The sequence below is a fragment of the Sphingomonas sp. jy18 genome, from assembly GCF_056931895.1.
Genome location: NZ_JBXPBT010000004.1, coordinates 1 through 223,093 on the forward strand (window position 1 = coordinate 1; position 223,093 = coordinate 223,093).

At 66.5% G+C, this 223,093-nt stretch carries 220 protein-coding genes, 2 tRNA genes and 1 pseudogene (1 of these 223 cut by a window edge); 133 read left to right on the top strand and 90 right to left on the bottom strand.

Annotation, left to right across the window (positions count from 1 at the left end; genetic code table 11):
* Nucleotides 1–372: 372 nt before the first annotated feature.
* Genes AC0QC4_RS10755 through AC0QC4_RS10775 form a run of 5 tightly spaced genes read right to left on the bottom strand, consistent with a single transcriptional unit; the run spans nt 373 to nt 2,609 of the window.
* Nucleotides 373–858: a hypothetical protein gene (locus AC0QC4_RS10755; RefSeq protein ID WP_483659902.1), complete on the bottom strand. Its 486-nt coding sequence runs from the start codon at nt 856–858 to the stop codon at nt 373–375.
* Nucleotides 858–1,469 (bottom strand): hypothetical protein, encoded by a 612-nt coding sequence (locus AC0QC4_RS10760; protein WP_483659903.1) that lies wholly within the window; start codon nt 1,467–1,469, stop codon nt 858–860. The genes AC0QC4_RS10755 and AC0QC4_RS10760 overlap by 1 nt, the downstream gene beginning before the upstream one ends.
* Entirely contained in the window at nt 1,466–1,771 is a 306-nt protein-coding gene (locus AC0QC4_RS10765; RefSeq protein WP_483659904.1) for a hypothetical protein, read from the bottom strand. The genes AC0QC4_RS10760 and AC0QC4_RS10765 overlap by 4 nt, the downstream gene beginning before the upstream one ends.
* Nucleotides 1,768–2,265 carry a phage regulatory CII family protein gene (locus AC0QC4_RS10770; protein WP_483659905.1) on the bottom strand — a complete coding sequence of 166 codons (498 nt, stop codon included), beginning with the start codon at nt 2,263–2,265 and terminating at the stop codon, nt 1,768–1,770. Before AC0QC4_RS10770 ends, AC0QC4_RS10765 begins: the two co-directional genes overlap by 4 nt.
* Entirely contained in the window at nt 2,262–2,609 is a 348-nt protein-coding gene (locus AC0QC4_RS10775) for a hypothetical protein (RefSeq protein ID WP_483659906.1), read from the bottom strand. Before AC0QC4_RS10775 ends, AC0QC4_RS10770 begins: the two co-directional genes overlap by 4 nt.
* Nucleotides 2,610–2,680: 71 nt before the next feature.
* Between AC0QC4_RS10775 and AC0QC4_RS10780 the strand changes: the two genes are divergently transcribed.
* Entirely contained in the window at nt 2,681–3,466 is a 786-nt protein-coding gene (locus AC0QC4_RS10780; protein ID WP_483659907.1) for a S24 family peptidase, read from the top strand.
* On the opposite strand, the gene AC0QC4_RS10785 is transcribed toward AC0QC4_RS10780, so the two are convergent.
* Nucleotides 3,467–4,171: a WYL domain-containing protein gene (locus AC0QC4_RS10785; RefSeq protein ID WP_483659908.1), complete on the bottom strand. Its 705-nt coding sequence runs from the start codon at nt 4,169–4,171 to the stop codon at nt 3,467–3,469. It lies immediately after the preceding gene.
* Between the two features lie 216 nt (nt 4,172–4,387).
* Between AC0QC4_RS10785 and AC0QC4_RS10790 the strand changes: the two genes are divergently transcribed.
* The 12 genes from AC0QC4_RS10790 to AC0QC4_RS10845 all read left to right on the top strand — a co-directional run bounded on the left by AC0QC4_RS10790 (nt 4,388) and on the right by AC0QC4_RS10845 (nt 9,158).
* The gene (locus AC0QC4_RS10790; protein ID WP_483659909.1) at nt 4,388–4,690 is read left to right on the top strand and encodes a hypothetical protein; all 303 of its coding nucleotides are present in this window, start codon (nt 4,388–4,390) and stop codon (nt 4,688–4,690) included.
* On the top strand, nt 4,687–5,031 hold the full coding sequence (locus AC0QC4_RS10795) for a hypothetical protein (protein WP_483659910.1): 345 nt from the start codon (nt 4,687–4,689) through the stop codon (nt 5,029–5,031). The genes AC0QC4_RS10790 and AC0QC4_RS10795 overlap by 4 nt, the downstream gene beginning before the upstream one ends.
* Nucleotides 5,028–5,153, top strand: coding sequence for a hypothetical protein (locus AC0QC4_RS10800; RefSeq protein ID WP_483659911.1), 126 nt, complete (start codon nt 5,028–5,030; stop codon nt 5,151–5,153). Before AC0QC4_RS10795 ends, AC0QC4_RS10800 begins: the two co-directional genes overlap by 4 nt.
* On the top strand, nt 5,153–5,278 hold the full coding sequence (locus AC0QC4_RS10805) for a hypothetical protein (RefSeq protein WP_483659912.1): 126 nt from the start codon (nt 5,153–5,155) through the stop codon (nt 5,276–5,278). Before AC0QC4_RS10800 ends, AC0QC4_RS10805 begins: the two co-directional genes overlap by 1 nt.
* The gene (locus tag AC0QC4_RS10810; RefSeq protein ID WP_483659913.1) at nt 5,275–5,472 is read left to right on the top strand and encodes a hypothetical protein; all 198 of its coding nucleotides are present in this window, start codon (nt 5,275–5,277) and stop codon (nt 5,470–5,472) included. The genes AC0QC4_RS10805 and AC0QC4_RS10810 overlap by 4 nt, the downstream gene beginning before the upstream one ends.
* Nucleotides 5,472–5,897 carry a hypothetical protein gene (locus AC0QC4_RS10815; protein WP_483659914.1) on the top strand — a complete coding sequence of 142 codons (426 nt, stop codon included), beginning with the start codon at nt 5,472–5,474 and terminating at the stop codon, nt 5,895–5,897. The genes AC0QC4_RS10810 and AC0QC4_RS10815 overlap by 1 nt, the downstream gene beginning before the upstream one ends.
* Nucleotides 5,898–5,899: 2 nt before the next feature.
* Nucleotides 5,900–6,484: a sce7726 family protein gene (locus tag AC0QC4_RS10820; protein WP_483659915.1), complete on the top strand. Its 585-nt coding sequence runs from the start codon at nt 5,900–5,902 to the stop codon at nt 6,482–6,484.
* Nucleotides 6,481–6,849 (top strand): hypothetical protein, encoded by a 369-nt coding sequence (locus tag AC0QC4_RS10825; protein WP_483659916.1) that lies wholly within the window; start codon nt 6,481–6,483, stop codon nt 6,847–6,849. The genes AC0QC4_RS10820 and AC0QC4_RS10825 overlap by 4 nt, the downstream gene beginning before the upstream one ends.
* The gene (locus AC0QC4_RS10830) at nt 6,846–7,706 is read left to right on the top strand and encodes a DNA adenine methylase (RefSeq protein ID WP_483659917.1); all 861 of its coding nucleotides are present in this window, start codon (nt 6,846–6,848) and stop codon (nt 7,704–7,706) included. The genes AC0QC4_RS10825 and AC0QC4_RS10830 overlap by 4 nt, the downstream gene beginning before the upstream one ends.
* Nucleotides 7,703–7,927, top strand: a complete 225-nt coding sequence (locus AC0QC4_RS10835; protein WP_483659918.1) for a hypothetical protein — start codon at nt 7,703–7,705, stop codon at nt 7,925–7,927. The genes AC0QC4_RS10830 and AC0QC4_RS10835 overlap by 4 nt, the downstream gene beginning before the upstream one ends.
* The gene (locus AC0QC4_RS10840) at nt 7,924–9,081 is read left to right on the top strand and encodes a tyrosine-type recombinase/integrase (protein WP_483659919.1); all 1,158 of its coding nucleotides are present in this window, start codon (nt 7,924–7,926) and stop codon (nt 9,079–9,081) included. The genes AC0QC4_RS10835 and AC0QC4_RS10840 overlap by 4 nt, the downstream gene beginning before the upstream one ends.
* Nucleotides 9,082–9,084: 3 nt before the next feature.
* Nucleotides 9,085–9,158, top strand: a tRNA-Gly gene (locus AC0QC4_RS10845).
* 20 nt (nt 9,159–9,178) lie between these two features.
* Here AC0QC4_RS10845 and AC0QC4_RS10850 read toward each other — a convergent pair.
* The 4 genes from AC0QC4_RS10850 to AC0QC4_RS10865 form a co-directional block, all read right to left on the bottom strand.
* A complete protein-coding gene (locus tag AC0QC4_RS10850; protein ID WP_483659920.1) occupies nt 9,179–9,373 on the bottom strand; it encodes a hypothetical protein in 195 nt (64 codons plus the stop codon).
* A gap of 82 nt (nt 9,374–9,455) precedes the next feature.
* Nucleotides 9,456–10,838: an efflux transporter outer membrane subunit gene (locus AC0QC4_RS10855; RefSeq protein ID WP_483659921.1), complete on the bottom strand. Its 1,383-nt coding sequence runs from the start codon at nt 10,836–10,838 to the stop codon at nt 9,456–9,458.
* Entirely contained in the window at nt 10,835–14,050 is a 3,216-nt protein-coding gene (locus AC0QC4_RS10860; RefSeq protein WP_483659922.1) for an efflux RND transporter permease subunit, read from the bottom strand. The genes AC0QC4_RS10855 and AC0QC4_RS10860 overlap by 4 nt, the downstream gene beginning before the upstream one ends.
* A 3-nt stretch (nt 14,051–14,053) precedes the next feature.
* Entirely contained in the window at nt 14,054–15,241 is a 1,188-nt protein-coding gene (locus AC0QC4_RS10865; RefSeq protein WP_483659923.1) for an efflux RND transporter periplasmic adaptor subunit, read from the bottom strand.
* A gap of 209 nt (nt 15,242–15,450) precedes the next feature.
* On the opposite strand from AC0QC4_RS10865, the gene AC0QC4_RS10870 reads away from it, so the two are divergent.
* From AC0QC4_RS10870 to AC0QC4_RS10880, 3 genes are read left to right on the top strand one after another with little or no spacing between them, the layout of a single operon-like run.
* On the top strand, nt 15,451–16,284 hold the full coding sequence (locus tag AC0QC4_RS10870; protein ID WP_483659924.1) for a DUF1499 domain-containing protein: 834 nt from the start codon (nt 15,451–15,453) through the stop codon (nt 16,282–16,284).
* On the top strand, nt 16,284–17,027 hold the full coding sequence (locus AC0QC4_RS10875; protein WP_483659925.1) for an extensin-like domain-containing protein: 744 nt from the start codon (nt 16,284–16,286) through the stop codon (nt 17,025–17,027). Before AC0QC4_RS10870 ends, AC0QC4_RS10875 begins: the two co-directional genes overlap by 1 nt.
* A gap of 44 nt (nt 17,028–17,071) precedes the next feature.
* Nucleotides 17,072–17,737 carry a COQ9 family protein gene (locus AC0QC4_RS10880; RefSeq protein ID WP_483659926.1) on the top strand — a complete coding sequence of 222 codons (666 nt, stop codon included), beginning with the start codon at nt 17,072–17,074 and terminating at the stop codon, nt 17,735–17,737.
* 21 nt (nt 17,738–17,758) lie between these two features.
* Here AC0QC4_RS10880 and AC0QC4_RS10885 read toward each other — a convergent pair whose 3' ends face one another.
* The 4 genes from AC0QC4_RS10885 to AC0QC4_RS10900 form a co-directional block, all read right to left on the bottom strand.
* On the bottom strand, nt 17,759–18,796 hold the full coding sequence (locus AC0QC4_RS10885) for an aspartyl protease family protein (protein ID WP_483659927.1): 1,038 nt from the start codon (nt 18,794–18,796) through the stop codon (nt 17,759–17,761).
* Nucleotides 18,797–18,881: 85 nt separating this feature from the next.
* On the bottom strand, nt 18,882–20,084 hold the full coding sequence (locus AC0QC4_RS10890) for a dipeptidase (protein WP_483659928.1): 1,203 nt from the start codon (nt 20,082–20,084) through the stop codon (nt 18,882–18,884).
* A gap of 46 nt (nt 20,085–20,130) precedes the next feature.
* Complete coding sequence (locus AC0QC4_RS10895; RefSeq protein ID WP_483659929.1) at nt 20,131–20,706, bottom strand: uracil-DNA glycosylase family protein; 576 nt, start codon at nt 20,704–20,706, stop codon at nt 20,131–20,133.
* 9 nt (nt 20,707–20,715) lie between these two features.
* The gene (locus AC0QC4_RS10900; protein ID WP_483659930.1) at nt 20,716–23,163 is read right to left on the bottom strand and encodes a ligase-associated DNA damage response DEXH box helicase; all 2,448 of its coding nucleotides are present in this window, start codon (nt 23,161–23,163) and stop codon (nt 20,716–20,718) included.
* Between the two features lie 9 nt (nt 23,164–23,172).
* Between AC0QC4_RS10900 and AC0QC4_RS10905 the strand changes: the two genes are divergently transcribed.
* Entirely contained in the window at nt 23,173–24,225 is a 1,053-nt protein-coding gene (locus AC0QC4_RS10905) for a ligase-associated DNA damage response exonuclease (RefSeq protein WP_483659931.1), read from the top strand.
* On the opposite strand, the gene AC0QC4_RS10910 is transcribed toward AC0QC4_RS10905, so the two are convergent.
* The 6 genes from AC0QC4_RS10910 to AC0QC4_RS10935 form a co-directional block, all read right to left on the bottom strand.
* The gene (locus tag AC0QC4_RS10910; RefSeq protein ID WP_483659932.1) at nt 24,222–24,884 is read right to left on the bottom strand and encodes a peptidylprolyl isomerase; all 663 of its coding nucleotides are present in this window, start codon (nt 24,882–24,884) and stop codon (nt 24,222–24,224) included. The two genes, AC0QC4_RS10905 and AC0QC4_RS10910, sit on opposite strands and share 4 nt — an antisense overlap.
* A gap of 43 nt (nt 24,885–24,927) precedes the next feature.
* A complete protein-coding gene (rpoN, locus tag AC0QC4_RS10915) occupies nt 24,928–26,445 on the bottom strand; it encodes an RNA polymerase factor sigma-54 (protein ID WP_483659933.1) in 1,518 nt (505 codons plus the stop codon).
* A gap of 11 nt (nt 26,446–26,456) precedes the next feature.
* Nucleotides 26,457–27,188, bottom strand: coding sequence for an LPS export ABC transporter ATP-binding protein (lptB, locus tag AC0QC4_RS10920; RefSeq protein WP_483660285.1), 732 nt, complete (start codon nt 27,186–27,188; stop codon nt 26,457–26,459).
* Between the two features lie 142 nt (nt 27,189–27,330).
* Complete coding sequence (locus AC0QC4_RS10925; protein WP_483660286.1) at nt 27,331–27,831, bottom strand: LptA/OstA family protein; 501 nt, start codon at nt 27,829–27,831, stop codon at nt 27,331–27,333.
* An 86-nt stretch (nt 27,832–27,917) separates the two neighbouring features.
* The gene (locus AC0QC4_RS10930; RefSeq protein ID WP_483659934.1) at nt 27,918–28,553 is read right to left on the bottom strand and encodes an LPS export ABC transporter periplasmic protein LptC; all 636 of its coding nucleotides are present in this window, start codon (nt 28,551–28,553) and stop codon (nt 27,918–27,920) included.
* Nucleotides 28,554–28,560: 7 nt separating this feature from the next.
* Nucleotides 28,561–29,178: a ribonuclease D gene (locus AC0QC4_RS10935; RefSeq protein ID WP_483659935.1), complete on the bottom strand. Its 618-nt coding sequence runs from the start codon at nt 29,176–29,178 to the stop codon at nt 28,561–28,563.
* Between the two features lie 238 nt (nt 29,179–29,416).
* Between AC0QC4_RS10935 and AC0QC4_RS10940 the strand changes: the two genes are divergently transcribed.
* Nucleotides 29,417–30,232, top strand: coding sequence for a cold-shock protein (locus AC0QC4_RS10940; protein ID WP_483659936.1), 816 nt, complete (start codon nt 29,417–29,419; stop codon nt 30,230–30,232).
* A gap of 108 nt (nt 30,233–30,340) precedes the next feature.
* On the opposite strand, the gene AC0QC4_RS10945 is transcribed toward AC0QC4_RS10940, so the two are convergent.
* The 6 genes from AC0QC4_RS10945 to AC0QC4_RS10970 all read right to left on the bottom strand — a co-directional run bounded on the left by AC0QC4_RS10945 (nt 30,341) and on the right by AC0QC4_RS10970 (nt 35,449).
* Nucleotides 30,341–31,279: a hypothetical protein gene (locus tag AC0QC4_RS10945; protein ID WP_483659937.1), complete on the bottom strand. Its 939-nt coding sequence runs from the start codon at nt 31,277–31,279 to the stop codon at nt 30,341–30,343.
* Nucleotides 31,280–31,404: 125 nt separating this feature from the next.
* Nucleotides 31,405–32,991, bottom strand: a complete 1,587-nt coding sequence (locus tag AC0QC4_RS10950) for a cisplatin damage response ATP-dependent DNA ligase (RefSeq protein ID WP_483659938.1) — start codon at nt 32,989–32,991, stop codon at nt 31,405–31,407.
* 49 nt (nt 32,992–33,040) lie between these two features.
* Nucleotides 33,041–33,610 (bottom strand): TMEM165/GDT1 family protein, encoded by a 570-nt coding sequence (locus AC0QC4_RS10955; protein WP_483659939.1) that lies wholly within the window; start codon nt 33,608–33,610, stop codon nt 33,041–33,043.
* A gap of 281 nt (nt 33,611–33,891) precedes the next feature.
* Nucleotides 33,892–34,386 carry a Dps family protein gene (locus tag AC0QC4_RS10960; RefSeq protein WP_483659940.1) on the bottom strand — a complete coding sequence of 165 codons (495 nt, stop codon included), beginning with the start codon at nt 34,384–34,386 and terminating at the stop codon, nt 33,892–33,894.
* A 144-nt stretch (nt 34,387–34,530) separates the two neighbouring features.
* Nucleotides 34,531–35,094 carry a hypothetical protein gene (locus tag AC0QC4_RS10965; RefSeq protein WP_483659941.1) on the bottom strand — a complete coding sequence of 188 codons (564 nt, stop codon included), beginning with the start codon at nt 35,092–35,094 and terminating at the stop codon, nt 34,531–34,533.
* 31 nt (nt 35,095–35,125) lie between these two features.
* Nucleotides 35,126–35,449, bottom strand: a complete 324-nt coding sequence (locus AC0QC4_RS10970) for a hypothetical protein (RefSeq protein WP_483659942.1) — start codon at nt 35,447–35,449, stop codon at nt 35,126–35,128.
* Nucleotides 35,450–35,643: 194 nt separating this feature from the next.
* Between AC0QC4_RS10970 and rpmG the strand changes: the two genes are divergently transcribed.
* Nucleotides 35,644–35,811 (top strand): 50S ribosomal protein L33, encoded by a 168-nt coding sequence (gene rpmG, locus AC0QC4_RS10975; protein WP_483659943.1) that lies wholly within the window; start codon nt 35,644–35,646, stop codon nt 35,809–35,811.
* 119 nt (nt 35,812–35,930) lie between these two features.
* On the opposite strand, the gene AC0QC4_RS10980 is transcribed toward rpmG, so the two are convergent.
* Nucleotides 35,931–36,296, bottom strand: a complete 366-nt coding sequence (locus AC0QC4_RS10980) for a response regulator (RefSeq protein WP_483659944.1) — start codon at nt 36,294–36,296, stop codon at nt 35,931–35,933.
* A gap of 101 nt (nt 36,297–36,397) precedes the next feature.
* On the opposite strand from AC0QC4_RS10980, the gene AC0QC4_RS10985 reads away from it, so the two are divergent.
* From AC0QC4_RS10985 to AC0QC4_RS11000, 4 genes are read left to right on the top strand one after another with little or no spacing between them, the layout of a single operon-like run.
* Nucleotides 36,398–36,682 carry a DUF3572 family protein gene (locus tag AC0QC4_RS10985; RefSeq protein WP_483659945.1) on the top strand — a complete coding sequence of 95 codons (285 nt, stop codon included), beginning with the start codon at nt 36,398–36,400 and terminating at the stop codon, nt 36,680–36,682.
* A 2-nt stretch (nt 36,683–36,684) separates the two neighbouring features.
* The gene (locus tag AC0QC4_RS10990; RefSeq protein WP_483659946.1) at nt 36,685–37,335 is read left to right on the top strand and encodes an HAD family hydrolase; all 651 of its coding nucleotides are present in this window, start codon (nt 36,685–36,687) and stop codon (nt 37,333–37,335) included.
* A complete protein-coding gene (locus tag AC0QC4_RS10995; RefSeq protein WP_483659947.1) occupies nt 37,332–37,796 on the top strand; it encodes a RidA family protein in 465 nt (154 codons plus the stop codon). Before AC0QC4_RS10990 ends, AC0QC4_RS10995 begins: the two co-directional genes overlap by 4 nt.
* 40 nt (nt 37,797–37,836) lie before the next feature.
* The gene (locus AC0QC4_RS11000) at nt 37,837–38,985 is read left to right on the top strand and encodes a GNAT family N-acetyltransferase (protein ID WP_483659948.1); all 1,149 of its coding nucleotides are present in this window, start codon (nt 37,837–37,839) and stop codon (nt 38,983–38,985) included.
* On the opposite strand, the gene AC0QC4_RS11005 is transcribed toward AC0QC4_RS11000, so the two are convergent.
* Together AC0QC4_RS11005 and panC are read right to left on the bottom strand one after the other, a co-directional pair.
* On the bottom strand, nt 38,986–39,300 hold the full coding sequence (locus tag AC0QC4_RS11005) for an SEL1-like repeat protein (RefSeq protein ID WP_483659949.1): 315 nt from the start codon (nt 39,298–39,300) through the stop codon (nt 38,986–38,988). It lies immediately after the preceding gene.
* Nucleotides 39,301–39,401: 101 nt separating this feature from the next.
* The gene (panC, locus tag AC0QC4_RS11010; RefSeq protein ID WP_483659950.1) at nt 39,402–40,241 is read right to left on the bottom strand and encodes a pantoate--beta-alanine ligase; all 840 of its coding nucleotides are present in this window, start codon (nt 40,239–40,241) and stop codon (nt 39,402–39,404) included.
* A gap of 111 nt (nt 40,242–40,352) precedes the next feature.
* On the opposite strand from panC, the gene AC0QC4_RS11015 reads away from it, so the two are divergent.
* Both AC0QC4_RS11015 and pgmG read left to right on the top strand, forming a co-directional pair.
* Nucleotides 40,353–41,165, top strand: coding sequence for a division plane positioning ATPase MipZ (locus AC0QC4_RS11015; protein WP_483659951.1), 813 nt, complete (start codon nt 40,353–40,355; stop codon nt 41,163–41,165).
* A gap of 12 nt (nt 41,166–41,177) precedes the next feature.
* The gene (gene pgmG / locus AC0QC4_RS11020; RefSeq protein WP_483659952.1) at nt 41,178–42,554 is read left to right on the top strand and encodes a phosphoglucomutase/phosphomannomutase PgmG; all 1,377 of its coding nucleotides are present in this window, start codon (nt 41,178–41,180) and stop codon (nt 42,552–42,554) included.
* A gap of 166 nt (nt 42,555–42,720) precedes the next feature.
* Here pgmG and AC0QC4_RS11025 read toward each other — a convergent pair whose 3' ends face one another.
* Genes AC0QC4_RS11025 through AC0QC4_RS11045 form a run of 5 tightly spaced genes read right to left on the bottom strand, consistent with a single transcriptional unit; the run spans nt 42,721 to nt 47,313 of the window.
* Nucleotides 42,721–43,194: an acyl-CoA thioesterase gene (locus AC0QC4_RS11025; RefSeq protein WP_483659953.1), complete on the bottom strand. Its 474-nt coding sequence runs from the start codon at nt 43,192–43,194 to the stop codon at nt 42,721–42,723.
* A 10-nt stretch (nt 43,195–43,204) separates the two neighbouring features.
* The gene (locus tag AC0QC4_RS11030) at nt 43,205–45,046 is read right to left on the bottom strand and encodes an aminopeptidase P family protein (RefSeq protein ID WP_483659954.1); all 1,842 of its coding nucleotides are present in this window, start codon (nt 45,044–45,046) and stop codon (nt 43,205–43,207) included.
* 43 nt (nt 45,047–45,089) lie between these two features.
* On the bottom strand, nt 45,090–45,548 hold the full coding sequence (locus tag AC0QC4_RS11035; protein WP_483660287.1) for a GNAT family N-acetyltransferase: 459 nt from the start codon (nt 45,546–45,548) through the stop codon (nt 45,090–45,092).
* A complete protein-coding gene (locus AC0QC4_RS11040; protein WP_483659955.1) occupies nt 45,548–46,693 on the bottom strand; it encodes a M14 family metallopeptidase in 1,146 nt (381 codons plus the stop codon). Before AC0QC4_RS11040 ends, AC0QC4_RS11035 begins: the two co-directional genes overlap by 1 nt.
* Complete coding sequence (locus AC0QC4_RS11045) at nt 46,690–47,313, bottom strand: DUF4136 domain-containing protein (protein ID WP_483659956.1); 624 nt, start codon at nt 47,311–47,313, stop codon at nt 46,690–46,692. The genes AC0QC4_RS11040 and AC0QC4_RS11045 overlap by 4 nt, the downstream gene beginning before the upstream one ends.
* A 252-nt stretch (nt 47,314–47,565) precedes the next feature.
* On the opposite strand from AC0QC4_RS11045, the gene ykgO reads away from it, so the two are divergent.
* Both ykgO and AC0QC4_RS11055 read left to right on the top strand, forming a co-directional pair.
* On the top strand, nt 47,566–47,691 hold the full coding sequence (gene ykgO, locus AC0QC4_RS11050; protein ID WP_003046794.1) for a type B 50S ribosomal protein L36: 126 nt from the start codon (nt 47,566–47,568) through the stop codon (nt 47,689–47,691).
* A 136-nt stretch (nt 47,692–47,827) separates the two neighbouring features.
* Nucleotides 47,828–48,433, top strand: coding sequence for an HAD family hydrolase (locus AC0QC4_RS11055; RefSeq protein ID WP_483659957.1), 606 nt, complete (start codon nt 47,828–47,830; stop codon nt 48,431–48,433).
* A 10-nt stretch (nt 48,434–48,443) separates the two neighbouring features.
* Here AC0QC4_RS11055 and AC0QC4_RS11060 read toward each other — a convergent pair whose 3' ends face one another.
* The 4 genes from AC0QC4_RS11060 to AC0QC4_RS11075 form a co-directional block, all read right to left on the bottom strand.
* A complete protein-coding gene (locus AC0QC4_RS11060) occupies nt 48,444–50,552 on the bottom strand; it encodes a S9 family peptidase (RefSeq protein WP_483659958.1) in 2,109 nt (702 codons plus the stop codon).
* A gap of 155 nt (nt 50,553–50,707) precedes the next feature.
* Nucleotides 50,708–51,190, bottom strand: a complete 483-nt coding sequence (locus AC0QC4_RS11065; RefSeq protein ID WP_483659959.1) for a hypothetical protein — start codon at nt 51,188–51,190, stop codon at nt 50,708–50,710.
* A 220-nt stretch (nt 51,191–51,410) separates the two neighbouring features.
* Nucleotides 51,411–52,622 carry a helix-turn-helix domain-containing protein gene (locus AC0QC4_RS11070; RefSeq protein WP_483659960.1) on the bottom strand — a complete coding sequence of 404 codons (1,212 nt, stop codon included), beginning with the start codon at nt 52,620–52,622 and terminating at the stop codon, nt 51,411–51,413.
* Between the two features lie 77 nt (nt 52,623–52,699).
* Nucleotides 52,700–53,446 carry a hypothetical protein gene (locus AC0QC4_RS11075; RefSeq protein WP_483659961.1) on the bottom strand — a complete coding sequence of 249 codons (747 nt, stop codon included), beginning with the start codon at nt 53,444–53,446 and terminating at the stop codon, nt 52,700–52,702.
* A 435-nt stretch (nt 53,447–53,881) separates the two neighbouring features.
* On the opposite strand from AC0QC4_RS11075, the gene gpmA reads away from it, so the two are divergent.
* Both gpmA and AC0QC4_RS11085 read left to right on the top strand, forming a co-directional pair.
* Nucleotides 53,882–54,568, top strand: coding sequence for a 2,3-diphosphoglycerate-dependent phosphoglycerate mutase (gpmA, locus tag AC0QC4_RS11080; protein ID WP_483659962.1), 687 nt, complete (start codon nt 53,882–53,884; stop codon nt 54,566–54,568).
* A 12-nt stretch (nt 54,569–54,580) separates the two neighbouring features.
* Nucleotides 54,581–55,738, top strand: coding sequence for a 2OG-Fe(II) oxygenase family protein (locus AC0QC4_RS11085; protein WP_483659963.1), 1,158 nt, complete (start codon nt 54,581–54,583; stop codon nt 55,736–55,738).
* A gap of 25 nt (nt 55,739–55,763) precedes the next feature.
* Here AC0QC4_RS11085 and AC0QC4_RS11090 read toward each other — a convergent pair whose 3' ends face one another.
* The 3 genes from AC0QC4_RS11090 to AC0QC4_RS11100 form a co-directional block, all read right to left on the bottom strand.
* On the bottom strand, nt 55,764–57,818 hold the full coding sequence (locus tag AC0QC4_RS11090; protein WP_483659964.1) for a TonB-dependent receptor plug domain-containing protein: 2,055 nt from the start codon (nt 57,816–57,818) through the stop codon (nt 55,764–55,766).
* A gap of 149 nt (nt 57,819–57,967) precedes the next feature.
* Complete coding sequence (gene dapD / locus AC0QC4_RS11095; RefSeq protein ID WP_483659965.1) at nt 57,968–58,804, bottom strand: 2,3,4,5-tetrahydropyridine-2,6-dicarboxylate N-succinyltransferase; 837 nt, start codon at nt 58,802–58,804, stop codon at nt 57,968–57,970.
* Between the two features lie 63 nt (nt 58,805–58,867).
* Nucleotides 58,868–59,539: a pyrimidine 5'-nucleotidase gene (locus AC0QC4_RS11100; RefSeq protein WP_483659966.1), complete on the bottom strand. Its 672-nt coding sequence runs from the start codon at nt 59,537–59,539 to the stop codon at nt 58,868–58,870.
* 89 nt (nt 59,540–59,628) lie between these two features.
* Between AC0QC4_RS11100 and AC0QC4_RS11105 the strand changes: the two genes are divergently transcribed.
* The 5 genes from AC0QC4_RS11105 to fusA all read left to right on the top strand — a co-directional run bounded on the left by AC0QC4_RS11105 (nt 59,629) and on the right by fusA (nt 64,886).
* Complete coding sequence (locus tag AC0QC4_RS11105; protein ID WP_483660288.1) at nt 59,629–60,591, top strand: isoaspartyl peptidase/L-asparaginase family protein; 963 nt, start codon at nt 59,629–59,631, stop codon at nt 60,589–60,591.
* Between the two features lie 26 nt (nt 60,592–60,617).
* Nucleotides 60,618–61,511 carry an alpha/beta hydrolase fold domain-containing protein gene (locus AC0QC4_RS11110; RefSeq protein WP_483659967.1) on the top strand — a complete coding sequence of 298 codons (894 nt, stop codon included), beginning with the start codon at nt 60,618–60,620 and terminating at the stop codon, nt 61,509–61,511.
* A gap of 289 nt (nt 61,512–61,800) precedes the next feature.
* Nucleotides 61,801–62,172, top strand: coding sequence for a 30S ribosomal protein S12 (rpsL, locus tag AC0QC4_RS11115; RefSeq protein WP_483659968.1), 372 nt, complete (start codon nt 61,801–61,803; stop codon nt 62,170–62,172).
* Nucleotides 62,173–62,233: 61 nt separating this feature from the next.
* Complete coding sequence (gene rpsG, locus AC0QC4_RS11120; protein ID WP_483659969.1) at nt 62,234–62,704, top strand: 30S ribosomal protein S7; 471 nt, start codon at nt 62,234–62,236, stop codon at nt 62,702–62,704.
* A gap of 109 nt (nt 62,705–62,813) precedes the next feature.
* Nucleotides 62,814–64,886: an elongation factor G gene (gene fusA, locus AC0QC4_RS11125; RefSeq protein WP_483659970.1), complete on the top strand. Its 2,073-nt coding sequence runs from the start codon at nt 62,814–62,816 to the stop codon at nt 64,884–64,886.
* A 342-nt stretch (nt 64,887–65,228) separates the two neighbouring features.
* Here fusA and AC0QC4_RS11130 read toward each other — a convergent pair whose 3' ends face one another.
* Nucleotides 65,229–65,600 (bottom strand): tRNA-binding protein, encoded by a 372-nt coding sequence (locus AC0QC4_RS11130; RefSeq protein WP_483659971.1) that lies wholly within the window; start codon nt 65,598–65,600, stop codon nt 65,229–65,231.
* Between the two features lie 197 nt (nt 65,601–65,797).
* Between AC0QC4_RS11130 and AC0QC4_RS11135 the strand changes: the two genes are divergently transcribed.
* The 27 genes from AC0QC4_RS11135 (at nt 65,798) to AC0QC4_RS11265 (ending at nt 83,601) form a co-directional block, all read left to right on the top strand.
* On the top strand, nt 65,798–68,461 hold the full coding sequence (locus AC0QC4_RS11135; protein WP_483659972.1) for a TonB-dependent receptor plug domain-containing protein: 2,664 nt from the start codon (nt 65,798–65,800) through the stop codon (nt 68,459–68,461).
* A gap of 72 nt (nt 68,462–68,533) precedes the next feature.
* Entirely contained in the window at nt 68,534–69,076 is a 543-nt protein-coding gene (locus AC0QC4_RS11140) for a GNAT family N-acetyltransferase (RefSeq protein WP_483659973.1), read from the top strand.
* A gap of 210 nt (nt 69,077–69,286) precedes the next feature.
* Nucleotides 69,287–70,477: an elongation factor Tu gene (gene tuf, locus AC0QC4_RS11145; RefSeq protein WP_483659974.1), complete on the top strand. Its 1,191-nt coding sequence runs from the start codon at nt 69,287–69,289 to the stop codon at nt 70,475–70,477.
* Nucleotides 70,478–70,638: 161 nt separating this feature from the next.
* The gene (gene rpsJ, locus AC0QC4_RS11150) at nt 70,639–70,950 is read left to right on the top strand and encodes a 30S ribosomal protein S10 (RefSeq protein ID WP_483659975.1); all 312 of its coding nucleotides are present in this window, start codon (nt 70,639–70,641) and stop codon (nt 70,948–70,950) included.
* Nucleotides 70,951–71,155: 205 nt separating this feature from the next.
* Entirely contained in the window at nt 71,156–71,905 is a 750-nt protein-coding gene (gene rplC / locus AC0QC4_RS11155) for a 50S ribosomal protein L3 (RefSeq protein ID WP_483659976.1), read from the top strand.
* 4 nt (nt 71,906–71,909) lie between these two features.
* Nucleotides 71,910–72,551: a 50S ribosomal protein L4 gene (rplD, locus tag AC0QC4_RS11160; protein ID WP_483659977.1), complete on the top strand. Its 642-nt coding sequence runs from the start codon at nt 71,910–71,912 to the stop codon at nt 72,549–72,551.
* Nucleotides 72,551–72,865 (top strand): 50S ribosomal protein L23, encoded by a 315-nt coding sequence (locus AC0QC4_RS11165; RefSeq protein ID WP_483659978.1) that lies wholly within the window; start codon nt 72,551–72,553, stop codon nt 72,863–72,865. The genes rplD and AC0QC4_RS11165 overlap by 1 nt, the downstream gene beginning before the upstream one ends.
* 16 nt (nt 72,866–72,881) lie before the next feature.
* The gene (gene rplB, locus AC0QC4_RS11170) at nt 72,882–73,718 is read left to right on the top strand and encodes a 50S ribosomal protein L2 (RefSeq protein WP_483659979.1); all 837 of its coding nucleotides are present in this window, start codon (nt 72,882–72,884) and stop codon (nt 73,716–73,718) included.
* A 3-nt stretch (nt 73,719–73,721) separates the two neighbouring features.
* Complete coding sequence (gene rpsS, locus AC0QC4_RS11175) at nt 73,722–73,997, top strand: 30S ribosomal protein S19 (RefSeq protein ID WP_483659980.1); 276 nt, start codon at nt 73,722–73,724, stop codon at nt 73,995–73,997.
* The gene (rplV, locus tag AC0QC4_RS11180; RefSeq protein WP_483659981.1) at nt 73,997–74,374 is read left to right on the top strand and encodes a 50S ribosomal protein L22; all 378 of its coding nucleotides are present in this window, start codon (nt 73,997–73,999) and stop codon (nt 74,372–74,374) included. The genes rpsS and rplV overlap by 1 nt, the downstream gene beginning before the upstream one ends.
* The gene (gene rpsC / locus AC0QC4_RS11185) at nt 74,374–75,081 is read left to right on the top strand and encodes a 30S ribosomal protein S3 (protein ID WP_483659982.1); all 708 of its coding nucleotides are present in this window, start codon (nt 74,374–74,376) and stop codon (nt 75,079–75,081) included. The genes rplV and rpsC overlap by 1 nt, the downstream gene beginning before the upstream one ends.
* A 12-nt stretch (nt 75,082–75,093) precedes the next feature.
* Nucleotides 75,094–75,528, top strand: a complete 435-nt coding sequence (gene rplP, locus AC0QC4_RS11190) for a 50S ribosomal protein L16 (protein WP_483659983.1) — start codon at nt 75,094–75,096, stop codon at nt 75,526–75,528.
* A gap of 1 nt (nt 75,529) precedes the next feature.
* Entirely contained in the window at nt 75,530–75,739 is a 210-nt protein-coding gene (gene rpmC / locus AC0QC4_RS11195) for a 50S ribosomal protein L29 (protein WP_483659984.1), read from the top strand.
* Nucleotides 75,740–75,749: 10 nt separating this feature from the next.
* Nucleotides 75,750–76,022, top strand: a complete 273-nt coding sequence (gene rpsQ / locus AC0QC4_RS11200) for a 30S ribosomal protein S17 (protein WP_483659985.1) — start codon at nt 75,750–75,752, stop codon at nt 76,020–76,022.
* Between the two features lie 88 nt (nt 76,023–76,110).
* Entirely contained in the window at nt 76,111–76,479 is a 369-nt protein-coding gene (rplN, locus tag AC0QC4_RS11205; protein WP_483659986.1) for a 50S ribosomal protein L14, read from the top strand.
* A 2-nt stretch (nt 76,480–76,481) separates the two neighbouring features.
* Nucleotides 76,482–76,802 carry a 50S ribosomal protein L24 gene (gene rplX / locus AC0QC4_RS11210; protein ID WP_483659987.1) on the top strand — a complete coding sequence of 107 codons (321 nt, stop codon included), beginning with the start codon at nt 76,482–76,484 and terminating at the stop codon, nt 76,800–76,802.
* A complete protein-coding gene (gene rplE / locus AC0QC4_RS11215) occupies nt 76,795–77,373 on the top strand; it encodes a 50S ribosomal protein L5 (RefSeq protein ID WP_483659988.1) in 579 nt (192 codons plus the stop codon). The genes rplX and rplE overlap by 8 nt, the downstream gene beginning before the upstream one ends.
* A 72-nt stretch (nt 77,374–77,445) precedes the next feature.
* Nucleotides 77,446–77,751, top strand: a complete 306-nt coding sequence (rpsN, locus tag AC0QC4_RS11220) for a 30S ribosomal protein S14 (RefSeq protein WP_483659989.1) — start codon at nt 77,446–77,448, stop codon at nt 77,749–77,751.
* A gap of 12 nt (nt 77,752–77,763) precedes the next feature.
* The gene (gene rpsH / locus AC0QC4_RS11225; RefSeq protein ID WP_483659990.1) at nt 77,764–78,168 is read left to right on the top strand and encodes a 30S ribosomal protein S8; all 405 of its coding nucleotides are present in this window, start codon (nt 77,764–77,766) and stop codon (nt 78,166–78,168) included.
* Nucleotide 78,169: 1 nt separating this feature from the next.
* Complete coding sequence (rplF, locus tag AC0QC4_RS11230; protein ID WP_483659991.1) at nt 78,170–78,703, top strand: 50S ribosomal protein L6; 534 nt, start codon at nt 78,170–78,172, stop codon at nt 78,701–78,703.
* The gene (gene rplR, locus AC0QC4_RS11235; protein WP_483659992.1) at nt 78,703–79,059 is read left to right on the top strand and encodes a 50S ribosomal protein L18; all 357 of its coding nucleotides are present in this window, start codon (nt 78,703–78,705) and stop codon (nt 79,057–79,059) included. Before rplF ends, rplR begins: the two co-directional genes overlap by 1 nt.
* A complete protein-coding gene (gene rpsE, locus AC0QC4_RS11240) occupies nt 79,060–79,761 on the top strand; it encodes a 30S ribosomal protein S5 (RefSeq protein ID WP_483659993.1) in 702 nt (233 codons plus the stop codon).
* Nucleotides 79,762–79,765: 4 nt separating this feature from the next.
* Nucleotides 79,766–79,951 (top strand): 50S ribosomal protein L30, encoded by a 186-nt coding sequence (rpmD, locus tag AC0QC4_RS11245; RefSeq protein ID WP_483659994.1) that lies wholly within the window; start codon nt 79,766–79,768, stop codon nt 79,949–79,951.
* 189 nt (nt 79,952–80,140) lie between these two features.
* Nucleotides 80,141–80,623: a 50S ribosomal protein L15 gene (rplO, locus tag AC0QC4_RS11250; RefSeq protein WP_483659995.1), complete on the top strand. Its 483-nt coding sequence runs from the start codon at nt 80,141–80,143 to the stop codon at nt 80,621–80,623.
* Nucleotides 80,624–80,830: 207 nt separating this feature from the next.
* Entirely contained in the window at nt 80,831–82,201 is a 1,371-nt protein-coding gene (gene secY, locus AC0QC4_RS11255; protein WP_483659996.1) for a preprotein translocase subunit SecY, read from the top strand.
* A gap of 45 nt (nt 82,202–82,246) precedes the next feature.
* The gene (locus tag AC0QC4_RS11260; protein WP_483659997.1) at nt 82,247–82,903 is read left to right on the top strand and encodes an adenylate kinase; all 657 of its coding nucleotides are present in this window, start codon (nt 82,247–82,249) and stop codon (nt 82,901–82,903) included.
* Between the two features lie 92 nt (nt 82,904–82,995).
* Nucleotides 82,996–83,601 carry an SRPBCC family protein gene (locus tag AC0QC4_RS11265; RefSeq protein ID WP_483659998.1) on the top strand — a complete coding sequence of 202 codons (606 nt, stop codon included), beginning with the start codon at nt 82,996–82,998 and terminating at the stop codon, nt 83,599–83,601.
* On the opposite strand, the gene AC0QC4_RS11270 is transcribed toward AC0QC4_RS11265, so the two are convergent.
* The 6 genes from AC0QC4_RS11270 to AC0QC4_RS11295 all read right to left on the bottom strand — a co-directional run bounded on the left by AC0QC4_RS11270 (nt 83,519) and on the right by AC0QC4_RS11295 (nt 92,432).
* Nucleotides 83,519–84,058: a hypothetical protein gene (locus AC0QC4_RS11270; RefSeq protein ID WP_483659999.1), complete on the bottom strand. Its 540-nt coding sequence runs from the start codon at nt 84,056–84,058 to the stop codon at nt 83,519–83,521. The genes AC0QC4_RS11265 and AC0QC4_RS11270 overlap by 83 nt on opposite strands.
* A 153-nt stretch (nt 84,059–84,211) precedes the next feature.
* Nucleotides 84,212–86,155, bottom strand: coding sequence for a S9 family peptidase (locus AC0QC4_RS11275; protein WP_483660000.1), 1,944 nt, complete (start codon nt 86,153–86,155; stop codon nt 84,212–84,214).
* 117 nt (nt 86,156–86,272) lie between these two features.
* A complete protein-coding gene (locus tag AC0QC4_RS11280; RefSeq protein ID WP_483660001.1) occupies nt 86,273–87,058 on the bottom strand; it encodes a class II aldolase/adducin family protein in 786 nt (261 codons plus the stop codon).
* An 89-nt stretch (nt 87,059–87,147) separates the two neighbouring features.
* Nucleotides 87,148–88,761: a leucyl aminopeptidase gene (locus AC0QC4_RS11285; protein WP_483660002.1), complete on the bottom strand. Its 1,614-nt coding sequence runs from the start codon at nt 88,759–88,761 to the stop codon at nt 87,148–87,150.
* A gap of 223 nt (nt 88,762–88,984) precedes the next feature.
* The gene (locus tag AC0QC4_RS11290; RefSeq protein ID WP_483660003.1) at nt 88,985–90,223 is read right to left on the bottom strand and encodes an FAD-binding domain-containing protein; all 1,239 of its coding nucleotides are present in this window, start codon (nt 90,221–90,223) and stop codon (nt 88,985–88,987) included.
* A 190-nt stretch (nt 90,224–90,413) separates the two neighbouring features.
* Nucleotides 90,414–92,432: a transglycosylase domain-containing protein gene (locus tag AC0QC4_RS11295; protein WP_483660289.1), complete on the bottom strand. Its 2,019-nt coding sequence runs from the start codon at nt 92,430–92,432 to the stop codon at nt 90,414–90,416.
* Between the two features lie 363 nt (nt 92,433–92,795).
* On the opposite strand from AC0QC4_RS11295, the gene AC0QC4_RS11300 reads away from it, so the two are divergent.
* Nucleotides 92,796–93,224: a PaaI family thioesterase gene (locus tag AC0QC4_RS11300; protein WP_483660004.1), complete on the top strand. Its 429-nt coding sequence runs from the start codon at nt 92,796–92,798 to the stop codon at nt 93,222–93,224.
* Between the two features lie 117 nt (nt 93,225–93,341).
* Here AC0QC4_RS11300 and AC0QC4_RS11305 read toward each other — a convergent pair whose 3' ends face one another.
* From AC0QC4_RS11305 to AC0QC4_RS11320, 4 genes are read right to left on the bottom strand one after another with little or no spacing between them, the layout of a single operon-like run.
* Nucleotides 93,342–94,427, bottom strand: coding sequence for an LLM class flavin-dependent oxidoreductase (locus AC0QC4_RS11305; protein ID WP_483660005.1), 1,086 nt, complete (start codon nt 94,425–94,427; stop codon nt 93,342–93,344).
* A gap of 40 nt (nt 94,428–94,467) precedes the next feature.
* Nucleotides 94,468–95,376 (bottom strand): aldo/keto reductase, encoded by a 909-nt coding sequence (locus tag AC0QC4_RS11310; RefSeq protein WP_483660006.1) that lies wholly within the window; start codon nt 95,374–95,376, stop codon nt 94,468–94,470.
* The gene (locus AC0QC4_RS11315; protein ID WP_483660007.1) at nt 95,373–96,431 is read right to left on the bottom strand and encodes a LacI family DNA-binding transcriptional regulator; all 1,059 of its coding nucleotides are present in this window, start codon (nt 96,429–96,431) and stop codon (nt 95,373–95,375) included. Before AC0QC4_RS11315 ends, AC0QC4_RS11310 begins: the two co-directional genes overlap by 4 nt.
* On the bottom strand, nt 96,428–98,557 hold the full coding sequence (locus AC0QC4_RS11320) for an alpha-glucosidase (RefSeq protein ID WP_483660008.1): 2,130 nt from the start codon (nt 98,555–98,557) through the stop codon (nt 96,428–96,430). Before AC0QC4_RS11320 ends, AC0QC4_RS11315 begins: the two co-directional genes overlap by 4 nt.
* Nucleotides 98,558–98,760: 203 nt before the next feature.
* Between AC0QC4_RS11320 and AC0QC4_RS11325 the strand changes: the two genes are divergently transcribed.
* Nucleotides 98,761–101,100 carry a TonB-dependent receptor gene (locus tag AC0QC4_RS11325; protein WP_483660009.1) on the top strand — a complete coding sequence of 780 codons (2,340 nt, stop codon included), beginning with the start codon at nt 98,761–98,763 and terminating at the stop codon, nt 101,098–101,100.
* Between the two features lie 58 nt (nt 101,101–101,158).
* On the opposite strand, the gene AC0QC4_RS11330 is transcribed toward AC0QC4_RS11325, so the two are convergent.
* The 3 genes from AC0QC4_RS11330 to AC0QC4_RS11340 form a co-directional block, all read right to left on the bottom strand.
* Complete coding sequence (locus AC0QC4_RS11330; protein ID WP_483660010.1) at nt 101,159–102,550, bottom strand: PepSY-associated TM helix domain-containing protein; 1,392 nt, start codon at nt 102,548–102,550, stop codon at nt 101,159–101,161.
* Entirely contained in the window at nt 102,550–104,628 is a 2,079-nt protein-coding gene (locus AC0QC4_RS11335) for a TonB-dependent receptor (protein ID WP_483660011.1), read from the bottom strand. Before AC0QC4_RS11335 ends, AC0QC4_RS11330 begins: the two co-directional genes overlap by 1 nt.
* A 122-nt stretch (nt 104,629–104,750) precedes the next feature.
* Complete coding sequence (locus AC0QC4_RS11340; RefSeq protein ID WP_483660012.1) at nt 104,751–105,161, bottom strand: hypothetical protein; 411 nt, start codon at nt 105,159–105,161, stop codon at nt 104,751–104,753.
* A 107-nt stretch (nt 105,162–105,268) separates the two neighbouring features.
* Here AC0QC4_RS11340 and AC0QC4_RS11345 point away from each other — a divergent pair, with 107 nt between their 5' ends.
* Both AC0QC4_RS11345 and AC0QC4_RS11350 read left to right on the top strand, forming a co-directional pair.
* Entirely contained in the window at nt 105,269–106,549 is a 1,281-nt protein-coding gene (locus tag AC0QC4_RS11345) for an MFS transporter (RefSeq protein ID WP_483660013.1), read from the top strand.
* A 60-nt stretch (nt 106,550–106,609) separates the two neighbouring features.
* Nucleotides 106,610–107,671, top strand: coding sequence for a YeiH family protein (locus tag AC0QC4_RS11350; protein WP_483660014.1), 1,062 nt, complete (start codon nt 106,610–106,612; stop codon nt 107,669–107,671).
* 9 nt (nt 107,672–107,680) lie between these two features.
* Here AC0QC4_RS11350 and AC0QC4_RS11355 read toward each other — a convergent pair whose 3' ends face one another.
* Both AC0QC4_RS11355 and AC0QC4_RS11360 read right to left on the bottom strand, forming a co-directional pair.
* Nucleotides 107,681–108,340: an HAD-IA family hydrolase gene (locus tag AC0QC4_RS11355; protein ID WP_483660015.1), complete on the bottom strand. Its 660-nt coding sequence runs from the start codon at nt 108,338–108,340 to the stop codon at nt 107,681–107,683.
* 8 nt (nt 108,341–108,348) lie between these two features.
* Complete coding sequence (locus AC0QC4_RS11360) at nt 108,349–109,269, bottom strand: SMP-30/gluconolactonase/LRE family protein (RefSeq protein ID WP_483660016.1); 921 nt, start codon at nt 109,267–109,269, stop codon at nt 108,349–108,351.
* Between the two features lie 126 nt (nt 109,270–109,395).
* On the opposite strand from AC0QC4_RS11360, the gene AC0QC4_RS11365 reads away from it, so the two are divergent.
* Genes AC0QC4_RS11365 through AC0QC4_RS11375 form a run of 3 tightly spaced genes read left to right on the top strand, consistent with a single transcriptional unit; the run spans nt 109,396 to nt 111,757 of the window.
* The gene (locus tag AC0QC4_RS11365) at nt 109,396–110,829 is read left to right on the top strand and encodes an NAD-dependent succinate-semialdehyde dehydrogenase (protein ID WP_483660017.1); all 1,434 of its coding nucleotides are present in this window, start codon (nt 109,396–109,398) and stop codon (nt 110,827–110,829) included.
* Complete coding sequence (locus AC0QC4_RS11370) at nt 110,826–111,404, top strand: CbrC family protein (protein ID WP_483660018.1); 579 nt, start codon at nt 110,826–110,828, stop codon at nt 111,402–111,404. The genes AC0QC4_RS11365 and AC0QC4_RS11370 overlap by 4 nt, the downstream gene beginning before the upstream one ends.
* The gene (locus AC0QC4_RS11375; RefSeq protein WP_483660019.1) at nt 111,401–111,757 is read left to right on the top strand and encodes a YbaN family protein; all 357 of its coding nucleotides are present in this window, start codon (nt 111,401–111,403) and stop codon (nt 111,755–111,757) included. Before AC0QC4_RS11370 ends, AC0QC4_RS11375 begins: the two co-directional genes overlap by 4 nt.
* A gap of 99 nt (nt 111,758–111,856) precedes the next feature.
* On the opposite strand, the gene AC0QC4_RS11380 is transcribed toward AC0QC4_RS11375, so the two are convergent.
* From AC0QC4_RS11380 to gluQRS, 7 genes are all read right to left on the bottom strand, one after another.
* Nucleotides 111,857–112,999, bottom strand: coding sequence for an epoxide hydrolase family protein (locus AC0QC4_RS11380; protein WP_483660020.1), 1,143 nt, complete (start codon nt 112,997–112,999; stop codon nt 111,857–111,859).
* Nucleotides 113,000–113,040: 41 nt separating this feature from the next.
* On the bottom strand, nt 113,041–113,910 hold the full coding sequence (locus tag AC0QC4_RS11385; RefSeq protein ID WP_483660021.1) for a 3-hydroxyacyl-CoA dehydrogenase NAD-binding domain-containing protein: 870 nt from the start codon (nt 113,908–113,910) through the stop codon (nt 113,041–113,043).
* 133 nt (nt 113,911–114,043) lie between these two features.
* On the bottom strand, nt 114,044–115,003 hold the full coding sequence (gene egtD / locus AC0QC4_RS11390) for an L-histidine N(alpha)-methyltransferase (RefSeq protein WP_483660022.1): 960 nt from the start codon (nt 115,001–115,003) through the stop codon (nt 114,044–114,046).
* On the bottom strand, nt 114,996–116,246 hold the full coding sequence (egtB, locus tag AC0QC4_RS11395) for an ergothioneine biosynthesis protein EgtB (RefSeq protein WP_483660023.1): 1,251 nt from the start codon (nt 116,244–116,246) through the stop codon (nt 114,996–114,998). The genes egtD and egtB overlap by 8 nt, the downstream gene beginning before the upstream one ends.
* A complete protein-coding gene (locus tag AC0QC4_RS11400) occupies nt 116,243–116,833 on the bottom strand; it encodes a cob(I)yrinic acid a,c-diamide adenosyltransferase (protein ID WP_483660024.1) in 591 nt (196 codons plus the stop codon). The genes egtB and AC0QC4_RS11400 overlap by 4 nt, the downstream gene beginning before the upstream one ends.
* A 75-nt stretch (nt 116,834–116,908) precedes the next feature.
* On the bottom strand, nt 116,909–117,148 hold the full coding sequence (locus AC0QC4_RS11405) for an HIG1 domain-containing protein (protein WP_483660025.1): 240 nt from the start codon (nt 117,146–117,148) through the stop codon (nt 116,909–116,911).
* A gap of 69 nt (nt 117,149–117,217) precedes the next feature.
* Nucleotides 117,218–118,090 carry a tRNA glutamyl-Q(34) synthetase GluQRS gene (gene gluQRS / locus AC0QC4_RS11410; RefSeq protein ID WP_483660026.1) on the bottom strand — a complete coding sequence of 291 codons (873 nt, stop codon included), beginning with the start codon at nt 118,088–118,090 and terminating at the stop codon, nt 117,218–117,220.
* 298 nt (nt 118,091–118,388) lie between these two features.
* On the opposite strand from gluQRS, the gene AC0QC4_RS11415 reads away from it, so the two are divergent.
* The 10 genes from AC0QC4_RS11415 to AC0QC4_RS11460 all read left to right on the top strand — a co-directional run bounded on the left by AC0QC4_RS11415 (nt 118,389) and on the right by AC0QC4_RS11460 (nt 128,481).
* The gene (locus AC0QC4_RS11415; RefSeq protein ID WP_483660027.1) at nt 118,389–118,766 is read left to right on the top strand and encodes a hypothetical protein; all 378 of its coding nucleotides are present in this window, start codon (nt 118,389–118,391) and stop codon (nt 118,764–118,766) included.
* 51 nt (nt 118,767–118,817) lie between these two features.
* Nucleotides 118,818–120,641 carry an ABCB family ABC transporter ATP-binding protein/permease gene (locus tag AC0QC4_RS11420; RefSeq protein WP_483660028.1) on the top strand — a complete coding sequence of 608 codons (1,824 nt, stop codon included), beginning with the start codon at nt 118,818–118,820 and terminating at the stop codon, nt 120,639–120,641.
* Complete coding sequence (locus tag AC0QC4_RS11425; protein WP_483660029.1) at nt 120,638–121,702, top strand: AraC family transcriptional regulator; 1,065 nt, start codon at nt 120,638–120,640, stop codon at nt 121,700–121,702. The genes AC0QC4_RS11420 and AC0QC4_RS11425 overlap by 4 nt, the downstream gene beginning before the upstream one ends.
* Before the next feature lie 75 nt (nt 121,703–121,777).
* A complete protein-coding gene (locus AC0QC4_RS11430; RefSeq protein WP_483660030.1) occupies nt 121,778–122,599 on the top strand; it encodes a sterol desaturase family protein in 822 nt (273 codons plus the stop codon).
* Nucleotides 122,600–122,679: 80 nt separating this feature from the next.
* Nucleotides 122,680–124,476: a DNA helicase RecQ gene (gene recQ / locus AC0QC4_RS11435; protein WP_483660031.1), complete on the top strand. Its 1,797-nt coding sequence runs from the start codon at nt 122,680–122,682 to the stop codon at nt 124,474–124,476.
* 231 nt (nt 124,477–124,707) lie between these two features.
* A complete protein-coding gene (locus tag AC0QC4_RS11440) occupies nt 124,708–125,148 on the top strand; it encodes a protein tyrosine phosphatase family protein (RefSeq protein ID WP_483660032.1) in 441 nt (146 codons plus the stop codon).
* A complete protein-coding gene (locus AC0QC4_RS11445; protein ID WP_483660033.1) occupies nt 125,148–125,570 on the top strand; it encodes a hypothetical protein in 423 nt (140 codons plus the stop codon). Before AC0QC4_RS11440 ends, AC0QC4_RS11445 begins: the two co-directional genes overlap by 1 nt.
* 50 nt (nt 125,571–125,620) lie before the next feature.
* Nucleotides 125,621–126,520 carry a sterol desaturase family protein gene (locus tag AC0QC4_RS11450; protein ID WP_483660034.1) on the top strand — a complete coding sequence of 300 codons (900 nt, stop codon included), beginning with the start codon at nt 125,621–125,623 and terminating at the stop codon, nt 126,518–126,520.
* 52 nt (nt 126,521–126,572) lie between these two features.
* Nucleotides 126,573–126,812: a hypothetical protein gene (locus AC0QC4_RS11455; RefSeq protein WP_483660035.1), complete on the top strand. Its 240-nt coding sequence runs from the start codon at nt 126,573–126,575 to the stop codon at nt 126,810–126,812.
* Nucleotides 126,813–126,891: 79 nt separating this feature from the next.
* Nucleotides 126,892–128,481 (top strand): GMC family oxidoreductase, encoded by a 1,590-nt coding sequence (locus AC0QC4_RS11460; protein WP_483660036.1) that lies wholly within the window; start codon nt 126,892–126,894, stop codon nt 128,479–128,481.
* Here AC0QC4_RS11460 and AC0QC4_RS11465 read toward each other — a convergent pair.
* On the bottom strand, nt 128,459–128,887 hold the full coding sequence (locus tag AC0QC4_RS11465; RefSeq protein WP_483660037.1) for an addiction module antidote protein: 429 nt from the start codon (nt 128,885–128,887) through the stop codon (nt 128,459–128,461). The two genes, AC0QC4_RS11460 and AC0QC4_RS11465, sit on opposite strands and share 23 nt — an antisense overlap.
* A gap of 145 nt (nt 128,888–129,032) precedes the next feature.
* Here AC0QC4_RS11465 and purS point away from each other — a divergent pair, with 145 nt between their 5' ends.
* Nucleotides 129,033–129,266, top strand: a complete 234-nt coding sequence (gene purS / locus AC0QC4_RS11470) for a phosphoribosylformylglycinamidine synthase subunit PurS (RefSeq protein WP_483660290.1) — start codon at nt 129,033–129,035, stop codon at nt 129,264–129,266.
* A complete protein-coding gene (gene purQ, locus AC0QC4_RS11475) occupies nt 129,266–129,931 on the top strand; it encodes a phosphoribosylformylglycinamidine synthase subunit PurQ (RefSeq protein WP_483660038.1) in 666 nt (221 codons plus the stop codon). The genes purS and purQ overlap by 1 nt, the downstream gene beginning before the upstream one ends.
* Here purQ and AC0QC4_RS11480 read toward each other — a convergent pair.
* Genes AC0QC4_RS11480 through AC0QC4_RS11490 form a run of 3 tightly spaced genes read right to left on the bottom strand, consistent with a single transcriptional unit; the run spans nt 129,893 to nt 131,308 of the window.
* Nucleotides 129,893–130,246 carry a hypothetical protein gene (locus AC0QC4_RS11480; RefSeq protein WP_483660039.1) on the bottom strand — a complete coding sequence of 118 codons (354 nt, stop codon included), beginning with the start codon at nt 130,244–130,246 and terminating at the stop codon, nt 129,893–129,895. The two genes, purQ and AC0QC4_RS11480, sit on opposite strands and share 39 nt — an antisense overlap.
* Nucleotides 130,239–130,574 (bottom strand): hypothetical protein, encoded by a 336-nt coding sequence (locus AC0QC4_RS11485; protein ID WP_483660040.1) that lies wholly within the window; start codon nt 130,572–130,574, stop codon nt 130,239–130,241. The genes AC0QC4_RS11480 and AC0QC4_RS11485 overlap by 8 nt, the downstream gene beginning before the upstream one ends.
* 8 nt (nt 130,575–130,582) lie before the next feature.
* Nucleotides 130,583–131,308 carry a queuosine precursor transporter gene (locus tag AC0QC4_RS11490; RefSeq protein WP_483660041.1) on the bottom strand — a complete coding sequence of 242 codons (726 nt, stop codon included), beginning with the start codon at nt 131,306–131,308 and terminating at the stop codon, nt 130,583–130,585.
* Between the two features lie 58 nt (nt 131,309–131,366).
* On the opposite strand from AC0QC4_RS11490, the gene AC0QC4_RS11495 reads away from it, so the two are divergent.
* Both AC0QC4_RS11495 and AC0QC4_RS11500 read left to right on the top strand, forming a co-directional pair.
* Nucleotides 131,367–131,443 (top strand) — tRNA-Arg (locus tag AC0QC4_RS11495).
* Between the two features lie 93 nt (nt 131,444–131,536).
* Complete coding sequence (locus AC0QC4_RS11500) at nt 131,537–132,472, top strand: acyl-CoA desaturase (RefSeq protein WP_483660042.1); 936 nt, start codon at nt 131,537–131,539, stop codon at nt 132,470–132,472.
* 16 nt (nt 132,473–132,488) lie between these two features.
* On the opposite strand, the gene AC0QC4_RS11505 is transcribed toward AC0QC4_RS11500, so the two are convergent.
* Complete coding sequence (locus AC0QC4_RS11505) at nt 132,489–132,944, bottom strand: hypothetical protein (protein WP_483660043.1); 456 nt, start codon at nt 132,942–132,944, stop codon at nt 132,489–132,491.
* Between the two features lie 16 nt (nt 132,945–132,960).
* Nucleotides 132,961–134,235 (bottom strand): NupC/NupG family nucleoside CNT transporter, encoded by a 1,275-nt coding sequence (locus tag AC0QC4_RS11510; protein ID WP_483660044.1) that lies wholly within the window; start codon nt 134,233–134,235, stop codon nt 132,961–132,963.
* A 164-nt stretch (nt 134,236–134,399) separates the two neighbouring features.
* On the opposite strand from AC0QC4_RS11510, the gene AC0QC4_RS11515 reads away from it, so the two are divergent.
* From AC0QC4_RS11515 to AC0QC4_RS11545, 7 genes are all read left to right on the top strand, one after another.
* A complete protein-coding gene (locus AC0QC4_RS11515) occupies nt 134,400–134,891 on the top strand; it encodes a hemerythrin domain-containing protein (protein WP_483660045.1) in 492 nt (163 codons plus the stop codon).
* A gap of 56 nt (nt 134,892–134,947) precedes the next feature.
* A complete protein-coding gene (locus tag AC0QC4_RS11520; RefSeq protein WP_483660046.1) occupies nt 134,948–135,637 on the top strand; it encodes a queuosine precursor transporter in 690 nt (229 codons plus the stop codon).
* Nucleotides 135,638–135,660: 23 nt separating this feature from the next.
* Nucleotides 135,661–136,548, top strand: a complete 888-nt coding sequence (argB, locus tag AC0QC4_RS11525; RefSeq protein WP_483660291.1) for an acetylglutamate kinase — start codon at nt 135,661–135,663, stop codon at nt 136,546–136,548.
* A gap of 34 nt (nt 136,549–136,582) precedes the next feature.
* Nucleotides 136,583–136,888 (top strand): YggT family protein, encoded by a 306-nt coding sequence (locus AC0QC4_RS11530; protein ID WP_483660047.1) that lies wholly within the window; start codon nt 136,583–136,585, stop codon nt 136,886–136,888.
* Between the two features lie 7 nt (nt 136,889–136,895).
* Nucleotides 136,896–137,792 (top strand): bifunctional methylenetetrahydrofolate dehydrogenase/methenyltetrahydrofolate cyclohydrolase FolD, encoded by an 897-nt coding sequence (folD, locus tag AC0QC4_RS11535; RefSeq protein ID WP_483660048.1) that lies wholly within the window; start codon nt 136,896–136,898, stop codon nt 137,790–137,792.
* A gap of 86 nt (nt 137,793–137,878) precedes the next feature.
* Entirely contained in the window at nt 137,879–138,634 is a 756-nt protein-coding gene (locus AC0QC4_RS11540; RefSeq protein WP_483660049.1) for a Cif family virulence factor, read from the top strand.
* A gap of 9 nt (nt 138,635–138,643) precedes the next feature.
* Nucleotides 138,644–139,273 (top strand): MarC family protein, encoded by a 630-nt coding sequence (locus tag AC0QC4_RS11545; protein ID WP_483660050.1) that lies wholly within the window; start codon nt 138,644–138,646, stop codon nt 139,271–139,273.
* Between the two features lie 100 nt (nt 139,274–139,373).
* On the opposite strand, the gene AC0QC4_RS11550 is transcribed toward AC0QC4_RS11545, so the two are convergent.
* Nucleotides 139,374–140,036: a YiaD family glycine zipper/OmpA-like lipoprotein gene (locus AC0QC4_RS11550; protein ID WP_483660292.1), complete on the bottom strand. Its 663-nt coding sequence runs from the start codon at nt 140,034–140,036 to the stop codon at nt 139,374–139,376.
* A 250-nt stretch (nt 140,037–140,286) separates the two neighbouring features.
* Between AC0QC4_RS11550 and AC0QC4_RS11555 the strand changes: the two genes are divergently transcribed.
* Nucleotides 140,287–141,594, top strand: a complete 1,308-nt coding sequence (locus AC0QC4_RS11555; RefSeq protein WP_483660293.1) for a hemolysin family protein — start codon at nt 140,287–140,289, stop codon at nt 141,592–141,594.
* A gap of 11 nt (nt 141,595–141,605) precedes the next feature.
* Here AC0QC4_RS11555 and AC0QC4_RS11560 read toward each other — a convergent pair whose 3' ends face one another.
* Both AC0QC4_RS11560 and purD read right to left on the bottom strand, forming a co-directional pair.
* The gene (locus AC0QC4_RS11560) at nt 141,606–142,106 is read right to left on the bottom strand and encodes a hypothetical protein (protein ID WP_483660051.1); all 501 of its coding nucleotides are present in this window, start codon (nt 142,104–142,106) and stop codon (nt 141,606–141,608) included.
* Nucleotides 142,107–142,136: 30 nt separating this feature from the next.
* A complete protein-coding gene (gene purD, locus AC0QC4_RS11565; RefSeq protein ID WP_483660052.1) occupies nt 142,137–143,402 on the bottom strand; it encodes a phosphoribosylamine--glycine ligase in 1,266 nt (421 codons plus the stop codon).
* On the opposite strand from purD, the gene xseA reads away from it, so the two are divergent.
* From xseA to AC0QC4_RS11585, 4 genes are all read left to right on the top strand, one after another.
* Complete coding sequence (gene xseA / locus AC0QC4_RS11570; protein WP_483660053.1) at nt 143,402–144,826, top strand: exodeoxyribonuclease VII large subunit; 1,425 nt, start codon at nt 143,402–143,404, stop codon at nt 144,824–144,826. The genes purD and xseA overlap by 1 nt on opposite strands.
* Nucleotides 144,827–144,863: 37 nt before the next feature.
* Nucleotides 144,864–145,079, top strand: a complete 216-nt coding sequence (locus AC0QC4_RS11575) for a DUF2093 domain-containing protein (protein WP_483660054.1) — start codon at nt 144,864–144,866, stop codon at nt 145,077–145,079.
* Between the two features lie 3 nt (nt 145,080–145,082).
* Entirely contained in the window at nt 145,083–146,015 is a 933-nt protein-coding gene (locus tag AC0QC4_RS11580) for a M23 family metallopeptidase (RefSeq protein WP_483660055.1), read from the top strand.
* Between the two features lie 238 nt (nt 146,016–146,253).
* Nucleotides 146,254–149,241, top strand: a complete 2,988-nt coding sequence (locus AC0QC4_RS11585) for a TonB-dependent receptor domain-containing protein (RefSeq protein WP_483660056.1) — start codon at nt 146,254–146,256, stop codon at nt 149,239–149,241.
* Nucleotides 149,242–149,510: 269 nt separating this feature from the next.
* On the opposite strand, the gene AC0QC4_RS11590 is transcribed toward AC0QC4_RS11585, so the two are convergent.
* On the bottom strand, nt 149,511–150,515 hold the full coding sequence (locus AC0QC4_RS11590; RefSeq protein WP_483660057.1) for a hypothetical protein: 1,005 nt from the start codon (nt 150,513–150,515) through the stop codon (nt 149,511–149,513).
* A 78-nt stretch (nt 150,516–150,593) separates the two neighbouring features.
* Here AC0QC4_RS11590 and AC0QC4_RS11595 point away from each other — a divergent pair, with 78 nt between their 5' ends.
* Both AC0QC4_RS11595 and AC0QC4_RS11600 read left to right on the top strand, forming a co-directional pair.
* Nucleotides 150,594–151,763 carry an aspartyl/asparaginyl beta-hydroxylase domain-containing protein gene (locus AC0QC4_RS11595; protein WP_483660058.1) on the top strand — a complete coding sequence of 390 codons (1,170 nt, stop codon included), beginning with the start codon at nt 150,594–150,596 and terminating at the stop codon, nt 151,761–151,763.
* 76 nt (nt 151,764–151,839) lie between these two features.
* A complete protein-coding gene (locus AC0QC4_RS11600) occupies nt 151,840–152,130 on the top strand; it encodes a hypothetical protein (protein WP_483660059.1) in 291 nt (96 codons plus the stop codon).
* A 12-nt stretch (nt 152,131–152,142) separates the two neighbouring features.
* Here the strand turns inward: AC0QC4_RS11600 and clpB are convergent, their stop codons facing one another.
* Entirely contained in the window at nt 152,143–154,722 is a 2,580-nt protein-coding gene (gene clpB / locus AC0QC4_RS11605; RefSeq protein ID WP_483660060.1) for an ATP-dependent chaperone ClpB, read from the bottom strand.
* 222 nt (nt 154,723–154,944) lie between these two features.
* Here clpB and AC0QC4_RS11610 point away from each other — a divergent pair, with 222 nt between their 5' ends.
* From AC0QC4_RS11610 to AC0QC4_RS11620, 3 genes are all read left to right on the top strand, one after another.
* Complete coding sequence (locus AC0QC4_RS11610) at nt 154,945–157,140, top strand: acylase (protein WP_483660061.1); 2,196 nt, start codon at nt 154,945–154,947, stop codon at nt 157,138–157,140.
* A gap of 121 nt (nt 157,141–157,261) precedes the next feature.
* Entirely contained in the window at nt 157,262–160,231 is a 2,970-nt protein-coding gene (locus AC0QC4_RS11615; RefSeq protein WP_483660062.1) for a M16 family metallopeptidase, read from the top strand.
* 35 nt (nt 160,232–160,266) lie between these two features.
* Complete coding sequence (locus AC0QC4_RS11620) at nt 160,267–160,566, top strand: hypothetical protein (protein ID WP_483660063.1); 300 nt, start codon at nt 160,267–160,269, stop codon at nt 160,564–160,566.
* A gap of 92 nt (nt 160,567–160,658) precedes the next feature.
* Here the strand turns inward: AC0QC4_RS11620 and fghA are convergent, their stop codons facing one another.
* Entirely contained in the window at nt 160,659–161,513 is an 855-nt protein-coding gene (gene fghA / locus AC0QC4_RS11625) for an S-formylglutathione hydrolase (RefSeq protein WP_483660064.1), read from the bottom strand.
* Between the two features lie 162 nt (nt 161,514–161,675).
* Here fghA and AC0QC4_RS11630 point away from each other — a divergent pair, with 162 nt between their 5' ends.
* Nucleotides 161,676–163,166: a sensor histidine kinase gene (locus AC0QC4_RS11630; RefSeq protein ID WP_483660065.1), complete on the top strand. Its 1,491-nt coding sequence runs from the start codon at nt 161,676–161,678 to the stop codon at nt 163,164–163,166.
* A 187-nt stretch (nt 163,167–163,353) separates the two neighbouring features.
* Here AC0QC4_RS11630 and AC0QC4_RS11635 read toward each other — a convergent pair.
* The 3 genes and pseudogenes from AC0QC4_RS11635 to pdxH form a co-directional block, all read right to left on the bottom strand.
* A pseudogene (locus AC0QC4_RS11635) lies at nt 163,354–163,782 on the bottom strand (response regulator); the annotation flags it as partial.
* 366 nt (nt 163,783–164,148) lie between these two features.
* Nucleotides 164,149–165,108 (bottom strand): cation diffusion facilitator family transporter, encoded by a 960-nt coding sequence (locus AC0QC4_RS11640; RefSeq protein ID WP_483660066.1) that lies wholly within the window; start codon nt 165,106–165,108, stop codon nt 164,149–164,151.
* Nucleotides 165,105–165,686: a pyridoxamine 5'-phosphate oxidase gene (gene pdxH / locus AC0QC4_RS11645; protein ID WP_483660067.1), complete on the bottom strand. Its 582-nt coding sequence runs from the start codon at nt 165,684–165,686 to the stop codon at nt 165,105–165,107. The genes AC0QC4_RS11640 and pdxH overlap by 4 nt, the downstream gene beginning before the upstream one ends.
* 193 nt (nt 165,687–165,879) lie before the next feature.
* On the opposite strand from pdxH, the gene AC0QC4_RS11650 reads away from it, so the two are divergent.
* Genes AC0QC4_RS11650 through fabI form a run of 3 tightly spaced genes read left to right on the top strand, consistent with a single transcriptional unit; the run spans nt 165,880 to nt 168,692 of the window.
* Nucleotides 165,880–166,809, top strand: a complete 930-nt coding sequence (locus AC0QC4_RS11650) for a DnaJ C-terminal domain-containing protein (protein WP_483660068.1) — start codon at nt 165,880–165,882, stop codon at nt 166,807–166,809.
* Between the two features lie 5 nt (nt 166,810–166,814).
* Nucleotides 166,815–167,888: a YihY/virulence factor BrkB family protein gene (locus tag AC0QC4_RS11655; protein ID WP_483660069.1), complete on the top strand. Its 1,074-nt coding sequence runs from the start codon at nt 166,815–166,817 to the stop codon at nt 167,886–167,888.
* Entirely contained in the window at nt 167,889–168,692 is an 804-nt protein-coding gene (gene fabI / locus AC0QC4_RS11660; RefSeq protein ID WP_483660070.1) for an enoyl-ACP reductase FabI, read from the top strand.
* Between the two features lie 75 nt (nt 168,693–168,767).
* Here fabI and AC0QC4_RS11665 read toward each other — a convergent pair whose 3' ends face one another.
* Complete coding sequence (locus tag AC0QC4_RS11665) at nt 168,768–169,586, bottom strand: Rossmann-fold NAD(P)-binding domain-containing protein (protein ID WP_483660071.1); 819 nt, start codon at nt 169,584–169,586, stop codon at nt 168,768–168,770.
* Nucleotides 169,587–169,719: 133 nt separating this feature from the next.
* Between AC0QC4_RS11665 and pepN the strand changes: the two genes are divergently transcribed.
* Nucleotides 169,720–172,308, top strand: a complete 2,589-nt coding sequence (gene pepN, locus AC0QC4_RS11670) for an aminopeptidase N (protein WP_483660072.1) — start codon at nt 169,720–169,722, stop codon at nt 172,306–172,308.
* A 138-nt stretch (nt 172,309–172,446) separates the two neighbouring features.
* Here the strand turns inward: pepN and AC0QC4_RS11675 are convergent, their stop codons facing one another.
* Nucleotides 172,447–173,946 (bottom strand): MFS transporter, encoded by a 1,500-nt coding sequence (locus AC0QC4_RS11675; protein ID WP_483660073.1) that lies wholly within the window; start codon nt 173,944–173,946, stop codon nt 172,447–172,449.
* A 254-nt stretch (nt 173,947–174,200) separates the two neighbouring features.
* Between AC0QC4_RS11675 and AC0QC4_RS11680 the strand changes: the two genes are divergently transcribed.
* Nucleotides 174,201–175,583, top strand: a complete 1,383-nt coding sequence (locus AC0QC4_RS11680; protein WP_483660074.1) for an alpha-amylase family glycosyl hydrolase — start codon at nt 174,201–174,203, stop codon at nt 175,581–175,583.
* A gap of 28 nt (nt 175,584–175,611) precedes the next feature.
* On the opposite strand, the gene AC0QC4_RS11685 is transcribed toward AC0QC4_RS11680, so the two are convergent.
* Nucleotides 175,612–176,631, bottom strand: a complete 1,020-nt coding sequence (locus AC0QC4_RS11685; RefSeq protein WP_483660075.1) for a LacI family DNA-binding transcriptional regulator — start codon at nt 176,629–176,631, stop codon at nt 175,612–175,614.
* Between the two features lie 179 nt (nt 176,632–176,810).
* Here AC0QC4_RS11685 and AC0QC4_RS11690 point away from each other — a divergent pair, with 179 nt between their 5' ends.
* From AC0QC4_RS11690 to AC0QC4_RS11780, 19 genes are all read left to right on the top strand, one after another.
* A complete protein-coding gene (locus tag AC0QC4_RS11690; RefSeq protein WP_483660076.1) occupies nt 176,811–179,564 on the top strand; it encodes a TonB-dependent receptor in 2,754 nt (917 codons plus the stop codon).
* Nucleotides 179,565–179,636: 72 nt separating this feature from the next.
* Nucleotides 179,637–181,184 (top strand): tryptophan halogenase family protein, encoded by a 1,548-nt coding sequence (locus AC0QC4_RS11695; protein WP_483660077.1) that lies wholly within the window; start codon nt 179,637–179,639, stop codon nt 181,182–181,184.
* Nucleotides 181,185–181,210: 26 nt separating this feature from the next.
* On the top strand, nt 181,211–182,941 hold the full coding sequence (locus AC0QC4_RS11700; RefSeq protein WP_483660294.1) for an alpha-amylase family glycosyl hydrolase: 1,731 nt from the start codon (nt 181,211–181,213) through the stop codon (nt 182,939–182,941).
* On the top strand, nt 182,938–184,575 hold the full coding sequence (locus tag AC0QC4_RS11705; protein WP_483660078.1) for an alpha-amylase family glycosyl hydrolase: 1,638 nt from the start codon (nt 182,938–182,940) through the stop codon (nt 184,573–184,575). Before AC0QC4_RS11700 ends, AC0QC4_RS11705 begins: the two co-directional genes overlap by 4 nt.
* Nucleotides 184,572–186,647 carry a glycoside hydrolase family 97 protein gene (locus AC0QC4_RS11710; RefSeq protein WP_483660079.1) on the top strand — a complete coding sequence of 692 codons (2,076 nt, stop codon included), beginning with the start codon at nt 184,572–184,574 and terminating at the stop codon, nt 186,645–186,647. Before AC0QC4_RS11705 ends, AC0QC4_RS11710 begins: the two co-directional genes overlap by 4 nt.
* A gap of 104 nt (nt 186,648–186,751) precedes the next feature.
* Nucleotides 186,752–188,242, top strand: coding sequence for a tryptophan halogenase family protein (locus tag AC0QC4_RS11715; RefSeq protein ID WP_483660080.1), 1,491 nt, complete (start codon nt 186,752–186,754; stop codon nt 188,240–188,242).
* 62 nt (nt 188,243–188,304) lie between these two features.
* Complete coding sequence (locus AC0QC4_RS11720) at nt 188,305–189,591, top strand: sugar MFS transporter (RefSeq protein ID WP_483660081.1); 1,287 nt, start codon at nt 188,305–188,307, stop codon at nt 189,589–189,591.
* Between the two features lie 13 nt (nt 189,592–189,604).
* Complete coding sequence (locus AC0QC4_RS11725; protein ID WP_483660082.1) at nt 189,605–190,507, top strand: alpha/beta hydrolase; 903 nt, start codon at nt 189,605–189,607, stop codon at nt 190,505–190,507.
* 88 nt (nt 190,508–190,595) lie between these two features.
* Nucleotides 190,596–192,041 carry a glucose-6-phosphate dehydrogenase gene (gene zwf / locus AC0QC4_RS11730; protein WP_483660083.1) on the top strand — a complete coding sequence of 482 codons (1,446 nt, stop codon included), beginning with the start codon at nt 190,596–190,598 and terminating at the stop codon, nt 192,039–192,041.
* Between the two features lie 150 nt (nt 192,042–192,191).
* Nucleotides 192,192–193,160: a glucokinase gene (gene glk, locus AC0QC4_RS11735; RefSeq protein ID WP_483660084.1), complete on the top strand. Its 969-nt coding sequence runs from the start codon at nt 192,192–192,194 to the stop codon at nt 193,158–193,160.
* Nucleotides 193,157–193,771, top strand: a complete 615-nt coding sequence (gene eda, locus AC0QC4_RS11740; RefSeq protein WP_483660085.1) for a bifunctional 4-hydroxy-2-oxoglutarate aldolase/2-dehydro-3-deoxy-phosphogluconate aldolase — start codon at nt 193,157–193,159, stop codon at nt 193,769–193,771. The genes glk and eda overlap by 4 nt, the downstream gene beginning before the upstream one ends.
* A 103-nt stretch (nt 193,772–193,874) precedes the next feature.
* Nucleotides 193,875–196,649 carry a phosphoenolpyruvate carboxylase gene (locus tag AC0QC4_RS11745; protein WP_483660086.1) on the top strand — a complete coding sequence of 925 codons (2,775 nt, stop codon included), beginning with the start codon at nt 193,875–193,877 and terminating at the stop codon, nt 196,647–196,649.
* A 207-nt stretch (nt 196,650–196,856) separates the two neighbouring features.
* Nucleotides 196,857–197,540: a DUF4331 family protein gene (locus AC0QC4_RS11750; protein WP_483660087.1), complete on the top strand. Its 684-nt coding sequence runs from the start codon at nt 196,857–196,859 to the stop codon at nt 197,538–197,540.
* Nucleotides 197,540–198,256 carry a DUF4331 family protein gene (locus tag AC0QC4_RS11755; RefSeq protein WP_483660088.1) on the top strand — a complete coding sequence of 239 codons (717 nt, stop codon included), beginning with the start codon at nt 197,540–197,542 and terminating at the stop codon, nt 198,254–198,256. Before AC0QC4_RS11750 ends, AC0QC4_RS11755 begins: the two co-directional genes overlap by 1 nt.
* Before the next feature lie 22 nt (nt 198,257–198,278).
* The gene (locus AC0QC4_RS11760) at nt 198,279–198,959 is read left to right on the top strand and encodes a DUF4331 family protein (RefSeq protein ID WP_483660089.1); all 681 of its coding nucleotides are present in this window, start codon (nt 198,279–198,281) and stop codon (nt 198,957–198,959) included.
* Nucleotides 198,956–199,714: a DUF4331 family protein gene (locus tag AC0QC4_RS11765; RefSeq protein WP_483660090.1), complete on the top strand. Its 759-nt coding sequence runs from the start codon at nt 198,956–198,958 to the stop codon at nt 199,712–199,714. Before AC0QC4_RS11760 ends, AC0QC4_RS11765 begins: the two co-directional genes overlap by 4 nt.
* A 21-nt stretch (nt 199,715–199,735) precedes the next feature.
* Nucleotides 199,736–201,118, top strand: coding sequence for a hypothetical protein (locus AC0QC4_RS11770; RefSeq protein ID WP_483660091.1), 1,383 nt, complete (start codon nt 199,736–199,738; stop codon nt 201,116–201,118).
* Nucleotides 201,118–202,353 carry a HupE/UreJ family protein gene (locus AC0QC4_RS11775; RefSeq protein WP_483660092.1) on the top strand — a complete coding sequence of 412 codons (1,236 nt, stop codon included), beginning with the start codon at nt 201,118–201,120 and terminating at the stop codon, nt 202,351–202,353. Before AC0QC4_RS11770 ends, AC0QC4_RS11775 begins: the two co-directional genes overlap by 1 nt.
* Nucleotides 202,354–202,362: 9 nt before the next feature.
* Nucleotides 202,363–203,733 carry an alkaline phosphatase PhoX gene (locus AC0QC4_RS11780; protein WP_483660093.1) on the top strand — a complete coding sequence of 457 codons (1,371 nt, stop codon included), beginning with the start codon at nt 202,363–202,365 and terminating at the stop codon, nt 203,731–203,733.
* 42 nt (nt 203,734–203,775) lie between these two features.
* Here AC0QC4_RS11780 and AC0QC4_RS11785 read toward each other — a convergent pair whose 3' ends face one another.
* On the bottom strand, nt 203,776–204,255 hold the full coding sequence (locus AC0QC4_RS11785; protein ID WP_483660094.1) for a hypothetical protein: 480 nt from the start codon (nt 204,253–204,255) through the stop codon (nt 203,776–203,778).
* Between the two features lie 89 nt (nt 204,256–204,344).
* A complete protein-coding gene (locus tag AC0QC4_RS11790) occupies nt 204,345–204,794 on the bottom strand; it encodes a hypothetical protein (RefSeq protein WP_483660095.1) in 450 nt (149 codons plus the stop codon).
* A gap of 172 nt (nt 204,795–204,966) precedes the next feature.
* On the opposite strand from AC0QC4_RS11790, the gene AC0QC4_RS11795 reads away from it, so the two are divergent.
* Complete coding sequence (locus tag AC0QC4_RS11795) at nt 204,967–205,848, top strand: alpha/beta fold hydrolase (RefSeq protein ID WP_483660096.1); 882 nt, start codon at nt 204,967–204,969, stop codon at nt 205,846–205,848.
* A 61-nt stretch (nt 205,849–205,909) separates the two neighbouring features.
* On the opposite strand, the gene AC0QC4_RS11800 is transcribed toward AC0QC4_RS11795, so the two are convergent.
* On the bottom strand, nt 205,910–206,686 hold the full coding sequence (locus AC0QC4_RS11800; protein WP_483660097.1) for an enoyl-CoA hydratase: 777 nt from the start codon (nt 206,684–206,686) through the stop codon (nt 205,910–205,912).
* Between the two features lie 101 nt (nt 206,687–206,787).
* Nucleotides 206,788–207,579 carry an enoyl-CoA hydratase/isomerase family protein gene (locus tag AC0QC4_RS11805; protein WP_483660098.1) on the bottom strand — a complete coding sequence of 264 codons (792 nt, stop codon included), beginning with the start codon at nt 207,577–207,579 and terminating at the stop codon, nt 206,788–206,790.
* A gap of 82 nt (nt 207,580–207,661) precedes the next feature.
* Between AC0QC4_RS11805 and AC0QC4_RS11810 the strand changes: the two genes are divergently transcribed.
* From AC0QC4_RS11810 to AC0QC4_RS11830, 5 genes are all read left to right on the top strand, one after another.
* On the top strand, nt 207,662–208,840 hold the full coding sequence (locus AC0QC4_RS11810; RefSeq protein ID WP_483660295.1) for an acyl-CoA dehydrogenase family protein: 1,179 nt from the start codon (nt 207,662–207,664) through the stop codon (nt 208,838–208,840).
* A gap of 143 nt (nt 208,841–208,983) precedes the next feature.
* Nucleotides 208,984–210,219, top strand: a complete 1,236-nt coding sequence (locus AC0QC4_RS11815; RefSeq protein WP_483660099.1) for a CoA transferase — start codon at nt 208,984–208,986, stop codon at nt 210,217–210,219.
* 2 nt (nt 210,220–210,221) lie between these two features.
* Nucleotides 210,222–211,787, top strand: a complete 1,566-nt coding sequence (locus AC0QC4_RS11820) for an acyl-CoA dehydrogenase family protein (protein WP_483660100.1) — start codon at nt 210,222–210,224, stop codon at nt 211,785–211,787.
* Nucleotides 211,788–211,798: 11 nt separating this feature from the next.
* Nucleotides 211,799–213,007, top strand: a complete 1,209-nt coding sequence (locus tag AC0QC4_RS11825) for an acetyl-CoA C-acetyltransferase (RefSeq protein ID WP_483660101.1) — start codon at nt 211,799–211,801, stop codon at nt 213,005–213,007.
* A 2-nt stretch (nt 213,008–213,009) separates the two neighbouring features.
* A complete protein-coding gene (locus AC0QC4_RS11830; protein WP_483660102.1) occupies nt 213,010–213,909 on the top strand; it encodes an HTD2 family dehydratase in 900 nt (299 codons plus the stop codon).
* Between the two features lie 33 nt (nt 213,910–213,942).
* On the opposite strand, the gene AC0QC4_RS11835 is transcribed toward AC0QC4_RS11830, so the two are convergent.
* Nucleotides 213,943–216,132 (bottom strand): beta-propeller domain-containing protein, encoded by a 2,190-nt coding sequence (locus tag AC0QC4_RS11835; RefSeq protein WP_483660103.1) that lies wholly within the window; start codon nt 216,130–216,132, stop codon nt 213,943–213,945.
* A gap of 97 nt (nt 216,133–216,229) precedes the next feature.
* On the opposite strand from AC0QC4_RS11835, the gene AC0QC4_RS11840 reads away from it, so the two are divergent.
* Complete coding sequence (locus tag AC0QC4_RS11840) at nt 216,230–217,129, top strand: DMT family transporter (protein ID WP_483660104.1); 900 nt, start codon at nt 216,230–216,232, stop codon at nt 217,127–217,129.
* A gap of 155 nt (nt 217,130–217,284) precedes the next feature.
* On the opposite strand, the gene AC0QC4_RS11845 is transcribed toward AC0QC4_RS11840, so the two are convergent.
* Nucleotides 217,285–218,502: a polyhydroxyalkanoate depolymerase gene (locus tag AC0QC4_RS11845; protein ID WP_483660105.1), complete on the bottom strand. Its 1,218-nt coding sequence runs from the start codon at nt 218,500–218,502 to the stop codon at nt 217,285–217,287.
* A gap of 155 nt (nt 218,503–218,657) precedes the next feature.
* Between AC0QC4_RS11845 and AC0QC4_RS11850 the strand changes: the two genes are divergently transcribed.
* Nucleotides 218,658–220,451, top strand: coding sequence for an ABC transporter transmembrane domain-containing protein (locus AC0QC4_RS11850; RefSeq protein WP_483660106.1), 1,794 nt, complete (start codon nt 218,658–218,660; stop codon nt 220,449–220,451).
* A gap of 11 nt (nt 220,452–220,462) precedes the next feature.
* Here AC0QC4_RS11850 and AC0QC4_RS11855 read toward each other — a convergent pair whose 3' ends face one another.
* Together AC0QC4_RS11855 and AC0QC4_RS11860 are read right to left on the bottom strand one after the other, a co-directional pair.
* Nucleotides 220,463–221,533 carry a hypothetical protein gene (locus tag AC0QC4_RS11855; RefSeq protein ID WP_483660107.1) on the bottom strand — a complete coding sequence of 357 codons (1,071 nt, stop codon included), beginning with the start codon at nt 221,531–221,533 and terminating at the stop codon, nt 220,463–220,465.
* 6 nt (nt 221,534–221,539) lie between these two features.
* A complete protein-coding gene (locus AC0QC4_RS11860) occupies nt 221,540–222,889 on the bottom strand; it encodes a glycosyl transferase family protein (RefSeq protein WP_483660108.1) in 1,350 nt (449 codons plus the stop codon).
* Nucleotides 222,890–223,065: 176 nt separating this feature from the next.
* Here AC0QC4_RS11860 and nhaA point away from each other — a divergent pair, with 176 nt between their 5' ends.
* On the top strand, nt 223,066–223,093 hold the 5' end (the start) of the coding sequence (nhaA, locus tag AC0QC4_RS11865) for a Na+/H+ antiporter NhaA (protein ID WP_483660109.1). Its footprint extends 1,253 nt past the window's final position; 28 of the gene's 1,281 nt are visible here — the first part of the coding sequence; it begins with the start codon at nt 223,066–223,068; its stop codon lies beyond the right edge, outside the window.

Sequence of the window (223,093 nt, forward strand, 5' to 3'; positions counted from 1 at the left end):
GGGGGGGGGGGGGGGGGGGGGGGGGGGGGGGGGGGGGGGGGGGGGGGGGGGGGGGGGGGGGGGGGGGGGGGGGGGGGGTTTTTTTTTTTTTTCCCCCCCCCCCCCCCCCCCCACCAGCCCCATCGTCGCCCAAGATTTCGGCGACGGGAACCTCTTCGGTCGCATCATTCGCGACCAGGTAATTATCGGTTAGCTTCAAACTGTTCAGGTGCAGGATGCCACCGAACTGCATCAGCCGCACCACGCCGGCCAGCAGCATGTGCGGATGGTTCACCGCCTTGGCCAGAGACCGGATCGTCGGCGCCGCCGGGTCGCTCCAGCCCCGCAGCGCATCGATCACGCGCAGCTCGAGCATCCGGTTCCGCTTCGCGCTCATGGCTCGCCGCACCCGCGACCGATCTGCCCGGCGTCGTCGGCAGCCGTGAACAGCTTCCAGTGCCGCCACCCGTTGGGGCAATGAAAGCCCCACTGGCGGATGCGCGGCCCGGTGATGAACAGCGTCACCGCAATATCGCCGTCACGCTCGATTTCCAGCCTGTGCGCCGCCTTGGCCCGCCGGAACGTCACTGATCCGGGCTGACGGAACACGCGCCGCTGCACCCCGCCGGCGGCAATGCTGTGCTCCCAATAGCCGCCCCACAGAACGATGCTCGCATTCCACCACGGGTGATCGTGCAGCGCGCGGTCATCGTCGCTCTTGGCGATCACGTGCAGATAGATGTTGAACCACCGGTTGCGCGGGATGACGAACCACCGCTCCAGATAATGGTCGCCGATCACGAAATCCGGCTTGCGGCGGTTGGTGATGCCGGTCGCAAAATCGTTCAGCATTCCACGGACAAGGTTCGGCAGCTTCATCACAACACTCCCGGCACGGTCTCGCGCCCCGTTTCGACGATGGTCACGATGCGGCGCGCGCGCGGGCCTTGGTCGGCCACGCGGATCTTCCCGGCGCTGATCAGCTTCCTGACCAGGTAGCGCGCCCGCTCGGGGCCGGAGAGGTCGAGCGATTTCGCCAGCTCGCCATTGGTCGGCGCCACCTGGCCCATGTTCGCCGCCCGCTTGAACGCGCGATAGATGGCATCCAGCACCTCCCCGTCCCTCTCCCCTTCAGGGGAGAGGTTAGGAGAGGGGACTGGCGCGCCACCCGCTGCATCGCGGCGGATACGACTCACGCTCCAATAGGTCTCCCGCGCCCCCGTCTCGGGGTCGGGCCGCACCGCCTGCGGCAGATGCAGCAGCATTCCCGCCGCCACCAGCTCGCGCACCAGCACCACCGTCGCGGATCCGCGCGCCAGTGCCTGCCCCTTGGCATAGACCACCGCCTCGCCATGCGGCGCGTCAGCAACCCACGCATCGAAATCGCCCAGCGGCATCACCCACCGGCACAACGGCCCCAGCGTAAAACGCGCCGCCTCGCCGCGCCCGAAGTTGGCGGCCCGCGCCGCTCGAGGTGCGGACAGCGTCACGCCGCACCCCCATCATGAGCCGCCAGCGAAACCACGCCCTCGACCCGTTCGACCGCAAATCCGTCTGCGGTCAGAACATCGGTCGCCCGAAGCAGAAAGCCCTCAGGCAGGGAATAGGCGACTACACGTTGCTGCAGCTGCCCATTGAGCAGCACCTGGAACGGCACCGGCGGCAACAACTTGATAAAGCCCATTTGGCCATCCACCGATGCGCGCAGCGGCCAGCCCTCGGCAGTTGTCGCGCCCCCCACAGGCGGCGGCAAAGTCTGACCGCAGGTCAGGCAGGTAACCTCTCCGCTCACGCCGCACCCCCGTCCCGCGTCCGCTGCGCCAGCGATCGCAGCGCGACCAGCTTCTCGATCGCCTCGTCGAACTGCTCGATTATCCGGTGCCGCCGCACCTCGCCCGCATCGACGATGCCGTCATTGCCCAGCGCGGTGCAGACGCTGGCCATCGCCTCGCCCACTTCCTGCGCGCCGGCACCCATCAGGCCATGCCATTCGCTTAAGCCCTCGGGCGCATCGGGCAGGCGGATCGCCACATGCCCCAACTCCCGCGCCAGCGCGGTCAGGATCGGCGTGCCACGGCCCTGCAGCATCACGGCCTGGTCCATCGCCAGCGCCGCATCCAGCGGTGGCTGGTCGGGCTCGTTGCGGTTCATCCACCGCCCGCAGGTGGAACGGCCCCGCCCCGTGGTCAGCGCCGCGCCATCCACCCCGCCGCACGATTCGACGGCAGAGCGCGAGGCGTTGGACAGCCGCGCCAGCTGCGCCGGGGAAAGCGTCGATCCGGTCACAACACGGACCCCTCAACCCGCTCACCCTGAGCCTGCCGAAGGGCAACTTCGGGGGACACGTCATCCGCCTGTCCCGTTGCCGCTTCTTCCCCGGCAGCGATATTCTCCAGCCTGTCGAGCAGTTCGGCAGCGGACAGGGGAATGCGATTGTCAGGCCAATTTTCACCGGAACGGAAGAAGGCGAGGAATTTTTCGAAGGTCGCCGCCGTCAACGTCCCGCCGCCGCGCAGCCGGCCGATGAACTTGCCATCGTTGACCACGACGCTGCCAAGCGCGACCGGAGTACGACCGGTAGCCTCGCACCATGCTATTGCCAGATGATCGATGTATTCGGTGAGTTGCATTGAGTCCGCCGGTCAGGGCACCCCATCGGGGCAATTGGCGGTAAACTTCGGGCAATTGCCCAAGTCTGTCAATGGGCAATCTCCCGATTTCTGCAAAAATTGTTTCGGGCTATCCTCGGCAAATGCCCAAAGCCATTGAAATCCTTGCCTCTCGCCTGTCAGAGCGGATGACCGAGCTGGGCAAGAATGCGTATTCTGTGTCGATGGAAGCTACCGGCAGGCCCGACCTTGTCCGAGATATCCTGCGCGGCCGCATGCCGAACGCTGCTCGACTGGCGCAACTCGCCTCAGCCTTGGAGACCACCAGCGACTGGCTGTTGGGCGATGATGCCGCATCGCGGGAACTGCCACCATCGAACGTCGGACCGCCGATTCCCATGATGGCCGTCGGCTCCACCACCCGCCCCTTCACGCCGCGTGACTTGCCGAAGAACGTGCCGGTCTACACCGGAGCCCTCGGCACCGCGCTGGATTTCAAGGCCGGCCAACCCGTCGAATCGCAGGTGATGGATCTGGGGGAAGCTGTGGATATGGTGCGCCGCCCGCCGGGACTGGCCGACACCAAGGGCAGCTATGCCCTCTACATCGTCGGAGACAGCCAGAGCCCGCGCTTCGAAAGTGGGGAGTTGATCTTTGTCAGCGCGCACCGCCCGGTCTCGCCCGGTGACGATGTCGTGGTGCAGCTGCTCGATGATGAGGATTGCGTGTCCTGCGCGCTGGTCAAGCGTCTCGTCCGCCGCAACGCGGACTTTGTCACCCTGCGCCAGTTCAACCCGCCGATCGAGTTCGACGTGCCCCGCAAGCGCATCCGCGCCATCCACCGGGTCTACAACAACGCCGACCTCTGGGGCTTCTGATCAATAGCCGGCCTCGGCAAACCACTCAGCCACCTTGTTTCGGAAGTGCAGCTCACGGCCATCCAGCTCGCCGTCAGCTTCGATCACCTTGTCGATCGTCGGGCGCAGCAGCCGTGCTACCGTCGGCGTCGTGAGGCATCGCTCCAGCGACACATAGAATGTCTCATCATCGGGGGCGAGCCGGTCGATGTGCCGCGCCACTTCTGCGGCATCATAGGGCACCGTCAGCTCGCACCGGTTCCAGTAATGCGGTACGAAATCTCGGATCACCTGCTCTTCTGCCGGATGCCAGTCGCGATCGCATCGGGCAATGAATGTCAGCACGTTCAGCGCTGCATTCAGCATCGCATAGTCGCGCGGCGACAGGCCGTATCGCCACCCGCTCGCTGACTGCACATCGGGCATGAACATGGCAATCAACGCGTCAGCGCCGCCATAGACTTCGCCGGTCTCGATGTCTGCCGCTTCGATGATATTGGCGACCAGAAAGGTGCGGCTCGCCGATCTCTCAAAGCACCAGGCCACCAGATATGCCTTGCCCTTCCGTTCCTCGATCCTCCGGCACGATATGCGGCGGTTGCTGATCGCCCCCTTGCTGTCTCGGTAGGTCATGACCAGCGTCAGGCCGCTGATCGACTGCACGCCCCATTGTGGCGGTTCGAAACTTGGCGGCTCGATGGAATCGGGCGGGTCATCTGGCGGCATGCGCGCCGTGAAATCGGCTCCCGCCCTCGGCTGCACCCGCCGACCGGAAACGACAGTCCACAAATCTCTCAGGCCCACACGCCCCCCTTGTCTCCCGAGAGACATCAGAATGCAGCAACACCTGCTTCGGCACAACTTGGGCAGTTTCCCGAATTACCGCTTGACATGGGCAACTGCCCGAATATGCTTGGGCAAGTTCAACCGGGAGACCGACCGATGCTGCCCACCCCAACCAAATTCCCGCACGTCGGCAGCTACGCGCTGCTGCGCATCGCCAGCGAAGCGCACGGCCGCACCACCGCTGTACGCCTGCGCCGCGTCCGCATCCAGCAGCACAACCGCGACGGATCCTTTTTGGTCACCGCGCCCGAAGCGAGCACCACGCTCGGCAACCGCCGCGTGCTGATCCCCGCGATCCAGAAGACGGTCCAGCGCGCCGACCTCCGCCGCCTGCCACGTCAGCTTGCCGACGCGAACGGCGAACTGAAAACGCCCCGCGCCACTGCAGGTGTCGCATGACCTCCCCCCGCTATGTTGTGTCGGAAACCGTCGATCAGCGTTGCGTCATTGACCACACCGATCCGGATTTCGCCGTAGAACAACGGCCTATCGCCGCTGCTGGCCGCGATACTCTTCCGGCCACGCTCAGTGTTGCTCGCATGACCGGACGCCGCACCAACCGGCAGACCATCGTGATTCAGCTCGACATGGGCAACGGCTTGGGCCTGCATCATGAAAAGACTTCTGCCGCCGCGCGCATCTGCGCGGCTGCGATTATGGCGCAGGCTGATCTGATCGATGCCGAAGCGGCCAAACAGGCCAGCGCCGCCATCGCAAAGGCACAGGGTGGCGCAGCATGATCGCCCTGTTTACCCAGGCCGACGCCACCGCCCACGCCCACGCCGCGCTCAACACCGCGCTGCTCATCGTTGCTGTGCTGCTGCTGCGCTTTGTCGCGCGCACGACGCGGGCCAGCAAATGATGCGCCGCCCGCTCCCGCTGCACGACCCCGATCCCGCGCCGCACCCCAGCTGGGGCTGGCTCGGCGCATTCCTCGCCTGCACCGCCATCGCCGTGCCGGCCCTGCTGGAGGCATTGCTGTCATGACCCCCGAAAGCTGGATCATCCTCGGCACCGCCGCCATCGGCATCGCCGCCGCCATCGGGCTGGCCTGCATCGCGATCGAAGCCGTGGCCCGCCGCCGCTTCGATCGCGAATGCGCCTACCAGCAGACCGACTGCACCGCAGCCAACCCCTGCCCATGGTGCCAGCGCGACATCACCATCGGGGAGCGGCGCTGATGAACGCGCTTACCAGCTTCCCCCATTCTGCTTCCCCCAGCGTACACGCTGGCGCAGCTTCCGCACCGGCCAGCCCTCCGCTGGTGGCCGGTGCCGGTGCGGCAGGCCCAACCCCCGCTCCTTGTCAACCGGGCCTGCCGCACCCTCTATTCACGGCCGCATGGACTGATGCGCTGACCTTGCGTGCCGCGCATCACGCCCACGGCCACACGCCGGATCGGGATGATGCCACCGGCCCCTGCCTGATCGCAGAGCGCGCCATGTCGCGCCTGATCATGGCGATCGACACGCTGCGCGGAGAGCCCAGCACGCTCCCCGCCCGCCTCTGCCCCCGCACCCGCGCCGTCACCCAGCGCCGCCTGGCCAACGCCATGGCCCTGATAGCCGCCGCGCACGATGCGCTTAGCAGGATGCCGGAGAAATAGTCATGGCTGGATCGCAGGCTGAAGAAAGGATCAGGGCAAAGGCCGAGGCAGCACTGCGCGAAGAGTGGCCCGACGCCCGCATCATTCACGAACTGATGCTGCAGCAAGGCGGCTGCAGAATAGACCTGGCAGCTGTCACGCGAGACCGAATCATTGCTGTCGAGATTAAGAGCGAGCGCGACACATTGGATAGGCTGAAGGAACAGGCCAGACAGGCCGATCTGGTCGCTGACTATTTTGCCGCAGTTGTTGCTGAGAAACATTACAGCGCCGCATGGCGCGACAATCACGTCAGGATTTCTGCGGTTTGCAAGGAAGACGATGCGCTGCCACATTTTGCCAGGGCGCGTCGTCAGGCGATGGAAGCAACATGCAACGCGCCGGCTCGGCTGCAGATGCTGTGGGCAGAGGAACTACGCCGTGTGGCTGAGACCGGAGCGCGCGCCAGCAGAATCTTTTCGATTCGCTACGCCAGCGACACACTGACTGGCGCAGAGGTACGGCGACGGGTCTGTGCAGCGCTCCGTGCGAGGCCATTTCCGCGTGCCGATCCCCTCATCCCGCTGCCAGACAGTTGGGCCGCGTGACCGACCTTACCGCCCTCTGGCAAGCCGAACGCACCGCACGCGCCCAGCGCGCGGCGGCGGCGATCGCTGCCGGCAGGGCCACCGCCGAGCAGGCGGAGCGGGACGCGCACCTGTGCGCGATCGTCACCGCCACCATCGCCAGCGGCTTTCGCATCCCCACCATCGCCAGCAGCGCGGCCGAGGTGGCGGATCACGCCGCCGCTGCCGATCTGCTCGACGCCATCGTCAGCAAGGCCCGCGCAGAACAGCGCGCAGAGGCCGCCGCACTGCAGCGCCTCGCCTCTCTGTGCCGCAACCCCCTCACCGTCGTGCAAGCCGCCATCGCCAACGCACTGTCATGGCAGGCGCGCCAGGGCAGCCAATGAACGCGCCCACCCGCCCCGCTTTACGCTGGCACGGCGGCAAGTGGCTGCTGGCACCATGGATCATCAGCCATTTTCCTGAGCACCGGGTGTACGTCGAACCCTTCGGCGGCGCGGCATCGGTGCTGCTTCGCAAGCCCCGCTCATATGCGGAGGTCTACAACGATCTCGATGGTCAGGTCGTCAACCTGTTCAGGATGCTACAGCACGTGCAGTCGTCTCAGCGACTGATAGAGCTGCTGCGCCTCACTCCCTTTGCCCGCGCCGAATTCGAACTTGCATATGAGGTCAGCGCCGATCCCGTCGAGGAAGCGCGCCGGCTGATCATCCGCAGCTTCATGGGCTTTGGCAGCGACGGCCACAATCGCCAGCAGAAGACGGGCTTCCGGGCCAACAGCAACCGCAGCGGCAGCACCCCGGCGAGAGACTGGTTGAACTATCCCGACGCGCTCGAGCTGATCATTCAGAGGGTGCGCGGGTGCATCATCGAGCAGCGCCCCGCCATTGCTGTCATGGCTCAGCACGACAGCGTCGACGCTTTGCACTACGTGGATCCGCCCTACATGCCGGAGACACGCAGCCAGAAGGCGCGCAAGGGCGGTCTGCAATATCACTGCTACGCGCACGAGCTGAGCGAGGCCGAGCATGCCGATCTGCTCACCTTCCTGCGCACGCTCAATGGCGCAGTGATCCTCTCGGGCTACCCCTCGCCACTTTATGACCAGCTGCTGCACGACTGGCACCGCACCCAGCGCCAGGCCATGGCCGACGGCGCGAAACAACGCACCGAAGTGCTGTGGCTGAACCCCCGCGCTGCCAAGGCGATGGCCTCCCGCACCTTGTTCGGTACTGCTGCATGAACGCGCCCACCCGCTTCCCTGCAGCGCGCCGCGCCAGCTACCCCAGCAAGGCGGTCATCGCCCGCATGGTCAAGGCGGCGCGCGACCTCGGCCTTGACGTCATCGGCTTCGAAGCCCAGCCTGACGGCACCGTGCGCGTGCTGGATCGCTCCGCCGCTCCCGCGCCGGTCCAGGCACCAAGGGACGAATTCGAGGAATGGGAAGCGAGCGGCCAGCTTTGAGCATCAAAGGCGTGCACATCGTCCGCTCGGGCCGTGGGGCCCGCAAGGCGTGGTATATCTACGCATGGCGCGGCGGTCCGCTGATTCGCAAGGCTGACCAGCCCGGGCGCCCCACGCTGACCCCGCAGGATCTGGCCGCCATCGCCGATGCCGCGCGGCAGGATTGCACCGCGCCGACCGAAAAGCTGTACGGCCTCGTCGCGGCCTTCCGCAAATCGGATCAGTGGCGCGGCTATTCCCCCGGCACGCAAAAGACGTGGGGCCGCGCGCTCGATGCCATCGAGGCCAAATGGCAGCAGGTGCCGACCCGCATATTCAGCGATGCGCGCATGACGCCAAAGATCGTCGCCTGGCGGGACAGCTTCAGCTCGCGCCGCTCCGCCGACATCGCCGTGTCGGTGCTGTTCGTCATGCTCGAATGGGCCAGGCTGCGGGGCTGGGTAAAGGCTAACCCGGCGGCAGGCATCCCTGCCAGCTATCGCCGCGCCGATCGTGCCCCGGTCATCTGGCTGCCGGAAGATCGCACCGCCATCGCCAAACATGCCGGGCAGCCACTGGCCGACGCGCTGGATCTGGCCGCCCTTACCGGCCTGCGCCGCGCCGATCTGGTCGCGCTGCGGTGGGACGAAGTCGACGATCTGGCGATTCGCCGCACCGCCGCCAAGCGCTCGCGCGGCCGACGCTACCGCGTCACCCTGCCCATCACGCCAGAACTGCGCCAGCTGCTGGACAGGCTGCGCACCCGCCCCCGGAAAGCCGGCGTCGAAACGGTGCTGGTCAACAGCTACGGCCAGCCTTGGACCGGTGACGGGCTCAACAGCAGCTTCGAAGGCGCCCGCAACAAGGCGAATGACGGCAACGGCATCTGGCACGTCGAGCGCGACCCCGAAACCGGAGAAGAATCGCGCCTCGCCAAGCGCATCCACGACTTCCGCGGAACCTACGTCACCCACCTGATGACGCTGAAGACCAGCAAGCCGCTCACCGACCGCGAGATCGCCGATCTGGTGGGCTGGAGCGAGCCACAGGTGCGCGAGATCCGCAAAAGATATGTTGACGACAGAGCGATCGTCGTGGCACTCGCCAAACGTATCGCGAACAGCCCTGTAAAACGCACTGTAAAACAGTCCGCCGATCAGGAGCTAAGTCGTTGATTTGCGGGTGTAGCTCAATGGTAGAGCAGAAGCTTCCCAAGCTTACGACGAGGGTTCGATTCCCTTCACCCGCTCCAGCCGCTGCATAGGCTGTCGCTCAATCGAGCAGCGCCTGCACCTTGCTCATCAGCGCCTGGATCCGCTCGGCGGCCTCGGTGAAGGTCTTCACATCTTCGCGATTGTTGTTGGCGCGCGCTTCCTTCATCGCCTCGACATAGCCTTCCATGTCGGCTTCCAGCGCATCGACGATCATCTCGGCTTCGTCTTCGGTGAGGGTGAGTTTGATCGACATGAAACGCTCCTGAGGCTGTGCCCCGCGCCCTATGCGCGCTGGCCGGGCAGCGCAACCCGGGCGGCTCAACTGATCTTGCGAATCAGGGATTGATCGAAGGATCCGCACCCAGCGCCCGATAGAGGGCGATGCGATTGGCGGCGCGCCCCGCCAGCGTCGCCACCAGCCCGCGCTGCGCCGAATAATATTCGCGCTGCGCGTCGAGTCGGGCGAGGAACGGGTCGATCCCGCCGCGGTAGCGGGCGTCGGTGAGCGTGAACGTGTCCTGCGCGGCCGCCACCAGCATGCGTTGCGCCCGCTCCTCCTCGGCGTAGGTGCCAGCCCGCGCCAGCGCGTCGGCAACATCGCGGAACGCGGCTTGGATGGTGCCTTCATAGGCGGCAAGCGCAGCATCGCGCTCGGCTTCGCTCAGCGTCACGCCGGCCCGGCCGGCTCCGCCGCGGAAAATCCCGTAGCGGGCCGATGCATCGGCGGAAAAGCCGAAGCTGCCACCATGGAACAGCCCGGAGAGCGCGGTGCTGGCAAAGCCCGCCAGCCCGGTCAGGCTGATACGCGGGAACAGCGCAGCGCGCGCCGCGCCAATCTCGGCATTGGCCGCCCGCAGCCGATACTCCGCCTCGACGACGTCCGGTCGCCGCAGCAGCACCGATGAATCGAGTCCGGCGGGGACGAGGCCGATCGCCTGGGTTGCCGTGTCCACGCTGTCGGGCAGCAGGCTGGGGTCGACTGGCCCGCTGGTCAGCAGCTCGAGTGCATTGATGTCTTGTGCCACCGCAGTTGTCAGCCGCGCGACATCGGCTTCGGCGGTCGCGAGGATCTGTTCGGCCTGGCGCAGTTCGGTGCGCGGTGCGATGCCGCCCTCCAGCCGCGCGCGCGTCAGGGTAACCGCACGCCGTGCGTTGGCGGCTGTATCTTCGGCGATGCGCAGCAGGCTGCGGTCGGCGGCCACTGCAACCCATGCTTCGGCGACGTCGCCGACCAGCGCGATGCGGACCGCGCGCGCTCCGGCTTCGCTCGCGAGATAGCGCTGCTGTTCCGCTTCGCTGAGCGCTGCAACCCGCCCGAACAGGTCGATCTCGAACGCCGAGACGCCGACGTTGGCAGAAAAGCGCCCGCTGCTACCGTTATTATCGCCCTCGATACCGCCGCCCAGTCCGGCATCGACGGTCGGCAATTGCTCGGCGCGCTGGATCCGGTAGCGCGCGCGGGCGGCACGGACATTGGCCAGCACCGTGGCCAGGTCGCGATTGCCGGACAGGGCCGTGTCGACCAGACGGGCAAGGCCCGGATCAGCGAACAGATCGCGCCAGGTCACTGTCGGAAGCCCGGCCTCCGATTGGCGAAGATAGGCATCGCCCACGGACCAGCTCGCGCGGATCGGCGGTTGTGGCTGCACATAGGGCGGGGTCATTGAGCAACCGGCCAGCAGCAGGGCGGACAGTGCGACTGCGATGCGCGGGCTCATGCGCCTTCTCCCGCGAGCCGCCGGGCGCGCCGCTCGTCGAGCTTGGTCCTCGCCTTGATCAGCGCGTCGCGCACGGTGCGGCGGACGATGACGAAGAACAGCGGTATGTAGAAGACCGCGAGAATGGTCGCGGTCAGCATGCCGCCGATCACCGACGTGCCGATGGCGATGCGGCTGTTGGCGCCGGCACCGGTCGAGAGCGCCAGCGGCAGCACGCCGAACATGAAGGCGATGCTGGTCATCAGGATGGGGCGCAGTCGCAGCTTCGCCGCTTCGACCGCCGCATCGATCACCCGCTTGCCCTGCTTTTCGGCCGCTTCCGCGAATTCGATCATCAGGATGGCGTTCTTCGCCGCCAGTCCCATGGTCGTCAGCAGGCCAATCTGCAGATAGACATCGTTTTCCAGACCGCGCAGCGTCACGAAAAACACCGCGCCGACCAGTCCCAGCGGAATGACCAGCAGCACGGCGATCGGGATGGTCCAGCTTTCGTAGAGGGCAGCGAGGCAGAGGAAGATCACCAGGATCGACAGGCCATAGAGCAACGGCGCCTGCCCGGCCGACAGCCGTTCCTGGAAGGACAGGCCGGACCAGGCCACGTCGGTTCCCGGTATCTCGCGGGCCAGCGCCTCGATCCGGTCCATCGCCTCGCCGGAAGAATGGCCCTCGGCCGCCTGTCCCTGGATCTGGAAGGAGGGCAGGCCCTGAAAACGGGAGAGCGATGCCGGCGCGGTCGACCAGTCGATCCGGGCTATGGCGCTGAACGGCACCATCTGCCCGTCCCGGCCGCGGACAAACCATTGCGACAGATCCTCGGGCGCAGCGCGGTACGGGGCATCGCCTTGCACATACACACGCTTTACCCGGCCGCGGTCGATGAAGTCGTTCACATAGCGGCCACCCCAGGCGAGCGACAGCGTGGTGTTGACGTCGCTCTGGTTGAGGCCGAGCGCGGCAAGCTTCTGGTTGTCGATCTCGACCGCCAGCGTCGGCAGGTCGGGCAGATCGGACAGGCGCACCTGTGCCAGCGCCGGGTCACGCGCGGCCTCGGCCAGCAATCGTTCGCGCGCAGCGACGAAATCGGCACGGCTCATGTTGCTGCTGTTTAGGAATTCCAGCGTGAAGCCGTTGGACTGGCCGAGTCCGCGAATTGCCGGTGGCTGCAGGGCAAAGGCCTGGGCATCGCGCAGCCCGCGGAACGCCGCGCTGGCGCGTTCGACGATGGCCGGGGCGGCGTTCTCGCTTCCACGCCGGTCTTCCCATGGGGCCAGGTTGATGAAGCCCTGGCCGGTGTTCTGGCCGGTCGCGCCGCCGCCGCCACCGCCGCCGGTCACGGTGAACATCACGCTCAGATTGTTGGCCTCATAGGTCTGCCAATAGCGCTCCAGCGCCTCCTGCACCTCGATGGTGCGGGCCTGCGTCGATCCGGCGGGCAGGCGGTACTGCATCGACACCGTGCCCTGGTCCTCAACCGGCAGGAAGCTCGTCGGCAGGCGGGTGAACAGCAGCAGCATGATCGCGCAGATACCAGCATAAATCAGCAAAAACAGCCATTTGCGGTCGACAACCTTGATGACGGTCCCGGCAAAGCGCTCGGTGCCGCGGGCAAAGCTGCGGTTGAACCAGGCCCCCGCCGCTTCCATCCGCGCCATCAGGCCGCCGGCATGGCGGTGCATCCAGTCGGGCTCGCGGCGCTCTGCCCGTGCGTGCTTCTGCTTGAGCAAGGTCGCGGTCAACGCTGGGCTCAGCACCAGCGCGACAATGACCGACAAGACCATCGCCGAAACGATGGTAATGGAAAACTGCCGGTAGATGACCCCGGTCGAGCCGCCGAAGAAGGCCATCGGCACGAACACGGCCGACAGCACGATGGCGATGGCGACCAGCGCGACTGAAATCTGGTCCATCGATGCGATGGTCGCCTCACGCGGCGTCATCTCCGGATTTTCCTCGAGCAGGCGCTCGACATTCTCGACTACGACGATGGCGTCGTCGACGAGCAGGCCGATGGCGAGGACCAGTCCGAACAGGGTCAGCGTGTTGATGGTGAAGCCGGCGACATAGAAGACCGCGAGGGTGCCGAGCAGCACGATCGGCACGGCGATGGTCGGGATCAGCGTAGCGCGCCAGCTCTGGAGGAAGACGAACATGACGATGATGACCAGGATCACTGCCTCGATCAGCGTCTTGACCACCTCTTCGATCGATAGGCGGATGAACTCGGTGGTGTCGTTGGCATAGGCGTGCTTCAGCCCCGGCGGGAAGCTGGGGGCCGCGCGCTCGACTTCGGCCTTGACCAGATCGGCGGTTGTCAGCGCGTCGGCGCCCGGCGCCAGCGAAATCGACATGCCGGCGCTGGGGTAGCCGTTGATCCGGCTCGAGGCATTGTAGTTTTCCGACCCCAGCTCGACTCGTGCCACATCCCCCACGGTGACGCTTGCACCGCTCGGCAGCGTCTTGACCGTGATTGCGCGGAACTGTTCCGGCGTTTGCAGCCGCGATTGGGCAGTGACGCTGGCGCTCAGCATCTGGGTCGCCGGCTGCGGCTGCCCGCCCAGCTCGCCGGCTGCAATTTCCGTGTTCTGGGACTGGATCGCGGCGGTGACGTCACCCGGCATCAGCCCATAGGAGGCCAGCCGGTCGGGCAGCAGCCAGATCCGCATGGCGTAGGGAGAGCCGAACACATTGACTTCTCCGACCCCTTCCACCCGGCTCAGCCGGTCCTGCAGCGTGGTGGTGAGAAAGTCGGAGACGTCGCGGTTGGTGCGCCGGCGGCTTTCGTCATAAACGCCGACGATCATCAGGAAATCGGGGTTGGACTTGCTGACCCGGACGCCCTGTTGCTGCACCTGCTGCGGCAGGCGGGCGATCGCCTGCTGGATCTGGTTCTGCACCTGAACCTGCGCGACATCGGGGTCGGTGCCCTTGTCGAACACGGCAGTGACGGTCACTTGCCCGCGCGAGCTGCTCTGCGAGCTGAAATAAAGTAGCCCGTCGATGCCGGTCAGCTGCTGTTCGATGATCTGGGTGACGCTGTTCTGGATCGTCTCGGCGGATGCGCCGGGGTAGGTGGCGCGGACATTAACCTGCGGCGGTGCGACATCGGGATATTGGGCAATCGGCAGGGAAACCAGCGCGCCGAGCCCGGCGAGCATGGTCAGGATGGCGACGACCCAGGCAAGGATCGGCCGGTCTATGAACAGCCGGGACACGCCTTACCGCGCCGCTGCCGGCGCTTGGCTGCGGCCGGCACCAGGGGGGGCGATGCGCTGGGGCGTGCTTGCAGGCACCGGCCGCACCTCTGCACCGGGCCGCAAGTTGGCGATGCCCTGCGTGACTATGCGCTCACCCGACCGCAGGCCGGACGTGACCACCCAGTTGGCGCCGACCGTGCGGGTTGCCGTGACCGTTCTCTGCTGCACCTTGTTGTCGGTGCCGACCACCCACAGCAGCGCATCGCCGCGCTCGTCGCGTGACAGTGCGACCTGCGGCACCAATATTGCCCGCTGGTCGATCGACTGGGTAAAGCGCGCGCGGACGAATGTGCCGGGCAGCAGGAGCCCGCGCGGATTGGGGAAGCTGGCGCGCAGCGTAACCGTGCCGGTAGCGGGATCGACCATCGCTTCGGCAAATTGCAGCGTCCCCGACGGGCCATAGGCGCTGCCGTCCTCCAGTGTCAGGCGCACTTCGGCGGATGCCGGTGCGCTGCTGCCCGCGGCTAGCGCCTGACGCAGCGTCACCAGATCGGCGGCCGACTGCTGGATGTCGACATAAATTGGGTCGAGCCGCTGGATCATCGCCATCGGCTCGGCTTGTGCCATCGTCACCAAGGCCCCTTCGGTGACCAGGCTGCGGCCGATCCGGCCGGAAATCGGCGCGGTCACCGTCGTGAATCGCAGGTTGATGCGTGCGCTCTCGAGCCGCGCCTGTGCCTGAGCGACGGCGGCTTCGGCCTGCCGGGCCTGCGCCAGCGCATCGGTGTAGTCCTGCTGCGCGACGGCCTCCATTTCGGCGAGCGGGCGCAGGCGCTCGGCGCGAACGCGCGCGGCCTCTGCTGTCGCCTGCGCGGCAGACACATTCGCCGCCGCCTCATTGACTGCGGCGCGGTAGATGGCAGGGTCGATGAGGTAAAGCGGTTGCCCGGCACGGACCAGGCTGCCTTCGCTGAACATGCGTTGCCGCACCAGACCGGCAATCTGGGGCCGGACTTCGGACTGCTGGCTTGCGACCACCCGTCCCGACAGCACGGCCTCATCAGGCACGGCGCTATAGGCGGCGACCACAAAGCCGACCTCGGGCGTCCCGCGCCCCTTGCCCTGATCCCCGTCTGCCCCGCTACATCCGCTCAGCGCCGCCGCTGCCAGCAGGAGAAGCGGGCCAACGCCCGAAAATTTGGCTATCACCAGCTGCGTCCGTTCCTTCTGGTCCTGTCGCCCCCCCGGGCGCAGCGCAGGCCTGTTCAGGCGCTGCAATGCATCATCGGGAAAAAGGTTGCACCAAAAAACCGTCAGCCCCCTTCCCCGACGGCCTTTGCCTGTCCATGATGGCAGCGGGAACATTGTGCCCGGCGGGACATTTGTCGGCTGCGCACTTTCAGGGGGTCACAATCAGCATGGACCAGACAGATCAGCCGACCGCTCCGGCAGCCGCCGCCGTTGCACCGACGCCGCCCCAGCGCGACATCGCAGGCACCATCATCCTCTTGCTCGGCGCAGGCTCGGTCATCGCCGCATTGCTCGCTGCCGTCGGCAGCGGGGTGGGCCTGTGGCCCTTTGCCGGGGCACTGCGCGTGGTGTTCTTCGCAGGCATCGCCAGTTTGCTCACCATCCTGATCGCGCTGGGCGTCGTCCTGCTCGCGCGCCGCCGCAAGCGCTCGCTGCGCTGGCCGCGTCTGGTGATCGGCGCTGCGCTGGCAACGATGTTCTTCCTTTATTTTGCGCGCTTCCTGTTTCTGGCGACCAGCCTGCCTGCCATCCATGACGTCTCGACCGATCTCGCCGATCCGCCGAGCTTCGCTGCCCTGCCGCTGCGGGCCGACAATGACGTCGCAATTCCCGGTGCGGACGATGCCGACATGCGTGGCCTTACGCCGCGCCAGCGCTGGGCGCGGCTGCATCAGTCGGCTTATGGCGATATCCGTTCGCTGCGGGTCGCCGCCACCGTTCCGCAGACGGTCGAGCGGCTGGCCGCCGTGGTTCGCGATCGTGGCTGGGACATCGCGGTGGTCGATCCGGCGCGCGGCCGCATCGAAGCGACCGACACCAGCGCCTTCTTCCGCTTCAAGGACGATGTCGTGCTGCGCGTGCGTGCCGCCGAGGGCGGCACCGCCAGCATTGTCGACATGCGCTCCGTCAGTCGCGTCGGCCAGCATGACTTCGGGGTCAACGCCAACCGGGTGCGTGCCTTCCTCGCCGACGTGCCTTCGGGACAACCGCAGGCCCGTTGATGGCGCGACCCCGCCGCAAGCGCGGTGCCTTGCGGTGGGCTCGCCGGCTCGCCGGATTGGTCGTCGTCGCGGCGCTGGCCGGACTGGCTTGGCGCTGGCTCGCCGCCCATCCGCAACATAACCCCTGGGCACCGCTTGCCCTGTCGCAGCCGGTGGGATGGGCGACCGCCACCAAGCTCGCCGCTCTGCGGCAGGATGCACCGGCTTGCCGCGCGCTGCTCGAAGGCAGCGGAGTCGATTTCGCACCGCTTCCCCGCGTCGGATCGGACGCGTGCGTCGCGGCCGACCGCACCCGTCTGGCCGATGGCACGACTCCCGGACTGGTGCTGCGCCCGGCCGGCGTGGCACCCTCCTGCGCCGTGGCCGCATCGCTGCTGTTGTGGATGCGCGAACGCGTGCAGCCGGCGGCGCAACGCCACTTCGGCCAGCCGGTGGCGCGCATTGAGCATCTGGGCAGTTACAATTGCCGCCGCATCGGGGGCCAGGGCGGCTGGAGCGAGCATGCCACGGGCAACGCCATAGACATCTCCGGCTTCATCCTTGCCGATGGTACGCGCCTGACCCTGCTCGCCGACTGGCGGGCCGAGCCGGACGGTCCGCGCTCGCGCTTTCTGCGCGATGTCCGCGACGGCGCCTGCGACGTCTTCGCCACCACTCTCTCGCCTGCCTATAATCGCGCGCATGCCGACCATTTTCACTTCGATCAGGCGCAGCGCCTCGGCGGTCGCGGCGTCTGTCGTTGATCCGCACCCTGTGCAAGCGGCGCCGGGCCCCCTATACTGATGCCATGCTCGACCAACTGCCCGAAGATCCCACGCTGGATGAAATCCGCGCCTTCCTGATCGCCGATGTCGCGGCCAATGCCGCTTTCGATGGCTGGGGCCCGGTCGCCATCGCAACGGCTGCCGAAAGCGGCGGAGTCGATGCCGAGCTTGCCCGGCTCGCCTTTCAGGGCGGCGCGACGGCGATGATCGACGCATGGTTCGCGCACATCGATGCGGGGATGGCGGAACGGCTTCCGCCCGATGTGCTGGCGGGGATGAAGATACGTCAGCGGATCACGGCGCTGGTCGAAGCCCGGCTCGACATGCTCGCGCCGGACCGCGAATCGCTGCGCCGGGCGCTGGCGATACTGGCGATGCCGCAGAATCTGTCGCTTGCGGCAAAGCTAGGCTGGCGCGCCGCCGACCGGATGTGGCGGCTGGCGGGCGATACCGCCAGCGACTTCAACCATTACAGCAAGCGCGCCACCCTGTCCGTAGTCTACGCCACCACCATGGCAGTGTTCATCGACGACGACAGCGAGGATCATGCCGATACGCGCGCCTTCCTTGCCCGCCGCATCGACAATGTCATGCAGTTCGAGAAGCTGAAAGCACAGGCCAAGGCGCGCACCGAGCGCCGCCCCAGCCTGTCGCGCTTCATCGGCCGGCTGCGCTACCCGGTGGTGTGACCGCCGGGGCCATCGGCTGGTTCAACTGCCAGGCAGGGCCGGGAGCGCGCGCAAGGCATAGCGATTGGCGGCATCCTGCGCCCGGCTGGCGCCGTCCGGCAGGTCGAAGGTCACGCGCCGGTTGGCGAAATCGATGACGACCCGATCGAACAGGCGCAGCGCATCCATTCCCAGCAGCAAAGCGGGCCGCCGGTCGAGACCGAGCACCGCGAAGGCGGGCGAATCGGCATAGGCGACCGGCAGGTCGGTGAAGTCGACGCCGCCCACCGTGATCCGCTGGATCTGCCCCACGGCAACCTCCATCGTCGCCCCGGTGATGCTGGTAAGCTGGCTGACGCCGGACCCGCCGCGTCGCCCGCTTTCGCGGCGTACCAGCCGCTGCAGCGCCATGTTGCCGACGCTCGATTGCGCGCCGGTATCGAGAATGATGTCGATGCGCCGCCCGTTGATGACGGCGTTGGACAGAATCATGCGCCCGGCCAGCCGACGCCCGGTGACGACGATGGCATCGCGATCGATTTCCGGTTCGCGTTGCACCCGGCGGCTGGGCTCTGAATTCCGGATATCCATGCGGTTGGCGACGAAATCGATTACCAGCCGGTGATTCTCCAGCGCGTCGATGCCGATCAGGCCAGGCCCGCCGATGTTGAACTGGGAGAAGGCCGGCACCTCAGAATCGCCCAGCGCCAGATCGCGCAGACGGATGCCGCGGGCATGATACATGTCGGCGATGACCGCCTCGGCGAGCCCGACAATGCGGGCGCGCCCGGCGCTTTCGAGATTGAGCCGCCGCGCCAGCTCGTTCGAGATCACCGAGCGTTCGGCCCCGGTATCGACGACGAATCCGAACGGGCCGGCATCGCCGATATGCACCGGCAGGGTCATGCGGTCGGTGCGGTCGAGCATGATCGGCTGCACGAACAGTGGCTCGGTGGCCATTGCGGCTTCGGCAGGCGCGGGTGTGGCGACGGGCGCCGCTGTCTGGCTGGCCGCCGGCGCGGCGGCCAAGCCGATCAGGCCGAGCAGCGTCAGGCCATGGATGCGCAGCGTTCGGGTCATGGACAGTCTCCCACCCGCCGCATGTTGCCGCCGGTCGGGTCGGGCCGCATGCTATGCCTTTGCACGGCCGCCCGCAAGCATCGCCTCAGCGGCGGCGCGCGTGCGCCTCGACCGCGCGCATCACCCGCAGGATGTTGCCGCTCCAGATCTTCTCGACGTCTGCTTCGCTGTAGCCGGCGGCCAGCAGCGCAGCGGTGACGCGGGGCAGGGCGCGGATGTCCTCGAAATCGCGCAGGCCGCCGCCGCCATCCCAGTCGGCCCCGATCCCGCAATGGTCGACACCGACCACCTGGAGGCAATGGAACAGCGCACGCATGAACAGCGCAAAATCGCCTTCGTTGAGCCGCTCGGTCCGGTCGAGCGCGGTCCAGGCATCGGCAACGGCGCGCTGTTCGTCCGGGGTCATCCGGTCCATGCGCTCCATCTGGTCTGACAGCGCGCTGCGGGCAGGCGTCGAATTGTAGCGGGACAGGAAGACCGAGTTGATATGGATGACGCCGCCCTGCGCCGCGACCTCGCGCGCCAGCGCATCGTCTATGTTGCGGCGGTGGTCGAAGATCGCTTTGAAGCCCGAATGCGACAGGATCACCGGCGTTTCGGACAGTGCCATCATCTGCCGCAGCGTGTCGTCCGACGCGTGGCTGCCGTCGATGATGATGCCCAGCCGGTTCATCCGCGCCACCCATTCGCGGCCGAGCGGGGAGAGGCCGCCATAGCGCACCGGTCCGCCCGCGCTGTCCGCCAGCCGGTTGCCGCCATTGTGCACCGGTCCGGCCATCCGCACGCCGCCGGCGTAGAATTCGTCGAGCAGGGAAAGATCGCTGCCCAGGGGCGAGCTGTTCTCCATCGAGATGAACGCCACGCGCTTGCCCGCCCGCGCTAGCCGCTCGCCTTCGGCTGCGGTGCGAGCGATACCGATGGTTGCTGCATTGGCATCGATCACGCGATGGATGGTCGCCAGCCGCTGCCGTGCCAGCGCCAGCGCGGCGGCATCGTCCGCGGCGCCGATCTCGCCCTGCGGCGTGTAGACCACGAACCACCCGCCATCGAGCCCGCCTTCGCGCATGCGTGGCAAATCGACATGGCTGAGGTCGGTGGTCCATTCATGCCGGTCGGCAAAATTCCAGCCCTGCCGTTCGAACACCACCGGCGTGTCGAGATGGGTGTCGAGCGTCAGTATCCGTTCGTGGACGGTGGCCGGGTCGGTCGATGCCGCGGTTGGTTCGGGTGCAGGGGACGGAGTGCAGGCGGCAAGCGAAATGGCGGCGAGGCAGATCAAGAGGCGCATGACGAGAGGCTAGCGCAATCTCGTCGTGCATCAACCCGTTGGCGGCTCAATCGCTCAGCGCGGCGGCGATGCGCAGCCGTGTGTCGGGAAGAACTTCGGCCTCGAACCATGGATTCAGCGTCATCCATCGCCCGACCCGCCAGCTCGGGTGGGGCAGCGGCAGATAAGGCTGAGGTGCTTCGCGCCAGCGGCGCACCCTTTCGGTCATGCTCAGCCGCCGCCAGTCGGGGAGATAGCGTTCCTGTGCATGGCCGCCGATCAGCAGGACCAGCCGGATGTCGGGCAACGCCGCGATCAACGGGGCGTGCCAGAGTGGCGCGCATTCGGGGCGCGGCGGCTTGTCGGCATGGCCATCGCTGCCCGGGTAGCAGAACCCCATCGGCATCAGCGCCACCAGCGCCGGATCGTGAAAGGTCATCGAATCGAGGCCAAGCCAGCCGAACAGCCGGTTGCCGCTGTCATCCTGCCACGGCACGCCGCTGGCGTGGACCTTGCTGCCCGGTGCCTGGCCGATGGCGAGGATGCGTGCCGTCGGGCTGGCCTGCACGATGGGGCGTGGGCCGTGTGGCAGATGCGTGGCGCAATGGGTGCAGGCGCGGATGGCGGCGAGCAACTGGTCCATGTGCATCGTCTAGCGTGGCGCAGGGCCGCTGTCGCCCATCGCCGCGGCTACCAGCGCGGCTTCGGCATCGGCCAGCACGGCATCGTCGGTTGCCTCCTGCGCCACGCTCTCGCGGCCGATCAGCACCAGCACCGGCACGGCCAGCGGGCTGATGCGCGGGAGAGGCACATGCACCATGGTCGACGCGGCGCGCTCGATCAGGTCGCCGAGCCGCCCGACATCGGTCAGGCGGGCGCGGGCATCGGCCCAGGCGGCTTCGATCAGCAGATGGTCCGGCTGGTAGCGCATCAGCACGTCGAAGATCAGGTCGGTCGAGAAAGTCACCTGCCGTCCGGTTTTCTTCTGCCCCGGATGCTGGCGCTCGACGAGACCGCCGATCACCGCCACTTCGCGGAAGGCGCGTTTGAGCAGGTGCGATTGCTGCACCCATTCGACGAATTCATCGTCCATGATCGCCGAATCCAGCAACTTGGCCGGGTCGGTCACAGGCTTCAGGCTCCAGATCGCCAGCGCATAGTCGGTGGCCTGAAAGCCGAGCGGTTGCAGCCCGGCGCGCTCCATCCGCTTGGTCAGCAGCATGCCCAGCGCCTGATGCGCGTTCCAGCCTTCGAACGGGTACATCAGCAGATAGTGCCGCCCCTCGTGCGGGAAGGTTTCGACCAGCAGTTCGCCCGGTTGCGGTAGCCGCGACCGTTCCGCCTGCACCCGCAGCCATTCGGCGACATCATCGGGGAAGCCGCGCCATTCGTCCGGGTCGGCAATCATGCGCCGCACCCGTTCGGCCAGATTGGTGGTCAGCGCCATGCGCGCGCCGACATAGGTGGGGATGCGCGCCGGCCGGGACGAGGCTCGGACCAAGAGGTCCATGTCCTTGACCCCCTCCACCTCGACGCTGATTCCGGCGAAGAAGAAGGTGTCGCCGGGCACCAATGTCGAGGCGAAATATTCCTCGACCGTACCAAGCTTGCGGCCGTTCCTGAACCGGACGTTGAGGCTGGGTGCATCGACGATGATGCCCGCGTTCATCCGGTGCTGCTGGACGAAGCGCGGTCCCGCGATCCGCCATCTGCCCTCGCCTGCGGGGGCAAGGCGGCGGAAGCGGTCATAGGCCTTGAGCGCATAGCCGCCGTCGCGGACGAAGCCCAAAGTGCGCTCGAAAGTCGCCCGGTCGAGTGCAGCATAGGGCAGGGTAGAGGTGATTTCGCGGTACAGCGCCTCCTCCTCGAACGGCCCGGCGCAGGCCGTGGCGGTGATATGCTGGGCGAGCACGTCCAGGCTGCCAGGGCGGAATATGTCGGGATCGCGTTCGCCGGCCTCGACCGCGTCGAGCGCCGCGCGTGCTTCCAGCCATTCGAAGCGGTTGCCGGGCACCACCAGCGCCTTCGACGGTTCGTCGAGCCGGTGGTTGGCGCGCCCGATCCGCTGGATCAGGCGCGAGCTGCCCTTGGGCGCCCCCATCTGGATGACGCAATCGACATCACCCCAGTCGAGCCCCAGATCGAGGCTGGCCGTTGCGACCAGCGCGCGGATGCGGCCGTTTGCCATCGCTTCCTCGACCTTGCGCCGCGCCTCGATGGACAGCGATCCGTGGTGGATGCCGATCGGCAGGCCCTTGTCATTGGCCTTCCACAATTCCTGGAAGATCAGCTCGGCGAGGCCGCGGGTGTTGACGAAGACGATGGTGGTCTTGTGCGCCTCGATCTGGGCCATCACGGCATGGGCGGCATATTTGCCCGAATGGCCCGACCACGGGACGCGGTTCTCCGGGAGGAGGATGCGGATGTCCGGCTCCGCCCCGGGCTCGCCCGCCACGAGTTGCACGCTGTCCATGTCCCCGCCAGGCGCGAGCCAGCCACGCCACGCATCGGGATCGGCCACCGTCGCCGACAGCGCCACCCGCCGCAGCGCCGGCCGGATCGCCTGTAGCCGTGCGAGGCATAGTTGCAGCAGGTCGCCGCGCTTGCCCGTGCCGAAGGCGTGGACTTCGTCGATGACCACCGTGTCGAGCGCGGCAAAGAAGAATGGCGCATCCTCATGGCTGAGCAGCAGGCTCAGCGACTCGGGCGTGGTCAGCAATATGTCGGGCGGCACCGCTTTCTGCCGCGCGCGCCGGTCCGACGGCGTATCGCCGGTGCGCGATTCGACCCGGATCGGCAGGTCCATCTCCTCGATGGGGATCAGGAGATTGCGACGGACGTCGGTGGCGAGCGCCTTCAACGGAGAGATGTAGAGGGTGTGGACGCCCGCGCTTTCATGCCGTTCGTGGAGGGCGATCAGGCTGGGCAGGAACCCGGCCAGCGTCTTGCCGGCGCCAGTCGCCGCGACCAGCAGTGCATGCTCGCCCATGCGCGCTGCATCGATCATTCCAGCCTGATGATCGCGCAGGCGCCATCCTTTGGCAGCAAACCAGTCCGCAAAGACGTGGGGCAGGTGGGAATCGGACGGCACCCTCTCCATATAGGGGGGATGAGCGAAAACGCAGCATTGGCCGGACCAACGCCGCTATCGGGCAGCCGCTACGGGCGATGGCTCGAGCCGCGCCGTGAGGGCATTTATATCCCGTCCGCCGATGCCTGGATCGACCCGTCGATCCCCGTCGCGCGCGCGCTCGTGACGCACGGCCATGCCGATCATGCCCGTGGCGGCCATGGCGCGGTGTGGGCAACGCCCGAAACGCTGGCGATCATGGGCGTGCGCTATGGCGATCAGGTGGCCGGTCACGCCACGCCTATCGTCTATGGCGAGCGCGTCGATATCGGCGGTAGCGTCACTGCGTCATTTCATCCCGCCGGCCATGTGCTGGGCTCGGCCCAGATCGCGCTCGAATGCGCCGGGGAGCGGATCGTGGCGTCCGGTGATTACAAGCGCCGGGCAGACCCGACCTGTGCACCGTTCGAGGTTGTTCCCTGCGACGTGTTCATCACCGAAGCCACCTTCGGCCTCCCCGTCTTCCGCCACCCGCCGACCGGTGACGAAGTCGCCAAGCTGCTCGCCGCGCGCGCGGCCAATCCGGATCGCTGCATCCTTGTCGGCGCCTATGCGCTGGGCAAGGCGCAGCGCCTGATCGGCGAACTGCGTGACGCGGGCTATGCGCGGCCGGTCTATATCCATGGCGCACTGGCGCGGCTGACCGAGCTGTATAGCGAACATGGCGTCGCGCTCGGCGAGGTGCTGCCAATGGCCGGCCTGCCCAAGGCAGCGCTGGCAGGGGAGATCATCCTCGCGCCGCCCTCCGCCCTCGCCGACCGCTGGTCTCGCCGCCTGCCCGACCCGATCACTGCCATGGCATCGGGCTGGATGCGGGTGCGACAACGCGCCCGGCAGCGCAATGTCGAATTGCCCCTGATCATTTCTGACCATGCTGACTGGGACGAACTGACCCAGACCATTGCGGACGTCGCGCCCAAGGAGGTTTGGGTGACGCACGGCCGGGACGATGCGCTGGTCCACTGGTGCACCCTGCGCCAGATCAAGGCGCGCGCGCTGCATCTGGCGCATTTTGACGATGAGGATGATTAGGGCACTGGCGGGGCGGGCGTGCGACGCGCGCTGCTGATGCCCACCGGTGTCGCCAGCATCTGCCCACGCATTGCGCCTTCGCCGGCATTGGGATCGGTCGGTGCGGCGAGTATCTGACGAATCACATCCATCCCCTCCACCACGCGGCCGAAGGCGGCAAAGCCGTCAGGGTCGCCGCCCGATCCGGCCGGCTGCGCATCCAGGCTGATCAGATCGCCGACGACGATGAAGAAATCGCCACGCGCCGTCCCCGGTGCTCCGCGGGCGAGGCTGATGGTGCCGTCGGTATGCGACAGGCCGGTCTGGCTGGTCGGCTCATGCGCCACCGGCGGCAAGGTGCGCGCCGGCAGGTTGCGCGTGCCGAACTGCACCAGCCCGTAGCCGCGACCGAGATCGAGCGCGCGGTAAAAGCCTGTTCCGTCGAGCTTGCGCTGGTCGACATAGCGCAGGAAAGCGGCGGTCGAGACCGGGGCGCGCTGCGATTCGAGCTCCAGCACGACCGGCCCGAGCGCGGTGGTCAGCGTGACGCGCACGGTCTCATAGACCGGCGCAGGCGCAGATGCAGCGGGCGGCGCGACCGGGGCAGGGGGTGGACCATCCTGCGCGCCTGCGGCGGTGGCGAGTGCGGCGGCAAGGGCGAACATGGCGGGTTTCAGCATGGCAGCCATCCTAAGCCGCCAGTGCTGAACGGCAAGTGTCCCGCTAGCGTCCGATCGCCTTGGCACGGCGGCGCTGCACGCTCGATCCGATGCCCATCGCCTCGCGATATTTGGCGACCGTGCGCCGGGCGATCTCGCAGCCATCCTTGGCCAGCAGCTCGACCAGCGTATCGTCGGACAGGATGGCGTTCGCCTCTTCTGCATCGATCAGCGCCTTGATCCGGCTCTTGACCGCCTCGGCAGACATGCCGCCTTCACCGTCGACCGCCATCACGCCGCTCGAAAAGAAATATTTGAGCTCATAGAGACCGCGTTCGCACGACAGATATTTGTTGCTGGTAACGCGGCTGACGGTCGATTCGTGCAGGCCGACAACGTCAGCCACCTGGCGTAGCGTCAGCGGCCGCAGCGCGCCGACACCGTGCAGGAAAAACCCCTCCTGCTGCTTCACGATCTCGCTGGCGACCTTGATGATCGTCTGCTGGCGCTGGTCGAGCGCCTTGATCAGCCAATTGGCGCTGGCGAGGCAGTCGGCGATCCATGCCTTGGGCGCCCCCTTGCCCGCCTTGGCAGAGAGTTCGGCATGATAGCGGCGGTTGACCAGCAGCCGCGGCAACGTCGCGCCATTGATCTCCACCGACCAGCCGGCAGCGGTCTTGCGCACGAACACATCGGGCACCACCGGCGTCGCATCATTGGGGGCGAAGCGCAGGCCGGGCTTGGGGTCATAGCCGCGCAGTTCGCGGATCATGTCCGCCATGTCTTCCTCGTCGACCCCGCAACGCTTGCGCAACTGGGCGATCTGGCCCTTGGCGAGCATGTCGAGGTTGGCGATCAGCATCGCCATGCAGGGGTCGTACCGGTCTGCTTCCTTGGCCTGCAGCGCCAGACATTCGGCCAGATTGCGCGCACCCACTCCCGTGGGATCGAACCCTTGCACTACCGACAGCACATCCTCGATGCGTGCCCGCGGCACGCCCAAGCGCGTCGCCAGTTCGCCAAGATCGGCATCGAGATAACCGGCATCGTCGATCGATTCGATCAGCGCCAGCGCAATCGCCAGTGCAGGGCCGCTGAGGCTGGCACCCGCCTGTTCGGTCAGATGCTCGCGCAGCGTCTGTTCGGCCCCGCCGAAACTGTCGAAATCGATCGCCTCGCCGTCGCCGCCCGAGCCGAAGTCGCCGGCATAGTCAGTGCCGGCAGACAGGTCCGGCTCACCGCCCGTCTCGCCGCGCCCGGCATCGCTATCCACCACCGAATCGCTCGGTGAATCATGATGGAAGGTCTCGGCCGCATAATCGACGTCTAGGCTGGCACCTGCATCGCTGCCCGATTCAAACTGCCGGTCGGTGGCGGTCGCCATGTCGCTTACCGTCGGAGCGGCGATTTCCTCGCTGCTCTCGCGGCCATTTTCCAGCAGCGGGTTCTTGGCCAGCTCGTCCGCCAGCACCCCTTCCAGCTCGAGGTTGGACAGCGCCAGCAAGCGGATTGCCTGCTGCAGCTGCGGCGTCATCACCAGCGATTGCGATTGCCTGAGGTCGAGGCGGGGCGCGAGCGACATGGCTGGCGTCGCTAAAGCGAGAAGCCTTCGCCAAGGTAAAGGCGGCGCACCTCCGGGTCGGCGACCAGTTCCTGCGGGCTGCCCGCAAACAGCACCCGCCCGTCGTAGATGATGCAGGCGCGATCGACGATATCCAGCGTCTCGCGGACATTATGGTCGGTGATCAGCACACCGATATCGCGGGTCTTCAGCTCTTTGACGAGATCGCGGATGTCCGCGATGGAAATCGGGTCGATGCCCGCAAAGGGCTCGTCGAGCAGCATGATCGACGGATTGGCGGCCAGCGCACGTGCGATCTCGCAGCGCCGACGCTCCCCGCCGGACAATGCCATCGCGGCCGAGCTGCGCAGGCGGACGAGGCCGAATTCCTCGAGCAGCTGCTCCAGCCGCGCCCGGCGGGCGTCCTTGTCAGGTTCGACGAGTTCCAGCACTGCACCGATATTCTGCTCGACGGTCATACCCCTGAAGATCGATGTTTCCTGGGGCAGGTAGCCAAGGCCGAGAATGGCGCGCCGGTACATCGGCAACGTGGTGATGTCTTCGCCGTCGAGCATGATGCGGCCCGAATCGGGTTTGACCAGGCCCATCACCGAATAAAAGCAGGTGGTCTTGCCGGCGCCGTTGGGGCCAAGCAGGCCGACTACCTCGCCGCGGTCTACCGACAGCGACACGTCGGACAGCACGGTCCGCTTGTCATAGCTCTTGGCCAGGCTGACCACGCACAGGCCGTGGCGTTCGGCCATGTCGGCAGCATCGGCGCGCGAAGCGACGGTTCCGGCGATGTCGTTCATGGTCGGAACCGGCCCTCATCCATGGGCACCATGCCCTTTCGTCGTCTGGCAGGATATTTGCAGGGAAATCAAGATTGCAAGCGATGGCCCGCAATCAATTCCGGTCCGGCACCGTGAATCGCCCGGTCACGCGCCCGCCCTGGCTGCTAACGCTGCCCGGAGCGGAGCCGGCAACGGGGGTGCCGCGGCCATCGACACTGGCCCGGCCGGAGGTCAGATCGATCACCAGCCGCCCGCCGTTCAGCCGGTTGGCCCCCTGCACCAGTTGCACATTGCCGAGCATGGTGATGATCCGCCGGTCGAGATCATAGATGGCGCTGTTGCCGGTCGCCCGGTCGGCCCCTTTGGTGACGGTAACGCCGCCGACTGCATCGATGCGGTTGACGTCGACGCCCGATGCATCGCTGTAGGCGACTGTCATCCGCGCGGCGGTCAGCGTCAGTCCCGCCTGTTCGACCACGACATTGCCAGCGATCACCACCCGGTCGGCGCGCGACTGCACCTCGATCGAATCGGCGGCAAAATCGACTGGCGCGTTGCTGTTGTGATTGATCAGCGCCTGTGCCTGCGCACCATCGCCGACGCCGGACAGCATCAGCGCCAGTGCAGTCAGACCGAACCCGGTGGCGCCGAAAGCAATCGCCCGTGCGGGCCGGGAAGAGGCGCGGTTGCGGTGGTTCATTATCTCAATCCCTGGTCGATGCGCAGACGCGCATTGCCTTGCAGCCGGACGACCCGCCTGTCGAGGTCTGCCGAAATGCTGTTGGCGCTGAACCGGCCGATCGGCAAGGTGCCGGTTACCGGCGCGCCGCTGCGTAAGGTGCGGTCCTTAAGGTCGATGGCAACCGCGCCGGTCTCCAGCCGATAGCCGTCTGCACCGACAAAGCGCAGGTTACTGTCGACCATCACCCGGTCCTGGCGCGGGTCGAACTGGCCGCTGTCGGCGGAGAGGGTGGCCGGGCCATCGCTCAGCACCATCATTGCCGAAAGATCCTGCATGCGCACCACCGGGTCGGCCGCGCTTTTCTGCACGGCATTGCCGGCGGAAATGCTGAACGGTCTGCCGCTGCTGTCGGTGCCGGAATAGCGCGCGGCTTCCACCCTCAGGCGTTGCGGAGAAATTTCGATACTGTCCTTGGCAAGCAGGAAGCCGATGTCGCTGCGCTGGCCGAACGGCGCGAACAGCAAAACGGCGCACAGGGCGCCGATCGCCATCGGCAGGCCGATCTGCAAAAGCCGAATCAGCCGGTCATGGCGCCCGCCACCCGCCGCCCAGGCCCGGCGGCGATTGCGTGCGACATCGGCCTCTATCGACATGGCATGCTCACCCGTGCGCGAAAATGTCGATCTCCGGCCAGCCGGCGAGATCGAGTCGGGCGCGCACCGGCAGGAAATCGAAACAGGCCTGCGCGATGGCGGTCCGCCCCTCGCGCTCCAGCTTGATGTCGAACGCCGCCTTCAGCGCATGCAGGTAGCGCACGTCGCTCGCCGCATAGTCGCGCTGGGCATCGCTGATGTCGGGTGCACCCCAGTCGCTCGACTGCTGCTGCTTCGACAGTTCCTGCCCCAGCATCTCGCGGCACAATTCCTTGAGGCCGTGACGGTCGGTGTAGGTGCGGGTCAGCCGGCTGGCGATCTTCGTGCAATAGACGGGCCCAGCCTCGATACCGAGATAACGTTCGATTGCGGCGAGGTCGAATCGCGCGAAATGATAGATTTTCAGCCTGCCCGGGTCGCCGAGTACGGCCTTGAGGTTCGGCGCGGCATAGCTGCTGCTGGGCCCGAAGCGGACGAGGTGCTGGTCCGGTCCGCCGTCGCTCAGCTGCACCAGGCACAACCGGTCGCGGCCCGGCAGCAGGCCCATGGTTTCGGTATCGACGGCGATCGGGCCGGGGCCCAGCACGCCGGCTGGCAGGTCTTCTTCATGGAAATGAACAGTCATCGTGCCCGGCCTTAGGGCAAGTGGAGCAACGCCTCAATGCCCGCCACGGATAAGCAAGCACAGCCACCCGCGCCGCCAAACCGTCGCCAGCGCCAAATGCCCTTCGCAACGGGCGGATTTTGCTGTATGTGATAGGTGGGCACGAAAATTATTTTCGTGACTCGTGGCACCGCATGCCCGTCCGTTCGGGGTGGTTAGCCAGATCTGGCCGGACGGAAAGTTGAGTGTTGATTGGCGCATGAGTTTTGATCGTGAACGTCGCGGCGGCGGCAAGGGTAGCAATCGTCGGGGCGGAAAACGCGACGATTTCGGTGGCGGAGATTTTTACGGCGGCGGCGGCTTCGGTGATGCGCCGCGCGGCGGTGGCTTCGGGGGCGACTTCGGCGGCGGCGGCGGGTACAACCGGGGCGGCGGCTTCGGAGATCGGGATCGCGGCGGTTTCGGCGGCGGTGACCGCCCGGGCTACGGCGGTGGCGGCGGTGGCCGTCCCGGCGGCTACGGCGGCGGGGATCGGGGCGGTGGCGGCGGCGGTTTCAACCGCGGCCCGCGCCCGCAGATGCCGGCACAGGTCGTTGGCGAAGGCACCGGTGTCGTCAAATTCTTCAATAGCGAGAAGGGTTTCGGTTTCGTTGCCCGCGACGATGGCGGTGAAGACGTGTTCGTCCACATCAGCGCGGTAGAGCAGGCCGGGCTGACCGGTCTTGCGTCCAACCAGACGCTGGCCTTCACGCTGGTCGATCGCAATGGCCGTATCTCGGCCACCGATCTGAAGATCACCGGTGAGCATCTGGCGGTCGATGCGCCGTCCGAGCGTCCACAGCGCAGTCGCCGTCAGCTGACAGGCGAGCGCGCCACCGGCGAAGTCAAATTCTTCAACGGCTCGAAAGGTTTCGGCTTCATCAAGCGTGACGACGGCGGGGCCGATTGCTTCGTGCACATCAGCGCGGTCGAGCGCGCCGGCATGCACGGCCTGAACGAAGGCGATCGCCTGGCGTTCGACATCGAAGTCGACGATCGAGGCAAATATTCGGCGGTCAACATCGCGGCGGGCTGATCCGCCGGACGACGGACAATCGCACCGGCTCCTGCCGGTGGGACATTTGAAGAGGGCCCCGGAAGCATCGCTTCCGGGGCCCTTGTTTCTTTGCAGGTCGCGCCAGGCTCAGGGTGCCTCGGCGGCATCCACCGTTGCGGTCACCGGCGGGGCGATGTCCGCTGAAATCGTGTAGGCGCCCGTGTCATTGCCGAGCGGGCTGGCGCGGATGACCACTGTGCCATCGGTCTGGAAGGTGATGCGCAGGCGGCTGTTGAGCCCGTCTTCCTCGCCGCCGCCATCGTCGTTGCTGGCAACGACGCTGTAGCCCAGCGGCGAGTTGGTGCCGGCTTCGAGGTAGGAATCGAATTCCTCCGAATCCATCTTGATCAGATATTCCTGCCCGGCCTGCCCGGTCAGCGAATAGAGGTGATAGGGCCGGCCGAGACCCGAAACGGTCAGCGCCGGATCGCCGGACGCGCTGCCGTCTGCATAGTCCTCGTAGCTCTCTGCATAGCCGCCGCTCTCGGTGATCACCGGGTCATTGTTGGTCAGCGTCCCCTGCACGGCCTTGCCGAGCGTCAGCGCCGTGGGGGTGGGGGCGGACGGCAGCGGCGGCAGCTGGGACAGCGCCAGCGTGAAATTGCCCACGCCTTCCTCGTTCAGCGCCCGCGCCCGAATGACATAATTGCCTGCGGTGTGCACGGTGGCGACCAGGCGGCTGTTGAGCCCGTCTTCCTCTCCGTCGCCATCGTCATTGGAGGCAAGCATGGTGAAGGTGCAGCCATCCATCCTGCCGATCTCCACGACCGGATCGAAGGTGGAGGTGTCCGCCGCCTGCAACGTCACCTGGATGCGCGTGTCGGCGGCCAAGGTGGTGGTATAGCTGCGAATGCGCGGATCGGGTGCGGGGCACTGCCCGGCGCGGGGCGCAACGATTTCGCCCTGCACGGACTGGCCCATGGCGATGGTCGCGGGCGCGGTGCGGCCACGGTTCTGCGCGGCGGCGGGCATAGCAGCCGCCACCAAGGCAGTTCCCAGCAAAATCTTGATTCTCAACGCCGACATGTCCTGTCCCCCTTGTCTGGCGACCGTCCGGACCATCCCGGAGCCCGGCCGCATCGGTCATGGCATAGCCCGCCATGGCTGTCGCTAACATGACCGAAATCACACTGCTGGCAAGCGTTATGACATCAGCCGATCAGCCGCTCCAGCGTGTCGATGCGATCGGCTTCCACCGCCGGCTTGTCGCGCCTGATCCGCGCGATTCGGGGGAAGCGCATGGCCAGCCCCGACTTGTGCCGGCGTGAGGCGTGGATCGAATCGAAGGCCACTTCCAGCACCAGGCTCTTGTCCACTTCGCGCACCGGGCCGAAGCGGGCCGTCGTGTGATCGCGCACATATTTGTCGAGCCAGCGCAGTTCCTCGTCGGTGAAGCCCGAATAAGCCTTGCCCACGGGCAACAGTTCGCCTCCGGCGGCGGGGTCGCCGGTCCAGCAGCCGAACGTGTAATCCGAATAGAAGGACGAGCGTTTGCCGCTGCCGCGCTGGGCGTACATAAGCACGCAATCGGCAGTCAGCGGGTCGCGTTTCCATTTGTACCACAGGCCGACCTTGCGCCCCGCGACATAGGGCGAATCGCGCCGCTTCAGCATCACCCCCTCGATCGCCGCATCGCGCGCCGCCGCCCGCAACCGTGCCAACGCATCGAAATCCGCGGCCTCGATTAGTGCGGACAGGTCGAAACGGTGTCCGGGCAAGTCGGGGATCAGCGATTCCAGCCGCTGACGCCGGTCGCTCCACGGCAGCGGTCGCAAATCGTCGCCAGCCACCTCCAGCGCGTCGTACAGGCGCACGAAGGCCGGCGCGTCGCGCAGCATCGCGGCGCTTACCGTCTTGCGCCCCAGCCGCTGCTGCAGCGCATTGAAACTGGCCGCGCCGCCTTCGACGCCGCCCTGATCGGTGCCCCGTACCAGCAGCTCGCCGTCGAGCACCGCTTCCAGCACGAAATCCCCGGCTACATCGGGAAAGGCGGCGGTAATGTCATCGCCGCCGCGGCTATAGAGCCGTGTTTCCCCGCCCCGCCGGACAAGCTGGATACGGATGCCATCCCATTTCCATTCGGCGGCATAGTCGGCGAGGTCGACCGTGCCGTCCTCCAGCGGGTGCGCCAGCATGAACGGGCGGAACAGCGGCCGTTGCGACAGATCGGGCAGCGCGGCACCGGTTTCGGCCCAGGCAAACAGCTCGGCATAGGGCGGCGACAGCGCGTGCCACACCTCCTCGATCGCCTCGACATCGCGCCCGAACGCCTGCGCCATCGCCGTCCGCGCCAGCCGCCCGGAAACGCCGACACGCATCCCGCCGGTGGCGAGCTTGATCAACGCATAGCGGGCGCTGCTGTCCAGCCGGTCAAGCATCGCCGCCAAGACGGCCGCGCCTTCGCCGCGCTTGGCGCTCTCCATCCGCCCGATCGCCTCGCCCAGCCCGATGTCGTCCTGCTGTCCGTTCTCGGGCCACAGCAGGGCCACCGTCTCCGCCGTGTCGCCGACATAATCGCGGCTCAGCCGGAACAGCAGCGGATCGACCCGCTCCTCGATCATCGCCCGCACCACGCCGGGCTTGATCGCCGGCAGATCGATCTCCCCGGTCAGCGCGGCGAGGGCCCAACCCCGGTCAGGGTCCGGCGTGGCACGCAGATAGTCGCCGATCAGCTTGAGCTTGGCGTTGCGGCTGCCGGTATAGACCAGCGCGTCGATCAGGGCAGCGAAGGCCTTCATGCTGCAATCATGGCTATCGCGGGCGGCGATTGCGAGCATCGTTTCGCGCTCAGCCCAGCAATTCCCACAATGCCCAGCCGCCGAGCGCGGCAAACAGCAGCGCGGTGGCGATGCGCATCGCCTTCAGCGGCACGATGCGGGTTATCCTGTCGCCCAGGAATACCGCAGGCACGTTGGCGATCATCATGCCAAGGGTGGTGCCGATGGTCACGGCCAGCACCGCCTGATGCTGGGCGCCCAGCGCGACGGTGGCGATCTGGGTCTTGTCCCCCATCTCCGCCGCAAAGAAAGCGAGGACGGTGGCGATGAACGCGCCATGCGCGGAAATGGCGGATTCGCCTTCATCCTCGTCGATCCGGTCGGGCACCAACGCCCAGGCCGCCATGGCGAAGAAGCCGAGGGCCACTGCCAGCCGGAACCAGTAGCCCTCGAGCAGGCCTGCCATCGTCACGCCCGCCCACGCGGCGAGCGCATGGTTGGCGATGGTCGCCACGAAAATGCCGGCGATGATCGGCAACGGGCGCTGGAAGCGGCAGGACAGCAGAATGGCGAGCAGCATCGTCTTGTCGCCGATTTCGGCGAGCGCGACGAGCAGGGTGGAGCTGAGCACTATATCCATTTGGTCGAATTCCGGGCCGGGCGGATAGTGGACGCGACAACGAAGCGCCCTTCCGCCCGGCCAGGCAGAGGGTGCATCGTCATCGGTCTCGCTGCAGGTGGCAGGTGCCACCCCCATCGCGCCACGACCTCTCGGCCGACCATGTTGACGCGACATCTGCGGATGCTGGTCCGCAGCCGGCTACTCCCCGGTTGACCGGGGCCGGATAGGCATTGCGCCGGCCACGGTCAAGCCGCGCCCGCGCCCTGGACCATCGGAAGAACGGTCCGCGCCGGTCGCTCTCACCCCTTGCGGCTGGTCTCGAACAGGAACCACGCGCGTTCCTCGGCCTGGTCGGTCCAGTCGTCCAATATGCCGCTGGTGGCATTATCCTTGGCGTCGTCGACGATATCCTTCGCCTCGCGCAGCGCCGCGACCAGTGCCAGATTGTCTTCGCGCAGCTCCGCAAGCATCGCATCGGCGCTGACGAAATCGGCGTCATTGTCCTTGATCGTCTGGCGGCGGGCAATGTCCCCGATCGAACGCAGGGTGGTGTTGCCCGTCTTGCGCACCCGCTCGGCAATCGCGTCGGTAGTGGCAAGGATCTGAGCCGCCTGATCGTCCAGCATCAGATGATAATCGCGGAAATGCGGGCCCGAGACATGCCAGTGGAAATTCTTGGTCTTGAGGTAGAGCGCGTAGCTGTCTGCCAATATGCCGTTGAGCGCATCGGCAACCGAGCGCGCATTCTTGCCGTCTAGGTCGGTCGGGGTATCGAGCTTGCTCGGGGTAACCATGGCCTGTGTCTCCTGTGTCTGATCCGGTCGTTACGGCGTAACACCGGACCGCAGCGATGGTTTCCATGGGTGTGCGGCAAAACATCTATCGCTGTGATCGACGCAATTGGTCACGGCGGGCCGCCCGCTGCGGGGTGCGCTGCCCTAGACGAAGCCGAGCGCGGTCAACGCCAGCCACAGGCCGAGCAGCAAGGCCAGGCCCCCGGTCAGATGGCGGATGGTGCGCACCGGCAGTGCGTCGAGTTCGGACGGGGTCAGCAGGGCGGTCGATGCTGCCGCCACCACCAGCCCCATCGCACCGCCGATGCCAGCCATCAGCGGGTCGAGGGTCCAGGCGGCGGTGGCGAGGATGATGAAGGGTGCGCTTTCGCCGAGCTGCGCGGCCAGCAAGAGTATGAAGGCGCTTGCCGGCCCGCGCGCGGAGGCCAGCAGCCGGGGTGCGACCGGACGCAGCGGCCATAGCGCGCTGGCGCCCGCCAGCAGCAGGGACAGCGCGAAGAACAGCAGCAAACCGGGTCCGCGCACCTGAGCGGCAATCGACGCGCCAAGCCATGCCGCTGCCGCGGCTGCGACCAGCCCGGAGGCAAGCATCGCGGCAAGGGCCAGCGACTGGCCACGCGTGTCGGCTATCGCGCGACCGAGCAGCCACCATCGCCCGCCGAAGCTGACCAGCGCGCCTGCCAGCAGGCCGATTATCAGGGCATCCATGCGCAGAATCCTGTCGGCGGCCCCGCCGCAGTCAGCGCCCCAGGCGCAGTGCCACCGACGCCAGCAGCGCCTGCTGCATGTCCTGTCGCACCGGTTCCAGCGTCACCGCATCGTCGAGCGCGTCGAGATAGCACAAGAGGGTCGCGCCGGCCGAATCCTGCGCTAGCGCCGATTCGAGCCGCCCGGCGATGCCGGCGACGGCGCCGAATCCGTGCGACTGGGCGATGCTGCGGATGTCGTCGACCGTCTCTACCAATTGTCGCACATTCAGCGACGCGCGGTTGGCAGCGATCGCCGCGATGCGCTGGTGCAGATCGGCGCGAATATGGGCGGCTCGGGCTTCGGTCAGGGCCATCGGCAACACTCCGGTGTCAATGGCGGGGAGACTGCGCCTCCACTGGTTAATGTGCCGATAACGACGGTATCGCCGGGTGAACGCCGACTCCTTGCTTGACAAAGCGGCCCGGCAGCGCCAATGCGCGCCGACTTGCGGGCGGCTTCGCGGCTGCCCCTTTTTCATTTCAACGCATTTGCGCAAGGATTTTGGTCATGGCCAAGCCGACCACCGTCAAGATCAGGCTCGTCAGCACCGCTGACACCGGCTTCTTCTATGTCACCAAGAAGAACCCCCGCACCCAGACCGAGAAGCTGTCCTTCAGCAAATATGATCCGGTCGTGCGCAAGCATGTCGAGTTCAAGGAAGCCAAGATCAAGTGATGCAGGGCTTGGCAGCCACGCTGCCATAGCTGTTGCGTCATCGCCGCGCAGGCGGGGTCAGGCTCGAGCGGGGTGCGGTCGAAGGCCGCGCCCTTTTTCGTGCATCGCGCACGCGTCGGTCAGAGCAAGGCCTCGACCGCCTCGATGAAGCGAATCACCGAAATCGGCTTGGAGACATAGCCTTCGGCACCGGCGGCGCGGATGCGCGCCTCATCGTCGCGGCCGGCATAGGCGGTCACAGCCAGAATCGGTGTTCTGGCGAGCGCGGGATCGGCCTTGATCGATGCGATCAGGTCCATGCCGCTGACATGCGGGAGCTGGATGTCCATCACGATCAGGTCCGGCCCGATGTCGGCTGCGCGGGCCATGGCGTCGCGGCCGTCGCGCACCGGTTCGGCGGTATAGCCGTGGGCGGTGAGCAGATCGCAGAACAGCCGCAGGTTCAGCTCATTGTCTTCGACCACCAGTACGCGCTTGTCGGCCATGCCGATTGACTTCCTTCCGCGTCAGACCTTGCCCGCGGTCGCCTCATAGGCCAAGGCTCGCGTGAAACAAAGGGCTGTGGCATCGCAGCCGACAGGACGCCATGGACCCGAATCGCCCGCCTGCTCCCCGCCCCGTCGACCCCGCCGTCCTGCTGCTCGGCGCGCTCGCCTGGGTTTGCGCGGATGACCGGCGTGCGGCGCGTCTGCTCGACCTTACCGGGCTGGATGCGAACCAGTTGCGGCTGCGCGCCACCGACCCGGCGATACTCGCGGCGACCGGCGAGTTCCTCGCCAGCCACGAGCCCGACCTCATCGGCTGCGCCGAGGCCCTGGACTGCATGCCGGGCGATCTCGTTGCCGCCACCCGTGCGCTTGCCGAAGGATAGACATGGCCCGCCCCCTGCTGATCACCGATTGCGACGAAGTGCTGATGCACATGGTGGTGCCCTTCGGCGCCTGGTTGTCCGACGATCATGACATCGAGTTCGCGCTCGAAGACGCGACCTTCGCCAACGCGCTCAAGCGCAAGGCATGCGGGACGCCGCTGCAGGCGATGGAAGTGTGGCCGCTGCTCGATGGCTTCTTCCGTCACGAAATGCACCGGCAATATCCGATCGCCGGCGCCCAGGCCGCGCTGGCGCGCCTTTCAACGCTGGCCGATATCGTCATCCTCACCAATGTCGGGCCCGAACATCAGGCCGCGCGGACCGAGCAGCTCGCCAAGGTCGGCATGCCCTTCCGCGTCATCGGCAGCCGCGGCGGCAAGGGCGATCCGGTCAGGGCGCTGCTCGACGAGATGCAGCCCTCGGTCGCAGCGTTCATCGACGATCTGCCGCAGCATCATGCCTCGGTCGCCGGTGCCGCGCCCGACGTCTGGCGGCTGCACATGGTGGGCGAGCCGGTGATTGCGCCCAAGATCCCCGCCGGTCGCCATGCACACGCGCGGATCGACGACTGGGCCGGGGCCGAAACCTGGCTGACATCCATTTTCCACGCCGGACAGCCCGCTCCGGCCATCCTCACGGAGATCGAATCATGACCGACAGCGTCGAAGTACGTCTGACCGAAGCCGGTTTCACTTTGCCCGAGGCGCTGGCACCGATCGCCGCCTATGTGCCGACTGTGCAGGTCGGCAATCTGCTCCACATTTCGGGGCAGGTGTCGTTCAAGGATGGCGCCATCGTCACCGGACGGCTGGGCGATGACATGGAAGTGGAGGCCGGGCAGGCTGCAGCGCAGTTGTGCGGGCTTATGCTGCTGGCGCAGATGAAGAAGGCGCTGGGCAGCCTCGACAAGGTCGAACAGGTGGTCAAGCTGGGCGTGTTCGTCACCTCCACCCCCGCCTTCAACCGCCAGCCCGAAGTGGCCAATGGCGCATCGGAACTGATGGTGCTGGCGTTCGGCGATGCGGGGCGGCATGCCCGTAGCGCGGTCGGTGTGCCGGCGCTGCCGCGTGGCGCGGCGGTGGAAATCGATGCCGTGGTGGCTGTGAAGCGCTGACGACTACCCATTGCCGGGGCGCCGCATCATATAGGGGATCATGGCCGACACCGATCCCCCCGTCATCGCCCGAATCGCGTCCGGCGTGGCTGCGGTCGATGCTGTGCAATGGGATGCGCTGGCCGGTCCGGACGATCCTTTTCTGAGCCATGCCTTTCTGGCGCTGCTGGAAGAGTCGGGCAGCGTCGGTCCGGGCACCGGCTGGCAGAGCGCGCCGCTGCTGATCGACGGCGCCGACGGGCGGCTGACTGCAGCCGCGCCCGCTTATCTCAAGAGCCACAGCCAGGGCGAATATGTCTTCGATCACAGCTGGGCCAGCGCGTGGCAGCGGGCGGGCGGGGACTATTACCCGAAGCTGCAGGTCGCGGTGCCGTTCACCCCGGTGCCCGGCCGGCGCTTGCTGCTGGGCGATGACACATCGGCGGCCACGCTGATCGCAGCGCTGGAAGCGATGACTCTGCAGAATCATCTGTCTTCGGCGCACGCCACCTTCGTCGCGCCGGACCAGCTCGGCGCGTTCGAAGCGGCCGGCTGGCTGGTGCGGCAGGACAGCCAGTTTCACTGGTTCGACCGCGGTTATGGCGATTTCGACGGGTTTCTGGGCGCGCTATCCTCCCGCAAGCGCAAGGATATCCGCAAGGAGCGTGCCACCGCGCAGGCGGTAGTGACGATAGAAGCGCTGACCGGGGACGCGATCCGGCCGGAGCATTGGGACGTGATGTGGGCCTGCTATCAGGACACCGGCGCGCGCAAATGGGGCCATCCCTATCTGACCCGCGCGGCCTTTACGCTGCTCGGCCAACGGATGGCGGATCGCATCCTGCTGCTGATTGCTTATGAGCGGCAGAGCGGCCGACCGGTCGCGGCGGCGCTCAATTTCATTGGCGGTAGCGCACTTTACGGGCGCTATTGGGGGTGCCTGGCCGACATTCCCTGCCTGCATTTCGAGCTATGCTATTATCAGGCGATCGATTTCGCGCTGGCGCACGGGCTGACCCGGGTCGAGGCGGGCGCGCAGGGGCAGCACAAGATGGCGCGGGGCTATGAGCCGGTGCCGACCTTTTCGGCGCATTTCATCCCGCACGCCGGCTTTCGCGCGGCCATCGCGGATTTTCTGGCGAGCGAGCGGCCTGCCGTCGATCAGGAACGCGCGTGGCTTGCCGAGCGATTGCCGTTCCGGGCAGACTGATCAGGCGGCGTTGGCGCGTGTTGCCGGCACCGCATGCAGCGCGGCGATCCACGCCCGCGCCTGACGCTGCGCTTCGGCAATGTCCTCGCGCCCCATCTCGGCCGCGATTTCGGCGCGCAGCAGTCCGCCTTCGCGCACACCGGCCAGAGCGGCGAGATTGAACCATTTGTGTGCCTCGATGAGGTCGACTTCGACCCCGTCGCTGCCGGTCGAATAGGCGATACCCAGTTCGAAATAGGCGTCCGGCTGGCCGCGTGAGGCAGCCGCCAGATTGCTGTCGAACAGGCTGGTGGCGGTAGAGAGCTTCATGCCCATGGATTTGGTCCCCGTTACGGAGCGACTTCGGCTCCGCAACCGACAATCCCGAATCGGCGTCAACAAATGGTTAACGCGATTAACCAAATATAATCCGGGCTTTAACCCACGGGTATGTTGTCGATCAGGCGGGTGTTGCCGATCCGGGCAGCAATGAACAGCCTGGCGCCGGCACCGTGCTGATCGAGCAGCGCCAGTGTCGCCCCGTCGCGCAGCTCGAGATAATCGATACTGTCGAAGCCGCCGGAAAGTATGGCCGAGCGGGCCGTCTCGATCGCCGGGCCGGCCGGTACCCCGCTGGCTATCGCGGCCGCTGCTTCGGCCATGGCGCGCGGCAGGATTGCCGCTGCGGCCCGCTGCTGCGGCGACAGGTAGAGATTGCGTGACGACATGGCGAGGCCATCTGCCTCGCGCACCGTCGCCACACCGCCGATTTCGATGCCGAAATCGAGATCGCCGGTCATGCGGCGGATGATCGCCAACTGCTGCCAGTCCTTTTCGCCGAACAGGGCGATGTCGGGACGGACCTGGTTGAACAGCTTGGCAACCACGGTCGCGACGCCATCGAAATGGCCCGGGCGCGCGGCCCCGCACAGCACCTTGTCGAGCCCGCCGACCGAAATGCTGGTGGCATGGCCGGACGGATACATGGTCGCCGCGTCCGGCAGCCACAGCAGCGCCACGCCCTCTTCGAGCAGCTTTGCGGCATCCTCCGCCTCGCGGCGCGGATAGGCGTCGAGGTCTTCATTGGGGCCGAACTGCTTGGGATTGACGAATATCGAGGCGACGACATGGTCCGCCTTGCGGCGCGCCTCGCGCACCAGCGTCAGATGCCCTTCGTGCAGCGCGCCCATGGTCGGAACGAAGGCGACACGGCCATGGTCGTGGCGCAGCGCGATCATCGCCGCATGCAGCCCCGGGAGAGTCGTGATGGTCTGCATTGCCCTTTGCCTTCCCTTTACCCCTTGCCCTCACTAGAGCAGGGCAATGCGAGGGGGCATGGTGACGCGCCCCTTCGCGTGCATGACCGCTTGCCAGAGGCCCCCTACCGCATGACCGCCGCCATCGCCCGACCGCATATCATTGTCTTTGCCAATGAAAAGGGCGGAACCGGCAAATCGACCTGCGCCGTGCACGTCGCTGTCGCGCTTGCCTCGCTGGGTGCGCGGGTGTCCGGGCTCGATCTCGACCATCGCCAGCGCACCTTCCACCGCTATCTGGAAAATCGCGTCGCCACCGCTCGACGGCGCGGCGTTACTTTGCCGACGCCACGCTTCGATGTGTTCGGCGGCGAGCCGATCGAGCGGCTCGGTGAAAAACTGCTGCCGCTGGCCGAGGGCGCCGATTTCCTGATCGTCGATACCCCCGGTCGCGACGATCCGCTGGCCCGGCACATGGCGACGCTGGCGCACACGCTGGTCACCCCGATGAACGACAGTTTCGTCGACTTCGACCTGATCGGTCAGGTCGATGCCGAAAATTTCAAGGTGCAGCGTCCCAGCTTCTACGCCGAGCTGATCTGGAATGCGCGCAAGACCCGGGCGACGATGGACGGCGGCACCATCGACTGGGTGGTGCTGCGCAACCGCATCCAATATCTCGAAGCCCGCAACATGCGCCGGGTGGGCGAGGCGATGGGCGAACTGTCGCGCCGTGTCGGCTTTCGCGTCGTCCCTGGCCTGTCGGAGCGCGTCATCTTCCGCGAATTGTTCCCGTCGGGGCTGACCCTGCTCGATCGCGGGCATCTCGGCGAGCTCGGCACTAGCCACATCGCCGCGCGACAGGAATTGCGGGAGATGCTCTCGGGCCTCGCCCTGCCGATGCCCGGGGCCGGTGCCAACGCTGCACTCGCGGCCAGCGGTTGAAGGAACAGCGCAATGGCCCCGCACCGTTTCGACCAGACCCTGCTGCGCGAATATGACATCCGCGGCATCGTCGGCCAGACGCTGCACGCTGCCGACGCGCGCGCCATCGGGCTGGGCTTCGGCAGCCACGTCCGGCGCAACGGCGGCAGCCGGGTGGCGGTCGGCTATGACGGTCGCCTGTCCTCGCCGATGCTGGCCGATGCGCTGATCGAAGGGCTGATGGCGACCGGCTGCAGCGTGCTTTCCATCGGGCAGTCACCCACGCCGATGCTTTATTTTGCGTGCCACGCGCTAGAAGCGGATGGTGGGATAGAGATAACCGGCAGCCATAATCCCCCCGACTACAACGGCTTCAAGTTCATGGCGGCGGGCGCGCCATTTTATGGCGAGCAGATTCAGGCGATCGGCGCGATGGCCGCCGCCGCCGACTGGGTCAGCGGCAGTGGTGCGGTCGAACCGGTGCAACTGCTCGAAGCCTATGTCGATCGTTTGCTGCAGGGGTTCGACGGTCCGGCGCTGCGCATCGGCTGGGATGCCGGCAATGGCGCGGCGGGGCCGGTGGTCGAGGCCTTGGTCAAGCGGTTGCCGGGCGAACATGTCACCCTCTTCACCCAAATTGATGGACATTTTCCAAACCACCACCCTGATCCGACCGAGGAGAAGAATCTGGCGGACTTGCGGCGGCTGGTCGCGGAGAGACGGCTCGATTTCGGGGTCGCATTCGATGGAGATGGCGACCGGATCGGCGTGATCGACGGAGAAGGCCGGGTAATCTGGGGCGATCAGCTGCTGCAGATCTACGCCGAAATGGTGCTTCAGGACCTGCCGGGCGCGACCATCATTGCCGACGTCAAGGCCAGCAACGCGCTGTTCGATCGCGTTGCCGCGCTGGGTGGCGTGCCGCTCATGTGGAAAACCGGGCATAGCCTGGTCAAGGCCAAGATGAAGGCAACCGGCGCTCCGCTGGCCGGAGAGATGAGCGGCCACATCTTCTTCGCGCACCGCTGGTACGGGTTCGACGACGCGCTTTATGCTGCGGTGCAACTTATCGAAGCGGTCGGCCGCCTGGGTCGTTCGGTAACAGAGATGCGCGGTGCGATGGCGCCGATGGTCAATACGCCGGAGCTGCGTTTTCAGGTCAATGAAAGCCGCAAGTTCGCTGTCATCGATGAGGTGCTCGAGCGGCTGACGGTTGCAGGTGCAACCGTCGATCGCACCGACGGGGCTCGGGTTTCCGACGCTGACGGCTGGTGGCTGCTGCGTGCTTCGAACACGCAGGATGTGCTGGTCGCCCGTGCAGAGGCGTCGGATGAAGCCGGACTTGCCCGCTTGCTGGCGCAGGTCGATGCCCAGTTGGCAGCCAGCGGGATCGTCAGGACGGCCGCCTGATCAAGTTGCAAATTTTGCAATGCAATTTGTTTATTTCGCAGTTGCAGCATGACCGGGCATGGCCCATATCAGCCATGCCTTTCGAGGCACTCTCTCCCAATCCTCCTCAGGGCCGCCTTCGGGCGGCCCTTTTTTTCGCCTGAGGGCCGACCGTTGAAAGGCCGGATCAGGCCGGGCGGGCGGCCTGTTCCGGGGGAAGCGGCTGGAAATCGCGAACATCGGCAATGAACAGCGCTGGCAGCGCGATGGCGCGCGACCGGTCGGCTTCGACATGCGCATAGGTCAGCGCCATGTCGGTCAACCGCTCGTCCTCGCGGAAAATCGCGACATGGATGGTAAAGCTGCGGCGCCCGAAACGGGCGACGCGCGCGGCGACGGTGATCAGTTCATCCAGTTCGGCGGACGCGTGATAGTCGAGCTCGGCATTCACCACGACGATGTCCGAGCCATATTGGGCAAAGAATTGTCCCGGCTGGCCGCCACCCATCGCCCTGAACAGCTCGGTCACGCCGATGTCAGCGTAGATCAGGTAGTTGCCGTTGAAGACGATGCCCTGATGATCGACCTCGTTGAACCGCACGCGCACGTCATGGCGCACGGCGAACTGCTGTTTGGCGATGGTCCACCAGCTGCGATCCATGATGCGGTGCTTAGGCGCTGCCGAGCGGCGCGCAGGCGGCTTCCAGCCAGGTCCGCTCGTCGGCGTCGAGTCCGGTGCCAAGCTTGTCGAGGCAGGCGGCATGATAGGCATCGACCCAGCGCTGCTCGGGCCCGGTCAACAGCTCGAGATCGATGAGATTGCGGTCGAGCGGCGCAAAGGTCACCGTCTCGAAACCGAGCATCGGCTGTTCCGCGCCGGCAAGCTCGCGTTCGACCACGAACACCAGATTCTCGATGCGGATGCCATAATGACCGGGCTTGTAATAGCCAGGCTCATTGGACAGCAGCATGCCGGCGCGCAACGGCTCCTCGGTCCCGGCCTGCCCGCCGGCGGGCTTGGCGATGCGCTGCGGGCCTTCATGCACCGACAGGAACTGGCCGACGCCATGGCCGGTGCCATGGCCATAATCGACGCCATCGGCCCACAAATGCATGCGCGCCAATATATCGAGCTGGCTGCCGCGTGTCCCTTCCGGGAAGATGGCGGTGGCGAGCGCGATATGCCCCTTGAGCACCTGCGTGTAGCGGCGGCGCATCTCCTCGCTGGGCTGTCCGACCGCGATGGTGCGGGTAACGTCGGTGGTGCCGTCGCGATACTGCCCGCCCGAATCGATCAGATAGAGCGTGCCGGTCTCCAGCGGCCGATTGGTTTCCGGGCTGACGCGATAGTGCATCAGAGCGCCATTGGGGCCGGCCCCGGAAATGGAATCGAACGACAGATCGACGAGCTCGCCCGAGGCGCGGCGGAACTGCTCGAGCTGGGCGGCTGCTGACAGTTCGTCGATGCCGCCCTTGGGGGCCTCGGCCTCGACCCAGCGCAGGAAGCGGGTCAGCGCGACGCCATCGCGGACATGCGCGGCCTTGATCCCGGCGATTTCGACCGGATTCTTGATCGCCTTGGGGAGGATGGTCGGGTCCCGGTGCCGCTCGACAATGGCGCCTGCCGCTTCCAGCCGCGCGATGATCGCGGCAACGGTGCGTTCGGGGTCAACCGCCACGCGCTTGCCGGCGAGGTGCGCGAGGCTCTCGGCAAAGGCCGCGCGCGGGGCGATGCGCACGGCGTTGCCGAGATGGCTGCGCACGTCGGCCGGCAGTTTGGCCTCATCGACAAACAGCTCGGCGGTGCCATCGGCATGGACCAGCGCGAAGGACAGCACCACCGGGGTACGGCTGACATCCTGCCCGCGAATGTTGAACAGCCAGGCCACCGAATCGAGCGCGGTCACCACCGTCGCATCGAGCTTGTGCGCCTTCAGCCAGTCACCGACATCGGCACGCTTCTCGGCGGAGGAGCGGCCGGCGACGGCATCGTCCTGCACCATCGCGGGGGCCGCACTCGGGGCGGGGCGGTCGGCCCATACCGCATCCACCGGGTTGGCAGAGACCGGCACCAGCGTCGCGCCGACCGGCTTCAGAGCCTTGTCCATCGCCTGCACCCACTGCTCGCCATGCAGCCAGGCATCATAGCCAATGCGCGCGCCATGCGGCGCATTGCCGGCCAGCCAGCCCGACAAGGTTGCCTTGGGCGTGTCGACATAATCATAGAGGTCGCCAGGCACCTGATCGCGCACCTGCAATTCGTAGCGCCCGTCGATGGCGATCGCGGCCTTCTCTGCCAGCACTGCCGCGGTGCCGGCCGATCCGTTGAATCCGGTCAGCCAGGCGAGGCGCTGCGCATAGGCCCCGACATATTCGCTCATATGCTCGTCGGAGATCGGGATGATGAAGCCATCTAGCCCCTGTCTCGATAGCTCGCTGCGCAGCGCGGCAAGCCGTTCGGCGGCAGGATGGGCGGAAGCGGGGCGGGCGAGCGTTGCGCTGTCTGTCGTCATGCCAGCGATATAGGCGCAACCCCCGCCGCTGGCAAAGCCGCGTTCAATCGAGCCGCAGGGTCATGAAGCGGCTGAACGGGTCCGGCCGATAGTCGGCAAAGGGCTCGCAATAGGCAAAACCGTGGCGCAGGTAGAGCGCGTGCGCGGCATCGAACGCGGGGGAGGAGCCGGTTTCGAGGCTGAGCCTGCCAAGCCCGCGGCGGCGCGCCTCGACGATGATATGCTCGAGCATCGCCGCTCCCGCGCCCTTGCGCTGATGCGCGGCATGGGTACGCATCGATTTCACTTCGCCCAGCATGGCATCATGCTGCTTGAGCGCGCCCATCCCGGCCAGTGCCGCACCGTCCCAGATCGACCAGAAGGTGACACCGGGCGCCTTCAGCCCCTCGATATCGAGAAAATGGCAACTGCCCGGCGGGGAATTGGCCAGCATCCCCGCGAAATGCTCTTCAAGCAGGGCGCGGATGGCGGTGCCGGAAAGATCGTCCTCGATGATGCGCATCACATCTCGTCGATCAGCTCGGCCAGCGTCGCCAGGCAATCTTCGGCGAGTTGCATCGACCGTTCGGGGCTCCAGCCCGCGAGCGGATCGGGCAGATCGCGGTTGTCCTTGAAGGGCATTTCCAGCGTCATCGCCACGCAGCCGTAGCGGTTGGCGAGCTGGTTGGTCGACATCGACAGATTGGCCTTGCCCGGTGCCGCGATGCCATAGCCCAGTTCGGTCTGGAAATCGGGGGTGCGCCGCGCCAGGGTCTCGCCATAGCGGGTGAATTTGGCGCCCAGCGCATCCGTCCAGTTGGGAATGCCTTCGAACCCCGCCAGGAACACTGCCGGAATCGCTTCGTCGCCATGCACATCCATGGCAAAATGGACTCCGCTCTCGTCCATCGCGTTGCGCACGCACAGCACCTCGGGCGCGCGCTCGGGGGTCGGCTCATGCCATTCGCGGTTGAGGTTCACACCGGCGAAATTGGTGCGCAAGTGGCCGCGCGCCGATCCGTCGGGGTTCATGTTGGGCACCACATGGATGCGGCATTTCTGGCGCAGCAGCCGACTGTGCGGATTGCCGGCATCGGTCAGCGCGGCGAGTGCGCCCTCCATCCACCATTCGGCCATCGATTCGCCGGGATGCTGGCGCGCGTAGAGCCAGACCTGCTTGTCGCCATCGCCCATTTCCAGGCAATCGATCGGCTGCCCCTCCAGGCTGAAACCGAGGGTGCGGTGGCTGACGCCGTCGCAGGCGGCGATTGCGGCGACCAGATCATGGTGCCGCTCCATCGAATAGGGCGCGAAATAGGCAAACCAGGCGATGCCCGTGGCAAGCGTGGCACGGATGGTGAGCGTGCCGCCATCCTCGGTCGCGTCATAGCTGGTTTGGGCGCATAGCCAGGTTTCGCGGTCCTCGCTCATCCGTGCGGCATAGCCCGGCCAGCCGTCAGGATAGGCCGAGCTGGCGAGGCCGGTGATGCGCAGAACCACCTCGGTCCCCGCCGGCGCGGACGCGCGGAAGTGAAACCATTGGTAGAAATCCGACTCGCGATCCTTGGCGATGGACAGCGTCGCTGTGCTGCCCGCAATGTCGTGGACGACGATGTTGCCGGAATCGAAAGCGGAGGCGATGGCCAGCTGGCTCTGAAAATGCGTCATGGCACGCTGATAGTTTCTCCGGAGCGGCCGGGGAAGTCGGCAAACAGCGCGCTTGCCAATTTGTCTGCGGCGAGGCCCGGTTGCGCCGCTGGCGTGCCGGAACGGGCCAGCCCCTCGGCGCGCCCTTCCCACAGCGCCAGCGCCTCGCCGCGCCGCACGATCTGCACGGTCATGCGCGTGGCGATGACATCGCGCCGGTCGGCGAACAGGCTGGTCAGGTCCAGCCCGACGCCGACCCCGACACCCGAGCGATAGCCGCCGGTGCCGCCGCCGACGCCCACGCTCACCCCGTTGCCGCGTCCGTCGGCCGGGCGTTCCGCGCGATCGATGCCGACCGTGACGATATAGTCCGCCTGGCCTGCTGTCGGCCCCTGCGCGGCACGATAGCCCAGCCGGTCGAGCTGCTGCGCTACCGCGGCCTGATAGCTGCGGTCGGCAAGGCTTGCGCTCTCGCCCGGCGCGGCATCGCGGGCAACGAGCGTGTAGCTGCCGGTCGGAATCGCCGCCGGCGTTTGGATGCGGTGGAAGCGCGTCACCTCGACCGGTGGCAATGCCGTGGCGCAGCCGGTGGCGGCAAGCGCGGCGGCGAAGGCGAGTGGGGCGGCATGATATGGGCGCATCGGATATCTACCTGATCAGGACAACGGCTCGGCCGCAGACTAGGCGCGGGTTCATGGCGCAGCAATGAACGAGTGCAGCGCCCTGTTCCCCCTTGCTCCGCCGATTTCCGCGGTCTGCGGTTGACTTTGCTGCGGTCACACCATAGTGGCGCGCCTTCGCCGACAGTTCCGGCCCGGAGAATCGCGCTCGCCGCGGGACGCTGGTCGATTGTCCGGTATCGCAATTGCAACGCTGTCAAGAAAGCCAGACCGATGAAGATCCGCAACAGCCTGAAGTCGCTCAAGGACCGGCACCGGGACAACCGCGTGATCCGTCGCCGCGGCCGCACCTATGTGATCAACAAGACCAACCGCCGCTTCAAGGCCCGCCAGGGCTGAGCGCGGATTGCAGCCTGATCGTTCAGGCTGCAAGGATGAGGTCGACGCCGCCGTCGGAGCAATCCGGGGGCGGTTTTGCTATGTCTGCTGGCGCATATGCTGCTGGCGCCTGCGTCAGGGGGAGGGTCCGACGAAAATGCCCAAAGCCGTCATTTTCGATGTGGGACAAGTACTGTTCCATTGGGACCTGCGCCACCTGTTCGCCAAGCTGATCGACGATCCGGCCGAGGTCGAGCGATTCGTCACCACCGTCATCACCCCTGAATGGCATTTCCAGAGCGATGCCGGTCGTCCGCTCGACGAGATGATTGCCGAGCGGATCGGTGAATATCCCGACCATGAAGCGCTGATTCGCGCCTATGCGGCCCGGTTCGTCGAGACGATCCCGGGGCCGGTGGCAGGGATGCACGCATTGGTCGAGCAACTCGCCGCAGATGACGTGCCGCTGTTCGTCATCACCAACTTCGGCCATGAATTCTGGCACGACTTCCACCCGACGCAGCCGCTGTTCGGGCATTTCCGCGATATCCTCGTCTCGGGCACCGAGAAAATCGCCAAGCCCGATCCGGCGATCTACCGGCTGGCGCTCGAGCGGTTCGGGCTCAGCGCGGATGAGGCGCTGTTCATCGACGATCGCGCCGACAATATAGCCGGCGCAGAGAGCGTCGGCATCGCCGGGCATGTCTTCGTGGATGAGCCGACGCTGCGGCCATGGCTGCGCGGACACGGCCTCCCCGTCTAGGCGGTTCGGTCTAGGCCATCCCCAGCTGCGTCAGGATGAAGGCCTGTTCCTCGGCATCCTCGCGCAGACTCTCGAACCGGCCGGATTTGCCGCCATGGCCTGCGCCCATGTTGGTCTTGAGCAGCAGCAGATTGCTGTCCGTCTTGGTCGCGCGCAGTTTCGCCACCCACTTAGCGGGTTCCCAATAGGTGACGCGCGGATCGTTGAGGCCGGCGGTGACGAGCAGCGGCGGATAGGCCTGCGCGCGCACATTGTCGTAGGGGGAATAGCTCGCGATCAGGTCATAGGCGTCCGCATCCTCGATGGGGTTGCCCCATTCGGGCCATTCGCCCGGCGTCAGCGGCAGCGATCCGTCGAGCATGGTGTTGAGCACGTCGACGAAGGGGACATGCGCCACGGCGGCACCGAACAGTTCCGGCGCCATGTTGATCACCGCGCCGACCAGTTCGCCACCCGCGCTGCCGCCGGCGATGGAGATGCGGCCGGCGCTGGTCCAGCCTGCGTCGATCAGGCCCTGCGCCACGTCGATGAAGTCGTGGAAGCTGTTGGTGCGCTGCTGCTGCTTGCCGGACAGATACCAGTGCCGCCCCAGGTCGTCGCCGCCGCGGATGTGGGCGATGGCGTAAACGAAGCCGCGATCGACCAGGCTGAGGCGGGTGGTGGAGAAGCCGGGGGGGATGGCGATGCCATAGGCGCCATAGCCGTAGAGGTGGAGAGGACGCAGAAGGTCCTGACCTATGTACGCCTTCTTCCAGATCAGGCTGACGGGTATCATGGTACCGTCGCGCGCCGGGAGCATCAGCCTCTCCGTGGCATAATCGGCGGCGTCATAGCCCGAGGGGACCTCCTGCACCTTGCGCACGACCATGGTCCGTGCCGCCACGTCATAGTCATAGACGGTGCCCGGCGTGACCATCGATTCATAGCCGAGCCGCAGCACACCGGTGCGATAGTCGGGATTTTCCCCCAGCGCCGCGTCATAGCTGGCCTCGGGAAAGGCGATGCGCTCGATGCGCGCCGGATCGTCGTAATAGCGCAGCTCGATCTGGTCCAAGCCCTGCTCGCGGCCCTCGATCACATAGAAATCGGCAAAGGTGGTGACGCCGGTCAGGTAGAAATCGTCCGATCCCGCGATCAGCGTGGTCCATTCGCCCGGCGCGTCGAGCGGCGCGGTGGCGAGGCGGAAATTGGGGTGGGTGTCGTTGGTGTGGATGAACAGGGTGCCGTCATGCTCCTCGACATCATATTCCACGCCCTTGCGCCGGGCCGCGACCAGGATCGGCGTGGCCAGCGGATCGTCCGCAGGCAGCAGCCGCACCTCGCTGGTCTCATGATCGCCGGTCGACAGGATGATGAACCGCTCGGACTGGGTCATCGCCACCCCGGCGTTGAAGCCCTCCTCGGGCTCGTCATAGAGCGTCACATCCTCCGCCGCCGGGGTGCCGAGCCGGTGCAGCAATATCGTGCGCGTGCGCCAATTGTCGTCGACCCGGCCATAGAGCAAAGCCGATCCGTCGGCGGTGAAGACGAGATTGCCGAGCGTCCCTTCGACGCTGTCCTCCCCCCATGTGCCGCGAACGCCGGGCACCGCGTCCGGCAGCGCGGCGCCGCTGGAAAGATCGCGGAAATAGACGGTGTAGCGTTCCGACCCGTTGGTATCGATCGAATAGGCGAGGCGGGTGCCATCCTTGCTGATGTCGAGCGCGCCGAGCCGGAAATAGGCATGCCCCTCAGCCAGTGCCGGCTCGTCGAGGATGCACTGCGGCGCGCCGGTGGGCGCGCCAGCGGCATCCACCGCCTGCCGCCACCAGGTGCGATACTGCCCGCCCACGGCAAATTCCCGCCAGTACAGCCAGTCCCCGTCGCGCACCGGCACCGACTTGTCATCCTCCTTGATGCGCCCCTTCATCTCCTGGAACAGGGTTTCGACCAGCGGCTGATGCGGCGCCATCGCCGCCTCGAACCAGGCATTCTCTGCATGGAGATAGGCGAGGATGTCGGGATCGGACACCGTCGGATAGGCGGGGTCGCGCAGCCAGGCATAATCGTCGGTCAGCGTGCGGTTGTGGTGCGTGGCGCTGTGCGGGCGGCGGGCGGCAACGGGGGGCGATGTGATCATCCGGGCGGACATAGCGGCGGGGGGCGGGGGTGCAAGGGGGGGCGGTGGTTCGCGCCAAGCCGCCAAGCCGCCAAGAGGTAGCCCTGCGGTTCCAGCAAAGCGCATGACAGGTCGGCCGTGGGTGGCCGAGGGAGGCGATGGCCGGGCGGTCGGCCTTATCGGCCCAGCATCTCCAGCCGCTCATCCTCCGTGCAAAGCGCAATTTCGGCCAGCGTGTGCTGCCCTTTGGCGTGGGCGATGCAGGCCAATATGCTGCGCACGGCGAGATCGTCCTGCGCGATGGCAAGATCGCGCAGCGCCAGCGGCAGCAATGCCGCCCACCCGTCCCGATACGCTGCCTCCAGTGCCGCAGGCACCGGCGGGTTGCCATCGGAAAGGCGACCCTCCTCGATCGAGGCCAACAGCGCGTAAGCCCGCCAATCCGGCGATGCGCGCCCTTCGATCACCTGCACAATCGCCCCGACCGCCGCATAGGACGCCGAGTTGACGGTGCCCTGATGGCAGAGCCTGTCCCACAGCTCGTCCGCGGCAGCGTCACCGCCTCCATCCCGCCAGGCCGCTATCGCGGGTCGGGGATCGTAAGGTTCACCATCGGCGTCAAGCCAAGGGCTGGCGGGAATGGGGGGCGTTGTGGTCATCCGCGTGGACATAGCGGCGGGGGGCGGGGGTGCAAGGGGGGCGGTGGGCCGGAAGGGGGGAGCGGACGAGTTGGTGTCAGGCCAGCAGGGAATACATCAGACGTTCATTCGATGTCGGTTCCGGCAGCAACGCCCCCCCAACTAAGTCGTAGCTGATCACGTGACGGCTTTCTAAAGCAGCCGCTCGGCGTCGCGTTGGATCTGGATGCTCGCCTCCGCGTTAGCGGCGATGGCGGTCTGGAAAGGCTATGACCTGACCTTCGCGTCGCGGCGAAGCCTCGCCATCCGACGAAGCGAGCTTCAGCGTCACGACCTCAGCCGCATCGCGATTGAACCACCCCGGTGACAGACCGCAAAGCAGCTCGATATCGGTCGCCGATATCGTGAACTCGGTCGCGAGCAGGTCTGCTTTGCTGCGCACGCCGTTGTCGACGATCAGGTTGAGGCTGTCACGCAAAGCTCGCGGTTGCTGGACGGGCCAGTGCTGATCCAGCGGCTCACCCTTCGACCAGCCCTTCGCCGAATAGAGCTTGTACAGCTGACGGGACAATTCTTCCGGAATAATGTCGAGATCAGATAGACGCTTGATTTGCGCTTTGATCGAAACCCGCCACCTTTCCTTGAGACTAGCTAGCACCGCAAGCGAGCAGCGGCGAACCTCATGTGGATAGCTAGTCGAGGGCATGAGGAAGGCGCTACCGAGCCGAAAGGCTTGGCGCTCAATTACGCGGAGGTTGGCTTTGAATTCCTCGACCGGCACTGATCTATGGAGGATGGCGTGCGCCAGCTCGTGCGCCGCATCCATCTGCCTGCGAGGAAAGGACATCTTGTCAGTCGCGAGAAGCACATGCGGCCGGCCATCAATTGGTGACCAGCTACAAAGACCATCGAGCTTCGTCGTGTTCATCGGGATGGTGGCAACAACAATGCCGACGCGCTCCATCAAGGTGACCATATCGCCGCTCGGTCCCTCGCCGAGGTTCCAGTGCCTACGCAAATCGAGTGCTATCTGCTCGATGTCCGCGTCACGCAGCTGGGTATAGTCGGCGCCCGCCAAGACATCGGGAATATCGACTTCGGGTAGATCGACATAATGGCTAATAATGTAGCTGGCTTCGTGCAGCCACTGCATCTGGGCCTTCTGATACTCCAAGTCGCGAACAAGGGTGCTCGACAGCGAACGCAAGAAGGTCGGACGGTCACTCTCGTAAGTCTCGCGCAGAAAATATTCCGGGCGAACTTGCATCTCGTCGGCGAGATGAAGAAGGGTAGCCGGGTCTGGGGTCTGGTCTGAATCCTCGTCTTCCCATCGTGACACTGCGCTGGCACTTCTATTTAGACGTCGGGCCAGCGCAGCGCGAGACGGGATGCGCCGCGCATTACGGATCTCGGTGAGCCGCGCCGGTATAAACCCTGGAGTACCAATTCTCATGGCTGGAATCCTTACGGCTTCGCACCCTTTTTGGGGTGCGAAGCGGAGAAAAATCAGCGTCTGTCGGTGCGACCGACTTATGCGTGCGAGCCGTTCTCGGCATCGCTATCCGGGCGATTCTCCGGAGGCAAGAACAGCTTGCGCGTCTTGCGGAGCTTGACGTCTGCACCGCGGTCATCGGAACCATTGGGGCCATCCGGGGCTTCGCCACCTTCGCCGTAGCCGCGGAGGAAATCTTCGAGCGACTCGTAGAAGGTGAAGTCCTTGTAGTCGGCGCCGATGACGCCGACAGCGATTTCCTCGATCATGCCCGCATTGTTGCGATCGCGGGCGGTGAGGAAGAGCACGAAGATATCGTTAGCGCGCAGGCTCTTCGGATCATCGAACATGCTCGGCTGAAGATGCCAGTTCAATGAAACGCCGGCGGCACGAGACATGTTCTTCGCAGGCATCTTGCGCGGCTCGGGCATCGCGGCGAAACCGAGGATGACGCCGACCTCCAGACCCTGAAAGCGCGCGAAGGGCTGATAAACGCGCAACTCGGTTCCGGGCATGATGCCGTCCTCGACGAGGTGGCCACCATGAAGCTGGACAACCTCTTCGTAACCCTGCTCCTGAAGGCGAAAACGGATCTGACCTTCGACCTCGCGGCTGCGCTTGGCGTTCAGTGGAATGTTCGACTTCACAACCTCGTGCGCCTTGAACGCCTCAGCGCGATGACGATCTTCGAGGTCGATCCACAATTCCTTCGGAACGGTGTCGAGTATGGTGCGACGAATATCCATGAAGCAGTGCCCCCGTTGGCGATACGGGATTTGTGTCACGAATCTTTGCGTATTGCAAGTGCCGATTGCAAAAAATGTGCGCCTAACGGCATCTGCTGCTGGAATTCGGGCACAATGAAGCGTCGCATCTATAATGTCCGGAAACCTGAGCGTACGACTAAAAGCCGACAGTCCGCACTCGGCCCCAAACAGGAAACTGAACGAGCGGCTGCCGTCGAGGGAGGCGGTGACGTATCATCATGAGTGAAACTGAGAGCGGCCCCGGGTCGAGCCCGGGGCGACGGGGTTTGTAGTCGACTGACACACCCTCACCCTCGCCGCCTTCGTCGGCTCTCCCTCTCCCGCAGGCGGGAGAGGGGTTGGCTGCGCACCCGGTCGCACCGCCTGCACAGCATCCCGCCGCCCCCCCAGCTTGACAGCCCCCGCCCGGAGCGGCAGCGGTTGGCGCGATCACCCCGCACAGGAGCGCACCCCTTGCCGCAGCTTGTCCTCATCCGTCATGGCCAGTCGCAGTGGAATCTGGAGAACCGCTTTACCGGCTGGTGGGATGTCGACGTGACCGAGAAGGGCGCGGAGGAGGCGCGGGCGGCGGGGCGGCTCATGCGGGACAAGGGGCTCGATTTCGACCTGTGCTTCACCTCGCTGCAGACGCGGGCGATCAAGACGCTGCACCTCGCGCTGGAGGAGATGCAGCGGCTGTGGCTGCCGGTGGAAAAGGACTGGCGGCTCAATGAGCGGCATTATGGCGGGCTGACCGGGCTCGACAAGGCGGAGACGGCGGCGAAGCATGGCGACGAGCAGGTCAAGATCTGGCGGCGCAGCTTCGATATTCCGCCCCCCGTTCTGGAGCCGGGCAGCGCCTTCGACCTTTCGGCCGACCGGCGCTATGCGGGCATCGCCATCCCCGCGACCGAGAGCCTGAAGGACACGATCGCGCGGGTGCTGCCCTATTGGCAGGCGCGGATCGTGCCGGAGCTCAAGGCCGGCAAGCGGGTGCTGATCTCCGCGCACGGCAATTCCTTGCGCGCGCTGGTCAAGCATCTGTCGGGCATTTCGGATGCCGACATCACCGGGCTGGAGATACCGACCGGGCAGCCGATCGTCTATGAACTGGCGGACGATCTGCGTGCGGTGGATCGCTATTATCTGTCCGAGCGCTAAGGGGGACGGGTGATGGCGACGCAGGCACCGGGCAAACCCGCGAGCGCCGAGGGGGTGGGCTTCATCCGCCTGCTGCGCGGCGACCCGGCGCCTCGGTTCCGGGTGCGGTCGGTCAGCAATCCCGGCTATAATTTCGATACGGTGGCGGGGCGGACGGTGCTGCTGTGCTTCGGTGGATCGGCGGGCAGCGATCTCGCCAAGCCTGCGCTGGCCGCGGCGCGCGCGCGGCCCGATCTGTTCGACGACACGCGTGCCAGCTTCTTCTTCGTTTCAAACGATCCGCAGGACGAAGCGCAGGCGCGGGTGGGGGACAGCTACCCCGGCTATCGCACCTTCTGGGATTTCGACGGCGCGGTGGCGCGGCTGTTCGGCGTGCTGCCGGCCGATCCGATGCCGGTGGACAAGGCGCCGTTCCGCCCGCTGTGGGTGGTCGTCGACCGGCAGTTGCGGGTGCTGGAGGTGATCCCCTTTGCCAGGGACCGCAGCGACATCGCCCGCGCCATCGCCGCGGTGGAGGCGGTGCCGGTGCCGCGCGCCGACGATCTTTCCCTCGTCCAGGCGCCGGTGCTGCTGCTGCCCAATGTGCTGGAGCCCGAGCTGTGCGCCGAGCTGATCGCGGGCTATCGGCAGGACGGTGGCGAGCCGTCGGGCTTCATGCGCGAGGAGAATGGCAAGACGGTGCTGCGCACCGACCCCGGCCACAAGCTGCGCCGCGACTGGACCATCGGCAATCTCGAGCTGATCGGCCGCTTGCAGGAGCGGTTCAAGCGGCGGATCGTGCCGGAGATCGAGCGGGTCCATTATTTCCGCGTGACGCGGATGGAGCGCTATCTGGTCGGCTGCTACACGGCGGAGGAGGGCGGGCATTTCCGCCCGCATCGCGACAATACCACCAAGGGCACCGCGCATCGCCGCTATGCCGTCTCGGTCAACCTCAACGAGGATTTCGACGGCGGCACGGTGAGCTTCCCCGAATATGGGCCGCGCGGCTACAAGCCGCCGCCGGGGGGCGCGCTGGTCTTCTCCTGCTCGCTGCTGCACTGCGTCGCGCCGGTGACGCGCGGCGAGCGCTTTGCTTTCCTGCCGTTTCTCTATGACGATGCGGCGGCGAAGATCCGGGAAGCGAACAACGCCTTCCTCGACGAGGGCCTGGGCGAATATCGCGCCTGAGCGCGGATTCCGTGCCTAGATAGGTTCAGAAGCTGCCGCTGATCGCCAGCACCCCGATCAGGTAGATGCGGCGGAACTGGCGTTCGCGAAAGTCGATCGGGCCGTCGCGGCGGTCGAGATAGACGTCGCGGCGCAGGTCGTCGCGCGTGTCGATGAGGTTGCGCGCGGTCAGCCGCACGGTCAGCCCGAACACATTCTTGTGCTCGATGAACACCGATGTGATCGGCCGGGTCAGCGATGCGTCGCTGATCTGGTCGAGCCGGAAGACGGGCGCGTTGCGGTCCTCGGAAATCGCCCCGCCCCAGGCGATGGCGCTGCCGGGAATGTCGTGGCGGAAGTCGACGCTCCAGCGCCGGCGCAGGTCGCCGCTGATCCGGCGGGTGTCGCCGGTGAGCGGATCGCGCACCGAAGACCCGCGAAACTCGGCATTGCCGTTGAGCCGTGCGCCACGCCAGCCGATCGCATCGAGCAGCAGCGTGCCGCGCGCGGTGACGCCCCAGCGCCGCGCACTGGGCAGATTGCCGACGCCCTCTTCGGTGGCGGACAGCGGAATGCGATCGACGATGTCGCTGATCCATTCATGATAGCCGCCCAGCGTGATCGATCCGGACGGCCCCAGCGAGCGGATGACCTCTCCGTCAACCCGCCAGCTCTGTTCGGGCACCAGCCGGGTGTTGGCAGCGGACGGCACGTCGTTCTGCACGTCGATGAAGGCGGCGAAATCGAAGAAGCTGAGCTGGCCGACCTGCCGTTCGACGCTGGCGTTGACCGTCAATCGGGGGGAGGCGACCCAGGCCAGCGCGGCCGAGCCCTTGGGCCGGTAGAAGGTGCGGGACAGGCCGCCCGCCCCCGTCTGGCTGATCTTGCTGACCTCGCCGCCCAGCGTGGTCTGCAGCGTCAGGCCGGGCGCGAGCGGCCAGCCGCGCGACAGTGTCGCCTCCCCGCGCCATTCATCGACAAAGGTGTCGCCACCCGGCAACGGGGCGAGAGCAAAGCTGCCATCGGGCTGCAGCGTGCCGAAATCATTGCTGATGTCGAGGAAGTTGTAGGCGCCCTCGAGCGCCAGTTGCCATTGGCGGCCGCTCGCGCCCCAGTCATATTCGGCACGCACCACGCTCTCGCCCTCGTCGGCCAGCCGGTCGAGGCGGCTGCCCATGCGCACCGCGCCGGGCACGCGATCGAGAAAGCTGAACGCGTTGGTCGTCGGGCTGTGTTCGAACCGCTGCAGCCCGATCAGCTTCAGCCGACCGCCACCCAGATCGAAGGCATAGTCGACGCTGCCTTCGACATTCCATTCATCCTCGGTCTGGACGAACAGGTCGTCATAATCGGGCGCGCCGTCGGTCGGGAAAGCCTGTGCGACAAAACGGCTGTCGAACAGGTAGAGTTCGCCCGCCAGATTGACGTTGAGCACCGATCCGTCGCCCCATTCGCGGGTGATCGAGCCGGCAAGGCGCGGCTGGTCGGCATGGAAGGTGACCACCTCGTCGCGCGTCAGCAGCAGCGTGCCGGCGGCATCGGTGGTGATTTCCGGGCCCACCCCGCCACGCCTGAGGCCCTGCGTGTTCGACAGGCTCAGCGTGAAATCGGTGGCACCGATGCGTCCGCTCACCCCGATCGAGCCGGTGTAGAGCTGGTCTTCCACCGTGCGGCGGAATTGCGGATCCCAGCGGAACTGGCCTTCGATCCGGTTGCTGACGACGATGACATTGGCGACCCGCCCGGTCAGCCCGGGGATGCCCAGCGTCGCCCCGTCGACCAGCTCGATGCGTTGCACCGCGCTTGCGGAAATGCGCGACAGGGTGGTGCGCGCATCGTTCGACTTGCCGGAAATGCGCGCGCCGTTGATCAGGATATTCTGGCTGGCCTGGCCCATGCCGCGATCGTCGCTCACCGCCAGCAGCGTGAAGTCCGGGATCTGCTCGACCATGTCGAGCGCGTTGCGGGGGTTGAAGCGGGCGAAATCGGCCGGCGTGTAGGTGACGCTGCCTTGCGACGAACCGGCGGGTGCGGCGTCCGGCTGGGCGAGGGCCGCAGCAGGCAGCGCGCACAACAGCGCGGTTGCCGCACCGCTTGCCAACACCCTGCCATGAAATCCAACCCGCAACCGCGCCATCGTGACGGCTTTAGTCGAACAATCGCGCAACGCAAATAATCTGGCACCAATATGGCGCGATTGATTGGCAGATGTGGCGATGACGACACGCCATTTAGTTAATCGCGCAACAATCAATCGCGCAGCAACTCGTTGATCGCCGTTTTCGAACGCGTCTGCGCGTCGACGCGTTTGACGATCACCGCGCAGGCGAGGGACGGGCCGGGCGATCCGTCGGGCAGCGGCTTGCCGGGCAGCGCGCCGGGCACGACGACCGAATAGGCCGGCACGCGGCCGACGAAAATCTCTCCGGTCGCCCGGTCGATGATCTTGGTGGTGGAGGACAGGAACACCCCCATCGCCAGCACCGCGCCGCGCTCGACATGCACGCCTTCGACCACTTCGGAGCGCGCGCCGATGAAGCAATCATCCTCGATCACCACCGGCTCGGCCTGCAGCGGCTCGAGCACGCCGCCGATGCCGACCCCGCCGGAGAGGTGGACATTGGCGCCGATCTGCGCGCAACTGCCCACCGTCGCCCAGGTGTCGACCATGCTGTTGTCCCCCACCCGCGCGCCAATGTTGACGAAGCTGGGCATCAGCACCACGCCCTTGCCGATGTGCGCGCCGTGGCGGACGATGGCGCCGGGGACGGCGCGGAAGCCTGCCTCGCGAAAACGGTTCTCGCCCCAGCCGGCGAATTTCGACGGCACCTTGTCGAACCAGTTGGACCCGCCGGGTCCGGGGATGATCTGGTTATCGTTCAAGCGAAACGAGAGCAGCACTGCCTTCTTGAGCCACTGGTTGACCACCCAGCCATCGGCGCCCGGCTCCGCCACCCGCGCGCTGCCATCGTCGAGCATGGCCAGCGCGGCTGCGACCGCATCGCGCACCGGCCCCTGCGTGGTGGTGGAGATATCCCCGCGCGCCTCCCATGCGGCTTCGATGGTGGCGATAAGGTCGGTGGTCATTGCATTGCTCCTTTGGCCGCCCCGTCATTGCGAGCGAAGCGAAGCAATGACGAAACAGGCGCGTCATCCGGCGGCGTTTACGCCCTGAAGCCAGCGGGTCAGATCGTCAATATGATGGTCGACATGGGCTGCGTCATGGTCACGATCCCCGCTCTCCGACCCGTTGTCGAGCCAGACGGTGCGGATGCCCATGGCGTGGGCGGGGCGGAGGTTGCGGGTCATGTCGTCGATGAAGATGCTGCGCGTCGGCTCGAAGCCGGGGATCAGCCGCGCCAGCCGTTCGTAGGCGGCGAATTCGGGTTTGGGCAGATAGCCGGTCGCGCGGATGTCGATTATGCGGTCGAACAGATGGGCGATGCCGCGCCGCTCCAGCACCCGCGCGGCATAATCGGCATCGGCGTTGGTGAAGATGTGGCGCGCGCCGGGCAGTGCAGCGAGCGCCGTGGCAAGGGCTGCGTCGGCGGGGATCCGGTCCATGTCGATATCGTGGACATAGGTCAGGAAATCTTCGGGCAGCACGCCATGGTGGCGCATCATTCCGGCCAGCGTGGTGCCATGGTCATGGAAATAGCGTTTCTGGATGACCCGCGCCTCGACCGCATCGCAGCCCACGGTGCGCATGATGAACGCGCCCATCCGCTGGTCGATCTGGGCAAACAGGCCCAGTTCGGGCGGATAGAGGGTGTTGTCGAGATCGAAGATCCAGCAGTCGATATGGGAGGGTACGGGGCTCATGCGACCTGCACCTAGCGTGCGCGCCACAGCAGGGCTAGGCTGGCTTCATGACACGCGCCCTCATCGCCCTGATCGCCGGAGCCCTGGCCATGCTCGCCACCCCTGCCTCTGCCCAGCCGCCGCGCTGGACGCTCGTCATCCACGGCGGCGCCGGCACCATCGAACGGGAGCGGATCACCCCCGAACAGGATGCCGCCATCCGCGCCGCGCTGTCCGCAGCGCTGGCCGCCGGCAGCGCGATACTGGACAGCGGCGGCTCCTCGCTCGACGCGGTCGAGGCGGTGGTGCGGGCGCTCGAGGACGATCCCAATTTCAACGCCGGGCGCGGCGCGGTGTTCACCTATGACGGCACGATCGAGCTCGACGCCGCGATCATGGATGGTCGCACCCGGGCTGCGGGGGCGGTGGCGCGGCTTGCCACCACCCGCCACCCGGTCAGCGCGGCGCGTGCGGTGATGACGGACAGCCCGCATGTGCTGCTGACCGGCAGCGCGGCAGATGGCTTTGCCGCCGAACGCGGCCTCGAGCAGGTCGACAACAGCTGGTTCCAGACCGACATGCGCCGCCGCCAGCTCGATGATTTGCGCGCGCGCCAGGTCAGCGATGCCGGTGCTTCCTGGTACGATGTCGACCTCAAATATGGGACGGTGGGCGCGGTCGCGGTCGATACCTCCGGCCATGTCGCAGCCGCCACCTCGACCGGCGGGCTGACCGGCAAACGCTGGGGGCGCATCGGCGATGCGCCGCTGATCGGCGCGGGCACCTATGCCGACGATCGCGCCTGCGCGGTCTCCGCCACCGGAGCGGGCGAATATTTCATCCGCGTCGGTGTCGCGCACGAAATCTGCGCACGCGCCCGCCTGTCGGGCATGCCGCTGCAGGCGGCGGCGGATGCGGTGATGGCCGAGGTGCGCGATCTCGGCGGATCGGGCGGGGTGATCGTCACCGGCCCGGGCGGAGAGGCGGTGTTCAGTTTCAACACCCCCGGCATGTATCGCGGCCGCGCCACCAGCGCCGGCCTCAGCGAAGTGGCGATCTACGGGGACGAGTGAGCGTCGCCGAAGGGGGGAGAGAATAGATGCCCAGCCTGTCAGCCCGCATCGTCGGCGCGTTGCTGCGCAGCACCGGCTGGGTGTCGCGTCGCTATGCCGGCGGCCCGCACATGCACAAGGTGATCGCCGCGGCGCGCGCCGTGCCCGATGCGCAACCGACCGCCAGGATGCGCAAGCAGCTCGATGTGCGGCAGGAGGTGCTCGACGGGCGCACCGTCTGGACGATCGCGCCCAGGGATCGGGCGCCGTCCGCGCATCTGCTGTTCTTCCATGGCGGCGGCTATGTCTTCTCTGCCGTGCCGCCGCACTTTGCGCTCTACGCCCGGCTGGCGGAGCGGCACGGGATTGCCGTCACCGCGCCGATGTATCCACTCGCGCCCGAACATGGCGTCGACGAGGCAACGGCTTTTGCGCTTGGCGCGTACCGGGCCTTTGTCGAGCGGCATGATGGCCCCTTCGTACTCGGCGGCGATTCGGCGGGCGGCGGCCTGGCCTCGGCGACGGTGATGGCGGCACGCGATGCCGGGCTGCGGCTGCCCGCCGGCCTGCTGCTGATCTGCCCGTGGCTCGACACCAGCGGCACGCATCCCGACCAGCCGGCAATCGAAAAGCGCGATTCGATCCTCAAGCTGCGCGGCATCCGCGATGCGGGCAAACTCTACGCCAAAGATGCGCCAGACACCGATCCGCGCGTCTCGCCCATCCATGGCGACTGGTCCGGCCTGCCGCCGGTGCTGATGTTCGGCGGTCAGGACGATATCCTCGTCACCGATGCGCGGGCGCTGAAAGCGAAGCTGCCGGACGCGGCGTATCAGGAGGGGGCCGGCCTGATGCACGACTGGCCGCTGTTCTTCTTCCCCGAAAGCCGCGCGGCACAGGAGCGGATGGCGGCGTTCATTCTCGCGGCGCGAGAGTCATGACTATCGAATGACCCGCAGCTCAAGACTACGGACCTTTGTCGGAGGCCGGGCCCCTACCCGTTGACCTTGCGCCCCTTTGCCGCTAGTGGCGCGCTCGCCTGACCGATGCGGTGCAGGGCTCTGGCCCGGCGAAACCCGCAGAAATCCGGCGTTACATATTGCCTGAACACTGTTCGATTCGGTGAAGGGTCCGGGGGCGGCTACGCCATCCGGCGCTTTTCGTGTTTTGCGTTCTTTCGTGGAGCCGCCGGCCGTCGATCAGAGTAACCAGCTATTAGGTGAAGACTTCATGCCCACGATCAATCAGCTCGTCCGCAAGGGGCGGGTGCTGCAGAAGACCAAGTCCAAGGTTCCCGCGATGGAAGCGAACCCGCAGAAGCGCGGCGTTTGCACCCGCGTCTATACCACGACCCCGAAGAAGCCGAACTCGGCTCTGCGCAAGGTCGCCAAGGTGCGCCTGACCAATGCCCGCGAAGTCATCACCTACATCCCGGGTGAAGGCCACAACCTGCAGGAGCACAGCGTCGTGCTGATCCGCGGCGGTCGTGTCCGCGACCTTCCCGGTGTGCGTTACCATGTGCTGCGCGGCGTGCTCGACACGCAGGGCGTCAAGGACCGCAAGCAGAGCCGCTCCAAGTACGGCGCGAAGCGTCCGAAGTAATCCAGCGAGTAAGCCCCGGACAGGTTCCGGATGTGGCTGAAGAATACGAAGGAAGAAGAATATGGCACGTCGTCGTCGCCCGGAACGCCGGGAAGTCCTGCCCGATCCCCAGTATGGGGATGTGGTGCTCACCAAGTTCATGAATTCGGTCATGTATGATGGCAAGAAGTCGGTGGCCGAAGCCATCGTCTATGGCGCCCTGCAGACCGTCGAAGCCAAGGCGAAGAAGGAGCCGCTCGCGGTGTTCCACGACGCGCTCAACAATGTGAAGCCGGGCATCGAAGTGCGCAGCCGCCGCGTCGGCGGTGCGACCTACCAGGTGCCGGTCGAAGTCCGCCACGAGCGGGCGCAGGCGCTGGCCATCCGCTGGCTGATCAACGCCGCGCGCAACCGCAGCGAGCCGACCATGGCCGGCCGTCTGTCGGGCGAGCTGCTCGACGCGTCGAACAACCGTGGCAACGCGGTCAAGAAGCGCGAAGACACTCACCGCATGGCCGAAGCCAACCGCGCCTTCAGCCACTATCGCTGGTAATCCGGCGACAGGATCTCGGCGCTGGCCGGGCCTTCGGGTCCGGCCAAGCCTGTTTTGAAGCAAGTTTCGCACCCCCCACGCCGGTGAGCCCGGCACAGGAGTAACGACCATGGCCCGCAGCCATCCGCTTGAGCGCTATCGTAACATCGGCATCATGGCGCACATCGACGCCGGCAAGACGACCACGACCGAGCGTATTCTCTATTACACCGGCAAGTCCTACAAGATCGGCGAAGTCCATGACGGCGCCGCGACCATGGACTGGATGGAGCAGGAGCAGGAGCGCGGGATCACGATCACGTCGGCTGCGACCACCTGTTTCTGGAACGACCACCGCATCAACATCATCGACACCCCCGGCCACGTCGACTTCACCATCGAAGTCGAGCGGTCCTTGCGCGTGCTCGACGGCGCGGTCGCCTGCTTCGACGGCGTTGCCGGCGTCGAGCCGCAATCGGAAACCGTGTGGCGCCAGGCCGACAAATATGGCGTGCCGCGGATGTGCTTCATCAACAAGCTCGACCGTACCGGCGCGAACTTCAAATATTGCGTGCAGTCGATCATCGACCGGCTCGGCGCGACCCCGGCGGTGCTCTATCTGCCGATCGGTCTCGAAGCCGACCTCAAGGGCCTGGTCGACCTCGTCCACAACCGGGCGATCATCTGGAAGGATGAGAGCCTCGGCGCCGAATTCTTCTACGAAGACATTCCCGCCGATATGGCCGACGAGGCTGCCGACTATCGCGAAAAGCTGATCGAACTCGCCGTCGAGCAGGACGACGACGCGATGGAAGCCTATCTCGAAGGCACCATCCCCGATACCGACACGCTCAAGAAGCTGATCCGCAAGGGCACGCTGGCGCAGGCGTTCGTGCCGGTCTGCTGCGGCTCGGCGTTCAAGAACAAGGGCGTGCAGCCGCTGCTCGACGCGGTGGTCGACTATCTGCCGTCGCCGCTCGACATTCCCGACGTGCAGGGCATCAACCCCGACACCGACCAGCCGGACAGCCGTCCGACCGCCGACGACGCGCCGTTCTCGGGCCTCGCCTTCAAGATCATGAACGATCCGTTCGTCGGCTCGCTCACCTTCCTGCGCATCTATTCGGGCACGCTGACCAAGGGCAGCTACCTCAACTCGGTGAAGGACAAGAAGGAAAAGGTCGGCCGCATGCTGCTGATGCATGCCAACAGCCGCGAGGACATCGACGAGGCGCATGCCGGCGACATCGTCGCGCTGGCCGGGCTCAAGGAAACCACCACCGGCGACACGCTGTGCGCCGAACGGTCGCCGATCGTGCTCGAGCGGATGGAATTCCCCGAGCCGGTCATCGAGCTGTCGGTCGAGCCCAAGACCAAGGCCGACCAGGAAAAGATGGGCATCGCGCTCAATCGCCTAGCTGCCGAGGACCCCTCGTTCCGCGTCTCGACCGACCATGAATCGGGCCAGACCATCATCAAGGGCATGGGCGAGCTTCACCTCGACATCCTCGTCGATCGCATGAAGCGCGAGTTCAAGGTCGAAGCGAACGTCGGTGCGCCGCAGGTGGCGTATCGCGAGAGCCTCGCGAAGCCGGTCGAAGTCGACTATACCCACAAGAAGCAGTCAGGCGGCTCGGGCCAGTTCGGTCGCGTCAAGGTGCAGGTGGCGCCGGGCGAGCGCGGATCGGGCATCACCTTCCTCGACGAGATCAAGGGCGGCAATATTCCGCGCGAATATATCCCCTCGGTCGAAAAGGGCATGCGGGAAACCGCCGAGAACGGCCATCTGATCGGCTTCCCGATCATCGACTTCGAGATCAAGCTGATCGACGGCGCCTACCACGATGTCGACTCGTCGGCACTGGCGTTCGAAATCACCGGCCGCGCGGCGATGCGTGAAGTCGCCGCCAAGTCGGGCATCAAGCTGCTCGAGCCGGTGATGAAGGTCGAGGTGGTGACCCCCGAAGAGTTCATGGGCGACGTGATCGGCGACCTCAACTCGCGGCGCGGCCAGATCCAGGGCACCGACAGCCGGGGCAATGCCCAGGTGGTCGAGGCGATGGTGCCGCTCGCCAACATGTTCGGCTACGTCAACCAGCTGCGCTCCTTCACGCAAGGCCGCGCGCAGTACACGATGCAGTTCTCGCACTATGAAGAAGTGCCGCAGAATGTTGCCGACGAGGTCAAGGCCAAGATGGCCTGATCGCCAACCGGCCGATTATGCTAAGCGCCGCTCCAGCACCTGCTGGGGCGGCGTTTTTGTTTGGGGGGGCGGTGGCTGGGTCCTCGTCATCCGGAACCGAAGTCCGCATCGCGATATCCCTCGCCCCACCCGTGATGCGGAGCCAGGCTTGCCTGCCAGCGGCGCCAGAGAGAGCCTTGCCCCGTGTCGAGCACGGGGCGACGCGAGGAGATGCGATAAGGCAGCGACCTTGGCTTCGGCCCGACCAGCCTCAGCGTGTGATGACTTTGCATTGAAGCAGGTCACTTGTCATTCTCGCTTTCGCGGGAATGACATAGTGTGGCGATCTCAAGTCATCACGCTCTAGAACAGCCGGCTGCCGGGTGCGACATCGCGGTCGGGGGTCATCAGCACGACATGGCCCTGCGCATCGGGGAAGCCGAGCGTCAGCACCTCGGACATGATCTTGCCGATCTGGCGCGGCGGGAAATTGACCACGGCGGCGACCAGCCGGCCGGGAAGCTCCTCCGCGCTGTAGTTCTGGGTGATCTGCGCGCTGCTCTTGCGGGTGCCGATCACCGGCCCGAAGTCGATGGTCATCACATAGGCGGGCTTGCGCGCGCCGGGCAGCGGTGCCGCATCGAGCACCCGGCCGACGCGGATGTCGACCGCGAGGAAGGTGGCGAAATCGATCAGCGGGGCAATGTCGGCGTCGGCGTCCGGGGTCATATGCATCGGTCGATCCTTCGAATGTACGTCCAATAGCGACGCTTAGCGTAACAAGTGCGCTGTTTTTGTCACATATGCGTAACTTTCAATCTATTGCTCTTTTCAACCGGCGTTTTTTGAAGAATCATGCGCCCGCAGGATCAGAATTTCGCCCGCTATCCGTAATGGCGGAAACGGGCAGGACCGGCCAAGGGGTTGTCACAATGATCAAGGGTTCAAGAAAGATTTCGTTCGCGCTGCTCGCCACGGGTGTCGCCTCCGCAGCGCTGATGTCGGCGCAACCGGCCTTCGCGCAGGACAGCGCGGCTGAAGCCGAGACCGCCGACGATGGTGAAGCCATCGTCGTCATCGGTTCGCGCCGGACCGACCGTTCCGCTGCCGATTCGGCCTCGCCGGTCGACGTGATCGGCGGCGAGGAGCTGGCTAGCCAGCCCGCGGTCAACCTGCTCGACGTGGTGCGCAACCTCGTCCCGTCCTTCTATGTGCCGCAGAACACCATCTCCGACGCCTCGACCTTCGTGCGCGCGCCCTCGCTGCGCGGCCTGGGCGCCGACCAGATCCTCGTCATGGTCAACGGCAAGCGCTACAACCGCTCCGCGCTGGTGCAGGTGTACAGCGGCGCCGACACCGCGCTGTCTTACGGCTCGCAGGGCGCGGACATCGCCAACATCCCGGCGATCGCCATCGGCAACCTGCAGGTGCTGCGTGACGGCGCGACCGCGCAATATGGCTCGGACGCCATCGCCGGCGTCATCAACTACCAGCTGCGCGAAGATACCGGGTTCGACGTGCAAGCGCTCTACGGCCAGAATTACGAGAATGACGGCGAGCGCTTCCAGATTGCGGCCAACGCCGGCTTTGCACTCGGCGAGCGCGGGTTCATCAACCTGTCGGCCGAATATTATGACCAGAACGGCACCAGCCGTGGCGCCACCCGCCCGATCGCGCTGGAACTGGCGCGCACCCAGCCGGGTGTGGTCAACAGCATCCCCAACTATCCGGGACCGGCCCAGATCTGGGGCACCTCGCCGGGCGACGGCTTCAAGCTGTTCCTGAACTCGGCCTATGATTTCAGCGACGATGTCCGCATCTATCTGGCGGTCAACTATGCCGAAAGCACCGCCAACCAGAGCTTCAACTATCGCTCGCCGATCTCGGCGCCGGTGCCGCTGACCGTCGATGTCGGGACCGGCACGCCGCAGACCCGCTCGCCGGGCCGCAACGGGTCGTTCAACACCATCTACACCACGCCGTGCCCGGCGGGTAACGCGACCTGTCCGGCCGGCGGTTTCGTCCGCAACGGCGGTTCCACCTTCAGCTTCGCGTCGATCTATCCGGGCGGCTTCACGCCGCGCTTCATCGGTGACGTGACGCAATGGTGGGGCAACACCGGCCTCAAGGGCGAGGTCGACGGCGGCCTGACCTACGATCTGTCGGCGACCTTCGCCCGCAACGAGCTGTCGCTGTCGATGACCGACTCGCTCAGCGCGTCCTTCGGGCCGCAGAGCCAGACCGACTTCTTCTTCGGCAACCTCATCCAGAGCGAACAGAACGTCAATCTCGACCTGACCTATCCGCTCGAGGTCGGCTTCGCGTCGCCGATCACCCTGTCGGCCGGTGCCGAGTACCGCCGCGAAACCTATGAGACCACGGTCGGCGACCTGCAGTCCTATGCAGCCGGACCCTTCGCACGTCAGCCGCTGTACGATCTGGTTTCACCGGGCGTCTATACCCCGGCACTGAACGGCACGACCCAGATCGTCGCCACCCAGTCGCCGGCAGCCAGCGGCTACGGCGGCGTCAGCCCGCTGTTCGCCGGTTCCAACAGCCAGACCAGCTACGGCATCTATGTCGGGGCGGAAGCCGACATCACCGACAGCTTCACCGCCGGTGTTGCCGGTCGCTACGAGGAATATGACACCTTCGGCAGCGCCGTGGTCGGCAAGTTCAACGCGCTCTACGAAGTCTCCGACGCGGTGTCGCTGCGCTTCACCATCGGCACCGGCTTCCACGCGCCGTCACCGGGCCAGAACAACACCCAGATCGTCACCACCAACTTCCGTGGCGGCAATCAGGTGCAGACCGGTACCTATCCGGTGACCAGCGACATTGCCCAATTCTATGGCGCGACCTCGCTCAATCCGGAGCGCTCGACCAACATCGGCGCGGGCATCGTGCTCGAGCCGACCAACAATCTGACGCTGACCATCGACGGTTACACCATCAAGGTGCGCAACCGCATCGGCATCTCGCAGACCTTCCGCGTCACCGCGGCCGATCTCGCGGCGCTGCCCTCGCTGGCGGTCGTCGGCATCGATGGTGACGTCAATTATTTCACCAACGGCTTCGACACCCGCACCAGCGGCGTCGACGTGGTCAGCACCTACCGCACCGAGCTGGCCGGTGGCCCGCTCAACCTGACGCTGGCCTACAACTACAATGTCAGCAAGGTGACGGACTTCGATCCGTCGGTGATCAGCGCGGCGCAGCGGTTCAACATCCGCAACCTGCCGCCCAAGCATCGCGCCAACTTCTCGGCCAACTGGCAGATCGGCGATTTCACCGTCAACTTCCGCGAGAATTTCTACAGCTCGTGGGCCAACGCGCTCGAGTATCCGGGGCAGACCTTCGGCTCGAAATTCGTCACCGACCTCGACATCAGCTACACCTTTGCCGATCGCTACACGCTGACGGTGGGCGCGAACAATCTGTTCGACACCTATCCCGACCGGATCGCGCCGACCACCACCAACCCGGTGTTCGCGCTGACCAACAGCCTGGCCGACGGCCAGATCTATCCGCGCTCGGGCGGGCCGTTCGGCATCAACGGCGGCTTCTACTATGTCCGGATCGCCATCGATTATTGATCGATCCGGTGACGCAAAAGGGGGCGGGGAGCATCTCCCCGCCCTTTTTCGTTGACCCCCAAGAAGGCGCCGATGACCGACAGGCTGACACACCGCATTGCCACGCTCGACGATCTGGCTGCCCTGCAGCAGGTGATGGCGCGCTCGATTGCCCACAACCAGTCCGAATTCCTCGACCCCGCTCAGGTGGCCGCCAGCCACAAGGTGATGGGGCTGGACAGCCAGCTGGTCCGCGACGGCACCTATCTCATGGTCGAAAGCGGCGGGCGCATCGCCGGCTGCGGCGGCTGGAGCTTCCGCGCGACGCTCTACGGCGGCGATGACAGCGTCGTCGCGCGCGAGCCCGCACGCCTCGATCCCGCGACCGATGCCGCCAAGGTGCGCGCCATGTACACCGATCCCGACTTCACCCGCCGCGGCATCGGCCGCATGATCCTGGGGCTGTGCGAGGCGGCGGCGCGCGACGCCGGCTTCGGCGCGGTCGAGCTGATGGCGACGGCGGCGGGCGTGCCGCTCTACCGGGCCAGCGGCTATGTGCCTGCCGACGCGCTGCACCATGCGCATGTCGACGGGGTGGACATTCCCCTGCTGCGTATGCGAAAGGCGCTTCTGTAATCGATCCCGTCGTTGTGCCCGATTCGTCGCGGCACCCGTCCGGCGGTTCGGCAGCCCACCCGACATGCTGTTGCTCCGGCAACGGCGCGGTCAAGGTGAATGCACTACTTGCATGACGGAAAAAGAGCGACTAAGGGCGGCGCCTCGTTCAGCAGGTGCCTGTTCCCTCTGATCCAGTTCAACCTATCGTACCCTGAGGACATACCAGCAATGGCAAAGGCAAAATTCGAGCGGAACAAGCCGCACTGCAACATCGGCACCATCGGTCACGTCGACCATGGCAAGACCTCGCTGACCGCTGCGATCACCAAGGTGCTCGCCGAAACCGGCGGCGCCACCTTCGTCGACTATGCCAACATCGACAAGGCCCCCGAAGAGCGTGAGCGCGGCATCACCATCTCGACCGCGCACGTCGAGTATGAGACCGAGCAGCGCCACTATGCGCACGTCGACTGCCCGGGCCACGCCGACTATGTGAAGAACATGATCACCGGTGCCGCCCAGATGGACGGCGCGATCCTGGTCGTGTCGGCCACCGACGGCCCGATGCCGCAGACCAAGGAGCACATCCTGCTGGCGAAGCAGGTCGGCGTTCCGACCATGGTCGTGTTCATGAACAAGGTCGACCTGGTCGACGATCCCGAAATCCTCGAGCTGGTCGAGCTGGAAATCCGCGAAGAGCTTTCGAAGCGCGATTTCGACGGCGACAATATTCCGATCATCAAGGGTTCGGCGGTCAAGGCCCTCGACGGCAGCGACGACAAGATCGGCCGTGACGCCATCCTCGAGCTGATGGCCGCTGTCGACAGCTGGATCCCGCAGCCCGACCGTCCGGTCGACCAGGCGTTCCTGATGCCGATCGAAGACGTGTTCTCGATCTCGGGCCGCGGCACCGTGGTCACCGGCCGCGTCGAAACCGGCGTTGTCAACGTTGGCGACGAAGTCGAAATCGTCGGCATCAAGGACACGGTCAAGACCACCTGCACCGGCGTCGAAATGTTCCGCAAGCTGCTCGACCGCGGTGAAGCCGGCGACAACATCGGCGCGCTGCTGCGTGGCACCAAGCGTGAAGACGTCGAGCGCGGCCAGGTTCTGGCCAAGCCGGGTTCGATCACCCCGCACACCGAGTTCAACGCCGAAGTCTATGTGCTGTCGAAGGACGAAGGCGGCCGTCACACGCCGTTCTTCAACAACTATCGCCCGCAGTTCTACTTCCGCACCACGGACGTCACCGGTGAGGTCATCCTCCCCGAGGGCACCGAGATGATCATGCCTGGCGACAACGTCACCATCGGCGTGAAGCTGATCGCTCCGATCGCCATGGACCAGGGCCTGCGCTTCGCCATCCGCGAAGGCGGCCGCACGGTCGGTGCAGGGGTTGTCGGCACCATCACGAAGTAATATAGGCACGCCACGCCGCCCGATTCGGATGATTCGGGCGGCTTGGTATTCTTGCCGCACGGAATGAACGGGGGTTCCCGGTCTCGCTGATCGGGACACCCTCTTTTGCTTTGGGCGGCGCGGCTCTTTCGCATCGACAGACGGGATCAACGGGTAACTCCATGGACACGCAAAATATCCGCATTCGCCTCAAGGCATTCGATCATCGGGTGCTGGACTCGGCGACCAATGAAATTGCGGAGACGGCTCGCCGCACCGGCGCGCTGATTCGTGGCCCGATCCCCCTGCCGACGCGTATCGAGAAGTTCACGGTCAACCGCGGCCCGCACGTCGACAAGAAGTCGCGCGAGCAGTTCGAGGTCCGCACCCACAAGCGCCTGCTCGACATCGTCCAGCCCACCGCTGCGACCGTCGAAGCGCTGATGAAGCTCGATCTGGCATCGGGCGTGAACGTAGAGATCAAGTTGGCCTAACCGCCGACACTGATGGTTCCCCGGTGCATGCCGGTGGGGCCGTCGGGAGATACCGCCGGAGATTCCCTCCGGGCTGCGTCCCCCGTCTCGCCGGTCCTGCCGCAAGGCAAGCCGGCGAAGTTCAGCCCGGACGGGGCGATGCATGACAAGACGGGCTGGCAAGCCCGCGGAAATGGTTCCGCGGGCCTCTGTTGGAGAATTGATCATGCGCACTGGCGTGATCGCCAAAAAGGTCGGGATGACCCGGCTGTTCCAGGACGATGGCCGGCACGTGCCGGTTACCGTCCTCGCGCTCGAAGGGTGCCAGGTTGTCGGACAGCGTACCGCTGACACCGACGGCTATGTCGCCGTTCAGCTCGGCGCCGGAACGGCCAAGGCGAAGAATGTAGCAAAGCCGCAGCGCGGTTCCTTCGGCAAGGCCGAAGTCGAGCCCAAGGCCAAGGTCGTCGAATTCCGCGTTGCGGAAGACGCGCTGGTCGACGTCGGCACCGAAATCTCGGCAGACCATTTCGTCGCCGGCCAGATGGTCGACGTCAGCGGCACCACGCAGGGCAAGGGCTTTGCCGGTGCCATGAAGCGCTGGGGCTTCGGGGGCATGCGCGCGACGCACGGCGTCTCGATCAGCCACCGTGCGCATGGTTCCACCGGTAACCGCCAGGATCCGGGCCGCGTCTTCAAGAACAAGAAGATGGCCGGCCACATGGGCGCGCGCAACCGCACCCAGCAGAACCTCGAAATCGTCCGCACCGACGCCGAGCGCGGCCTGCTGTTCGTCAAGGGCTCGGTGCCCGGATCGAAGGGCGCATGGCTGCTCGTCCGCGACGCGGTGAAGCTCGATCGCCACGCCGATGCGCCCTATCCGGTCGCGCCGCGCGTCGCCAAGGTCGATGCCCCCGCCGCCCAGCCGCAGGTCGAGGCAGCCGCTGCCGACGCCAGCGAAGCAACGGAGGCTTGAACCCGTGAAGATCAAGATTCAGACACTCGACGGCTCGGCCGCCAAGGGTGACGTCGAGCTGAGCGACGCCGTGTTCGGCGTCGAGCCGCGCGCCGACATCCTGCACCGCGTCGTCACCTGGCAGCTCGAAAAGCGCCGCGGTCCGGCCCGTGCCACCCGCGAGCGTTCGGACGTTGCCCGCACCGGCAAGAAGTTCGGTCGCCAGAAGGGCGGCGGTACCGCCCGTCACGGCGATCGCAAGGCGCCGATCTTCATCGGCGGTGGTAAGGCACACGGCGCCCGCGCCCGCACCTTCGGCCACTCGCTGAACAAGAAGATCCGCGCCCTCGGCCTCAAGATGGCGCTGTCGGCCAAGGCACAGTCGGGCGGCATCGTCGTCGTCGACAATTTCGACGTCGCCGAAGGCAAGACCAAGGTGCTGGTGAACCAGCTGACCAAGCTGGGCATGAACCGCGCCCTGTTCATCGACGGCGAGGCGACCAACGTCAGCTTCGCGCGCGCATCGGCCAACATCGGCGGGGTCAACCTGCTGCCGGCGATCGGTGCCAACGTCTACGACATCCTGAAGCACGACACGCTGGTCTTGACCCGCGCTGCCGTCGAACAGCTGGAAGCGCGCTTCGCGCCCCAGGGAGGGGCCAACTAATGGCTAAGAAGCAGGCAGCGGCCGTCGACACCCGTCATTATGACGTGGTGCTGAGCCCGGTCATCACCGAAAAGTCGACGATGCTCTCCGAGCATAACGCCGTCGTCTTCCGCGTCGCCCAGTCGGCCTCGAAGCCGGCGATCAAGGCCGCGGTGGAAGCGCTGTTCGACGTGCAGGTTACCAAGGTCAACACCCTGGTCGCCAAGGGCAAGACCAAGAAGTGGAAGGGTCGTCCCTACACGCGCTCGGACGTCAAGAAAGCCGTCGTGACCCTGGCCGAAGGCCAGTCGATCGACGTCACGTCGGGCATTTGAGGGGCGGATCGGAACAATGGCACTCAAGCAATATAATCCGACGAGCCCGGGCCGCCGCGGCCTGATCCTCGTCGATCGCTCCGCGCTCTGGAAGGGCAAGCCGGTCAAGGCGCTCACCGAGGGCAAGAAGAAGACCGGTGGCCGCAACAACATCGGCCATGTCACCTCGCGCGGCATCGCCGGCGGCCACAAGCAGCGCTATCGCATCGTCGATTTCAAGCGCCGCAAGTGGGACATGTCCGCGACCGTCGAGCGTCTGGAATATGACCCCAACCGCAGCGCCTTCATCGCGCTGATCACCTATGAGGACGGCACCCAGACCTACATCCTCGCGCCGCAGCGTCTCGCCGTCGGTGACAAGGTGATCGCCGGTGCCAAGGTCGACGTGAAGCCGGGCAACGCGATGCCGCTGTCGGCCATGCCGGTCGGCACCATCGTCCACAATATCGAGATGAAGCCGGGCAAGGGTGGCCAGATCGCCCGTTCGGCCGGCACCTACGCCCAGCTCGTCGGTCGTGACCGCGGTCTGGTGATCGTGCGTCTCGGCTCGGGCGAGCAGCGCTACATCCGCGGCGAGTGCATGGGCACGGTCGGCGCGGTGTCCAACCCGGACAACGCCAACACCAACCTCGGCAAGGCCGGCCGCAACCGCTGGCTGGGCAAGCGCCCGCTGACCCGCGGTGTCGCCAAGAACCCGGTCGATCACCCGCACGGCGGCGGCGAAGGCCGCACCTCGGGCGGTCGCCATCCGGTTACCCCGTGGGGCAAGCCGACCAAGGGTGCCCGCACCCGTCACAACAAGTCGACCGACAAGATGATCATCCGGTCGCGTCACGCCAAGAAGAAGAGGTAAGCCATGGCCCGCTCTGTCTGGAAGGGTCCGTTCGTCGAACTGAGCCTGCTCAAGAAGGCCGAAGCCGCCTCCGAATCGGGTGGCCGCGCGCCGATCAAGACCTGGTCGCGTCGTTCGACCATCCTGCCCCAGTTCGTGGGGCTCACGTTCAACGTCTATAACGGACGCAAGCATGTCCCCGTCTCGGTGACGGAAGACATGGTCGGCATGAAGCTCGGCGAATTCGCGCCGACCCGCTTCTTCCCCGGCCATGCCGCGGACAAGAAGGGTAAGCGCTGATGGGCAAGGAAAAGTCTCCGCGTCGCGTCGGCGAGAAGGAAGCTCTGGCGGTCGGCACCACCATCCGTGGGTCGGCGCAGAAGCTCAATCTCGTCGCAGCGCTGATCCGTGGCCGCAAGGCCGGCGATGCGCTCAACGTGCTCAGCTTCTCGAAGCGCGCGATGGCCGTCGACGTCTCCAAGGTGCTCGCCTCGGCGATCGCCAATGCGGAAAACAACCATAACCTCGATGTCGACGCGCTCGTCGTCAAGGAAGCCAGCGTCGGCAAGGCGATGACCATGAAGCGCTTCCACACGCGCGGCCGTGGCAAGTCGACCCGCATCATGAAGCCGTTCAGCCGGCTGCGCATCGTCGTCGAAGAACGGGAAGAAGCATAATGGGTCACAAGAGCAACCCCATTGGCCTGCGTCTCCAGGTCAACCGCACCTGGGACAGCCGCTGGTTCGCCGAGCGTGGCGACTATGGCCGCATGCTGCTGGAGGATCTCAAGATCCGCCAGTTCATCTTCAAGACGCTGCCGCAGGCGGCGATCTCCAAGGTGGTGATCGAGCGTCCGGCCAAGCTGTGCCGCGTCAACATCTACGCTGCCCGCCCCGGTGTGATCATCGGCAAGAAGGGCGCGGACATCGACAAGCTGAAGAAGCAGCTCGGAGCCCTCACCGGCGCCGAGATCAGCCTCAACATTGTCGAAATCCGCAAGCCTGAGGTCGACAGCAAGCTGGTCGCGCAGGGCATTGCCGATCAGCTCGAGCGCCGCGTCGCCTTCCGCCGCGCCATGAAGCGCGCCGTGCAGTCGGCGATGCGTCTGGGTGCAGAAGGCATCCGCATCAACTGCGCCGGCCGTCTCGGTGGCGCGGAAATCGCGCGGACCGAATGGTATCGCGAAGGCCGCGTGCCGCTGCACACGCTGCGCGCCAACGTCGATTATGCCGAAGCCGAAGCCCACACCGCCTATGGCGTGTGCGGCATCAAGGTGTGGATCTTCAAGGGCGAGATCTTCGGCCACGATCCGATGGCTACCGATCGCATCATGCTCGAAGCGCAGACCTCGGGCGTCCGCCCGGCGCGCGAAGACCGTCGCTAAGGAACAGGGATCATGCTGCAACCAAAGCGCACCAAATTCCGCAAGGGCTTCAAGGGCCGCATCAACGGCGACGCCAAGGGCGGCACCGCGCTCAACTTCGGTGCCTATGGCCTGAAGGCGCTCGAGCCGGAGCGGATCACCGCCCGCCAGATCGAAGCGGCCCGCCGCGCGATCACGCGTCACATCAAGCGTCAGGGACGCCTGTGGATCCGCGTGTTCCCGGACGTGCCGGTATCGTCGAAGCCGGCCGAAGTCCGCATGGGCTCGGGCAAGGGCTCGCCGGAATATTGGGCAGCCCGCGTCAAGCCCGGCCGCATCCTGTTCGAGCTCGACGGCGTTCCCGGCCCGCTCGCTGCAGAGGCGTTCAGCCGCGCGGCGATGAAGCTGCCGATCAAGGTAAAGGTTGTCGCCCGCCTTGGCGACACCTCGCATCTCGGAGGCGAATGAGATGGCAAAGGCAACTGACGATCTTCGCACGAAGACCGACGATCAGCTGAGCGAGCAGCTCGGCCAGCTCAAGCGCGAGGCGTTCAACCTGCGCTTCCAGGCGGCCACCGGCCAGCTCGAAGCCCCGGCGCGCGTGCGCCAGGTGCGTCGCACCATCGCGCGCATCAAAACCTTGCAGACCCAGCGTGCCAACGCTGCGGCCGCGAACTGAGGAACAGGATATGCCAAAGCGCATCCTCCAGGGCACGGTCGTGTCCGACAAGGGCGACAAGACCGTGGTGGTCAAGGTCGAGCGTCGTGTGAAGCACCCGCTCTATGCCAAGATCATCCGTCTTTCGAAGAAGTATCACGCCCATGACGAGGGCAACGAGTTTCGCGAAGGCGAAGTCGTGCGGATCGAGGAGACCCGCCCGATTTCCAAGCTGAAGACCTGGCGTGTGATCGACCGTGTCGACACCCACACCAAGCCGAAGGCCGCCGCCGCAGAGGCATGAGCCCGCTGCATCGCAGAGCTATTTTTGGAACTCCCGGGCCGTGGTTTGGCCAAGGTCCCGGAAAGCCAGTTGAGAAGGAAGCGGATCGATGATCCAGATGCAATCCAACCTCGACGTCGCTGACAACAGTGGCGCCAAGCGCGTCCAGTGCATCAAGGTACTGGGCGGGTCGAAGCGTCGCACGGCTGGCGTCGGCGACATCATCGTGGTGTCGATCAAGGAAGCCGCGCCGCGCGGCAAGGTGAAGAAGGGCGACGTGCACCGCGCCGTCATCGTGCGTACCGCGAAGGACATTCGCCGCGCCGATGGCTCGGTGATCCGCTTCGATTCGAACGCCGCGGTGCTGATCAACAAGAACAAGGAGCCGATCGGCACCCGTATCTTCGGCCCGGTGGTGCGCGAACTGCGCGCCGCCCAGCACATGAAGATCATCAGCCTGGCTCCGGAGGTGCTGTAATCATGGCCAGTGCCAAGATCAAAAAGGGCGACAGCGTCGTCATCCTGTCCGGCAAGGACAAGGGCCGTACCGGCACCGTCACCCAGGTGATGCCGCGTGAAGGCAAGCTGGTGGTGGAAGGCGTCAACATCGCCACCCGTCACCGCAAGCCGACCCAGGCCAATCCGCAGGGCGGCCTGGAGCGCAGCGAAGCGCCGCTGGCCATTTCCAAGGTTGCGATTGCCGATCCCAAGTCGGGCGCGGCGACCCGCGTCCGCTTCGAAATCCGCGACGGCAAGAAGGTTCGTGTCGCCGCCAAGTCCGGAGAGCTGATCGATGGCTGACCGCTACATCCCCCGGCTCAAGGCCGACTATGACGCGCGCATCGTCAAGGCGATGACCGAAAAGTTCGGTTACACCAACCACATGGCCGTGCCGCGTCTCGACAAGATCGTCATCAACATGGGTGTTGGCGAAGCCGTGCAGGACAAGAAGAAGGTCGAGACGGCAGCCGCCGAGCTCGAGCTGATTGCCGGCCAGAAGCCCGTCATCACCAAGGCCAAGAAGTCGATCGCCCAGTTCAAGCTGCGCGAAGGCATGCCGATCGGCGTCAAGGTGACCCTGCGCCGCGAGCGCATGTACGAGTTTCTCGACCGCCTGGTGACCATCGCCATGCCCCGCATCCGCGACTTCCGCGGCCTCAACCCGAAGAGCTTCGACGGGCGCGGCAACTATGCGATGGGCCTCAAGGAGCAGCTGATCTTCCCGGAAATCAGCTACGACAAGATCGAGAAGGTCCGCGGCATGGACATCATCATCGCCACCACGGCGACGACCGATGACGAAGCCCGCGAACTGCTGCGCCTGTTCAACTTCCCCTTCCCCAAGGAAGATGAAGAGAAGCTGGCCGCGTGACCTTGGAATATCCGTTGCCGATGGCGGGCGAACCGCCGATCGGCGCAGAAGGAAAGAAGTGAGCTTAAGTCCATGGCGAAACTGAGTTCGATCAACAAGAATGAGAAGCGCAAGGCGCTGGCGAAGAAATATGCCGGCCGCTACGCCCGTCTGAAGGCCAAGGCCGCCGATGAATCGCTCGACGAAACCGAGCGCCTGATCGCGCGCCTGAAAATGGCGGAAGTGCCGCGCAACGGCAATCCGACGCGCATCCGCAACCGCTGCGAGCTGACCGGCCGTCCGCGCGCTTACTATCGCAAGTTCCGTCTGTGCCGCGTTCAGCTGCGCGATCTGGCCAACAAGGGCCTGATCCCCGGCGTGGTCAAGTCGAGCTGGTAAGGATCATTTGAAATGGCAATGACCGATCCTTTGGGTGATATGCTCACCCGCATCCGCAACGGCCAGCGCGCCAAGATGGACAGCGTGATCACGCCTGCGTCCAAGCTGCGTGCGCGCGTGCTCGATGTGCTGCAGCGCGAAGGCTATATCCGCGGCTATACCGCGGTGAAGCTGGGCCGCATGGAAGAGCATGATGCGCTGCGCATCGAGCTCAAATATTTCGAGGGCGAACCGGCGATCCGCCACGTCGCCCGCGTGTCCAAGCCGGGCCGTCGCGTCTATTCGGGCTCCAAGGAGCTGCCGCGCGTCAAGTCCGGCATGGGCATCACCATCGTCTCGACGCCGCGCGGCGTGCTCTCGGATGCCGAGGCCCGTGACGCCAATGTCGGCGGCGAAGTGCTCGCGGAGGTGTTCTGACATGTCGCGTATCGGCAAAAGGCCCGTCGGGCTCCCCAATGGCGTTTCCGCCAATATCGATGGCGGCCTGCTGTCGGTGAAGGGTGCGAAGGGCACGCTCAGCATGCCGCTGTCGGACCTTGTCACCTACACGGTCGAGGATGGCGCGATCAGCGTCAAGCCGGCCAACGACAGCAAGCAGGCGCGTGCCTTCTGGGGCATGCAGCGTACCCTGGTGCAGAATCTGGTGACCGGCGTCACCGACGGGTTCACCAAGGTGCTTGAAATCACCGGTGTCGGCTATCGCGCCACGGCCCAGGGCAAGACCCTGAAGCTGCAGCTCGGCTACAGCCACGACGTCAACTTCGACGTGCCGGAAGGCATCGAGATCAAGACGCCCGACAACACCACGGTCGAGATCAGCGGCATCGACAAGCAGAAGGTCGGGCAGGTTGCTGCCGAGATCCGTCGCTGGCGCAAGCCCGAGCCCTACAAGGGCAAGGGGATCAAGTATCGCGGCGAGTTCATCTTCCGCAAGGAAGGGAAGAAGAAGTAATGGCCCTGAAACGCACCCCGTTCGACAAGCGCCGTCAGCGCGTTCGTACCCAGATCCGCAAGCGTGCCGGCGACCGCAAGCGTCTGTCCGTGCACCGCTCGGGTCGGCACATCTATGTCCAGCTGATCGACGATGCGGAAGGCCGTACGCTGGCTGCCGCCTCGACGCTCGACAAGGACGTGCGCGGCCAGACCGGCGCGACCTGCGATGCCGCCGCGACCGTCGGCAAGCGCATTGCCGAAGCAGCCAAGGCCGCCGGCGTGACCCGCGTGGTGTTCGACCGCGGCGGCTTCCTGTTCCATGGCCGCGTCAAGGCCCTCGCCGATGCGGCGCGTGAAGGCGGATTGGAGTTCTAAATGTCCGACGTTAGCGAAATCCAGACCCAGGACGGCGCACCCGCCGACGTCGCAGCCGAAGGTCGCGGTCGCGGCCGTGGCCGTGGCGGCGACAACCGCGGCCGTGGCGGCCGTGACGGCAACCGTGGCCGTCGCGACGATCGTCGCGGCAATGCCGAAGAGGGCGGCGAAGAGTTCATCGAGAAGCTGGTGCACATCAACCGCGTCTCGAAGACCGTGAAGGGCGGCAAGCGCTTCGGCTTTGCGGCACTGGTCGTCGTCGGCGACGGCAAGGGCCGGGCCGGCTTCGGTCATGGCAAGGCGCGCGAAGTGCCGGAAGCCATCTCCAAGGCGACCGCAGCGGCCAAGAAGGCGATGCTGCGCGTGCCGCTGAAGGAAGGCCGCACGCTGCACCATGACGGTATCGGCCACTTCGGTGCCGGTCTCGTCAACGTCCGTTCGGCGCCGCAGGGCACCGGCATCATCGCCGGTGGTCCGATGCGCGCTGTCTTCGAAGCGCTCGGCGTTGCCGACGTCGTGTCGAAGTCGAACGGCACGTCGAACCCCTACAACATGATCCGCGCGACCTTCGAAGCGCTCAAGACCCAGACCAGCCCGAAGTCGGTGGCCCAGCGCCGCGGCAAGAAGGTGGCGGACCTGATCGGCCGCAGCGGGGCTTCGAGCCGTGAAGTCGAAGCCGATGTCGCGCTGACGGAGGTCTGAGACCATGGCTGACAAGAAGACATTCAAGGTCAAGCAGACCGGCTCGCCGATCCGCCGCCCCAAGACCCAGCGCGCCATCCTGACCGGCCTCGGCCTCGGCAAGCTGCATCGCACTGTCGAGCTCGAGGACACGCCCGCGACGCGCGGCATGGTCGCCAAGGTGGCGCACATGGTCGAGGTGGTCGATTGACCTGAATTCCTCTCCCGCTGGCGGGAGAGGAGCGAGACCTGCTGAGCCGCAGGCGAAGCCGGTCGCAGCGGAGAGGGGCCTTCCCCTCTCCAAGGTCCGCTAAGTCGCGTTGCGACTAAGCTCCCCTATCCTCTCCCCTGAAGGGGAGAGGGCTATCAGCGCGAACATAGCGAAAGCGAGTGCAACGACATGAAACTCAACGAACTTCGTGACAACCAGGGCGCCCGCAAGGGCCGCATGCGCGTCGGACGCGGCATCGGCTCGGGCAAGGGCAAGACCGCCGGCCGCGGCCAGAAGGGTGCCAAGGCGCGCTCGGGCGTGGCAATCAACGGCTTCGAAGGCGGCCAGATGCCGCTGCACATGCGCATCCCGAAGCGCGGCTTCAACAACATCTTCGGCAAGGATTTTGCCATCGTCAATCTGGGCATGGTCCAGAAGCTGGTCGATGCCGGCAAGCTCGATGCCAAGGCGACCGTCGATCACGCCGCGCTCAAGGCTGCCGGCGTTGCCCGTGGCGGCAAGGATGGCGTGCGTCTGCTGGCCAAGGGCGAGCTGACCACCAAGCTCGTCTTCGCGGTCGAAGGCGCTTCGGCCGGTGCGGTTGCGGCTGTCGAAAAGCTCGGCGGCTCGGTCACGCTGCCGGCCAAGGCGGACGCCGCGGCTGACGCCTGAGCAGGCATTGGGCGGGAAAGCGGCGGGCAGGGGCTTGCGTCCCCGCCCGCTGCGCCCCATGTGGCGATGCGGGGGATGCGTGTCGCGGTCCGGTCCGGCAGGGGCCGTCACCCGGTTCCGTCGATCCTCCGCCACAGGGACACCGCATAGTCGCGGTTTAGCACGGGTCGCCCGGTAGCAGCCGGGCCTGATTGAGGCAGCTTACGCATGGCATCTCGCGCCGACCAACTCGGTATGAGCATGGACCTCAGCAAATTCGGTCAGGCGACCGAACTGAAGAACCGCATCTGGTTCACGCTGGGCGCTCTCGTCGTCTTCCGTTTCCTCAGCTTCGTGCCGCTTCCCGGCATCGATCCGGTGGCGATGAGCCAGCTTTACCAACAGGTCGGCTCGGGCGGCATCCTCGACCTGTTCAACACTTTCTCGGGCGGCAGCCTGGAGCGCGCGAGCATCATCGCGCTCGGCGTCATGCCCTATATTACCGCTTCGATCGTCGTCCAGCTGGCCGCCGCGCTCAACCCGACGCTGGCCGCGCTCAAGAAGGAAGGCGAAAGCGGGCGCAAGAAGCTCAACCAGTACACCCGCTACGGCACGGTGCTGCTCACCGCCATCCAGGGCTATTTCATCGCCACCGGCCTCGAAGCGGTCGGCGCGCAGGCCGGTTCGGTCCAGCCGGTGATCGACCCGGGCATGATGTTCCGCCTCACCGCGGTAATCAGCCTGATCGGCGGCACGCTGTTCCTGATGTGGCTGGGCGAGCAGATCACCAGCCGCGGCATCGGCAACGGCGTCTCGCTGATCATCATGGCCGGCATCGTCGCCTCGATGCCGCAGACGCTGGCGCAGCTGTTCGAACAGGGCCGCTCGGGCCAGATGAACGGCCTGCTGATCGCCGCCATGCTGTTCGGCGCGTTCGGCGTGATCTGGCTGATCAGCTTCATGGAGCGCGCGCAGCGCCGTGTGCTGGTGCAATATCCCAAGCGCGCGACCGCGCAGGGCATGGCCCAGCAGGAGCGCAGCCACCTGCCGCTCAAGGTCAATACCGCCGGCGTCATTCCGCCGATCTTCGCCTCGTCGCTGCTGCTGATGCCGCTCACCATTACCCAGTTCATGGGCCAGGGCGTGACCGACGATACCACCTGGGGCGCGGTGCTGCTGCAGCTCAACCAGTGGTTCGCCCACGGCCAGCCGCTGTACATGACGCTCTATGGCCTCGGCATCCTGTTCTTCGCCTTCTTCTACGTCGCGGTGGTGTTCAACCCCGAGGAGACGGCCGACAATCTGAAGCGGCAGGGCGGCTTCATCCCCGGTTACCGCCCGGGCAAGGCGACGTCCGACTATCTCGATTATGTGCTGACCCGCATCACCGTCGTCGGCGCCATCTATCTGGCCTTCATCTGCCTCATTCCGGAATATGTGACCGCGTCGACCGGTGTAGGCCTCGCACTTGGCGGTACCAGCCTGCTGATTCTGGTCAACGTCACCATCGATACGGTGACGCAGATCCAGAGCCACCTGCTGGCGCACCAATATGCCGACCTGATCAAGAAGGCCAAGCTCAAGGGCAAGATGCGCTGAACGGGCGGCCGGCCACGTAGACAGACAAACTAGGGGGAAGCGCCTGTGGCTCTCGACATCATCCTGCTGGGACCGCCGGGGGCGGGCAAGGGCACCCAGGCCAGCCGGCTCGAAGACGCCTATGGCATGGTCCAGCTCTCGACCGGCGACATGCTGCGCGCTGCGGTCAAGGCCGGCACCCCCATCGGCCTGCAAGCCAAGGCGGTGATGGATGCCGGCGAGCTGGTCTCGGACGCCATCGTCTCCGGCATCATCGGCGACCGGCTCGACGAACTTGGCGCGGACACCCCGGTGATTTTCGACGGCTACCCGCGCACCGCCGCCCAGGCCGAAGCGTTAGACGCGATCCTCAGCGCGCGTGGCCGCACGCTCGATCATGTCATCGAACTGGAGGTGGACGAAGACGCGCTGGTCGATCGCATCACCGGCCGCTTCACCTGCGGCACGTGCGGCGAGGGCTATCACGACCGCTACAAGCAGCCCAAGGTCGAGGGCGTGTGCGACGTGTGCGGCAGCAGCGACTTCAAGCGCCGCCCCGACGACAATGCCGAGACGGTGCGCACCCGCATGGCGGAATATCGCGCCAAGACCGCGCCGATCCTGCCGATCTACGAGGCGCGCGGGATTGTCAGTCGTGTCGACGGCATGGCCGACATGGACGATGTGACGGCGGCGATCGAGGCTATCCTCAAGCCCGAGTAAGCGTGGCCTTTCGCCAGCGGCAGCCCTGTGCCATCTTCGTCATTCCCGCGTTCGCGGCCATGACGACGTGCTTCCATCGAAGGGGCAACCACATGCGGACCATATTGCTGGCAACAGCCCTCGTCGTTTCCACCCCCGCCGCCGCCGAAGTCGTCAGCAGCGACGAGACCGGCTTTTCGATCCGCGTCGAAGCCAGCACCGCCGCCGCGCCTGAAGCGGTGTTCGCGCTGTTCGCCACGCCGCAGCGCTGGTGGTCGCCCACCCATACATGGAGCGGGGATTCCGCGTCGATGCGGATAGAGCCGCAACGCGCCGGCGGCTGCTGGTGCGAGGCGCTGCCGCTGCTCGGATCGGTCGAGCATGGCCATATCATCCGCTGGGACCCGGAGCACAGCCGCGTCCTGTTCCGCGCCGAACTCGGCCCGCTGCAGGCGCTGCCGGTCAACGGCAAGCTCGAATGGATCGCGGTCGGCCTGCCCGATGGCACCACCCGCGTGGCGATGCGCTATGAGGTGGCCGGACGCGGCATGGACGATCCGGTGGCGCTCGCCAGCGCGGTCGACGGCGTGCTCGGACAGCAACTCGCCCGGCTGATCGCCGCTGCTGACGCAACCGCTAGCCCCGGCACTCCTCCACCACCCGCTGCAGCGCAGGCCGGGTCGGTACCAGCAGCGGCGGCTGCATCACCGTCTCGATGACAAAGCGGCCGCGGCTGTAGAGGATGCTGTCCCACAGCGGATCGGCTGGCGGCAGCGCGGTTTCGATCCGGCGGGACGATTGATCGACGCGCTGCACCGGCAATTCCCGCTCGCCGGCGCTGGTGCGGATGCGGAACACCGCGCGCATGTCCTGCGGCAACACGCCTGAGCGCCCCAGGCGCAACTGCCCGTCGATGCAGCCGATGGTGGCCAGCAGTGCGCCATCGCTGCCGATGAAGCGCACCGTCCGTGCGCGTTCCAGCACCCACTCCCCCGGCGTCAGATCGTCGACCGACCAGTCCCCGGCGTAGCGATCCGCCACCGGCGCGGGCCTTGGCGCGGGAGCCGGCGTCGGGCGGGCGACCGGTGCCGGCGGCGCGGCGGGCGGCGGCGTGCTGGGCGCGACGCAACTGGCGAGCAGTGGCAGCAGGGTGACGGGGAGGAGGTAACGGATCATATCTAGGCCTGCCTGATGGCTGTGCCTGACCGACCCTCATTGTCATTCCCGCGAAAGCGGGAATCCAGGGGCGGATGGCACCGCACTTTGCCGCCCCTGGATTCCCGCTTTCGCGGGAATGACATGAGCTGAATGGAAGGTAACCCTACCCCCTCACTCGCCGCCGAACAACCGCCGCAGGAACACTGTCTCCACCTCGCGGCGCAGATCGTTGTTGGCCTTTTTCTGGAAGCCATGGCCTTCATCGGCGAACAGCACATATGATGTGTCCACCCCGTTGGCGCGCAGTTCGCGGACGATCTGGTCGCTTTCCGACTGCGGCACGCGCGGGTCGTTGGCCCCCTGCATCACCAGCATCGGCCGGGTGATCCGGGCGACATTGTTGAGCGGCGAGATGCGCTCGAACACGGCGCGCATCGCCGGATCGCGCTCGTCGCCATATTCGGCGCGGCGGTTGTCGCGGCGATAGGCCTCGGTGTTCTGCAGGAACGAAATCCAGTTGCTGATGCCATAGCGTTCGACCCCGCCGACCAGCCGATCCGAATAATGGGTCATCACCGCCAGCGACATGTAGCCGCCATAGCTCTGCCCGTAGACCGCGACGCGGCCCGCATCGAGCCCCGGCTGCGTGCCGATCCAGTCGAGCAGCGCGCCGATGTCCTTGACGCTGTCCTCGCGCTTCTCGGCATTGTCGAGATTGAGGTAGCGCGTGCCATAGCCGTCGGAGCCACGGACATTGGGCAGGATGACGACCGCGCCCAGCACATTGGCGAAATATTGCGCGCCCGGGTTCCAGCCGGGCCGCGTCTGCGCCTCCGGCCCGCCATGGATGTCGATGATCACCGGCAGCCGCGCATCCGCCGCCACACCGACCGGGCGATAGACGAAGGCGGGGACGGACAGCCCATCGAAACTGGTGAAGCGGATCAGCTCCGGCTCGGCGAGCTGCGCCGGGTCGAGATCGCCGAGCTCGCTGGTGGTCCAGCGGGTCAGCGGGCCGCCCGCCACATCATGGCTCCACACGTCGCCGGCCGAGCGGGCGGTGGTCAGGCCGATGGCGAGTTTCGAGCCGTCAGGCGAAAAATCGAGCGCCGTCAGCACGCCCCTCGGCAGTTCGGGCTGCGGCAGCGCGCGGCGGGTGACGAAATCCTGCACGACGACGCGGCTGAAGCCATCCTCGTTGACCGCATAAGCCAGCACGCGCCCGTCGTCGGACAGGTCATAAGCCTCGACATCCCAAGGCAGCTCGGGGGAGATGGCCCGCACCGCACCGCTCGCGACATCGATCTCGATCAGCCGCCGGACGTCGCTGCCATTGTTGCTGATGGCGAGGATCGCCGCCCCGCCCCGGATGAAGCGCGGGTCCTCATAGCGGGCTGCGCCGCCCGCCACTGTCAGAGGCCGCACGCTCGCACTCGCCACGTCGAGCAGCATCAGCTGGTTCTCGCGGTTGGAGATCCCCTTGGTAATCAGGATAGTCCGCGCATCGTCGCTGATATCGGCAGGGCCAACCGCCCCCGTGCCCTGCCACAGCAGCCGCGCGCTGGCCGGATCGGCGGGGTTGGCGGTGAAGATCGCATAGTCGGCGGAGCCCCGCACTGCTCGGCTCCACGCCAGCATCCGTCCGTCACCGCTGAAGGTCGCGCCCTGATTGCGCGTGCCGGTCTCGGTCAGCTGCGTCGTGCTGCCGTCCAGCCCTCGCGTGAAAATCTGGTACCACTCATCGCCGCCAGTATCGCGTCCGAGCAGATAGCGATCACTGCCGGGGATCGCCTGCGCCCCCGCCACCGGCTCGTCATAGAAAGTCAGTTGCTGCCGGTCCGCCCCCGGCGCCGCGACGCGATGCACCTGCGCGGTCGATCCGAAGCGGGTGGTGATCAGCATCGATCCGTCCGCCAGCCAGTCCTGGAACTGCGCGCTGCGGTAATTCTGGTAGCGCTGCACCGCCGCGCTGACCGCGGGGGGAATGGCCGGCACATTCTCGACACGCGCCGATCCGACCTGGCGGACCTCGACGGTGGGGGCAGGCGCGGTCTGCGCCACCAACGCGACCGGCGCGGAGGCGAGCAGCAGGGCGGTGATGAAGGGACGGATCATGGAGGGCTCCAGCAGATAGAAAGAACCCTAGCCCTGAGCCTGTCGAAGGGCGCTTCTCAGTACGGATAAGCGCCCTTCGACAGGCTCAGGGCTACGGGGAATTCAGATGGGTAACGCTCAATCCCGGAACGACGGATCGATCCGGTCGAGCTTTCTGAGCAGCGCCGGCCAGGCCAGCGACCGCGCCACCATGCCCATGCCGCCCGGCGGGGTCTGGCTTTCGACCTTCTCGGGCGTGCCCTGCGGCGGGGTGTTGAGATTCTCGCGGCCGGCCGACAGCATCATGATCTGCGCTTCGCAGGCGCGCTCGAGGAAATAGAGGCGCAGGAAACAGTCGCCCACCGTCTCGCCCACCGCCAGCGTACCATGGTTGCGCAGGATCATAGCATGCTTCGCACCCAGATCCTCGACCAGCCGCTCGCGCTCCTCGAGGTCGGTGGCGATGCCCTCATACTCATGATAGGCGACATTGTGCTGCGCGATCATCGCGGTCTGCGTGTGCGGCAGCAGCCCCCACGACTGCGCGCTCACCGCCTGCCCGTGCGGGGTGTGCAGATGCATCACCGCATGCGCATCCTCGCGTGCCATGTGGATCGCCGAATGGATGGTGAAACCGGCGGGATTGACCGGGTGCGACGTCGGCACCACCGGCTGCCCCTCGACGTCGATCTTGACCAGCGACGATGCCGTGATCTCCTCGAACATCATGTCATAGGGGTTGATCAGGAAATGATGCTCCGGCCCCGGCACGCGGGCGGACAGATGGGTGAAGATCAGATCGTCCCAGCCATAATGCGCGACCAGCCGGTAGGCCGCCGCCAGATCGACCCGGATCGCCCATTCCTCTTCGGACACCGCGCCACGGATATGGTCGTCGTTGGCGGGCTTCATCTGTGTAGCCATCGTCTCTCTCCCGATTGCGTTTTCGCGCGCAACCTATCGCCATTGTCATTCCCGCGAAAGCGGGAATGACAATGGTTCAGATTAAACGCTCATTCCACCGCCCCCGCAACCGGCCGGAAATCGCGTGCGAACCGCTCCAGCATCCGCACGCCCCAGCCCGCGGAGCCTGCGGGCTTGACATCGTTGGCCGGCCCCCAAGCCTCGTTGGCCATGTCGATATGCGCCCATGGGATGTCGCGGCTGATGAATTCGCCGATGAAATAGGCGCCGAAGCTGGCACCGCCGCCGCCGCCCGATCCGCCGTTGCGCAGGTCGGCGATGGGCGATGCCGCTTCCTCGCCATAGCTGGGGTGGATCGGCATGCGCCACATCGCCTCGCCGGTGGCATCGCCGGCGGCCAGCAATTGCTCGGCCAGCGCATCGTGCCGGCTGAACAGCCCCGAATAATCGTCACCCAGCGCGGTGCCGATCGCGCCGGTCAGCGTCGCGACATCGACCACGGCGGCGGGGGAGAGGCGCGCATCGGCGTAGGACAGCGCATCGGCCAGCACCAGCCGCCCCTCGGCATCGGTGGAGATGATCTCGATGGTCTTGCCGTTCATCGCGCGCAGCACGTCCGCCGGGCGGATGGCGTTGCCGTCGGGCATATTCTCGGCGAGCGCGGCGATGGAGACGACATGCACCGGCGCCTCGCTGCGCGCCAGCGCGAGCACCGCGCCGGTCACCGACGCCGCGCCGGACATGTCCATTTTCATGTCCCCCATATTGGCCGACGGCTTGATCGAAATGCCCCCGGAATCGAAGGTGATGCCCTTGCCTGCCATGACGATGGGGTTGTCTGCGCTGCCCTCCCCGCGATAGCGCACGATCAGCATGCGCGGCGGGCGCGCGCTGCCCTGGCCGACGCCCAGGATCGCCCCCATGCCCAGCCGCTCCATGGCGGGCACGTCGAGCACCTCGATGGTCACGCCGCGCACCCCGGCAAAGGCGGCGCGGGTGCGCTCGACGAAGCTCTCGGGGTAGACGATGTTGGCGGGCTCGTTGGAAAGATCGCGGGTCCAGGTCACTGCATCGATCAGCGCCACGCCGCGCCGGCGATAGAGCGGCTCGGCGGCAGCGGCGGTCGAGGCGGCGATGGTGGTCGGCGCCATGTCGCCGCCCGCCCGGTCGATGGTGTCATGCAGGTCGGAGCGATATTCGCCGATGCCCATGCCCGTCGCCAGTTCGGCGACCTGCTCTGCGGACAGCCCCTCGGCGGCGACGGTCACCGTCCCGTCCTCGCCCATCAGCGCGCGCGCCGCCGCCGCACCGATCGACTGGACAGCCGCCAGATCCGGCGTCTCCCCCGTGCCGATCAGCACGATCCGCCGCCAGCTGCCGATGCCGCGCAGGTTCAGCATCGCCCGCGCACCATAGCGGAATTCGGCGGCGGTCAGTGCGCGGCCGATGGCGCTGCGCTCGGCCTCGGACAGGAAGGCACCGCGTGTCGCCAGATCGTCGGCGCTTGCCAGCGGCAGCACCAGCGACCCCTCGTTCGGGCTGACCGTTGCGGCAAAGGACATGGCCCGTCGTACCGGTACTGCCGCGACCGACTGGCTGCCGCGCACGGTCGGCGCGGAACTGGTCGGCTGGGCCAGCGATGGCGCGGCGCTCAGCGCGACCAGCGAAGCGGCGGACAGGGCAAGCAGGCGGGTTTTGGGCATCGGGGGGGCGATCCTTGGTTGGAGATTGGTCTTCCATCATCTTGCCGCCGCCCGCCGCGATGTAAAGTCTCCGGCGGCTAGCGGCGCGGGCAAGGCCCGCAGGAATCCGCTGATCCATACACACCGTCATTGCGAGCGCAGCGAAGCAATCCAGGGCGGTAAACGCCGACTCTGGATTGCTTCGCTGCGCTCGCAATGACGGTAAGGGAACCGAGCGTGTCACTTAACCCCGCCGACGCACAATCCCCGCAGCCTCGATCAGCGCGGGGATATGCTGTTTCAGCGCGAAGAAGCCCTTGCCGCAATGGGGCCAGGCCGCAGCGTCCCAGCGCCGCTGCACCTCGCCCACTGCGATACCCGCCGCTTCGAGCGGTGGCAGCGCGGCGGCGGTGGCGTCGCGGGTCGGGCCGGTGGTGGCAAAGGGCATGATGATCTGGCGCGCACCGATCGCCGTCACCGCAGTCGCCAGCGCCGCGCCATCGCCCAGTGGCGGCAGCGCCGGGCAGGCAAAGCGCGCCGCCGCCCGTGCCAGCGCGTCGGCGCCGGCGCGTCCTGACAGCGCGGTTGCTGCCGCGCCACGCTCCGCTTGCTCCTCCAGCACTGCCACCGCCCGGATGGCGCAGCGGCCGGGATCGGTGCTCAGCCGGCCGGTTGGCGCGGCATCGAGCGAAAGATCGTCGCTGGTCAGCAGCAGCAGGGAGGGCAGCGCCGGATCGAGGCTGCGCGGGCTGCGCAGTGGCCCCGCAGCCGGGGAGGGCACCGTGTCGATGGCACAGGCGCGCGTCGCCAGTCCGTCTGCGCTCAGCCGCCCGCGCGTCATCGCCGCGATCCGCTCCGGGTCGGCCAGATAGGTCTTGCCCGGCGTATGCGCCCCCGCCACCCAGCGCCACGACAGCGTGTTGGACGCGGGGTCGGCATCGATGAACTGGCCTTGCGTATGCGCGATGCCCAGCGCGATCGGCAGCCGCAGGGTGAACAGCCAGATGGAGGCGAACTGCATCCGCGCCCAATTGTGCAGATAGCCGGTGCTGGCCAGCTCCTGCGCCCAGGCATCGAAGGCGGCAATGCCGGTGCGGCCATCGATGGCGGCGGCATGCCGATCGGCGAGCAGGCGGTCGTTCGCCAGCCTGTCCCGCGCTGCGTCCAGCTCGGCCAGATGGGCCGCCCACAGCGCCGGGCGCTGTTCCAGCCAGCCTTTCCAATAGGTCCGCCAGCAGACCTCGGCGATGAACTTCTCCGCCTCGGCCAGCGGGTGTGCGGCCAGCACTGCGGCGATGACCTCTTCCTCGCTCACCAGCCGCTGCCGCAGGGCGGCGGACAGGCGGGAGACATGGCGATGGCCGCCCGGTCCTTCCTCGAAATTGCGGCGCTCGGCATAGGCGCGTCCGGCGAGGGGCACGAATTGCTCGAGCCGCTCGAGCGCCGCAGCGCGAGTGGAAGGGAAATCCAGCACTACCGTCATTCGCCTGTGTTCGGGACAAACTCTCCGTCCGTCATTGCGAGCGAAGCGAAGCAATCCAGGGCGGTTTGTGCCGACCCTGGATTGCTTCGCTTCGCTCGCAATGACGGAGAAGCTCAAATCGATGCGCCCCGATCTAACGGCGGTGAATGGCCGCGCCATACCGCAACGGGGCCGTATCGCTGCCCGCTCCTTAGGGTGGCGGCGGATCGGGCGGATCGGGCTGGCCGGGCTCGATGGCGATGCCGTCGCCACCGATGCGCACATCGGCGTCGCCGATCCGCCCGCCGATGGTCACCCCGCTCTCGGGGTCGATCCGCACCTCGGGGTCGCCGATGATGCTGCCCAGATCGTCGAAAATCTCGGGCAGTGCCGGTTCGGGCTCGGGCGGCGGCGCGGCGCGGGGGGCCGCACCCGGGATCGCCCGGCTCATGAAATCGCGCCAGATCTGCGCCGGGGTGCCGCCGCCGGTCGCGCCGCGAATCGGGGAGTTATCGTCCTTGCCGATCCACACCCCGACCACCAGATCGCCCGCGAAGCCGACGAACAGCGCATCGCGCCCGTCCTGTGTCGTCCCGGTCTTGCCATAGGCGGGGATGCCCAGCCGCGCCGCGCGGCCGGTGCCTTCGTTGACCGCGGCGGACAGCAGCTCGAGCATGTCCTCGCGGACCCGGCTCGGAAAGGCGCTGCGCCCGTCGAACAGCCGGTCGACGAAATCGGCTTCCGGCTCGCGCAGCGCGTGCGGTTCGACCGGGCCGTAGTTGCCGGCAATCGCGGCATAGGCGGCGGTCAGCTCGAGCAGGGTCATGCCGTGGCTGCCCAGCGCGACGCTGGCATTTTCGGGCAGGTCGACGCTGATGCCCAGATCGCGGGCTGCATCCTGCACCCGTGCCGATCCCAGTTGCTGGTACAGGCGCACCGCGACGACGTTGCTCGACCGGGCAAAGGCCTCGCGCAGCGTGATCTGCCCGCGATAGCGTCCGCCATAATTGGCCGGCCGATAGTCGCCTTCGGTGATCGCGCTGTCGTCGACCATGTCGTCGGGCCGCATGCCGCTGCGCAGCGCGGCCAGATACACCACCAGCTTGAAGGTCGATCCCGGCTGCCGCCGCGCCTGCGTCGCGCGGTTGAAGGGGGAGGCGCGGTAATCGCGCCCGCCGATCATCGCCACCACCTCGCCATTGGGGCGCATTGCCACCAGCGCCACCTGGCTGCCGCGCGGCCCCGCGCCGGCGGTGACACGCCGGGCGATATCCTGCAACCGCGCGTCGAGCGTGGTCACCACCTCATTCTCGCCATAGCCGGGGCGGATCGTGGCGCGCGCCTGCGGCATCGCCCAGTCGGCAAAATAGGTGCCGGTCGGCAGCGACGGCCGCGCGCGCGTGTCGAGGCTGGCCGGGCGGATGCGCTCGGCCTCGGCGCGGGTCAGATAGCCGGCATCGACCATGGCCGCGATCACCACCTGCTGCCGCTCGCGCGCGGCGCGCAGGTTGCGGGTCGGCGCCAGCCGCGACGGCGCCTTGACCAGCCCGGCCAGCATCGTCGCCTGGGACAGGGTCAGCCGCTCGGGCTGGCGATAGAAATAATGCAGCGATGCGGCGCGCAAGCCATACACATTGTCGCCGAAATAGGCGTTGGAGAGATAGCGGGAGAGGATCTCGTCCTTGGTCAGCCACGCTTCCATCCACCAGGCGATCAGCAGTTCGCGGCCCTTGCGGCTCAGCGTCTGGTCGGCGTTCAGAAAGGTGATCTTGGCGAGCTGCTGGGTGATGGTGCTGCCGCCCTGCCGCGAATCGCTGGTGGCGTTCGTCCAGGCAGCGCGGGCGATGCCGATGGGGTCGACCCCCCAGTGCGAATAGAAACGCCGGTCCTCGGTCGCCAGAAACGCCTCGATGACGTGCGGCGGCAGCTTGCTGACCTCGACCGGCTCGTCGACGATCGCGCCATTGCGCGCAATCGGCCGCCCGTCGGAGGACACCAAAGTCAGTTGCGGCGGCGCTATCGGCTCCAGCGATTTGGAGAGCGGCGCGGTCCACGCCAGCCATACGACGGCGAGGACGAACAGCGCGGCAAACGCCTGCATGCCGCGTTTGGCCCACTTCCAGCGCCGCCGCCATTTCGACGGCGGCAGCGCGGGCAGGTTGGTGCCCGGCGCCATGCCACCGGTCTGCGGCGGGGGCGGCGGGGCAGCCCCGCCACCGCTCTGCAGCATCGCCGGGCTCGTTGCAGCCATCGATGGGCTGCTGGGTGGCGGGGACGAATCGACAATCCCGCGCAGCTCGGCTTCCAGCTCGGCCAGCGTCTTGCGCCGCCGCGGCGCCCCACTGCTGCCGGGGCCATCGCCTGTGCCGCCGCCGGTACCGCCGCCCGTGCCGCCATAGCCGTCGGGCAGATCGAAGGGGGAGTTGCTGCTCATCGAACGACTGTATTATCCCAATAGGACGGCTACTGCCAAGCGCATATTGCCGCGTCCATTATCCCGCTCCTGTCGCGCGAAGTCGAGACACCATCTGGCCAGCATGACGAGGGCTCGACTCCGCTCGACATGGGCGGGGTAGAAAGGCAGAGATGAACCATGCCCCAACCACTTTCCCCGATCCTCGATGCCGCCCAGTTGAATGCCTTTCTGCGCAGCGCCTTTCCGGACCGGCGCACGGACAATCTCGCCACTGTCCTCTCGGTCTCCCCCGGCGCCGCGCAACTGCGGCTGACTCCTACCGCGGAGCATCTCCGCCCCGGCGGCATCGTCTCCGGCCCGACGCTGATGGCGCTCTCCGACACCGCCGCCTATGCCGTCATCCTCGCGCACATCGGGGAAGTGGCGATGGCGGTCACCTCCTCGCTCACCTACCAGTTCCTGCGCGCCTGCCAGCCGGTGCCGATCACTGCGGATGCCACGCTGATCAAGCTGGGGCGAAGGCTGGCGGTCACAGACATCCGCCTGTGGACCGACGATGCCGCCCGGCCGGTCGGGCAGGCGACGGTGACCTACGCGATTCCGTGAGATCCCGCTGACTGCCCAATATATGTCATTCCCGCGAAAGCGGGAATCCAGGGGTGGCTAGGGCCATGCTATATCGCTCTGGATTCCCGCTTTCGCGGGAATGACAATGGTGGTTGATCAGAGGTTCAGCGGCCCATGCTCCAGCCGCGGCAGCACGTGCCGCGCGAACAGGTCGCATTCGGTGGCGTGCGGATAGCCGGACAGGATGAACGCCTCCATCCCCACCGCCTGGTAAGCGCGCAGCTTGGCCAGCACCTGGTCGGGATCGCCGACGATCGCCGCGCCGCAGCCCGAGCGCGCCCGGCCGATGCCGGTCCACAGATGCTCCTCGACGAACCCGTCGCCATCCGCCGCACTGCGCAATTCCGCCTGCCGCTGCACGCCGAAATTCTGCGCATCGAGGCTTTTGTTGCGGATGGCATCGCCGGTCGCGGCATCGAGTTTCGACAGCAGCCGGTCGGCATAGGCGCGCGCCTCATCCTCGGTCTCGCGGACGATGACATGCGCGCGATAGCCGAACTTCAATGTCCGCCCCTTGGCCGCTGCCCGCGCCTTCATGTCGGTGACCACCTCGACCACCTTGTCCATCGTGTCGGGCCACATCAGATAGACGTCGGCCGCCTCCGCCGCCACCTCGCGCGCGACGGGGGAGAGGCCGCCAAAATAGAAGGGCGGGCATTTGCCCGACAGCGTCGTCATCCGTGGCGGGTCGAGCTCGAGATTGTAGAAATCGCCCTTGAAGCTGACATGCTCGCCGTCGAGCATCGTCTTCAATATCTTCATCGCCTCGACCGTGCGCTGGTAGCGCGGGCCGCCCTCCATCGTCTCGCCCGGAATATCGGAAGAGATGATGTTGACGTTGAGCCGCCCGCCGGTGCCCGCCGCATCGGGGCCGAGGATGCGGTCCAGCGTCGCGATGCGCCGCGCCAGTTGCGGCGGCCAATCCTCGCCGATCCGCACCGCCATCAGCAGCTTGATCCGCTGCACCATCGTCGCGATCGCGGCAGCGAAGACAGTGGTATCCACCCCCAGCGCATAGCCCGACGGCAGCAGGATATTATCGAACCCGCCCTTTTCGGCCGCCAGCACGATGTTGCGGCAATGCTCCCATGATGATTGCAGCATCGGGTCGGGCACGCCGAGGAACTCATAGTCGTCGTCGCACAGTGCCGAGAACCAGCTGACTTCGCATTGTTGGGTCATGACGCACTCCGCCTCGAACAAAAAATTTGAGCGTCCGCTCTCACGGCAACGGCACCCCGCGCGCCGCCACCAGCACCGCATACCAGTCGGTCCGCGTCCAGCTCAGCTTGAACGCGTCCGTCGCCTCCGCCACCCGGCCCGCATTCTGCGTGCCGACGATGGGGATGATCCCCGCCGGATGCGCCATCAGCCAGCTATAGGCCGCCGCCGTGCGGCTGACCCCGGCCGGCTTGGCGACGGCATCGAGCGCGGCCGCCACCGCCTGCTCGCGGCCCGAAACCGGGTCGGCGATCCGCCCGCCGCCCAGCGGAGACCAGGCCAGCGGGGTCATCCCCAGCATCATCGCCTGGTCGAGCTCGCCATTCTCGAAGCAGTCGATGCGCAACGGGGAGATTTCGGGCTGGGTGGCGACGATCGGCACATCGCCCAGATAATGGGCCAGTGCGGCAATCTGCGCTGGCGTCATGTTGGACACGCCGATGCTGCCGATCTTGCCTGCCGCATGCGCATCGGCCAGCGTCCGCGCCAGCTCCTCGGGGTGGGTCAATATGTCCGGCCGGTGCACCTGATACAGCTCGACCCGCTCGACGCCCAGCCGCGTCAGCGAGGCATCGAGCGCCCCGCGCAGATAGGCGGCGCTCTGGTCATAAGGCAGCGGCGGCATGATGCCGCCCTTGGTCGCCAGCACGATGCGCGCGCGGATGCTGCGGTCCGCAGCCATCACCTGCCCCAGCAGCGCCTCGGCATCGCCGAAGCCGGTCTTGCCGTTGAAGCCATAGATGTCGGCGGTGTCGAAGAAGGTGATGCCGGCATCGAGCACCGCATGTACCAGCGCTGCCGCCTCGGCCGCATCGCCGGCAAAGCGCCACATGCCCCAGGCCAGGCTGGTCACCTCGATCCCGCTCTTGCCGAGCATGCGGGTGGCGGGGGGTGCGGGTAGCTGGCTCATCGAATTTCCTTGGACTTGCGGGAGGGGGATTGTTTGGGTGCGGGCGGGCCCACCGTCGCCCGTTCGACCAGCGCATGGGCCAGGCGGCGGTGGATGATGCCGTCGCCGCCCGCCAGCAGCAGCTCGGCGGCGGCATAGGCCAGTTCGAACACGGGCTGGCGGATGGTGGTCAGCGGCGGCCAGACGGTGCGCGCCAGCGTGGTATCGTCGAACCCGGCGACCGAAAGCTGGCCGGGCACATCGATGCCCAGGTCGTGCGCCACCGCCAGCACGCCGGCAGCCATGTCGTCATTGGCGGCAAAGATGGCGGTGGGCGGCGTGTCCATCGCCAGGAAATGCCGGGCCGCCGCCACCCCGCTGTCGAAATCGAACAGGCCATGCGTCACCAGCCGCTCGTCGAGCGCGATACCCGCGCGACCCAGCGCCCGCCGATAGCCGAACAGCCGCTCGTCTGAGGCCATGTGGCTGGGGTGGCCCTTGATGAAGCCGATGCGGCGGTGCCCGGCGTTGAGCAGGTGCGTGGTCATGTCGTCCGCAGCCTGCACATCGTCCATGAACACGCTCGACGTCAGCGCATGGTTGGTGCCGGGGGAAATGCGCACGAACGGCACATTCATCGCCTCCAGCGCGCGCAGCACCGCATCGCAATCGGTGACGGGGGAGGACAGGATGACGCCCTCGACATGCGTCTCGGTGATCAGCCCCATGATCTGTTCGCCGACGGCGGGATCGTCGACATCGACCGGCTGGGCGAGCAGCCGCACCCCTTCGTCATGGCAGCGACCCCAGCAGCCGGACTGGATCTGGTGCATGTAATAGGGGCTGTGGTTGTCATAGATCAGCGCGATCTGGTTGGACTTGGTGCCGGCCAGGATGCGCGCGGCGATATTGGGCTTGAAACCCAGCTCGCGCATCGCCGCCTCCACCTTCTCGCGCGTCGCCGCCTTGACATAGGGGTGGGCGTTGAGGACGCGGCTGACCGTCTTCACCGCCACGCCGGCGCGGGCAGCGACATCGCGGATGTTGGCGCGCTCGTGCGGGGTCTTGGCGCTCATAGCGAATCCCTCACCGACGGCAGGCTGGCGAACAGGTCGGCAAAGTCGCTCGCGGGACGATAGAAGACCGGCGGCGATCCGATCGGCGCGTCGATCTCGTGCCAGCCGGCGGCGAAATCGGCCCCCGACCAGACATGCCGCCACACCGTCGCCGCATCCCCCGGCAGATACACCCGTCGCGCCACCGCTCCCTCCTCGATCACCGGAGCCACCATCAGCTCGGCACCATAGAGATACTGGTCCTGGATAGTGAAGGTCTCGCGGTCGTCCGGATAGTGCAGGAACAGCGCGCGCTGCGCCGGCAGCCCGGTCGCGCTCGCCTCCGCGCACAGCCGCCGCACCCACGGCGCCAGCGCGGCATGAACGCGGCTCCACCGCGCAAAGCCGCGCAGCAGCTCAGGCGTCGAATCGATCTGCAGATTGTCGTCCGGCCGGTTGCCCTCATGCGTGCGCATCACCGGCGTGAACGCGCCCAGCTCGTACCAGCGGTACAGCAGCTCCTCGGTGCGCACATTGCCATGCAGGCTGGTGTAGCCGCCGACATCGGAGTGGCTGTAGGCATTGCCGACGAGCCCCGCCGAAAGCGCGGCGGTGATGACCGTGCCGATGCCGTCATGGCGGGAGAAGTCGACCGACTGGTCGCCGGCCCAGAGCAGGGGGCAATATTGCTGGACGCCGGTGAAGCCTGCCCGCATGAAGAACAGCGCGTCGCCCGTCCGCCCGCGGGACGCAACGGCATCGGCATTGACCTTGGCCCAATGCACAGGCCAGCGGTTATGCTCCTCCATCGGATCGCCGCGATGCAGCCGCAAATCGACCGGCAGATATTCTCCGAAATCGGCCATCCAGCCATCCAGCCCGAAATCGAGCATCTGCTTGCCGATAATCTCTTCGGAGAACCAGGCAGCGGCCGCCTCATTGGTGAAATCGACCACGCCCGCATCGAACTCGCCGAAATCGACGGCATAAGGCGTGTCGCTGTCCAGCCGCTTCGCCAGATAGCCCAGCCGCGCCGCCTCGGCATATTGCGGCCCGTCCACCGCCAGATAGGGGTTCACATAGCCCAGAAAGCGGATGCCCCGGGCTTTCAGCTCTGCGATCTTTGCGGGCAAATCGGGATAGCGCGCCGCATTCCACTGCCAGTCCCAGAACAAGCGCCGTCCGAAGCTCGTCTGTCGAACCCCGACCCAATCCTCGCACCACAGGCCAGATACCGCCGCACCTGCCGCGATGATCTTCTCCAGCCGCTCGAAGCTGTTTGCGCCATCCTTCAGGCCGACAATTGCCCCGCCGATCGACCAGTCGGGGAGACTGCTTCGCGAACCGGTATTGTCCGCCAGTTGCTGGACAATACCGGCCATGGTTGACCCGCCGAAAAGAGCGAAATCGGAATAACTGGTCCAGAGACGCGTTGTCGCCGTGCCCGCCACGGTCAGGTCAACTTCACTGTAGCAGCTGTTCTCGACCATCACGGCATGGCCGCGTGAAAACAGCATTGTCGGCTGCGGATAGTTGGTTGTCCAATAATCGCCGCCGGCAAAGGAGCCGTCGGCGCTCATCAGATCGGTCAATCGCGTGCCGGGTTCGCGGCCGACCCCCGGTTCGCTCGTCCATATAGGAAAATGGCGGTTGTTGAGGGTCAGTTGGCTCATCTGTTCGCCACCACCCCACACAATTTCGTCCGGTGCGACCAGCCAGTCGACGCAGATCCGGTCAAAGGAAGGGTCTCTGCTGTTGGCGTTCAACAGCGGCATGTCGAGCGTGAAGAACAAGTCGAGCAGAGGCGGCCCATCGGGCGAGTCCGACAGAAAAATGAAGCCATCTTCCAGATTCTCGCCAATCGTGCCGGCCCACATCGGTCCGGGTCGCTTGCCCCTGATCCGGTCCAGCCACCCTACATGCGTCATCGCTGGGGCAGGCAAAACGAGATGCCGCAACACCCGTTCATCGCTCGGCGCATCCTCCATGCGGAAATTGCCCCGCACCATCGTCACCGTCGGATTGCCCTTGGCGATGCGGAACGCGGGCGCGTCGACACGGTGGCGCAGGATCACGCGGTCGCCCAGCAGCAGGTCGAAACCGCCGCCGCCGTCTTCCGGACCAATCTCCACGAACCGCGCCGTCACTTGGCCGCCATCTCCCTCTGTCCTGCGCTGTTGCAGGAAAGTCGCACTGTCTGCGCGGCCTCTCGCGGGCCGTATGACACCGCTTGACATATTGACCGGCGCGTTTCAACCCTCACCCTCAAGACCCCACGCGCACGAACGCGAGGGTCACCGATTGTCTTGGCGCCCGGCCCCGTTGCCCGCGCCGCAGGGGAGGTTCGAACATGATCCGCAGTGCCATTTTCCGTCGCGCCGTCATCGCCGCCAGCGTCTCGACGCTCGCGCTGACCACGCCAGCCCTCGCGCAGGACGCCGACACCGCGGCCGAGGAAGACTCGGGCGACATCATCGTCACCGCCAACCGCGTCGAGCAGAATCTGCAGGATGTGCCGATCGCGGTCAGCGCCGTCTCGGGCGACCGTCTGCTCGACACCGGCACCACCAGCCTCGAGAATATCGGCGACCTCGTCCCGTCGGTCACCTTCCGCAAGGGCACGACCAGCGCCAACAGCGCCATCTTCCTGCGCGGCGTCGGCACCATCACCTTCTCGATCGCGGCTGAGCCCAGCGTCTCGACCGTGGTCGACGGCATCGTCCTCAGCCGCTCGGGCCAGTCGTTCATCGATCTGGTCGACATCGAGCGGATCGAGGTGCTGCGCGGTCCGCAGGGCACGCTGTTCGGCAAGAACGCCTCGGCCGGCCTCGTCAACATCATCAGCCGCGGCGGATCGGACGAGTTCGAATTCGATGCCAATGCCGAACTGTACGAAGGCGACGAATATCGCCTGCGCGCATCGGTCGCTGGCCCGCTCAGCGAAAATCTGTCGGGGCGCATCACCGGCTTTTTCGGCACCTATGACGGCAATATCCGCAACATCAATCCGGCGGTGAACGGCGACGTCAACGGTTACGAGCATTATGGCGTGCGCGGCATTCTCGATTACGACAACGGCCCGTCGCGCATCCGCTTCATCGCCGACTATTTTACCGGCGAAGACGATTGCTGCGCCGAAGTCACCGGCGTTTCGCGCGGCGCCAGCCTCGATGCTTTGCTTGCCATTCCCGGCGGCAATGCGCGCGGCGAGAACCAGCGTATCATCAATCACAATCTGGTCACCCAGACCGAGGATCAGCAGTGGAGCCTGACTCTGTCGGGCGATTTCGACATTACCGATACCCACACGCTCAGCCTGATCGCCGGCTACCGCAACTGGCAGAACACCGAAATCCGCGAAGGCGACTTCCTGCCGCGCGCGGTCATCGGCGGCGAACAATTGCATGACCGCGGCTATGTCGAAACCGACCAGTACAGCTTCGAAGCGCGCATCGCCTCGGACCAGACCCAGCCCTTCTCCTATCAGGCAGGCGCCTTCATCTGGTATTCGCACAATATCCAGGACTTCACCCGCCGCAACATCCGCTGCACCCTTTCGTCGCTGCCGGCGCTCCCGGGTGGCGCGGTGCCCTGCAACACCAATGTGTTCGATGCGGCCAACAATACCACCTTCCCCACCGCGACCAGCGCCAGCGACGTCGATTCGACCAACTATGCGCTGTTCACCCAGGCCACCTATCGCTTCAGCGATCAGTTCAGCATCACCGGCGGCATCCGCTGGACCAAGGACGAGCTGAGCTACACCCACACCCGCGCTCCGGGTGTCGATGCGCGCACCGGCCTGCCGGCGACCGGCGCCGGCGTTTCGGGCAATCCCGCGGGCGGCACCATCGCTTCGGGTGGCAATGGCACCAACACCTCGGCGGGGGACAGCAACAATAGCAATGTCTCGGGCCGCGTCAGCGTCCAGTTCGAGCCGAACGACGATGTGCTGCTCTACGCCAGCTACACCCGTGGCTACAAAGGCCCGGCGTTCAACGTCTTCTTCAACCACACCGCACCGACCAACGCGGTGCCGATCGACGAGGAAACCAGCGACAGCTTCGAGCTCGGCCTGCGCAGCCAGTTCGCGGATATCGTGACGTTCAACGCCACCGCCTTCCAGGCGACCTATGACGGGTTCCAGGCCAACAACTTCGTGCTGCTCAACGGCGCGGTGGTCACCAACCTGACCAACGCCGGCACCGTGCGCACCACCGGCTTCGAGGTGGATACCACCATCGAGCCGATGGACGGCCTCACCTTCCGCGGCAGCCTGGCCTATGCCGATGCCAAGGTGCGCCGCTTCAACCCCAACCCGCTGACCAACGCGCCCGACGCGCGCAACGGCACCCGTCTGCCGCTCGCGCCGGAATGGAGCTACAACCTCAGCGCCGATTATGAGACCGCGGTCGGCAACGACTTCCGCCTGTATCTCGGCACGCAATATGCCTGGACCGACGACCAGTTCTCGGATCTCGGCAATTCCGGCCCGATCGACAGTTACGGCATCTGGAACGCGCAGGTCGGCATCTCCGACGCCGATGACAATTACCGGCTGACCTTCATGGTCCGCAACATCGGCGACACCAGCTACGTGCTGCTCAACACCAGCGCCGGCCAGCGCCTCCACATCCCGCGCGATGCGGACCGCTATTTCGGCGTCGGCCTGCGCGTCAAGCTGCGCTGATCCCGGACACAGGCGGTGTCGGCACACCCCCCTCGGCAACGAGGGGGGTGTTGCTTTTTCAGCCCCATGCCCGCCGCAGCCGGCCGAGGCCGATGGCCAGCAGCATGGTCAGCCCGACCAGCGGGAACAGCATGCCCATACCCGCCAGCAGGAACGTCACGCCGCGCGGCAGCCGCGCCTCGCCGCTGGCCTGAGGCACGCCTAGCCGGCCCGCCGGTCGCCGCCGCCACCACAGGCTGAGTCCGGCGACGATGCTGCCGATCAGCGCCAAACATACCGCCAGATTGGCGAGCTGGTTGGCCAGCCCATATTGGCGGCCCATGTGGGTCATGGTCCCCCATTCGATCGCCTTGCCGAACGGACTATACTCTGCCCAGCCGATATCGGCCTGCACCCGGCCATCGCCGGTCGCATAGATGGTCCGCTGCCCCTCGGCCTGGTCGGGGATGTAATTGATCGTGAACAGGCCGCCCGGCGTGTCGGGATAGATGATGCGTACCCCCTCGCCGAAGCGCGCCCGCTCGAGCCGCACCAGCAGCGGCTCCACCGCGGCAATCCCGGAAGGCGCATGCGCATGTGCCGCGCCATGCCCCGCCATCGCCGGTTGCGGGCTGTTCTGCACCACCCATGGGCGGGTATCGACCATGTCCGGCTGGTGCTGCGCATGCCCTTCATGCGCTGCAGCAGATGCGGCGGGCAGATGCGACGAAAAATTGGGCGTGGGCGCGATGAACGGCACATGCTCGCCCAGCCGCGCGAACTGGCTGCCCCAGAACACCGACCAGGGCAACCCGGTCAGGATCAGCAGCGCGATGAACACCATGTTGAGGGCAGACGGGATGGCATGCAGGTCGCGCAGCAACCGCCGCCCGCCCGCCGACCAGCGCGGTACCACCACCCCGCGCGCCTTCCATCGCCTGGGCCACCACAGCATCAGTCCGGTGGCCAGCATCACCAAAGTCCAGCAGGCGACCAGCTCGACGACATAGCTGCCGGCATCCCCCGCCAGCAGCGTGCCATGGATGCGGCGGACGATGTCCATCGGCTGTGTCGCCGGATCGACCGCGCCGGTCACGGTGCCGCGATAGGGGTCGAGATAGACGTCGCGCCGCACGCCGCATGCCGTCCGAACCGACCAGATCGCCGCTTCGTCGGCGCGGTGGGGCAGGCGCACCCGCTGCACCTCTGCCCCCGGCCAGGCGGCGAGCACCGCCGCCTGCTGCGCGGCGAGCGGCAGCGGTGTCGCTCCCGGTGCGACGGTCCGGATGTCGCGGTTCCACCATCCCTCGATTTCCCGGTCGAACAGATACAGCGATCCGCTGACCGCCATCAGGATCAGAACCGGCGCAACAAATAGCCCGGCGATGAAATGCCAGCGCCAGATCGCCCGATAGGCCGGCGTCGCCATCCGCTGATTGTCCGGCCTGTCCGGAGCGGTCCCGCCTTCCATCAGAATCGCACCCCTACCCTTGCGCTCACCGTCCGGGGATCGCCGGGGTAGACCGCATTGCTGTTGCTCGCGGTGAAATAGCGGCGGTCGAACAGATTGTTGGCGGTCACATCGATGCGCACCCGCCCGAACACCGCGCCGATGCCGAGGTCTGCCAGAAAGACGTCGGGTAGCAGTGTCGGGCTGGCGTTGGCGATGGCACGCGATCCGCGATAGACGCCGCCGCCGCGCAGCTCCACGGGCGTGCCCGGGATGGCATAGCTGACGCGCAGGCTGCCCGAATGGCGCGCGACATCGACGATGCGGCCACCCGCCTCGCCCGGTGTCGGGCTGCGGGTGATGCTGTCGTCCAGATAGGCATAGCCGCCGGTCAGGCTGAGGCCAGGCACCGGCTGCACCGTCCCTTCCAGTTCGATGCCCCGCACCCGGAAGGCCCCGAAATTGCGCGAGAAGCCGGGATTGTCGGGATCGTCTCCGGCAACATCGCGGCGTCTGATCTCGAACCCGGCCAGGCTCAGCGACGCGGTGTCAGAGCGGTAGCGCAAGCCGATTTCATATTGCTCGGACGTCTCGGGCGACAGCCGGTCGCCGTCGACGGTCGGCGCGCCACCGAAGCTGTTTTCGACATCGTAGCCGCTATTGTAACCGCCAAACAGGCTGAAGCCGCCATCGAGCCGGTAGGTCGCGCCGATCTGGATGCTGGTCTGAGTGACATTCTCGACATCCGGTGTGCCGAAGCTTGTCGGATCGCTGCTGAAGAAACCGTCATTCTCCAGCCAGGCATGCCGCACGCCGGCGACGATCCCCAACCGCTCGCCGATCGCAATCTGGTCCTGCAGATAGAGCGCGTGGCTGTCGAGCCGCTGGCGGAAGTTGAAGGCGAATGTCAGCGCCGGGCGCTGCGCTGCGTCCAGATACACCGGACTGCGGGGGTCGATCGACGGCACCGCGACGAAGTTCGACTGGATGAAGATGCTGCGCTCGCGGTCATATTCGTAACCGATCAGCAGCTTGTGGCTGAGCGGCCCGGTGGTAACGCTGCCTGAAAGATCGAGCTGGCCGATCGTGTAGCTGTCGTCTTCGCTGCCGATCCGGCCATTGCGGCGGACCAGCGCGGGATTGGCGGGGTCGATGCCCAGCACGCGGAGCTGGGTGAACGGGGTATTGAGCTCGGAATATTGCGCGCGCGGCGTCAGCGTCCAGCCACCGCCCAGATCGATGCTCACCCAGGCCTGTAACAGTGGCGAATTGGCCTTGAGTGGATTGAAAGCGGGCTCGCCCAGATAGCGATCGCGGCGGATCGGCCCGCCCGGTGCGGCGACGATCGTGCCGACCACCGGCAGGCCGGGATTGCTCAGCGTTCGCCGTTCGACATATTCGCCGACGAAATGCGCGTCGATGCCCGGCGCCGGCTGCCAGTGCAGGGTCAGCGCAATATTGTCGCGGTCGATGTCCTGGAAATCGACGAAGGTGCCCGACCGTTCGATCTCGCCGGTCAGCCGGATGCCCAGCGTATCGCTGATCGGCCCGCCGATGTCGATGGTCCCGGCCAACTGGTCGTAGCTGCCGACCGTCAGCGCCGCCGATGCCGCGAAACGGTCGGTTGGCTGGCGGGTGATGATGCTGACGATGCCGCCGACCGCCGACTGGCCATAGAGCACCGCTGACGGCCCCTTGAGCAGTTCGATCCGCTCGATGTTCGACAGGGCCGATGCATCGACATCCTCATAATAGCGCTGGCGAATGCCGTTGCGCATCTGGTCGACCAGGAAGCCGCGCACCGTCAGGCTGAAGCTCTGGTAGCGGGACACGCGGCTGTTGCCGATGTTGGCCGATGGCGCCGCGCGCAGCAGGTCCCCGACGCTGCTGGCGCCGCGTTCGACGATATCCTCATCGGTGATGATCTGCACCGATTGGGGCACCCGCTCGAGCGGGATTCCGGACTTCTCGCCGAAATCGGCATCGATCTTGTCGCCGGTGACGATGATGTCGGGTCCGCGCTCGGGATCGTCCTCGGCAAAGGCGGGGGAGGCGGCAAGGCATAGCGCTGCGGCGAGCGCGAAACGGGAAACGGACATGGAAATTCACCTGATCTGGTCGCTGGCGCACGGCGGTGGTGCGGGCGATGCCTGGTCATGCGCACGGCCCGACGCCGGCCGATCAAGTCGGCCGCTGCCGCGCTGTGCTGCTGCGCAATGGATCAGATGGTGGCGGGCGGTCCGCGTAACGGCGGGCTGAGGAAGCGCGGGCTGCGCAGCAGCGGCAGGCACGCCGCGGCAAAGCCCAGCGCCAGGATGAAGGCCAGCGCGTCGGCGATCAGCGCCGCGTCGGCACCGCTGTCGACAGCCTTGTCGAGCGCGCTGCCATGGCAGACCTGCTTGTCGCCGACGACATCGGCCTTGCCCTCGCGTTCGACCGGGATGGACACCATCCGCTGCTCGCCCATGCCCGAGCACAGCACCACATCGATGCTGAGGTCGTGGCTGACGATCATGAACCCGGCGGGCACCAGCGCCTTCATCGCCAGCGCGAGCGCGAACAGCAGCATCGCCAGAGTGCGGTAGCGAATAATAAGGGCGCGGATCGGGTTCACGGCGGCCGCATACTGCATCGATCCGCGTTTGTCAGCGCCGGTTGAGCCCGTCTGCGCGGCCAATTGTCAAGCGCGAGACATACAGCCATTGCCTCACCGCCCCCACCCGTGCACAACATGCAACGATGCATCACCTGACCCCTCGTCTGCGCTGGGCGCTGTTCGCCATTCTCTGTCTGGCTGGCGTGTTCAACGCGATGGATCGGCCGATCATCGCCATCCTCAAACCCAACATGATGGCCGATTTCGGCTGGACCGAGAAGAACTTCGGCGATCTGGCGGCGGTGACCCAGTTCTCCGCAGCCATCGCCTTCCTGTTCACCGGCTGGATTGTCGACCGCATCGGCGTCAACCGCTCGATGCACTTGGGCGCGAGCGCGTGGAGCGCGGCGGCCATTGCCCATGGCTGGGCGACGACGATGTGGCAGGTGGTGGCCGCGCGCGTCGGCCTCGGCGTGACCGAAGCGATGCAAACCCCGCTGACCATCAAGACCGTCGCCACCCTGTTCGAACCCGACCGGCGCAGCCTCGCCTTCGGCATCGCCACCTTCATCGCCAGCGCCGGCACCATCGGCATCCCCTTCGCCATACCGTTTCTCGCGGAGGCGTTCGGCTGGCGCGGCGCGCTGGTCGCCGGGGGCATCGGCGGGCTGGTGTCGCTGCTGCTGTGGATCATCCTCGCGCGCGGGGTGAGTTTCGCGGTGTCGTCGCAAGAGGATGCACCGGCCTCTGCCGTGTCCGGCGATCCCTCGACCGATCCGGCAATCGACCATGGCGCTTACGGCCCGATCCTCACCAACCGCCGCACCTGGGCGATCGTCATCGCCAAGGCGCTGTCGGACATGACCTGGTGGTTCATCAACTTCTGGCTCGCCGATTATTATCGCAAGCAGTTCGGCCTCTCGACGCTCGACCTCGCGGTGCCGCTGGGCATCGCTTTTGCCGGCTCGGGCCTCGGCGCGCTGCTCGCCGGCTGGGCCTCGACCCGGCTGCTGGGCTGGGGCTGGTCGGTCAACCGGGTGCGCAAGACCGTCATGCTCGTTTCGGCGCTGATTGTCGTGCCGTTGCCGCTGGTCGTCAGCCTCGACAGTTTCTGGCCGGTGGCGGTGATGATGGGCGTGGTTATGGCCGGCCACCAGGGCTTCTCGCTGTCGATCTTCTCGACGATCACCGATGTCGTGCCCAATGCCAAGGTCGCGCGCGTCACCGCCTTCGGCGCGTTCATGGGCAATATGGGCGGGGTGCTGATCGCGCTGGTCGCTGGCCGCGTGCTCGACGCGGGCTTCGGTTTCGCGCCGCTGTTCATTTTCGCCAGCGCCTCCTACCTCCTCGCGCTCGCCTGGCTCCACCTCCTCCTCCCCGTCATCCGCCGCGACGAGGGCGCGCTCGTCTCGGCGCATGACTGACCCGTTCAGCCTGTATGACACCGCTGGACATGCCCTTCCCCAACCGCAATATGCGTGATGATGGATAAGTTCGAGACCTATGCCGGAGACCTCTACGGCGAACTGACGATCGCCGATGAGGGCCAGAAAGCCCCCCGCGCGCCCGTCTTTCCCGGCCTTGCCGTCTGCGGCATCGCCAGCATCGCCGCCGCCTGGCTGTCCGAACATTATGGCATGCCGATCATCCTGATGGGCCTGCTCATCGGCCTCGCCCTCAATTTCGTCGCCGCCGACCCGCGCACCCATCGCGGCCTCGATTATGCCAGCCGCACCTTCCTGCGCATCGGCATCGTCATCCTCGGCACGCAGGTGACTATCGCCCAGATCGGTGCGCTCGGTCTCGTCCCCTTCGCGGCGCTGCTGGTGGTGATGGCGCTGGCGTTCGGCGGCGGCCTGCTCGGCGCGCGCCTCGCCGGCCAGCCATCGGCGAACGGCGTGCTGTCGGGTGGCGCCACCGCCATCTGCGGCGCCTCCGCCGCGCTCGCGCTGTACAGCGTCATCGGCAAGGAACGCCTGAGCCAGGCGCAGTTCGCGCTCACCCTCGTCGGCATCAGCCTCGCCTCCGCGCTGGCAATGACCGTCTATCCCATCCTCGCCGACTATCTGTCGCTGACCGACCGGCAGGCCGGCTTCCTGATCGGCGCGTCGATCCACGATGTCGCCCAGGCGATCGGTGGCGGCTATGCCTATTCGGACGCGGCGGGTGCCTATGCCACCATCGTCAAGCTCGCCCGCGTCGCCCTGCTCGCGCCGATCGTGGCGCTGGTCAGCCTGTTCTACATGCGCCGCGGCACCGGCGGCGAGCGGCTGCCGATCTGGCGGCGGCTGGCGATGCCATGGTTCATCACCGCCTTCCTCGCTACCGTGCTGCTCAACAGCCTGATCGACGTGCCGGACATCGTCACCACCACCAGCCTGACCGCCTCCAAGGCGCTGCTGCTGCTCGCGGTCACCGCGACGGCAATGCGCAGCCGCATGGATCTCATCCTGCAGATGGGCTGGCGGGCGCTGATGCCGGTGTTGGGCGCCACGCTTGCCAGCCTGGTCTCGGCAATTGGCTTCGCGCTGTTCCTGCTCGACTGACGCCGGTGGTCAGGGCCAGTCCGGGCCCTCGCCGAGCGCGCCGGCCAGATCGGCCAGCGCCTGCGCCTCGCCGATCACCTTGATCGCACGCATGCCCAGCATGGCTGCGGGTTTGCAGTTGATGCCCAGATCGTCGAGATAGATGCACTGCGCCGGCGCGAGGTCCAGCGCCTCGCACATCATCATGTAGATACGCGGGTCGGGCTTGCGCACACCGGCCTTGCTCGATTCGATGACATGTTCGAAGCGCGCGAAAATCTGTTCCAGTTCTTCGCGCCCGTCGCTGCTGCGTGCCATGCCGGCGCCGTGGCCGGACGGTACGTTGTTGGTGATGCAGCCGAGCCGGTAGCCCGCCGCCTTCAGCCGGTCGAGCGCACGCACCATGCGCGGCCGCACCGCGCCTGCCAGCACCGCCAGCACGGCGCTGCCTTCCAGCGGGTGGCCCAGCGCCTCTGCCTCCGCGGCGAACAGCGCGTCGAAGCGGGCCGCATCGATCTCGGCGCGTTCGAACAGCGCCCAGGCATTGCCGTCCGGGTTGATGGCATTGACCTGTCGCACGAAATCCCGTGGCAGCCCGCGCTCCGCCTCCAGCCGGTTGAACGCCTCGAACGGAGAGGAAGTGATGACGCCGCCGAAATCCCAGATGACGGCCCTGAAACGATCATGCATGCGCGCGCTCAATATCGCAGCTTGAGCCCGGGCCGCGCCCAGTCGATGGCCGCCAGACGCCCGCTGCCCGACAGGGTGACATAGGCGGTCCTGCGGTCTTCCCCGCCCCAGCAGATGTTGGTGGTGAAGATGTCATCTGTCTCGACGAATTCGACCAGCTCGCCCGTCGGAGAAATGACGCTGATGCCGCATTCGCCGATGGTGGCGACGCAGATGTTGCCGCACTCCTCGACGCCGAGCGAATCGAAGAATTTGTAGCCCGCCGGACGATAGAGCGGGATGCCCGGTCCGCCCGGCCCGGCCGCATCGTCGACCTTGCCCGGGGCGACGATGTTGAACTTGGTCAGGCGGCAGGTGTAGGTCTCGGCCGCGTAGAGGCTCTTGCCGTCGGGGGAGAGGCCGATGCCGTTGGGGTTGTAGCTGGGGAAGATGACCTCTTCCAGAAAGCTGCCATCGGCCTTCGCATAGAAGATGCCGACGATGTCGTGGCAGCGCGCCTGGTAATCGACCTTGCCATGGTCGGTGAACCAGAAGCCGCCATGGTCGTCGAAAACGATGTCGTTCGGCCCGCGCAAGCTGCAGCCGAAGTCGCCTGACTTGTAGAGGACCTCCACCTCGCCGGTGGCGATGTCGATCCGCTCGATCCGCCCGCCGCTGTAATCCTTGGCAATGCCGTGCGGCGCCAGATAGCCGTTGGCCTCGACATATTCGAACCCGCCGTTGTTGCAGCAATAGAGCTTGCCGTCGGGCCCGATGGCGAGGCCGTTGGGCCCGCCGCCGGTCACGGCCACCACGCTCTTGCTGCCGTCGGGTGCGACACGGGTGATCTGGCCGCGCTCGATTTCGGTCAGGATCACGCTGCCGTCGGGCATGGCCACCGGTCCTTCGGGGAACCGCAGTCCATCGGTGATGATGCGTATCTCGGCCATGTCTCTCTTCCTTCCCGCTGGCACCGCGCTCGAACCCGCGCTGCCTTTTTTCTTCTGTCGAGGGAGCCTAAGTGAAGGACAGTGCTTCGACAAGCTCGGGGCAATCGCATCAAGGAGCCTTGCGTCATGACCGCCTACGCCGCCGATCTCGCCCTGTTCATCGACGGTGCCTGGCAATCGGGGGAGGGGCGCGATGCGCTGCCCGTGCTCAACCCCGCGACCGCGCAGGCGATGGCCGAGCTGCCCAAGGCGAGCGCCGCCGATCTCGAGGCCGCGCTCGCCGCGGCAGAACGCGCCTTCCCGCTGTGGCGCGGCACCGATGTCGACACCCGCGCTACCGTCCTGCGCAAGACCGCGCAGCTGCTGCGCGACCGCGTCGAGCATATCGCCACGCTGATGACGATGGAGCAGGGCAAGCCGCTCGCCGAATCGCGCAGCGAAGTGCTGGGCAGCGCGCAGATGTTCGACTGGTGCGCGGAGGATGCCCGCCGCATGTATGGCCGCACGCTGGTTCGCCCCTCGGGCCAGCGCTCGATGGTGCTGCAACAGCCGGTCGGCCCGGTCGCCATCTTCACGCCATGGAATTTCCCGCTGTACCTGATGGCCAAGAAAATGGCGGCGGCGCTGGCGGTCGGCTGCTCGGTGATCGCCAAGCCTGCGGAGGAAACGCCCGGCTGCACCAGCGAGCTGATGCGCGCGCTGGCCGATGCCGGTCTGCCGTCTGGCGTGGCGCAACTGGTGTTCGGCGATCCGGCGATGATCTCTTCGACGCTGATCGCCTCTCCGGTCATCCGCAAGATCAGCTTCACCGGATCGACCGCGGTCGGCAAGCAACTGATGCGGCTGTGCGCGGACAATGTGACGCAATCGACCATGGAGCTGGGCGGCCACGCGCCGGTGCTGGTGTTCGCCGACTGCGACCTCGACAAGACGCTCGACATGGTCGTGCCGCAGAAGTTCCGCAACGCGGGCCAGGTGTGCGTGTCGCCCACCCGCTTCTTTGTCGAAGCGTCGATTCATGACGCTTTCGTGCGGGGTTTTGCCGAGCGGACGGCCAGCGTCACCATCGGCAACGGCATGGACGCGGGTACCAAAATGGGCCCGCTCGCCAATCCGCGCCGCCCCGATGCCGTCGGTGCGCTGATCGACGATGCCGTCGCCAAGGGCGCGACCGTCGCGGCCGGTGGCACGCGGGAGAATGGCCCCGGCAATTTCTTCCGCCCGACGCTGCTTGCTGCCGTGCCGGCGGAAGCGGATATCATGCAGGTCGAACCCTTCGGCCCGGTTGCCGTCACCCGCGCGTTCGACAGCTATGACGAGGCGATCGCCGCCGCCAACGCCACCCCCTTCGGCCTCGCCGCCTTCGCCTTCACCTCGGACGTGCGCCGCGCCAACCTGCTTGGCGATGCGCTGGAGGCGGGGATGGTCGGCATCAACACCTTCGCCATCTCGGGCGCCGATGCACCGTTCGGCGGGGTCAAGCAGTCCGGCTATGGCAGCGAAGGCGGGCGCGAGGGCCTGGAAAGCTATTGCGTGACCAAGGGCGTGCATGTGGCGTGAGCATATTCGACCGCATTTCAGAAACCGTCGGCCGTCTGCTGCGTCGGTCGCCAGTGGATGCGGCCATGCCGGTGTTTCGCTATCATCCCGATCCCCTCTCGACCAAGGCGATCCTCGCCACCGATCTATTGTGCGCCTGCTGTGGCTACGCCCGCGGCTATCGCGTCGCTAGCCACTATGGCAGGACGCGGTTCGACTGCATCTGCCCCTGGTGCGTCGCCGATGGCCGGGCAGCGCGACGGCTCGGCGCCTCGTTCGTGCAGGATAGCGACACGGCGCTGCCGCCAGCGGTATGGGACGAACTCAGCCGTCGCACACCCGGCTACATAAGCTGGCAGGGCGAACTGTGGCTGACCCATTGCGGAGACGCCTGCGCCTTTTTGGGCGATCTCCCCGCCGAAGAGGCGGCATGCCTGCCAGAGCCGGTCGAGGCGCTGTTTCTCGAAGAGAATGACTGGCTCGCCGATTGGAGCGCGCTGAAGGCGGCCTATGCCGAAGGCAAGAGCGACGTCGCGCTCTACAAATTCGCCTGCCTGCATTGCAACACGGTCCGGCTCGGCATCGACTTTACATGACCCTGAAAGTGCGCCTCTGGAATCTGGCTGGCCTCGCCTCGCTCGCGCTCGGCACCATCGGCATCGCCGTCCCGCTCCTGCCTACGGTGCCGCTCTACATCCTCGCCGCCTTCTGTTTCGCGCGTGGCAATCCGGCGTGGGAGGCGCGGCTGCTCGCGCATCCGCGCTATGGTCCGCACCTGATTGCCTGGCGCGAGCGGGGGGCGGTCAGCCGGCATGGCAAGATTGCCGCAACCGCCACCTTCGCGGTGAGCATCCTGCTCGGCGCATGGCTGCTGGCCTGGCCGTGGCTGCTGCTGCCGCCAGCGGTGGCCGTGGTCACGCTCGGCTGGCTGTGGACCCGGCCCGAGTAGCGCGGCCTTTCCGATCACCGTCGCCACGGACCAGATCCGGGGTCTTCATCGGCGTGCCGCCGGGTTGTCAGTGGCCCCGGGTCGATCCCGGGGCGGCGGTCAAAGGCGCATCGATCCGAACGCCGCACGCACCTCATCGACGAACAGTGCCGGCTGCTCGAACGCCGCGAAATGTCCGCCCCTGGCCGCCTCGTTCCAGTAGACGATATTGGTGTAGCGCTGTTCGGCCCAGCGGCGGGAGGCCTTGAATATCTCGTTGGGGAAGATGCTGCACCCCGCCGGTAGCGTCACCTGTCCGCCGCTGAAATTCCGGAAGCTGTGCCAGTAGAGCCGCGCCGAAGATGCCGCGCTCGCCGTCAGCCAGTAGAGCATCACCGTGTCGAGCATATGGTCGCGCGACACGGCCTGCTCGGGGTGCCCGCCCACCGAATGCCCGCCGGGCGCATGGCCGCAATCGGTCCAGCCGTGAAACTTCTCGACGATCCACGCCATCTGCCCGACCGGCGAATCGGTCAGCCCATAGCCCAGCGTCTGTGGCCGGGTGGCCTGCTGGGTCGAATAGCCATTGTCCTTGGTCTGATACCATTGCATCCGCGCCAGCGATGCCTGTTCGGCCGGGGTTGCGTCGGCCAGCATCTCCGGCGTCGGCATCGCCACCACCATGTTGACGTGGATGCCGGCGCAATGGCCGAGATTCTGCGCACCGATCGCAGTGGTGACCGCGCTGCCCCAGTCGCCCCCTTGCGCGAAATAGCGGTCATAACCCAGCGCCAGCATCAGCGCGTCCCAGGCGGCCGCGATCTTGTCCACGTCCCAGCCTGCGCTGGCCGGCTTGCCCGAAAATCCGTAACCGGGCAGCGCCGGGATGACGAGGTGATAGTCGCGGGCCAGCGGCGCGATGCAGTCGAGAAACTCGAGCACCGATCCCGGCCAGCCGTGCGTCAGCAGCAGCGGACGCGCTTCCGGATTGGCGGACCGCACATGGATGACGTGGATATCCACCCCGTCGATACCGACCAGATAGTTGGGCAGCGCATTCAGGCGCGCCTCGCAGCGTCGCCAGTCATAGCCATCGGCCCAATAGGTGGCGAGTTCCCTCGCATAGGCCAGCGGCACCCCCTGGTCCCAGTCATCGACCGTCTCCTTTTCCGGCCAGCGGGTAAGGGCGAGACGCGCCCTTAGGTCGTCGATCTGCGCCTCGGGGATGTCGATGGTGAAGGGGCGAGGCTGGCCGACGATCATGCGTTTTCCTCCCGACACCCGTCCTTGGTTCGCGGGCGCGCCTATCTGGTAGGCACCGGCTCCGCGCCCGTCCAGTCGTAGAAGCCCCGCCCGGCCTTCTTGCCGACCCAGCCCGCCTCGACATAGCTGACCAGCAGCGGGGCAGGGCGGAACTTGGGATCGCCGGTGCCAGTGTGCAGCACGCGGATGATCTCGAGACAGGTGTCGAGACCGATGAAGTCGGCGAGCGTCAGCGGGCCCATCGGATGGTTGAGGCCGAGGCGGCAGGCGGTGTCGATGTCCCGCATCGTCGCCACGCCCTCGCCGAGCGCGAAAATCGCCTCGTTGATCATCGGCATCAGCACGCGGTTGACGATGAAGCCGGGGCGGTCCTCTGCATGAACGATCTGCTTGTCGAGGCTGCGGCCATAGGCTTCGACCGCGCCGAGCGTTGCGTCGCTGGTGGCGAGCCCGCGGATCAGCTCGATCAGCCCCATCACCGGCACGGGATTGAAGAAATGCACGCCGATGAAGCGGCTCGCGTCGGGCGCCGCCTGGGCCAGCCGGGTGATCGGGATCGAGCTGGTGTTGCTGGCGAGAATGGCCGCGGACGAAAGATGCGCGCCGACACTGGCAAAGATCGCGCGCTTGACCTCCTCCCGCTCGGTCGCCGCCTCGATGACCAGATCGCAGGGAGCGAAGGCGCCATGGTCCGCCACCGGCTCGATCCGGGACAGCGCGGCATCGGCGTCGGCTGCGGCCAGCTTGCCTTTCTCGACCGCCTTGGCGAGCTGGCGCGCAATGCCGGCCTTGCCCTTTTCGGCTTGGGCCAGAGAAATGTCGGACAATAAGGTGCGATAGCCGGCTTGCGCGGAGACCTGCGCGATGCCGGCGCCCATCTGCCCCGCTCCAATAACCCCGACTGTCTGCATGTCCTGCCCCTGCTTTTCGCAACGCCGCTACCCTGGCTGTCGCCGGAGCCCTGTCGGCTATCGCGCCACCATCGTGGCTGGCCGCGCCATGCCGTGACTATGTGTGCGAAACAAGTTCAGCGATGCGAAAACTTCATGGTGCGCTGCGATATTCGGTCGCTTCGGCAAGGATCAGGTTGAACCAGTCCTGCGGATCGCTCCACGTCTCCAGCGGTGTCCAGCCACCGGCGCGGAGCAGCAGGCTGGCATCGCGGGGGCCGTATTTATGGCTGTTTTCGGTGTGGATCGTCTCCCCGGCGGCCATGGTGAAAGCGCGGCTGCCGATGGTGAAGGCCACGTCGCGCTGCGCCTCCAGATGCATTTCGATGCGGGCGAAGGCATCGTTCCAGATGGCGCGGTGCACAAAGGCATCGACCGGGATGGTGCCGGCCAGTTCACGGTTGATGCGGCTCAGCAGATTGAGGTTGAAGGCGGCGGTGACCCCTGCGGCATCGTCATAGGCGGGAATGAGGACATCGACCGGCTTGATGCGGTCGACACCGATCAGCAGCAGCCCGTCCGCCCCCAAGGTCATCCGCATCGAACGCAGCAGGTCGACCGCCGTGCGCGCGACCATGTTGCCGATGGTCGATCCCGGAAAGAAGCCAAGCCGCGGCTGATCGGCGAGCGCCATCGGCAATTTTACCGGATGCATGAAATCCGCCTCGACCGCATGGATCGGCAGGCCCGGGAAACGGTCCGCCAGCGCACTCGCCGATTCGCGCAGGAAGTCGCCCGAAATGTCGATCGGCACATAGGCGCGCGGCTTGACCGCCGACAGCAGCAGCGGCGTTTTCGCCGAGCTGCCCGATCCGAATTCCACCACCACCCGGTCGCTGGCCAGCCGTGCGAAGTCGGCCGCCGCGGCGTCTAGCATCGCCGTTTCGGTGCGCGTCGGATAATATTCGGGCAGCCGGGTGATGTCCTCGAACAGCTCCGATCCGCGATGATCGTAGAGCCAGCGCGCCGGGATCGCTTTCTGCCGTTGCGACAGGCCGTCGATGACGTCGGTCAGGAAGGCGCTGCCGCCGGGAAGGTCGGGCCTGTCAGACATCGCGGGCCAGCCTGACGCCGGTGAATTGCCAGCGCTGGTGCGGATAGAAGAAGTTGCGATAGGATGCACGCATATGTCCCCTTGGCGTTGCCAGACTGCCGCCCCGCAGTACGAACTGCCCGCTCATGAACTTGCCGTTATATTCGCCCACCGCGCCGGCAACAGGGCGAAAGCCCGGATAGGGTCGATAAGCGCTGCCGGTCCATTCCCAGACGCTGCCGAACATCTGGGAAAGGCGGCCGGCATTCGCTGCCGAACGCGCGATGAGCGCAGTTGTGCCATCGAGCTGCTGTCCGCCGTCGGCATCCTCGCCCGAACCCGCGCTTTCCCACTCGGCCTCGGTCGGCAGGCGTGCCCCGGCCCAGCTGGCGAAGGCGTCCGCTTCATAGAGGCTGATGTGGGTGACGGGTGCCGCCGGATCGAGCGCTTGCCAGCCGTGCAGGCTGAACTGCTCCCAGCCATGCTCGCCCTGCCGCCAGTACAGCGGCGCGCCGATCGCTTCGCCCTGCACCCAGGCCCAGCCGTCCGCCAGCCACAACCGCGGGTCACCATAGCCCCCATCGGCAATGAAGGCCGCCCATTCGCCATTGCTGACCGGCCGGTCGGCGATCTGGTGTCGTGTCAGCAGCGCCTGGTGCCGGGGTCCTTCGCAATCGAAGCCAAAGCCCTGGCCATCGTGGCCGATGTCGACCAAGCCGTTCGCCCCGTCGATCCAGCGCATCTCGCGGCTGCTCTCCGCACGGTCGCGATGGTCGATCAGCGGATAGGCGACCGGCCCCAGCGGGTTTTGCGCAAACAGGTGCAGCAGATCGGTCAGCAGCAATTCCTGATGCTGTTGCTCGTGCGCGATGCCAAGCTCGATCAGCGCCGGAATCTGCTCGGCCAGCAGCGGCAGGGCATCTTCTACGGCGGCGTCGACCGCAGCGCGCCAGCCGATCACCTCGGCCAGCGACGGGCGGGTCAGCAGGCCGCGGGCATGGCGGGCATGGCGGGCGCCTTCCGCCTCATAATAGCTGTTGAACAGGAACGGCCAGCGCGGATCGTGAAGCCGGTATCCGGGCACATGATCGCGCAGCAGGAAGGTTTCGAAAAACCATGTGGTGTGCGCCAGATGCCACTTGGTGGGGCTGGCGTCGGGCATCGACTGGACGCTGGCGTCGGCATCGGACAGCGGTGCTGCCAAAGCCACGGTCAGGTCGCGGGTCGCCCGGAAGCGCTGCAACAGATCGTCGGCACCCCTCACGCGCTGCGCGATGCCCCCGGCACCCACAGCACATCGTCCACGCCGTTGCCGTTGGCGACGCGCGCGGCAACGAACAGCCAGTCGGACAGGCGGTTGACATAGGCCAGTGCCGAAGGGTTGAGCGCGCGCGTCTCCGCAGCCGCGACCGCGCTGCGCTCGGCACGTCGCGCCACGGTGCGCGCGATATGCAGATGCGCCGATGCCGTGCTGCCACCGGGCAGGATGAAACTGGTCAGAGGCGCGAGCGCGGCATTCATGTCGTCTATTTCAACTTCCAGACGGGCCACCTGTTCCGGCACAATCCGCAGCGCCATCTCGCCAGGCGCGAACGGATCGTTGCCGGCACCCGCCGGCGTTGCCAGATCCGCTCCTAGATCGAACAGATCATTCTGGATTACAAAAAGCTGCTTCGCCATGCGCGAGCCCGGTGCAAGCGTGCCCAGCGCCACACCGATCTGGCTGTTCAGTTCGTCGACGTCGCCGATGGCGGCAAACAGGGGATCATGCTTTGGCAGCCGCGACCCGTCGACGAGGCCGCTGCTACCGTCATCGCCGGTGCGCGTGTAGATTTTGTTGAGCTTGACCATTGTTCCTGCACGGCTCCTTCATCATTCCGGTACGTCAGGGCCGATTGGCAGGCGCAAGCCCGATGCGCCGTCGGGTCAGTTGCCGGCGGCAACGAAGCCCAGCACCACCAAGAGCAAAATGGTGATGGCCTGCCATTTGACGCGGGCGAACATCATCTTATTCTGCATGGCATGCCCGCGCGCGACGCCGGCGGCATCGACATTGCCCTTGGCGATATCGTCGCTGGTCTGTGCGAAATACACCAGTCCGCGCGCGAGGCTGAACAGCACGAGGGCAGCAGCGGCAACGATGGCGATTATGATGGCATAATTCATGGCTTGTCGGATCCGATCATCAGATGGCCGCACCATAGCGGCAGAGGCGCGCACCCGCCTGCCCCCTATTTAAGACCCGATCCAGCGATAGCCAAGGGGCAGCAGGTCGCGCCGCAGGTCCTCGAACAGCCTTTGCGGGTCGACGCCGCTGTCTCGCAACGACGCGAGGCTCGCCGCATCGTCGCGCTTGGCGAGGCGCCTGCCATTCGCGTCGCCGATCAGGCGGTGGTGGACATAGGCGGGGGTCGGCAGGTCGAGCAGCGCCTGCAGCAGCCGGTGGATGTGCGTTGCGGCGAACAGGTCGGCGCCGCGCACCACATGGCTGATGCCCATGGCCGCATCGTCGATCGTCGAGGCCAGGTGATAGGCAAAAGCGCCGTCGCGCCGGGCCAGCACCACATCGCCAAAGCAGTCGGCCGCGCAGGGCACAGTCCCGGCGTCACGGTCATGCCAAACCGGCAAGGCGCCCAATCGGCTGCGGACGTGCGCCAGCGCCTTGTCCATATCCAGCCGCCAGGCGTGGGCATCGCCAGCGGCAAGCCGCGCCATTGCCCTGTCCGCCGGCAGGGATCGGCAAGTACCGGGATAGACGGCCCCGTCTGGCCCGTGCGGTGCCGCGACGCTGGCCGCGATCTCGCTGCGCGTGCAGAAGCAGGGATAGGCAAAGCCATCCCTTTGCAGGGCCTCCAGCGCGTCCGCATAGGCAGCAAGCCGATCGGATTGCGCCACGAGCGGGGCATCGGGCAGCAGCCCCAGCCACGCCAGATCCTCCTCTATCGCGTGGCGGAAGCCCGAACGCACTCGCCCGGTATCGAGATCGTCCAGCCGCAACAGAAACGCGCCACCCAGCGCCCGCGCCAGATCGTGCGCGACGAGCGCGCTATAGCCATGGCCCAGATGCAGCAGGCCGGTGGGAGACGGGGCAAAGCGGGTCGCGATCATCGGTGCATGCTGCCCTAGCGCAGCACGGGGCAGAAAGGCACCCATGCGACGTTGCTGCGCGCCTGTGCGCCAGCATCTGCGCAAACATGGTTAATGCGCGATCAATTTGTCCCGCCACGGATCAGCTTAGTTAACCAACTGGCAACCATAAAAAATTTCTTCCTAAAGCGCCCCCATGACGGGTCGTTTTCTCCTTTCGGACGTTTGGTCCTTTCTCGGGAGAAAGGCTTGTCTCGTGCGCGATCCTCGCGCTTCGCTCCCCTGTCGCCAGGCGCCGGTCCGGGCCTCGGTTCCCGCCGTGACCGATCCCGCGCACGTGTCAGACGCCGACCTGTTGCGGGCAAAATCGGTCGCACGGCAGATACTGAGGCGCGCCGGCATCGCGCCGCTGGTCCCCGCGCTGGTGGCGCTGCTGTTTGTCACCCATCCCAACGACGCGAGGGCTGAGGTCGGCGGGGCCTCGCCGGATGCCGTGCGTGTGACGGCTACCGCCACCGCCCGCGCCACCATCCTGCCTTCATCGGCCCGGCTTCAGCAGGGTGCGGTGCAGATTGTGGAGGCCGGTGACCATCGACGACTGCTCGCTCAGCAGGTGCGGTCCAGCATCCGCTCCTGCGACCCCCCGGCCCGGCCCGATGCGCCCCCTTGCCGGATGATCGTCTACGATCTGCCCTGACGGATACGGGCAGGTTGGCAGCCGCGCCGCCTGCGCCTACCTGTGGCAGCAATGCCTCCCCAGTCGCCCACCGATTCCTCCACCGGAGAACCCGCCGCGCTCAAGACGCTGGGGCGGTTCATCCCCTACCTGTGGCCACGCGGCAATCGCGGCCAGCAATTGCGCATCGTCGGCGCCGGTGTGCTGGTGCTGCTGTCGAAGACCGTACAATTGTCGATGGGCTTCATCTATGCTGCGGCCATCAACCGCATGCAGCCTGGCATGGAGCCGGCGGTGGCGCTCGCCATCGGGCTGGTCGTCGCCTACGCCGGTGCCCGCTTCGCCGGGGTGGTGTTCGACAATCTCAGAAACACGCTGTTCGAGCGCGTCGGGCAGGACGCGACCCGCACGCTGGCGGTGGCGGTGTTCGATCATCTGCACCGGCTGTCGCTGCGCTTTCATCTGTCGCGGCGCACCGGCGAGGTCACCAAGATCATCGAGCGCGGCACCAAGAGCATCGACGTCATGCTCTATTTCCTGCTGTTCAACATCGCGCCGACGCTGATCGAGCTGATCGCGGTGCTCGTCATTTTCTGGGTCAAGTTCAGCCTGTGGCTGGCCTTGGCGACGCTGGCGATGGTCGCCGCCTATCTGGCCTTCACTCGCCGCGTCACCGACTGGCGCAATGCCCTGCGTGCCCGGATGAACGATCTCGACACGCTGACCATCGGCCGGTCGGTCGACAGCCTGCTGAACTATGAAACCGTCAAATATTTTGCGGCGGAGCAGCGGGAGGTCGCGCGCTATTCCGCGGTCGCCCGGCAATATGCCGATGCCGCGGTCACGTCGGAAAACAGCCTCGCCTGGCTCAACATCGGCCAGTCGCTGATCACCAACGCGATGATGGCTGGCGCGATGGGCTTCACCGTCTGGGGCTGGTCGCGCGGCATGTTCTCGACCGGGGATGTGGTGCTGGTCAACACGCTGCTCGCGCAGCTGTTCCGCCCGCTCGACCTGCTCGGCATGGTCTATCGCACGATCCGCCAGGGCTTGATCGACATGGATGCGATGTTCCGCCTGACCGATACCGCGGCGGAGATCGCCGACGCGCCCGACGCGCGGCCGCTTGAGGTTGCCGGCGGGGAAATCCGCTTCGAGGATGTCCGCTTCCACTATGATGCCGACCGCGCGATCCTCAAGGGCGTCAGCTTCACGGTGCCCGCCGGCGGTACGCTCGCCATCGTCGGACCGTCGGGCTCGGGCAAATCGACCATCGCCCGCCTGCTCTTCCGTTTCTTCGATGTGACCGGTGGGCGCATCACCATCGACGGGCAGGATGTGCGCCAGGTGACGCAGGCCAGCCTGCGCGCGGCGATCGGCATCGTTCCGCAGGACACGGTGCTGTTCAACGATACGATCGGCTACAATATTGCCTATGGCCGCGAAGGGGCGGACGATGCCGCAATCCGCGCAGCCGCGCATGGTGCCGCGGTTGGCCAGTTCATCGAAAGCCTGCCGCAGGGTTTTGATACCGAAGTCGGCGAACGCGGCCTGAAGCTCTCCGGCGGGGAAAAGCAGCGCGTCGCCATCGCCCGCACCCTGCTCAAGAACCCGCCGCTGCTGATCCTCGACGAAGCGACCAGCGCGCTCGACAGCCGCACCGAGTCCGAGATTCTGGCGACGCTCGAGGCCATCGCCGAAACCCGCACCACCATCACCATCGCCCACCGCCTCTCCACCATCGCCCACGCCGACCAGATATTGGTGCTGGAGGCTGGCGAGGTGCGCGAGCTCGGGCGGCATGAGGATCTGCTGGCCGCAGGCGGGCTCTATGCGCAGATGTGGGCGCGGCAGGCGGTGGAGATGGCAGAGGTGGAAGCGGGCAGCCCGGCATGAGCCTGGCCGCGCTGGATTTGATGGCACGCGGAGCGACGCTGTCGTTGCTCGGGCTGTGGGCCTGGATCTTGTTTCGCGATCACCGCCCGGTGCTGGCGGCGCGTGTCGCCATGCTGCTGCTCGGCACCGTTGCTTGCCACGTGCTGGCAGACCTTTCGCCGTGGCAGCCTGGCGCGCAGGGCCTCGGCCCGTTTCTGCTCAAGCTCGGTCAGTCGGCTGCACCTGCCGCTTTCTGGTTGTTCGCGCGCACCTGGTTCAATGACGAGGCCCGGATCAGCTGGCGCAGCTGGGCGCTGGTCGGCGCATCCTGTGCGCTTGGCGGCCTGTTGTTGATCGGTTTTGTCGCTCTGCCATCCAGGGCTATCTGGCTCGATATCGCGCAGCGGGCGATGTGGCTGGGCTTCATTGCAGTGGGTCTTGCCATTGCCTACCGCGGCCGCCGGGAGGATCTGGTCGAGGAGCGGCGCCGACTGCGCATGCGCTTCGTCTGGTCGGTGGGCATCTACTTCCTGCTGGTGACTACGGCCGGCTTCTGGTCCAACTGGAATCGTGGGGCAGTGCCGATGTTCCAGGTGATCAACCTCGGCATTCCGCTGCTCACAGCGGCCCTCTGCGCGGCGCTGCTGGGTACGCGCCGCGCCGAATTCTTCGTGGACGGTCGGGGCCAGCCGCCTCAGGATGGCCCGTTGGCCGACCCCGGCCTGTCGGCGCTGGCAGACAGGATCTCCGAGTACATGCACGCGCATAAGGCATGGCGGGATGATCGATTGACCATCGCCCGACTGGCTGCACAACTGGGCGAGCAGGAGTATCGGGTCCGCCGTGCCATCAATCAGCAGATGGGCCATCGCAATTTCGCTGCTTTCCTCAGCAGTCACCGCCTCCGTGAGGTGAAGGCTGCGCTGGCCGATCCGTCGCAGCGCGACGTGCCCATCCTGACCATTGCACTCGATGCGGGCTTTGGCTCTCTCGGACCGTTCAACCGCGCATTCCGGGAGGCAGAGGGGGTAACGCCCAGCCACTATCGCCAGCAACAACTGGCCGATTCCGGAATCGGCTAGCCCGTCTTGGAATGCGGCAGGTAACGAAGGGTCAGCGGATGCATGGCGTAGTCATTGCAACCGCAGGAGTCTGCCATGCCCAAGACATTCGACATCGTCGCGGTGTTCCGCGATCATGCCATTGCCGCCTTCACCTTCGATTTCGGGCGCTATCTGATCGCGACGATCGCCATGGCGGCCATTGTCTGGGGCGTGATGCGCCTGCCTTGGGGGCGCAACCGCAAGATCCAGCAACGACACGCCACCGCGGCCGATGTCCGCCGCGAATTCATTGCGTCCTTCCAGACCTGTATCGTCTATTTCGGCGTCACCATCGTCATGATCTGGGGGCTCAGCATCGGCATCTTCCAGCGGATCGAGGGCAGCCGCGGCCTGGCTGTCGATCTCGCGATCCTGATCGGCATCGTCGTCGCGCACGATGCCTATTTCTACTGGGCACACCGGACGATGCACCATCGCCGCCTGTTCAAGTTTTTTCACCGTCACCATCACCGCTCGGTCACGCCGACACCATTTGCAGCATACAGCTTCGCAGTACCCGAAGCCGTGGTGATGGCCGCCTTTGTGCCGCTTTGGCAGCTGTTTGTCGCGACGCCGGGCTGGGTATTGTTCGCTTTTCTGAACTGGCAGATCATCCGCAACGTCATGGGCCATTCGGGGGTGGAGCTGTTTCCGCGCTGGTGGCTGGCGTTTCCGCTGACCCGGTGGATCAACACCACCACCCATCATGATCTGCACCATAATGGCAGCTTCGCCCACAATTACGGGCTATACTTCACCTTCTGGGACAAGCTCATGGGCACCGAGCATCCGCGCTATGCGGAAACCTTCGACCGCGTCACCGCCCGATCCGGCCCGGCGGCGACCGGCGGCCTCGCGACCAGCCAGAGCAATTGATCGACGTTACGCCAATTCCATCGCTGGGCCTCTGACAATCGGGGTGGTGAACAGTCGCGGCTGTGGTCTATGGCGCTGCCATGCCCACCGCCCCGGCACCGCTCGCCGACCCTCTCGACACACTCCACCGCGTCTTCGGCTTCCCTGCCTTTCGCGGGATGCAGGAGCGTGTCGTCGCCCGGGTCCTTGCCGGGCAGCATACGCTGGCGGTGATGCCGACCGGCGCGGGCAAGTCGCTGACCTACCAGCTGCCCTCGGTGCTGTTCCAGGGCACGACCGTCGTCGTCTCGCCCCTGATCGCGCTGATGCACGATCAGTTGCGCAGCGCCGAGGCGGTCGGCATCCGCGCGGGCACGCTGACCAGCGCCGATGCCAATCGTGCGGAGACCATCCAGCGGCTGCTCGCCGGCGATCTCGACCTGCTCTACGTCGCGCCTGAGCGCGCCTCTCAGCCGCAGTTCCTCGATCTGCTGCGCCAGGTCCGGATCGCGCTGTTCGCCATCGATGAGGCGCATTGCGTTTCCGAATGGGGGCATGATTTCCGCCCCGATTACCGCCTGCTGCGCCCGCTGCTCGACGCCTTCGGAGACACCCCCCGCCTCGCGCTCACCGCCACGGCGGACGCGCACACCCGCGCCGATATTCTGGCCCAGCTCGGCATCCCGGCGGACGGGTTGATCGTCGCCGGCTTCGACCGACCCAATATCCGCTACAGCATCCACCCGCGCGCCAGCCTGAAGAGCCAGGTGGTCGAAACCGTCCGCGCCATCTCCGGCCCCGGCATCGTCTATGCGCAGACGCGGGACGGCACGGAGGCGCTCGCCGCCGCCATCGCCGCCACCGGCCGCCCCGCGCGCATCTACCACGCCGGTCTGCCGCCCGAGACGCGCGCCGCGCATCAGGCGGCGTTCGTCAAGTCCGAGGATATGGTGATGGTCGCCACCATCGCTTTCGGCATGGGCATCGACAAGCCCGACGTTCGCTTCGTCATCCACGCCGGCCTGCCCAAGTCGATCGAGGCCTATTATCAGGAAACCGGCCGCGCCGGGCGCGACGGTGACCCATCCGAAGCGCATCTGTTCTGGGGCGCAGCCGATTTTTCGAAAGCGCGCGCCCGTCTCGCCGAAGTGCCGGAGGACCGCCGCGCTGGAGATCGCGCCCGGCTGAACGCGCTCGCCGCTCTGGTCGAGGCGCCCGGCTGCCGCCGCGCCATCCTGCTGCGCCATTTCGGCGAGGATCCGCCGCCGAGCTGCGGCAATTGCGACAACTGCCTGTCCGCCCCGCAATCGACCGACGCCACCGAACTGGCGCGCAAGCTGCTCTCGGCCGTGTATCGCACCGGGCAGAGCTTCGGGCTCGGCCATGTCAGCGCGGTGCTGACCGGCGCGGACAACGACCGCGTGCGGGATCGCGGGCATGATCGTCTCTCGGTGTTCGGCATCGTTGGTGCGGAGGAAGCGCCTTTGCTCAAGCCGCTGGCGCGCAGCCTGATGGCGCGCGAGGCGCTGGCCGAGACCGAGCATGGCGGGCTGATGCTCGGCCCCGCTGCGCGGCCCATCCTCAAGGGCGAGGAGGATGTCGCGCTGGTCCTCCCCCCCCGACGCGAGCGCCGTGCGCGGGGCGAGCGGCGCGAGCGTGGCGCGGCCGGCGCCAATCCGGTCGGCGATCCGCTGTTCGAGGCCTTGCGCAGCCTGCGCCGCGACCTTGCCAGCGAGGCGGGGGTGCCGCCCTATGTCATCTTCCACGACAGCGTCTTGCGGGACATGGCGGGCTTCCGCCCGCAATCGCTGACCGCGCTCGGCGAACTTCCCGGCATCGGCGCGCGCAAGCTGGAAGCCTATGGCGATGCCTTTCTGGCGGTGATCCGCCAGCACTAGCGTTGAGAGCTGCCGATCCCGAGAGATTCGCGCCAAGTCGCCAAGCCGCCAAGATATTGGATGAGGCCTCGAAGCGACTCTTGATGGTTCGGTCAGCTTTAGGCGCAACGCTTGAGTGGAGGCGAGGCTACGCCGCAAGAGCCAACATCTTGGCGACTTGGCGTCTTGGCGCGAACCCTTACTCCCTTTTCCCTCTTGCAAAACCGCGCCCACCGTCCTTGAACGCCAGCCATGTTCAGGACCATCGACCCCAGTTTCCTCGCCGCCCCGCAGATCGCCGTGGAGGATGTCGCCGCCGCCGCCGCGCACGGGGTGACCACCATCGTCAACAACCGCCCCGACGGGGAGGAACCCGCCGCGCCGCAGGGGGCGGAGATCGCCGCCGCCTGCGCCGCGCACGGGATCGCCTATGTCGCAATTCCCGTCACTCATTCGGGCTTCAGCCATCCCCAGATCGACGCGCTCGCCGCCGCCATCGCCGCGAGCAGCGGTCCTATCCTCGCCTATTGCCGCTCGGGCACCCGCTCGACCAACCTGTGGGCGCTGACCCGCGCGCGACTGGGGGACGATCCGCAGACGCTGTGCGACAAGGCGGCGGCGCAGGGCTATGACCTGTCGGGCCTGCGCCCCACGCTCGACGCGCTTCATGCCGGGGCCAGCGGAGCCGCCTGATGCCCGGCTGGCTGAGCGCTGCCATTCCCGTCGTCGCGCCGCTGATCGGCTCGCTGGTTGCGGTACTGCTGCTCGCGCAGGTCGCGCGATGGATGGGGCTGGGCGCGACGCATGAGCGCATCCGCGACGAGGTGCACGCCATCCAGCTGGCGGAAGAGGCCGAATGCGGGTTTGACGGTGTCTCGGCTGACGTCGATGCCGCAGGCTTCGCCGCGCTGGTCCGCAATGCCGATGGCGCGGTCATGCTGGTCCGCGCGCATGGCAACCGCTTCGCCGCGCGTCGCATCGACAAGAGCTTCTCTGCCCGCCTCGATCGCAACCGGCTGTGGCTGCAAAGCGGGGAGCGGACCTTCGGTGGCGTGGAACTGGACTTCGGCCCCCGCGCCGCCGCCATCGCCAGCCGGTTGCGGGAGGTATTGTGAGCACCTTCTCTCTTTCCCGCTCATGTCGAGCGGATAGGGTAAGGCACGTCATGCCCACCCTCCCCGATCCCGTCAGCCTCGCTATCCCCGCCTTCGTCGTGCTGGTCCTCGCCGAAATGTGGATCGCCCGCCACCATGCCCGCCATCGCTATGAGCCGCGCGACACGCTGACCTCGCTGATGCTCGGCTTCGGCAGCACCATCGCCGGGCTGCTCACCGGCGGGCTGGTCATCGCGCTGGCGCTTTACCTCCACCAGTTCGCCCTGCTCGACATCGGCTGGGCCTGGTGGGCGTGGCCGCTGTGCTTCGTGCTCGACGATCTGGCCTATTACTGGTTCCACCGTACCGCGCACCGTGTGCGCTGGTTCTGGGCCAGCCATGTCATCCATCACAGCAGCCAGCATTACAATCTCAGCACCGCGCTCCGGCAGACCTGGACCGGCTTCATCAGCCTCGGCTTCATCTTCCGCCTGCCGCTGTTCCTGATCGGCTTCGAACCGGCGATGGTGTTCTTCTGCGCCGGTCTCAATCTCGTCTACCAGTTCTGGATCCACACCGAGGCGATCGGGCGGATGCCGCGCTGGTTCGAGGCGGTGATGAACACCCCGTCGCACCACCGGGTCCACCACGGCACCAACCCGCGCTATCTCGACGCCAATTATGCCGGCGTGTTCATCGTCTGGGACCGGATGTTCGGCAGCTTCACGCCGGAGGTGGATGAAGAGCCGGTGCGTTACGGGCTGGTGCGCCAGTTAGGCAGCTTCAACATCCTGTGGGCCGCCACGCACGAATGGATCGGCATCGCCCGGGATGTCTGGCATGCGCCGTGGCGCGCCAAGCTCGGCTATATCGTCATGCCCCCTGGCTGGACCCACGACGGCAGCCGCGACACCAGCGACAGCATCAAGGCGCGGTGGGCCGCGAGACAGTCGGTACAGACCGATGACTAGTGATCAATGGGGCGCGACAGCACTGTGCGCTGCACTGTTGAGCATAGTTTCCATGGTCGTCCCCGGTGCGCTCGATATCGGCTATGGTGGGGTAATGGTGCCGCTTGGTTCGGCAGGCTCGGGCTTTCTCATCGGCTTCTGGCTGTCAGTACTGATCGGAATCGGCGCGTCGATTATGGCTTGGCGGAAAGGGTCTCGCTGGCCGTTGCTCGCCGTGATGGCCATTGCTGCGCTTGCGCTTCTTCCGTCGGCTATGTTGCTGGTGAGCTGCATGCAGGGCAACTGTCTTTAGCACTTGCCACCACTGTTAATGACATTCATGTAAGCGGCGCCCCGCGCAAGACGGGTGGTCAGACCGGAGAGCGACGCACATGGACCAGTTCGACATCATCGTCATCGGCGGCGGCTCGGCGGGAAGTGCGGTTGCGGGGCGTTTGTCGGAGGATCCCCGTCTTTCGGTCTGCCTGCTCGAAGCCGGCGGCACCAACGACAAGGTGACGGTCAAGACCCCCGGCTTCATGCCGTTCATCGGGGACAAGTCGAACTATCGCTACGAAACCGTGCCGCAGCCGGGCCTCAACGGCCGCACCGGCTATCAGCCGCGCGGGAAGGGGCTGGGCGGTTCCTCGGCGATCAATGCCATGGTCTACATCCGGGGGCATCGCTTCGATTATGACCAATGGGCGTCGCTCGGCGCGACCGGCTGGCGCTATGAAGACTGCCTGCCCTATTTCAAGCGCGCCGAGGGCAATGAACGCGGCGGCGATGATTTTCACGGGTCCGATGGCCCGCTCAACGTCATGGACCAGCGCTGGCCCAACCCCGCCAGCGTCAAGTTCGTCGAGAGTGCGGCATCGCTGCAGCTCCCGCGCAATGCCGATTTCAACGGCGCCAGCCAGGACGGCTTCGGCCTCTATCAGGTGACGCAGAAGGCGGGCGAACGCTGGTCGGCGGCGCGTGCCTATGTCGAACCGGCGCGCGGCCGTGCCAATTTCACAGTCCGCACCAACGCCCTCGTGCAGCGCCTGCTGATCGAGGACGGGCGCGTCACCGGCGTGGTCATCAAGCGCGGGCGGGAGACAGAGGTGCTGCGCGCGCGTGGCGGCGTGGTGCTGTCTGCAGGCGCGTTCAACAGCCCGCAGATCATGATGCTCTCAGGGCTGGGCCCGGCGGCGCATCTGGCCGATGTCGGCATCTCGCCGCTGCGCGACATTCCGGCGGTCGGATCGGACCTGCAGGACCATATCGATTATGTTGCCGGCTATCAGACCGAATCGACCGATACCTTCGGGGACAGCCTTGCCGGCACGTGGCGCATGGCCAAGGCGTTTTTAGAGCATCGCCTGCGCCGCACCGGCATCCTCACCACCTGCTTTGCCGAGGGCGGCGGCTTCTGGCGCACCCACCCCGACGCGCCCGCGCCCGACGTGCAATATCATTTCGTCCCAGCCGTGCTCGAGGATCATGGGCGGGAGAAGGTCAAGGGCCATGGCTTTTCCTGCCACACCTGCGTGCTCAGGCCGGAAAGCCGCGGCACGGTGCGCCTCGCTTCGCCCGACGCCGCCGCCGCGCCCGTGATCGACCCGCGCTTCTTCAGCGACGAGCGCGACATGGACGTGATGCGCGCCGGCGTCAGGATGATGGACCGCATCCTCAATTCCCCGCCGCTCAGCGACTATAAGGGCGTCAACCGCCACCCTGTCGACATGGCCGACGATGAGGCGCTCGCCGCCGAAATCCGCAGCCGGGCCGACACCGTCTACCACCCGGTCGGCACCTGCCGCATGGGCAGCGACGATGCCGCAGTGGTCGATCCGACGCTGAAGTCCCGCCATGTCGAGGGACTGTGGATCGCCGACGCCAGCATCATGCCGCGCCTCGTCTCGGGCAACACCAATGCGCCGAGCATCATGATCGGCGAGCGTGCGGCGGATTTCGTCAGGGCTGCACTGGCGGCCTGACGCACTGCGCGCGCCCGACGGCGACCGCCGCCAGCTCCTGCCAGAGGATGCGTCGCGCATCCTCGCCCAGCATCTCGCGCGCCATCCGCTCGAACCGGGGCGCATCGCCGTCCGCCACCGCATCGGCCAGCCCGGCGAGCAACAATTCGTCCGGTGTCAGCGTCGGGCAGCAGGGCGGGGCGAGGGCGAATCGTTCCGGCCACGCGGCGGCGACCACTTCGGTCAGGTGCATGAATCGTGCGGCCTGATGCGCGTCGCCCAGTCGCCGTTGCAGCACTGGCAAGGGCGCCACATCGCGACGCGCCGCCAGCACCGCTAGCCGCGTTACCATGATCGTTTCGCGGGCAAAGGGCTCGAGCGCGGCCATGCGCTGCGGCTGGATCAGGCGATCGAGAAAGGCGGACATCGGCGGCTTCTCCTGTGACTGGTCGCCATTTTGTCGCAACTAAGAATTATTCGCAACAAGAAAGTGACGTTGGTCCCGACCCTATTTGACGCTAGTGCCGATTGCCGCCATAGGCGCGCCAGCGCACAGCCAAGGGGTGATGCAGATGAAGGTCGAAGTGTTCGTCACGCTCAAGCCCGGCGTCCTCGATCCCCAGGGCCGTGCGATCCAGCACGCGTTGGCCGGCCTCGGCTTTGCCGGGGTCAACGATGTCCGCGCCGGCCGTTATATCGAGCTCGACGTGGCAGAAGGCACCAGCCGCGACGACGTCCGCCGCATGTGCGACACGCTGCTGGCCAACACCGTGATCGAAAACTTCCGCATCGTCGGTCTCGACTGATGTCCGCCGCTGTCATCGTCTTTCCCGGCTCCAACTGCGACCGCGACATGGCGTGCGCGATCGAGCTGGTCAGCGGCCGCGCGCCGGCGATGGTCTGGCATGGGGATAGCGCGCTGCCGGATGGCGTCGATTTCATCGCGCTGCCCGGCGGCTTTTCCTACGGCGACTATCTGCGCTCGGGTGCGATGGCGGCGCGCAGCCCGATCATGCGCAGCGTCGTCGATGCGGCGGGCCGCGGCGTGCCGGTGCTCGGGGTCTGCAACGGCTTTCAGGTGCTGACCGAGGCAGGGTTGCTGCCCGGTGCGCTGATGCGCAACGCCGGCCTCAATTTCGTCTGCCGCGATGTGCCTCTGACTGTCGAGAACAGCCAGAGCCTGTTCACCAGCCGCTATCAGGCGGGGCAACGCATCACCGTGCCGGTGGCGCACCATGACGGCAATTATATCGCCGATGCCGACACGCTGGACCGGCTGGAGGGCGAGGGGCGCGTCGCCTTCCGCTATGCAAGTCCTGTCAACGGTTCGGCACGCGATATCGCCGGCGTGCTCAATGCGGGCGGCAATGTCCTCGGCATGATGCCGCACCCTGAGCGCGCGGTCGAAGATGCGCATGGCAATCGCGACGGCCTAGCCCTGTTCGAAGGCCTGCTCGCCCTCATCGCCTGAACGCTGTCGCACAGCGCGGCGGCTGGTCCGGGCGATCGCCAGCCACAGCAGCGTCGGCCCCAGCATGGTGGTGATGACGTCCTTGACGCTCCCCGCCAGCGTCGTCGACGGAAAACCCCAGTCGATCCATTCATTGACCAGTTCGAGCGCCAGCAGCCCGCCCCACACCCAGGCGATGCCGCGTCCCCGCAGCAGCAGCAGCGCGCCGACGAACAGCATCATCCCGATCTGCACATGCGATCCGTCGCGGCCCAGCCCGAGCAGATCGGTCAGCAGATGCTTGGCGCTGTCGGACAGGGCGCCGAGCTCACCCATGGTCGCGCGCCGGCGACTCTGGCTTGCGCGGCTGTAGCCACGGCCCGGCGATGAACAGCAGCACCGGCCAGGTCAGCCCGCCGATCAGGTCCGGCCAGATACCGATCATCGGCAGCTGTTCGCCATCGAGACGGTAGGCATACCAGTCCCCCGCCTCGCCCGCGCAGACCAGCAGCGCGGTCAGTGCCAGCGCGCGCAGGCTGCGCAACCGCCGGTCGAGCAACACGGCCAGCGGCAGATAGATCAGGATCCCGCCGAGCAGATGCAGCGCATCGGCCGAGACGTCGGTGGCCGCGATGATCGCATGCTTGACGCCCAGCCAATCCATCACCGCGCTCAGACGCGGGCGCGGAACGGGGTGAAATCGGTATCCTCGTCGAACAGGTCCATGCCCTCGCGCCGCTTGAGCGTGCCGACCACGACATAGGTCACTGGCGTCAGCAGCGCCTCCCACGCCACTTTCAGCGCCCAGTTGGTCAGCATCACGGTGACGAGCTGGTCATTCGACCAGATGCCGTAGAAGGCGACCGGATAGAAGATCAGGCTGTCGACGCCCTGTCCGACCACGGTCGAGCCGATGGTGCGTGTCCACAGCATCCTGCCTTTGGTCCACAGCTTCATCCGTGCCAGCACATAGGAATTGACGAATTCGCCCGCCCAGAACGCGGTGATCGAGGCGAGGACGATGCGCGGCACCTGGCCGAACACCTCCTCATAGGCCGCCTGCCCGCTCCAGCCGGGTGCGGGCGGCATCGAGACGACGGCCCAGCTCATGAAGGCCATGAACAAAAGGCCGGCAAACCCCGCCCAGATCACCCGCCGCGCCCGGGCATAGCCATAGACTTCGGTCAGCACGTCACCCAGCACATAGCTGATCGGGAAGAACAATATTCCTGCCCCGAAGACGAAGCCCTCGACCTGACTCAGCTTGGCCGCACCGATGATGTTGGACAGCAGCAGCACCGCGACGAACGCCGCCATGACGAAATCATAATAGCGCAGCGGCCGCCCAGCGATGGCGGAGGCGGAGAGATGGGCGGGCTGGTCGGGCTGGCTGGTCATGCCCGCATCCTTATCGATGTTTCGTCCCATCGCAATCCGCGCTAAGGGCGCTGCCGAAGCGCCCGTAGCTCAGCTGGATAGAGCACCCGCCTTCTAAGCGGGTGGTCGCAGGTTCGAATCCTGCCGGGCGCGCCAATTGCGGGCGCTGTTGCGCCAGCCGGTCGTCGGGGCAGCTGCGACCGCCGGGGATGCAGCCGGTGTCCCAGGTCCGGCATCGGAGGGCACGCCATGATGAAACCGGTTTTGCGTGTTGACGGCACGGGTGCCTGCCCGATGTCGGGGCGGCCGGTGGTCGATGGTGCGAAACTCGCCTGGAATGGCGGAATGCTGCTGGTGGCCTTGCTGTTCGCCATCCCGATGTTTTCGTGGAGCGCTTTGGCGTTGTTTGCGATCACGACCTATTTCTCACTGCTGATCGGTCACAGTGTCGGGATGCATCGGTTGATGATCCACCGCACCTTCAAATGCAGCAAGCCTGTCGAATATGCCTTGATCTACATCGGCACATTGGTTGGCGTCGCCGGGCCGCATGGCATCATCCGTGTCCACGACATGCGCGATTGGGCCCAGCGGCAACCGCAATGCCATCCATTCTTCGCGCATCGGCGATCCTTGGCCGTCGACCTGTGGTGGCAGCTTACCCACCGCTTCGAATTCGAGTCCCCGCCCACGCTGAACATCGAACCGCATTTCGCCAATGACCGGTTCCACATCATGCTGGAGCGCACATGGCGCTGGCAGCAATTGCCGATCGCCGTCCTCTTCTATCTGGCCGGCGGCTGGGCCTGGGTGGTCTGGGGAATCTGCGTTCGCGTGATCGTCAGCAGCGCGGGCCATTGGACGATCACCTATTTTTGCCACAATCCCGGTGCGGGACGCTGGTTCGTGCGGGATGCTGCGGTGCAGGCGTCCAATCTTGGCGGCATGGGCCTGCTGACATACGGCGAATGCTGGCACAATAATCACCACGCCTTCCCCGAATCGGCGCGCATCGGGCTCGAGCGTGGCCAGACAGATCCAGGCTGGTGGCTGATCGCGCTGTTGGAGCGCATGGGTCTTGTGCATGATGTCGGTCGGCCCCGCGCAGTTGCAGACCGGGAAGACCTGATCGAGATGCCACCCTATGCGGCTGATCCGGCAGCGCGTCGGACCAGCAGCCGCTGACCAACCGGCCAGCGAGCTACGGCGCAGCCAGCGCGAGCACCAACGCCCCGCCGATCGGCACTTCCGCCCAGGCCGCGGTAAGCTCGGCGATGCGCGCGCGTACCGCCTCTATCTCCTGCGCGGACACAGGCAGCGGCGGGCAGTCGCGCGCTTCGCACGTGGTGGCGTAGAGGGCCAGCATGTCCGCGGCAGGGGTTGCCCCACCCGACCAGCCATCGCCCTGAAACACCTCGACCAGCCGTTCGACGCTGTCGCTCTCCTGCTCCGCTGCCATGCGGAAGCTGGCCGATTCGCCCCCGGCGACGCGGTGGATGAAGCCGTGCGCCTGCAGCACGTCCTCGACCGCGAAATGGACCATGTCGTGCGGGATGATGCCCTGTTTCGGGCAGTCGATCCGCGCCTCAGAGCCGTCGGCGCGGCGGACGTGCAGCGTGTCCGTCTTGCCGCTGCCTTTGGTGAAGGTCAGCTGCATCGGCGCCCCGGCTCCCTTAAAAGCCCATGCTCTTGATCAGCCCGGCGAGCGCCGCCGACATCAGATTGGCGAGGCTGCCGGCGATCAGCGCCTTGATCCCCAGCCGGGCGATCATCGGGCGCTGGTTGGGGGCGAGGTTGCCGGTCACCGCCATCTGGATGGCGATCGAGCTGAAATTGGCAAAGCCGCACAGCGCGAAGGTGACGACCGCGACGGTGATCGGCGAGAGGGTGCCCTGCGTCTGGCTGAGTTCGATGAAGGCGACGAATTCGTTGAGCACCATCTTGGTGCCGAACAGCCCGCCGGCGGTATCGGCTTCGGCCCATGGCACGTTGAGCATGTACATCACCGGCTGGAACACATAGCCGAGAATCTGCTGGAAGCTGAGCTCGGGATAGCCGAACCAGCTGCCGATGCCCCCCAGGATGCCGTTCGCCAGCGCGACCAGCGCGACGAAGGCGAGCACCATCGCGCCGACTGCGACAGCCAGCTTTACCCCGGTCTGCGCGCCCTGCGCGGCGGCCATGATGATGTTGGCCGGCGCCTCCTCATCGTGGCTGGCGACCGCCATCTCGACCGGTTCGATGCCGATGTCCTTGGGATCGTCGGGCATGATGATCTTGGCCATCAGGATGCCGCCGGGTGCCGACATGAAGCTGGCAGCCAGCAGATAGGGCAGCAGCGCCGCACCGAGCATCGAGGCATAGGCGCCCAGGATCGTGCCAGCGACCCCGGCCATGCCGACGGTCATCACCGTGAACAGCTGCGCGGGGGTGAGCCCGGCGAGATAGGGGCGGATGACCAGCGGGCTCTCGCTCTGGCCGACGAAGATGTTGGCCGCCGCGCCGAGGCTCTCGATGCGGGTAATGCCGGTCACCCATTTGATGCCGCCGCCGACATATTTGATGATGAACTGCATGATGCCGAGATAGTAGAGCACCGAAATCAGGCTGGCGAAGAAGATGATCACCGGCAGCGCGGCGATCGCGAAGCTGTTCGCGCCGATCTCCGGCGAGGCGATGGGACCGAAGATGAAATCGGTGCCCGCCTTGGAATAGCCGAGCAGGTTGGACACCCCGGCCGACAGGAAGCCGAGCACCGCCTTGCCGAACGGCGTTGCCAGCACGAACACGGCGATGGCGACCTGCAGCGCAAAGGCGGCGCCGACGACGCGCAGCCGGATCCATTTGCGGTTGGACGACAGCAGCACGGCCAACCCGAGGATGATGGCGATACCGGCCAGGCCGATCAGCAGTTTCTGCACCATATAGTTGGTCTGTCTTCCCCGCATCGCGCCGCTCCGGGCGCCCTTGCGCCTCATAGCTGGTTGCCGGGACAGGTCAAAGGGCAGCGGTGCTGCCGATCCCATCCATGTTTCCGCTGCTGCAGGGAACCGGCACGGGTCGTTCGCGTTCGGCAACAAACCTGCTGCCCAGCTTATGGAGGAGAACCGCGATGGCCAAGCATGCCGATATCTTCGATGTGCTCAAGACCGACCATGACCGCCATCGCGCGCTGCTGGCGGCGGTCGCGGACACCCAGGGCAAGAGCGCGGATCGCGAGGCCCTGTTCGAGGAACTGACGCTCGAACTCAAGGCGCATGCCGCGGCCGAGGAGCAGGCGCTCTATTCGACCGTCATGCGCAAGCCCGACCTCACCGATTCGGCCCGCCATTCGGTCGCCGAGCATCATGAGATAGAAGAGGCGCTCAACGATCTGGCGGCCACGGACATGGCGAGCGGCGCCTGGCTGGCCAAATTCCGCGACTTCGCCCATCGCTACACGCACCATATCGACGAAGAGGAGGAAGAGCATTTTCCCGAATTCGCCGAGGAGCTGAGCGAGGAGGACGTCCAGCACATCCGCCGCGTCTTCGAACGCCGCAAGCCGGCGGAGAAGGCCAGTGCCGAAGTGACGCCCGAAAAGAAGGACGATGCGAAGGAGTGAGGCCAAAGCCGCCGCACCACCTTCCCCCCGCGCACAAAAACCGCTAACCGCCTGTCATGGCGGACCAACACACAGCAGCGACACCTTCCGGAGCAAGCGGCGCAGGGATCAGCCCGGCGCTGTTCCTGTTCACTATCGTCTACGGCGGCATGGTCGTGCTGGCCGGGGTGCTGGGCAACAAGCAAGTGGCGCTGGGGCCGCTGGCGGTCGAAGCGGGCATTTTCCCGTTCCTGTTGCTGGTCGCCCTGTCCAGCGCGGTGGCCGAGCTTGCCGGGCAGAAAGCGGCCAACCGCCTGGTCCTGTGGGGCTTCGTGCCCCTCGTCATGTCGATCCTGCTGACCTTGCTGGTGCTGGTTCTGCCACCGGCGCCGGAAATGGACGCCGCGCGGCTGAGCGCGTTCGAGACCATTTTGGGCTCATCGCCGCGGCTTATGGCGGCAGGCATTGTTGCCTACGGCACCTCGCAGTTTCTCAACGTGACCATCTTTGCCGCCCTCAGGGGCAAGGATGACGGCGTGACCCGCACCGGCTGGCTGGCGATCCGCGGCGCAATTGCCAGCGCGCTGAGCCAGATCGTCGATACCCTGCTGTTCGTGACCATCGCCTTTTACGGCGTCTTCCCCATTGGCACGCTGATGGCCGGGCAGATGCTGGCCAAGGTGACGTTGTCGATCCTTGTCATCCCGGTGGTGATCACCGGCCTCGTTGCGCTCGGCCGCTCGCTCAACGCCAAGGAAACGCTGTGAACGCCATCGCGCCAGACCCCGCCATGCTCGCCAAGGCAGAGACGCTGACCGAGGCGCTGCCGTTCATGCAGCGCTATGCCGGCAAGACTTTCGTCATCAAATATGGCGGCCATGCCATGGGCGATGCCGAAGCGGCGCGGGATTTCGCGCGCGATGTCGTGCTGATGAAGCAGGTCGGGATCAACCCGGTGGTGGTGCACGGCGGGGGCCCTCAGATCGGTGCGATGCTGGAGAAGCTGGGCGTCCAGTCGAGCTTCGTCGACGGCCTGCGCGTGACCGACGCGGAAACCGCCAAGGTCGCCGAGATGGTGCTGTCCGGCGCCATCAACAAGGAAATCGTCGGCTGGATCGGCCAGGCCGGGGGGCGTGCGATCGGCCTGTCGGGCAAGGACGGCAATCTCGTCACCGCCACCCGGCTCAAGCGTACGCGGCGCGATCCAGGCAGCAATATCGAAAGCGTGATCGATCTCGGCTTCGTCGGCGATCCCGCGCATGTCGACCGCACCGTCATCGACACGCAGGTCGCCGCCGGCTTCATCCCGGTGATCGCACCGATCGCCATCGGTCAGGATGGCGCGACCTACAATGTCAACGCAGACACCATGGCCGGCGCGATTGCCGCGGCGCTGGGCGCGACCCGGCTGTTCCTGATGACCGACGTGCCCGGCGTGCTCGACAAGCAGGGGGCGCTGGTCCCCGAGCTCGATCCCGACGGCATCGCCCGGCTGAAGGGCGACGGCACGATTTCGGGCGGCATGCTGCCCAAGATCGACACCTGCCTGACCGCGGTCAATGGCGGGGCGGAGGCGGCGGTCATCCTCGACGGCCGCGTGCCGCATGCCATGCTGCTGGAAATCTTCACAACCGCAGGGGCCGGCACGCTGGTGCGCCGGCCGGCGCTGCGCCGCTGATCCCTTCTCCCAATCAGTCGAGGACCCTCCCCCAATGACTGCCGTAACTATCCTCTTCCAAATCCTCGACGTGCTGATTCAGGTGACCTTGATGGTCATCCTCGTCCAGGCGGTGATGTCCTGGCTGCTCGCCTTCAATGTGATCAGCCTGCACAATGATGTGGTGCGCGGCATCTGGTCGTCGCTCGAGAAGCTGACCGACCCGCTGTATCGCCCGATCCGCCGGATCATGCCCGATTTTGGCGCGCTCGATCTGTCGCCGATGGTGGTGATCGTCATCCTCATCATTCTCCAGCGGATACTGCCGACCATTTACGCCTCGATCGCCAGCAGCATGTGAGCGGCCGGTGAGTGCGCGGATCATCGACGGCAAAGGGTTTGCCGAGGGGCTGCGGGCGCGGGTGGCAGCCCGGGTCGCCGCCTTTGCCGAAAGTGTCGGTCGCGCGCCCGGCCTCGCCGTTGTGCTGGTCGGCGACGATCCGGCGAGCCAGGTCTATGTCCGCAACAAGGGCCGGCAGACCGTAGAGGCAGGGATGGCGAGCGTCGAGCACAGGCTCGATGCCGCGACGCCCGAGGCCGAGCTGCTGGCGCTGGTGGCCGCGCTCAATGCCGATCCGGCGGTCGACGGCATCCTCGTCCAGCTGCCGCTGCCATCGCATATCGACGAACGGCTGGTGCTGGCGAGCATCGATCCCGCCAAGGATGTCGACGGCTTCCATGTCATCAATGCCGGGCGGCTGGCGACCGGGCAGGACGCGCTGGTGCCCTGCACGCCGCTAGGCGGCCTGATGTTGCTGCGCGACACGCTCGGCGACCTGTCAGGCGCGGACGCCGTGGTGATCGGGCGCTCGAACATTGTCGGCAAGCCGATGGCGCAGCTGCTGCTGGGGGAGAGCTGCACGGTGACGATCGCGCACAGCCGTACGCGGGACTTGCCTGAGGTGACGCGGCGCGCCGACATCCTGGTCGCGGCTGTCGGGCGGCCGGAGATGGTGCGCGGCGACTGGATCAAGCCGGGCGCGACTGTCATCGACGTCGGCATCAACCGCATCGCCGCGCCCGAGAAGGGCGAAGGCAAGACGCGACTTGTTGGCGATATGCATTTTGCCGAAGCGCTGGCGGTCGCCGGCGCGATCACGCCGGTGCCCGGCGGGGTCGGCCCGATGACCATCGCCTGCCTGCTCAGGAATACGCTGGTGGCGGCGCATCGCCGCGCCGGGCTGGCGGAACCGGAGGGGCTGTGATGCGGGGGCTGTTCCAGCACCCCTCCGGAACGGGGAGGGGAATCGCGAAGCGGTGGCGGAGTAGCGAGCAAAGCGAGCGCCTGCCCTTGCCGACAGCCCCGTTGCTCGCTGCGCTCGCCACCCCACCACCCTTCGGTCGGTCCCCCTCCGCGTTCCGGGGAGGTGCTCTACGCGCCCTCCTGCTGCTTTTCCTCCCCTTCTCGCTGACTGGCTGCATCTCCGCTGGCGTCAGCGCGATCCGCTATGCCGAGCGGGAGGCCGATCCGCTGCGGCAGGCGGTGCAGGCCGAGCGGGACTTTGCGCTGCTGGCGCAGACTTCAGGCCAATGGACCGCCTTTCGCGCCACCGCCGCGCCCGAGGCGCTGATGTTCGTGCCGCAGCCGGTCAATGCACAAAGCTGGCTGGCCGGGCGTGCGGATCCGCCGCGCAGCGTCGCGTGGCAGCCGCACCGTGTCTACGTCTCCTGCGACGGCAAGACGGCGGCGACCACCGGCGCGGCACAGTGGCCGGGAGGCAGCCATGGCATGTTCACCACCATCTGGCAGAAGCAGGCCGATGGGGAATGGAAGTGGGTTGCCGATCATGGCGGACCGGTGACGACGCCGCTCTCTCCGCCCGACGAGGTGATCCAGATCCGTGCCGATTGCGACGATGGCGTTTCGAGCGAGCCGCCGCCCTTGCGCAGCGACCAGGGCGATGCGACAGGCGGCGGTGCCTCGCGCGACGGCAGCCTGCGCTGGGCGTGGGTGGTGCGCCCCAATGGCGCGCTGCGCTTCGTCGTCGATGTCCGGCAGGACGGCTGCATCACCCGCGTGATGGACGATGGCGCCGGCGGCGCGTAAGGCGGCGCGATGATCGACCTGTTCATCTCCGCTTTCGTCACGCTGTTCGTGGTGATCGACCCGCCGGGTTGCGCCCCGATCTACGCCAGCCTGACCAGCGGGGCCAATGCCGCGCAGCGCCGGAGCATGGCGATCCGCGCGGTGCTGATCGCCGGGGCGATTCTGATCTTCTTCGCGCTGCTGGGGGAGGCGCTGCTCGCCTTCCTCCACATCGATCTCGACAGTTTCCGCATCGCCGGCGGTATCATGCTGTTCATCATCGCCGTCGACATGGTGTTCGAGAAGCGGACCGAGCGCCGCGAGCAGCGCGCCGAAAAGGTCAAGGCGACGCCGGAGGTCGAGGACGTTTCGGTGTTCCCGATGGCGATGCCAATGATCGCCGGACCCGGATCGATCGCCTCGGTAATGCTGCTGGTCTCGCAGAACGAGGGGCTGGACCGCGCCGGCGTCATCTTCGCGGCGCTCCTGTCGGTGCTGTTGCTGACCATGGCCGCCTTGCTCGCGGCAGGGCCGCTGATGCGGGTGATGGGCCAGAAGGCCGAAGCGGTGATCACCCGCCTGCTCGGCGTGCTGCTGGCCGCGCTCGCCGCGCAGTTCGTGATCGACGGGCTGAAGGCGAGTTTCCCGAGCCTGGGGTAGATGTACATCGCCCCGGACCTGATCCTGGGCCGCTGGCAACCTTGCGCAAGGTCGATGGCGGCCCCGGGTCAAGCCCGGGGCGACGCTTGATCCGATGGGATCAGTTCTGCGTCACCGGCGCGATGCGGATTTCGACGCGGCGGTTGCAGCGATAGCCGTCATCGCTGGTCTCAGGGCATTTGAGCGCGGTCTCGCCATAGCCGCGGGTCGCGAGGCGCTCATACTGCACGCCGCGGCTCGACAGATAGCTCTGCACCGCGTTGGCGCGCCGTTCCGACAGGCCCTGGTTATAGACTTCCGAGCCACGCGAATCGGTGTGGCCATAGATGTCGATGGCGGTCGACGGATAGTCGCGCAGCGTGGTCGCGACCTGGTCGAGCGTCGCCTGGAACTGCGGCTTCACGGTCGCGCTGTCATAATCGAAGGTGATGTCGCCGGGCAGGTTGAGCACCAGCTGGTCGCCCTGGCGGTCAACGCCGATTCCGGTACCCGCGGTGCGGCGGCGCAGCTCCTGCTCCTGACGATCCATGTAGGCGCCGACGCCGGCGCCGGCGATCGCGCCGATTCCGGTGCCGATAATCCGCTCGGTGCGGTCGTTGCGCCCGCCGATCAGATCGCCGAGCAGATAGCCGCCGCCCGCGCCCAGCACGCCGCCGATGGCGGCGCGGCTGATGCGCTGTTCGCCGGTGTTGGGATCGGTAATGCAGCCGGCCGTGGCTAGCCCCATGGCGGCGGCTGTCGCGGCGATAGCGGCGAGTTTCATTCTGGTCATCGGCTAGTTCCTTCCCTGCCTTGTCTTGCAAATCCGTGCCCGTGTCGCGGCCCTCCAGCCTGTCGATACGGGTGCGACGGTTCAATGCCCCGCGTCCGCCATTGTTCCGTTGCGCCACCGAACCGAAGCTGAACGGGGGTGCCAGACGCGGTTCACCTTGTCGAACCGGCGGCTGGCGCGCTATGGCGGTGCCAGCAATCGGGCCTTTCTGCCCGGCATCAACGACGACAGGCACAAGGATTTGACTGCTTTTCCGTGGGGCGACGTGCTGATCATCCTCCTGCTGGTGGTGATCAACGGGCTGCTCGCCATGTCGGAGCTGGCGATTGTCTCGGCGCGCAAGCCGCGGCTGGAGGCGATGGTGCGGCAGGGCAAGTTCGGCGCGCAGGCGGCGATAGACCTTGGCGCGGAGCCGGGCCGCTTCCTTTCCACCGTGCAGATCGGGATCACGCTGGTCGGGATCATCGCCGGCGCCTATTCGGGCGCGAGCCTGGGCGAGCCGGTGGCGATGCGTCTGCAGGCCTGGTTCGGTCTGGAGGCCGAGCTTTCCGAAACGCTGGGTTTCGCCGTGGTCATCTCGCTGACCACCTATCTGTCGCTGATCGTCGGCGAGCTGGTGCCCAAGCAGTTCGCGCTGCGCAAGCCCGAGCCGATTGCCGCGCTGGCGGCGGTGCCGATGCAGTGGATCGCACGCCTGACCGCGCCGCTGGTGTGGCTGCTCGACCGGTCGAGCGCGCTGGTCTTCTGGCTGCTGCGGCTGGACCGCGAAAGCGAAAGCAAGGTCACCGCCGAAGAGCTGCATCTGGTCGTCGCCGAAGCCTCCAAATCCGGGGTGATCGAGGAGCATGAGCGCGCCATCATCTCCGGCGTGGTGCGCCTTGCCGACCGGCCGGTGCGCGAAGTGATGACCCCGCGGACCGAGGTCGACTGGCTGGATGCCGATGCCGACGGCGATGCCATCCGCGAGCGGCTGCTGGCCACGCCGCACACCCGCATTCCGGTGGCCGAGGGCGCGGTCGAGCGCCCGGTCGGCGTGGTGCAGGCACGCGACATTGCCGCCGCCCTGTTTCGCGGCGAGCCCATCGACCTGCGCAAGCTGATGCGCAAGGCGGCGGTGGTGCCCGAGACGCTCGATGCCATGGACGCGCTGACCGCGCTGCGCCAGGCCGAGGTGCCGATGCTGTTCGTGCATGACGAATATGGCCATTTCGAGGGGCTGGTGACGCCATCCGACCTGATGTCGGCGATCGCCGGCGAATTCGCCTCGGACGCCGACATCGGCACCGACCCGCAGCTGGTCGAGCGCGAGGACGGAAGCCTGCTGGTGTCGGGATCGATGCCGGCAGACGCGCTGGCCGACCGTCTCGGCCTGACCCTGCCCGAAGAACGCGATTATGCCACCGTTGCGGGCTATGCGCTCGCGGTGCTGCGCCATCTGCCGGGGGTGGGAGAGGTGTTCACCGACCAGGGCTGGCGCTTCGAGATCGTCGACATGGACGGCCGCAAGATCGACAAGCTGCTGGTCAGCGCCGAGATCGAGGCCGGTTGACGATTGCCGGACTACCCCAGCGAACCGAACCGCGCCGCGAAGCCTGCTTCGTCGCCACGCGCCAGATAGCCGGCCTGCTCTACCCAGTTGTCGCGGACGATGCGGCCCTGGAACGTCCCCAGGAAGCGATCGACCTCGGCGATATCGGCCTCGGTCCAGGCGGCGATCTGGTCGAAGCGGGTGACGCCGAGCGACGCCAGCAGCGTGGCAAGCTTGGGGCCGAGGCCCTTGATCCGCTTGAGATCGTCGGGCGCGCCGACCGCCGCCGCGATGGCCGGTCGCTCGCCATCGCTGGCAGCGACCGCGACGGGTTCCGGCGCGGGCATGTCGAACGCCACCGGTGTGGCGAGATCGATCTTCGGCTTGACCGGCTCGAGCGGGGGGCGCGGCGCGGTCGGCGCAATCGGCGGCACCTTGCCGCCGCGTGCGCGCAGCATCAGCCATAGCAGCACGGCCACGGCAACGACGCCGAGGGCAATCAGAATGAAGGTGGTGGTATCGATACTGGTCATGGCAACCTCTCCGACCATGGCGATGGGGATTTATGCGGCCTGTTCGCGCTCGACTTCGCGCCAGCCGATGTCGCGGCGACAGAAGCCGTCAGGGAAGGCGAGGGCGTCGACGGCGGCGTAGGCGCGGGCCTGTGCCTCGCTGACCGTGCCGCCGCTGGCGGTGACCGCCAGCACGCGGCCGCCGCTGGCGATCAACTGCCCGTCGGCCAGCGCGGTTCCGGCATGGAACACGGTTGCGCCATCCGCTTCGGCCGCCGCGATGCCGCCGATCGACCCGCCCTTTGCCGGTGTACCGGGGTAGCCGCGCGCCGCCATCACCACCGTCAGCGCGACGCTGTCGGCAAAGGCGATTCTGCCATGCTCGGCCAGACGCCCGGTCGCCACCGCGTGCAGCAGCCTGGCGAGATCGCCGGTGAAGCGGTGCATCAGCACCTGGCATTCGGGATCGCCGAAGCGGCAGTTATATTCGACCAGCTTGGGCCCTTCGGCCGTCAGCATCAGGCCGGCGTAGAGCACGCCGACATAGGGTGTGCCCGCAGCGGCCAGCGCGGCGACGGTCGGCTCGACGATCTCCGCCATGGCGCGCGCCTCAAGTGCCGGGGTGAGCACGCGGGCCGGGCTGTAGGCGCCCATGCCGCCGGTGTTCGGACCGGTATCGCCATCGCCGACCCGCTTGTGATCCTGCGCGCTGCCGAAGGGCACCACGCTGGTGCCGTCTGACAGGGCGAACAGGCTCGCTTCCTCGCCGGTCATGAACTCCTCGATGACGATCGGCGCGCCGCCCTGCGTCATCTCCCGCACCGCGCTTTGCGCATCGGCGCGGGTTTCGGCGATGACCACGCCCTTGCCGGCGGCAAGGCCGTCCGCCTTGATCACCACCGGGATCGAGAAGCGGTCGAGCGCTGCCAGCGCCTTGTCGGGGGAGGCGCATCGTACCCAGGCGGCGGTGGGGATGTTGGCGCGCGCGCACAGCGCCTTGGTGAACCCCTTGCTCCCTTCCAGCCGCGCTGCTGCAGCGTCCGGTCCGAACACCGCAAAGCCGCCGCTGCGCAGGCTGTCGCCCAGCCCGTCGCACAGCGGCGCTTCCGGCCCGATCACCACCAGATCGATCGCCTCGCCGACGCACAGGGCCAGCACGGCGGCATGGTCGGCCACGTCGAGCTCGACCAGCGTCGCGCATTGGGCGATGCCGGGATTGCCGGGCGCGGCGAGCAGCTTGCCTGTGCTGGCCGATTGCGCCAGACGCCAGGCGAGGGCATGTTCGCGCCCGCCCGACCCGATCAGGAGTATGTTCATTGCAGGGCTCAGGCCTTCCGATCAGCAGCGGTTTCGACGATGGCGCGCTGGTAGCCCGCAGCGTCGCGGGAGACAATGCCGCGCCGCTCTCGGTTGGCGAGCTGTCGCAAGCGCTGAAACGGATCGTCGAGGACAGGTTCGGCCATGTCCGGGTGCGCGGGGAGATCTCGGGCTTCAAGCGCGCTGCCTCCGGCCACCTCTATCTCTGCCTCAAGGATGCCGATGCGGTGATCGACGGGGTGATGTGGAAGGGCAATGCGCTGCGCGTGCCGTTCCGCCCCGAAGATGGCCTCGACGTCATCGCCACGGGCAAGCTGACCACTTATCCGGGCCGCTCCAAATATCAGATCGTCATCGACAGCCTGGAACTGGCAGGCGAGGGCGCGCTGCTGGCGCTGCTGGAAAAGACCAAGGCGCGGCTCGCCGCCGAAGGGCTGTTCGACGAGCGGCGCAAGCAGCGGCTACCGCATCTGCCGCGCATCATCGGCGTGGTCACCTCGCCCACCGGCGCGGTGATCCGCGATATATTGCACCGGCTGGAGGATCGGTTTCCGACCCGTGTCATCGTCTGGCCGGTGCTGGTGCAGGGGCAGGGCGCGGCGGGGCAGATAGCCGCCGCCATCCGCGGGTTCGACGCGCTGGCGGCCGATGGCCCGGTGCCGCGCCCGGACCTTGTCATCGTCGCGCGCGGCGGCGGCTCGATCGAGGATCTGTGGGCGTTCAACGAGGAGGTGGTGGTGCGCGCCGCCGCCGACTGCCGCATTCCGCTGATCTCCGCCGTCGGCCATGAGACCGACACTACGCTGATCGATTTCGCGGCGGACCGGCGCGCGCCGACGCCGACCGCCGCCGCCGAAATGGCGGTGCCGGTGCGCGCCGAGCTCGCCGCCGCTCTCGCCGAGCATGGCGCGCGCACGCGGCGCGCCTGGGCGCGCATCGCCGGGCAACTGCACGAACGCTTCGAGGCGACAGCGGCGCGCCTGCCCGGGCTCGACCGGCTGGTCGCGCCGCAGCGCCAGCGGCTCGACGACTGGGCGGAACGGCTGCCGCAGGCACTCGGATATCGGCTGGAGCGGGCGCGCCAGGCGCATGCCGGCACGACTGCGGCGCTGCGTCCGGCGCTGATCGACCAGCGCATCGCCACCGCCCGCGAACGCAGCGAGGCGCTGTGGCGGCTGGCACAGTCGCTCGATCCGCGCCGCATGCTGGCGCGCGGCTATGCGATGGTGCGCGATTCGCGCGGGCAGGTGCTGACCAGCGCCGCGGCCGCGCGCGCCGCCGGAACATTGCGGCTGGGCTTTGCCGATGGCGAGCTGACCGTAACCAGCGGCGATGCCCCGGCTCCGCCCCCTGCTCCCGCCCCGGCGCCCGCGCCACGCAAGCCGCGTCCGCCTCTGCCGGGCCAGGCAGGATTGTTCGACTGACTTGCAATCATCGCCGAGCCACGCCACCCTTGGCAATATGTTGATGTCATCCAACAGCCGGCAGGCCCGCCTGCATTATGGCCCCAACGGGTTTCGCATGCTCGCGCAGGGCGATCATGTGCTGTGCGCCAAAAGCGGCGTGCGCATTCCGCTCGACGAGCTGCGCTACTGGTCGGTCGACCGCCAGGAGGCCTATGCCAGCTGCGCGCTGGCGGTCGAGGCGATCACCGGCGGCCGGCCCGCAGCGGGCTGAACGATGGCCGGGGGCACGGCATTGCTGGCACAAAGGCTCGCACTGGCGCCGCTGATGGTGATGCTGGGCAGCTGCATCCCGCCGGCGATGGCACAGCCCGCCCCTGCCACGCCGGTTCCGGCACCTGCCGCTGCGGCGGCACCGACCTTGCTGGTCCCGCCGGTGCCGCAGCCGCCCGCCATCATGCTCGACAGCATCGATGCCCGGCAGGGCGCGTTGCTGCGCGGGCGGGTGACGCCGGCGGACGCCACCCTGACGCTCGATGGCGTGCCGGTCAGCGTTGCCGCTGACGGGCAGTTCATCATCGGCTTCGATCGCGATGCGCCGGCCGCTGCGCTGCTGGTCGCCAGCGCGCCCGGTGGGCGCAGCGAGCAGAGTCTGGCGGTGACGCCGGGCAACTGGGCGATCCAGAATATCGACGCACCCGCCCGCGGTGCCGCGCGCAGCGATGCCGAGTTCGAGGCGCGTCGGCCCGGAGAGATCGCGCAGATGGCGGCTGCCCGGCAGACGGTGGTCAGCAGCGAAGGCTGGCGGCAGCGCTTCATCTGGCCGGTGACCGGGCGGGTCTCGGGCGTGTTCGGGTCCCAGCGCGTCTATCGCGGCGAACCGGGCAGCTTCCACAACGGCGTCGACGTGGCGGTGCCCACCGGCACGCCCTATGTCGCGCCCGCCGACGGCGTCGTCATCCTCGCCGCGACCGAGCCGTTCACGCTCGAAGGCTATATCCTGATGATCGACCACGGCCACGGCCTGTCGAGCGTGTTTCTGCACAGCAGCCGGCTCGACGTGCGCACCGGCGACGTGGTGCGGCAGGGGCAGATTCTGGGGGCAGTGGGTGCCACCGGCCGGGCAACCGGGCCGCACATGCATTGGGCGATGCGCTGGAACGGCGCCAAGGTCGACGCGGCGCAAGTGGCAGGACCGATGCCGCGCTGACCTGCCGCGCGCAACAATATGTCCAGAATGCGCACTATCGCGACATGGAGTGCAATTGCGCCGCGCCCAGCTGTGGCAAAATCGCCACAGCGTCGGAAAATGGCGGGTTCGTTACGCGCTTTTGCTTGCCTGTTTGGCGACTTAGCGCCAGTCGTTGCACCATCCGGCGGCATATGCGCACGCATTTGGGCGCCTGGGGGAAGCAAAGACACATCTACCAGTGAAAGGGAACTGGACCGTGAAGACATCACGAATCGCGCAATTCAAGGCGGGCTCGGCCCCGCTCGTGCTCGGCCTGGCGCTGATCGCCTCGCCGGCGTTCGCACAGGACGCCACCGCCGATGAGGGCGAAGACACCGGCCAGGACATCGTCGTCACCGGCTCGCTCATCGAAAATCCGAATCTTGAGCGTTCGACCCCGGTCAATGCGACCAGCGCCGATGAAATCGAGCTGCTGCAGTCCAACGTCGCAGAAGAAATCCTTCGCGAAATTCCGGGCGTCGTCCCGTCGATCGGTTCTGCGGTCAACAACGGCAACGGCGGCGCGTCGTTCGTCAACCTGCGCGGCCTCGGTTCGAACCGCAACGTCGTGCTGCTGGATGGCGTGCGCATCGTCCCGGCCGAACTGAACGGCCGCTTCGACCTTAACAACGTGCCGCTCGCGCTTGTCGAGCGCGTTGACGTGCTGACCGGCGGTGCATCGACCACCTATGGTGCAGACGCCATCTCCGGTGTCGTCAACTTCATCACCCGTCAGGACTTTGCCGGCCTTGAAGTCAATGCCGGCTACCAGATCACCGAAGAAGGCGATGGCGGTACCTTCCGCGTCGACGTGACCACCGGTGCCAACTTCGACGATGGTCGTGGTAACGTTGTGCTCGGAATCGGCTATCAGGAAGCTGACCCTGTCTATCAGGGCGCCCGCGCTGTTTCGCGCTTCAACATCGGCTCTTTCTCGGGTGCGCCGTCGGGTTCAGGTACCTCGATTCCGTCGCGTTTCTCGGTACCCGGTTCGGGCACGCTGCAGGTCTCGCGCGATGGCAACAGCCTGGTGCCGACCTATGCGCCCTATAACTTCAACCCGTTCAACATCTTCCAGACTCCGTTCGAGCGCTTCAACATCTATGGCGCCGGTCGTTACGAAGTGTCGGACAGCGTGGAAGTGTACACCCGCGGCCTGTTCTCCAAGAACACCGTGTCGACCATCATCGCGCCTTCGGGTTCGTTCGGTATCGCTGTGCAGATCCCGCTTTCGAACCCCTATCTGCCGGCTGGCATTCGTGACCGCTTCTGCGCCAACAACGACAGCAACCCTGCTCTCGCCGGCGTACAGACGCTGACCCCGGCACAGTGCGCCGCGGCTGCGGTGGCCACCAGCCCGACCGACCCGAACTATCGCGAAATCACCACCGCCCTGTTCCGTCGTGCGGAAGAAGTCGGTCCGCGTATTTCCGAATATACCACCACCATCTTCGACTATCGCGTCGGCGCCCGCGGCGGCATCACCGACTCGATCAGCTGGGATATCTGGGGTTCGTACGGCGAGTCGGAAAATCTGGAAGTCATCCAGAACTACACGCTGAACTCGCGCTTCCGTCAGGCGCTGCGGGCGACCAACACCACCACCTGTATCGATCCGTCGAACGGATGCGTTCCGGTCAACGTGTTCTCGCCGCAGATCGGTGGCATCACCCCTGCACAGGCCGCGTTCCTGACCGCCGACTCGACCGTCCGCACGGTCACCACGCTGGCCCAGGCCCGCGGTACCGTCAGCGGCGATGTGGGCGTCACCATTCCGTGGGCATCGAACCCGATCGCCTTCGCCGTCGGTGGCGAGTATCGCAAGTATCGTGCGTCGCAGCAGTCGGACACGCTGGCCAGCGCCGGTGATCTGGGCGGTGCCGGCGGTGCCGATCCGAACATCAACGGCGGGTATGACGTTTACGAAGCCATTGGCGAAATCGTCGTGCCGCTGGTTCAGGATCGTCCGTTCTTCCACGATCTGACGCTCGAAGCCGGTATCCGCTATTCGGCCTATTCGGTCGATGCGGCTGGCAGCCCGTCGTACAACACCACGACCTGGAAGGTCGGTGGTAGCTGGAGCCCGGTCGAAGACTTCAAGATCCGTGGTTCGTACGCTCGCGCTGTTCGTGCGCCGAACATCTCGGAACTGTTCTCGCCGCAGAACACCGGTCTGACCAGCCTCGCCAACGACCCCTGCGCCGTGTTCAACGACGCCGGTGTCCGCATCCGGCCGAACCCGACCGGTACGCTGCGCGATGTCTGCCTTGCGCAGGGCGCCACCACCGGCAACATCAACGCGATCGCTCAGCCGATTGCCAGCCAGGCCAATGCGACCTCGGGTGGTAACCTGCTGCTCGGGCCGGAAACCTCGAACAGCTGGACGCTGGGCTTCGTGTTCGATCCGGAATTCATTCCGGGTCTCAGCCTGACGGTCGATTATTATGACATCGAAATCAGCGGTGCCATCACCACGCCTGATCCGGGCGCGGCGATCGACGCCTGCTTTGCCGGTGCCAACCTGTCGACCACCAACCCGGCCTGCCTTGTCATCCGTCGTGACCCGCTGACCGGCGGTCTCAACGGCGACCCGGCAACCACCCCCGGCCTGTTCCTCGCGCTGTCGAACCTCGGTGCACTTGCTACCAACGGTATCGACTTCTCGCTGAACTATCGTCGTGACATCGGCTTTGCCGACCTGTCGCTGGCTCTGTCGGGCAACTGGACGGATAGCTCGACCTTCAACTCGAACGTGCTTGATCCGAGCGCGGTCAACCGTGAGTGCGTCGGTCTCTATTCGGCCAACTGCGCGTCGATCCAGCCGGAATGGCAGACCACCTTCCGCACCACCCTCAGCTTCGAGAACATCGACGTCTCGCTGCTGTGGCGGCACATCGACAGCGTCCGCTATGAAGATGGCGATGCGTTCGTCGGCAACCTGCCGGCAACCGGCGTGGGTTCGCTGGCCGGTCGTTCGGTCAACTTCAACCGCATCGGCGCCTATGATTATTTCGACCTGACCGGTCGTTTCAACATTGGCGACAATCTGACCATGACGCTGACTGTCGAGAATCTGTTCGACAAGGCCCCGCCGCTGGTCGGCGCGGACGTTGGTTCGACCTCGTTCAACAGCGGCAACACCTATCCGTCGACCTACGACGCGCTGGGTCGCAGCTATGCTGTCGCGGTCAAGCTGAAGTTCTGATCGAACAACGCAGTCTGATGAGAGGGGCGGGTCGCAAGACCTGCCCCTTTTCATTTGTGACGAACGCCGGACCAGCACCGCCGCGCCTTGGCGCCTACGGAGCTCCCGGAGCGATCTGACGGAGGTGGATCGCGACCGCAGCCGATCCATGCGACAGAAGCGCCCAAGTCGGCGCTGGCTGCGGCCAGGGCCTGGCCCCGCATGTCAATTCGAGAGTGGCAGACGGCAACGCGCTTATCCGGCGTCCGGCGCAGGTCTCGCCAGCCGCATCAGTCCAAGGCAATGCCCGCATTGTCGGCTACGGCGCGCGCCCATGTCGTCACCTTGTCGATCTCGTCGCCATGCGCCAGCCGGGCTGCCGCTCTTTCAGCCTCCCGCGCCGACGCATCGAACGACTGACCGAATTTGCTGTGCCGCGAAAAGGCGGGTCCGGACGCAATGTCTGCGGCGATCGCCGGGTCAACGTCCAAAGCAAAATGCGCGGCGATACGTTGCACCTCCCGCGCAGGTGCCCCCAGCAAACCCTCGCTCTCGACGCGAAGCACCCGGTCCCCGAATCGCGTACCCAGCGCAGCGAACAGCTGATGCTGCGCCAACCAGCCCACCGCCGCCACCTGCAGATCGGTCAACCGGAAATAGTCCGCTGGCCCAAAACCGAGATCGACGACGCCATCGGCCAGCAAACCTTCGAGCAGCTCGCGTGCCCACAACCGGCACCACATCCCCTTGCGCGCGACTGACGCCAGGAACACCGGCAGCGGCGCATACAGCAGCACTGCCTTCGCCTCGGGGCGCAGCGCGAGCATGGCGGCAGCGAGCGGGTTGAGGATATTGGATGGTTTGACGACCACCGCCTCACCAACGCCCCAAGGGCGCGCCAGCAGCCGCATCGCCTCGTCGAGCAGTTGCGCCACGCGCTTCGGTTCGGCCTCGCGCCGCCGACGGATTCCCACAATGTCGTTGAGGATGGCCGGTTCAGACAGGCCCATCGCCAACCCCGGACGGTCAAAGGCACGGCACAGCAGAGTCGAGGCACAGAAGGCCGAGTGAAAAATCAGCCGCAGCGGTGCCTGCGTTTCGTTCGCGGCGGCTACCGCTGCCATCCTCGGCTGCACCCGCAGCGGGTGGTTGCCCACATACTCGTCGGTCAGGAACGGAAAGTCGGCGTGCTCGGCGCGGCGCACCAGCCGGAACTGCACGACATCCTGCCGCGCTTCGTATCGGTGTGCCAGCCACGAGGCGTCGCTCGGCAGAATATCGGCAGTGCTGGCCATCACGGCGACCCTGCCCGCGTCCGTCCGCGCTGGCAAGCTGTGCTTGAGTGGCCGGGCCGCTGTCGCTACGCAGCGGAAATGACATCGTCCGCCGTCGATCCGCACGAAGCCAACCGCCGTGGCATGGAAGCGCTGGTGCGGCGCGACTTTGCCGGCGCGGCTGCGGCCTTCGCCGATGCGGTCGCGGCCGATCCGCAGGCCGGGCCATTGTGGCGCAATCTGGCGCATGCGCGCCGCGAATTGGGCGATTCCGAAGGCGAACGAGACGCACTGGAAGCGGCGTTGCGTATCGACCGCACCGATTTCATGGCGTGGCTGCGCAAGGCCGAACTACACCAGCGGCTGGACGAGCATGGGGATGCCCTGCTTGCATGGAACGGGGTGTTGCAGATGGCGGCGCGGCTCGATCCGGTTCCGCCGGGGCTGGTGCCGGTGCTCGACCGTGCGCGGGCCTGGATCGCAGACCGGACAACGCAGATCGGCAGTGCCGTGGAAGCACAGCTCGCCGACAGTCTGGCGGTGCTCGATCCGGGCGAGCAGCGCCGCGTCCGTGCTTTTCTAGATCGCGCACTGCGGGGGCGACGCGTCTACCAGAATGAGTGTGACGGGCTTCATTATCCCTTTCTGCCCGCCGACGAATTCTTCGATGAGGCGCATTTCCCCTGGTTCGACGCGCTCGCGCAGCAGACCGATACCATCCGGGCGGAATTGACGGCGCTGCTGGCCGATGGTGACGCCGCGTTGCGGCCCTATGTCCGGCTCGATGAAGGCTCGCCGCATAACAAATGGTCGACGCTGGATCACAGCCTCGATTGGGGGGCCTGTTTTCTGTGGGAATATGGCGAGCCGAACCCGCCAGTGCTGGAGCGTTGCCCGGCCACGGCGGCGGCGCTGGCGGCGATCCCATCGGCGCACATTCCCGGTCGGTCGCCGTCGGCCTTTTTCTCCCTGCTGCGGCCGCACACGCGCATCCCGCCGCACACCGGGGTTACCAACAGCCGCGCCATCATCCATCTGCCGCTGATCGTACCGCAGGGCTGCGGGTTCCGCGTCGGCGCGGAGACCCGAGCATGGATCGAGGGGGTGCCGTTCGCATTCGACGACACCATCGAACATGAGGCCTGGAATGATAGCGACTCACTGCGCGCGGTGCTGATCTTCGACGTGTGGAACCCGCACCTCAGCGAAGCCGAACAGGCGATGATCGTGCGCTATTATGCCGCAGCCGATGCCGCCGGCATGGGGTAAGTCCCCATCGTTCAGGCAATTGCGGGGCTGGGCAATAGATGTTACGCTGTCTTATCGTTGCAATACAGGAATAAACATGCGCGTCCTTGCACTCATCACCGTTGCCGCGCTGGCCACCGTGCCGGCGCTCGCTTTCACTCAGGCAGAAGCGCCGGCGACGGTGCCGGCCGATCAGGCAAAGGCGTCCGACGACCCGGCCGATCCGGACAACCGCGTGCGCTGTCGTCAGGTCGAAGTCACCGGCTCGCTGGTCAAGCGCGGCCGCGTGTGCCGCACCGTCCGAGAATGGCGCACGATTGCGGAGAATGGCAACTACAACGCCCGCAAGATGGTCGAAGATTCGACCAGCAAGCAGGGCGGCAACTAACGCGCGACCCGCTCAGGCGACGGTGAGCCTCAGCCCGCCGTCGCCTTCGTCGGCCTGCACCGTCGCGCCATCGGGCACGTCGCCTTTCAGGATCAGGTCGGCCAGCGGATCCTGCAGATAGCGCTGCACCGCGCGCTTCAGCGGGCGTGCGCCATAGACCGGATCATAGCCGACCCGGCCGAGCCAGGCGCGCGCCGCGTCGGTGAGCACCAGGTCGATCTTGCGATCCGCCAGCAGCTTGCCGACCCGCGCGACCTGGATGTCGACGATGCCGCCCATATGCTCCTGCGCCAGCCGGTGGAACAGGATGATCTCGTCGAGCCGGTTGAGGAATTCGGGGCGGAAGTGAGCACGCACCACGTCCATCACCTGATCCTCGACACTGGACACATCTGCCCCGTCCGGCATCGCGGCGATGGCGGCGCTGCCGAGATTGCTGGTCAGCACGATGATGGTATTGGTGAAATCGACCGTGCGGCCCTGCCCGTCGGTCAGGCGTCCGTCATCGAGCACCTGCAGCAGGATGTTGAAGACGTCGCCATGCGCCTTCTCGACCTCGTCGAACAGCACCACCTGATAGGGGCGGCGACGCACTGCCTCGGTCAACACCCCGCCTTCCTCATAGCCGACATAGCCGGGAGGCGCGCCGATCAGCCGGGCGACGCTGTGCTTTTCCATGAACTCCGACATGTCGATGCGTACCATCGCGCTGTCGTCGTCGAACAGATAGCCGGCCAGTGCCTTGGTCAGTTCGGTCTTGCCGACGCCGGTCGGCCCCAGGAACAGGAAGGAACCGAGCGGACGGTTTGGGTCCTGCAGACCGGCGCGTGAACGGCGCACCGCCTTGGCGACGGCTTCGACCGCCTGCGCCTGACCGATGACGCGCTTGCCGATGATGGTTTCCATCGCCATCAGCTTCTCGCGCTCGCCGGCCAGCATCCGTTCCGTCGGAATGCCGGTCCATTTGGCGACCACCGCAGCGATATCGTCGGCGGTGACTTCCTCTCGCAGCATCGCGCCCGCAGCGGCACCGGCGGCGTCGGCCAATTGCCGTTCGAGCTCGGGGATGCGGCCGTATTGCAGCTCACCCGCCTTGGCGAGGTCACCCGACCGCTGTGCCTGTTCCAGCTCGAGCCGCGCGGCATCGAGCTGTTCCTTGAGCTTGGCCTCGGCCTGGATCTTGTCCTTCTCCGCCTGCCAGCGCTGGGTCAGCTCGGCTGACTGCTGTTCCAGATTTGCAAGATCCTCCTGCAACTTCGCAAGACGGTCCTTTGACGCCGTATCGCTCTCACGCCCCAGCGCTTCGCGCTCGATCTTCAACTGGATGATGCGGCGGTCGAGCGTCTCGATTTCTTCGGGCTTGGATTCGACCTCCATGCGGATGCGGCTGGCGGCCTCATCCATCAGGTCGATGGCCTTGTCGGGCAGGAAGCGGTCGGTGATGTAGCGGTTGGAAAGGGTGGCCGACGCCACCAGCGCACCATCGGTGATGCGCACGCCATGGTGCAGCTCATATTTCTCTTTAAGGCCGCGCAGGATGCTGATCGTGTCTTCCACGGTCGGTTCGCCGACGAACACCGGCTGGAAGCGCCGCTGCAGTGCGGCGTCCTTTTCGACATGCTTGCGATATTCGTCGAGGGTGGTAGCGCCGATGCAGTGCAGCTCGCCGCGCGCCAGCGCGGGCTTGAGCAGGTTGCCGGCGTCCATCGCGCCCTCGCCCTTGCCGGCACCGATCAGCGTGTGCATCTCGTCGATGAACAGGATGACGTCGCCCTCGGCGGCCTTGACCTCGTCGAGCACGCCTTTCAGCCGTTCCTCGAACTCGCCGCGATATTTTGCGCCGGCGATCAGCGCGCCCATGTCGAGCGACATCAGGCGGCGGTTCTTGAGCGTGTCGGGGACGTCGCCGTTGGTGATGCGTAGCGCCAGCCCTTCGGCAATCGCCGTCTTGCCGACCCCGGGCTCGCCGATCAGGACGGGATTGTTCTTGGTGCGGCGGGCGAGAATCTGGATGGTGCGGCGGATCTCCTCGTCGCGGCCGATGACCGGGTCGAGCTTGCCCGACTCCGCTGCCTCGGTGAGGTCGCGGGCGAACTTTTTGAGAGCATCATAGCGGTCCTCTGCGCCGGCGGTGTCTGCAGTGCGGCCCTGGCGCAGCTCGTTGATCGCGCGATTGAGCGCCTCGGCGGTGACGCCGGCCTCGGCCAATGTCTTGCCGGCGGGCGTGCCGCCGGACATCGCCAGCGCCAGCAGCAGGCGTTCGACCGTGACGAAGCTGTCGCCGGCCTTGGTGGCGATCTGCTCCGCGGAATCGAGCGTGCGCACCAGATCATTGTCGATGCCCGGCGCGCTTTGTGCCCCGCTGCCGGTGACGGCCGGCACCTTGGCCAGCGCCGCGTCGACGCTGGACAGAGCGCGCTTGGCATCGCCGCCCGCGCGGCCGATCAGCCCGGCCGCCATGCCCTGCTCATCGTCGAGCAGCGCTTTCAGCAAATGGTCGTTGCCGATCCGCTGGTGATTCAGGCGAATCGCAATCGTCTGTGCGGCCTGCAGAAAACCCTTGGCGCGGTCGGTCAGTTTTTCGAGATTCATGGCACGTCCCCGTTGAGCGATGGGCTCAAGTTAGTGTTGCAATCGTGCAACACAAGGGGTGCCGATATATGCGGGTAACACGCAAGGTCCAGCCAGTCGCTTTTGGGATGCCAAGGCCTCGTCCGCCGCGTGGTGCCGCCCAGCGGTCAGGCTTGCACCTGCCCGGCCAAGCGCTTAGCCAACCGCGATGACCCGCACCCGAGCGGGCGGCGGGGAGAGTGTATGCGCTGGTTCAAACGTCTGGGCTTGGTCCTGCTCGCGCTGGTCGTCGTAACCGCCATCGGACTTGCCGTGTGGGAGCCGCTCACCGCCCGCGCTCCGGCTGCGGTGGCCTATACCCCCACCGATATCCGCATCGCGCGCGACAGCTATGGCGTGCCGCATATCTTCGGCCGCACCGATGCCGATGTCGCCTATGGCGTCGGCTACGCGCATGCCGAGGACGATTTCTCGACGCTGCAGGAGGTGCTGGCGATGACCCGCGGCCGTCTCGGCGCGATCATCGGGGCGGATGGGGCGAAGGTCGATTTCGCCGCCTATGTCATCGACGGGCGCGGGACGGTCGACCGGCAGTATGATAGGCTGCCCGATGACGTGAAGCTGATCTTGACGGCCTATGCGGCGGGCCTCAACCGCTATGCCGAGCGGCACCCCGATGAGGTCAAGCTTTCCAACCTGTTTCCGGTGACGCCGCAGGATGTGGTGACCGGGTTCGTCGTGCGCTCGCCGTTCTTCTTCGGGCTCGATTCGGTGCTGGGCAATCTGGTCGAGGGCAAGCCGCTCAACCGCGAGGGTGGGCCGCCAATTCCGGGGGTGAACCGTCCCCGCGAAACTGCGGATATGGAGGGCGGTGCCACATATTTCTCGAACACCCTGTTCGGCGCGGGCGAGGGGCAGAATGGCTCCAATGCCTTTGCCGTGGCCCCGGCGCGGTCGACCGATGGCACCACCTGGCTGGTATCCAATTCGCACCAGCCATGGACCGGCGGCGTCGCCTGGTACGAGATGGTGGTGCATTCGGATGAGGGCTGGGATTTTGCCGGCGCCAACTTCCCCGGCTCGCCCTATCCCTTCCTGGGGCACAACCGCGACCTTGGCTGGACCAACACCGTCAACCGCCCCGATCTGGTGGATGTCTATCGCCTGACACTCGACGAAAGCGGCACGCGCTACCGCTATGACGGCGGGTGGCGGCCGCTCGAATCGAAGCGGGTCTGGCTGCGCGTCAAATGGGGACCGTTCGTGCTGCCGGTGCCGCGCACCATCTACCGATCGGTACATGGGCCGGTGATCATCAACGAGTCCGGTGCCTTTGCCATGCGCTATGCCGGCATCGACAGCCTCGACATGGTCACCCAATATTACCGCATCCAGAAGGCTCGGAATTTCAGCGAGTGGCAGGCGGCGATGGCGGGGCAGGGGGTGCCGGCCACCAATTTCATCTACGCCGACCGAGAGGGCAATATCGGCCTGTTCTACAACGCGATGTTCCCCGATCGCCCCGCCGGGTTCGACTGGCGCGCGATTCTGCCGGGTGACACCAGCCGCGCGCTGTGGACGCGCACGCTGGCGTTCGACCGGGTGCCGCGGCTGGTCAATCCGGCCTCGGGCTATGTCATGAACGCCAACAACACGCCGTTCACCGCCGCTGGCCCCGGCGACGAGATCGATCCCGCGACCATCGACCCGCGGCTGGGCGTGGAGCTGGACGAGACCAATCGGTCATTACGCGCCATCGCGCTGTTCGAGGCGGCGGGGCAGATCGACGAGGCAGGGCTGAAGCGGATCAAATATGACACCGGCTATGAGCGCAGCGGCTATGCCGGGGCATTCATGCAGGCGATTGCGGCGCTCGACCTGTCCGGCGACGCCCGCCTTGCCGAGGCGCAGCGGCTGCTCGGGCGCTGGGATTGGCGGCTCGACGGACGCGGCGATGGCGATGCGCTGGCGCTGATGGTTCTGCGCCCGGCCAACCGCATCCATTATCTGCGCACCGGCGAACGGCCCGATGCACGAAGCATATTGTCCGATGCCGTGACGCATCTGCAGACCCATTTCGGGTCGCTCAACCCCGCGTTGGGTACGGTGCTCAGGCTGCGGCACGGGGAGGGCGCGACCGCTGTCGACCTGCCGCTCGACGGCGGCAACGACACGCTGCGCGCCTCGACGCTGTGGGATGAGGACCCCGACGGCCGGTTGCGCGTACGCCATGGCGACAGTTTCCTGATGTTCATCGCCTGGGACCGGGCGGGCAATGTTCGATCCGAATCAATACAGCCCTTCGGCGCTGCGACGACGCGGCCGGACTCGCCGCACCACAGCGATCAGGCGCCCCTGTTCGTGCGCCACCAGCTCAAGCCGGTACTGTTCGACAGGGCTGCCTTTCTGGCGACCAATCCGCGATTCTACCGGCCCTAGGATGATTTAACTACGCTTGTAGTTGCCCTCTTGCCTTTGCCATGCGCGCTGTCATAACTCACTGGCACACGCGCCCGCCCCCCCTTAGTCCATGGGCGCGATAAACAGGGACGAGACTGACATGCGCTTTACCGCTCTCCGCCTGCCGTTGCTGGCTGCCCTTTCGGCTGCGACCGTTCTGACGCCGATGACCTCCAGCCTGGCGCAACAGCGCAGCGAGGCACCCGCTGCTGCTCCGGTGCAGGCTCTGGTCGACCGGATCGACATTCCCTACGAGCGTTTCGTGCTCGACAACGGGCTGACCGTCATCGTCCACACCGACCGCAAGGCGCCGGTCGTGGCCACCTCGATCTGGTACGATGTCGGCTCCAAGCATGAGCCCGCCGGCAGCACCGGCTTTGCCCATCTGTTCGAGCATCTGATGTTCAACGGATCGGAAAATGCGCCCAACGACTTTTTCCAATATACGGCAGAAATCGGCGCGACCGACCAGAATGGCACCACCAACCCCGATCGCACCAACTATTTCCAGACCGTGCCGACCGGCGCGCTGGAGCGCGCGCTGTTCCTCGAGGCCGACCGCATGGGCCATCTGCTTGGCGCGGTGACGCAGGAAAAGCTCGATAACCAGCGCGGTGTCGTCCAGAACGAGAAGCGTCAGGGCGACAACCAGCCGTTCGGCCTGCTGCGCTATTACATCTTCGAAAATCTCGTGCCGCGCGGCCACCCCTATTATCATTCGACCATCGGCTCGATGGCAGATCTCAATGCTGCCAGCCTCGACACGGTGCAGAACTGGTTCCGCACCAACTATGGCCCCAATAATGCCGTGCTGGTGCTGGCCGGGGATATCGATGCCGCCACCGCCCGCCCGCTGGTCGAGCGCTGGTTCGGCGGTTTCCCGCGTGGGCCCGAGGTGGTCCACCCGGCAGTCGAGATTCCCACCCTGCCTGCGCCGCTGGCGCGCGAGGTGACCGACCAGATCGCCACCACCCGCATCTATCGCATGTGGACCGTGCCCGGCTGGGGCGCCGAGGATACGCCGGCATTGCAGATCGCCGGCAGCGTGCTGGGCGGGCTCAATTCGAGCCGCCTCGATAACGCGCTGGTGCGCGGCGAGCAGTTGGCGGTCAGCGTATCCGCCGGGGCCCAGGCGTTCGAGGATCTGGGTATCTTCCTGATCTCGGCCGACGTGAAGCCCGGGGTCGATCCGGAGCTGGTGGCGCGCCGGCTCGATGAAATCACCGCTCAGTTTCTGCGCGAAGGCCCCACCGCCGATGAGGTCCAGCGTGCGGTCATGTCCGGCCTGTCGGGCCAGCTCGACGGGCTGGAGTCGGTCGGTGGCTTCGGCGGCAAGGCAACCCAGCTGGCGCAGGGCGAGCTCTACATGGGCGATCCGGCCTTCTACCGCACGCAGATCCGCCGCTACGCCAGTGCGACGCCGGAACAGGTGCGCGAGGTGACCAACCGCTGGCTGTCGCGGCCGGTGTTCTCGCTGACCTATCGCCCCGGTCCGCGCACCGACACCGGCGATGGCCGCGGCGGCGCGATCGCCGATCCGCAGGCCGCAGTCGATGCCGCCTTCGCCGCCAACTTCTATCGCACGCCGCAGTCGGCGAACGAGCGGGCGCTCGGCCGCACCGGTGTTGCCGCAATGTCGGCGCAGGATGCACCAGCCGCCGGGACGCCTGCCGCTGCGCCCGCCGCTCCGCCGGCGCCCACCATCCAGCCGCCGGCGCTCGGCCAGATCGGCGATCTCGATTTCCCCGCCATCGAACGCGGCCGGCTGCGCAACGGCATTCCGGTCTATTTTGCGCGCCGCTGGGCGGTGCCGACGGTGCGGGCGACGATCAATTTCGACGCCGGGGCTGCGGCCGACCCGCGTGACCGGCTCGGCACGCAGGCGCTGATGCTCAACCTCATGGACGAAGGCACCACCACGCTCGATTCGACCGCGCTCGCCGAAGCGCAGGAGCGGCTCGGCATGGGCCTTTCGACCGGGTTCGACACCGACCGCACCGGGGTGAGCATCTATGCCCTCGCTCCCAACATGCGCGCTTCCTTTGCCCTGTGGGCGGACGTGGTGCGCAATCCGGCCTTTGCTCCGGACGAGATCGAGCGGCTGCGCACGCAGCAGCTGACCGGGATCACTGCGGAGCTCAACAACCCCAACGCGCTGGCCGCCCGGGCGACCAACCCGGCGCTCTACGGCGCCGGCCATCCTTATGGCGCGGTATCGGGCAACGGCACGGTCGGCTCGGTGCGGGCGATCACCCGCGACGACCTGACCGGCTTCTACAGCCGCTGGGTGCGCCCGGACAACGCCAGCATCTATGTGGTCGGCGATACCGACCTGCGCACCGTGGTGGCCGAGCTCAACCGTGCCTTCGGCGACTGGCGCGCGCCATCGACGCCCAAGGGGGTCAAGGACTTCTCGGTCGCGATTCCCGCGCCGAGCCCGCGTATCCTGCTGGTCAACCGGCCCAACTCGCCGCAGTCGGTGATCGTTGCGGCACAGGTGCTGTCCGCCCGCGGGCGCGACGACCTGCTGACGCTGCGCCAGGCCAACGATGTGCTCGGCGGCAGCTTCCTCAGCCGCATCAATACCAATCTGCGCGAAACCAAGGGTTGGTCCTATGGCTCGCGCTCGGTGCTGGGCGGGCAGGAGGAGCAGGTGCTGTTCCGCGTGATCGCCCCGGTGCAGGCAGACAAGACCGCGGACGCCATCCGTGAGGTTCAGGCCGAGGTCGGGCGCTTCATCGGCGCGTCGGGGGTGACGCCGGAGGAACTGGCGCGCACCAGCAACGAATCGATCCGTGGCCTGCCCGGCGAGTTCGAAACCTCGGGCGCGGTGCTGGATGGCATCCAGAACATCATCGAACTGGGTCGCCCCGACAGCTTCTACGAGGATCTGGCGGCGCGCTACCGCGCGATGACGGCGGAAGAGATGAATGCGGCGCTGCGGGCGCAGGTCGATCCGGCCAAATTCACCTATATTGTCGTGGGCGATGCCTCTATCGTTGCGCCGCAGCTTGACGGACTCGGTCTGCCCGTGGAAACCGTCGATCCCGCAACGCTCGGCGGCCAATAAGCCGCCAGCATCCGCATCACAGGAAGGAAGAGACCATGTCCGTCGAAGGCAGCTACGATTGCATTACCAAGTCGCCGATGGGTGACCAGAAGTCCGTCTTCACCGTCAAGGTCGACGGCGACACCTTCACCGGCCAGAATGCAGGCGCGATGGGCAGCCTCGACGTGCAGAACGGCAAGGTCGACGGCAACACGCTGACCTGGACGATGGACATGAAGGTGCCGATGCCGATGACGCTGAAGTGCACCGCCACGGTCGATGGCGACACGCTGACCGGCACCATCGACACCGGCGCGTTCGGCAAGATGGCGATGAACGGCACCCGTCAGGGCTGATCGGCCCGTTCAGTCGCTGATATGTTGCAACGCCGTCTCTGCCCTGCCGGGTGGAGGCGGCGTTTTGCATTTGTCGCTAGGGCCGATCGGGCTCAGTCTCCGGTCTGGCCGAGGCGGGCAGCGTGCCAGTGCAAATGGTCTGCCATGAAGGTCGAGACAAAATGATAGCTGTGGTCGTAACCGGGCTGCAGGCGGTAATCGAGAGCGATGCCGGCGTCGGCACAGGCGCGCACCAATGTTTCCGGCTGCAGTTGCGGGCCCAGGAAATTGTCGGCATCGCCCTGATCGACAAGCAGCGCATCGATGCGCGCGCCGTCCTCGATCAGCGCCACCGTGTCATGCCGCCGCCACGCAGTCCTGTCGGTGCCGAGATAGGCTGACAGCGCCTTCTGGCCCCACGGCACCGCCCCCGGATTGACGATCGGGGCGAAGGCGCTGGCGGCCCGGTAGCGACCGGGCAGGCGCAGCGCGGCGGTCAGCGCGCCATGGCCGCCCATCGAATGCCCTAGGATCGATTGCCGCGCCATGTCGACTTGGAAATGCGTTGCGACCAGCGCGGGCAGCTCTTCGGTGACATAGCCCCACATACGATAGTGGCGGTCGAACGGGGCTTGGGTGGCATCGACGTAGAAGCCCGCGCCCAGGCCGAAATCCCACGCTCCCTCGGGATCGTCCGGCACATCCTCGCCGCGCGGCGAGGTGTCCGGCGCGATGAAGGCGAGGCCGAGATCGGCGCAGGCGCGGCGATACTCGCCCTTGTCGGTGACATTGGCATGGGTGCAGGTCAGGCCCGACAGATACCAGACCAGCGGCGGCCGCGGGTGCTGCGCTGCATCTGGCATAAACAGCGAAAAGGTCATCGGCGTCCCGGTCGCAGTCGAGGCGTGGCGATAGACGCCCTGCTGCCCGCCATGGGCCCGGGCAACGGAGAGGGTTTCGAAGGTCATGGCGCGTCTGGTTCCTGCCTGGCTCGCGATTTGGTGACGATGGGGCTCGAGAAAGCCCGCTCATGACATGGGGGGAACTATCTACCAAGCAAGGAGTTTCCCGAAACGGATGCGCGCGCCCCGCCCCTGCCGGGCGGTGGGCGCGTCGGGAGGATGCCTTTTTTGCCTTACAGTCTGAACGCGGTCGATGTGGACCGCAACGATCATGGCCAAGCCTTCTGGCGTCACGCCGGACAGGCGGAGATCGCGCTTCCCAAGCTCGACGAGATCGTCTCGCTCGACGACCGTGAATTCCGGCTGGTGGCAGAGCATCTGCCGATGCTGTGCTGGATCGCGCGCGCCGACGGCTTCATCGTCTGGTACAACCGGCGCTGGCACGACTATTGCGGCACTACCCCGGACGAAATGCGCGGCTGGGGCTGGGAAGCAGTGCACGACCCGAACCGTCTGGCGCTGGTCAAGGAGCGCTGGGCAGACAGCATCGAGAGCGGCGAGCCGTTCGAGATGGTGTTTCCGCTGCGCGGGGCCGATGGGCAGCTGCGGCCATTCCTGACCCGCATCGTGCCGCTGCACGCACCCGACGGGTCGATCGCGCGCTGGTATGGCGTCAACATGGAAATCAGCGCGCAGTTGCGCGCCGAAGCCGCGCTCAGCGACACCAAGGCGCGCTACGATGTGCTGACGGAGGCGATGCCGCAGATGGTGTGGTCCACCCTGCCGGATGGCCATCACGACTATTACAACGAGCAATGGTACCGCTTCACCGGTGTGCCTTACGGGTCGACAGATGGTGAGGGCTGGAACGACATGTTCCATCCCGACGATCAGGACCGGGCATGGGCACGCTGGCAGCACAGCCTTGACACCGGCGAACCCTATGAGATCGAATATCGCTTGCGGCACCACAGCGGCGCCTATCGATGGACGCTCGGCCGTGCCCTGCCGGTGCGCGACGGCAAAGGCGCGATCATCCGCTGGATCGGCACCTGCACCGACATTCATGATGCCAAGCAGGCGGCGCAGCAGAACGAGATATTGAGCCGCGAGCTGGCGCACCGCATCAAGAACATCTTCGCGGTCATTACCGGGCTGATCGGCCTTTCGGCGCGGCACGAGCCGGCCGCCAGCGATTTTGCCAGCCGGCTGACCAACCGCATCCTGGCGCTGAGTCGGGCGCATGAGTTCGCACGGCCGCATAGTGACCTGTCGCGCCCCGAATTCGTCACCACCTCGCTCGCGGCCATGCTGGCCGATCTGATGCAGCCCTATCAGATTACCGACCAGCAGCGCGTGCGCATCAGCGGCGGGGACTTGCCGGTCGACGATCAGGCAGCGACGCCGATCGCGCTGGTGTTCCATGAGCTCGCGACCAATGCGGCCAAATATGGCGCGCTGTCGACCGAAGAGGGCAGCGTCACCATCGATCTCGCCACCGTCGACGAGCTTCTGGAAATCCGCTGGCGCGAGCATGGCGGACCGGCCATCGAAAGCACGCCCGCCCATAGCGGCTTCGGCAGCCGCCTGTCGGAGCTCAGCATCCGCCAACAGCTTGGCGGTACGATTGAGCGGCACTGGAACCGCGACGGACTGGAAGTGGTGTTGATGCTCAACCCCGGCCATCTGGTGAGGGCCGCGAAAGACAGCGAGATCTGAGCGGTCAGACACCCAGCGATTTAGAGCCTGACTCGGTTCGGGTTGCATTGGAATTGCAGGCTGCGAGCGTATCGGTTCCTGCGGCGATGCGCAGTATCAATGATGTTTGTTTGCGAGGCGTGCTTCGACAAGCTCAGCACTACGGTTCAAAGAGAACAGGGCAAGGCTCTGGCACTTGCTACGCCGATCAGGCGCTTTCGGGGCGATCCCGAAAGGGGATGACGCCGCGCGGCGCGGGTGCCGGCACACCCATCCGGCGATTGACCGCATAAGTGAGCCCGTCGCGCATCGTGCCAGCCTCGCACGGCTTGGTCATCACGCCCAGCGTGCCGGGCACACCATCCCCAAGCATCCGCGGATTGGCGGTAACATAAAGGACGCTGATGCCCTGACGGGACAATGCCGCGCCGATCTGCGGGCCGGTCGGGCCGTCGCGAAGATTGAGGTCGACCAGCGCCACGTCGGGATGCTCCTCGGCCAGCGAGTAAGCGGAAGGCGCGTCGGCTGCGATGCCGACCGATGTATAGCCGAGATCCTCGATCAGCGCCTGCAAATTCGCCGCCACGAGAAATTCGTCTTCTACAATCAGAACCTTGACCGCCATGACCTGTGTCTGCTTCCTTGCGCGTCCGAGTTGGGCTGCCTCATAACGTCATGTCCTGCAAACGGTTCCACTCACCGCTGGTCCGGATGCTAGGTCGTAAACTCATTAAATGCGCGTTCGAGGTTCGAGGCCATTTTGTTCAGGGCAAGGCGGCAAGGCGCAGGGATAGTGGTTCTATCTCCAGCCTTGCCAACGCGGCTCTGGACAAAATGGGTCGAACCCCTGCGGGGCGGTGAAATGGCTTCGATCTCGGCTCCAGACGGCCTTGCAGGTGGAACCACCACCCGCGGCGGCCGCCTGAACCCGATATGTTCAGCTGCGCTGGCCTTCGGCTCCGCCATTTCATCGCCTCGAACGCGCATTTAATGAGTTTACGACCTAGGGACTCCCCTCTCCGGGCAGCGTTTCGCTGGGCAGATAGCCTGTGGGTTCGAGGGCATCGCCCTCCGGCTCGGCATGGATCATCACGTCCGCCCCGGGCACCAGCGCGGCGATGCGCTGCTCCATGTCATGCATCACCTGATGCGCTGCGGCGACGCTGGTCGCTGGCGGAAACCACAGATGGAACTGCACGAATTCCTGCGCGCCGCTGGTACGCGTCTTGAGCAGGTGGATGGTGCGGGCTTCGGGAAAATCGGCGAGTGCGGCGAGCAGTGCGCGCTTGCGCTCGTCCGGCCATTCCCGGTCGAGCAACTGGTCGACGACATGGCGCGCGCTGTTCCAGGCGCCCCACAGCAGCCACAGCGCGATTGCCGCGCCGAACAGCGCATCGGCGCCGCGCAGGCCCAGCATGCCATCGAGCAGCAGCGCGGCAATCACCGCGATGTTGAGGGCGAGGTCCGACTGGTAATGGAGGCTGTCGGTGGAGATGGCGACCGATCCGGTGCGCGCCACTACCCGCCGCTGCACGTTGAGCAGCAGCAGGGTCAGCACTATGGCGACGAGCGAGACGCCGATGCCATATTCGGGGTGACTGGTAGTGGCGCCATTCAGCCAGCGATCGATCGAGCGCCACCCGATCCACAAAGCGGACGTAAAAACCAGGGCAAGCTGGGCCATCGCCACCAGCGCCTCGACCTTGCCATGGCCGAAGCGATGCTCATTGTCGGCCGGCATCGCGGCCAGACGGACGCCAACCAGCGTCACCAGGCTGGCGGCGAGGTCGAGCGCGGTATCGGCAAGGCTGCCGAGCAGGGCGGTCGATCCGGTGACCCACGCCGCCCACGCTTTGAGCAACGCCAGAATGAGCGCGACGAGGACGCTGGCCAGCGCCGCGCGGCGCACCAGTGCGCTGCGTTCGGCGAAATGCGATGCGGTGTCGGGCGTCGCCGCCGTCACGGGTAGAGCATCGACTGGCTCCAGCCGCCCTTGCCGTCGGCCACATACAGCCTGCGGCGATGCAGCCGGAACTCGCCATCTTCCCAAAGCTCGATGCGCTGCGGCGCTACCCTGAAGCCGGACCAGTGGGCCGGGCGCGGCACCTCGCCCACGGCATGGCGGGCACCGATTTTGGCGACGCGCGCCATCAGCGTTGCCATGCTGTCGAGCGGGCGCGACTGGTCCGATGCGGCGGCACCGATCCGGCTGACCCGGCTGCGGCTGGCGAAATAGGCGTCTGCCTCGGCATCGCTCACCGGATGCACCGGCCCTTCGACGCGTACCTGACGGCGCAGCGACTTCCAGTGGAACAGCAGCGCGGCCTGCGGGTGCACCGCCAGCGCCTGTCCCTTGCGGCTCTCCAGATTGGTGTAGAACACAAAGCCGTCGGCATCATGCCCCTTGAGCAGCACCATCCGCACCGCCGGGCTGCCGTCCGCGTCCACCGTGGCGAGCGCCATCGCGTTGGGGTCATTGGGCTCGCTGGCTTCGGCCTCGGCCAGCCATGCGGAGAATATTTCGATAGGAGAGTCGGTCATTTACTGTTGCCTCGGGTCAAACCTTACCCGTCATTGCGAGCGAAGCGAAGCAATCCAGTGTTGCGCAGCACCACCCTGGTTTGCTTCGCTTCGCTCGCAATAACGAAGGAAGAGTCCGTCGCGGCTCTATCCCCATCGGTCAAACGGTCAACCTCTCCTTGCCGTGCGCTACTGTATTGCCTAGCTAGAGCGCATGGCCAGTGATCCTTACACCCTGCTCGGCGTGGCGCGTTCCGCCAGCGATGACGATATCAAGAAAGCCTATCGCAAGCTTGCCAAGGAACTGCATCCTGACCGCAATCAGGACAACCCCAAGGCGTCCGAACGCTTCTCGGCCGTGACCAACGCCTATGACCTGCTTTCGGACAAGGACAAGCGCGGCCGGTTCGACCGGGGGGAGATCGATGGCGACGGCAATCCGACCAGCCCGTTCGGCGCGTCGGGCAGCTATGGCGGCTATCGTGGCGATCCGCGGCGTCCCGGCCCTGGCGCGGGCCCCTGGGGCGCCCAGCAGCGCCCGGGTGCGGACTTTGCCGGAGGATCCGATTTCGGCAGCATCTTCGACGATCTGTTCGGCGGCTCCTCCCGCCGCGCACCGCCGCCGCGCGGGGCCAATGTCAACTACCGCCTGGCGGTCGGCTTCGTCGATGCCGCCACCCGCGCCACCCAGCGCATCACCCTGCGCGACGGAACGACCATCGATCTGAAGCTGCCTGCCGGTGTCGAATCCGGCACCCAGATGCGCCTCGCCGGCAAGGGCGAGCGTGGGCCCGGCGGCACGGGCGATGCTACCGTCACCATCGAGGTCAAGCCCCACGCCTTCTTCCGCCGCGATGGCAGCGACATCCGTCTCGACCTGCCGATCAGCCTGATCGAGGCAGTGGGCGGCGCCAAGGTCAAGGTGCCGACCGTCGACGGCCCGGTTATGCTGGCGATTCCCGCCGGCTCGAGCTCGGGCAAGGTGCTTCGCCTCAAGGGCAAGGGGTTCAGTCGCAAGGACGGCACGCGCGGCGACCAGCTGATCATGCTGCAGGTCGATCTGCCCGCCGACGATGAAGCGCTGGCGGCCTTTGCCCGCCAGTGGCGCGACGAGCGCAACATTCGGGCGACCCTGGGCGTTTGAACCGGATGCCCGGTGATCTGCCTGCCAGCGAAGACCAGTCCGTGCGCGACACGGTGGCCGAGGTGGCAGCCGAATTCGAAGCCGTCGGCCGCAGCCCGCACTCGCCGGAGGCACGGCGCGAACGCGCGCGCCGCATCAACCGGCTGGGCAAGATGCGCGGCGCACTGGATCGTTCCTGGCGTTCGGTGGGCCCGGGCACGCGCATCTACAATGTCGCGCGGCGGGTGGCGGTGGGCACCTATTTCGATGGCTTCATCCATGCCGGCAACCTTGCCTATCTGGCGCTGATCGCGCTGTTTCCCTTTTTCATAACCGCGACGGCGGTGATGAGCGCGTTCGGCCAGACCGACGAAGGTGTCCACGCGCTGGAGGTCGTGCTGAGCGTGATGCCGCCCGAAGTTGCCAAGACGCTGGCCGGGCCGATCCGCGACGTGCTGTCGGCGCGCAGCGGCTTGTTCCTGTGGCTCGGCGGGCTGGTCGGGCTGTGGACGGTCGGCAGCCTGATCGAGACGGTGCGGGACATATTGCGGCGCGCGTATGGCACGCAGGCGCGCAAGAGCTTCTGGCAGTATCGGCTTTATTCGATCGGGCTGATCATCGGTGCGGTGCTGCTGCTGCTGCTCTCGTTCAGCCTGCAGGTGATCACCGTCGGCATCGAACAGTTCATCGATCGCGTCCTGCCCGCCGAATTTTCGGGGCTGGGCGGCATTGCCCTGTCGCGCCTGATTTCCGGTGGCGGGCTGTTTCTGTCACTGTACATCCTGTTCTATTCGCTGACCCCGCACAGCTACCGCGGATCGCACGCGCCCAAGTGGCCGGGGGCACTGGCGACCACCCTGTGGTGGATCGGCGTGACGCTGGCACTGCCGCCGCTGCTGGCCGGCCTGATGAGCTATGACGCCACCTATGGCAGCCTGGCCGGCGTGATGGTCGCGCTGTTTTTCTTCTATCTGATCGGGCTCGGGGTCGTTATCGGGGCGGAATTGAATGCGGCGCTTGCGGAAAGCCCGGAGGAGGCGGCCAACCGGATTGGCCAGTCCGACGACCGCGCTCGCAGCCAAAGCCAGAGGAGCATGTGAATGAGCGGATTGATGGCTGGCAAGCGTGGCCTGATCATGGGCCTCGCCAATGACAAGTCGCTGGCCTGGGGCATTGCCAAGGCACTGCATGCGCAGGGTGCGGAGCTGGCGATCAGCTATCAGGGCGATGTCATGCTCAAGCGGGTCAAGCCGCTGGCCGACCAGCTCGGCTGCGATTTCCTGATCGACTGCGATGTGGCGGAGATGGACAATCTCGACGCCGCCTTCGCGACGCTGGCCGCGCGCTGGCCGACCATCGATTTCATCGTCCACGCCATCGGCTATACCAACAAGGAGGCGCTGCGCGGCAAATATAGCGCCATCGGGCTCGACGATTTCCTGATGACGATGAACATCAGCGTCTACAGCTTCACCGCCGTCGCCGCGCGCGCCGCGCCCATGATGAGCGCGGGCGGATCGATGCTGACGCTGAGCTACTATGGCGCGGAAAAGGTCGTGCCGCACTATAACGTCATGGGCGTCGCCAAATCGGCGCTGGAGACCAGCGTCAAATATCTGGCCAACGACTTCGGCCCTGCCGGCATCCGCGTCAACGCCATCTCCGCCGGCCCGATCAAGACGCTGGCGGCGAGCGGCATCGGCGACTTCCGCTACATCCTCAAATGGAACGAATATAACAGCCCGCTGCGCCGCAACGTCACCATCGACGATGTCGGCGGCTCGGCGCTGTACCTGATGTCGGACCTGTCAGCCGGTGTCACCGGGGAAACGCACCATGTCGATGCGGGCTATCACACGGTCGGCATGAAGCAGGAAGACGCACCGGATATTGCGCTGGGGTAGCTGACGAACAGCCGTCGCCCCGGACGTGATCCGGGGCCGTTCTCGACCTCGTGCAGCGGTGCAATCGGCCTCGGATCACGTCCGGGGCGACGCTAGACGGTTACAGTCGGCCAACCCAACCCGATAGTCCGCAAACCGGGGCTCCCATCCCAGCAACCGCTTGGCCCGCCCGTTCGCGACCCGACGGTTCTCGGCATAGAAGGCCCGGGCCATCGAGCTGAGCGACGGATCGTCGATACCGATCAGCGGCGGGTGGGGCATGCCCAGCATGGCGGCGGCGGCTTCGATGACCCGGTTCTGGCTGCACGGCCAGTCGTCGGCGATGTTGAACGCACCCGTGGCGTTGCTAGAGAATGAGGCGATGATCGCGCCCGCGATGTCATCGACATGCACGCGGCTGAACACCTGATCGGCCAGATCGACCCGATGCGCCTGTCCCGCGCGCACGCGCTCCAGCGCGCTGCGCCCCGGCCCGTAGATGCCCGGCAAGCGGAATACCCGCACCTCGGCCCGCAACCCCAGCCATGCCGCATCCGCCAGATTGCGCGCTGCCCGCCGCCCCAATATCGGCGCGCTTTCATCGACCCACGCCCCGCCGGCATCGCCGTAGACCCCGGTCGAGGAGAGGTAGCTGACCCAGTCGAGCGGCGCGAGCGCGATGGCCTGCCCGTAGCAATCGAGCACCGGATCGCGCCCTTCGCCCGACGGCGGCACCGACGACAGGACATGGCTCGCCCGGCGCAGTGCCGCGAGCACCGCCGCTTCGTCGTCGAACCGGATCGTGCCGCCGCGCCCGTCGCGCGTGGTGCCGGTCACGTCCCACCCGCGCGCTTCGAGGCGGCGGGCGAGGTGGCTGCTGGTGTAGCCGAGGCCGAAGATGAGAAGAGTGGTCACAAAATTCTCCGTCGCCTCGGCCCCCGAGCCGGGGCCGCTGGCAGCATTGCGCTACGTCGATAGCGGTCCCGGCTCAAGGCCGGGGCGACGTTGACGATTGCACCCCGCTGCCCCCTGTCCTACCCTCTCCGCCATGCTCGACTCCCCAGCCCCCATCGCCGTCACCACCATCCATCGCGGCGATTATCGCGTGCCAGATTGGCTGGTCGAGACTGTCCACCTTGATTGCGCGCTGGGGCTGAGCGAGACCGTCGTCTCCGCGACCCTGTCGATCAAGCGCAACGGCGCACACGATCGCCCCTTGCTGCTCGACGAGGACGGCGCGCTGCCCCAAGGGCTGGCGGTCGACGGGGTGCCGACATCGTTTGAGCGCCGCGACCGGCAGATTGCGATTGCGGTGCCCGGCGATGCCGCGACGGTCACCTTCACGACCCGCATCGATCCGGCGGCCAACAGCAAGCTGTCGGGTCTCTACGCCTCCAACGGGCTGCTGTGCACGCAGTGTGAGGCGGAAGGGTTCCGGCGGATTATCCCCTTCGTCGACCGGCCCGACAATATGAGCGTGTACACGGTGCGGCTGGAGGCGGACAAGGCGGCGTTCCCGGTGCTGCTGGCCAATGGCGAACTGACCGGGCAGGGCGATCTGACCGATGGTCGCCATTACGCCATCTGGCACGACCCTTGGCCCAAGCCGAGTTACCTGTTCGCGCTGGTCGCGGGCGATCTGGTCGCCAATCGCGATGTGTTCACGACCATGAGTGGCAAGACCGTCGACCTCGCCATCTATGTCCGTGATGGCGATGTGCCGCGCACCGCACATGCGATGGCCGCGCTCAAACATTCGATGGCGTGGGATGAGCGTGTCTATGGCCGCGAGTATGACCTGTCGGTGTTCAACATTGTCGCGGTGGCGGATTTCAACGCGGGCGCGATGGAGAACAAGGGCCTCAACATCTTCAACACGCGGTACATATTGGCGGATGCCGACACCGCCACCGACCTCGATTTCGACGGGGTCGAGGGTGTGGTGGCGCATGAATATTTCCACAACTGGTCGGGCAACCGCGTCACCTGCCGCGACTGGTTCCAGCTCAGCCTGAAAGAGGGCTTCACCGTCTATCGCGACCAATGCTTCTCCGCCGACATGGGGTCGGCAGCGGTCAAGCGCATCGAGGACGTCCGCCTGCTGCGCGCCGCGCAGTTCCCTGAGGACGCCGGGCCGCTCGCCCATCCGATCCGGCCGGACAGCTATCAGGAAATCGGCAATTTCTACACCGCCACCGTTTACAACAAGGGTGCCGAAGTCATCCGCATGATGGCGACGATGGTGGGGGCGGAGCGGTTCCGCGCAGGCACCGACCTCTATTTCGACCGGCATGACGGCGAAGCGGCAACCTGCGAGGATTTTGTCCGTGCGATCGAGGATGGCGCCGACGTCGATCTGGCGCAGTTCCGCCTGTGGTATTCGCATGCCGGAACCCCGCGGGTGTCGGCACGCGTCGATCATGATGCCGCGAGCGGTGAGGCGGTGCTGCATCTGGCGCAGACCGTGCCGCCGACCCCAGGCCAGCCGGTCAAGCAGCCGATGGTGCTGCCGCTGCGCATCGCCGCGCATGATCCCGCCAGGAATGGGCCGGGAGACGAGCAGTTGGTCGTGCTGAACAGCGCCGAGGCCAGCGTTCCGCTTGGACAATTCTCCGCTGCACCGATGCTCTCGTTCAATCGCGGTTTTTCCGCGCCGATCACCACCGATGTGCAGCGTGCGCCGGGTGAACTGGCCTGGCTTGCCGCGCATGATGACGACCCGTTTGCCCGGTACGAGGCGCTGCAGGCGCTGATGCTCGAAACGCTGGTCGCGCGTGTTTCCGGAAATGCGGTGTCGTTCGACGCTGTCGTCGAAGCGGTCGGCAACATGCTGACCGACTGGCGCAGCGATCCGGCTTTCGTCGCCGAGGCGTCGATGCTGCCCAGCGAGAGCTTCGTCGGCGACCAGATGCTGGTGGTCGATCCCGATGCCATCCGCCGCGAGCGCCGCGCGCTGCAACGCGCCATCGGACGGACGCATGAGGGGTTGCTGCGCGCGATCCATGCAGGCACCGCCACCGACGCGACGATCATCACCCCCGAAACCAAGGCGATGCGCAAGCTGCGCACGCTGGCACTGATGCTGCTGTGGGCCAGCGATGCGGCGGATGCCCCGGCCATCGCGCTCGCGCAGTTCGAGGCGGCTGGCGGCATGACCGACCGGCAAGGCGCGCTCGGCGTGCTCAGCCACATGAATGCGCCCGAGCGGGACGCGGCGCTCGCTGCCTTCTACGCGCGCTACCACCATGACGCGCTGGTGCTCGACAAATGGTTTTCGACCCAGGCCTTCTCTTTGCGAGACGATACGGTCGAGGCAGTCAGGGCACTGGCGCAGCACCCCGATTTCACCCTTGCCAACCCCAACCGCGTCCGCTCTCTCTATGGCGCGTTCGCCGGCAACCAGGGCAGCTTCCACCGCGCCGACGGGGCGGGTTACGAGTTGCTGGTCGATCTGATCATCGCGCTCGACCCGAAAAACCCCGCCACCGCAGCCCGCATGATCCCGCCGCTCGGCCGGTGGAAACGCTTCGATGAGGGCCGCGCCGCCAGGATGCGCGCGGGGCTGGAGCGGGTGCTGGCAACTCCGGGGCTGTCGCGGGATACGACCGAGCAGGCGAGTAAGAGCCTGGCGGGGTAGCGGTCCTCCCCCAACGGGGGAGGGGGACCATCCGAAGGATGGTGGAGGGGCAGGCGCGGCGTATCGCGAGGTCACGGGATAACCGCGTGCCCCTCCACCAGCTTCGCTGGTCCCCCTCCCCGTGCCGGGGAGGACCCATCACCCCTCCCGCACACGCAGCATCGCCAGCGCGGCGAGGACCATGACGCCTGCCGCAAAGGCCATGGTGTAGATGGGTTCGGTCGGGAAAAAGGCCTTCACAATCGACCCCATCACCGTCGCGACCAGCAATTGCGGCACGACGATGAAGATGTTGAACAGCCCCATGTAGATGCCGAGCTTGCGCTGCGGCAGGCTGCTGGCGAGGATCGCATAGGGCATGGCGAGGATCGACGCCCAGGCGATGCCGACGCCGATTTCGCTGAGCAGCAGCCATTGCGGATCATGGATCAGGAAGAAGCTGGCGTAGCCAGCCGCGCCGGCCAGCAGACAAACGAGGTGGGTTCTGGCCTTGCCGATGCGTGTCGCGAGCGCCGGCAGCAGTGTCAGCGCGGCAACGGCTGCGACGCCATTGTACACGGCAAACATGATGCCGACCCAGTTGCCGCCTTCCTGATAGGCTGCGCTCGCCGGATCCGACGATCCGAAATAATATTGTGCGACCACCGGCGTGGTGTTGATCCACATGATGAACAGCGCAGACCAGCTGAAGAATTGCGCTACCGCCAGCTGCTTCATGACCGGGGGCATGCCCGCGAAATCGCCGACGATGTGGCCGAGCAGGTTCCGGCCGCCGCCTGCCTTGGCCATGGCAATGGCCAGTATCGACGCAAGCCCGTAGGCAGCCAGCAGGGCTCCGAGCAGATAGACTTCCTTTTCCAGGGCGAACTCATAGACGCCCAGCATCACGGCAGCGCCGGCCGCGATCCACAATCCGCTGCCCAGATAAGTGCGCGCTGCCAGCGCCCGGATGGTCGGGTCGTCATGGCTTTCTTCCTCGCCGTCGAAGGCCGCCATCTCGGCGGGGCTATATTCCTTGGTGCTGAACACGGTGCCCAGCACGGCCAGCAGCAGCGCGGCTGCGCCGAACCAGAAGCTGTATTTCACCGTGTCGGGAATGATGCCGGGCGCGGCCTCGTTCGCCACGCCGAGATGGTCGAGCGCCCAGGGGAAGATCGACCCGACGACCGCACCGGCGCCGATGAACGCGGTCTGCACGGCATAGCCTGCGGTATGCTGGTCCTTTCCGAGCATATCGCCGACGAACGCGCGGAATGGCTCCATCGAAATGTTGAGGCTGGCGTCCAGAATCCACAGGGCCAGCGCAGCGGCAAACAGAATTGGTGCCAGCGGCATGTAGAGCAGTGATGCCGCCGCCAGGATCGCCCCGGCGAGGAAATAGGGCCGTCGCCGCCCCAGCCTGGTCCAGGTGCGGTCCGAATAGTGGCCGATGATGGGCTGAACGAGCAGTCCGGTCAGCGGCGCCGCAACCCACAGGGCAGGGAGGTCGTCCAAGCTGGTGCCCAGCGTCTGGAAGATGCGGCTCATATTGGCGTTCTGCAGCGCGAAGCCGATCTGGATGCCGAAGAAGCCGAGACTGATCAGCGCCAGCCCCGCCCATGACTGGCGCGGCTTCTCGGGCCGTGTGGCTGCATCCATCCTTCGCTCTCCCTGGCACCGGCGTCTTTCGCGCCTGTCTATCGGGCAACAGTGGCGGAGCAAGACGGTGCGGGCAACCGGACAACATACGAATACACTGGGCCAGCCTGTTGCTTTGGCCCGGCCCCGTCGGCAGCTTCGCGCACAAACACACTGTCATTCCCGCGAAAGCGGGAATCCAGAGCAGCCAAGCGCAGCACTTGCCGCCCCTGGATTCCCGCTTTCGCGGGAATGACATCGATGGGAGAGACAGAGTGAGATTATCCGCCTTTGCCGCCTTGCTGGCGCTGGCGTTCGCCACTCCGGCGTTCGCTCAGAATAGCCCCGCGCCCGCTGCGACAGTCGCCCCCTATATCCAGCTGACCAATGCCGAATGGACGCGCGATGCGGTGCTGTACCAGATCAACACCCGCCAGTTCACGCCTGAGGGGACTTTCCGTGCGGCGATCCGCGAGCTGCCACGCCTCAAGCAACTGGGTGTCGATATCCTGTGGCTGATGCCGATCCACCCGATCGGCATCGAGAACCGCAAGGGCACGCTCGGCAGCCCCTATTCGGTACGCGACTATTATGACGTGAACCCGGAGTTCGGCACCAAGGAGGATTTCCGCGCGTTCGTCGATGCCGCGCATGCGCAGGGGTTTCATGTCATCCTCGACTGGGTGGCCAACCATACGGCGTGGGACAATCCGCTGCGGACCCAGCATCCCGACTGGTATGAGCGCAGCTGGAACGGCCATTTCCGCCCGACCACCTGGTTCGACTGGTCGGACATCATCGACCTCGATTATTCGAAGCCCGAGGTGCGCGACTATATGGCCGGCGCGATGGCCTATTGGGTGCGCGAATATGGCGTCGACGGCTATCGCGCGGACGTCGCCGGCATGGTCCCCGTCGATTTCTGGAACCGTGTTCGCAGCGATCTCGATGCGATCCGCCCGGTCTTCATGCTCGCCGAATGGGAATGGCCCGAGCTGCACCGCCGGGCGTTCGACGCCAGCTATGCCTGGGGTTGGGAGAGCGCGATGCACGACATCGGTATGGGCCGCGCAGACGTCGGCGCGCTGTTCGGCTGGCACAGCTGGGACGACGGCGCCTGGCCGCACGGGGCGATGCGGATGCTGTTCACCTCCAACCATGACAAGAACAGCTGGGAAGGCACCGAATATGAGCGCTTCGGTCCGGCGCTGGAAAATGTCACCGTGCTGACCTTCGTCTCGGATGGCATCCCCCTGATCTACAATGGGCAGGAAGCGGGCAATGCGCGGCGGCTGCAATTCTTCGAGCGCGATCCCATAGTCTGGCTCGCCACCGAACATCCCAATGCCGCCATGTACCGCCGCCTGATCGCTTTCCGCGATGCCAACCCCGCGCTGCACAATGGCCAATGGGGCGCACCGATGGTTCCCGTGGTCAACACCGCCCATCCGCGCGTCTTCACTTTCGTGCGCGAGAGAGACGGCAACAAGATTTTCGGCATCTTCAATTTTTCCGGCGAGGCGCAGGAGGTCGGCTTCACCGACGGGCCGTTCGCCGGGCGATACACCGATTATCGCGATGGCAGCGCGGTCACGGTGGATGCGGATACGCGGCTGACCATACCGGCGTGGGGCCACCGGGTGCTGGTCGGCCAGTAACGGCGCTACGGCTCGGCTGGTGTGACGGCTATCCGCTGCTGGCCCGCACCACCACGCGGGCGGGCAGCACCACGCTTTTGGCGGGTTCTGCCCGGACCAGCTGCAGCAAGGTATCGACCAGCCCTTCGCCGGCCGCCACGGCATCCTGCGCAACGGTGGTCAGCGGCGGATTGGTGAAGCGCGCGGCGAGGATGTCATCGAAGCCGGTGACCGCGACATCGTGCGGCACGCGCAGCCCCGCTTCGGCCAGGGCGCGGATCGCGCCGATGGCGATAAGGTCGCTGGCGCAGACGATGGCGTCGAAGCCGATGTCGCGGCGCATCAGCCGCACCGCCGCATCATGCCCCGATTCCTCGGTGCTGATCGCATCGACATGGCGCCCTGGCAGCGCGCCGAGGCCGGCGTCCTTCAGCGCTGCCTTGTGGCCGCGATAGCGATCGAGAAATTCGGGGCTGCCCTTGCCCGCCTGACCGATGAAGGCGATGCGGCTGCGGCCCCTGTCGATCAGGTGGCGGGTGACGGCGCGCCCCCCTTCGAAATTGTCGCACCCCACGACCACTTCCGGCTGGCCGGGCTGCACCGCGCCCCAGCGCACGAAATGGGTGCCCTGCTCGGCCAGTTGGCCGAGGCGCTGCGCATAATCGCGATAATCGCCATAGCCCAAGAGGATGATGCCATCGGCCTTTCGGCTGTCCTCATAATCGGTGTGCCAATCGGCGGAGAGCTGCTGGAACGACACCAGCAGGTCATAGCCGCGCATCGCACAGCTGCGGGTGATGGAGCCCAGCATCGACAGGAAGAAGGGGTTTATCATGCTGGCGTCGGGCGTGGGATCCTCGAACAGCAGCAGCGCCAGCGTGTTGCTGTGCCGGCTCCTGAGGTTCGACGCATTCTTGTCGACCTTGTAGTTCAGCCGTCGCGCGATTTCCTCGATGCGCAAGCGGGTCGGTTCGCTGACGGTGGGGCTTCCACGCAACGCGCGCGACACTGTCGGCTGCGAGACCCCCGCAAGCTGGGCAATGTCGAAGGATGTGGCCTTCGCTGTCATCTCCGTTCGCCTCTTTGCGGGCGCTTGCTCCGCCCCTCCCCCGGGCGCTCTTCCCTGAATACGTATGTGCCAAGCTTCCCTTGCAAGAGCAAGCGCCGCATGTGGCGAATTGAGCCCGCCGTCGCCAGACTGGCGCGATCGCGCATACGCGACGGAGGATGGGTCCAAGGGGAGAGATTATGATCAAGTCCACCGGATATTCGCGTCTTTCGCGCACCGCGAGCGTCGCCGCGCTGGCCGTCGCCACGCTGTTTGCCGCCCCTGCCTTCGCGCAGGATGCCGCCGCTGCAGACCCCTGCACCGACAATGACGAAGCGACGGTGTGCGAAGACATCATCGTCACCGGTTTTGCCAATGCGCTGGAAACCGCTGTCAGCGTCAAGCGCGATGCCGACCAGGTGGTCGAATCGCTGTCCGCCGAAGACATCGGCCGCCTCCCCGACGCGTCGATCGGTGAAGCCATCGCCCGTCTGCCGGGCCTGACCTCGCAGCGCACCAACGGCCGCGCCAACGTCATCGCCATCCGCGGCTTCGGCCCTGACTTCTCGCAGACGCTGCTCAACGGCCGCGAGCAGACCACCACCAGCGACAACCGCTCGGTCGAACTCGACCAGTATCCGTCGGAAATCGTCAGCCGCGTCGACGTGTTCAAGTCGCCGACCGCGAGCCTCGTCGGGCAGGGTCTGGTCGGCACGGTCGACATCCGCACCATCCGCCCGCTGGAAGCCAGCGACCGCATCCTCGCCATCGGTGCGCGCGGCAGCTATGCCGACCTCGGCGCGCTGAATGCCGGTTCGGAAGACCTCGGCTATCGCGTCAACGCCACCTATGTCGATCAGTTCGCCGATGACACCATCGGCCTGGCGCTTGCCGCATCCTATGTCGACGAGCCCTATCAGGTTCAGGAATTCAACGCCTGGGGCTATGGCGGCTTCAACGGCAACGCCATCATCGGCGGGTCCAAGTCGTTCGTCACCTCGACCCAGCTCAAGCGGCTCGGCATCAACGGCACGCTGCAGTGGGAGCCGGCGCCTGAGGTCACGCTGACCCTCGACGGCTTCTATTCGGATTTCGATGATGACCAGTACAAGCGCGGCATCGAGCTTCCGCTCGGCTTCGGCGCCTTCGGCACCACCGTCAGCCCGACCGGCACTACCGTTCAGGACGGACAGGTCATCGCTGGCACATTCAACAATGTCCGCGGCGTTGTCCGCAACGACATCTTCCAGCGTCAGGCCAACCTCTACAGCTTCGGCTTCAACGCCGACTATGAAGGCGACGACGGCTGGAACTTCATGGGCGACATCGGCTATTCGCGGACCGACCGTAACGAGCTGAGCCTGGAAAGCTATGCCGGCACCGGCTTCAACGGTGACGATACCGGCAATGGCGCGGCTGCTACCATCGGTTTCCGCTCGACGCCGACTGGCACCATCTTCTCGCCGAACCTCAACTATTCGGATCCGACCCGTATCTTCCTGACCGACCCGCTCGGCTGGGGCGGCGGCACCGTTCCGCAGGCCGGCTACTACAACAACCGCATCGTCGAAGACGAGCTGTGGCAGTTCCGCACCGAAGTGGAGAAGGAATTCGAAGACAGCTTCCTGCGCTCCATCCAGTTCGGCCTGAACTACACCAGTCGCGAAAAGGGCCTGACCCCAGATGAGGCATTCGTCCGTCTGCCTGGTACCGCGACTACCGCGACCATCCCGTCGCAGTTCCTGCTGGACTCGACCAACCTGTCCTATCTCGGCCTCGGGCCGATCGTCAGCTACGATGCCCGCGAATTGATCGCGGCGGGCGTCTTGGTGCTGGAGCCCCGCGTTGCGACCGGGCCGAACGCCGCCTTCGACGTGCTGAGCAAGGGCTATACGGTCAAGGAAGACCTGCTCACCGCCTATGTGCAGTTCAATGTCGAAAACGAGTTTGATTTCGGCACGCTGACCGGCAACATCGGTGTCCAGGCGATCAACGCCGACCAGCAATCGAGCGGCTTCATCAACGCGCCCGGTGGTCCGCAGCGCCTCAGCCTGGGCGATAACTACTGGGATGTGCTGCCGAGCCTCAACCTGACGCTGCGCCTCAACAGCGATACCGTCATCCGCTTCGCGGCGGCCCGTGAAATCATGCGCAGCCGTCTCGACGACACGCGCATCTCGATCGGCTACGGCATCGACGCGTCGGTGCCTAACGGCATCATTCGCGGCGGTGGCGGCAACCCGTTCCTCCGCCCCTATCGTGCCAATGCTGTTGACCTGAACTTCGAACAATATTTCGGTCGCGGCGGGGTCGTGGCGCTGCAGCTGTTCTACAAGGACATCAAGAGCTACGTCTTCAATGGCCGGTTCGCCTTCGACTATTCGGGCTTCCCGCCCCCGACCGGTGCCGCAGGCTTCCCGCGCCTGCCCACTCTCGGCACGCTCGATGCGCCGGTCAACACCGGTGGCGGTGAGCTGTACGGTGCGGAACTCGCGGTTACGATGCCGTTCGTCAACCTCACCGAGGCACTCGACGGCTTCGGCATCACTGGCGGCGTCAGCGTTACCGAAACCAATGTCGAGGATGCCGGCGGCAACCGCACGACCATCCCCGGCTATTCCAAGTGGGTTGTGAACGGCACCGCCTACTTCGAAAAGTGGGGCTTCAACGCGCGCGCCAGTGTCCGTCACCGGTCGAGCTTCCTCGGCGATTTCACCGGCTTCGGCGGCTCGCCGACGCGGCGTCAGGCGCTGGCAGAAACGATCATCGACGCGCAGATCGGCTATGACTTCCAGGAAGGAAGCGCGCTCGAAGGTCTGTCGCTCTATCTGCAGGGCCAGAACCTGACCGATGAGCGCTTCGCATCGGTCGCCAATACGGACCGTCCGCTGCAGGTGATCGATTACCAGATCTACGGCCGTCGTTTCCTGGCCGGTTTCACCTACCGCTTCTGATCTCGGGTCGCGGAAACGCCCCTGCCGGCAACTCCCGCTGGCAGGGGCGTTTTTTCAGGTTAACACAGTATCATGAGTGAAGCTGCCCCCCGCTCCACCGCTCCACGAACGCTGGTCATCGTCGGCGGCGGCACCGCCGGGTGGATGACGGCGGCGGCGCTAGCCCGCTTTCTCCAGCACGGCTGGCACATCCAGCTCGTCGAATCCGACGCGATCGGCACCGTCGGCGTGGGCGAGGCAACGATCCCGCAAATCCATCATTTCAACGCCGCGCTCGGCATCGACGAGAATGCGTTCGTTGCGGCGACGCAGGGCTCGTTCAAGCTGGGCATCGCCTTCGAAGGCTGGCGTAGCGCCGGGCACCGCTACAGCCATGCCTTTGGCCAGCCGGGCCGCAGCCTCGGCCTGTTGCCCTTCTATCATTACTGGCTGGCAGCCCGGCAGCAGGAGCTGACGCAGGAAGAGTCGCTCGATTCCTTCGCCATCGCCGCCGAGGCCGGCTATGCCAACCGCTTCGGCCGCCCCGATCCCGCGCGCCCCGCCCCGGCCGGCGGGCACAGCTATGCCTTCCAGTTCGACGCTGGCCTCTATGCCGCCTTCCTCCGCCGCTTTGCGGAAGCACGCGGCGTGGTCCGCCATGAAGGGCGCATCACCGGTGTCGAGCGCCATGCACTCAGCGGCGATGTCTCCGCCGTCACGCTGGACGATGGCCGTCGCATCGCCGGCGACCTGTTCGTCGACTGCTCCGGCTTCATCGGCTTGCTGATCGAGCGCGAGCTCGGCGCGGGCTTCGAAAGCTGGCAGCAGTGGCTGCCGTGCGACCGGGCGCTGGCGGTGCCGAGCCGCAACGATGGTCCGATGCGCCCCTACACCCGCGCGATTGCCCGCAGTGCCGGCTGGCAGTGGCAGATTCCGCTGCAGCATCGCACCGGCAACGGCCATGTCTATTGCAGCCGCTTCCTCTCGGATGACGAGGCTGCCGCGATGCTGCTCGCCAATCTGCCCGGTGACGCGCTCGCCGATCCGCGCCCGCTGCGCCTCACCGCCGGGCGGCGCAAGGCGGTATGGGTGCATAATGTGGTCGCCATCGGCCTGTCCTCGGGGTTCCTCGAGCCGCTCGAATCGACCAGCATCCACCTGATCCAGACCGGCATCGAGCGGCTGCTGCAGAGGTTGCCTGCGACCCTGCCGGGCGAGCGCGAGCGCGCCGCTTTCAACGCCGACGCTGCCCGGGAGATCGAACTGATCCGCGACTTCATCATCCTGCATTATTGGGCCAACGGCCGCGATGAGCCCTTCTGGCGCGAGCGGCGCGAAACGCCGCTGCCCGACAGTCTGGCGGAACGCATCGCACTGTGGCGCGAACAGGGGCGGATCGTGCAGGAAAAGGGCGAGCTGTTCACCGAGGCGGCCTGGCAGCAGGTGCTGATCGGGCAGGGCATCCTGCCGCAGGGCCATCATCCGCTCGCCGACCAGCTTTCTCCCGACGATCTCGCCGGCTTTCTCGACACCTGCCGCCGCGCCGTGGCCGGGGCGGTGGCCGCCATGCCGGACCATGCCGCATTCATCGCGCAGAACTGCCCCGCCCGTCAGCCATCCCCCGAAGGAGTGCCCGCATGACCCCCCGCCTTGCCCGCACCGCATTGATGCTCGCCGCTACCTCGCTCATGCTCCCGGCCTGCGCCACCGCCCAGACCGCCGCGCCGGCTGCCCGTGCCGCCGCCGTGCCGCTCGATCAGGTGCGCGCGCGCCTGGCGGAGGACGAGATCATCTATTTCGTCATGCCCGACCGGTTCGAAAACGGCGATCCGCGCAACGACACCGGCGGATTTCCCGGCGGGCGGCTGGGTCACGGCTTCGACCCGACCCACAAGGGCTTCTTCCACGGCGGCGATCTGCGCGGGCTGATCAACCGGCTCGACTATATCCAGGGACTGGGTGTCACCGCCATCTGGTTCACGCCCATTTTCAAGAACAAGCCGGTGCAGGGTGGCGCGGGTGAGGAGAGTGCGGGCTATCACGGCTATTGGGTGACCGATTTCACGACGCTCGACCCGCATTTCGGCACCGAGGCCGAGTTTCGCGAATTTGTCGACGCGGCGCACGCGCGGGGCATGAAGGTCTATATGGACATCATCGCCAATCACACGGCGGACGTCATCAGCTATACCGAAGGGGCGGATCGGAACTTCCCCTACCGCAGCATCGCCGATTATCCGGATCAGGCCTATACGCCGGTGGTCCCGGCGGCGGAGCGCGACGTCAAGCGTCCCGCCTGGCTCAACGACCCCCAATATTACCACAATCGCGGCAACACGACCTTCTTCGGCGAAGACAGCGTGATGGGCGATTTCGTCGGGCTCGACGATCTGGCGACCGGCGACCAGCGCGTCATCGACGGGATGATCGCCATTTATGGCAGCTGGATCGACCGCTTCGGCATCGACGGTTTCCGCATCGATACCGCGCGCCATGTGAACCCGGAATTCTGGCAGCAGTTCAATCCGGCGATGCTCGAACGCGCGCGGGCGCGGGGCATTCCCAATTTCACCATCTTCGGCGAAGTGGCGATCGAGGATCCCGATCCCGGCAGCATCGCCCGCTTCACCCGGGTCGACCGCTATCCCGCCGTGCTCGATTTCGCTTTCCAGGCGACGGTGCGCGCCACGGTGGCGGGCAGCGAAAGCCCGGCATTGTTCGACAGGCTCTATGCCGGCGATGCCTTGTATGAGGGCGGCGAGGCGATGGCGCGCACGCTGCCGACCTTTACCGGCAACCATGACATGGGACGCTTTGCCACCTTCGTGCGCCAAGCCAACCCGCAGGCCGACGACGCCGAAATGCTGGCGCGCATCAAGCTCTCCAACGCCATGATGTTCGCGCTGCGCGGGGTGCCGACCGTCTATTATGGCGACGAGCAGGGCTTTGTCGGCGACGGCAATGACCAGGCGGCGCGCGAGGACATGTTCCCGAGCCAAGTGGCCAGTTACAACGACAATGATCTGGTCGGCACCGACGCGACCACAGCCCAGAGCAATTTCGATACCGCCCACCCGCTCTACCGCCAGATTGCCGAACTGGCGCGCATCCGATCGGCAACGCCGGCGCTGCGGCGCGGACGGCAGGTGATGCGCCATTACGGGCGTGAGGCCGGTCTGGTCGCTTTCTCCCGCTTCGACCCGGATACGGGGCGTGAAGTGGTCGCGGTCTTCAACACCTCTGCCACACCTGTTAGCGGCAATGTCATCATCGACCGCGCGTCCAGCCGCTTTACCGCCTTGACCGGGCCATGCCCCGCCACGCATCGTGTGCCGGGCAGTCTGGCCGTGGCACTCCCCGCCTTTGGTTACATGATCTGCGCCGCACAGGGGGAATGATGAGCCTACCGCAAGCCGCCCTGCGTTCCGAATCCCGCACCCGGACCGCACACCCCTGGTGGAAGGGCGCGACCATCTACCAGATCTATCCGCGCAGCTTTGCCGATTCCAACGACGATGGCATCGGCGATCTGCCGGGCATTACCGCACGGCTCGACTATGTCGCCAGCCTGGGGGTCGACGCCGTCTGGCTGTCCCCCTTCTTCACCAGCCCGATGCGCGATTTCGGCTATGATGTGGCGGACTATTGCGACGTCGATCCGATCTTCGGCACGCTGGCGGATTTCGATGCGCTGGTCGCGCGCGCGCATGCGCTGGGGCTGAAGGTGCTGATCGATCAGGTCTATGCCCATACGTCGGACCTGCACCCCTGGTTCATGGAAAGCCGCACCAGCCGCACCGGGCGCCATGCCGACTGGTATGTGTGGGCCGATGCCAAGCCGGACGGGTCGCCGCCGAGCAACTGGCAATCGGTGTTCGGCGGGCCGGCGTGGACGTGGGACGCGCGGCGTGGCCAATATTACATGCACAATTTCCTCAAGGAGCAGCCGCAGCTCAACGGGCACAATCCGGAGGTGCAGGAAGCGCTGATCGGCGTTGCCAGATTCTGGCTCGATCGCGGCGTCGACGGGTTCCGCGTCGATGCCATCAATTTCATGATGCATGACCCGGCGCTGACCGACAATCCGCCCGCGCCCTGCACCGGCAAGCCGCGCAGCCGGCCGTTCGATTTCCAGCTCAAGCTGCACAACCAGAGCCATCGCGATATTCCCCAGTTCGTGCGCGCGCTGCGCACCGAAATGGACCGCTATGGGGCGATCTTCACGGTCGCGGAGATCGGCGGCGAGGATGCAGAGAGCGAGATGCGCGCCTTCACGCATGGCGACGATCATTTCTCGTCGGCCTATGGATTCAATTTCCTCTATGCCGACGCGCTGACCCCGGCCCTGGTCAAGGCGGCGTCCGACCAGTGGCCCGATACGCCGGCGACCGGCTGGCCGAGCTGGGCTTTCTCCAACCATGACGCGCCGCGCTGGATCAGCCGTTGGGCGCCAAAGGGCAACGAAGCGGCCTACGCCCGCATGGCGATGCTGCTGTTCTGTGCGCTGCGCGGCAACATCATCGTCTGGCAGGGCGAAGAGCTGGGGCTGACGCAGGTCGACATTCCCTTCGACAAGCTGCAGGATCCGGAAGCGATCGCCAATTGGCCGCTGACCCTGTCGCGCGATGGCACCCGCACGCCGATGGTGTGGAGCGACAATGCGCCCAATGGCGGCTTCAGCCATGGCGAACCGTGGTTGCCGGTGGGCGAAGACCATGGCCCGCTGGCGGTGGCACGCCAGAATGGCGATCCGGCATCGATGCTCGAGACCACGCGTCGCTTCATCGGATTGCGCAAGGGCAGTCCGGCGCTGAGCTGGGGCAGCATCGATTTTATCGACACGGCGGGCGATCTGCTGGTGTTCACCCGCAGCGACCCGGCGCAGACGGTGGTGTGTGCGTTCAACCTGGGGGCCGCGCCGGCAGCATGGAGTCCGCCCAGCGGGCGCTGGTCGGTGCTGGATGGCACCGGTGGCGCCAGCCTCGGCGAGCTGCCCCCCTATAGTGCCATCATCGCGGAGAGACTGTCATGATCCGGCTGCTGCTGGCCCTCGTCGCGCTGGTTCTCGCCGTCCCTGCCTCCGCGCAATCCTCGCCAACGCTCAGCGTGGCGTCCCCTGACGGCAGCATCGTCCTGACCACCGGTACAACCGGAGAGGGGCGCATGGTCTATTCGGTGACCCGCAACGGGCGCCCGCTGATCGCGGAGAGCCGCCTCGGCTTTCTGTTCACCGATGCGCTGGCGTTCGATCGCAATGTCGCCATTGCCGCGCACGAACGCAGCAGCGCCGACAGCCGCTGGGAACTGCCGTGGGGCGAACGGCGGTTCGTGCGCGATCATCATAATGAGCTGGCCGTCACGTTCCGCCAGCAACCGCTCGCAGGCAGCCGCCTGATCCCGGCGGCGCGCGAGATCGTCGTGCGCTTCCGGGTGTTCGATGACGGCATCGGCTTCCGCTACGAATTCGGCCCCGGCTGGGGCACCGTCAACATCCAGGACGAGCTGACCGAATTCACGCTGGCCAGCAATGCAGCGGCCGGGGGCACGGCCTGGTGGATCATGGGCGGCGACTGGAACCGCTATGAGCAGACCTATCAGCGCTCCGCCATCGATGCGGTGTCGACCGCGCACACGCCCATCACCATGCGGCTGGCCGACGGCACCCATCTGTCGATCCACGAAGCGGCGCTGGTCGATTATTCGGGCATGTGGCTGCGCCGTGCCGAGGGCCTGCGTTTCCGTGGCACGCTCTCGCCATCGGGCAGCGGTCCGCGGGTGACCCGCGCAGCCCCCTTCCCGACGCCTTGGCGCACCGTCCGCATTGCCGGCAATGCGGCAGGGCTGGTCGAGAGCGATCTCGAACTCAACCTCAACGAGCCCAACAAGCTTGGCGATGTCAGCTGGGTCGTGCCGTACAAATATATTGGCATCTGGTGGGACATGCACCTCGACAACTGGACGTGGGCCCAGGGGCCGCGCCATGGTGCGACAACCGAGCACACCCGCCGCTACATCGATTTCGCGGCCCGCCACGGCTTTCGCGGCGTGCTCGTCGAAGGCTGGAACATGGGCTGGGACGGCAACTGGTTCGGCACCGGCGACGAGTTCAGCTTCACCCAGGCGACGCCCGATTTCGATATCGAGGGGCTCGCCGCCTACGCCCGCCAGCGCGGGGTGCGGCTGATCGGCCATCATGAGACCGGCGGCAACATCGCCAATTATGAAGCGCAACTTGAAGACGCGATGGCGCTGTACGGCCGGCTCGGCATCGACAGCGTCAAGACCGGCTATGTCGCCGACGCCGGCGGCGTCGTTGCCGGACGCGGCGAGGATGGCCGGTTGCAGATGGAATGGCACGACGGGCAGGTCCAGTCGCGCCATCATCTGCGCGTCGTCGAAACCGCGGCGCGCTACCATATCGCGGTCAACCCGCACGAGCCGATCAAGGACACCGGCCTGAGGCGTACCTACCCCAATTGGGTCAGCCGCGAAGCGGCGCGGGGCATGGAGTATAATGCCTGGGGCGAGCCGGGGAACGGTGTCGATCATGAGCCGACGCTGATCTACACGCGGATGCTGTCTGGTCCGATGGATTACACGCCCGGTGTGCTCAGCCTCGAAGGACGCGGCGGCCGGCCGATGGCCTCCACGCTCGCCCGGCAACTGGCGCTCTACCTGTCGCTTTATTCGCCGATCCAGATGGCCGCAGACCGCATCGAGAATCTGGAGCGCTTCCCGCGCGAGCTCGATTTCATCGCCGCGGTGCCGACCAACTGGGAAGACAGCCGGTTGATCGACGGTGCGGTCGGCGAGTACGCGCTGTTCCGCCGCAAGGACCGCGACAGTGCGGATTGGTATGTCGGCGGCATCACCAACGGCGAAGCGCGCAGTTTCGACGTTGCGCTCGATTTTCTGGAACCAGGCCAGCGGTACACCGCGACCATTTATCGCGACGGCCCCGATGCCGACTATCGCACCGCGGCGCGGAGCCAGATCGTCATCGAGGAGCGGGTAGTCACCAGCGCTGATCGGCTGGCGTTCCGCATGGCACCCGGCGGCGGCACCGCGATCCGGTTGACGCCGCTGCGGCGGGGGCGGCGATGACACTTGCTGGCGCAAATCTGCACGTCGCCCCGGACTTGATCCGGGGCCGCTCTCCGCGTCGCACCATTGCTAGCGGCCCCGGATCAAGTCCGGGGCGACGTTGAATGAAGGAAGTTCTCATCGTCGGTGGCGGCACGGCCGGGTGGATGGCGGCTTGCCTGATGGCGCACCATTGGCGTGGTCGCGCAGCGGTCACCGTGGTCGAATCGCCGGAGATCGGCATTATCGGCGTCGGCGAAGGGTCGACACCGCAGTTGAAGGCCTTTTTCGACCGGCTCGGTATCGCCGAGGCGGAATGGATGCCGGCCTGCAACGCCACCTACAAGTCGGGCATTCGCTTTGCCGGCTGGTCGGAGCGGGCGGGCCATGACAGCTATTTCCACCCGTTCGTCACCGAACTCGACGTCCACACGCTCGGTCAGTTCCAGTTCCACACCCGCGCGCGGCGGACGGGGCGCGACGTGCATGCGCATCCCGACCGCTTTTTCCTGTCGGAGACCATCGCCCGACGGCGCCTGTGCCCTGTGCCGGCAGAGAATTTCCCGTTCACCGTCGGCTATGGCTATCATTTCGACGCGGTGCTGGTCGGCCAGTTCCTGCGCCGGCATGCCACGCAGAAATTGGGCGTCACCCATCTGGAACGCACCGTCAGCCATGTCGAGGCCGGGGAGGGGCGGAGCATCGCCGCGGTCCACTGCACCACGGGCGAGCGCCTGGCCGCGGACCTGTTCGTCGATGCCAGCGGTTTCAGGGCGCTGCTGATCCAGCAGGCGCTGGAAGAGCCGTTCCTGCCCTTTGCCGACAATCTGTTCAACGACCGCGCCGTCGCCATGCCGACCGCGCGGGAGAGCGACAGCCTGTCGTGCGAGACGCAGGCAACCGCGCTGTCCGCGGGCTGGGCGTGGAAGATCCCGCTGACCAACCGCTACGGCAATGGCTATGTCTATTCCTCACGCTATCTGACGCCCGAGGCCGCCGAGGCCGAGCTGCGCGCGCATATCGGGGCGGAGCCGGAGGTCGAAGCACGCCACCTCTCCATGAAGGTCGGCCGGGTTGCCAACAGCTGGGTCGGCAATTGCCTGGCGGTCGGCCTGAGCCAGGGGTTCATCGAGCCGCTCGAAGCGACCGCGCTGCATATCGTGCAGGCCACCGTCGAAGGCTTTGTGGCTGCACATGATACAGGGACGGACGAGGCGCGGAGGGCCTTCAACGCCACGCTCAACGCGCGCTACGAGGGCATTCGCGATTACATCGTCTGCCATTACCGGGTGAACCGCCGCACCGACAGCGCCTATTGGCGCGACGCGGCGGCGGTCGAGGCGCTGTCCGACAATCTGAAGGCGGTGATGACCGCCTGGTTCACCGGGGCCGATCTGGAGGCGGAGATCGCGCGGCTGGGGATCGGCGGCTATTATCCGTCGCTGAGCTGGCATTGCCTGCTGGCAGGCTATGGCACCTTCCCCGAGGACGCCAAGCTTCGTCCGCCCGAGGCGGGACTGCCGCTGGCGGACATGGGCAGGATCGACGACTTCATAGACCGTTGCGCGCGCAACTTCGGCGACCATGCCGATGCGCTGTTGAAATTGAGTCTGTGAACGTTCACAAGAGTGGCATTCCACCCGCAGCGACGGGACGGACGACCAAGGGGAGAGTATAGATGGCCGCACCTGTTCCAGGCGTTTCGCCGACCAGCACAGCGGGCGCAGCGCCGCGCGGCAATGTCATGGGCGTGCTGATCCTGATTTTCGCGGTGTTCTTCATTCTTGGCGGGGTGACCAACATCAACGACGTGCTGATCCCCAAGCTGCGCGGGCTGTTCCAGCTCAATAATTTTGAGGGCAATTTGGTCCAGTTCGCCTTCTTCATGAGCTACGCGCTCTTCTCGATCCCTGCGGGCCTGCTGATGGCACGGCTGGGCTATATTCGCGGGTTCGTCGTTGGTTTTCTAGTGGTGGCAGCGGGCGCGCTGCTGTTCATTCCGGCGGCAAGCTCCGGGCAATATATCAGCTTTCTGGCTGCATTGTTCGTCATCGGTGGCGGCATAACGCTGTTGCAAGTGGGCATGAACCCCGTGGCCATCGCGCTAGGCAAGCCAGAGACCGCGCACAGTCGACTCACCTTTGCACAGTTGTTCAATTCGATCGGCGTGTTCATCATGGTCTATGGCGGTGCTGAGATTCTGCTCGGCAAGGAAAGCGGTATCGATCCTGCTACGTTGTCCGGCGCGGCGCTGACCGAATATCGCATCACCGAATCGGCTGTGATCGGCCAATCCTATCTGGGTGTCGCCATCGCCATGGGGCTGATCGCCCTTCTGTTCTGGTTTTGGCGCAGCGCGCTCGATGGTGTGAAGGCCGAAAAAGTCGAGGCTGCGGGCACATTCGATCTGTTCCTCAGAAACGCGCGCGTCCGCTTCGGCGCGCTCGGCATCTTCGTCTATGTTGGTGCGGAAGTCGCCATCGCCAGCAATATGGTGGCCTATCTTCAGGAACCGGGCGTGATGGGCCTCACCGCGTTGGAGGGTGCCCGCATGGTTGCCTTTTACTGGGGCGGCGCAATGGTAGGGCGGCTGATCGGCGGCTTTGTGCTGCGCGCCTTTGCGCCGGGCAAGGTTTTGATGGCCTATGCCGCTGCTGCCATCTCCCTGATCCTGCTATCGCTGGCCACCACTGGGTCTATTGCCGGGTGGTCACTGGTGCTGGTCGGCTTTTGCAACAGCCTGATGTTTGCCTGCATCTTCTCTATCGCCTGCGAAGGGCTGACCGTCGAAGCGCCCAAGGCGTCGGGCATTTTGTGCACGGCCATCGTCGGCGGAGCGCTCGTACCGTTGCTGCTGGGCGGCATCGCCGACGCCGTGGGACTCCATCTTGCGTTCATCGTGCCAATGGTTTGCTATGCGATTATCGCTGCCTTCGGCTGGTGGGCGCATCGCAATCCTGTCTAGGAGTAAGCTGACCGTGATCCGCCTGCTCGCCCTGCTCGCCCTCTTCGTCGCCGTACCCGCGGCGGCGCAGGCAGACGGGCGGCTGGTCGACTGGGAGGGTGTGGCCTCCGCCTACGTCCAGCCGCGCAATGTCACGATCTGGCTGCCGCCGGGCTATGACCGGGGCAACCGGCGCTATCCGGTCATCTACATGCATGACGGGCAGAATATCTTCGTGCCCGGCCGCGCGTTCGGCGGGGAGGAATGGGGTGTCGACGAAGCGCTGTCGCGGATGATCGCGGCGGGCCAGACGCGCGGTGCCATCGTGGTCGGCGTGTGGAACACCAACTTGCGCGGCCGCGAATATCTGCCCGCCAAGTGGCTGCCGCTTCTGCCAGCAGAGACCCGTGCTCGCATCGAGAGCTTTCATGCCGGCCCAAGTCTCGCCGACGCCTATCTGCGCTTCCTGGTCGAGGAGCTGAAGCCGCGCATCGACCGCGACTTCCGCACCCGCCCGGGCCGGCGTGACACTGCGATCATGGGGTCGAGCATGGGCGGGCTGATCTCCTTTTATGCGCTTGGCGAATATCCGGAGGTATTCGGCCAGGCGGCTGCGCTGTCGATCCACTGGCCGCTCGCCAACCCTGCCGAAGCGGCCCCGGACGAGCCGCGTGCGATGATCGACGCGGTCGGCCAATGGCTGGCCACCAGCCGCATCGATCCGCGCTACAACCGCCTGTATGTCGATACCGGCACCGAGACGCTGGACGCATTCTATGCGCCCTATGCCGACCGCTTCCGCCCCGTGATGGTGGCGCACGGCTGGTATCCGGGCTGCCGGGGGCAGGAGCGGGTCTACACCGGAACCGCCCATAACGAGGCGGCGTGGCGGGCGCGGGTGGAGACACCGCTCGGCTTCCTGCTGCGCCGTTGCTGAGCCGGGCATACGAATAATCGCGCTGCAAGATTGTTGCACCGCAACAGCTTTGCGCTAACAATCGCCGCGCAGCGGAGTGCCTCACAACATGCCATTTGTTTCCAACCGCCTGATTCTGTTCGGCGCGACCGGAGATCTGGCGCGGCGCATGCTGCTGCCCAGCCTCGCCGCGCTGCATGCCGACCAGTTGGTCGCCGATGACCTGAAGATCGTCGGCACCGCCCGCTCGGCGCATGACGACGCCAGCTATCGTGCCTTTGCCCGCGAAGCGCTGACCGAATTCCTGCCCGCCGAGCGGGTCGATGCTGCCACCATCGACAGTTTTCTCGAACGCTTGTCCTACCAGCCGCTCGACGCCTCCAAGCCCGAGGGTTTTGGTGCTTTGGCCGAGAAGGTGGGGGATGTCAGCGGCGGGCTGTCCATCTTCCTGTCGACCGCGCCGTCGCTGTTCGAGGCGACGATTGCCGGGCTCGCTTCGGCCGGGCTGGCCGGAGACAATGTCCGCATCGGGCTCGAAAAGCCGCTCGGTACCGATCTCGCCTCGTCGCAGACCATCAACGATGCCGTGGCCGCCGCCTTTCCCGAGGAGCGCATCTTCCGCATCGACCATTATCTCGGCAAGGAGACGGTGCAGAATCTGCTGGCGCTGCGCTTCGCCAACATCCTGTTCGAGCCGCTGTGGAATGCCCAGCATATCGAGCATGTCCAGATCACCGTCGCCGAGACGGTCGGGCTGGAAGGGCGCGTCGGCTTCTACGATGGCGCCGGTGCGCTGCGCGACATGGTGCAGAATCACATGCTGCAACTGCTCGCGCTGGTGGCGATGGAGCCGCCGTCGCGCTTCGACGCGACCGCGATTCGCGGCGAGAAGGTCAAGGTATTGCGCTCCCTGCGCCCGGCCATGGTGGGTGACAGCGTCACCGGCCAATATCGTGCCGGCGCCATCGGCGGCGCTGCGGTGCCCGGCTATGACGAGGAACTGGGCAAGGACAGCGCGACCGAGACCTTCGTTGCGATCAAGGCGCATATCGATAACTGGCGCTGGAAGGGCGTGCCCTTCTTCCTGCGCACGGGCAAAAGGCTGCCCGAACGCAAGACCGAGATCGTCATCCAGTTCCGCTGCGTGCCGCATTCGATCTTTGCCGCCTCCGGCGCGACCAGCCAGCCCAACCGGCTGATCATCGGCATCCAGCCGCGTGAGAATATCCGTCTGAGCGTCATGGCCAAGGTGCCGGGACTCGACCGCGGCGGGATCCGCCTGCGCGAGGTGCCGCTCGACATCTCGATGCCCGATGCCTTCGCCGGACCCAAGAAGCGTATCGCCTATGAACGGCTGCTGCTCGACCTGATCGAGGGCGACCAGACCTTGTTCGTGCGCCGCGACGAGGTGGAGGCGCAATGGCGCTGGATCGACGCCATCCGCGCCGGCTGGGAAGCGAGCGGACTGACGCCCAGGACCTATACGGCCGGCAGCTGGGGCCCGAGCGCTGCGGTGGCGCTGGCGGAACGGGACGGGGTGAGCTGGCATGAGTGAGGGCGTCAAGGTCCTCCCCCAACGGGGGAGGGGGACCAGCGAAGCTGGTGGAGGGGCGGGTGGCTGCGCTCCAACCTCAGGTAATGACGCGCCCGCCCCTCCACCATCCTTCGGATGGTCCCCCTCCCCTTTCCGGGGAGGGCATCCACTATGACCCCCATCGTCGCGGTCGACATCGGCGGCACCCACGCCCGCTTTGCCATTGCGCACATCGCCAATGGCCGCGTGACATCGCTCGGCGAGGCGACCACGCTCAAGACCGCCGAACATGCCAGCCTGCAGACCGCGTGGGAGGATTTCGCTGCACGCCAGGGCGGCTCCCTGCCGCGGGCAGCCGCCATCGCCGTCGCCAGCCCGATCCGCGGCGATGTGATAAAGCTGACCAACAATCCGTGGATCATCCGACCGGCACTGATCGAGGAAAAGCTCGGTGTCGATGCGTTCGCGTTGGTCAATGATTTCGAGGCGGTCGGCCACGCCGTGGCGCAGGCGGGGGCGGAGCATTTCATCCACCTGACCGGCCCGGACACGCCGCTGCCGGCCGAGGGCACGATCAGCATCATCGGCCCCGGCACCGGCCTTGGCGTCGCGCATGTCTGGCGCAATGCCACTGGCTATCATGTCCAGCCGACCGAAGGCGGGCACATCGATTATGCGCCGCTCGATGCCATAGAGGATGCGATCCTCAAATCGCTGCGCCAGAAGTTCCGCCGCGTCTCGGTCGAGCGGGTCGTTTCCGGCCCCGGCATCGTCGACATCTACACCGCGCTCGCCGCGCTCGAGGGACGCGCCGTGCATGCCATCGACGACAAGAGCCTGTGGGCGCTTGGCATGTCCGGCGAGGACAGCCTGGCCGCGGCCGCGGTCGACCGCTTCTGCCTCGCGCTTGGCGCGGTGGCGGGGGACATTGCGCTGGCGCAGGGCGGCAGCGGCGTGGTCATCGCCGGCGGCCTCGGCCTCAGGATCAAGGACACGCTGCTGACATCGGGCTTTGCCGAGCGGTTCCGTGCCAAGGGCCGGTTCGAAGGGCTGATGGCCTCGCTCCCCGTCAAGCTGATCACCCACCCGCAGCCCGGCCTGTTCGGCGCGGCTGCTGCCTTTGCCCGGAGTCACGCATGACCAGCGCCATCCAGCAGATCATGCGCACCTCGCCGGTCATACCGGTGCTGGTGATAGAGGATGTCGCGCATGCCGAGCCGGTGGCGCGCGCGCTGGTGGCGGGCGGGCTCAAGGTGCTGGAGGTGACGCTGCGCACGCCTTGCGCGCTCGACGCGATTGCCGCGATGAAGCGCGTGCCCGGCGCCATCGTCGGTGCAGGCACGGTGCTCAATCCGCAGGATCTGGCGGCGGCTATTTCGGCGGGGTCCGAATTCATCGTCTCGCCGGGTCTCACCGATATGCTCGGCAAGGCAGCGGTGGCGAGCGGCATCCCGTTCCTGCCTGGCGTTGCCAATGCGGGCGACATCATGCGCGGGCTCGATCTGGGTCTTGCGGAGTTCAAATTCTTCCCTGCCGAAACCAGCGGCGGCCGACCGGCGCTCAAGGCGCTGGCGGGGCCGTTCGGTCAGGTGCGCTTCTGCCCCACTGGCGGCATCACCCTGGCGAGCGCGCCCGAATGGCTGGCGCTGGAACCTGTCCTGTGTGTCGGCGGGAGCTGGATGGTGTCCAAGGGCGCGCCTGACCTGGCGGCAATCGAGGCGGCGGCCAGCGCCGCGGCGGGGTTGGCATAAATCGGGGACAGTCCCCGATTAACGGAGGGCGAATGATGCAGTTGCTCACGCACCATGACGTTAATCGGGGACAGTCCCCGATTTACGCAGGCGCGCACCGATCATGACCCAGCGCCTGCGTGACCGTCTCAACGAGCTGCACAAGCTCACCGCGCAGACACCGTTGTTCAACCCGGTGTTCCAGCTCGGACTCGATCTCAGCCGCGAGATCGAATCCGGCCAGCTCGACCTCGATCAGGTCGCCGCGCTGGTCGAGGAGCTGGGGTGCGAGGCATTGCAGAGCCGCGCCCGCCGCCTGCACGCGCTGCTCGCCCCGATGGCCGAGGCGGACAATCTGGCCCGCTTCGAAGCGCTGGTCGAACAGAGCGCGGAAGATGGCGATCTTGCCGCCTTTGCCGCGCGCTGGGCGCGCCCGCTCCAGCATATCGTCTTCACCGGTCACCCGACCTTCCTGCTGACCCCTGCCGAATCCGACGCGGTCGCACTGGCCGCAAGCGCCGAGGATGTCGGCCCGGCGATGTGCGTGATCAACGCGGTGCGCGCGCCGGTCACGCTCGCGTCGGAACATGGCGACGTGCTGGCCGCGATGGCGCGCGCGCAGGCTGCCCGTGACAAGCTGGTCGGCATCATCCTGTCGGTTGCGGCGCGCACGTGGCCGACGCGTTGGCGGACCGTCAGGCCCATGCCGTTCCGCTTTGCGACCTGGGTCGGCTACGACATGGATGGGCGCACCGACATCGGCTGGTGGACCAGCATCCGCCACCGGCTGATCGAGAAGGCGGCGCGGCTGGAAAGCTATGCGGCCGCGCTGGACCCGCTCGACGGCACCGGAGACATCGCCGCCCGCCTGCGCGCGGCGGCCGTGCTGGCGTCGGACCATAGCGCGCTGTTCGCGACATCGCCCGACGATCCCGCCGCGCTCTCTGCCGCCGCCAACAGCCTTACCGCCGAGCATCCCGACCGGCTGACCAGCCTGGCCGGGCCGGTCGCCGCCATCGAAGCGCTGGCTTCGGCAGCGGGGCAGGACGATGCCATCCGCCTGCTGACCATTGCCGCGGCAATGCGTGCCGACGGCCTCGGCATGGGCTGGATCCATTTCCGGGTGAACAGCGCGCAATTGCTCAACGCCATCCGCCGCCGCATCGACCCGGACAACAGCCTCGATCTGGCCAGTGGCACCGCCCTCAACCGGCTGCGCGACCTGTTCGCGGCGGTCAGGCCGCTGCGCAGCAACTTTGCCGCGCTCGCGATCGAGAGCACCACCGCGATCCGCCAGTTCCTCGCGATGGCGCAGATCCTCGCGCATATCGATGGCGACGCGCCGATCCGCATGCTGATCGCCGAGTGCGAGGAGCCGCAGACCGTGCTCGCCGCGCTCTATTTCGCCCGGCTGTTCGGCATAGAGGGCAAGGTCGACGTCTCGCCGCTGTTCGAGACCGAAAGCGCGATGGAGCATGGCGGCCGCTTCCTCGACGCGCTGCTGCGCGAGCCTGCCTATCGGGATTATGCGCGCGCCCGCGGCCGTGTCGCCATCCAGACCGGCTTTTCCGATGCCGGCCGCTTTACCGGCCAGATCCCCGCGGCCCTCGCCATCGAACGGCTGCATGGCCGCCTTGCCGAGGCGATGGCGGCGCACGGCCTGTCCGATGCCGCTGCCCTGGTATTCAACACCCATGGCGAGTCGATGGGCCGTGGTGCGCACCCGGCGAGCATGACCGACCGGCTGACCTATCCGATGAGCGTGTGGGCGAGGCAGCGGTTTGCAGACGCCGGGATAGCCCTCGAGCCCGAGATCAGCTTCCAGGGCGGCGACGGCTTCCTGCCCTTCCGCACCGATGCGCTGGCGCTGGCGACCCTCGCCCGCATCGCCGAGGTCGAATGCGCGCCGCTGCCGCAGGAAGCCGACCCCTTTTACAGCCGCACCGACCTCAGCCTCGATTTCTATCGCGGCATCCGCCGCATGCAGCGCGATTTCCTCGCCTCGCGCAGTTACGCGCGCGCCATTACCGCCTTCGGCCTCGGCCTGCTCAACGAAACCGGCAGCCGCAAATCGCGCCGCCAGTCCGATCTTGCCGCCGACCGCGAGATGAGCCTGCGCCAGATCCGCGCCATCCCGCACAATGCCGTGCTCCAGCAGCTCGGTTATCCGGTCAACATCATCGCCGGCACCGGCACGGCGGCGAGCGAGGAGCCGGAAGCGGTGGCCGAGCTGATCGCCTCCAGCCCCCGCGCCCGCCAGCTCATGCGCCTCGTCCGCGCCTCCAACAATCTTGCCAGCATCAAATCGGTCGCGGCCTATGGCGAGCTGTTCAATTCGGCCTATTGGGCCAGCCGCCCCTATCGTGGCGACGAGGGCGCGATTGCCGACGCCTGTCTTGCGCTGGCCGAGCATCTGGTGGGCGACGACCGCACCGGGGCCTATCGCCGTCTCGCCAGCCGTTTGCGCATCGACGGGTTGAAACTGCACCGTCTGCTCGCCCGGCTCGACAATGACATGGCCGACCCCGAGCGGGAGGAACGCCGCCGGACTCTGGGCGTGCTCCACGCGCTGCGGCTGGCGCTGATGCAGCACATGTTCCTGCGCGCGGTGCAGATCCCCGCCTTCAGCCGCTCCAACGACATCAGCCGCGACGATGTGCTGGCGATGATCTTGTCGCTGCGCATCGACGAGGCCGTGGCGCAGTTGCGCCGGGCCTATCCGGTCGCCAGCCCGGCCATCGCCGATTTCGACGTCGCCGAACCCAGCGACTATCCGGATGGGGAGGCCCAGGCCTATGCCGGCATCCAGGCGGCCTATATCGACCCCATCGCCCGCGCCCATCAGCTCATCCTGCGCATCGGCACCGCGATTGCCAACCAGTTCGGCGCCCATGGCTGATACCCACGCGACAGGAGTGTGACTTAGGTCATTCCCTTGCCGCCAAGCTTGATATAGGTTGCGAATCGAGGGGGAGGCGAAGCAACAGCTCGCGTCTCTGCAGTGCCGTTTTCACGTATGTGCCCGGCGGGGCAGAAAATAACGGGTCGTGACCGCGGTCGACATGGGGTGAAGCCGGCTCTGGCACCATATGCTGGAGCAAACGTGATGAGCCGTTTCCTGTCTGCGATGTTGATTGGCGCGTTCGGCGTCGCATCGGCGGGTGCAAGCGCTCTGCTGGTGCGGGACAGTGCAACGGCAGCGGACCATCTCGATCCGCCCAATCGCACCGATATCCGGTTCGATCCGACCATCGACCTACCGGCCGACATTGCCGACATCTACGCTTGGACGACTGCCACCCACCTCAATCTTCTCTACACATTTGCAGGGCCTGTTCCTGGCGAGCGTGGCGGCTTCTACGATCCCAACGTCCGTTACCGCTTCCATATTTCCAACGCGGGACGTCCGGACGAGGACGAGTTTCTGATTGTGGCGCAGTTCGGTCGTGGCACCGGTGGCAACGGTATCCGGGTGCAGGGCTTGCCCGGCGTAGCAGCGCCGGTGGTCGGGCCGGTCGAGCGCATTCTTTCAACAGCCAACGGCATCAACATTTACTCCGGCGTGCGGTCGGACCCCTTCTTTTTCGATGTGCTGGGTTTCCGCGAAACAAATTCCACCGGCACGCTATCGATACGCAACGATCGCGATTTCTTCTTCAATCAGAACGACACGAGCATCGCGGTGCAAATCCCGATCGCGCTGGTCGGCACCGACAGCAATGGAGATGGGCGCGCCGACAATCGGATCGATGTCTGGGTCGACACCTATCGCAAGGGAGGACAGCTGTAATGCGCAACGCACTTGAAGCGCTTCCCCGTCTCGCGCTGATTGCGGCAATGGCGACGCTGGCGGCTTGCGGGGGCGGCGGCACGCGTACGCCGAGCGCGCCGCCGGTCTCGCCGGCGCCGACGCCGACGCCGACCGCTTCGTCACTGGATGTGCTGCCCTGCCTCAACCAGACGCTCAATGGGATCGATCGCGTTCCGCCGGGTACGCGTGTGCTTGATCTGGTTATTCCTGACACGCTGACCATTTATCCCGACCGGACGATGGGTTTTCCGAATGGTCGGCTGCTCACCGACCCGGTCGTGGACATAACCCTTGCAGCGATCCTGATTGATATCAATCGACCCGGGCAGAATGTCGCCAGCATTGCTGCGATTCCGCTCAATGCGCCGCGTGCAACAAAGCCGCCGATCGCCGATTTCCCCTTCGCGCCGCTGCCGAACGGCAACCCGACCTTGGACCCCGGCACCGGCACAGGTTTCGTCTTCGACGATGCGCCGCTGTCGGCCTATGTCCAAGTCGATCGCATGGGCATGCCGGCTGTCGCCACGGCGCTGGTGCTGAGCCCGCGCAAGGATGCCTACAATGATGCCAACGTGCTGGCTGACAGTGCCAGCCAGTTCAGCTTCGACCTGATCGAGGGCCTGCGCCGGTTTGCCGAGCCGTTGCAGGACGATCTGCAGGCCCGCGGGCTGGTATCCTGCGCCGTGCGGCGATGATGACATCCGAGGAGGAACGACAATGGCCCGCTTAACTGACATGTTGGTCATCGCTGCCGCAGGGCTAGCAGCAGCGGGGGCAAGCGCTGTGCTGGTGCAGGACCGCAGCGTTGCTGCGGACCACCTCGATCCACCCAGCCGGACCGACATCCGCTTCGATCCCACCATCGATTTGCCCGGCGATATTGCCGACATCTATGCCTGGCCGGATTCGACCTATCTCAACCTGGTCTACACTTTTGCAGGACCGGTGCCGGGCGAGCGCGGAGGGTTCTACGATCCAGCGGTGATTTATCAGTTTCACCTGTCGACTGCCGGTCGGCCAGATGACGATGAGTTCCTAATCGAAGCGCGTTTCGGGCCGGGCGATGGCGGCAACGGTATCCGTCTGGTCGGTGCTCCAGGGCAGACCGCACCGATTATCGGCCCCGTCGAGCGAATTCTTGAGCAAGACGGCCTCAGGGTATTCGCAGGCGTGGTGGACGATCCCTTCTTCTTCGACACCCTAGGGTTCCGTGCGACCAACAGCACCGGCACATTGTCGATCCTCAATACACGCGACTTCTTCACCAACCAGAATGACACGATGATCGGAATCCAGATACCGCTCAATCGCGTGACGCGCGACACCAACGGCGACGGGCGGTTCGATTCGCGCATAGATGTCTGGGTCGACACGCACCGCAAGGGAGGCCAGCTGTGACGAAACCTGTGCGTATCCGTGCATCGCGCATTGCGTTGCTTGCCACTGCGACCCTGCTTGCGGTTTCGGCCTGCTCGAGCGGCGGCAACGGCACACCCGGCCCCCCGACCGGCGGCGGCGGGACTCCCACCCCTACCCCGACACCCACCCCCACACCGACGCCGACCACAGCGAACATCGATGTGCTGCCCTGCGTGCAGCAAGTGCTGCCGGACAATCTCAACCGCACGCCACCCGGGACACGGGTCATCGACCTGATTGTTCCCGATACCGTGACCATCTGGCCTGACCGGACGATCGGTTTCCCCAATGGGCGACTGCTGAGCGACCCGGTGATCGACATAACATTGGGTATCGCGTTGCTCGATATCGATGCTCCCGGCCAGAATGCTGCCAGCTTTGCAGCTATCCCGCTCAATCCAGCGGCGAGCGAGCGGCCGCCTCGCGCGAATTTCCCATTCGCCGCTTTGCCGCACGGCAACCCGACGCTGGATCCTGGTACCGGCACAAACTTCCGCTTCGACCTGTCGCCGATCTCGCAATATGTGCAGGTCGACCGAGCGGGCATGCCGGCGGTGGCAACCGCACTGATTCTGGGCCCGCGCAAGAATGCTTATAACGATGCCAATGCCCAGGCCGATACCGCCAATGTCTTCACCTTCGATCTGCTCGAGGGACTGCGCGTCTTTGCCCAACCTTTGCAGGACGATATCCGGGCACGCGGGCTAGTGCCCTGCGCTGTGCCGAGAGCCTGACCGCAGGCGATTGGCGCATCCATGATCGCGGCCAGCGCTGCTGACCCTTCGGTGCCGGCTTTGCGCCTGCCGTCGCGCTGGTGGCGCTGGCCGCTCTATGTGGTCGCGCCCGCGCTGCTGCTCGGCGGCATGACCGCGTGGCAGCAGGGCCTGCTGTGGCCGGACGCGCAGCGCGATCTGCCGGCGCTGTTCCCTACCCCTTATGCCAGCTGGGACGCGCATGTTGCCGCCATCGACCTGGCCATGGAGACACACCGGATGCGCGCGGCGCAGGAGCCGACCGACTGGCTGAGTCCGTCGGCCGAGGCCGGGGCCTGGCTCGACCGGGCGCAGTTCACGGGGCGCTGGCAGGATATCGCAGCAGCCGAGCGCAGCCTGGCCTTGTCGATGCAGCGCGCCGAGCCAGCGACACGGCCGTGGCTGCTGGCCGCGCGGCTGGCGCTGACCCTGCACCGCCAGCGCGATATCGAACCGCTGCTTGAATCGGCGCGTGCCGACCGGCAGTTCGCGCTCGCCCCGGCGCAGGCCGAAGCACGCATGCTGCGCGGCGATGTCGCCCTGTATGGCGGCAACTGGCGGCAGGCCGACCGGCTCTATGCCGAGGCGCAGGCGCTGGGCAATGACCCCTCGCTCGGGCTGCGGCGGGCGCTGATCGTCGAACGCACCGGGGATGCGGATGCCGCGATCGCCGCGATCATCGCCGCGACCCATGCCACCGATCAGCCGACCCGTCCGCTGCTCGCGCTGGCGGCGGCGCGGATCGGCAATGTCGAGCTGGCACGCGGGCACTGGGACGATGCGGCCCGCTGGTATGCGCGCGCCGACCGGACCTTGCCCGGCGATTGGCGCATCGTCTCGCTGCGGTTGCAGATGCACGCGCTGGAGGGCGATCTGTCCGGCGCGATTGCCGGTATGCGCCGTCTCGCCGAGCGGCACGATCTGCCGCAACTGTGGGATGCGCTCGCGGCATGGCAGCGGGCGGCGGGGGAGAGCGCAGCGGCAGCGCAATCGACCGAGCGCGCGGCCGCCGGCTGGCGGGTCTGGCTCGCTCGCTATCCCGAAGCGGCCTATGCCCATGCCGCCGAACATGCCCTGCAGGCGGGAGACAGCGCCACCGCGCTGCGGCACGCCCGCGCCAATTTTGCCAACCGTCCCTATGGCGATGCCGCGCTGCTGCTGGCGACGGCGCAGTCGGCCAATGGCGATGTCGCTGCGGCGCGCCGCACGCTCGCCCGCCTTACGGCAAGCGGCTGGCGGACGGTGGAAAGCGACCGGCTGGCCTTCGAGCTGGCTGCGCTCGACGGCGATGCCGAGGCCGGCGAAGCCGCGCGCGCCGCCGCGCTCGCCCGCAATCCGCGTGCCTTCGATCCCGCCATGGCATTGATCCGGTTCGGCCTGCACTGATGCGCCGGCTGCTGATCCTGCTGCTGGCATTGCTGGCCGCCACCCCGGTCGCGGCGCACCTCACCCCCAACAGCGAAGTGGTGGTCGATTTCGATGATCAGGGGGTGCGGCTCGACGTCATCATCCCCGAGGGCGATTATGTCGCGGCCGCCGGTGTCGCCAATGATCGGGATACACTGCGCGCGGCGCGCTGGCTGGCGGGGCAGGTGGGCGCGCGTGCCGTCGACGGGCGTCCGTGGACAGTCGTGGTGGAGCGCGCCGAATTCGTCCAGCGCGCCGGCCCGCCGGATCTGCATGCCATCGTCCGCATGACCCCGCCAGCGGGCGCCGACCCGCGCCGCTTCACGCTGCGCTGGTCGGCGGTGGTGGCGCAGAACCGGGACCATTTCGCCCTGCTGCTGATCGGCGCGGATCATGATGGCGGGGTCTTGCGATCGGACCGCAAGCTGATTGGCGCGGTGCGCGGGGACCGGCAGACAATCGCCATCGATCGCGGCGCGCCGACAGCGTGGGGCGGCTTTTCAGCGGCCTTCCGGCTGGGCATGAAGCATATCGCCGAAGGCACCGACCATTTGCTGTTCCTGCTGGCGCTGCTGCTGCCGGCACCGTTCATCGCCGCAGCGCACCGCTGGGCGACGCCGCGCACGGTGCGCGGCACGCTGGTCAAGCTGGCCGCGACGATCACCGCCTTTACCATCGGCCATTCGCTGACCTTGCTGCTGTCGGCATTGTTCGAATGGCAGTTGCCGCCGCAGCCGGTCGAAACGCTGATCGCGGTGTCGATCCTGGTCGCAGCCATCCATGCGATCCGCCCGATCTTTCCCGGGCGCGAGGGCTGGGTGGCGGCGGGCTTCGGGCTGGTCCACGGCCTTGCCTTCGCAACGCTGGTCGGCGATGCCGGGCTGGCCGGGAGTGGCCGGCTGATCGCCATCCTCGGCTTCAATCTGGGCATCGAGGCGATTCAGCTCGGCGTGGCCCTGCTGGCCATGATCCCGCTGCTGCTGCTGGCCCGCACCGCGCTTTATCCGGTGGTGCGGGTAATCGGCGCGCTGTTCGCCGCGGTCGCGGCGGCTGCCTGGATCGTCGAGCGCGTCGGCGGAGTGGACAATCCGCTGGCCGGCAGCATCGATGCGGTTGCCGCGCATGCGCACTGGCTGTTCGGCGGCCTGCTGCTGGTTGCGGGGGTGGCGCATGCGGTGCAACGGAGTCGTCAAAGCGCAACATCGGCGGCATAATCCGCGCCGATGACCGTCGATCGCCGCCAGTTCCACCGCAGCCTTGCCGCGCTTGCCTTCGGCGGCTTGGCCGCTGCCTGTTCTACCCGTTCCGCGCTGGCGGCCGGTGGCGCGGATGCCGCCACGTTTTACGGCCCGCTGGTCGAGGATCCGGCTGCACTGCTCGATCTGCCGCGAGGCTTTTCCTACCGCGTGATTTCCGCGATGGGCGAGATGATGGCGGACGGGCATCGCGTGCCCGATCGCGCCGACGGCATGGGCTGTTTCCGCATCGATGCCGATCGCATGGCGCTGGTCCGCAACCATGAGCTGGGCACGGGCCATCAGGATCGCGGACCATTCGGCGGGGCCGGCCCTACTGACATAACGGCGTATGACCGGCGCGGAGACAATGGTGCCGTGTTGCCGGGCGGGACGACGACGCTGGTCTACAACCAGCGCAGCGGCCGGGTTGAGACGCAGCATGTCAGCCTGACCGGCACCATCCGCAACTGCGCGGGCGGCATCACCCCGTGGGGAAGCTGGCTGTCGTGCGAGGAGGATGTGACCCTGCCGGGCGCGAGTGCCGGCAAGGATCATGGCTGGGTGTTCGAAGTCCCCGCCATGCACAGCGGCCTTGCCGATCCGGTGCCCTTGAAGGCGCTGGGGCGGTTCAACCATGAGGCCGCCTGCGTCGATCCGCGCAGCGGTATCGTCTATCTTACCGAGGATCGCGAAGATTCATTATTCTATCGCTTCCTGCCCAACCGGCCCGGTCGGTTGGCCGAGGGCGGCAAGCTGCAGGCGCTGGCCTTCGTCGACACCGCCCGCCGTGACAGCCGCAACTGGACGGCGGTGGCCTGGCGCAGCGGCGATACGCTCGAGGTGCGCTGGATCGATCTCGATGGCGTGGACGCGCCGGGAGAGGATGACCTGCGCCTGCGCGGGCATCAGCAGGGCGCAGCGCTGTTCGCGCGCGGCGAGGGCATCTGGTGGGGCAGGGACGAACTTTACTTCACCTGCACCAGCGGCGGACCCGGTCGCTTCGGCCAGGTGATGCGCTATCGCCCGTCGCGTGCGGAAGGGCGGCAGGCCGAGCGCGATGCCCCGGGGCGGCTGCAGCTGTTCGTCGAATCCGCCGCCGCTGACGTCATGGATTATGCCGACAATCTGACGATTGCCGCCAACGGTCATCTGATGATCTGCGAGGATCGCTCAGGCGCGGGCAAGACCAATCATCTGCGCGGCGTGACGCCCGCTGGAGAGGTCTATCCCTTTGCCCGCGTGCGCGTCGATACCGAGCCGGCAGGACTCTGCTTCTCCCCCGACGGCCGCACGATGTTCGTCAATCTCTATGCACCTGCCAAGACGCTGGCGATTACCGGCCCCTGGGCTGCATGAGGTGCAGCCGCGCCGGAGCAACCCCGGCGCGGCAGGCATTGGTCAGCCGGCGGGCTGTTCGATCCCGGCGTCGAGCAGCTCGCTGACAGTGAGCTTCGACGGCGCAACCTCGTCGCCGAATGTGCCGACCCACACGTCATAGGTGCCGCTCGGCGGGTCGTAGAAAACGACTTGCGCATTGAGGCCGGTGCCGCTGTCATCGTCGCAATGCCAGTTGCCCTGCGCATCGTTGATCACCAGCGTCGTGTCGGACGCGCCATAGCTGCGGAACACCAGCGGAAAGCCGCCGCCAGTGTAATGCACCTTGTAATCGGGCGCGTTGCTGATCTTGCCGACGCAATTGGCGCCGCTGATGGTGCTGGCATCGATCGTGCCGCCCGCGGTGATGCGCACCTGATGCGGATCGGGCACGAAGCCTGCTTCCAGCGTCACCTCGCCGAAATTGGCGGGCTGGCTGGTATTCTGTGCCAAGGCGGGCACGGCGAGCGTGGCCAGCGCGGCGATGACTATCCTGTTGATCATGGGTCCCTCCTGTCGAAGGCGGCGGCGCTGCGACTGCACCGCCGCCGCCCCTGCCCGATGCTATGGCACGCACGTGCCGGCGGCAATGGTCAGGGTGTTTCGGTGACCTGCAGCGTCGCCGACGTGCTGCCGCTGAGGTGCCCCACCCAGACATCATACTGGCCGCTCGACGGGTTGCGGAACAGCACCTGGGCGTTGGTGCCGCCGCCGCTGTCGTCATCGCAATACCAGCTGCCGTCAGGACCGTTGATGATCAGCGTGGTATCCCCGGCAGAGCGCGTGCGGAAGGCCAGCGGCAGGCCGCCCGCAGTGTAGTTGACGCGAACATCGGGCGCGTCGCTGATCATGCCGACGCAGGCGCCAGGCAGGGCGCTGCCATCGATGCTGCCGCCGGCCGAAACAGTGACGCTGCGGGGGTCCGGCGTGAACCCGGCGTTCAGCGAGAGCGTGCCATAATTCGGCGCGAGGCCGGCATTCTGGGCAACGGCCGGGCCGACCAGCAGGGCGGCCAGAGCCGAGGCCGCAATCACCTTGTTCATTCAATTTCCCCCGATAGGTGGTGATCGTTCCGGTCCGACACCGGAACGAGCGCCGTTTCCGCGCGGAACAATTTACCTTGTCTGAACGCAACGATCCGCACTGGCCGGGCGAGCCCGCACCGGCTTGCGTTTGGGCCTTGCCCGCCATCGCTGTCGGCGTAAGGGTAAGGGCATGACCAGCCTTTCCTGCCCCACCGGCCCATCTTCCCGCAGCTATATCTCGCAGCGCCTGCGCCTGCATTACGCCGACTGGGGCAATGAAGACGCGCCCCTGCTGATCCTGCAGCACGGCGGGCGCGACCATTGCCGGAGCTGGGACTGGGTGGCGCAGGAATTGCGCCAGGACTGGCACGTCATCTGCCCGGACATGCGCGGCCATGGCGACAGCCAATGGGCCCCCGACGGCAATTACGACATGGAAGCGCTGGTCTATGATTTCGCGCAGCTGGTGCACACGCTCGACGCCGGCCCGGTGACCATCGTCGCCCATTCGCTGGGCGGCAATGTGGCGACCCGCTACACCGGCCTCTACCCCGAAAATGTTCGCAAGCTGGTGTGCATCGAAGGGCTTGGCCCGTCGCCCGAGCGCCGCGCCGAGCGGGAGGCGGCCGGGGTTGCCGTGCGCTTCCGCCAGTGGATCGAGGACCGGCGCAAGGCCGCTGGCCGCCAGATCAAGCGCTACCCGACGATCGAGGCGGCCTATGCCCGGATGATCGAGGAGAACAGCTACCTTACCGAAGACCAGGCCCGTCACCTGACGCTGCACGGCATCAGCCGCAACGAGGATGGCAGCTGGAGCTGGAAATTCGACAATTATCTCAACGTCTGGCCGATCTTCGACATTTCGGCAGAGCAGCTCGCGTCCTTGTGGGAAGCCATCACCTGCCCGACGCTGCTGCTGTATGGCGCCGACAGTTGGGCGACCAACCCGGAAAAGGACGGCCGCATGCGGCATTTCAAGACCGCCCGGGTCATCGAGTTCGAAAATGCCGGCCACTGGTTGCACCACGACCAATATGACCGGTTCATGGGCGTGTTGCGGTCGTTTCTGTAACAACCGCGTGCCCCTCCACCATCCTTCGGATGGTCCCCCTCCCCGTTCCGGGGAGGACGCCTTACTGCCCCCGTCCGCGCTCCATCACTGCCTTGCGGCGCGCTTCGACGTCGCTTGCGGCGACCTGGCGATTGGCGGCGCTCGACCGGGCCTGCTCGGTTGCCATGCCCTCGCTGAAGCTCAGCCCATAGCCTTCGTCGATCAACGCCTTGTACGTCTTGAGCATCACCGGATCGATGCTCGCCATGTCATGCGCCAGCGCGATGGCGGTGGGCAGCAGTGCATCGGGCGCGACCACGCGATTGACCAAGCCCCAGCGCTCGGCGGTCGCGGCATCGAGGAAATTGCCGGTGAAGGACAGTTCCTTGGCCCGGGAAATGCCGATCATGCGGGAGAGTTTCTGCGACAGGCCCCAGCCGGGCATGATGCCGACCCGGGCATGGGTATCGGCGAAGCGCGCGTTGGCAGAGGCAATCAGCACGTCGCAGGCGAGCGCCAGCTCGAAACCGCCGGTAATTGCCACGCCGTTGATCGCCCCAATCACCGGCCTGCTGCACAGTTCGATGGCCTTGACCGGATTGTCATCGGCATTGTCCGCATTGGCGGCCCCGAGATTGGCGGTGTCCGCCCCCAGTTCCTTGAGGTCGAGCCCGGCGGTGAAGGCGCGTTCACCGGCACCGGTCAGTACCACTGCGCGGATGCTGTCGTCGGCCTCCACATCGCGCATGGCGCTGGCAAGCTCGTGCCGCAGCGCCGTCGACAGCGCGTTCATCGCCTCCGGCCGGTTGAGGGTGACAATGGCGACGGGTCCGTCGCGGGTGGTGTTTACGAGGGTCATGGTCTGGACTCCTGAACTCCGGCTACCCCGAGCTTGTCGAAGGGCTGCCCGTTTTGGCACTGTCGCAGGGGCAGGACAGTCGTTCGACAAGCTCGGGACGCTTAGCGACCCTTGTACTCCGGCACCCGCTTCTCGACGAACGCCGTCATCGCCTCGCGATGATCCTCGGTGGCCGACAGGATCACCTGCTGCCGGTCCTCGATGGCCATCGCCGCCTCCAGACTGGGTGCGTCGATGGCAAGGCCGAGCGCCTGTTTGGACAGGCGCAATCCCCATGGCGCGGTCAGCAGCATCTCGCCGGCAAGCGCCATCCCGGCATCCAGCAATTCCTCCTCGGCCACCAATTGGCTGACGAGCCCGCTCGACAGCGCGCGGTCAGCACCGATGAAGCGTCCGGTCAGGATCATCTCTGCCGCGAGGCTCGCGCCCACCAGCCGCGGCAGGAAATAGCTCGACGCCATGTCGCATCCGCCCAGCCCGATCTTGATGTAGGCGGCGTTCATCCTGAGCGATGGCGCGCCGATGCGCACGTCGCTGGCGAGCAGCAACGAGAGACCGCCGCCGCAGGCTGCGCCATGGGCAAGCGCGATGATCGGCTGCGGGCAGGCGCGCATCTTGCGGTAGATGTTGCCGATCGCGGTCTGCGTCTTGAGCGTGCGCAGCACCGGCGTGTCGTCGCTCTCACCCCGCGCGGCCTTGATGTCGAGCCCGGCGCAAAAGCCGCGTCCGGCGCCGCGCAACAGCACCACCCGTACCTCCGGGCGTTCGGCCAGACCGCCGAAATACGCGTTCAGCGCGTCGGTCAGCTCCGGGTCCAGAGCATTGAGGGCATCGGGGCGGTTGAGCGTGGCGATTTCCACTTCGCCGCGTGTCTCTATCTCCAGCACGCTCATCGAAACCTCCACTTTCCCTTTGCGTAAACGGAAGGCTATGGCCACTATCAGCCAAAAGCAATCGCAAGCGGGAGACAGGATGATGCAGAACCCCGGCATGGACGCCGACGTCTTCGAGGCCTTCATCGACCAACTGAAGCGCTATGTGCGGGAACGGCTGATCCCGGCCGAGGCGGACGTCATCGCGCAGGATCGCATCCCCGACGACATATTGAACGAGATGCGCGAGATGGGCCTGTTCGGCATCACCATCCCGGAGGAATATGGCGGGGCTGGCATGAACATCAGCCAGTATATCGAGACGGTGAAACAGCTTTCCTACGCGGCGCCCGCCTATCGTTCGACCATGTCGATCAATGTCGGCATGACCGGCAGCGCCATCCGCAAGTTCGGCACGCCCGAGCAGAAGGCGCATTGGCTGCCACGCATCGCATCGGGTGAGATCGCCTGCTTCGGCCTGACCGAGCCGGGCAGCGGCTCCGACAGCGCGGCGATGGCGACGATGGCGGTGCGTGACGGCAACGGCTACCGCGTCACCGGCACCAAGCGCTATATCACCAACTCACCCCATGCGAAGATCGGCCTGATCATGGCGCGCACCTCCAAGGAGGCGCTGCCCAAGAATGCCCATGTCTCCGCCTTCATCGTCGACATGGACTCAGCGGGCATCAGCATCGGCAGCCCGGACAAGAAGATGGGCCAGGCGGGCGCGCATATCGCCGACGTCATCATGGAGGATGTCTATCTGCCCGGCGACGCGCTGGTCGGCGGGGAGGAGGGCAAGGGCTTCCAGATCGCGATGCAGAGCCTCGACAACGGTCGCCTGTCGGTGGCGGGGATGGGCGTTGGCATGGGTCGACGCATCCTCGATACGGCGGTGCGTTACGCCACCGAGCGCAAGGCGTTCGGTGAACCGATTGCCAATTTCCAGCTGATCCAGGCGATGCTGGCGGACAGCGATGCCGAGCTTTACGCCGCCGAATGCATGATCGCCGATGCCTGCGCGCGTGCCGATCGCGGCGAGCAGATCGTGCGCAAGGCGGCGGCCGCCAAGATGTTCGCAACCGAAACCTGCGGCCGCGTTGCCGACCGCTGCGTGCAGATCTACGGCGGAGCAGGTTACCTCGCCGAATATGAGGCCGAACGCTTCTTCCGCGACGCGCGTATCCTGCGCATCTACGAAGGCACCACCCAGATCATGCAGTTGCAGATCGCCAAGCACATGCTGCGCGAGTTCCAGAGCGAAGGGGCGGTGTGGTGAGCAATGCGGTCCTCCCCGGCACGGGGAGGGGGACCACGAAGTGGTGGAGGGGCACGCGGTTGTTACGCGGCGTCGCCGAACGCCTGCCATGCCCCTCCACCATCCTGTGGATGGTCCCCCTCCCCGTGCCGGGGAGGATCTAGATGTACCCGCTCCTTTCCGGCCTCAGCATCGTCGAAATCTCCTCCTTCGTCGCTTCCCCCACGGCTGGCCTCTACTGCGGGCAGTTCGGGGCGGAGGTGATCCGCATCGATCATCTGGCAGGCGGGCTCGATTATCGGCGCTACCTGCTGACGCGCGAGGGCCATTCGCTGGCGTGGGAGAATCTCAACCGCACCAAGCGCAGCGTCGCGCTGGACCTCGCCAGCGGCGAGGGGCGGGAGCTGGCGGTCGCGCTGGCTGCGGCGGCCGGGCAGATGATCACCAATCTGCCCGCGGGCAGCTTTTTCAGCCATGCCGCCGTCGCCGCCAAGCGCGCCGACCTCGTGTCGGTGCGGATCATGGGATGGCATGACGGGCGGCAGGCGATGGACTTCACCGTCAACGCCGCCAGCGGCTATCCGTTGATGACCGGGCCGGAGGACTGGGACCCGGCCGATGCACCCCCGATCAACCAGCCGCTGCCCGCCTGGGACTTCATCACCGGAGCCTACAGCGCCTTCGCGCTGCTCGCAGGGCTGCGCCATCGCGACGCGACCGGCGAGGGCAGCGAACTGCGCGTGCCGCTGGGCGATGTCGCCATCGGCACGGTCGCCAACAGCGGGGCGATGGCCGAGATGCTCTATCGCGGCAGCGACCGCGAGCGACTGGGCAACGCCATCTGGGGGGCGTTCGGCCGCGATTTCCGCTCGGCCGATGGTCAGCGCTTCATGGTCGCCGCGCTCACCGCCAAGCAATGGGCGGCGCTGGTCGAGGCGTTCGGCGTTGCCGGGGATGTCGCTGCTGTCGAGCGCGATACCGGCGTTTCCTTTGCCGACAGCGATCACAATCGCTTCGTGCACCGCGAGACATTGTTCGCGCTGTTCCAGCGCGCCGCCGATCGCATCGACTATGCGACGCTGGCCGACAAGCTTGCCCGCGCCGGTGCGACCTTCGAACGCTATCGGACAATGCATGAAGCGGCGACCGACCCAGAGCTCGTCACCAACAACCCCCTGTTCGGGCCGTCGCCCGCCAACCCCAGCGGCTTTGCCTATCCGGCGACGCGCAGCTTCGCGCATCTGCCCGACCGCGACCCGGGCGATCCGCTGCCTGCGCCGCGCCTGGGCGAGCACAGCGCCGAGGTGCTGGAGCGGTTGCTTGGCTTGTCTTCGGGCGCGGTCGGCGCACTGATCGACCGCGGGGTGATCGGCGTCGCCGACAGGGATGTGGTCGCATAGGGATGACAGCCGCGCTCGACACGGCCCGCAGCTATGCTGCCGCCGCCCGCGCGGTGGTGGCGGAGCGTGTCGCCGGCTCGTCGCTCGATGCCCAGCAATCGCTCGCGCACGGCTATGCCTGGATCGAAACGCTGGTCGAGGCGATGGTCGCGCTGGCGGCGTGGGGCGCGCGGCAGCAGGGCGATGTGGCGCGGCTAATTGTGTCCATCGGCACGGCCGATATCTGCGCCCAGCTCGGCGGCGGGCTGGCGATGGGCCAGAATGAGGTGGTCCGGCCGCATGACTTCGACCTGTCCGATCATGTCGCGGCGCTGCTGGTCCACGCCACGGGCAATACTGCCGCCGCCCGCGCCGAGCTTGCAGCGCTGCTGCGCGACGGCGCGCCGATCCCCGAGGCGTTCGACGACGAACTGCTCGACAGCATCCGCGCGCAATATCGCCGCTTCACCGATGCGCACATCCTGCCGCACGCCCACCGCTGGCACCTCGCCAATGCGCTGATCCCGGACGCGACGGTCGCCGCGCTGGCGGACATGGGCACCTTCGGCGTCTGCATCCCGGAGGCGCATGGCGGGCTCGGCCTTGGCAAGCTGGTGATGTGCATCGTCTCGGAAGAGCTGTCGCGGGGCTGGATCGGTACCGGCTCGCTCGGCACCCGGTCCGAAATCGCGGGTGAGCTGATCCTGCTCGGCGGCACGGCGGAACAGCAGGCTTATTGGCTGCCGCGTATCGCCAGCGGGGAAATACTGCCGACCGCGGTGTTTACCGAGCCGGATACCGGATCGGACATGGCCAGCCTCGCCACCCGCGCCACGCGGACGGGAGGCGGCTGGCGCATCGATGGCGCCAAGACCTGGATCACCCACGCCGTGCGTACCGACCTGATGACGATGCTGGTGCGCACGTTGCCCGATGCCAAAGGCTATGCCGGCCTTTCGATGCTGCTGGTTCCCAAGCCGCGCGGCACCGAGGACAATCCCTTTCCCGCGCCCGGCATGAGCGGCAGCGAGATAGAGGTGCTCGGCTATCGCGGCATGCGCGAATATGCGCTGCAGTTCGACGGGATGATGGCCCCGGCCGATGCCCTGCTCGGCGGGGAGGAGGGGCAGGGCTTCAAGCAGTTGATGCGCACCTTCGAAGGCGCGCGCATCCAGACCGCGGCCCGCGCTGTCGGCGTTGCGCGGCGCGCGCTCGAGCTGGGTCTCGACTACGCCTGCGGCCGCAAGCAGTTCGGCCAGCCACTCGCCCATTTCCCGCGCGTCGCCGACAAGCTGGCGATGATGGCGGTCGACATGGTGATGGCGCGCGAGCTGACCTATGCGGCGGCACGGGCCAAGGATTCGGGCAAGCGCTGCGACATAGAGGCGGGCATGGCCAAGCTGCTGGCGGCGCGCGCCGCATGGACCAATGCCGATGCGTCGCTGCAGATTCACGGCGGCAACGGCTATGCGCTGGAATATGAGATCAGCCGCGTCCTCTGCGATGCCCGCATCCTCAACATCTTCGAAGGGGCAGCGGAAATCCAGGCGCAGGTCATCGCCCGCGGCCGCCTCGCCCGCAGCAATTGAAGGAGAAGATCATGCGTCGCGCCGCCATCGTCGCCCCCATCCGCACCGCCGTCGGCAAGTTCGGCGGGGCGCTGTCCTCCATGACCGCAGGCGATCTGGGGGCCGTCATCCTGAAAGCGCTGATCGACCGCACCGGTCTCGATCCGGTCCGGGTCGACGATGTCATTTTCGCGCAAGGCTATGGCAATGGCGAGGCGCCGTGCATCGCCCACTGGTCCTGGCTCGCCGCCGGCCTGCCGCTGGAGGTGCCGGGCTATCAGCTCGACCGGCGCTGCGGTTCGGGGCTGCAGGCCATCGTCAATGCGGCGATGATGGTGCAGACCGGCACGTCCGACGTGGTGGTTGCCGGCGGGGTCGAGAGCATGTCCAATGTCGAGCATTACAGCATCGACATCCGCAAGGGCGTTCGCGCCGGCAATCTGACGCTGCATGACCGGCTGACCCGTGGCCGGGTGATGAGCCAGCCGATCGAGCGCTTCGGCGTGATCAGCGGGATGATCGAGACGGCGGAAAATCTGGCGAGGGATTATGGCATCAGCCGTGAGGCCTGCGATGCCTATGCGGTGCGCAGCCACGGCAACGCCACCCGCGCCTGGGCCGACGGGCTGTTCGCCGACGAGCTGGTGCCGGTGGCCGTGCCACAGAAAAAGGGCGAGCCGCTGATCTTCGATCATGACGAGGGCTATCGCGCCGATGCCTCGATGGAGACGCTGGGCAAGCTGCGTCCGATCGAGGGCGGGGTGGTGACCGCAGGCAATGCCAGCCAGCAGAATGATGCCGCCGCCGCCTGTCTGGTGGTTGCGGAAGACAAGCTCGATGCGCTGGGGCTGGAGCCGATTGCCTGGTTCCATAGCTGGGCGGCGGCGGGCTGCGATCCGGCGCGCATGGGCATCGGCCCGGTGCCGGCGGTGGAACGGCTGTTCGCCCGCACCGGGCTCGGCTGGAGCGATATCGATCTGGTCGAGCTCAACGAGGCATTCGCGCCGCAGGTGCTGGCGGTGCTCAAGGGCTGGGGCTGGAGCGAGGACGACAGCCGCATGGCGATGCTCAACGTCAACGGCTCCGGCATCTCGCTGGGCCACCCGATCGGCGCGACCGGCGGGCGCATCCTCGCCAATCTGACGCGCGAGCTGGTGCGACGCGACGGGCGCTACGGGCTGGAGACGATGTGCATCGGCGGCGGGCAGGGCATCGCTGCGATCTTCGAACGCGCCGCCTGACCATGGCGGGCGACTGGCAGGACTGGATCGGCCGCAGCCACCGGCAGCAGGATGTGCTGACCCCGGCGCTGGTGCAGCGCCATCGCGCCACGCTCGATCTTAATCCCGGCCATCCCGCCCCGCTGCCAGGCATCCATTGGGTGCTGAACCTGCCCGAGGCGGCGACGGCCCAGCTTGGCGACGACGGGCACCCGCGCCGCGACATTGCGGGCAGCTTCCTGCCCCCCATCGATCTGCCCCGCCGCATGTGGGCCGCGAGCGAGACGGAATTCCTGAGCGCCATTCCGGTCGGGGCGACAGTGGTTCGCACCAGCCGGATTGCCGATATTGTCGAAAAGAGCGGCAGCAGCGGGCGACTGGGCTTCGTGACGCTCGATCATGTGATCGAGGCGGATGGCGTGGCGGCGGTGCGCGAGAGGCAGACGTTGGTCTATCGGGAGGCGGTGCAAAGCCCCTCCCCGTCAGGGGACGGGTTGGGGATGGGGAGTGGCCCCCCCGTGTCCGCTTTGCCGGCACCCCCCACCCCAACCCCTCCCCCGACAGGGCGGGGCTTGGACGCGTGGCCGCACTACCGGACGCTGACCCCGAGCGAGTCGCTGCTGTTCCGCTTTTCCGCGCTCACCTTCAACACCCACCGCATCCATTATGACGCGCCCTATGCGCGCGAGGTCGAGGGCTATCAGGGCCTGGTCGTCCACGGCCCGCTGACCGCTACATTGCTGCTCAATTGGGCCGCTGACCTGTTCGGCCCGATCCGCCGCTTCACCTTCCGCGCGGTTTCCCCTGCCTTTGCGGGGCAACTGCTGACGCTGGTGGCGCGGCAGGAGGGGAGCGACATCACGCTCGCCGCGCTCGGACCGGGCGGGGCGGAATGCGTGAAGGCGAGTGCGACATTGGCCTGAAGACCGGAGCGTGCGAGCCTAAGGCCGGGCGGGCTATCGCACCCGTCGCCGCGCCACTGGCCCGGTCAGGTTGAGCCGGCCGATTTCCTCGATCTCTCCGCGCACCATTCGTCCCTCGGCAATTTCGGTCGCCATCAGGGCAAAGATGCGGTCGCCAGTGAAGATCGGCCGCGAATTGCCATACCAGTCCACACAGGACACTTCGCAGCGGTAGCCGTGCACCGGGATTTTCAGCCCCTGCGACAAGACGCCGGCATCCGTCAGCCGGCCCGCAGCCGTGACCGTCAGGAAGCTGACGTCGGACCCTTGGCTGTTCCAGACGTAACGTGCCGCGCCGCCGCGCCGCAGCACGGTGGGGATACCGACCATGCCATTGCCGTCGTCATCGATCAGGCTGTTGAACGCATGGCTGCGGCCTTCGCTTTCGAACCTGTTGTCGAGGTAGGCGGTATCGGTGCGCCAGCTTGGCGCGCCCAACTGCACCAGACTGAGGTCGAGCCCGCCATTGTGACGGTAGCCGCTGGCGGCAATACGGTCGCTGCCGACCCGCTCGAGCCGGATGATATTGTGCGGCAGCTCGACACGCTGTGGCGCGGCCGGATTGTCGACTGGCAGGACCATCAACGGGCGGCCGGGATTGCTCGGGTCGGCCGCAGCGCCCCACGCCTGCGTCCGCCCGCCATAGACGAACCAGTCGTCGGCGAAGCGGTTCTCGGTCACGCCCGGCCCGGGTGGCGGCACCGCGACCTGCCGGTCCGCGGGAACAGTTGCAAGTGTGGCGGTGAAGTCGCTCAGCGGCACGTTGGTGAAGCGATAGCCGACCCGCGTCCCCGCCGCGCTGCACCCCGGCTGCGCCCAGCGGGTGAAAATGCGGAACATGTCCCGAGTCATGTCCATCGAGAATTGATCGACCGGCTGGCCGTACAGGCTGACCACGCCCGGCGCACCGCCATCGACCGGTACGCGATAGACCAAGGCCGGGGGCATATTGGCTGGCGAGGGAGAAGCCTCGCACCTTTTGCTTCCGGCTGGGGCAGGCACGTCCCAGCCCCATTGTTGCTGGCCGACCCACAGGTAAATCGCTTCGGTCGAAACGAAGAACTCGCGCTGGGCTGGGCCGACGAAGGACTGCACCCGGCACTCGGGCACGCCACCCGGAAGATAGGTGCCAAGCGGGCACACCGTGACGACATGCACAAACGGCGAGGATGTCCGCAGCAGGGGCCGGTAAATGGTCGAGGGGTCGACAAGCGGCCTGCCTTCCCGCGTCGTTTCCGGCGCGGGGCGGCCGCGCCGCCGTTGCGCCTCCCCAGCCTCGGTCCAACGCCACAGGCGCGGCTGCATGTTCGTCCCGGAAAGCTGGTTCACGGCATAGACCGTGTAGAGCACCAGATTGTCGCCGATGATCCGGCTCGCGTAATTTTCGCCGCTGTAATAATCGTAGCTGTTGAGGAAGAAGCGGCCTTCGCGCGTCAGCCCGCCGCTCGTCTGGTCGAGCCGGAAGATGGTGATTTCTGTTGCCTGATTGCCATAGCTATAGGCGGTGACGATGATCCGCTCGCCCTCGACCAGCATCTCGTCATACCAGGCCCCGTCGGTCTTGTGGACATAGACGTCGGTGCGGTCTGTCAGCCGCAGCTGCCGCTCGCTGGTGTCGACGACGAACAGCCGACCGTCCTGCAGCATGATCAGATAATCGCCGATCTGCTTGACGATATCGCCTTCGTCGACGCCTGCTGTCTGCACATTGGTGATGTTGGGAGAGTTGCTGGCACGCGATGTGCGACTGGCTGCGCGTGCAGGCGCAGAATTGCGCGAGCCACCGACACGGCTGCCCGTTACAATGATATCAGAGCCGTCGCTCGCTTCCTGGCCCAGGCACTCCGGGTCGGTACAGATTTCCTCATAGCCGCCATCCTGCACAAGGCCCATCCGTCGTCGCGCGGGCACCGCGCTCTGCTGGCGGCGGCGCTGCCATTCGCGGTTGATCCGCTGGCGCCGCGCCGCCTCATAAGCTGCGACGTCACGCGCATAGGCGGCGAAGGCGTCCTGGCTGGCGAAGGGTTCGAGCCGGTCGGCGGTCAGCGGATCGAGCAGCGGGTCTGCATGGACGGGTGGGATAGCGTCAGCCTCGGCTGATGGACGCGCGGTGTGCGGCGTCTGCGCGGAGGCTCCGCCGGTCAGTAATGTCAGCGCGAAAAGCGCGGGTAATCCAAGACGCATCGACCCGTCTCCCCTCTGTTTTGTGGCAAGGCTATCATGAGTTGGCGAGGGCGCGAAGGGGTGGACGTGGTCGAGCGGGTGCGGCACAGCCGCCCGCATGACGCCGCGCTCCGCCACGCTTGCCGCCTTCCTTGTCGCCTGCGCAGGCGTGATGCTGTTTTCCTTCATGGATGCCGCGATGAAGGCGCTGGCGCTCGCCATCGGTGCCTATAACGCGCTACTGTGGCGCAACATGGCGGGGACGGCGATCAGCGGCGTCGCCTATGCACTGCAACCGACCGGCTGGCCGTCGCGCGCGGTGATGCGGCTGCACATCTGGCGCGGGGTGATCGTTGCCGGAATGGCAATGCTGTTCTTCTGGTCGATCACCGTCCTGCCGCTTGCCGAGGCCATCGCCCTGTCCTTCATCGCGCCGCTGATCGCGCTGTATCTGGCGGCGGTGCTGCTCGGCGAGCGGATCGGGCGGGCCGCGATCATTGCCTCGCTGCTCGGCCTTGCCGGCGTCGGCGTGATCATGGCCGGGCGCTTCGGCGGAGCGGGCCACAGCGCGCAGTCGATCTGGGGCGTTGCCGCGGTGTTCGGGTCCGCCGCGCTGTTCGCCTATAATCTGGTGCTGGCGCGGCAGCAGGCGCAGGTCGCCAAGCCCGCCGAGATCGCCTTTTTCCAGACGCTGACCGTGCTGGCCTGCCTCGCACTCGCCGCGCCCTGGTTTGCGGTGGTGCCGGATGTCGATCATCTGCCGCTGATCGTCGGCTCCGCGGCGCTGGCGGTCACCTCGCTGCACCTGCTGAGCTGGGCCTATGCCCGCGCCGAAGCGCAGATCCTGATTCCGGTGGAATATACCGCCTTCGTCTGGGCAGCGATCTGCGGCTGGCTGTTCTTCGATGAGGCGCTGACCTGGCCGGTGGTCGGCGGCACGGTGCTGATCGTCTCAGGCTGTCTCATCGCCGCCCGCGCCAAGCCGCAGCCGGTGCAGGTCGAAGAAGCGGTGGCGTAGTTCGGTTTCCTCCCCTTCAGGGGAGGTGGGCCCGAAGGGCTCGGAGGGGCGGGTGCGTCGTTCCGTGACGTCGATTGACCAGCAGCGGCACCCAACGACGCACCGGCCCCTCCGTCGCTACGCGCCACCTCCCCTGGAGGGGAGGAAGCAAACCGCTACCCGTGCGCCCTGATCCACTCCTCGACCACCGGGGCAATCCGCTCGCGCCACTTGCTGCCGTTGAAGATGCCATAGTGGCCGACCGTCTCGGCGAGGAAATAGCGCTTCCTGTCGTCCGCCAGCCCGGTGGCCAGCTTGAGTGCGGCCTTGGTCTGGCCGATGCCCGAGATGTCGTCGCGCTCGCCTTCGATCGCCAGCAGCGCGGTATCGGTGATGGTGCCGAGATCGACGAGGCGTCCGCGATAATTGAACTCGCCCTTGGGCAAGAGGTGGCGCTGGAACACGGTGTCGACGGTCTGCAGATAGAATTCTGCGGTCATGTCGCACACCGCACGATATTCGTCGTAGAATTCCTTGTGCTTGTCCGCCCCGTCGCCATCGCCGGCGACCAGATCGGAGAACATGGCCCAATGGCTGACCATATGGTTGCCGAGGTTCATCGACATGAAGCCGGAAAGCTGCAGGAATCCGGGGTAAACCCGCCGCCCGGCGCCCTTGTAATAAGGCGGCACGGTGGCGATGACATTGTGGACGAACCAGTCGTGCGGCTTGGTCGTCGCATGATCGTTGACTGCGGTCGGGCATTCGCGGGTGTCGATGGGGCCGCCCATCATCGTCAGCGTTTTCGGCCGGCAAGGATGGTCGTTCGCGCCCATGATCGCGGTGGCGGCGAAGCAGGGGACGGACGGCTGGCAGACGGCAAGGACATGTGCGCCTTCACCGATATGCTCCAGCCACTCGATGACGTAATCGATATAGGATTCGAGGTCGAAGCCGCCGCCGGTCAGCGGCACGTCGCGCGCGTCCTTCCAGTCGGTGATCCACACGTCATGCCCCGGCAGCATCCGTTCGACCGTCCCGCGCAGCAGCGTGGCGAAATGGCCGGACATCGGAGCGACGATCAGCAGCTTGGGCGCGCCTTCGCTGCCGGCGTGGACGAAATGCTTGAGCTGGCCGAACGGCTTGCGCGCCTCGTTGACCTCACGCACCGGCACTTCGCGCCCGTCGACAATGGTGGTGGAGAGGCCGAACGCCGGCTTGCCGCGCACCTCGACCGCATGCGCAAAGACGTCCAGCGCGGACGCCATCACCGGCGCGGGGTTGGCGCCTGCAAACGGGGTGGGAAAGGCATCGAGCATGCGCGCCGTCGCGCTGGCCATCTTGCCCGCGCCGGCCATCCAGCCGCGCTGCACATCGTAAATCTGGTAGATCATGGTCGGGGTCGCCCCTGTTCATCCTGCCGCGCGCACCGCGCATCTGTCGGCGCAGCGTTCCGCGTCAGGCGATGCTGGCATGCTGCACCGCAACAAGCAAGCGGGATATTGCTGACCCTAGCCATGACGGACCGGGCAATGCTAGAGGCCGCAGCATGAGCGAACCCACCGCCGCGGCCCCTGCGCCTGCCGCCCCGCCCCGCAAATCCATCGGCAGCCTGCGCATGGTGTGGGGCTATGCCAGCCGGTATCCGTTGCAGATTGCTGCCGCCATCGTCGGTCTTGCCTTTGCCGCGGCGGCGACGCTCGCCATCCCGGCCGGGTTCCAGCGGATGATCGACGAGGGCTTCGGTGCCGGAGGCAGCGGAGATATCGACCGCTATTTCTATTATCTGTTCATGATCGTCGGCGTGCTGGCGCTCGCGACCGCGCTGCGCTTCTATTTCGTCTCCTGGCTGGGCGAGCGCACGGTCGCGGACATCCGCCGCGCGGTGCAGCGCAATCTGCTGCGTCAGGCACCCGCCTTTTTCGAGGAAAACCGGCCGTCGGAAATCGCCAGTCGCATGACCAGCGATACGGCGGTGATCGAACAGATCGTCGGCACCACCGTCTCCGTCGCGCTGCGCAATGTGGTGATGGGCGTCGGCGGCACCGTCTATCTGTTCACCCTCGCCCCCGGCCTGACCGGTATCATGCTGCTTGGCATCCCCGTCATCATCATGCCCATCGTCCTGCTTGGCCGCCGCCTGCAGAACATCAGCCGTGCCAGTCAGGATCGTGTTGCCGATGTCGGCGCGATGACCACCGAAGTGCTCGGCGCGATGAAGATCGTCCAAGGCTTCGGACAGGAAGGGCGCGAGGCGGATCGCTTTGCCGGGGCGGTCGAGCGTACCTTTGCCACTGCCAAGCGGCGGATTGCCATCCGCTCGGTGATGACGTCCACGGTCATCGCGCTGCTGTTCGGCGCGATCGTCGCCCTGCTGTGGTACGGCGCATCGCAGGTTGCCGCCGGCAAGATCACCGGCGGCACCATTGCCGCCTTCGTGCTGACCGGCGGGCTTGTCGCCGGGGCGTTCGGGGCGTTGACCGAAGTCTATGGCGATCTGGTGCGCGGTGCGGGCGCAGCGAGCCGGCTCAACGAGTTACTCAATGCCCAGCCGCAGATCGCGGCGCCGGCCAAGCCGGTGGCGCTGCCCGCGCCATCGAGCGGCGCGCTGGCCTTCGAGAGCGTCGAATTCCATTATCCCACCCGGCCCGACGCCCCGGCCCTGCACGATTTCAGCCTGGCGGTGCAGCCCAACGAGACGGTCGCCGTGGTCGGCCCGTCGGGCGCGGGCAAATCGACGATCTTCCAGCTCGCGCAGCGCTTCTACGATCCGCAGGGCGGACGCATCACCCTCGACGGCATCGACATCCGCGACGCCGATCCGGCCGATATCCGCGCGCGCATCGCGGTCGTCCCGCAGGAGACGGTGGTGTTCGCGGCCAGCGCGCGGGACAATCTGCGCTACGGCAACTGGGCGGCCAGCGACGAGCAGATCTGGGCGGCGGCCGATGCAGCCAATGCGGCGGAATTCCTGAAAAAACTGCCCGACGGGCTGGATACCTTCCTCGGCGAGGCCGGCACCCGCCTGTCCGGCGGGCAGCGCCAGCGCATCGCCATCGCCCGCGCACTGATCCGCAATGCGCCGCTGCTGCTGCTCGATGAAGCCACCAGCGCGCTCGATGCCGAGAGCGAGCGGCTGGTGCAGGATGCGCTCGATCGGCTGATGACCGACCGGACCACCATCGTCATCGCCCACCGCCTCGCCACCGTCCGTGCGGCCGACCGCATCATCGTCATGGACGAGGGCCGGATCGTCGAGCAGGGCAATCACGACAGCCTCGTCGCCGAGGGCGGTCTCTACGCCCGGCTGGCGGCGCTGCAGTTCGATGCAATTCCGGCCTAGCCGGGCAGAGGTCAAAAGTCGCTTGCCAGCGTGATGGCGACGCCCGACGCCGGCGTTGCATCGCCCGCCAGCCGTTGCCGCCAGTCGATCGACAGGACCGGCTGCACCGTGCCTGTCGCGAGCCGTAGCCGCAGGCTGGGCCCGGCATCCACCCGCGTCGCGCCCGGCTGGGCCGCGGCCCAGATACCGCCGCCCGCCTCGACACTGACCGGCCCTGCCTCGCTGACGTGGCGGTGCGCGGTCGCCGATCCTTCAGCAAACAGGTCCCGCCTGCGCGCGCCCACCACCCCCGCCGCGCCATAGCCGTTGAGGCGGAACCGGCCCGGCAGGGCGACATCGCTGACGCCGCCCGAGGCGAAAGCCGCGAAAGCCGAGCGGCCCCCGTCGCCCACGACCGGCTCGCGCCGTTCGACCGAGAGATGCACCGGCAGGCGCGCCCGCGGTTGCCAGGTGAGGCCGGCGGCCGCTTCCGCGCCGGACAGGTTGCTGCCGCTGGTCACGAGGCGCGCATGCAGTTCCAGCCGCCCGCTCCGGTCGAGCCGCAGAGCGGCGCGCAGGCCGCCCTGCGTACCGCCGAGTTGTGCTTGGCCAGGCGCGAGCGCGGACGGGAGCCCCGTGGCGAGCGCGTCGGGGCGGACAAAGAGCCATGATGTCAGTGTCCAGCGCTGCCGGTCTGCGCCCGGTTGCGGCACGGTGGCGGGCGGCATCGACGGATTGCCGGGTGCGGCCGGAGCCAGCTCCGTGTCTGGCCTGCCAGTCTGGGGCAATATGCTGCCGGCCGCCGGTGGTCGGGCCGACATGTCGGCCACGGCGTGCAAAGGACGTGGTGCCATTTCTGGCCATGGCCCGGTCGGCAGCATGGCGAGACGACCCGCCCGCGGTTGCTGGTCACGGTGGGGTGCGAGCGGCGCGTTCGACAGCCACACCGCAGGATCGGTCTGACGAGTGGGTGGGTCAGCACGGGGCGGGGGTGAAGCGGGCGACTGGTCGCGGGCCGTGATCCACAAGTCCGCGCTGCGCCCGCCGATCCAGAGCAGGATGGCTGAACCCAGAAACAGCAGCGGGGCGGACGGCCGGGCCATGCCAGGTCACACCAGCGGGAAGCGGTGCACCGTCTCGTCCCAGACCAGCGGCCGGCCAAGCAGACCCAGGATGTGATCGCGCAGCGCGCGCCATGCGGTCATCACCAATATGATGTTGCTGACCGGCTGGCGCAGCAGCGCTCGCGCCGCCTCTCGCCAGCCATAATGCGTCCCGGTCTGGATCGCGCGCATTGCCAGCCGCCACGCCAGCAGCAGCAGATTGGCTTGCAGCAATCCGGCCATGGCGGTGTCGCCGCCGGGCAGGTGCCCGGTGCCCGCCCAACCGGTCAGGCCGCTCAGGATGGCGGTATAGGCTGCCAGGACGGCCATTGCCGACATCAGTGCCCGCCGGTCGCGCCACAGCATCCACCAGCCGATCAGCGTATCGGTCGGCCCGCCGTCGGGGCGCTTGCTCCAGCCCAGCCGTTCCCAAGCCTCGATGGCAATGCCCCGCAGCCAGCGTGTCTTCTGCCGTACGCTCTGGTCTATGCGGTGGGGGAAATAGGCGCGCACCGCGACCAGCGATCCATCGGTCCGTCGCGCCCGGACGAAGCGGCCCCGCGCCCCGCTCGCAGACAGGCGCACGCCCAGCTCATAATCTTCGGTCAGCGAATCGGCGTGAAACGGCCCTGCCACGCCGGCAATCCTCGCCAGCCTGTCGATCCTGAAGGCGCAGCCGACCCCCGCCGTCGGCAACGGTGCCCGGAGTGCGGAGCGCAAGGGCATGTCCTTGCCGTGCGATTCGGCAAATTCGTCGCAATAATGGCCACTTATCCATGGCCCGTCCGCCACGACCAGCGGCAGGACCGGCAGTTGCGCATAGTCGGCCGTGGCCAGTGCATCGGCCAGCACGCGCAACTCGTCGCGGTCGACCATGTCTTCGGCGTCGTGCAGCAACAGTGCGTGCGCGTTGAAGCTGCCATCGGCCATGTCCTGTTGCAGGCTGTGCCAGATCGCATTGAGGCAGTCGCCCTTGGTGGTCGGCCCCGGGCGATCGTTGATCACGATGCGCACCCGGGGATCATGGTGGACGTGACTGGCCACCGCCCGCAAGGTCGGCAGGTCATTGGGATAGACGCCGACATAGAATCGGCAGTCCGCCCCCGCCCAGCGCTCCCGCGCGATGCTCAGCATGGCGCCCACCACCGCGGCCTCATCCCACGCCGGGATGGCTATGGCAAAACGGATCGGTGGCGTAACGGCTAGGCTATCGACAGCAACATCGCCCCGGCCGACGCCGGAAATCCACAAGATATCGACCAACAGATCGTCAAGCCCGAATATCAGGAAGATAACACCGGCCAACAGAGCCAGCTCATGGGCAGCAAAGCCCGCCGTCAGTACCAATAGATCCATGCCGGTCCCCGAATCATGATACGAGGGCGGTCCACCGAGTTGGCACCGATACGAAGACTATTTCATCGGCGAACGGACAATTCAAGCATAGAAAGATCGACCTGTCCCGGTTCGGGCGGGCTGTTGCCGGTCTACCCTCGACTGTCCGAACCGGCTAAGCGGTTGCAATGACTGCCATGGCCCAACCCCGTTCGGTGCTCCGCG

Excerpts from the sequence above, each read along its gene's own strand:
- AC0QC4_RS11065 (WP_483659959.1), bottom strand. The coding sequence starts at position 51,190 with ATGACCACAACGCCCCCCATTCCCGCCAGCCCTTGGCTTGACGCCGAT.
- AC0QC4_RS11840 (WP_483660104.1), top strand. The coding sequence starts at position 216,230 with ATGACGCCGCGCTCCGCCACGCTTGCCGCCTTCCTTGTCGCCTGCGCA.
- AC0QC4_RS10820 (WP_483659915.1), top strand. The coding sequence starts at position 5,900 with ATGGCTGGATCGCAGGCTGAAGAAAGGATCAGGGCAAAGGCCGAGGCA.
- AC0QC4_RS10870 (WP_483659924.1), top strand. The coding sequence starts at position 15,451 with ATGGACCAGACAGATCAGCCGACCGCTCCGGCAGCCGCCGCCGTTGCA.
- rplR (WP_483659992.1), top strand. The coding sequence starts at position 78,703 with ATGGCCCTGAAACGCACCCCGTTCGACAAGCGCCGTCAGCGCGTTCGT.
- AC0QC4_RS11040 (WP_483659955.1), bottom strand. The coding sequence starts at position 46,693 with ATGACGCATTTTCAGAGCCAGCTGGCCATCGCCTCCGCTTTCGATTCC.
- AC0QC4_RS11775 (WP_483660092.1), top strand. The coding sequence starts at position 201,118 with ATGCGCCGGCTGCTGATCCTGCTGCTGGCATTGCTGGCCGCCACCCCG.
- AC0QC4_RS10785 (WP_483659908.1), bottom strand. The coding sequence starts at position 4,171 with ATGCCGCCAGATGACCCGCCCGATTCCATCGAGCCGCCAAGTTTCGAA.
- AC0QC4_RS11135 (WP_483659972.1), top strand. The coding sequence starts at position 65,798 with ATGATCAAGGGTTCAAGAAAGATTTCGTTCGCGCTGCTCGCCACGGGT.
- AC0QC4_RS11455 (WP_483660035.1), top strand. The coding sequence starts at position 126,573 with ATGGTCGTCCCCGGTGCGCTCGATATCGGCTATGGTGGGGTAATGGTG.
- AC0QC4_RS11700 (WP_483660294.1), top strand. The coding sequence starts at position 181,211 with ATGCTCGCCGCTACCTCGCTCATGCTCCCGGCCTGCGCCACCGCCCAG.
- AC0QC4_RS11270 (WP_483659999.1), bottom strand. The coding sequence starts at position 84,058 with ATGATCCGTTACCTCCTCCCCGTCACCCTGCTGCCACTGCTCGCCAGT.
- rpmC (WP_483659984.1), top strand. The coding sequence starts at position 75,530 with ATGGCAAAGGCAACTGACGATCTTCGCACGAAGACCGACGATCAGCTG.
- clpB (WP_483660060.1), bottom strand. The coding sequence starts at position 154,722 with ATGAATCTCGAAAAACTGACCGACCGCGCCAAGGGTTTTCTGCAGGCC.
- AC0QC4_RS11325 (WP_483660009.1), top strand. The coding sequence starts at position 98,761 with ATGATCCGCAGTGCCATTTTCCGTCGCGCCGTCATCGCCGCCAGCGTC.
- AC0QC4_RS10775 (WP_483659906.1), bottom strand. The coding sequence starts at position 2,609 with ATGCAACTCACCGAATACATCGATCATCTGGCAATAGCATGGTGCGAG.
- rplN (WP_483659986.1), top strand. The coding sequence starts at position 76,111 with ATGATCCAGATGCAATCCAACCTCGACGTCGCTGACAACAGTGGCGCC.
- AC0QC4_RS11130 (WP_483659971.1), bottom strand. The coding sequence starts at position 65,600 with ATGCATATGACCCCGGACGCCGACGCCGACATTGCCCCGCTGATCGAT.
- AC0QC4_RS11820 (WP_483660100.1), top strand. The coding sequence starts at position 210,222 with ATGACAGCCGCGCTCGACACGGCCCGCAGCTATGCTGCCGCCGCCCGC.
- rpsS (WP_483659980.1), top strand. The coding sequence starts at position 73,722 with ATGGCCCGCTCTGTCTGGAAGGGTCCGTTCGTCGAACTGAGCCTGCTC.
- ykgO (WP_003046794.1), top strand. The coding sequence starts at position 47,566 with ATGAAGATCCGCAACAGCCTGAAGTCGCTCAAGGACCGGCACCGGGAC.
- AC0QC4_RS11715 (WP_483660080.1), top strand. The coding sequence starts at position 186,752 with ATGAAGGAAGTTCTCATCGTCGGTGGCGGCACGGCCGGGTGGATGGCG.
- AC0QC4_RS11620 (WP_483660063.1), top strand. The coding sequence starts at position 160,267 with ATGTCCGTCGAAGGCAGCTACGATTGCATTACCAAGTCGCCGATGGGT.
- AC0QC4_RS10990 (WP_483659946.1), top strand. The coding sequence starts at position 36,685 with ATGGCCCGCCCCCTGCTGATCACCGATTGCGACGAAGTGCTGATGCAC.
- purQ (WP_483660038.1), top strand. The coding sequence starts at position 129,266 with ATGTCCGCCGCTGTCATCGTCTTTCCCGGCTCCAACTGCGACCGCGAC.
- AC0QC4_RS11305 (WP_483660005.1), bottom strand. The coding sequence starts at position 94,427 with ATGACCCAACAATGCGAAGTCAGCTGGTTCTCGGCACTGTGCGACGAC.
- AC0QC4_RS11085 (WP_483659963.1), top strand. The coding sequence starts at position 54,581 with ATGGCGACGCAGGCACCGGGCAAACCCGCGAGCGCCGAGGGGGTGGGC.
- AC0QC4_RS11290 (WP_483660003.1), bottom strand. The coding sequence starts at position 90,223 with ATGACGGTAGTGCTGGATTTCCCTTCCACTCGCGCTGCGGCGCTCGAG.
- rpsH (WP_483659990.1), top strand. The coding sequence starts at position 77,764 with ATGGCAATGACCGATCCTTTGGGTGATATGCTCACCCGCATCCGCAAC.
- AC0QC4_RS11165 (WP_483659978.1), top strand. The coding sequence starts at position 72,551 with ATGGCTAAGAAGCAGGCAGCGGCCGTCGACACCCGTCATTATGACGTG.
- eda (WP_483660085.1), top strand. The coding sequence starts at position 193,157 with ATGACCAGCGCCATCCAGCAGATCATGCGCACCTCGCCGGTCATACCG.
- fusA (WP_483659970.1), top strand. The coding sequence starts at position 62,814 with ATGGCCCGCAGCCATCCGCTTGAGCGCTATCGTAACATCGGCATCATG.
- rplX (WP_483659987.1), top strand. The coding sequence starts at position 76,482 with ATGGCCAGTGCCAAGATCAAAAAGGGCGACAGCGTCGTCATCCTGTCC.
- AC0QC4_RS11380 (WP_483660020.1), bottom strand. The coding sequence starts at position 112,999 with ATGATCGTCGGCCAGCCTCGCCCCTTCACCATCGACATCCCCGAGGCG.
- AC0QC4_RS11800 (WP_483660097.1), bottom strand. The coding sequence starts at position 206,686 with ATGACCCTCGTAAACACCACCCGCGACGGACCCGTCGCCATTGTCACC.
- AC0QC4_RS11420 (WP_483660028.1), top strand. The coding sequence starts at position 118,818 with ATGCCTCCCCAGTCGCCCACCGATTCCTCCACCGGAGAACCCGCCGCG.
- AC0QC4_RS11755 (WP_483660088.1), top strand. The coding sequence starts at position 197,540 with ATGCGCAACGCACTTGAAGCGCTTCCCCGTCTCGCGCTGATTGCGGCA.
- AC0QC4_RS11855 (WP_483660107.1), bottom strand. The coding sequence starts at position 221,533 with ATGGCCCGGCCGTCCGCCCCGCTGCTGTTTCTGGGTTCAGCCATCCTG.
- AC0QC4_RS11330 (WP_483660010.1), bottom strand. The coding sequence starts at position 102,550 with ATGGAAGGCGGGACCGCTCCGGACAGGCCGGACAATCAGCGGATGGCG.
- AC0QC4_RS11790 (WP_483660095.1), bottom strand. The coding sequence starts at position 204,794 with ATGAACAAGGTGATTGCGGCCTCGGCTCTGGCCGCCCTGCTGGTCGGC.
- AC0QC4_RS10830 (WP_483659917.1), top strand. The coding sequence starts at position 6,846 with ATGAACGCGCCCACCCGCCCCGCTTTACGCTGGCACGGCGGCAAGTGG.
- AC0QC4_RS11830 (WP_483660102.1), top strand. The coding sequence starts at position 213,010 with ATGGCGGGCGACTGGCAGGACTGGATCGGCCGCAGCCACCGGCAGCAG.
- AC0QC4_RS11375 (WP_483660019.1), top strand. The coding sequence starts at position 111,401 with ATGACCCTGAAAGTGCGCCTCTGGAATCTGGCTGGCCTCGCCTCGCTC.
- AC0QC4_RS11315 (WP_483660007.1), bottom strand. The coding sequence starts at position 96,431 with ATGAGCGCCAAGACCCCGCACGAGCGCGCCAACATCCGCGATGTCGCT.
- rplO (WP_483659995.1), top strand. The coding sequence starts at position 80,141 with ATGAAACTCAACGAACTTCGTGACAACCAGGGCGCCCGCAAGGGCCGC.
- AC0QC4_RS10965 (WP_483659941.1), bottom strand. The coding sequence starts at position 35,094 with ATGGATGCCCTGATAATCGGCCTGCTGGCAGGCGCGCTGGTCAGCTTC.
- panC (WP_483659950.1), bottom strand. The coding sequence starts at position 40,241 with ATGCAGACCATCACGACTCTCCCGGGGCTGCATGCGGCGATGATCGCG.
- purD (WP_483660052.1), bottom strand. The coding sequence starts at position 143,402 with ATGAACATACTCCTGATCGGGTCGGGCGGGCGCGAACATGCCCTCGCC.
- AC0QC4_RS10815 (WP_483659914.1), top strand. The coding sequence starts at position 5,472 with ATGAACGCGCTTACCAGCTTCCCCCATTCTGCTTCCCCCAGCGTACAC.
- gluQRS (WP_483660026.1), bottom strand. The coding sequence starts at position 118,090 with ATGATCGCGACCCGCTTTGCCCCGTCTCCCACCGGCCTGCTGCATCTG.
- AC0QC4_RS11285 (WP_483660002.1), bottom strand. The coding sequence starts at position 88,761 with ATGCCCAAAACCCGCCTGCTTGCCCTGTCCGCCGCTTCGCTGGTCGCG.
- AC0QC4_RS11850 (WP_483660106.1), top strand. The coding sequence starts at position 218,658 with ATGAGCGAACCCACCGCCGCGGCCCCTGCGCCTGCCGCCCCGCCCCGC.
- rplE (WP_483659988.1), top strand. The coding sequence starts at position 76,795 with ATGGCTGACCGCTACATCCCCCGGCTCAAGGCCGACTATGACGCGCGC.
- argB (WP_483660291.1), top strand. The coding sequence starts at position 135,661 with ATGCTCGCCAAGGCAGAGACGCTGACCGAGGCGCTGCCGTTCATGCAG.
- AC0QC4_RS10955 (WP_483659939.1), bottom strand. The coding sequence starts at position 33,610 with ATGGATATAGTGCTCAGCTCCACCCTGCTCGTCGCGCTCGCCGAAATC.
- AC0QC4_RS11825 (WP_483660101.1), top strand. The coding sequence starts at position 211,799 with ATGCGTCGCGCCGCCATCGTCGCCCCCATCCGCACCGCCGTCGGCAAG.
- AC0QC4_RS10885 (WP_483659927.1), bottom strand. The coding sequence starts at position 18,796 with ATGACCCGAACGCTGCGCATCCATGGCCTGACGCTGCTCGGCCTGATC.
- lptB (WP_483660285.1), bottom strand. The coding sequence starts at position 27,188 with ATGGCCGAACGCCACGGCCTGTGCGTGGTCAGCCTGGCCAAGAGCTAT.
- AC0QC4_RS10780 (WP_483659907.1), top strand. The coding sequence starts at position 2,681 with ATGGGCAATCTCCCGATTTCTGCAAAAATTGTTTCGGGCTATCCTCGG.
- AC0QC4_RS11530 (WP_483660047.1), top strand. The coding sequence starts at position 136,583 with ATGACTGCCGTAACTATCCTCTTCCAAATCCTCGACGTGCTGATTCAG.
- AC0QC4_RS11105 (WP_483660288.1), top strand. The coding sequence starts at position 59,629 with ATGCTCGCCACCCCTGCCTCTGCCCAGCCGCCGCGCTGGACGCTCGTC.
- pdxH (WP_483660067.1), bottom strand. The coding sequence starts at position 165,686 with ATGACCGACTCTCCTATCGAAATATTCTCCGCATGGCTGGCCGAGGCC.
- rpmD (WP_483659994.1), top strand. The coding sequence starts at position 79,766 with ATGGCTGACAAGAAGACATTCAAGGTCAAGCAGACCGGCTCGCCGATC.
- AC0QC4_RS10835 (WP_483659918.1), top strand. The coding sequence starts at position 7,703 with ATGAACGCGCCCACCCGCTTCCCTGCAGCGCGCCGCGCCAGCTACCCC.
- AC0QC4_RS10930 (WP_483659934.1), bottom strand. The coding sequence starts at position 28,553 with ATGTCGATAGAGGCCGATGTCGCACGCAATCGCCGCCGGGCCTGGGCG.
- AC0QC4_RS10945 (WP_483659937.1), bottom strand. The coding sequence starts at position 31,279 with ATGTCGGCGTTGAGAATCAAGATTTTGCTGGGAACTGCCTTGGTGGCG.
- AC0QC4_RS11505 (WP_483660043.1), bottom strand. The coding sequence starts at position 132,944 with ATGCAGCTGACCTTCACCAAAGGCAGCGGCAAGACGGACACGCTGCAC.
- AC0QC4_RS11490 (WP_483660041.1), bottom strand. The coding sequence starts at position 131,308 with ATGACCAGCCAGCCCGACCAGCCCGCCCATCTCTCCGCCTCCGCCATC.
- purS (WP_483660290.1), top strand. The coding sequence starts at position 129,033 with ATGAAGGTCGAAGTGTTCGTCACGCTCAAGCCCGGCGTCCTCGATCCC.
- AC0QC4_RS11835 (WP_483660103.1), bottom strand. The coding sequence starts at position 216,132 with ATGCGTCTTGGATTACCCGCGCTTTTCGCGCTGACATTACTGACCGGC.
- rplF (WP_483659991.1), top strand. The coding sequence starts at position 78,170 with ATGTCGCGTATCGGCAAAAGGCCCGTCGGGCTCCCCAATGGCGTTTCC.
- AC0QC4_RS11070 (WP_483659960.1), bottom strand. The coding sequence starts at position 52,622 with ATGAGAATTGGTACTCCAGGGTTTATACCGGCGCGGCTCACCGAGATC.
- AC0QC4_RS11500 (WP_483660042.1), top strand. The coding sequence starts at position 131,537 with ATGATGAAACCGGTTTTGCGTGTTGACGGCACGGGTGCCTGCCCGATG.
- rplC (WP_483659976.1), top strand. The coding sequence starts at position 71,156 with ATGCGCACTGGCGTGATCGCCAAAAAGGTCGGGATGACCCGGCTGTTC.
- AC0QC4_RS11340 (WP_483660012.1), bottom strand. The coding sequence starts at position 105,161 with ATGCAGTATGCGGCCGCCGTGAACCCGATCCGCGCCCTTATTATTCGC.
- AC0QC4_RS10755 (WP_483659902.1), bottom strand. The coding sequence starts at position 858 with ATGAAGCTGCCGAACCTTGTCCGTGGAATGCTGAACGATTTTGCGACC.
- glk (WP_483660084.1), top strand. The coding sequence starts at position 192,192 with ATGACCCCCATCGTCGCGGTCGACATCGGCGGCACCCACGCCCGCTTT.
- AC0QC4_RS11600 (WP_483660059.1), top strand. The coding sequence starts at position 151,840 with ATGCGCGTCCTTGCACTCATCACCGTTGCCGCGCTGGCCACCGTGCCG.
- AC0QC4_RS11580 (WP_483660055.1), top strand. The coding sequence starts at position 145,083 with ATGGCCGGGGGCACGGCATTGCTGGCACAAAGGCTCGCACTGGCGCCG.
- AC0QC4_RS11005 (WP_483659949.1), bottom strand. The coding sequence starts at position 39,300 with ATGGGCATGAAGCTCTCTACCGCCACCAGCCTGTTCGACAGCAATCTG.
- AC0QC4_RS11445 (WP_483660033.1), top strand. The coding sequence starts at position 125,148 with ATGCCCGGCTGGCTGAGCGCTGCCATTCCCGTCGTCGCGCCGCTGATC.
- AC0QC4_RS11295 (WP_483660289.1), bottom strand. The coding sequence starts at position 92,432 with ATGCTGCAGAGCGGTGGCGGGGCTGCCCCGCCGCCCCCGCCGCAGACC.
- rpsE (WP_483659993.1), top strand. The coding sequence starts at position 79,060 with ATGTCCGACGTTAGCGAAATCCAGACCCAGGACGGCGCACCCGCCGAC.
- AC0QC4_RS11025 (WP_483659953.1), bottom strand. The coding sequence starts at position 43,194 with ATGGATCGCAGCTGGTGGACCATCGCCAAACAGCAGTTCGCCGTGCGC.
- AC0QC4_RS11650 (WP_483660068.1), top strand. The coding sequence starts at position 165,880 with ATGGCCAGTGATCCTTACACCCTGCTCGGCGTGGCGCGTTCCGCCAGC.
- AC0QC4_RS11615 (WP_483660062.1), top strand. The coding sequence starts at position 157,262 with ATGCGCTTTACCGCTCTCCGCCTGCCGTTGCTGGCTGCCCTTTCGGCT.
- AC0QC4_RS11560 (WP_483660051.1), bottom strand. The coding sequence starts at position 142,106 with ATGACCAGTATCGATACCACCACCTTCATTCTGATTGCCCTCGGCGTC.
- AC0QC4_RS11595 (WP_483660058.1), top strand. The coding sequence starts at position 150,594 with ATGACATCGTCCGCCGTCGATCCGCACGAAGCCAACCGCCGTGGCATG.
- zwf (WP_483660083.1), top strand. The coding sequence starts at position 190,596 with ATGCCATTTGTTTCCAACCGCCTGATTCTGTTCGGCGCGACCGGAGAT.
- AC0QC4_RS11100 (WP_483659966.1), bottom strand. The coding sequence starts at position 59,539 with ATGAGCCCCGTACCCTCCCATATCGACTGCTGGATCTTCGATCTCGAC.
- rpmG (WP_483659943.1), top strand. The coding sequence starts at position 35,644 with ATGGCCAAGCCGACCACCGTCAAGATCAGGCTCGTCAGCACCGCTGAC.
- AC0QC4_RS10925 (WP_483660286.1), bottom strand. The coding sequence starts at position 27,831 with ATGCTGTCCGGCGTCGGCGATGGTGCGCAGGCACAGGCGCTGATCAAT.
- AC0QC4_RS11785 (WP_483660094.1), bottom strand. The coding sequence starts at position 204,255 with ATGATCAACAGGATAGTCATCGCCGCGCTGGCCACGCTCGCCGTGCCC.
- AC0QC4_RS10960 (WP_483659940.1), bottom strand. The coding sequence starts at position 34,386 with ATGGTTACCCCGAGCAAGCTCGATACCCCGACCGACCTAGACGGCAAG.
- rpsN (WP_483659989.1), top strand. The coding sequence starts at position 77,446 with ATGGCGAAACTGAGTTCGATCAACAAGAATGAGAAGCGCAAGGCGCTG.
- rpsG (WP_483659969.1), top strand. The coding sequence starts at position 62,234 with ATGGCACGTCGTCGTCGCCCGGAACGCCGGGAAGTCCTGCCCGATCCC.
- AC0QC4_RS11440 (WP_483660032.1), top strand. The coding sequence starts at position 124,708 with ATGTTCAGGACCATCGACCCCAGTTTCCTCGCCGCCCCGCAGATCGCC.
- AC0QC4_RS10810 (WP_483659913.1), top strand. The coding sequence starts at position 5,275 with ATGACCCCCGAAAGCTGGATCATCCTCGGCACCGCCGCCATCGGCATC.
- AC0QC4_RS11770 (WP_483660091.1), top strand. The coding sequence starts at position 199,736 with ATGATCGCGGCCAGCGCTGCTGACCCTTCGGTGCCGGCTTTGCGCCTG.
- AC0QC4_RS11060 (WP_483659958.1), bottom strand. The coding sequence starts at position 50,552 with ATGATCACATCGCCCCCCGTTGCCGCCCGCCGCCCGCACAGCGCCACG.
- rplB (WP_483659979.1), top strand. The coding sequence starts at position 72,882 with ATGGCACTCAAGCAATATAATCCGACGAGCCCGGGCCGCCGCGGCCTG.
- AC0QC4_RS11000 (WP_483659948.1), top strand. The coding sequence starts at position 37,837 with ATGGCCGACACCGATCCCCCCGTCATCGCCCGAATCGCGTCCGGCGTG.
- AC0QC4_RS11405 (WP_483660025.1), bottom strand. The coding sequence starts at position 117,148 with ATGAATTATGCCATCATAATCGCCATCGTTGCCGCTGCTGCCCTCGTG.
- AC0QC4_RS11400 (WP_483660024.1), bottom strand. The coding sequence starts at position 116,833 with ATGGTCAAGCTCAACAAAATCTACACGCGCACCGGCGATGACGGTAGC.
- AC0QC4_RS11710 (WP_483660079.1), top strand. The coding sequence starts at position 184,572 with ATGATCCGGCTGCTGCTGGCCCTCGTCGCGCTGGTTCTCGCCGTCCCT.
- rpsC (WP_483659982.1), top strand. The coding sequence starts at position 74,374 with ATGGGTCACAAGAGCAACCCCATTGGCCTGCGTCTCCAGGTCAACCGC.
- AC0QC4_RS11690 (WP_483660076.1), top strand. The coding sequence starts at position 176,811 with ATGATCAAGTCCACCGGATATTCGCGTCTTTCGCGCACCGCGAGCGTC.
- AC0QC4_RS10880 (WP_483659926.1), top strand. The coding sequence starts at position 17,072 with ATGCTCGACCAACTGCCCGAAGATCCCACGCTGGATGAAATCCGCGCC.
- rpsJ (WP_483659975.1), top strand. The coding sequence starts at position 70,639 with ATGGACACGCAAAATATCCGCATTCGCCTCAAGGCATTCGATCATCGG.
- rplP (WP_483659983.1), top strand. The coding sequence starts at position 75,094 with ATGCTGCAACCAAAGCGCACCAAATTCCGCAAGGGCTTCAAGGGCCGC.
- AC0QC4_RS11015 (WP_483659951.1), top strand. The coding sequence starts at position 40,353 with ATGACCGCCGCCATCGCCCGACCGCATATCATTGTCTTTGCCAATGAA.
- AC0QC4_RS11590 (WP_483660057.1), bottom strand. The coding sequence starts at position 150,515 with ATGGCCAGCACTGCCGATATTCTGCCGAGCGACGCCTCGTGGCTGGCA.
- AC0QC4_RS11550 (WP_483660292.1), bottom strand. The coding sequence starts at position 140,036 with ATGAAACTCGCCGCTATCGCCGCGACAGCCGCCGCCATGGGGCTAGCC.
- dapD (WP_483659965.1), bottom strand. The coding sequence starts at position 58,804 with ATGACCACCGACCTTATCGCCACCATCGAAGCCGCATGGGAGGCGCGC.
- AC0QC4_RS11355 (WP_483660015.1), bottom strand. The coding sequence starts at position 108,340 with ATGCATGATCGTTTCAGGGCCGTCATCTGGGATTTCGGCGGCGTCATC.
- AC0QC4_RS11035 (WP_483660287.1), bottom strand. The coding sequence starts at position 45,548 with ATGCGCATCATCGAGGACGATCTTTCCGGCACCGCCATCCGCGCCCTG.
- AC0QC4_RS11110 (WP_483659967.1), top strand. The coding sequence starts at position 60,618 with ATGCCCAGCCTGTCAGCCCGCATCGTCGGCGCGTTGCTGCGCAGCACC.
- AC0QC4_RS10940 (WP_483659936.1), top strand. The coding sequence starts at position 29,417 with ATGAGTTTTGATCGTGAACGTCGCGGCGGCGGCAAGGGTAGCAATCGT.
- AC0QC4_RS11460 (WP_483660036.1), top strand. The coding sequence starts at position 126,892 with ATGGACCAGTTCGACATCATCGTCATCGGCGGCGGCTCGGCGGGAAGT.
- AC0QC4_RS11795 (WP_483660096.1), top strand. The coding sequence starts at position 204,967 with ATGACCAGCCTTTCCTGCCCCACCGGCCCATCTTCCCGCAGCTATATC.
- AC0QC4_RS10805 (WP_483659912.1), top strand. The coding sequence starts at position 5,153 with ATGCGCCGCCCGCTCCCGCTGCACGACCCCGATCCCGCGCCGCACCCC.
- AC0QC4_RS11780 (WP_483660093.1), top strand. The coding sequence starts at position 202,363 with ATGACCGTCGATCGCCGCCAGTTCCACCGCAGCCTTGCCGCGCTTGCC.
- AC0QC4_RS11760 (WP_483660089.1), top strand. The coding sequence starts at position 198,279 with ATGGCCCGCTTAACTGACATGTTGGTCATCGCTGCCGCAGGGCTAGCA.
- AC0QC4_RS11335 (WP_483660011.1), bottom strand. The coding sequence starts at position 104,628 with ATGTCCGTTTCCCGTTTCGCGCTCGCCGCAGCGCTATGCCTTGCCGCC.
- AC0QC4_RS11140 (WP_483659973.1), top strand. The coding sequence starts at position 68,534 with ATGACCGACAGGCTGACACACCGCATTGCCACGCTCGACGATCTGGCT.
- AC0QC4_RS11655 (WP_483660069.1), top strand. The coding sequence starts at position 166,815 with ATGCCCGGTGATCTGCCTGCCAGCGAAGACCAGTCCGTGCGCGACACG.
- rplV (WP_483659981.1), top strand. The coding sequence starts at position 73,997 with ATGGGCAAGGAAAAGTCTCCGCGTCGCGTCGGCGAGAAGGAAGCTCTG.
- AC0QC4_RS10795 (WP_483659910.1), top strand. The coding sequence starts at position 4,687 with ATGACCTCCCCCCGCTATGTTGTGTCGGAAACCGTCGATCAGCGTTGC.
- AC0QC4_RS10910 (WP_483659932.1), bottom strand. The coding sequence starts at position 24,884 with ATGCTGAAACCCGCCATGTTCGCCCTTGCCGCCGCACTCGCCACCGCC.
- AC0QC4_RS10855 (WP_483659921.1), bottom strand. The coding sequence starts at position 10,838 with ATGAGCCCGCGCATCGCAGTCGCACTGTCCGCCCTGCTGCTGGCCGGT.
- rpsL (WP_483659968.1), top strand. The coding sequence starts at position 61,801 with ATGCCCACGATCAATCAGCTCGTCCGCAAGGGGCGGGTGCTGCAGAAG.
- AC0QC4_RS11720 (WP_483660081.1), top strand. The coding sequence starts at position 188,305 with ATGGCCGCACCTGTTCCAGGCGTTTCGCCGACCAGCACAGCGGGCGCA.
- AC0QC4_RS11575 (WP_483660054.1), top strand. The coding sequence starts at position 144,864 with ATGTTGATGTCATCCAACAGCCGGCAGGCCCGCCTGCATTATGGCCCC.
- AC0QC4_RS11510 (WP_483660044.1), bottom strand. The coding sequence starts at position 134,235 with ATGCGGGGAAGACAGACCAACTATATGGTGCAGAAACTGCTGATCGGC.
- AC0QC4_RS11280 (WP_483660001.1), bottom strand. The coding sequence starts at position 87,058 with ATGGCTACACAGATGAAGCCCGCCAACGACGACCATATCCGTGGCGCG.
- AC0QC4_RS10900 (WP_483659930.1), bottom strand. The coding sequence starts at position 23,163 with ATGGAGAGGGTGCCGTCCGATTCCCACCTGCCCCACGTCTTTGCGGAC.
- AC0QC4_RS11310 (WP_483660006.1), bottom strand. The coding sequence starts at position 95,376 with ATGAGCCAGCTACCCGCACCCCCCGCCACCCGCATGCTCGGCAAGAGC.
- AC0QC4_RS11265 (WP_483659998.1), top strand. The coding sequence starts at position 82,996 with ATGCGGACCATATTGCTGGCAACAGCCCTCGTCGTTTCCACCCCCGCC.
- AC0QC4_RS10905 (WP_483659931.1), top strand. The coding sequence starts at position 23,173 with ATGAGCGAAAACGCAGCATTGGCCGGACCAACGCCGCTATCGGGCAGC.
- AC0QC4_RS10995 (WP_483659947.1), top strand. The coding sequence starts at position 37,332 with ATGACCGACAGCGTCGAAGTACGTCTGACCGAAGCCGGTTTCACTTTG.
- AC0QC4_RS11860 (WP_483660108.1), bottom strand. The coding sequence starts at position 222,889 with ATGGATCTATTGGTACTGACGGCGGGCTTTGCTGCCCATGAGCTGGCT.
- AC0QC4_RS10890 (WP_483659928.1), bottom strand. The coding sequence starts at position 20,084 with ATGCGCCTCTTGATCTGCCTCGCCGCCATTTCGCTTGCCGCCTGCACT.
- AC0QC4_RS11360 (WP_483660016.1), bottom strand. The coding sequence starts at position 109,269 with ATGGCCGAGATACGCATCATCACCGATGGACTGCGGTTCCCCGAAGGA.
- AC0QC4_RS11345 (WP_483660013.1), top strand. The coding sequence starts at position 105,269 with ATGCATCACCTGACCCCTCGTCTGCGCTGGGCGCTGTTCGCCATTCTC.
- AC0QC4_RS11515 (WP_483660045.1), top strand. The coding sequence starts at position 134,400 with ATGGCCAAGCATGCCGATATCTTCGATGTGCTCAAGACCGACCATGAC.
- AC0QC4_RS10895 (WP_483659929.1), bottom strand. The coding sequence starts at position 20,706 with ATGGACCAGTTGCTCGCCGCCATCCGCGCCTGCACCCATTGCGCCACG.
- AC0QC4_RS11030 (WP_483659954.1), bottom strand. The coding sequence starts at position 45,046 with ATGACGACAGACAGCGCAACGCTCGCCCGCCCCGCTTCCGCCCATCCT.
- AC0QC4_RS11695 (WP_483660077.1), top strand. The coding sequence starts at position 179,637 with ATGAGTGAAGCTGCCCCCCGCTCCACCGCTCCACGAACGCTGGTCATC.
- AC0QC4_RS11480 (WP_483660039.1), bottom strand. The coding sequence starts at position 130,246 with ATGGGTGAGCTCGGCGCCCTGTCCGACAGCGCCAAGCATCTGCTGACC.
- rpoN (WP_483659933.1), bottom strand. The coding sequence starts at position 26,445 with ATGTCGCTCGCGCCCCGCCTCGACCTCAGGCAATCGCAATCGCTGGTG.
- AC0QC4_RS11300 (WP_483660004.1), top strand. The coding sequence starts at position 92,796 with ATGCCCCAACCACTTTCCCCGATCCTCGATGCCGCCCAGTTGAATGCC.
- AC0QC4_RS11675 (WP_483660073.1), bottom strand. The coding sequence starts at position 173,946 with ATGGATGCAGCCACACGGCCCGAGAAGCCGCGCCAGTCATGGGCGGGG.
- AC0QC4_RS11425 (WP_483660029.1), top strand. The coding sequence starts at position 120,638 with ATGAGCCTGGCCGCGCTGGATTTGATGGCACGCGGAGCGACGCTGTCG.
- AC0QC4_RS11545 (WP_483660050.1), top strand. The coding sequence starts at position 138,644 with ATGATCGACCTGTTCATCTCCGCTTTCGTCACGCTGTTCGTGGTGATC.
- AC0QC4_RS11450 (WP_483660034.1), top strand. The coding sequence starts at position 125,621 with ATGCCCACCCTCCCCGATCCCGTCAGCCTCGCTATCCCCGCCTTCGTC.
- AC0QC4_RS11810 (WP_483660295.1), top strand. The coding sequence starts at position 207,662 with ATGCAGAACCCCGGCATGGACGCCGACGTCTTCGAGGCCTTCATCGAC.
- AC0QC4_RS11275 (WP_483660000.1), bottom strand. The coding sequence starts at position 86,155 with ATGATCCGTCCCTTCATCACCGCCCTGCTGCTCGCCTCCGCGCCGGTC.
- AC0QC4_RS11465 (WP_483660037.1), bottom strand. The coding sequence starts at position 128,887 with ATGTCCGCCTTTCTCGATCGCCTGATCCAGCCGCAGCGCATGGCCGCG.
- AC0QC4_RS11520 (WP_483660046.1), top strand. The coding sequence starts at position 134,948 with ATGGCGGACCAACACACAGCAGCGACACCTTCCGGAGCAAGCGGCGCA.
- recQ (WP_483660031.1), top strand. The coding sequence starts at position 122,680 with ATGCCCACCGCCCCGGCACCGCTCGCCGACCCTCTCGACACACTCCAC.
- pepN (WP_483660072.1), top strand. The coding sequence starts at position 169,720 with ATGCTCGACTCCCCAGCCCCCATCGCCGTCACCACCATCCATCGCGGC.
- egtD (WP_483660022.1), bottom strand. The coding sequence starts at position 115,003 with ATGTCTGACAGGCCCGACCTTCCCGGCGGCAGCGCCTTCCTGACCGAC.
- AC0QC4_RS10850 (WP_483659920.1), bottom strand. The coding sequence starts at position 9,373 with ATGTCGATCAAACTCACCCTCACCGAAGACGAAGCCGAGATGATCGTC.
- AC0QC4_RS11055 (WP_483659957.1), top strand. The coding sequence starts at position 47,828 with ATGCCCAAAGCCGTCATTTTCGATGTGGGACAAGTACTGTTCCATTGG.
- AC0QC4_RS11685 (WP_483660075.1), bottom strand. The coding sequence starts at position 176,631 with ATGACAGCGAAGGCCACATCCTTCGACATTGCCCAGCTTGCGGGGGTC.
- AC0QC4_RS10980 (WP_483659944.1), bottom strand. The coding sequence starts at position 36,296 with ATGGCCGACAAGCGCGTACTGGTGGTCGAAGACAATGAGCTGAACCTG.
- AC0QC4_RS11815 (WP_483660099.1), top strand. The coding sequence starts at position 208,984 with ATGTACCCGCTCCTTTCCGGCCTCAGCATCGTCGAAATCTCCTCCTTC.
- AC0QC4_RS11610 (WP_483660061.1), top strand. The coding sequence starts at position 154,945 with ATGCGCTGGTTCAAACGTCTGGGCTTGGTCCTGCTCGCGCTGGTCGTC.
- AC0QC4_RS11350 (WP_483660014.1), top strand. The coding sequence starts at position 106,610 with ATGGATAAGTTCGAGACCTATGCCGGAGACCTCTACGGCGAACTGACG.
- tuf (WP_483659974.1), top strand. The coding sequence starts at position 69,287 with ATGGCAAAGGCAAAATTCGAGCGGAACAAGCCGCACTGCAACATCGGC.
- AC0QC4_RS11485 (WP_483660040.1), bottom strand. The coding sequence starts at position 130,574 with ATGGATTGGCTGGGCGTCAAGCATGCGATCATCGCGGCCACCGACGTC.
- AC0QC4_RS10790 (WP_483659909.1), top strand. The coding sequence starts at position 4,388 with ATGCTGCCCACCCCAACCAAATTCCCGCACGTCGGCAGCTACGCGCTG.
- pgmG (WP_483659952.1), top strand. The coding sequence starts at position 41,178 with ATGGCCCCGCACCGTTTCGACCAGACCCTGCTGCGCGAATATGACATC.
- secY (WP_483659996.1), top strand. The coding sequence starts at position 80,831 with ATGGCATCTCGCGCCGACCAACTCGGTATGAGCATGGACCTCAGCAAA.
- fghA (WP_483660064.1), bottom strand. The coding sequence starts at position 161,513 with ATGACCTTCGAAACCCTCTCCGTTGCCCGGGCCCATGGCGGGCAGCAG.
- AC0QC4_RS10800 (WP_483659911.1), top strand. The coding sequence starts at position 5,028 with ATGATCGCCCTGTTTACCCAGGCCGACGCCACCGCCCACGCCCACGCC.
- AC0QC4_RS11745 (WP_483660086.1), top strand. The coding sequence starts at position 193,875 with ATGACCCAGCGCCTGCGTGACCGTCTCAACGAGCTGCACAAGCTCACC.
- AC0QC4_RS11430 (WP_483660030.1), top strand. The coding sequence starts at position 121,778 with ATGCCCAAGACATTCGACATCGTCGCGGTGTTCCGCGATCATGCCATT.
- AC0QC4_RS11045 (WP_483659956.1), bottom strand. The coding sequence starts at position 47,313 with ATGCGCCCATATCATGCCGCCCCACTCGCCTTCGCCGCCGCGCTTGCC.
- AC0QC4_RS11805 (WP_483660098.1), bottom strand. The coding sequence starts at position 207,579 with ATGAGCGTGCTGGAGATAGAGACACGCGGCGAAGTGGAAATCGCCACG.
- AC0QC4_RS10950 (WP_483659938.1), bottom strand. The coding sequence starts at position 32,991 with ATGAAGGCCTTCGCTGCCCTGATCGACGCGCTGGTCTATACCGGCAGC.
- fabI (WP_483660070.1), top strand. The coding sequence starts at position 167,889 with ATGAGCGGATTGATGGCTGGCAAGCGTGGCCTGATCATGGGCCTCGCC.
- AC0QC4_RS11845 (WP_483660105.1), bottom strand. The coding sequence starts at position 218,502 with ATGATCTACCAGATTTACGATGTGCAGCGCGGCTGGATGGCCGGCGCG.
- AC0QC4_RS11385 (WP_483660021.1), bottom strand. The coding sequence starts at position 113,910 with ATGCAGACAGTCGGGGTTATTGGAGCGGGGCAGATGGGCGCCGGCATC.
- AC0QC4_RS11750 (WP_483660087.1), top strand. The coding sequence starts at position 196,857 with ATGAGCCGTTTCCTGTCTGCGATGTTGATTGGCGCGTTCGGCGTCGCA.
- AC0QC4_RS10985 (WP_483659945.1), top strand. The coding sequence starts at position 36,398 with ATGGACCCGAATCGCCCGCCTGCTCCCCGCCCCGTCGACCCCGCCGTC.
- AC0QC4_RS11705 (WP_483660078.1), top strand. The coding sequence starts at position 182,938 with ATGATGAGCCTACCGCAAGCCGCCCTGCGTTCCGAATCCCGCACCCGG.
- AC0QC4_RS11365 (WP_483660017.1), top strand. The coding sequence starts at position 109,396 with ATGACCGCCTACGCCGCCGATCTCGCCCTGTTCATCGACGGTGCCTGG.
- AC0QC4_RS10970 (WP_483659942.1), bottom strand. The coding sequence starts at position 35,449 with ATGGCCCTGACCGAAGCCCGAGCCGCCCATATTCGCGCCGATCTGCAC.
- AC0QC4_RS10875 (WP_483659925.1), top strand. The coding sequence starts at position 16,284 with ATGGCGCGACCCCGCCGCAAGCGCGGTGCCTTGCGGTGGGCTCGCCGG.
- AC0QC4_RS10935 (WP_483659935.1), bottom strand. The coding sequence starts at position 29,178 with ATGACTGTTCATTTCCATGAAGAAGACCTGCCAGCCGGCGTGCTGGGC.
- rpsQ (WP_483659985.1), top strand. The coding sequence starts at position 75,750 with ATGCCAAAGCGCATCCTCCAGGGCACGGTCGTGTCCGACAAGGGCGAC.